A 222,662-nucleotide genomic window follows, 5' to 3' on the forward strand; every position below is an offset into this window, starting at 1 on the left:
TCGAGAAACGCTCCGCGCACCAGCCCGGTTTGGCGGCAAGCCGCGGGACGCCCGCCGCCGCCCGCCTGCTTAGTATCGACGGACCACGATGGAGCTCCCCATGCCCTTTCAGATCCGCGGCCTCGACCCCGCTCCCTTCCTCCCGCTTTACGGCCTATCCGATACGGCGCTCGCCGCCCGCAACGCCCGCCGGGTCGTCGCCGACGCCGCGCCCGGCTATCCCGACCGCATCGAGCTGCGCGACGCCCGCCCCGGCGAGACGCTGCTGCTCGCGCATTACGAGCACCACCCGCACCGCACGCCTTTCCGCGCCAGCCACGCCGTCTTCGTGCTCGAGGGCGCGACCGAGCCCGCGACGTTCGTCGATAAAGTACCGGAGCCGCTTCGTATCCGCCCCATCTCGCTCCGCGCCTTCGATCGCGCGCACGACATGATCGACGCCGACCTGATCGACGGCGCCGACCTCGTCCCGCTTATCGAGCGCTTCCTGGCCCGCCCGGAAGTCGCCTACCTCCACGCCCATTATGCCAAGCGCGGCTGTTTCGCCGCCCTGATCGAGCGGGCGTGACGCGGGACGGTTCAGCCCGCCGCAACGCGTGCTACACTAGCGGCCCAGAGCGATGCCGACCGCGTCCGACCCTTTGCTCCACCGCGACAAGCTCCGCGCCGGCGCGGCGGCGGTCGCGTTGCAGCTCGCACTCGGCTACGCGATCCTGACCGGCCTCGGCCTCGGCGTCGAGCTCGCCCGCCGCCCCGAACGGCCACTCAGCATCTTCACGCTTCCCCCGCCCGCCGCTCCGCGCGAGGAGCCTCCTCCCCCGCCCGAGCCCGCGGACCGGCCGCGCGAGGAGGAGGGTCGCGCCGCGCCGCCCAACCTGCGCGCGACGCCCAAGCCGATCGTAGCACCCGTCCCCATCGTCCAGCCCCCGCCACCACCGGTCCTCGCCGCGCCGGTCGCCTCCACCGGCGACGCGCCCGCCGCCGGCGCCGCCGAGGTGCGCGGACCCGGCACCGGCGCGGGCGGGATCGGCGACGGGCTGGGCTCGGGCGGCCGCGGCGACGGCACGGGCGGCGGCGGAACGGGGACGGGCACGCCGTCCCGCCACATCGCCGGCCGCATCCGTGATCGCGACTATCCGGACGCCGCCCGCCGCACGGGCGCGCAGGGCTCGGTCATCGTCGACATCCACATCGACGCGCGCGGCCGCGTCGCGCGCTGCGGCGTCTATCGCTCCAGCGGCAGCCCCGAGCTGGACGAGGGCACCTGCCGCCTCATCGCCAAGCGCTTCCGCTACGAACCCGCCCGTAACGCCCTCGGACAGCCGATCGCCGACCACCGCCGCTGGAAGCAGGATTGGTGGCGCGACCTGTCCTACACGGCGCAGGCTCGCTAGCCTCGGGCTCGCTCTTTCACATCGTCGAACTCTCGAGTCCCGAGGACGCCGCGACGCACGTCCCCGCGCCGAAAACATGCCGAAAGTGAGCGGAAGGTGCCGTGAAACCGGCCCTTTCGCCCGATTCGCGACACGCTTTTCACGCTGTTCAACTTCCCATCACAACGACTTACGGCCGGACAGGCACCCGAAACTCGCCGTGAAGCGCGTAACCTTCGCGCACTTCCCTCCCCCGGACCCGCCCGCTAGCATCGCCACACAATAGGGGAGAGGTCGCATGCGCCACATCGCGGTGATCGGTTCCGGCCCGGCGGGCTACTACACGGCCGAGGCGGCGCAGAAGAAATGGGGCGACGGCGTCCGCGTCGACATCGTCGACCGCCTTCCCGTCCCCTTCGGCCTGATCCGCTCCGGCGTCGCGCCCGACCACCAGTCGATCAAGGGCGTGTCCCGCCGCTACGAGGCGACGGCGCTCTCCGACAATGTCCGCTTCGTCGGCAACGTCACGGTCGGCCGCGACGTGACCGTGCCCGAGCTCCAGGCGCTCTACGACGCGGTCGTCTTCGCCACCGGCGCACCCGCCGACCGGCCGCTGGGCGTCCCCGGCGAGGACCTGCCCGGCGTGATCGGCTCCGCCGCGTTCGTCGGCTGGTACAACGGCCACCCCGACCATGCCGAGCTGGCGCCTGCGCTCCACGGCCCCGGCGCGGTGATCGTCGGCGCGGGCAACGTCGCGCTCGATGTCGCGCGCATCCTCGCCAAGTCGGCGGACGAGTTCGCCGGCTCCGACATCGTCGCCCACGCGCTCGACCATCTGGCGCGCGCAGGCATCGACACGATCACGATCCTCGCCCGCCGCGGCCCCCACCAGATCGCGATGACGCCCAAGGAGTTGGGCGAGCTAGGCCACCTCTCCCGCGCCGCGCCGGTCGTCGACCCCGCCGACCTACCCTCGCCCGAGGAGGACGCCGCGCTCGAACCCGGCCTGCGCAAGTCGGTCGCGATCCTGCGCGACTTCGCGGGCCGCCCGGCCGACAAGCCGATCCGCATCGTCTTCGACTTCTTCGCCGTCCCCGTCCGCGTCGAGGGCGACGGCCGCGCCGACCGCGTGGTCGTCGAGCGCACCCGCCTCGACGACGAGGGCCGCGCGGTCGGCACCGGCGAGACCTACCCCGTCCCCGCCGGCCTCGTCGTCAGCTGCATCGGCTATCGCACCCCGCCCATCGACGGCGTGCCCTACGACGCCAAGCTCGGCCGCTTCGCCAACGAGGACGGCCGCATGGGCCCCGGCCTATACGCCGTCGGCTGGGCGCGCCGCGGTCCTACTGGCACGATCGGCACCAACCGCCCCGACGGCTTCGCGATCGTCGACCTGATCGACGCCGACACCCCCACCGAGTCGGGCAAGCGCGGCCGCCCCGGCCTCGATGACCTGCTCGGCGAGCGCGGCGTGGACGTGGTCACCTTCCGCGACTGGCAGGGCATCGATCAAGCGGAGGTCTCCGCCGCCCGCGCCGGCTCGCCGCGCGAGAAGTTCGTCACGCTCGACACCCTCCTCGCCGCCCGCCGTTGACGCTTGCGTGCGCCGAGGGTGCTGGCTATAGGCGCGCCTCCAAGCGCACCGGTCGGCTCCCGAAAGCATAACGACCGGACTCCGTCGGGGAGTAGCTCAGCCTGGTAGAGCACTGTCTTCGGGAGGCAGGGGCCGGAGGTTCGAATCCTCTCTCCCCGACCACTTCTCCGTTCTGATCTAACGACTTAGGTCCGCTCCGGACCGAGGCTCAGCGCGTTCGTCGCGCCGTGCGCCGCCTTCGTCGCACCGCCGTCGTGCCCGCCGACGCGGACGACGGCTTCGGCGCAAAGTCCAGGCCGTCGCTCCGGATTCGCCTCTACCCGCCCTCCCGCAATCCAAAGGGAGAACAAGCGTGGCGATCTTCAACGGCACCGACAACAACGACGAGATCAACGGCACCGACGCCAAGGACTCCATCTACGCGCGCAGCGGCGCCGACCTGATCGATGCGGGCGGCGGCGACGACTATGTGAGCGCCGGCTGGGGCGACGACACCGTCGACGGCGGCGACGGCGCCGACGATATCCGCGCCGAGCTGGGCGACGACCTGGTCGACGCCGGCGGCGGCGACGACCGCGTGGAGACCGGCGGCGGCAGCGACACGGTCCTGGGCGGCGCGGGCCACGACGTCATCTGGGGCCAGGGCGGCGTGCTGCGGATCGACGCGGGCGTGGGCGACGACAACGTCCACATCCATGGCGGCGTCTACGAGCAGCTCCAGGGCGGCGACGGCGTCGACACCATCACCGTGATCTCCGGAACGGTCAGCCGCTTCACCAAGGCCGAGAACGGCTTCGAGCGCTACGGCACCAACAACGGCGCCGGCATGAACGGCACCGTCGGCGGCGACCACATCGACTTCGAGGGCATCGAGGCGCTCGCCGGCGTCGGCGGCATCAACTTCGACTATTCGAACGGGGCCGCCGGCCAGGGCGACTTCCTGCGCGGGACGCACAAGAACGACACCATCGACATGGGCGCCGGCGACGACACCGTCCATGGCGGCGACGGGAACGACTTCGTCGATTCGGCGGACGGGAACGACACGGTCTACGGCGGTTCCGGGAACGACACGATCTGGTCTTATGGGGGCGTCGACGTCCTAGACGGCGGCGCGGGCGACGACCGGCTAGAGGGCGGTCTCGGCGACGACACCACCTATGGCGGCGACGGGAACGATACGATCACCGACGGCTACGGCCTGAACGTGATCGAGGGCGGCGCGGGCGACGACAGCATCCAAGCCTATGACGACGGCGGCTCGATCGACGCCGGCTCGGGCGACGACAAGGTCTGGGTCGGCTCGGCCGCGAACGGCTATCTCAAGCTTCAGGGCGGCGACGGCGTCGACACGATCGTGCTCAGCGGGACCAGGCTCCACAGCTTCTCCGCCCAGGGCAACGGGTTCGAAAAGCTGATCCTGACCGGCAATGCGTTCGGCACGGCGGCGAACGACTCGGTCGATCTGCTCAGCCTGACGAACGGCAATACGGGCCCGAACTGGGTGGCGTTCAAGGCCGGCGACGGCAACGACACGTTCAGCGGCACGGAGGGCAACGACAATCTCGACGGCGACGCGGGCGACGACCTGATCGAAGGCGGCGCGGGCGGCGACTGGATCAACGGCGGCACGGGGCTCGACATCGTCAGCTACCGGCGCGCGGGCGCGGCGGTCACCGTCGACCTCTCCAAGGTCGATCAGTATCAGGACACGGGCGGCGCGGGCGTGGACCGCATCTACAACGTCGAAGGCCTGGAAGGCTCGGCCTTCGCCGACACGCTGACCGGCCGCGAGACGCACGACGTGCTGCGGGGCGGCGCGGGCGACGATACGCTACGCGGCGGCTTCGGCGGCGACACGATTGAGGGCGGCGCGGGCGACGACCACATCTACGCCGGCGGCCGCGGTAAGGCCGTGCTCACCGGCGAGGAGCAGCCCAGCTACGCGGTCGAGCATCTGCGCGGCGGCGAAGGCGCGGACACCTACCACTTCAACGGCATGAGCGACCTGGGCCTCTCGTACCGGACGATCAAATATGGCGGTCCGGGCGGCAATGTCGGCTACATCACGCAATATTACGGCGGCTGGGCCGGAACGATCGAGTTCAATCACGCCGAGGGCGACCGCATCGACATCGGCGCCATTCCGCTCGGCGAGATCGCGACGGGCGATCAAGATTTCACGAGCGGCTATCGTCTGAATGCGGATGGCACGACATCGCTGCTGTTCGCCGGCGAGGACCTGGACGGTTCGGGTCGTGGAGTCGCCTCCTGGATCATCGAGGGCCTGTACGACTTTACCAGGGAGGCGGCTTCCGGCTTCTATGTCGGATTGGCGCGCCAGAACGGTGGTGACGGGAACGACCACCTGACGGGCAGCGCCTATCGCGACTCGCTGCGCGGCCATGGCGGCGACGACCTGCTCGACGGCGCGGCCGGCGACGACTGGCTCGACGGCGGTGACGGCGAAGACACCGCCAGCTACGCCAGCGCAGATAGCGCCGTCTCCGTCCGGCTCGATGTCCAAGGTGTGGATCAGGACACGCTTGGTGCGGGTGTCGACCGCCTGTCCGCCATCGAGAATCTCCGCGGCTCGACTCACGCGGATACGCTCCGCGGCGACGCGGGCGCGAACCGGATCGACGGCGGCGACGGCGCGGACACGATCATCGGTGGGCACGGGTACGACGTGCTCGTCGGCGGGGCGGGTGCGGACGTCTACCGCTACGAGAGCGAAGCCGACATGACGCCGATCGACGTCGCTTATGAGCAGTCGGAACGCGTCGACCTGCAGGAGGACGATCGCATCGACCTGACCGGCCTCGGCGCGTTCACCTTCGTCGGCGACGGGCCGTACGGCGACGCCGGTCGGCCGGAGGTGGCGGTACACTACACCGACCGCTTCACCGTGATCGAGTTCGATCGGGACGGCGACGGGCGCCACAATGCCAAGATCGTCATTGAGGGCCGTGTCGACCTGGTCGAGGTCGCGCCGGGCATGCTGGCCAAGCGTGCCGAGAGCGTGATCCAGGGTGACGAGCGCGCCAATCGGCTGACCGGCACGGCCGCGACCGACCTGATCGAGGGCCGCGGCGGCAACGACACGATCCAAGGCATGGGGGGTCTCGACAAGCTGTCCGGCGGTGCGGGCAATGATCGCCTGGCCGGGGGCGACGACGCGGATACGCTGAGCGGCGACGCGGGCACTGATTTTCTCTACGGCGAGGTGGGCGACGACGTGCTGAACGGCGGCGACGGCGACGACCAACTGGACGGGGGTATCGGCAGGGACAGTCTGGTCGGCGGCGCCGGAAACGACACCTACCACGTCGACCAAATAGGCGAATACGTCGTCGAGGAGGCCAATGGCGGCGTCGACACCGTCAACTCGGCGGTGAACCACGGCCTCGCAGCCCATGTCGAGAACCTCGTGCTCGTCGCAGGCGCTCATCGCGGCGTCGGCAACGATCTGGCGAACCGCATGACGGGCAACGAGGGCACGAACGCGCTCTACGGCCATGGCGGCAACGACGTGCTGCTCGGAGGCGCGGGGCTCGACCTGCTCGACGGCGGCGCCGGTGCCGATCAGCTTCGCGGCGGCGCCGACTTCGACGAGATCCTCGGCGGCGACGGGAACGATAAACTTTATGGCGAGGACGGCGACGACCTGATGCAGGGCGACGCCGGCGCCGATTACCTCGACGGCGGCGTGGGCGACGATCGGATGGACGGCGGTGCCGACGCCGACGAGCTGCGCGGCGGCGCGGGCCTGGACGAGATGCACGGCGGCCAGGGCAGCGACAAGCTGTACGGCGGCGATGGTGCCGACCGGCTGTTCGGCGGCGATGCGGTCGATCTCCTCGACGGCGGTGTCGGCGCCGACACGATGGAGGGCGACTTGGGCAATGACGTGTACGTCGTCGATGACGCCGGGGACACAGTGTCGGAAGCGGCGGACGAGGGCACGGATACGGTCCGCTCCTCGATCGACCACAAGCTCGCCGACAATGTCGAACGCTTGGAACTGGGCGGAACAGCCGACCTGACGGGTCAGGGCAACAACCTCGCCAACAGCCTCGTCGGAAACGCGGGCAGCAACTACCTGTACGGCTTCGACGGTGCCGACGCGCTCTCCGGCGGCGCCGGCAACGACTTCCTCGCCGGCGGTGCGGGCGTCGACACGATGACGGGCGGCTCCGGCGACGACAGGTACAGCGTAGACGATGTGAAGGACGTCGTCGTCGAAGCCGCAGACGGCGGCTTCGACCAGGTCTCGACGTTCGGCAGCTATCGCCTGAGCGCGAACGTCGAACGGCTGTCGCTGCTCGGCACGGCGGATGCGGACGGGTTCGGCGAGGCTGGCCGCAACGAGCTGTTCGGCAACGCCGGCGCGAATCGGCTGTCGGGCGGCGGGGGCGACGACGTGCTCAGCGGCAACGCCGGAGACGACGTGCTGAGCGGCGATGCGGGTTCGGATTGGCTGTACGGCGGAGCGGGATCCGACCGCTTCCTGTTCGCCTCGGTCGGCGACACGGGAGGCGACCGGATCGGGGATTTCGCGGCCGGCGACCTGATCGACCTGTCGGCTATGGACGCCAACTCCCTCGTGGCCGGTAACCAGGCGTTCCGGATCGTGGAAGGCGAGTTCTCGGGATCGGGCGGTGAGATCCGCGTGTTCGCGGCGGCGGACGGCCGTCACGAGATCGTCGCGGACGTCAACGGCGACAAGGCGGCCGATTTCTTCCTCTATGTCACGTCGGACCACACGCTGACGACGGCCGATTTCCTGCTCTAAGCGGGGATCGCCGCGGTGCGGGCCGTCGCTCGGGCGTCCTCAGGACGTCCGGGCGGCGGCCTCGTCATATCCGACCATCCGCAGGAAGTTGCGCGTGCCCCGCTCGACGCGGAAGCGGATGGTGGCGTCGTCCACGTGCGTGATGATCCCGAACTCCGTCTCCTTTTCCAGAAAGCCGCGCCAGAGCGAGAGAAGGTCGGCGGCGCTCAGCAGCGGATCGTCGATGCGGATCTCGCCGCGTTCCGCCGCGGCCTCCAGCACCCCCGCGATGCGCGCGCGGCAATGGCCGGGACCGGCGTGGAAGAAGCGCCGCGCCATTCCGGGCGACTGCGCCAGGTCGTGCGCGAGCATGCGGTCGAGCGCGACGTGCGTCGGGCTGAACAGGAAGCGCAGCAGCACGTAGCCGAACGCGTTGAGCTGCTGGGGCAGCGAACCGTCGCCCTCCGGCTCCTCGTCGAGCTGGGCGATCATGGTCGCCATCTCAGCCTTCACCGCGGCCTCGAACAACGCCTCCTTGTCCTCGAAACGCTTATAGACGGTGACCTTGGATACCCCTGCGCGGGCGGCGATGTCCTCGATCGTCGAGGCGGCGAGGCCCCGTTCGAAGAAGCTGTCGCGCGCGGCCCTCAGAATCGCCGCGTCTTTGGTGCGGTCGGGGCGGCGGCCGCCCGAAATCTGACGGACCTTACCCATAGGGCAGCAACGACGCCCTAAACTGTACGCTTGCGTTCATGAACGCGATCGTACATTAAGCGTGCGGGTTTGGCGAGTCGGAGCGGACGCACATCATGGGCTGGATCGCGATCCGCATGCTGACGGGCGATCGGGTCAAGTTCATCGGCCTCTTGTTCGGCGTCGCCTTCTCGACGCTGCTGATCACGCAGCAGCTGACCATCTTCGTCAACCTGCTGCTCCGCGGCGCGGCACCAGTGAACGAGGTCTCCACCGCCGACATCTGGGTCATGGACCCGTCCGGGCGCACCACGGACGTGACGCTCGCCCTGCCCTCCACGGCGTTGGAGCGGGTGCGCGGCGTGCCCGGCGTGCTCTGGGCCGCACCGCTCATCCGCTCGGGCGCGACCGTCAGGACGCCGGAGGGCGATCTGGAGCCCGTGTCCGTCATCGGCGTGGACGACGCGACGCTGATCGGCCTGCCCCGCCGCATGGTGGAGGGCAGCCGCGACGCGCTGGCCGAGCCGGACGCGGTGTTCATCGACGACGTGGGGTCGCGTAAGCTGTTCGAACAGGGCGGCGCGGTCGGTACGCGGCTCGAGCTGAACGACCAGCGCGCGGTGATCCGCGGCATCGTCGACGCGGACCCGAGCTTCACCTCGACCGTAATCCTCTACACGCGCTACTCGAACGCGCTCAATTACCTGCCCGGCACGCGCAACCGCTTGAGTTTCGTGCTCGCGCGCTCCGCACCGGGGCAGGACGCGAAGGCGGTCGCGACCAGGATCGAACGCGAGACGGGCTTGCGCGCGCGCACCAAGCCCGAGTTCGCGCGCGACGGCATCGACTATATCATCGAGAACACGGGCATCCCTATCAACTTCGGCATCACGGTCGCGTTGGGCTTCATCGTCGGCGTGGCGATCGTGGGTCTGACCTTCAGCCTATTCATCCGCGACAACATCAAGCAGTTCGGGGCGTTGAAGGCGATAGGTGTTAACAACAATGAGATCCGCCTGATGGTCGCGGCGCAGGCGGGGCTGGTCGGGCTGATCGGGTACGGCGTCGGCCTGGCGATGGCGGTCGCGTTCGTGTTCGTCGGGGCCGCGACGGGCGACGCGTTCAAGGGTTTCTACATGCCCTGGGAGATCCCCGTGATCGCGGCCGTGGTGGTGCTGGTCATGATCCTGCTCACGGGTCTCATCGCGCTGCGGTCGGTGCTGCGCACGGAGCCCGCCGAGGTGTTCCGATGAGCGAAGCCATCCGCGTCGAGGGGATCGTCAAGGAGTTCCCCGTCGGCGACACCCGCATCCGCGTGCTCCACGGCATCGACGTGGACGTGAACTCGGGCGAGCTGACCTATCTGGTCGGCGAGTCCGGGTCGGGCAAGACCACGCTGATCTCGATCATCGCGGGCATCCTCTACCCGACCGCGGGCCGCGTCAGCGTGTTCGGGACCGACATTTACGACCTGTCTGACAACCAGCTCGTCCGCTTCCGCCTCCAGACGATCGGCTTTATCTTCCAACAGTACAACCTCATCCCGACGCTAACCGCCGCGGAGAACGCGGCGGTGCCGCTGGTCGCGGCGGGCATGAGACGCGCCGAGGCGGTCGATCGCGGGCGGGCGCTGCTGGAGCGGCTCAACATCGGCGACCAGGCGGAGAAGCTGCCGCGCCAGCTGTCGGGCGGGCAGCAGCAGCGCGTCGCCATCGCCCGCGCGCTCGTCCACGAGCCGCGCCTCGTCGTCTGCGACGAGCCCACCGCCGCGCTCGACGCCAAATCGGGGAGGCGCGTCATGGACCTGCTGCGCGAGGTGGCGCTCGCGTCCGAGCGCGCCGTCATCATCGTCACGCACGACAACCGCATCTTCGACCTGGCCGACCGCATTCTCCAAATGGAGGACGGCCGCATCACGCGCGACGGCAAGCAGATGCCGGAAGGGCACTAATCGCATGAAGCTCAACTTCTCCCGCCACGTCCTACCCGCCGTCGCGGTGGTCGCGATCATCGTGTCGTTGGTGCTGGTGTTCCGGACGCAGCCCGACCGTACGCTCGCGCAGCCGATGACGACGCCCGCGACCAACCCGACCGCGAACCGGCCCACCGTGGCGGGCGCGGGCGTGATCGAGCCGTCGAGCGAGCTGATCGAGATCGCAGCACTTGTGCCGGGCGTGGTCGACCGGCTGTACGTCGAGGCGGGCCAGCGCGTCGCGGCGGGCGCGCCGCTCTTCTCGGTCGACAGCCGCGAGGCGCGCGCGGCGGTGGCGGAAGCCGAGGCGCGGCTGGCGCGCTCGCGGCAGAACATCGCCGCGGCGCAGACCTCGCTCGGCGTCGCGCGGCGGCAGTTCGCGCTCTACCAGTCGGCGGGCGATCCCCGCGCGGTAAGCCGGCAGGAGGTGATCACCAGCCGCGGCACCGTGGAGGACGCGTCGGCGCGCGTCGCCGTCGCCCAGGCCGAGGCGCGCGAGGCGCAGGCGCAGCTGGAGGCGGCGCGCGTCACGTTGGCGCGGCACACGGTCCGGGCACCGCGCTCGGCCACGGTGCTCCAAGTCCGCACCCGGCCGGGCGAGTACGCCAACGCCGGGCCGAACGCGGGCGACCCGCTGATCGCGATGGGCGTGACGGAGCCCCTGCACGTCAGGATCGACATCGACGAGAACGAGATCGAACGCGTGGCGCTCGGCCGGCCGGCGGTGATCTCGCCGCGCGGCGCGGCGAACCAGCGGACGCCCGTGACGTTCGTGCGCGCGGAGCCGCTGGTGGTGCCCAAGCGCTCGCTGACCAACGCGGCGACCGAGCGGGTGGACGTGCGCGTGCTGCAGCTGATCTACGCGCTGCCGGGAGCAAACCACGGCTATTTCGTGGGGCAGCAGGTGGACGGGTTCGTGCCGGCCAAGGGGGGTGGGCGGTGAGGCGAACGGCTAGCCCTCCCCCTCACCGTCACCCCGGACTTGTTCCGGGGTCCATCGTCGTACGCGCGTCGCCGGTTGGGGGACAGCACGCCCGCTCCTTCAACCGCTCGCAAACGGTTCGCTCGGACAGCGATGGACCCCGGAACAAGTCCGGGGTGACGCTAGGAAGTGAGGGTCGGCCAGCTCTGCCCCGCTTCATACTTCTGACAGCATTCACACTCGCCGCCTGCTCCACCGTCGAGCGCGCGCCGCCCGCGTCGAGCGCCGAGGCTGCGCTGCCGCCCAGCTTCGCGTTACTCGACCGCGAGCGGGCGGGTTCGGGGTCGCTCGCCGATCTTCTGCCCAGGCAGGACCCGGCGTTCGTCGAGCTGGAGCGCCGCGCGTTGACGGACGCCCCTACCCTCCTCGCCGCGCTCGCCCGGATCGACGCGGCGCGGGCGGGCGTGCGCGGCGCGCGGGCGGAGCGGTTCCCGAACGTGCAGGCGAGCGGGTCGGTCACGCGCCAGCGCATCAACCCCGGTGCGCAGTTCGGCGGCGACCTGCCGCCCGGCGTCGCGATCGAGCCGGGGCAGACGCAGTTCCGCGCCGGGCTGGACGCGAGCTTCGACGCCGACCTGTTCGGCCGGTTGCGCGCGAGCGAGCGCGCGGCGCGGCTCCGGGTCGACGCGGCGGACGCGGACGCGGCAGGCGTCAGGCTGGCGCTCACGGGCGATATCGCGCGCACGGTGGTGGACGCGCGCGCCCTCGACCGGCGCGAGGCGGTGGTCAGGCGCGACATCGCGAGCGCGGAGGAGCTGGTCGCGGTGACGCGCGTCCGTTCGCGCGCGGGAATCGCGCCCGAGTTCGACCTGGTGCGCGCGCAGTCGCTGGAAGCGGACGCGCGCGCGCGGCTGCAGCCGATCCTGTCGGAGCGGGCGGCGGTGCTCGGGCGGCTGGTAACGCTGACGGGCCTGCCGACGTCGGAGGTGCAGGGGCAACTCGCCGCCCCGCCCGGGCCGGGGCTGACCGCGGTTCCCGCCCTGTCTGTTCCGTCGACCCTTCTACGGGGCCGGCCCGACGTCGCCGCAGCCGAGCGTCGCCTCGCCGCGGCCGACCAGGAGATCGCGGCGGCGGCGGCCGACCGCTTTCCCCGGCTGACGATTACCGCCGCGCTAGGGCTGTTCGCGCTGACGGGCGGCGGGCTGTTCAGCGACGACGCGATCGTCGGTTTTGTCGGGCCGGGGCTGGCCGGACCGCTGCTCGATTTCGGCCGCGTGGGGGCGCGCATCGACCAACGTCAGGCCGAAGCACGCGAGGCGTTCGCCAACTACCGCGACGCGCTGTTCACTGCACTCGGCGAGACGGAGCAGGCGCTGGGCCAGATCACCGCCGCCGACGCGCGAGCCGTGGCGCTCGAGCGGCAAGCGTTCCTCGACCGCGACGCCGCCGGCCTGGCGCGCGAACGCTACCGGCGCGGTCTCGACACGTTTCTGACGGTGATCGACGCCGAACGCACCGCCAACACCAGCCAGGCGAACGCGATAGAAGCGCGCGCGGACGCGTCGCGCACGCGGGTGGCACTATACCGAGCGGTGGGCGGCGAGGCAGGCGCGAAGGCTGCGCCCTGATCCTACTTCTTGGGCGCGTCCTTGCGCTCGGCCTCGTGCCGATGGTCGCGCTTGTCGCAGCAGTCGCCCCGTTCACAGCACTCCGCGCGTTCCTCGCAGCAGTCGGCGGCGAGCGCCGGGGCGGCGGTGAACAGGACCGAGGCGGCGAGGATCTTGAGGCTGGTCACGGGCGTCTCCGTTGCGATAACGCCAACATAGCGGCGGCGTGCGGCGGAACCAACACTGCGCGTGGCGTTTACCCCGCGTATGACACAGGACCGTAACGAACAGGCGTCCCCCGCCCTCTCCCGCATCGGCCTGGCCGTGCTCGGCGCGGCGGCGGCGGGCGTGGGGCTGGCGGTGGCGTCCGAGCTGCTGGGGCGCGACGCGGAGCGGCAGGTGCCCGCCGATGGGCATTTCCTCGACGTGGAGGGCGCGCGGCTGCACTTCGTGGACAGCGGATCGGGCCGGCCGATCGTGATGGTGCACGGGCTGGCCGGGCAGCTGCGCAACTTCACACACTCGCTGACCGCGATGCTGGAGGGCGAGCACCGGCTGATCGCGGTGGACCGGCCCCGCTACGGCTACTCGACGGCGAAGCCCGGCACGGAGCCGAACCTGCGCGACCAAGGTCGATTGCTGGCGCGCTTCATCGACAAGCTCGGGCTGGAGAAGCCGCTGGTCGTCGGCCATTCGATGGGCGGCGCGGTGGCGCTGGCGGCGGCGCTGCACGCGCCCAAGAAAATCGGCGGGCTGGTGCTGCTCGCGCCGCTGACGCAGGTGCTGGATCAGGCTCCGGAGGCGCTCAGGCTATTGCAGCGCGACTCGCGCGCGGCGCGCGCGGCGATGGCGCGGCTGTTCGGCGTGCCGGTCGGGCGGCTCGGCCGGCGGGTGAACGAGGCGGCGATCTTCGCGCCCGATCCCGCGCCGGAGGACTTCGGGACGCGTGGCGGCGGACTGCTGGCGCTTCGGCCGCACACGCTCGACGCCGCGATGTACGAGGTGGGCGTGTCCAAGGACGATCTGGAGGCGATCGTGCCGCGCTACGGCGAGCTCAAGCTTCCGGTGTCGATCCTGTTCGCTCGCGAGGACAATCTGCTCGACCCCGACCTGCACGGGCGGCGCACCGCGCGCGAGATACCGGGGGCGGTGTTCGAGGAGATCGAGGGCGGCCACATGCTGCCCGTCACGCATCCGGAGGCGTGCGCCCGGGTGATCCGCGCGACCTATGCCCGCGTGAAGCGATGAGGCCGGCGTAGGCGGCGGAACAGCCCGCGCTTCGTCAGCGGCTCGAACATCTCGTCGGCGCCCTCGGGGTCGAGCACCTCGTTGTCGGCGAGCCATTCGGTGACGGCGTTGAGCTCGGGCACCTGATAGGGATCGAGCGTCTTGCCGTCCCCGCGCAGGCGCTCGACGGTCTCGATCAGCGACCCGGTCTCGTCGAGCAGGCGGGCGACCTCGGCGGGGCCTACGCCCAGGTGCTCGGCCAGGAGCTCGGCGCGCAGCCGCGCGATCGTGGCGCGCGTCTCCTCGTCCTGCGCCTCGATCACGAGGTCGCATTCGGTGTCGAGGCGGAGCGAGCGGTTGTTCATGTTGCTCGAGCCGAGCCTGAGCACGTCGGCGTCGGCGATCAGGATCTTGGCGTGGCAGTAGATGTCGGTGCCGCGCGCGGTGACCGGGTGGTAGAGGCGCAGCCGCTTGTGCGGGTCGCGCTGCCACAGCGCCGTCACGAGCCGCGCGCGGGCGGTGTCCATCGCGATCGGCTCCAGCCAGCCCTGCGCGTGCCGGGGGTTGATGATCACGATCTCGGGGCCGTCGGCCTCGGCCAAGCGGCGGGAGATCGCCTCTGCGATGCGGCGCGAGGCGAAGTACTGCGACTCGATGTAGAGGTGACGCTTGGCGCGCGCGATCAGGTTGAGGAACAGCGCCTCCGATTCGAACACCGGCTCGACGTCGGGCAGCGCGGGGATCGTGCGGGCGATGCCGACGGGGATGTCGGCGAAGTCGACGGGCAGGCCTTCGGGCCAGCAGGGGTCGAGCGGCGGCAGCGGTTCGAGCGGCTCGCCGCCCGCCAGCCGCCAGCGATCGCGCGCGATGGCGCCCAGCGCGGCGGCGACCTCGCCCTCGACGCAAGTGGTGGCGTCGTGCCAGGGCTTGTACGCCAGGCCGGTGGGGGTGCGGCGGCCGGGCTGATCGTCGAGGTGGTCGCACGTGTCCCAGCGCTCACTGGTCACGTCGATACCGCCGCAGAACGCCAGGCAGTCGTCGACCACGGCGATCTTCTGGTGGTGCGACGAGCCGACCGGGTGGTGGCCGTCGAGCTTGGTGGTGATGTTCGGGCGCGCCATCCAGCGCAACAGCGTGAACACGGTGGTGCCGCGGAACAGCGTCTTGATCGCGCCGAAATCCCAGCGGAGGAGATAGATCTCCAGGTCGGGATTGCGCTCGGAGAGCCAGGAGATAAGGCCGCCCACCGTGCGCGGCTCGCCGGGATGCCGCCGCTCCGGGTCGAGCGGGATGCGCGCGTCGAAATCCCAGCCGATCAGCATGATGCGGCGGCGCGCGCCCAGCATGGCGGTGCGCAGGCGCTTGAAATAGGCGTCGGCGTCGACAATCACCGCGACCTTGCTCGCGTGCGCCACGCGCCAGACGTCGACCCCCGCTTCCATGCGCGCCCTTGTGGCCGCGCGCGGCGTCCAAGCCAAATGGAATCGCATGAGTGAAACGTTCCGGCTATGTTCGCGACGTCGTGACTCGCAAGATCATCCATATCGACATGGACGCTTTCTTCGCGTCGGTGGAGCAGCGGGACGATCCGTCGCTCCGGGGCAAGCCGGTGGCGGTCGGCGGCGGCGGTCCGCGCGGGGTGGTCGCGGCGGCGAGCTACGAGGCGCGCAAGTTCGGGGTGCGCTCCGCGATGCCGGGCGCGCAGGCGGTCAGGCGCTGCCCGGAGCTCTTGTTCGTGAAGCCGCGGTTCGACGTGTACGCGAGCGTGTCGCGTGAGATCCGGGCGATCTTCCGCGACTATACGGACGCGGTGGAGCCCTTGTCGCTCGACGAGGCGTATCTCGACGTCACCGGGGCCGAGTCGGCGCGCGCGGTCGCGGAGGAGATCAGGGCGCGGATCAGGGAGACGACGGGCCTGACCGCGTCGGCGGGGGTGAGCTATAACAAATTCATCGCCAAGCTCGCGTCCGACCAGAACAAGCCGGACGGGCTATGCGTGATCTTGCCGGGGAAGGGGCCGGCGTTCGTCGCTTCTCTGCCCGTGTCGCGCTTTCACGGCGTGGGGCCGGTGACCGCCCGCAAGATGGAGCGGCTCGGCATCCTGACGGGCGCGGACCTGCGCGACCGCGACCTGCCGTTCCTGCAGGCGCATTTCGGGTCGTACGCCAATTATCTCTACGGCGCCGCGCGGGGCGAGGACCACCGGCCCGTGCGCGCGTCGCGGATCAGCAAGTCGATCGGGGCGGAGCGGACCTTCTCCACTAACATCTCGGCCGAGGCGGAGTTGGCGGAGCGGCTGGCGGGGATCGCCGACGCGGCCTGGGCGCGGGTCGAGCGGGCGCGGGTGCATGGGCGCACGGTGACGCTGAAGCTGCGGCATCCCAGTTTCGAAACGATCACGCGGGCTAAGTCGTTCGCCGAGCCGATCGCGACGCGCGACGCGTTCCTGGCGGCGGGGCGGTTCCTGCTCGCAGGCCAGCTGCCGGTGCCGAATGGGGTGCGGCTGCTCGGGCTGACGCTGTCTGGATTAGTCGCGGAGGCGGAGCGGCCGCAGCCCGCCCTGCCCCTCTAAGCCGATGGACGCGCCGCGCCCGCTTGGTTAACATCCGCCCTGAGAGGGGCGGTCGAAGCGTATGCAGGTGGATCCGTGGCTGATCGGCGCGATCGCGCTCGCCGCGGGCGGCTACGCCACCTACCTGCTCGCGCTGACGCGGAACCTCGTCGAGCCGAACCGAACGTCCTGGCTGATCTGGGCCGCGGCGACTGGCGTGGAGGCGGGCACCTACGCCGCCGTCAATCCGGACGCGCCGCAGGCGATCGTGTTCGCGCTGTCGACGGTCGCATGCGTCGTCGTCACCGCGGCGATGTGGCGGCGCTCGCGCTGGCGCGCCCCCGACCCGCTGGAGATCGCCTGCCTCGTCGCCTGCCTGGGGGCGATCACGTTGTGGGTGTTCTTCCGGCAGGCGTTCTGGGCGCACATGCTCGTCGTCGCGGCCGTGCCCGTGAGCTTCTGGCCGACCTGGGCGAGCGTGCGCGAGGACGCAGGCCGCGAGCGGACGCCGGCCTGGGGGTTGTGGACGCTGGGCGACTTCGCGACGCTGGTGGTGGCGACGCGCGCGGCGCCGATCGGGCTCGAGGAGCACGGCTACGTCTTCGTGGAGCTGGTCTGCCACGCGAGCGTGTGGCTGATGATCGGGCTCGGCTCGATCCTGCCGCGGCGGCGGGCGGCGGCGTTCGCCGTGCGCGACACGCATCTAGGCCGCGCGGTGTTCGCGGCGGAGCCGTTCGCGGAAGGCCAAGCGATCACGCGCTTCTCGGGCCGACGCGTCGGCGCGGGCCGGGTGCGCTGGCCGCTGGAGGGAGCCGACGACCGGTTCGTGCAGGTCGCGCCCGACGCGTATCTGGGTCCGTCGGGGCGAATCGACGACCTGATCAACCACAGCTGCGATCCGAATGCGGGCCTGCGCTTCACGCCGGCGGGCGTGCTCCTCGTCGCGATCCGGCCGATCCAACCGGGCGAGGAGATCGCTTGGGACTATTCCACCACCGTCGGCGAGGCGGGCTGGCGCATGGCGTGCCGGTGCGGAAGCGCGAAATGCCGGGGCGTGGTAGAGGGTTTCACGTCGCTGCCGGAGGATCGGCGGCGCTGGTTCGAGGAGCAGGGTCTGGTCGCGCCCTATCTACAAGAGCGCGCCGCTCAGGCGGCCTGAGCCAGCGCGGCCCCGGCGCTCTTGAGCGTCAGCACGGCGGTCGCCCCCTTACCCCAGCCCTCGCTCTCCAGCCGGAGCGCGCCTTGCATGGCCGTCATCGAATTGGCGCACCAGTGGAGGCCGAGCCCGCCCGACTTGTGCGCGCGCGTCGAGAAGCCGCGCTGGAAGAAGATTTCGCCGCGTTCGGGCTCGAAGCCCTCGCCGTCGTCGCGGATGCGGACCTCGGTCGTGTCGCCGACTTCGACGACGGTGACCGCGATCGAGCCGCTGGTCCGCCCCGTCGCGGCGATCGCCTCGGCGGCGTTGCCGAGCAAGTTACCGACCACCTGGCTGAGCAGCACGCGGTTGGCGAGCACGGTATGAACCGCGCCGGGGAAGCTGACGGCGATATCGAGGCCGTGCGAGTAGCGCGCGATGGCGGCGTTGCGGGCGACCACCTCCGACACGTCGCAGGGCTCGAGCTGCGGACGCTCATGCGCGTGCGCCTGTTGCTGACCGATAATCTCGAGGACGTGCGCCATCGCCTCGCGCCCGACCTGGAGTTCGCGGACCTGCGCCTCGCGGGCGCGCAGCTCGGCCTCGACCGCGGCGGCCACGAAGGCGCTGAGCTTCTGACGCCGCGCACCCGTAACCTCGTCGCGCGCGAGCTCGCCCAGCGCGCGGTCGAGCGTGGCGCGGTCGACCGGCGGCGCCTGGGCGACGCCCTGGCTCAGGATGGTGCTGACCGGATTGAGCGCGTTGCGGACGTTGTGCATGACCGCGACCGCGCTCTCCGAGCGGCCGAGCTGGAAACTCTGCGCCTCGATCTGCTCGCGCAGCGCGCGGAGCTGGGCGAGCATCGCGTTGAAGCTCGCGCCGAGCGAACCGATCTCGTCGGCGCGACGCTCGCCTTCAAGGAGCGCGAGCGAGCCGGACGCGCGGACATGCTGCATGTGCCGCTCGACGCGGTGTAGCGGCTTCAGGACCAGGCGGTCGATCACGCGGCGAAGGACCATCAACACGAGCAGCAACAACACCGTTGATCCGGCCACGGCGAGCATCAGCATGCGGCGGCCGAGCAGCGACACGTCGCGCGGCACCTCGAAGCGCGCCGCGCCGATCGCGCGGCCGTCTGCGCCCGCGATGGGCACGGCCAGCCCCAAGGTGGCGCGCGTCGGCGTGGTGAGCCGGTCAGGCGGCCGGAGGTCGATCGCCGCCCTCACCTGCAACAGGTCGGACATGGCTCCGGACGTCAGCACGCGCGCCATCAGCACGTGGCCGCGGGGCTCGCCCGTGCCGTCGGAACGGCGGATCACCGCCGCGGCGACGGCGACGATCCGGCCGTCGATCTCGGCGAACCAACCGGCGGAGCGGCGGCCGGCGAGCACTCGCGCGAGGTCAGTCGCGGCGATCCGCTCGACGAGCCGGGCGCGCAGTCGGGCGTCCTGACGGCCCGAACCCTGCCAACGCGCGATCACCACGTGGCGATCGGGGGCGACATAGGCCATGCCCTGGACGCCGAGATTGCTCATGGCGAGCGGCGAGAAGCTCTCCTCCTCGAATGCACGGCTGCGCTCGGCCATATAGTCGTAGCTGTCGGTCCAGTCGCCATAGTCGCGCACCGCGCTCTCCACCTTGGCGGCGTAGTCGGCGAGCGCGGCGCGCGTCCGGTCGGCGTGCGCCTCCACGGCGCGGCGCTCCAGCGTGTCGAAGCTGGGCGTGATGACGGCGGCGAGCAGCAGCGTCACGCCGATCGCGGCCGCGACTCCGACGCCCGTCAGGATCAGGATGAGCTTCGCGCCGAGCGAGGCCGACGCGATGCGGCGCGCGGCCATCAGCCGACCGTCCCGGTCGCGGCCTCCGTCTCGGCGCCGATGAAGCGTGCGTCCGCGAGCCGCCGCGCGACGTCGGGCGTCACGGGGCGTGACAGGTAATAGCCCTGGAGGTGCGACGCGCCGGCCATGCGGAGCGCCTGGACCTGCGCGGCCGTCTCCACCCCTTCGGCGACGACGCCGAGCCCGAGCGCGCGGGCGAGGTGGATGATCGAGTGGACGATCGCCGCCGACTCGCGCTCGCGGCCCATGCCGTCGATGAAGCTCCGGTCGATCTTGAGCGCGTCGAGCGCGAACTTGCGGATATTGTAGAGCGACGAATAGCCGGTGCCGAAATCGTCCAGCGCGATGCGGAAGCCCATCTGACGCAGCTTGTAGAGCGTCTCCGCGGCGCGCTCGGCGTCGTCGAAGATGGCGGTTTCCGTGATCTCGATCTGGACGCGGCCGGGCTCCACGCCCGCGCGCTGGGCGCACTCGACGACGTGGCCGACGAAGTTGTGGCGGCGGAACTGGCGCGGGCTGAAGTTGATGGAGACGTACTGGCCGGGCCAGCCCTTCACCTGTTCCAGCGCGTGCTCCAGCACCCAGTCGCCGAGTTCGTGGATCAGGTTCGACTCCTCGGCGATAGGTATGAAGACGGCGGGGCTGATCGGGCCGTACTCCGCGGTGTTCCAGCGCAGCAGCGCCTCGAAGCCGGCGATCTCCAACTCGTCGCGCTCGACGATGGGCTGGAACGCCAGGCTGAGCTCGCGCTTGTCGATCGCCTGCGCCAGACCGCCCTCGATCCGTTTGCGGAAGCGGATGCCCTCGTCCATCGCCTCGTCGAACAGGCGCACGACGCCGCGGCCGGCGCGCTTGGCGTCGTTCAGCGCCAAGTCGGCGCGGCGGAGCACGTCCACGGGATCGTGCGCGCCGCCGTCCACGGCGACGAGGCCGCACGAGGCCGCGCCCTGGACGGAGGCGCCGTAGATGATGTGCGTGGTCGAGCAGGCGGCGACCATGCGGTCGCAGGCCATCACCGCCGCCGTCTCGCCGGGCGTGTCGAACAGGACGCCGAACTCGTCGCCGCCCAACCGGGCGACGAGCGCGCCGTCCGGCGCGGCGCGGCTCAGGATCGCGCAGACCTCGCGGATCAGCGCGTCGCCCGCCAGGTGGCCGAGCGTGTCGTTGACGATCTTGAACCTGTCGAGGTCGATCATCGCGGTCGCGAACAGGCCCGGTTCGCGGGCGCGGTCGGCGAGCGCGCGGGTGAAGAACAAGCGGTTCGGCGCTTCGGTCAGCGAGTCGTGCGTCGCGATGTGAAGCGCGCGGCTCTCGTTCGCGGCGAGTTCGAACGACTGCTCCTCCAGGCGAAGAACCTGGTCGGCGAGCGTCGCGCGGGCGGCGGCGAGCTCGCGGTCGACCCGCCAGCGGTCGCCGAGCGCGCGCGCGGTCTGCTGGACCTCGGCGACCTCGAACGGCTTGGCGAGGTAGAAGAGCTTGTCGGCGGGACCGGCGACGCGCGCGATCTCCAGCGGCGAGAAGTCGGAATAGCCGGTGACGATGCAGAGGTTGACGTGCGCATCGAGCGCCCGGATGCGCCTGGCGGTCTCGCGGCCGTCGATGCCCGGCGGCATACGCACGTCGATGAAGGCGACGGCGAAGGGCCGCCCTTCCGCCAGCGCACGCTCCACTTCCGCGACCGCGTCCAGACCCTGATTGTGGTGCACCAGCTCGAACTCGGGCACGGCGTCCGGCGCGGGCGCGTCCTCGCCGAACAGCTCGGACGCCATCGCGGCCAAGGCGTCGTCGGGGCCCGTCGGCGCGAAGCAGCGGCGATAGCTGTCGTGCGTCGCGGGCTCGTCGTCGACGATGAGGATGCGCATGGGCCGGTGCTCCGATCGTGGTTCACCGGAGGTAAGCGGACGGGGTTACCGCGGGGTAAACGGGTGGTAGAAGTGCAGCGTGAGCGGGGAGCCGACCACACGCAGGCGCTTGCTGGGGATAGGCGGGCTGGGCGCGGCGGGGCTGGCGCTGCCCGGCTGCGCCACCATGGTCGCGCGACGGGAAGCGGTCGCGACCGGTTGCTTGCCGCCGGTGCTGGTCGACCGGAGCCGCGTCATCCGCGAGGTCGTCGGCCTGCGGCCCTATCGCGCGTCGGGCTTCGTCGTGCGGGCGGAGGCGCTGGGGACCAAGCGGCTGGTCCACAATTACGGCCATGGCGGCGCGGGTATCACGCTCAGCTGGGGCACGTCGCGGCTCGCGGTCGAGCTGGGGCTGCAGGGGCATCAGGGGCCGGTGGCCGTAGTGGGCGCCGGGATCATGGGGCTGACCACCGCGCGGCTGGTGCAAGAAGCGGGGTTCCCGGTCACGATCTACGCGGAGGCGCTGCCGCCCGACACCACGTCCAACATCGCGGGCGGGCAATGGGCGCCGTTCGGCCACTCCCGCCGGGACGCGGTCACGCCCGAATGGCGGGCGCAATTCGCCAGGGCGCTGGACTATAGCTGGCGGCGCTTTCAGCTGCTCGTCGGCGACGAATACGGCGTGCGCTGGGTTCCGACCTACGACCAGGGCGACGGGCCGGACCCGGCCGATCCGCTCGAGCGCTATCGGCCGGACCATCGGCCGCTCGCTCCGAGCGAGCATCCTTTCGCGGTGGAGCGGCTGTCGCGATACCAGACGATGTACGTCGAGACGGGGCGGTTCCTGCGCCAGCTGATCCGCGACGTGCAGGTCGCGGGCGGGCGGTTCGAGCGGCGGCGCTTCGCGAATCCGGCCGAGCTGGCGGCGTTGCCCGAGGGGCTGGTGTTCAACTGCACGGGGCTGGGCGCGCGGGCGCTGTTCGGCGACGAGGAGCTGCGGCCGGCGCGCGGGCAGCTGGCGGTGCTGCTGCCGCAGCCGGAGGTGCGGTACGCCTTCACCGGCCAAGCCGGCTATATGTTCCCGCGGCCCGACGGCGTGCTGCTGGGCGGGACGTTCGACATGGACGAGTGGTCGACCGAGCCGGATCCGGCGATCACCGAACGGATAATCCGATCGCACCAGACGCTGTTCGGCGGCTTCCGCTGCCGGACGGGTAGATCAGGCCTCGCCTAGCGCCTGCCGACCCAGCACGATCGCGCCTAGCGGACCCGCGCGGCCGCCGAGCGCCGCGGGGACGAGGTAGGTGTCGGTGTCGACGATCTCCGGAAAGGGCATATAGCCGCCCAGGCTGTCGCGGAGCATGCGCCGCATCGCGGGCAGGAGGTGTCCCGACGTCATGACGCCGCCGCCCCAGACGATGCGGCGCGGCACGCCCGTGAGCACGAGCGCGTGGGCGAGCTGGGCGAGCGCGTGGGCGACGCCGTCCCAGACGGGGTTGTCGGGGGCGAGGCTCTCGGCCGGGTGGCCGGTGCGCGCCCTGATCGCGGGGCCGCTCGCGAGTCCCTCGACGCACGCGCCGTGGAAGGGGCAGGCGCCCAGCCACTCGTCGCCGGGCACGCGGACGGGGCGGAGGTGGCCGAATTCGGAATGCGTCAGCCCGTCGACTGGCCGCCCGCCCGCGATCATTCCCGCGCCGACGCCAGTGCCGACGGTGACGTAGGCCGCGTCCGCCAGTTCCTCCGCCGCACCCCAGCGCGCCTCGGCGAGCGCCGCGCCGACCACGTCCGAGTGGAAGCCGACGGGCACGCCATAGCGCTTGCCCAACCTGCCCGCGACGTCCGCGCCGGCCCAGCCGGGCTTGGGCGTCACGCCGACGCGGCCCCATTCGGGCGAGCGGCGGTCGATGTGGATGGGGCCGAAGCTGGCGATCCCGATGCTCGCGAACCCGGTCCAGCGGTCGAGCACAGCCTCGATCGCCGGCAGCGTCCGCTCGGGGCGCTCAGTGGGCAGGCGCACCTCGTCCTCGATCCGGTCGGGGCCGCTCGCGAGGATGCAGACGACCTTGGTGCCGCCCAGCTCCACGCCCGCGATCAGCGGCTTCGCCCCGGTCATTCGACCGTGACCGACTTCGCCAGGTTGCGCGGCTGGTCGACGTCCGTACCTTTCGCGACCGCGACGTGGTACGCCAAGAGCTGCACCGGCACCGCGTAGACGAGCGGCGCGATGAGAGGGTGGACTTCGGGCATCTCGATCGTGGCGATGGTGTTCTCGCCGGCCTGGGCGATGCCCCTGGCGTCGGAGATGAGAACCACCTGCGCGCCGCGGGCCTGCGCCTCCTGCATGTTCGACACCGTCTTGTCGAACAGCGGCCCTGACGGCGCGAGCACGATCAGGGGGACCTGGTCGTCGATCAGCGCGATGGGGCCGTGCTTCATCTCACCCGACGCGTAGCCTTCGGCGTGGATGTAGCTGATTTCTTTGAGCTTGAGCGCGCCTTCGAGGGCGAGCGGGTAGTCGGGGCCGCGGCCCAAGTAGAGCACGTCGCGCGCGGCCGCGATCTTGCCGGCCATGGCCTGGATATCGTCGTCATGCGCGAGCGCGTGGGACAGCGCCTGCGGCGCTTCGCGCAGGTGGCGAACGATCTCCTGCTCCTCCTCCGGCGACAACCGGCCCTTGGCGCGGGCGAGGTTGGTGGCGAGCGCGGCCATGACGGCGAGCTGGCAGGTGAACGCCTTGGTCGAGGCGACGCCGATCTCCGGGCCCGCGTGCGTGGAGAGCAGCAGGTCGACTTCGCGCGCCATGGACGAGGTCGGCACGTTGATGATGCCGGCCGTCATCAAGCCGTGCGTCTTCATGTGCCGCAGCGCGGCGAGCGTGTCGGCGGTCTCGCCCGACTGCGAGATGACCACGCCGAGCTGCCCCGGCGTCAGCACCGGGTCGCGGTAGCGGAACTCGCTCGCCACATCGACCTCGACAGGGACGCGGGCGAACTGCTCGATCCAATATTTGCCGATCATGCCAACATAGGAGGCGGTGCCGCAGGCGACGATCGCGACGCGCTCCACGGTGGACAGGTCGAACGCCATGTCGGGAAGTGCCACCTGCTCCTCGACGGGGCGGAGGTAGGAGCGCAGCGTCTGGGCGACGACGACCGGCTGCTCGTAGATCTCCTTCTGCATGAAGTGGCGGTGGTTGCCCTTGTCCATCAGCTGGCCGGACGCGCCGGACTGGACGATCGGGCGGTCGACGGGGTTGTTGTCCTTGTCGAACACCTCGACCCGATCGCGCGTGATCGCGACCCAGTCGCCCTCGTCGAGATAGGCGATGCGCTGGGTCAGCGGCGCGAGCGCGAGCGCATCGGAACCGAGATAGTTCTCGCCGTCGCCGTAACCGACCGTGAGCGGCGCGCCGAGGCGCGCGCCGAGCAGCAGGTCGGGATGCGTCCTGACCATCACGCCCAGCGCGAATGCGCCGTGGAGGCGGGGAAGTACGGTGGCGAGCGCCTGCTTGGGCTCGGCGCCGCGCTCGATCTCGCGGGAGATCAGGTGCGCGACGACCTCCGTGTCCGTCTGGCTCTTGAACTCGCGGCCGTCGACGAGGAGCTCGTCGCGCAAGGGCTTGAAGTTCTCGATGATGCCGTTGTGCACGACCACGACGTCACCGACGATGTGCGGGTGCGCGTTGCCCTCCGTCGGCGCGCCGTGCGTCGCCCAGCGCGTGTGCGCGACGCCCGCATTGCCGGGCAGCGGCTCCTCGCGCAAGCGCTCGCCCAGGTTCTTCAGCTTGCCGGGCGCGCGGCGGCGGTCGAACTCGCCCGCGTGCACGGTGCAGATGCCGGCCGAGTCATAGCCGCGATATTCGAGCCGCTTCAGGCCGTCGAAGAGCCGATCGGCGACCGGCTCGGCCCCGAGAATACCAACGATCCCGCACATCTACGCCGTTCCCCTACCCTTTCGCCGCGGCCTTACGCGAACTCATCATGTCGCGGAAGCGCTTGGCCCAGCCGGGCCGCGCCTCCTGCTTGCCGCGCGCCACGGCGAGCGAGTCCGGCTCCACGTCGGCGGTCACCACCGACCCCGCCCCGACGATCGCGCCGGGTCCGATCGACACGGGCGCGACGAGCGCGGAGTTGGAGCCGATGAACGCGCCCGCCCCGATCTTCGTACCGTATTTGAAGAAGCCGTCGTAATTGCAGGTGATCGTTCCCGCGCCGATGTTCGCGCCTTCGCCCACCTCGGCGTCGCCGAGATAGGTGAGGTGGTTCGCCTTCGCGCCGCGGCCGAGCACCGCCTTCTTCATCTCGACGAAGTTGCCGACGCGCGCGCCCTCGCCGACGACCGCGCCGGGGCGCAGGCGGGCATAGGGGCCGACGTTCGCGCCCGTGGCGACGCTCGCGCCCTCCAGATGGCTGAAGGCGTGGATCGTCACGCCGTCGGCCACGCGGACGCCGGGGCCGAACACAACGTTGGGCTCGACTGTCACGTCGCGGCCGAGCTCGGTATCGTGGCTGAACCAGACCGTCTCCGGCGCGATCAGCGTCGCACCCTCGGCCATAGCGCGCATGCGGCGGCGGCGCTGCCAGTCGGCCTCGACCGCGGCGAGCTCGGCGCGGCTGTTGACGCCCGCGACCTCGGCCGCCTCCGTCTCGATCACCGCGGAGCTGCGGCCGTCGGCGGCGGCGAGCTGGACGATGTCGGGCAGGTAGTATTCGCCCGCGGCGTTGTCGTTGCCGACGCGCGCGAGCAGCGGGAACAGGTCGCGCGAGCGGACCGCCATCAGGCCGGAGTTGCACAGCGTCTCCGCGCGCTCGTCGGTGGTCGCGTCCTTGAACTCGACCATCTTGGCGATGCGCCCGTCGGCCCCGGCGATGACGCGGCCGTACGCGCCGGGATCCGCCGGGCGGAAGCCGAGCACCACGGCGGCAGGCTCGTCCTCGGCGTGGAGCCGGTCGAGCATGCGTCGCATCGTATCCGCGCCGACGAGCGGCACGTCGCCGTAGAGGATCAGCACGTCGCCCTCGAACCCGGCGAGCGCGCCTTCGGCCTGAGCGACCGCGTGGCCCGTGCCCAGCTGCTCGGCCTGAAGTGCTACCGCCACGCCGAGCGGCTGGACGGCGGCTTCGACCTGCTCGCGCCGCGCGCCGGCCACGACCACGGTGCGTTCGGGGCCGAGCTCGCCGACCGAGGCCAGCAGGTGCAGGAGCATGGGTCGGCCCGCGACGGGGTGGAGCACCTTGTGCAGGTCGGACTTCATGCGCGTGCCCTGGCCGGCGGCGAGCACGATAGCGGCGAGCGGGGTCGTCATGGCGGCGGCGAGTGCCACGATCCGCTTGCCAAGGCCATAGCCGCTGGCCCAAGCGCGCGGGCATGGCGGATTTCCCCTTCGACGTGGTCGGCTTCGACCTGGACGGCACGCTGCTCGACACCAGCGGCGACCTCACCGCGGCGGTGAACCATGCGCTGGAGAGCGCCGGGCGGCCGCCGCTGACGGTGGAACAGGTCCGGCCGATGATCGGCGGCGGGTCGCGGCACATGTTGGCGCAGGGCATGGCGGCGACGGGCAGGTGCAGCGAGGCGGAGCTGGACGTGCTCCAGCGACGGCTGCTCGACCATTATGAGGCGAACATCGCGGTCACCACCGCCCCTTTCCCGCACGCGCTCGACGCGATGGACGCTCTCGCAACGCGGGGCGTGAAGCTCGGCATCGTCACGAACAAGAATGAGCGGCTCGCGCGCAAGGTGCTGGGCGAACTCGGGCTCACCGAGCGGTTCGGGGCGATCCTGGGCGGCGACACGCTGGGGCCGGGCCGGTCCAAGCCGAAGCCCGATCCGATCCTGGCGATGGTCGAGCGGTGCGGTGGCGGGCGCGCGGCGTTCGTGGGCGACTCGATCTACGATACTACCGCGGCGCGCGCGGCGGGGGTGCCGAGCGTGGCGGTGAGCTTCGGCTTCCTCCAGCAACCGATCGAGGAGCTGGGCGCGGACGCGGTGATCGACTCGTACGCGGAGCTGGTGCCGACGTTGGAGCGGCTTTAGCCGCGCCGCCACTTGGTCCAGAGGTGCCGCGCCAGCATCGCGGGCGGCATGCGGATCGCGTGGGAGCGGACGTAGAAGCCGAAACGGGTGGCGCGCCGGGCGCCCCTGCCCCAACCGTCGCGGGCGAGCAGGCGGCGGCGGAACAACGGGTCGAGGCCGTCCCGCACGCGCCAGCCGCCCGGGATCGGCGTGCCGAACAGGTCGTACGCCAGGCGCGCGGCGCGCAGGACGGCGCTCCGCAGGCCGTGGCGCGCGGCACGCTGCTCCAGGCCGTCCGTGCCGAACTCCTCGTCGAGCAGGCAGTGGATGTCCCACAGGTTGCGCAAGCCCCCGCTCAGGTCGCCGTCGGCGAATAGGTGCGCGGCGGCGTGGCAGATCATGTCTGCCGGCGAGAGGACCGACAGCCCGTTCCCGAGCGGCACGGCATCAGCGATCAGGGCGTTCGCATCGGGACGGATGCGCGCGGTAAGCGGCAGGATCGTGTGGTGGACGTCGACGATGCGGTCGCGCTCGCGGTGGATGAGCGGCGGCAGCTCGTGCATCCAGCGGCGGTAATAGGCGTCGTCATACGGATCGGGCTTGACCCACTCCCACCCGGCCGCGAGCAGAGCGCGCTCGACATCCGGCAACGCGGCGCGGGGTACGAGGATGTCCGTATCGCCGACGGAGCGCCCGCGCCCGGCGGCGAGGCCCGCGGCGACGAACGCCGTGCCCTTGAGCAGCACGACGGGGCAGCCGACGGGCGCCAGCGCGCGCCGGACCATCTCCGCCTCCCAGAGCGCGGCCACCCTGCCCTGCTCCGTGGTGACGGTCGCGTCGGCCAGGATGGCGCGCACGGCGTCGGGCAGCGTCAGGCCGTCGAGGCGCTGCGCCAGCGTGCCGACCAGCTGCTCGGCGCGCGCGACGCCGATCAGGTCCTGCCAGCCGGATGCGTCAAGGTCGGCGACGCTCTGCGGCTCGCGAAGGGCGCGGACAAGCAGGTGGGCGGCCTTCACAGCGCGCTCCAGAGCCGCTCGACCGCCGCGACGCCGCTCGCACCATCGGGATAGTCGACCGCGAGCGCGGGCACGGCCTTGACCAGCCGGACCAGCGACTCGAACCCGCGCCAGCCGAGCGCGGTGTAGTTGGTCGACGCCTGCGTCAGGCGTACGAAGGCTTCGCTTCGCGGCACCTTCCGCACCTCGTCCGGAGAGCCGAAGCGGGGGAACAGCAGCAGTGCCGGGCGCGCGGGCTCGTCCATGCGCGCCAGGTCGTCCGACGGCGGAACCATGTGGCGGATGTCGCCCTTGGGCGTGCCGCGCAGCCAGGGACCGAACGTCGCGGTCGGCCAGGCCTGCTCGGCGGCGGCGACGCCCGCGTTCTTGAGGCTCACCGGGCGCGGAAAGGCGCGGACCTCGCCCGTGTCGAGGTCGATGAGCGCGAACTCGTCGCCCATGAAGCGCCACCCCGCGGCGGCGAGCAGGACGGACAGCGTCGACTTGCCCGCCCCCGACTCGCCGGTCATCAGCAGCGCGCGGCCGTCGCGCTCGACGCTCGACGCGTGGAGCAGCAGGTGTCGCCGCCCGCCCAGCGCCAGCTGCAGGTTCATGCCCATCTCGGCGGCGAGCAGCCCGTGCGCGAGCGGCAACGGCGCGGCCTCAGCCAGGAACCAGTCGCCGCCGATGTTCACCGATGGGCGGACGAAGCGCCGCCACGACCGGGTCGCCTCCAGGCGGACCGTAAAGTTGGCGACGCCGTCGCGTGGTTTCGGATAGTCGGCGTATAAATGCTCCAACGCAGCGACGGGCGCGCGCCAGTCGGAGCCGACGCGGAAACCGTACGGTCCCACGCGGACCGCGAAGCGGTACCTCATGCGGTTCGGACCAGGCCGGCGGTGACGAGCTCGTCCAGACGCGCGAGCAGCGCGTCGCGGTGGGCATCGGCGAGGTCGAACTCGCGTCCAAGCCGGGCGAGCAGGTCGTCAGCGGTCGCGGGCTCCTGGAGCGCGTGAAGCAGCTCGGGCGCGGGCTGCCCAAGCAGGTGCGTGATGCCGGACGCGCGGTGGTACACGGCCGTCAGCTCATCCAGCGGCTCGATCAGCAGGGAGGAGAGCGGCTCGGCTCGGTACACATCGCCACCTTAGAGAAGGTGCGAGCCGGCGTGAACCTATCGGGGCATCTGCAGGGACGCGAAGCAGGTGAACCCGCTCGTCCCCCGCTGAAGCCGGCGAATGTAGTTCATGTATGCCCGGCTCCGCTCGTAATCGGTGCCCGGCAGCGTGCCGCCGTTGAGAGCGGTGCGCACCTCCTCGCCCTTGTAGGCGCGAGTCGCGGGCGGGAACGCGCCTTGCGTGCCGGGCGCCACCGTCGTGCCGTCGGCGGCGATGTAGCTGCCCGCACGGGCGCGGTCGGGAACGGGGATCTCGCAGTTGAGGACCGAGCCCGCGGTCTGCGCGAGCGCGGGGCGGATCGACACGACCGCGGACGCGCCCGCCACGCCGAGCATCAGCACGCGCCGTCGCGTCGGGCTCGGCTCCACCACCTTGTCGGACTCGTCGGCCATCGCACCCCTTTAGCCCCAAGCCCTTTCACGAACCGTTACCCGCCGCAAGCACCCGCGCCGTGCCGATCCGGCACAGCGGCCCCTTCGCGTCGCCGCGCAAAGCGCGCTAAGGGCGGTAGGCATGCCGCCCACCACCGAACCGCGCCTCTGGGCCGCCGTGCTCGCGCTCGTGACGGCGATCGCCGTGGCGCTGGTGGGCGAGAGCCTGGGCGCGGGGCTGATCGCGGCGGTGGGCGCGATCGCGGCGGTGCTGCTGGCGGGCATGGAGCCGGAGCACCGCGAGGAGCGGACGGCGGACCCCGATCCGGAGGAGGACGCAGCGGCGCTAGGGCCGGTGCTGGACGCCATCGTGCAGCCCGTGCTGCTGGTCCGCGACGCGCGCGTGGTGCTCGCCAATCGCGCAGCGCTGGCGGAGCTGGGCCGGCACATCGTGGGCGAGGACGTGCGCGTCGCGATCCGTCACCCCGCCGCCGCGGCGCGGCTCGCGCTGCCCGACGGCGGCGTCGCGGAGCGCCCGATCGAGCTCGTCGGGCTCGGCTCGATCGAGCGGCGCTGGGAGATGCGGGTGGGCGTCGCCGGCCCGTTCCGCATCGTCCAGCTGATCGATCGCACCGGAGCCTACGCAGCCGAGCAGATGCGCATCGATTTCGTCGCAAACGCCAGCCACGAGTTGCGCACGCCGTTGGCGAGCATCCTGGGCTTCATCGAGACGTTGTCAGACGAGGCGGGCGCTGACCCGGGCGTGCGCGGGCGCTTCCTCAAGGTCATGTTCGACGAGGCCAGGCGCATGCAGCGGTTGGTCGAGGACCTGATCTCGCTGTCGCGCATCGAGGCGGAGAAGCATCGTCTTCCCGACGAGCGCATCGATATGGCCGAGCTGGTCGAGGTGGTGCGCGCCGACATCGCCGCGACCGACGCCGAGCGAGCGCGCGCGGTGATCACTGCGATCGAGTCGGACGTGCCCGCCGTGTGCGGGGACGAGGCGCGGCTGTCGCAGATGCTGCACAACCTCATCGGAAACGCATTGAAATACGGTCGGCCGGGGACTCCCGTCACTGTTTCGCTGCGACGCGAAGGGGGCATGGTGCGGTTGTCGGTCGCCGACGAGGGCGAGGGCATCGCGCCCGAGCACATCCCGCGCCTGACCGAGCGCTTCTACCGCGTCGACGCGGGGCGCAGCCGCATGGCGGGCGGCACGGGCCTGGGGCTCGCCATCGTCAAGCACATCGTCGAGCGCCATCGCGGGCGCCTCGATATCGCCAGCAAGTTGGGCGTCGGCACTACCGTCACCGTGCTGCTGCCGCCCGCCACGGACGCTGTCACAAAAGCGTAAGCGTATTGTCACATAGGCGTGGTGCTCCGCTGATAGGCGGCGGAGATGAAGCGGGAGCCGTCCGGTGTTCCGCCACCCGGACCCGTCAGACTTGCGTCAAGCCGCCGCGATCTTTTCCGCATGCCTCGCACTCGCCGCGTGCCACGACCAGGCGCGCGGCGGCGGTGCGGGTGCGCGCGACGAAATTCGCGTCGTCGGCTCCTCGACCGTGTTCCCCTTCACGACACTCGTCGCCGAGCAGTTCGTCGCGGGCGACCCCGAGGCGGACGCGCCCGTGATCGAGTCGACGGGCACGGGGGCGGGCATCGACCAGTTCTGCGACGGACTGGGCGCGAGCCATCCCGACATCGTCAACGCGTCCAGGCGGCTGACCGCGGCGGAGTATCGCGCCTGCCGGTCGAACGAGGTCGGGCCGGTGATCGAGGTGCAGGTCGGCATCGACGGCATCGCGCTAGCGCAGGCGCAGGGCGGTCCGCGCTTCGCGCTGACGCCCAAGCAGATCTACCGCGCGCTCGCCGTGACGCCGGGCGGAAGGCCCAACACGGCGCGGCGCTGGTCGGACATCGACCCGAGCCTGCCCGCCGTACCGATCAGCGTATACGGTCCGCCGACCACGAGCGGCACGCGCGACGCGTTCGTCGAGCTCATCATGCTGCCCGGCTGCGCAGCGGCGGACTCCAGCGCGGCCGCGTTGGAGGCCCGCGACCCCCAGGCCTACCGCGCCCGCTGCTCCCGCGTCCGCGAGGACGGCGTCTATGTGGACGCGGGCGAGAACGACAACCTCATCGTCCAGAAGCTCGCCGCCAACCCGACCTCGCTCGGCATCTTCGGCTACAGCTACCTCGAGGAGAATAGTGGTTCGGTCGTCGGCGTGCCGGTGAACGGCGTGCAGCCGAGCGACGCCACCATCGCGGCCGGCTCCTACCCAGGCTCGCGGCCGCTCTACCTGTACGTCAAGAAGAACCACTTGGAGGCGGTGCCCGGCCTGCGCCGTTTCCTGCAGCTCTACGCGGCGAGCTGGGGGCCGGACGGTCCTCTGTCGCGGCGCGGGCTGATCCCCTCCCCCGCCCCGCTCCGCGCGCGGGCGGCGGAGACCATCAAGGCCGAGCGCCCGCTCGATCCGGCGGAGCTGGCGTGATGTGGGTTTTCACCACATCTCTCGTCACCCCGGACTTGTTCCGGGGTCCATTGTCGTACGCGCGACACGTGCAGGGGTGCGCACGACCGTCCGCTCCCTGCTTGCTTACGGTTCGCCCGGACAGCGATGGACCCCGGAACAAGTCCGGGGTGACGGGGAAAGTTCTTCGGTACGGAGGCGTTCGCCTGTGACCGGCCCCGCGCTCCTGCTGCTGCTCGCAGGGCTCGCCTTTGTCGGCTGGCTCTCCGCCCGCGCGCGCGCCGTCGCGTTCAGGGCGCCGAAGCGGCGGTTCAGCTCGTTGCCGGGTCACCACGCTTGGTACGTCGCGCTGTGGACCATCCTGCCGCCGCTCGCCTTTCTGGGCGTGTGGTCGCTCGTCTCGCCCGCGCTGGTGACGGACGCGGTGCTCGCCACGCCGGCGGCCGCGCAGCTGCCGCCGCCCGGCTTCGAGCGGGCGTCCATCCTGTCGGAGGCGCGCGAGCTGGCGCAGGGCGACGCGTTCGGCGCGTTCCAGCCGCTCGCCCGCGCGCTGGAGCCAGCCTATGCCGCGGCACAGGCGCGATACGACTGGATCGCGACGGCGGTCGCGCTGCTGCTGGCACTTGCGGGCGGCGGTTGGGCGTACACGCGCGTCCGGCCCGGCTTCGCCGCGCGCACGCGGACCGAGCGGATCGTCATGGGCCTGCTGCTCGCCGCCTCGCTTGTGGCGATCATGACGACGATCGGCATTGTCGTATCGCTGATCTGGGAAGCGGGGCGCTTCTTCGCGCGAGTGCCCGCGGCCGACTTCCTGTTCGGCACGCATTGGAGCCCGCAGGTGATCGATCCGCGCGACCCCGGCGCGAGCCTCGGCGCGTTGCCGCTCTTCTGGGGGACCTTTTTCATCGGCGCAGTGATCGCGATGGCGGTGGCGCTGCCCTTCGGCCTGATGAGCGCGATCTACCTGACGCAGTACGCCACGCCCCGCGTACGGAGCTGGGTCAAGCCGATGCTGGAGGTGCTCGCGGGCGTGCCGACCGTCGTCTACGGCTATTTCGCCGCGCTGACCGTGGCGCCCTACGTCCGCGACTTCGCCGTCGGGATCGGCGTCGAGACCGCCTCGTCGGAGAGCGCGCTGGTCGCGGGATCGGTGATGGGGATCATGATCATCCCCTTCATCTCCTCGCTCGCTGACGACGCGCTAGCGGCCGTCCCCGCGTCGATGCGCGACGGCAGCCTGGCGATGGGCGCGACCCCGTCCGAGACGATCAGCCGCGTGCTGCTTCCGGCGGCGCTGCCCGGCGTGGTGGGCGGCGTGCTGCTGGCCGTCAGCCGCGCGATCGGCGAGACGATGATCGTCGTCATGGCGGCGAGCGGCGTCGCCAACCTGACGCTCAACCCCTTCGAGAGCACCACCACCGTCACGCGCCAGATCGTCGACCTGCTGACGGGCGAGGCGGAGTTCGACAGCCCCAAGACGCTCGCCGCCTTCGCGCTGGGGCTGACGCTGTTCGTAATCACGTTCCTGCTCAACATGATCGCGTTGTCGGTCGTGCGCCGGTACCGGGAGGCCTATGAGTAACGCGGCGCCCTTCTCCACGCGCCGGCCGACGGACTGGGCGACGCCGGCGATGCAGAGCCGCGTCCGCCGCCGCTACCGCGCGGAGCGGCGCTTCCGGCTGCTCGGGCTCGCGGCGGTGACGCTGTCGGGCGCGTTCCTCCTGTTCCTGCTCGGCTCCATGCTGCTGCGCGGCGCGGGCGGGTTCCTGGAGACGCGCGTGGCGATGCCGATCGACTTCGCGCGCGCGTCGCTCGACGTCGATCCGCGGCGGCTGCAGGGCCGGGCCGCGGACCTGGCGCTCGCGGGTGCGGGACTGGAGGGCGCGGTGGACGACGCGGCGGTGGCGGCGTTCGGGCCCGATCTGGGCGGCCGCATCTTATCGGATGGCGCGTGGCTGCGCGTACGCGAGGCGATCAAGGACGATCCGTCGGTGCTCTCGCGCCGCGTCGTGATGTCGTTGCCGGTGGCGAGCCCGATCGACGTCGCCGCCAAGGGGCCGGGCAGCGTCGAGGCGGAGGCGGTGGTCGCGTCGCTCCGGTCGGGCGACCTGCTCTCGACGGGGCTGAACCGCGAGTTCCTTCTCTCCGCCGATTCGACCGACCCGACGCGCGCGGGCATCTGGGGAGCGCTCAAGGGCTCGATCCTGACCATGTTGGTGACGCTGTTGCTGGCCTTCCCGATCGGGCTGCTCGCGGCGCTCTACCTCGAGGAGTACGCGCCCAAGAACCGCTGGACCGACCTGATCGAGGTGTCGATCAACAATCTGGCGGCGGTGCCCTCCATCATCTTCGGGCTGCTGGGGCTGGCGCTATTCCTCGGCACCTTCGGGCTGCCGCGCTCCGCGCCGCTGGTCGGCGGGCTGACGCTGGCGCTGCTGACCATGCCCGTCATCGTCATCGCCTCGCGCAACGCGATCAAGGCGGTGCCGCCCTCGATCCGCGACGCGGCGCTCGGCGTCGGCGCGTCGCCGATCCAGGTGGTGTTCCACCACGTCCTGCCGCTGGCCTTGCCGGGCATCCTGACGGGCACCATCATCGGCATGGCGCGCGCGCTGGGCGAGACGGCGCCGCTGCTGATGATCGGCATGCGTGCCTTCATCGCGGCGCCGCCGGACGGGATCACCGACCCGGCGACGGTGCTCCCCGTCCAGGTCTTCCTCTGGTCGGACGAGGTGGGCCGCGGCTTCGTCGAGAAGACCTCGGCCGCGATCGTGGTGCTGCTCGTCTTTCTGCTGGCGATGAATGCCCTCGCCATTCACCTACGCAACCGTTTCGAGACCCGCTGGTGAGCAACCACCCACCCAAGATCACCGCCACGCACGTCAACGTGTGGTACGGCGCGAAAAAGGCGATCGACGACGTGTCGATCGACATCGACCAGGACTCGGTCACCGCGCTGATCGGCCCGTCGGGCTGCGGCAAGTCGACCTTCCTGCGCACGCTCAACCGCATGAACGACACGGTCGCAAACGCCCGCGTTCAGGGCGACATCCGGCTGGACGGCGAGGACATCTACTCGCCCGACATGGACGTCGTGCAGCTGCGCGCCCGCGTCGGCATGGTGTTCCAGAAGCCGAATCCCTTCCCCAAGTCGATCTATGAGAACGTCGCCTACGGCCCGCGCATCCACGGCCTCGCCTCCTCGCGTTCCGAGCTCGAGGGGATCGTCCAGACGTCGCTCAAGCGCGCCGGCCTCTGGGAAGAGGTGAAGGACCGCCTGTCGGACAGCGGCACCGCGCTGTCGGGCGGCCAGCAGCAGCGGCTGTGCATCGCGCGCGCCATCGCCGTCGATCCGGAAGTGATCCTGATGGACGAGCCGTGCAGCGCGCTCGACCCGATCGCGACCGCCAAGATCGAGGAGCTGATCCACGCGTTGAAGGGCCGCTACGCCATCGCGATCGTGACGCACAACATGCAGCAGGCTGCGCGCGTGTCGCAGCGAACCGCCTTCTTCCACCTCGGCCAGCTCGTCGAATACGGCGCCACGACCGAGATCTTCACCAACCCGCGCGAGGAACGCACGCGGGATTACATCACGGGGCGGTACGGGTGATGCTCCGTGCCCTCATTTCCCTTTCCTCGTCACCCCGGACTTGTTCCGGGGTCCATCGTCGTACGGGCACTCCGGCCGGATCGCTCGCACCACGATGGATGCCGGAACAAGTCCGGCATGACGAAGAGAGTAAGTCGGATCACCTGAAATGAACGAACACACCGTCAAGGCCTTCGACGCGGACATCGGCGAGCTGCGCGGGCTCATCTCGCAGATGGGCGGGCTGGCCGAGGAGCAGATCGGCAAGGCGATGCTGGCGCTGCAGCGCGGCGACCGGGCGCTGGCGACGCAGGTGCGCGCCGAGGACAAGGCCATCGACGCGATCGAGGCCGAGGTGGAGCGGCTCGCGGTGCGCATCATCGCGCTCAGGGCCCCGCTCGCCAACGATCTCCGCGAGGTCGTAGCCGCGCTCAAGATCGCCAGCGTGCTGGAGCGGATCGGCGACTACGCCAAGAACATCGCCAAGCGCGTGCCGCTGATCGACGACACGGGCGACCGGATCGAGCCCATCTCCGTGCTGCCCGCCATGGGCCGGATGGCGTCGGAGATGGTGCACGACGCGCTGGACGCCTTCGCCGCGCGCGATTCGGACGCCGCCGTGCGCGTATGCGAGAGCGACACGGCGCTGGACGACTTCTACGACTCTATCTTTCGGACGCTGGTGACCTTCATGGTGGAGAACCCGCGCACCATCAGCCAGGTCGCGCACCTGCTGTTCGTCGCCAAAAACCTGGAACGCATCGGCGACCATGCCGGCAACGTCGCCGAGATGGTCTATTTCGCCGCCACGGGCACGCAGATCGCCGATCGCCTGCCCGCCAAGTCCTGAACCTGATCGAGCAAGAGGGAGGCCTGTGTCATGCCACGCGTGAAGATGCTGCTGGTCGAGGACGACGCCGCGCTCGCGGAGCTCCTGAACTTCCACTTCACCCGCGAAGACTTCGAGGTCCGCCAGACCCCCGACGGCGAGGAGGCGCTGCTGCTCGCCAAGGAGAGCGTGCCGGATATCGTGCTGCTCGACTGGATGGTCGAGGGGCTATCGGGCATCGAGGTGTGCCGCCGCCTGCGCCGCGCGCCTGAGACGCAGAACGTGCCCATCATCATGCTCACCGCCCGCGGCGAGGAGGAGGACCGAGTGCGCGGGCTGGAGACGGGTGCGGACGACTACGTCACCAAGCCGTTCAGCCCCCGCGAGCTCGTCGCGCGCGTGGGCGCGGTGCTCCGGCGCGTCCGCCCGGCGCTGGCGGGCGAGGCGCTGACCTATGCCGATATCGAGATGGATACGGTCGGCCATAAGGTGCGACGCGCCGGGCAGGTCGTGCCGCTGGGCCCGACCGAGTTCCGGCTGCTCAAGCATTTCCTAGAGCATCCAGGCTGGGTCTTCTCGCGCGAGCGGCTGCTCGACGCGGTGTGGGGACACGACAGCGACATCGAGTCGCGCACCGTCGACGTGCATATCCGGCGGCTGCGAAAGGCGATCAATATAGGCGACCGGCCCGACATCATACGCACCGTGCGGTCGGCGGGTTATGCTTTGGACGCGGGGAACTGATCTGAGATAAAGAACGGATCGGAGACGAAACGAGGACCCATGCGGCAAGTCGAGCGTTGGAGGCGGGCGCGAACGCGCTTTGCGCTTCAACTCTGGAGAGACCGATGAAGCTCTATCTTCTCGCCGCGACCGCGCTGGTCGCCGCTCCGCTCTACGCTCAGACCACCGGTACCACTTCGAGCGACTCGGGCGCCGCGCAGTCGACGACGCCCTCGGGCCAGACGGGGACGACCACCTCGTCGCCGACAACCGATCCGGCGACCACGGGCACCACAGGTACGACCGATCCGTCGGCCACCGGCACCGCGGGCTCGACCATGCAGTCCACGACCAATGACCCGGCGATGCAGCAGCAGATGGGCACCACCGGCACCACGACCGGCTCGGGCACGATGTCGGGCACGACGGGCACCACGACCGACCCGTCGATGAGCGGCTCCATGTCCGGCACCACCGGCGGCATGTCGGGCACGACCGGCGGCATGTCGGGCACGATGGGCGGCAACATGACCATGAACCCGTCGGGCGGCATGATGGGCGGCGCGGGCATCGCGCCGCAGCCGATCGCCGCACCGGAGCCCGCGCGGACCGACCTGCCGGTCTGCCAGGCCGGTCAGTATGACGACTGCGTTCAGCGCGGCAGCACGCGGCGCTCCTCGGCGCGTCGCCGCCGTTAAGGCGCCAGCCCGGCCGGCGACGGGCTAAGCCCGTCGTCCGACGGCGGCTTCGCCGCCGCGGGCCGGTCCAGGTTGCGCTGACCGCGCAACCACCTAGAGAGGGCGCTCCGTCATCCGAGGGAGCGCCCTTTTCCATGCCCATCCGTTTCGACGACCAAGTCGCCATCGTGACCGGAGCGGGCGGAGGCCTCGGCCGCGCCTACGCGCTTGAGCTGGCGCGGCGCGGGGCCAAGGTGGTCGTCAACGACCTGGGCGGCGCGCGCGACGGGACCGGCCAGTCGGACGCGGCTCTCCAGGTCGTCCAGGAGATCGAGGCGGCGGGCGGCGAGGCGATGGCGAACGGCGGCAGCGTCGCCGAGTATGAGCAGATGCTCGAGATGGTCGCCCGCGCGAAGGAGCGCTGGGGCGGCGTCCACGTGCTCATCAACAACGCCGGCGTGCTCCGCGACAAGACGTTCGCCAAGATGGAGCCCGGCGACTTCGAGTTCGTGGTGCGCGTGCACCTGCTCGGCTCCGCCTACGCGACCAAGGCGTGCTGGAAGCTGATGCGCGAGCAGAATTACGGCCGCATCCTGATGACGGCGTCGTCCACGGGGCTGTTCGGCAATTTCGGTCAGGCGAACTACGGCGCGGCGAAGCTCGGCCTCGCGGGGCTGGCCAAGACGCTGCATCTCGAAGGCGCGAAGTATGGGATCAAGGTCAACACGGTCGCGCCGACCGCCGGCACGCGCATGACGGAGGACCTGTTCCCCGCCGAGCTGTTCCAGGCGTTCGCGCCCGAGAAGGTCGTGCCCGCCGCGCTCTACCTCGTATCGGAGGACGCGCCGAGCAACGCGGTCGTCGGCGCGGGCGCGGGCGTGTTCCAGTCGGCCTATGTCACTCTCACCCCCGGCGTGGCGCTGCACGGCGACGAGCTGTCGCCCGAAGGCGTCGCGGCGCACTGGGCGGAGATCACCGACCGCTCGGGCGAGATCGTGCCGCAATCGGGGGCGGAGCAGGCGATGCTGATCGGCCGGGTGCTGCAGGGCGGTTGACGCCGGCGGCGTCCGCCTAGGCGGCTTTCAGCCGCTGCGGCACCGTGATACGCTGACGGGGCGCAACGGCGGAGGCCGGTCCTGTACAGCGAATCGGACATCGACGACGCCATCGTGGCCGGCGAGCTCTCGGCCGAGGCCGCCTGGCGCTTCCGCCGTTTCGTCGCCAGCCGGCGCGCGACGCCGGCGGTCGAGGAGGAGCAGGTCAGGCTCCTGAGCGGGTTCAACGACATCTTTATCTCGATCGCGATCGCCCTGTCGTTGGCGGCGGTCGCGGGGATTGGCGGGGCCGTATCGTTCATGCTGGCTGGCGCGCTGGTCGCAGGCGCGAGCTGGCTCCTGGCGGAGCACTTCACGGCGCGGCGCAAGGCGGCGCTGCCGAGCGTGCTCCTGGCGCTCGCCTTCGTAGGCGGAGCGGCTGCGACCTGCGCCGGCTTGGTGGGCCAGATCGAGGCTAATCTGTCGCCGCGCGGCGCGGCGCTGGCGGGCGCGGGCGTGGCGCTCGCGGCCGCCGCGGCTGCTTGGACGCACTGGCGGCGCTTCGCCGTACCGATCGCGGTCGCGGCGGGCGCGCTGGCGAGTGTCGCGGTCGCGCTCTGCCTGGTCCTGGCGGTCGCGCCCGCGGCGGAGCGCGCCATCCAGCCTCTCCTGCTCGCCGCGGGTCTCGCCCTGTTCCTGCTCGCGATGCGCTGGGACCTGTCGGACCGCGAGCGGCGGACGCGTCGGGCCGACGTCGCCTTCTGGCTGCACCTCGCCGCGGCGCCGCTGATCGCGCATCCGATCTTCCGCATACTGGGCGTGTTCGACGCCGATGTGGGCGCGGGCACCGCGTTCGTCGTGGTGGCGCTATACGCGATGTTCGCGGTCCTAGCGCTGGCGATCGACCGCCGTGCCCTGCTCGTCTCGGGGCTGGCCTATGTCCTATCCGCCTTGGTCGCCCTGTTCCGCGGGGCGGGAGCGGTGGAGCTTGGCTGGTCGTTCACCGCCCTGGTGATCGGCTCGGCGCTGCTGACGCTGTCCGCCTTTTGGCACCCGATGCGCCGGGCAATCGTGTCGCGGCTCGGCGGCTGGGGCGAGCGCCTGCCGCCGGTCGCGCTGGCGGGCTAGTCCTCCACCACCTTCATCAACCGCCGCTCGAGCGGGGCCAGCACCGTGGCGAGCTCCTGGCCGCGCTTGAGCACCGCGCCATGCTCGCCGACAAGCGCCCACATGCCCTGCTTCGCGCGCAGGGCCGGGCGTTTCTCGATCCGGTATTCGGGCCGCTCGGCGGAGCGGCGAAAGGCGGCGAAGACGGCGGCGTCGCGGCCGAGCTCGATCGCGTAGTCGCGCCACATGCCCGCCGCGACCATGCGGCCGTACACGTCGAGGATGCGGGTGAGTTCCAGCCGGTCAAAGCCGATCTGAGACGGCTTGCCCGCGCCGGCGGCGGGGAACGGAAGAATGCTACCCATTAAGCGCGGTCACGCTCCCCCTGTTCGCCGAGCAATGCGTCCAGCCGCTTCCTCATCTGCTCCAGCTCGCAGCGCAGCAGCTCGACCTTCTGCGTCTGCGGATCGAACATCTCGGAGCAGGGCGTGCCATAGGGCACGAACTTCGGGCTCGGCGCGGCGCCGCCCTCCACCATCGTCGGCCGGGCGGGGATGCCGACCATCACCGCGCCTTCCGGCACGTCCTTGGTCACGACCGCGTTCGCGCCGACGCGCGCGCGCGGGCCGACGGTGATCGGTCCCAGCACCTGCGCCCCCGATCCGACGATCACGCCGTCCGACAGTGTCGGGTGGCGCTTGCCGGCGACGCCGTTGTCGGGGCTGGTGCCGCCCAGCGTCACGCACTGGTAGATGGTGACGTTGTCGCCGATCTCCGCCGTCTCGCCGATCACGACGAAGCCGTGGTCGATGAAGAAATTGCGCCCGATCTTCGCGCCCGGATGGATGTCGATCGCGGTGGTCGCGCGCGAGAAGTGGTTGATGCACCGCGCCAGGAAGAATTGCCGCCGCCGGTACAGCGCGTGCGCGACCCGGTGCCAGCCCAGCGCCCACACGCCCGGATAGGTCAGGACCTCCGCGCGGCTGTGCGGCGCGGGATCGCGCGCGCGGATCGAGTCGAGATACTGCACGAGCCGGCTGAACATCGGCGCTCCCCTTTCCGGGAGGAAGGTAAGGGCTGAACGCCCGCTTTGCCAGCATGGCTCCGCGTCCCGCTTTAGCGCGTTAAACTCCTCCTGCGTTGTGGGGGTTCGCGCGCGCGCTAATGCGGGATGCCGAAGGGAGCCGAATGCCTGATCTCGCGAGCTTCGACTGGACGTCGATCATCCCCTTCGTCGCGATCGGCTTCGCCGCGCAGATGGTGGACGGCGCGCTCGGCATGGCGTTCGGCGTGGTGTGCAACGTGCTGCTCGTCGCCGTGCTGGGCGTCGCGCCCGCGCGCTCGTCCGCCAACATCCACATCGTCGAGGTCTTCACCACCGCCGCGTCGGGGATCAGCCACACGATCGCGGGCAATGTCGACCTGAAGCTGTTCCTACGCCTGCTGCTGCCCGGCATCGTGGGAGGCGTCACGGGCGCATATGTGCTCGTGAACCTCGACGGCGACTTCGTCCGGCCGTTCATCCTCGCCTACCTGATCGGCATCGGCGTGTACCTGTTCGCTCGCGGCATCCTGTACCCGCCTAAGCATCAGAAGCCCAAGGTGGTCGAGCCGCTGGGGCTGCTGGGCGGCTTTCTCGACGCGGTGGGCGGCGGCGGGTGGGGGCCGGTGGTCACGTCCAACCTCCTCGTCCAAGGCGTCGAACCTCGGCGCGTCGTCGGCACCGTCAGCAGCGTCGAGTTCTTTCTGACGATCACCGTGTCGGCCGCCTTCATCTACCATCTCGGCTGGCAGTCCTTCGCGTTCGCGACCATCGGCCTGATCATCGGCGGCGTCGCGGCGGCTCCCTTCGGTGCGGTGATCGCCCGGCGCGTCTCCACCAAAGCCATGCTGATCCTGGTGGGCGCGGTGCTCACCGCCACCAGCCTGTACGGCTTCATCCGGGCGCTCGCCTGACCCGGTTGCCCCGCCCGCCGTCCCGCCCTAGGGCGGGCGCGTGACCGGGCACGCACCTTTATGAGCGCCACCTACCTGCCCACGCTCAAGCAGCTGCAATATCTGGTCGCGCTGCACGATCACGGTCATTTCGGACGCGCGGCCGACGCGAGCTTCGTCACCCAGTCCACATTATCGGCCGGTTTGCGCGAGCTGGAGATGCTGCTCGGCGTGACGCTCGTCGAGCGCACACGCCGCGTGGTGCGGTTCACGCCTCTGGGCGAGTCGATCGCCGACAAGGCCCGGCGCGTGCTGCGCGAGGCGGAGGAGCTGGGCGACATGGCGCGGGCGAGCGGCCGCCCCCTGTCGGGCGACCTGCGGATGAGCGTGATCCCGACCATCGCGCCCTTCATCCTCCCGCGCATCCTGCCCTCGTTGCGCGAGCGCTACCCCGAACTCCGCCTGTTCCTCCGCGAGGAGCCGAGCGCCGCCGCGTGCGAGGGCCTGCATAGCGGACGCACCGACTGCGTGCTGCTGGCGCTGCCCTACGCCTGCGGCGAGGTGACCGTCGAGCCGCTGTTCGACGACCCGCTGCTCGTCGCTTTTCCCACGGACGACGCCGATCCCGCCCCGGCGGCGTTCAAGCCGCAGGACATCGACGAGACGCGCCTCTTGATGCTCGAGGACGGGCATTGCCTGACCGAGCACGCGCTGGCGGCGTGCAACCGCCCGGAGCTTCGCGCCGAGGCGCAGATGCTCGGTACTTCACTCCACACAGTGGTGCAGATGGTCGACAACGGGCTGGGCGTGACGATGTTGCCGGAGATGGCGCTCAACGCCGGCATCCTGGAGCATACGCGCGTGGAGGCGCGGCCGCTCGACGCGCCGCATGCGTCGCGGCAGGTGGCGCTGGTCTGGCGCCGCGCGTCGCCGCGCGAGCGCGACTTCAAGCTGCTGGCGACCTTGCTGGCCGAGTCGCATTGAGCCGGGGCGCAACCTTTTCCGGTTCGCCAGCGTAACCACCCGCGTCCACCGCAGCGGAGACGTGTCATGAAGCCCTTGCCCCTGATCGTGCTGGCGAGCGTCCTGTCGCTCGCCGCGTGCGTCCCGCCGACGGCCACCACGAGCCCTGGGCCGGCCACCGCCTCCCGCCCGGCGAGCACGGCCGCCAATCCCGCCGTCGGCGGCGCGGCCATGCTCGCGGACCGCACGATCGTCGCCAACGCGTCCGCCGCGCCCAATCTGACGACGCTCGTATCGGCGGTGCGGGCGGCGGGGCTGACGGAGGCGCTGTCCGGACCCGGCCCGTTCACCGTGTTCGCGCCCACCAACGAGGCGTTCGGCCGCCTCGCGCCCGGCATGGTCGAGACGCTGCTCAAGCCGGAGAACAAGGCGTCGCTGACGCGCGTGCTCAACTACCACGTCGTCCCCGGCGCGCTCACCGCCGCCGACCTGCGCCAACGCGTCCAGGCGGGCGGGGGCACGGCGCAGCTGACGACGGTCGCGGGCGACCTGCTGACGGCGCGGGTGGAAGGCGGCGAGCTGACGCTGACCGACATGAACGGCACGCGGACCTATGTTGAGACGCCGGACGTGCGGCAGTCGAACGGGGTCGTGCACGTAGTGAACGGGGTGCTGGTGCCAAGGCTCGGGTGAGCGGAACTCCCTCTCCCCTCTGGGGAGAGGGTGGCCGAGCGCAGCGAGGTCGGGAGAGGGGCAGTGTCGATACGGCGGCACACTGCCCCTCTCCCCGACCCTCTCCCCAGAGGGGAGAGGGAGATGATGGATCAGTCCCACCGTCGCGCCGCCGCGTCGTCCGCGTCCCGCGCATCGACCCAGCGCCGCCCCCCTGCCCTGGTCTCCCGCTTCCAGAACGGCGCGTCCGTCTTCAGCCGGTCGATCAGGAACGCGCACGCGTCCAGCGCCGCCGTGCGGTGCGGGGCGGCGGTGGCGACGAGAACGATCCGTTCGCCCGGCAGCATCGAGCCGACGCGGTGCACCACGCTCGCGGCGAGCAGGCCCCAACGCGCGATCGCCTCTTCCGTGAGCCGGGTGAGCGCCGCTTCCGTCGCACCGGGATAGTGTTCCAGCTCGAGCAGCTCGACGCCGTCGTCGGCGCGCACGATGCCGGTAAAGCTCGCCACGCCTCCCGCCCCCGCCGCCTCGACGCCTGCGAGCTCGGTAGCCATGTCGATCGGCTCGGGCGAGACGCGGACGCGGATCACCCGCCCGTCACCGGCGGGAAGATCGCGACCTCCGTCGCGCCTTCCACGCTCGCGTCGAGCGGCACGAACGCCTGGTCAACGGCCGCGCGCAGCCGCGATCGGTCGGCGAAAGCGCGTGCGTGGCCTTCGGAGCGGCCGGACAGCCAGGCGACCAGGTCGGCGACCGTCACGACCTCTGCCGGCGGCGCGACCTGCTCCTCGTCGACCCCGACCGCCTCGCGTACCCAGGCGAAGTAGAGCACCCGCAAAGACTTAGTCCATGTGCTTGAGACCGACGCGCAGGTAATCCCACCCGGTCACCAGCGTCAGCGCGGCGGCGCTCCAGAGCGTGGCGAGGCCCACCAGCTTGATCCATCCCTGCTCGGGCGCGGCACCCGCCAGGATCAGCGCGCCCAGCGCGACGATCTGGAACGTAGTCTTCCATTTGGCGAGCTTGGAGACGGGCACCGACACCTGGATGCCACCCAGGAACTCGCGCAGGCCCGACACCGCGATCTCGCGGAGCAGGATCACCAACGCGGCGATCAGGTGGACGCCGGTGATGATCGCCCGGTCCTCGAACCGCGTTCCCACCAGCATCAGGATGACGGCGGCGACCATGATCTTGTCGGCGATGGGGTCGAGGAACACGCCTAATCGCGACACCGCCCCCTGCGCGCGGGCGAGGTAGCCGTCGAAATAATCGGTCACGCCCATGAGGCAGTAGAGCGCGAAGGCGAGCGCGTAGCCGGCCTCCCAGTCGGGCCACCAGAGCAGCGCGACGAGCGCCGGCACCGCGACGATGCGCGACAGGGTCAACAGATTGGGAAGGGTCAGCATCCGACACACACCGTAACGCCGCGCCCGCCCGCGCGGAAGCCCGTGCTCGTTTTGGCGGGTGGCGCATGGCCGGACGCTCGGCTATCCGCGTCCGCCATGATCAACTCGCTCGGGCTCCTGAAGCGCCGTCGCTTCCTGCCCCTGTTCACCACCCAGTTCATGGGTGCGTTCAACGACAATCTCTTCAAAACCGCGATGGTTCTGTTCGCGACCTACGAGATCTTCAACGACGAGCGGCAGGAAGGCTTCTTCAACGCGCTGGCGGCGGGCATTTTCGTGCTGCCCTTCTTCCTTCTCTCGGCACTGGCGGGCCAGCTCGCCGACACGACGGACAAGACGCGCATCATCCGTGTCGTGAAGCTCGCGGAAATCGTCATCATGGCCGTGGGCTGCGCGGGGCTGTTCCTGGCGCTGACCGGGGCGGTGACCCTGCCGCTCGCGCTGATGCTGCTGGCGGTGGTGGGCTTAGGTATCCACTCCACCTTCTTCGGGCCGATCAAATACGCGATCCTGCCGCAGCACCTGGACGACGAGGACGTGCTGGGCGGCACGGGGCTGGTCGAGGCGGGTACCTACCTGTCGATCCTGTTCGGCACGATCGTGGCGGGCTTCATCTACAAATCGACGCTGCTCGTGGCGGCCGTGACGCTGACGGTGGCCTTTTTCGGCTACCTGATCGCGCGCGAAATCCCGCCCGCGCCGCGGCTGGGTCCGAAGCTCACGCTCGACTGGAACCCGTTCCGCGCGTCGTGGAACTTGATCTCGGGTACGATGCACGTGCCCAGGCTATTCCTGGCGATCTGCGCCATCTCGTTCTTCTGGACGATCGGCTCCGTCCTCATCATCGCCTTTCCGCCGCTGGTGAAGAACGTGCTCACCGCCGACGCGTCGGTCGCGAGCCTGGTGCTCGGCATCTTCTCGATCGGCGTCGCGATCGGGTCGGTGGTGATCAACCTATTGCTCCGCGGCACGATCTCGGCGCGCTACTCGCCCGCGTCGGTGATCGCGATGGGGGCGACGGTGCTCGTCTTCTGGGCGGTGGTGCGGCTCTGGACGCCAGCGCCCGCGGGCCGGCTCTACGGCGTCGCCGAGTTCGTGGCCCAGGCGCAGGCGGTGCCCGTGCTGTTCACGCTGCTGATGGTGGCGGTGTTCGGCGGCATGTTCGTGGTACCGCTCTACGCCTACCTCACGACCACCGTGTCCAAGGACCAGACCGCGCGCACGGTGGCGGCGAACAACGTCGTCAACTCGGGCGCGATGACGTTCGGGTCGGCGGCGGTGGCCGGGATCATGGCGGCGGGCGTCACCGCCAGCCAGCTCCTGATCGTGGTGGCCGGCATGTGCCTGGTCGCCGCCTGGATCGCCCGCAAGCTACACCTGGCCTGCTCCGCCTACCGCCTAGAAGATGAAGCTGTAAAAGCAGGTGAAAAAGGCGCCGAAGCTTAACGCGAACAGCTTCCAGTCCTGATCGTCGTTCGGCCGCGCGGCCGGCTTGGGCGGGGGCGGGAGCGTGCGCCGGAAGGGGTGCCGGGCCGCTTCGTTGGTAAGCACTAAACGTCTTGTCATAGCATGGGCGTTAACGCCTTCTTTACGAATTCGGCCATGCGGAAAGAGGGTTAAGGCCGAATCGTCCCTCATCGGCACAGGCGCGCGGCCCACGCGTTGAGTGCGCCGAAGGAGACTTACCATGACCGATCAACGGGATGGCGGCGGCCTCGACCTGCGCGGGCTGGAGGATGCGAACGCGCGGGAGGCGCTGAGCGGCACGGGCGGCTCGGGCGGCGGCGGCACCGCAGGCGGCGCGGGCGCGCCCGAGGGCGGCGCGCTCGACGGCCCGAACGTGCCCCGCACCGACAGCCTGGCCGCGCGGATCGACAGCGAGATCGCGGCGGAGGCGGGTGCGCTCGGCCCGGCCGACGGTGCGCTGGCGGATGCGGCGGGACTATCCTCTGGCGGCGGCGAGCGCACGCCCGGCATGGGCGAGGCGATCGGATCGGGCGCGGGCCGCGGGGAGCCGGGCGCGGGAAGCCCAAGCGACCGCGGCGAGCTGGGCGGCGGCGACCCGCTGAACACGCCGGGCGGCTGAATGGAGGACATCGCCGCGCTCGGTTTGCTGGAGGACGAGTCGATCGAGCTCGACTCCGCCGCGCTTCAGATCGCGCAGCTCGACCATCCGGGCGTATCGCTCGACCCCTATCTCGACCTGCTCGGCACGATCACCGACCGGCTGGCGGTCGTGGGCGCGGACGCGACGGCCCCGCGCGACCGCGCCGCCGCGCTCGCGCTGGTCTTCAGCGACGAGTACGGCTTTCGCGGCGACCGCCAGACGTACGACGACCCGGAGAACGCCGACCTGATCCGCGTCGTGGACCGGCGGCGCGGGCTGCCCGTCAGCTTGGCGATCCTTTACGCGGCGGCGGCGCGGCGCGTTGGATGGGAAGCTGACGTGCTCAACACGCCCGGCCATGTGCTGCTGCGCGTCGGATCGGACACGGAGCCCGTGCTGGTCGACGCGTTTAACGGCGGCGGGGTGCTCAGCTCCGAGCAGCTGGCGGCGCTGCTGCGCGGCGTGCTCGGCCCGGAGGTGAGGCCGACAAACGAGCACCTCGCGCCCATGACGAACCGCCAGGTGCTCGTCCGTTTGCTCCTCAACCAGGCGACGCGCGCCGAGGCCGGCGGCAAGCCCGGCCGCGCGCTGGAGCTATACCGCCGCATCACGGGCTTCGCGCCGTCTGGCGGCCATGGCTGGTGGGAGCGCGCGCGGCTCGAGCTCGTCCACGGCGACGTCGCGGCCGCGCGCTCCAGCTTAAGCGCAATGCTGGAGGTCACCCGCGACCCCGCCATGCGCGCGCACATCTTCGCCGCCCTGGACGCGCTCTCGGAGGCGGGAAGTTGAACATCGCTCCAACCCACCCGTCATGCCGGGCTTGACCCGGCATCCACGCGCGTCCGGTTGTTCGAGCACGCCTTTGTAAACAAGGGTGCCGCGCATGGACCCCGGGCCAAGTCCGGGGTGACGGCGGAACGGAGGGAGCCTGTGCGCTCTCAGCTCGGCAGGTTGAACAGGTCCGCCGCGACCGTCCTCGCGTCGACGTCGATGCGGTCGGGCGCGGGGCTGTCGTAGATCACCAGGATTTGGCTCCCGCCGTTCCACAGCGCGAGGCCCTCCGGGTGGTCGCACCCGCGTCCGACGGGGATCTCGAACAGCATCTCCGGCCGGTGCAGCCGGACCTGCTTGGCGTCGCGCGGCGGGTCGTTCGCCCAGCCGCGCCAGCGGTAGAGCGCGCACGGCCCGTCGAGCCCCGTCGTCGGCCCCGCCAAGATCAGCAGGTCGTCGCCCACCCGCTTCAGGTCGCGCACGCCGAGTCCTTGAAGCGCCATCAGCCGGAACACCGGGTCCTGGGTCACCTTCAGCTCGCCCGACTTCTTCGCCTTGATCGCGAACTCGATCAGCAGGGCGTGGCCGGCGATCACCGGGCCGCGCATGCCGAGCGCGACGCGGTCGCCGCATACCGCGATCCCCTCCACGTCCACCCCGCCCTCCTTGGCGGGCAGCTCGGTGAACGGTCCGACGAGCGGGTCGTTCGCCAGCGCCTTGGCGACGGCGTTGCCCTTCTTGCCCTGGCGCAGCATGCCCGCACGCCGGTCGCCGTCCTGCTTGACGGGCGTCCAGCACCCGTCCTCGCGCACCAGCGGCAATCGCGCGAGCAGGCAGCGCGCGCGCGTGTCGTTGAGGTCGGCCAGCGCCGCCAGGTCGATGCATTCGCCCTCGGCCTTTTCCGGCTTGGCCCGCGTCCGCGCGTGGCTGCCCAGCACCCAGAGCCAGCCCTCGTCGGCGGCCAGCCCCTCCAGGTCGGCTTCCTCCTCCGGATCGGCGAGCGGCAGGAGGTCGGCGAGCTCGAACCGTGCGGGCTCACCGCACTCCTGGCCCGCGATCGTCAGCCGATCGATGTCGGCATGCTCGTCGGCGGCTAGGAACACGCTCTCGCCGACGCGCGTGCCCGCCGAGAAGTTGCTGAGCGCCTTGCGCTTCTTGTCGCCGCCGAACCGGAGCGTCACCCGGCCCACGGGCTTGACCCGCTTCTCCTTCGCCCGCGTAGCCATGCGCCCTCCCTGCCCTGCTGTCGGGCGGAGAGGCTATCCGACGGTGCCGGGCGCGTCCACGGCGCGGTGCTTCCCGATCAGGGACTTCACGTCCACCCTGGCCTTGAGCCGCGCGGCGAGGAGCGCGGTGCCGCTGACCTTGCGCTGCACGAACAAGGCGTCGGCGGGCGGCAGGTGCCAGGTCGCCTTGTCCTGCGCCATCGCCATCGCCTCGTCGCGGATCACGCCCACGAAGCTGCGATCGCCGAAGTCGAACGGCCCCGGCCGGTTCATCTCCGCGAGCACCGCGCCCAGCATCCGGTCCACCGCCGCCCGGTGCCGCTCGACGGCCGAGCGGCCGACGAACCCCGCCTCGACCAGCGCCTCGCGCACGCGATCGAGGTCGCCGTCCAACCCCGCCGCGAGCACCGCGCGATAGCTCCGCGCCGTCTCGGGCGCGACCGGCCGTGCCGCGCCGAAATCGAGCAGCACGATCTGCCCCGTATCGGGCCGCCAGCGGTAGTTGGCGAAATTGGGATCGGTCTGCATCAGCCCAAACTCGAACAGCTCGCGCAGCACGAGCGCGATCAGCGACCGCATCGCGTCGTCCCGCACCTCCTGCGGCTGGTCGGCGAGCGCCTCGACGGGCCTCCCCTCCTCCCAACTCATCGCCAGCACGCGATCCGTCGTGAACTCACGGTCGAGCCGCGGCACGACGAAGTCCGCCTCGCCTTCGAGCAGCGCGCCATAGCGCGTCATCATCTCGCCCTCGCGGCCGTAATCCGCCTCCTCGCGCAACTGCCGCTTCGCCTCGGCGAGCAGGGGCGCGAGGTCGAGCCCCTCGGGCAGCAGCCGCGACACGCGCAGCAGCGTCGCGACGTTGTCGACGTCCGCGTCGATGCTCTCGGCGACGCCCGGATACTGCACCTTCACCGCCAGCTCGCGCCCGTCATGCGTGTTGGCGCGGTGCACCTGCCCGATTGAGGCGGCGGCGACCGGCCCCGCGCCGAACTTCGCGAAGCGCCGCCGCCAGTCGCGGCCCCACTCACGCTCGAGCACGCCTTTCAGCTGATCGGGCGGCATATGATGCGCGTTCTCGCGGAGGCGCGCGAGGATGGAGGACAGCTCGGGCGGCAGCACGTCGCCCGCGTCCATCGAGATCATCTGCCCCAGCTTCATCGCCGCCCCGCGCAGGTGCGACAGCTGGTCGGCGACGCGGCCGATGTTGCCGGGCGTCAGCAGCAGGTTCGCGACGGTCGGCCGCTCGCCGCCCGCGATCCGCCGCGCGCCCTCCGCCACCATCCCACCCGCGACGCCGCCGGCGAGCCGCCCGAACGCGCCCAACCGCGACAACCGTCCGCTGGGCACCGCGCGCCCACGCTCATCCGCCATCCACACGACCCTCGCGACGCGAGCCTAGGCCGAAGCGGCCTCGGTCAAGCGTCTGACGCGATATGGGCGCTCTACTCCCTGATGGGGAGAGGAGGAGGAAGCCGTCCCTAACCCCTCACAACGGGTCGGGGTCGAGGTAGAGGTAGTTCTCATCGAAATCCGCCATCGACCGCAGCCGCGGCAAGTCGAGCAGCGACACGTAGCGGCTCCTAAACTCCACCAGCCCGGCCTCGCGCAGCTCCTTCAACGTGCGGTTGAGATGGATGGGCGTGATGCCGAGACACTCCGCCAGCTCGGTCTGCGTGAGCGGGAAGCCGTATCCGTCCGGGTCCGCCATGCCGACCAGCCCCAGCCGGACGTGCATCTCGCAGAACAGCGCCGCCGTCCGCTCCGCCGCCCAACGCTTGCCGAGCGAGACTTCCCACTCGCGATGGATCGCCGCGTCCAGGTTGGTGCCGAACCAGTAGAGGCGGGCGAGGCGCGGGTGCGTCTCCGTCATGCGCTGGATGCGCTCATGGGGCACGAGGCCGATCACGCAGTCGGTCAGCGTCTGCACATTGTGGTCAAGGCGCTTCAGCGTGAAGCTGTGCATGTCCGCGAAGTCGCCAGGCACGTGGAGCTCGGTCACCTGCCGCTGGCCGTTCCGCAGATCCTTGTAGCGGCACATCAAACCGTCGAGCAGGAGCGTGCTGGCCTCCAGCCGCTCGCCTTCGCGGATTACGGTTCTGCGCGCCTCGACGGAGCGCGTGTCCGCGAGGAGGCCGCGCACTACCTGTTCCTCATCGGCGCTCAGCGCGTGGCGCGCGCGGATGCGGGTCAGGTGGCGCTCAATGATGGCGGCTCTCCTCCGGAAGCCGTACGGAAACGGCCTCGTCGAACCGGACCTGCATCACCACCTCGCCCGTGTCCCGCTTGATCTCGACCCTTCCCCGCAGGTCGAGCTCGCCACCCTGTACTTCATCGCCGAGCAGCGACCGGATGCTCTCGATCGCGAGGTCGCGGGCCGCCCCCTCGTCGGGAGCGGCCTGCCCTTCCTCGTCCTTCGTGAGGCCAAGCCCGTTATAGAGGTCGAAATAGAAGCGTGGCATGCGTCGGCAAACGCCAAAGCTAACGTAGGTTTCCTTCAGCGTGCGGCCGGTCGGGCGCGTCATTGTGGCGACTCGGGCGTCGGCGGTGGTTCGACGGGGTTTAGCGCAGGCGCGACGGCGTCACTCACCGGGAGCGGCGGGCGCTTGCCCCGCAGCGCGTCGATCTCGGCCTGTCGGCGCTCCAGGTAGAAGCGGCGCGACGCCGCATAAGGGTCGCTGGTCGCGCGGATACGCTGAAGCTCGTCCTCGAACTCCGCGCGATTGTCGAGCGTGCTCAGAACCGCGACGGGAATGGTGTAGGCCTGGCCTTGGAGCGGCTGAATCGGACCGATCGGCACGAGCACCTGATCGACGACCGTGCCCGCAAAATCGCGCAGCGTGGTCGATCCGACTAGCGGCAGGATGAAATAGGGTCCGGGCTTCACGCCGTAATAGCCCAGCGTATTGGCGAAGCTGTTCCGCCGGCGCGGCAGGTTGAAGGGCGGCTTCTTGGCTACGTCGACCAGCCCCGCCACGCCGATCGTCGAGTTGATCGCGAACCGCCCCAGCGTCTCGGCCGCCTTTCCGGGCTTGAGCTGCAGGAGGTAATTGACCGACACGACCGGTTCGCGAAAGTTCGCCAGGAAGTTGCGCAAGCCCTTTCGGATCGGGCGCGGCAGCCCCTTCTTGTACGCGCGGGCGGCCGGGCCGACGAGCGCCTTGTCGACCGCCTCCGTCGCCGCGAAGGTCTGGGCGTTGATGGGCTCCAACGGGTCGCCGCGACGGCTCCGGCCCGTGACGACGACCTCCTGACCCGTCGCCTGGCCGGGGGGCGTCGGCGCAGCCTGTTCGGCGGGCGGCGGGCTGGCAGGCGGCGCGGCATCCTGCGGCGAAGTCGGCGCTTCGGCGGCCGCCGGCGGAGGCGGCGCGTCCTGGCCCAAGGCACAATGGAACTCGCCCGGCGCGCCGATCAGCGCGAGCGCGATAGGGAATGCGGAGGTACCGATCTGCCTTTCCTCTTCGTAACCCCCCTTGGGCCCGCTTAGACCTTCCCGCGGCCGCCGTCACGGAAATGTCTCTCGTCCTGGTATGCGCTCCGGTAACCGCATTCGGCCCGCGATCGGGCAGGTCGCCTTGCCCTTTCACGCCGCCTCCGCTATGTGGCGCGCCGTCCGGCGGGCAGGTGCTCGCGGAGGATGGCGGTGGGCCCGAGCCCTCACGCCCTTTTCGCATTCCATGCGGTCAGCCCCTCCACCAGCACCATCTCGTCAGGACGCCGCGCCGGCACGGGGTCGTCGCGGCGTGTTTTTGGCCAAGACCACCGGACACAACCGGTTGGCCGGAAATGATGATTTTGAGGAACTGAACCACTTTATGGCCACTCAAGCCCTGCCCAGCCGCGACGATTTCGCGGCGATGCTCGACGATATGTTCGGCGGCGCCGACAGCTTCGAAGGACGCGTCGTCCTCGGCACCGTCACCGCCATCGAGAACGACCTGGCCGTCATCGACGTCGGCCTGAAGTCGGAGGGCCGCGTGCCGCTCCGCGAGTTCGCGAGCCCCGGGCAGAAGGCCGATCTCAAGGTCGGCGACGAGGTCGAGGTCTATGTCGACCGCGTCGAGAACATGCACGGCGAGGCGATGCTCAGCCGCGACCGCGCCCGCCGCGAGGCCGCGTGGGACAAGCTGGAGGGCGAGTTCGCTCAGCAGAAGCGCGTCGAGGGCGTCATCTTCGGCCGCGTCAAGGGCGGCTTCACCGTCGACCTCCAGGGCGCCGTGGCCTTCCTGCCGGGCAGCCAGGTCGACATCCGCCCCGTGCGCGACGTCACCCCCCTCATGGACATTCCGCAGCCCTTCCAGATTCTCAAGATGGACCGGAAGCGCGGCAACATCGTCGTCAGCCGCCGCGCCGTGCTCGAAGAGACGCGCGCCGAGCAGCGCTCGGGCTTGATCCAGTCGCTCCACGAGGGCCAGGTGATCGACGGCGTCGTCAAGAACATCACCGACTACGGCGCGTTCGTGGATCTCGGCGGCATCGACGGCCTGCTCCACGTCACCGACATCAGCTACAAGCGCGTCCAGCACCCGTCCGAAGTGCTGGAGATCGGCGCCAGCGTCCGCGTCCAGATTATCCGCATCAACAAGGACACGCAGCGTATCAGCCTCGGCATGAAGCAGCTCGAGAGCGATCCGTGGGACGCGGCGGCCGCCAAGTACCCGGTCGGCGCGAAGCTGACGGGCCGCGTGACCAACATCACCGAGTACGGCGCGTTCGTCGAGCTGGAGCCCGGCATCGAGGGCCTGGTCCACGTCTCCGAGATGAGCTGGACCAAGAAGAACGTCCATCCGGGCAAGATCGTCTCCACCTCTCAGGAGGTCGACGTGATCGTGCTGGAGGTCGACCAGGAGAAGCGCCGCATCTCGCTCGGCCTCAAGCAGGCCCAGCAGAACCCGTGGGAGGCCTTCGCCGCCGCGCACCCGATCGGCTCGACCGTCGAGGGCGAGGTCAAGAACGCCACCGAGTTCGGCCTGTTCATCGGCCTCGACAACGACGTCGACGGCATGGTGCACATGAGCGACATCGCTTGGGGCGTTTCGGGCGAGGACGCGCTCAACCTGCATCGCAAGGGCGAGACCGTGCAGGCGGTCGTGCTCGACATCGATCCGGAGAAGGAGCGCATCAGCCTCGGCATGAAGCAGCTCGAGCGCGGCGGTCCGTCGGCCGCGGGCGTCAGCGGTGGTGCCGGCGTCAACAAGAACCAGGTCGTCACCGTTACGGTGCTCGAGGTCCGCGACGCCGGCCTCGAGGTGCAGGTGGGCGACGACGGCGCGACCGGCTTCATCAAGCGCACCGACCTCGGCCGCGACCGCGACGAGCAGCGCCCCGAGCGCTTCCAGGTCGGCCAGAAGTTCGACGCCATGGTGACGGGCTTCGACCGTTCCAAGAAGCCGACCTTCTCCGTCAAGGCGATGCAGATCGCCGAGGAGAAGCAGGCGGTGGCGCAGTACGGCTCGTCCGACTCGGGCGCGTCGCTCGGCGACATCCTGGGCGAAGCGCTCAAGGCCCGCCAGGGCAAGTAAGGCGGGAACGGCCGGGGCGGAGACGCTCCGGCCGTTCTTCTTATGCGACAGAATAACGGGGGAACGGGTCGGTTCGGACCTTTCCCTGTAATCGTTTTGATCTATAGCAAGGTAGAGGCCGCGTGTGCTTGCGGCGTCTTCCGGGGCTTTAAGGGGGCTCTCCAGCGATGATCAGGTCGGAACTCGTCCAGCGTCTTTGTGATGACCATCCGGACCTGTCGCAGCGCGAGGTCGAAGCGATCGTCGCGTGCTTCTTCGACACGGTCGCCGCGCGTCTGGCCGCGGGCGGTCGCGTCGAGTTGCGCGGCTTCGGCGCCTTCTCCACCCGCGCCCGCGATGCCCGCACCGGCCGCAACCCGCGCACCGGCGAGCATGTCGACGTGGAGGCAAAGCGCGTCCCCTACTTCAAGCCCGGCAAGGAAATGCGCGCACGCTTGAACGTGTGAGTTGATTTGTTGACGCGCTTGAGGCTTTCCGTCCTCCGTGGGCGGACGTGGCGAAATCGGTAGACGCTGCCGACTTAAAATCGGTTTCCTTTGGAGTGCGGGTTCAAGTCCCGCCGTCCGCACCACCCTCGCCTCTTTCGCGCTGCTCGCCGCCGCAGGCTGCGAGCGCCGGCCCGACACGGGCGCGGTCGTCGTCAGCGCGATCGAGGGCGAGCGCCCGCCCACCTCCGCGCCCTTGCCTTCGCGGCTGCTGGCGGACGCGACGGAGCAGGGCCTGGTCCGCTTCGACGCCGCGGGGCAGATCGAGCCGGGCCTGGCCGAACGCTGGATCGTCATCGACGAGGGCCGCAGCTACATCTTCCGTCTGCGCCAGGCGCAATGGGCCAACGGCGCCAAGGTCACCGCCGACCAGGTCGCCGCCGCGCTCCGCCGCCGCTTGGGCGCCCGCGGCAATCCGCTCCGCCCGTTTCTGAGCGCGGTGGACGAGATCGTCGCCATGACGCCGCAGGTGCTGGAGGTGCGCCTCAGCCGTCAGCGGCCCGACCTGCTCAAGCTCTTCGCCCAACCCGAAATGGCGGTATTCCGCACGGGCCGTGGAGGCACGGGCCCCATGCGCATCGTCGCCACCATGCCCCACCCGCTGCTCCGCCCCGCGCTCGACCCGGCCCGCGCCGACCCGGAAGACCCGCGCGAGCCGCAGCCCGAGGAGGATGTACGCCTGATCGGGGAGCGCGCGGCGGTCGCCATCGCACGCTACGCCGAACGCCGCTCGGACCTGGTCTCCGGCGGCACCTTCGCGGCCTGGCCCCTGCTCGCCACCGTGCGCGTGCCGCCCGCCGACGTGCGCGTCGATCCAGCCGTCGGCCTGTTCGGGCTCGCGGTCGTCAGCCGTGCGGGCTTCCTCGCCGACGCGGCGAACCGCGCGGCGGTGAGCCAGGCTATCGACCGCGCCGCCGCCACCGCGACGGTCGCCCCCGCCTGGGAGCCGGTCGATCGATTGCTGCCCGATCGGCTCGACTCCGCCGCGCCGCCGGCCGCGCCCGCCTACGCCGCCTTGCCGTTGGAGGAGCGGCGCGCGATCGCACGGGCCCGAGTCGCGGAGGCCGAGACCGGCGGGGAGCCCGTGCGGTTGCGGGTCGCGCTTCCGCGGGGGCCGGGCGCGACGCTGCTCTTCGGACAGATCGCGGCTTCGCTGATCGCAATCGGCATCGAGCCCGAACGCGTCGGCTGGGACGAACCGGCCGACCTGCGGCTGATCGACGAGGTCGCGCCCTACGATAGCGGGCGCTGGTATCTGGCGACCGCCTGCCGGCCGTGCAGCCCGGAGGCGCAGGCGGCGTTGGCCGCGGCGCGCGACGCGCCGACGATGGCGGTCAGGGCGCAGGAGATCGCGCGGGCGGACCGGCTGTTGACGGACGACATGGCGTTCATCCCGATCGCCCGGCCGCTGCGCTGGTCGCTCGTGGCCCCCAGGCTGGGACAGTGGCAGCCGAATACGCGCGCGTGGCATCCGTTGAACCGGCTGCGCCGCGAGCCCAATTAGGGGGCATGCCCGCCCGCTTCGATCCCGCCGTCCTCGATGCCCTGCCGCTCGGCCGCGACCCCGCCTCGGTGCGACGGCGCGTGGAGGCGATGGAGCGGTTGCTCGAGCGCATGTTCGTGGTGCCGGGGATCAACCGCCCGGTCGGGCTCGATACAATCCTGGGCTTCGTGCCGGTGGTCGGCGACGCGGCGGGCGCAGCGTTGGGCGCCTGGATGGTATGGGAGGCGCGCAACCTGGGCCTGTCCAAGTTCAAGCTCGCGCGCATGGCGGGCAATGTGGGCCTGGACGCCGTGCTCGGGCTGGTGCCGTTCGTGGGCGACGTCGCCGACTTCCTGTTCCGCTCCAACACGCGCAACCTGCGCATGCTGAAGCGGCACCTAGACAAACATCACCCGGCGACGGTCACTATCGACGCCCCCGCCAGACCCTGAGCCCCGCATTGGCCGGCAGCCCGCCCTGGTGCGCGGGGCAGCGCCTGTAACGGAAGTTGCGGTCGAGACAGACCCACACCTCGTCCAGCCAGCCGTCGCGCGTCGCGGTGATCCGCATCATGTTCGCCGCCAACCCGGGATTGGCGCGCGCCATCGCGGACGCGAACGCGCCGGCGGCGAGGGGTGCACGCGACAGCGCGTCCATGTCCGGATAGCGCAGGCGGGCGTAGAGCGAGGTCGCGCGGTTGAAGTAGCGCGACGCGTCGTAGCCTGGCATGCAGGTGCCGTGCTTGGCCCATTCGTGCTGGATGAGTTGCGGCGACGGGGTGGCGCATAGGTTGGCGCGGATTACGGGCTGGGGAACGAGCCCGGTGGGCTTGCAATATTGCGGCCACTGCTTGCCGACGCCGTCGGGCCAGAGGCCGTGCAGCGTCCAGCCGAAGCTGTTGCGCCCGCGGCACTGGAGCCGCGCGGAGGCGTCGCGGCCGCGCTCGCGGCAGAACTGGGGCGACCAGGTCAGCGCCAGCGTATAGCCGCCGATGGGCAGCATGCGCTTGGGCTGCGCGGGCGTGGGCAGGTCGGGGCGGACGCGCAGCGGCTGGTCGGGGATGTCGCAGCGATAGGCTTGCGCCCCGGCGGCGGCGGGCGCGAGCAGCGCGGCGGCGGCGAGGATACGCCTCACGCCGGGAACTCGCCTTCGTCCTCGCCGAACCAGCGGCGCGCATCCGGCCGGAACAGCATCACCGCCGACCAGACGGTCAGCGCGGCGGAGAGGAGGAACGCGCCCTGCGACAGCGGGTGGAGGTTCGCGCCGTTCACCAAGCCGATGACCAGGATCGCGACGCGCACGCCGCTCATGGCTGCCGCAGCGACGACGAGCCACTTGCCGATCGCGCTGCCGCGCCGGGCGGCGAGCCACCAGAGCAGCACGCTCAGGCCGAGGACTAGGGCGACGTTGCCCCAAAGCGCCAGCCCCGCGACCTGCGCGGTGCGCGCGTTCGCGTTGAGCGCATTGGTGGTGCGCTCCCAGGCGAGCCAGGTGCCTAGCCCCCATAGAAGCGTCGACGCCCACCAGAGGCGTTCGAACTGCTTGATCGACGGTGGTCTGTCCATTTCCATCCCCTCCCGAGCCCCTGGTGGCGCGGTCAGACGGTGAAGTCGAGACCTATGTCGGCGGCGGGCGCCGACTGGGTGAGCCGGCCGACGGAGACGTAGGTCACCCCCGTCTCCGCGATAGCGCGGATCGTGTCGAGGCGGACGCCGCCCGACGCCTCGGTCGGCACGCGCCCGGCGACCAGCGCCACCGCCTCGCGCAACGTGGCCGGCGGCATGTTATCGAGCAGCAGGTGCGTGGCCCCGCCGTCGAGCGCGGGCGCGATCTGGTCGAGGCAATCGACCTCGACGATGATGCTGGCGATACCGGCGTCGCGCGCGCGGCGCACCGCCTCGCCGACGCCGCCCGCGACGGCGACGTGGTTGTCCTTGATCATGGCCGCGTCCCACAGGCCCATGCGGTGGTTCCTCGCGCCGCCCATGCGGGTGGCGTACTTCTCCAGCAGGCGCAGGCCGGGGATCGTCTTGCGCGTGTCGAGCAAGGTCGCGCCCGTGCCGGCGATGGCGTCGACATAGGCGCGCGTCATGGTGGCTACACCCGACAAGTGCTGGACGGTGTTGAGCGCCGACCGCTCGGCGGTGAGCAATGCGCGCGCGTTCCCCTCCAAGTGCATGAGGTCCGTCCCCGCTGGCACGGACGCGCCGTCCTCCACCAGCCGCTCGACGCGGACGTCCGGATCGAGGCGGCGGAAGAAGGCCTCCGCGATCGGCAGCCCCGCGACGGTGATCGCGTCGCGGCTGTCCATCACGCCGCAAAAGCGCGCGTCCGCCGGGATGACGGCCGCTGAGGTGACGTCGCCCGCGTCTCCCAGATCCTCGGAGAGCGTGGCGGCGACGAAGCGGTCGAGGTCGAAGCCGGGAATCACGCGGCCTGCCCCGACATGCGTCGAAGGTGACGAAGGTAAGCCAGTGTCGACGCGCGGTCGCGACGAACCGTCGGAATCGGCGGGTGCGCGGGTGGGCGGTGGCGGAGGATCACGAGCGGCATGCCGCCCGTGCTTGCACGGAACGGGGGCTGTAGGACAGCCCCCTCCCGTCTTTCCCTATAGCTCCACGCCCAGGCGCGCATAGTGGAAGCGGCCGTTGAACCCGAACGGCGACAGGCTGCTATAGGGCAGGAAGAAGTTGTTGTTGCCGAACGCGCCGCCCGCCGGGGCGCGGGTCGGGTAGACGTCGAAGATGTTGTCCGCACCCACCGCCAGCTCGAGCGCGCGCACGGGCCGTATGCGCACCTCCGCGTCGGTGATCCACTTGGGCTCGAGGAAATAGTCGGCCGGCCCCGCGCCGATCGGGACCGCGGGGTTGGTGGACGTGCCCGCGACGAACACGGACCCGTAGCGGTTGGTCCGGACCGTCGCGGACACGGGACCGCGGTCGTAGTCGGCGGCAAGCAGGATCTTGCTGCGCGGCTGGCCGTTCGTGATGCGGAAGCTCTCCTGCCGCGCGAACAGGACCAGACCCGGCAGCGACGGCAGCGTCGCGCGGTCGGTGATGCGCTGCTCGTTGTAGTTGAAGCCGGCGGTCAGGCGGAAGTTGCCCACGCCGAGGTCGGGCACGCGGTAGGTCGCCACCACGTCCACGCCCTCCGTCCGCGTGTCGACGCCGTTGACGAAGAAGCGCGCGGAGCTGACGCCCGTGATGCCGTTCGCCAGGAGCAGCGCGTTGACGGCCGCCCCCTGCAGGTTCTCGGTCAGGACGATCCGGTCGCGGATGCGGATGTTGTAATAGTCGGCGGTGACGGTGAAGCCCGGCACGGGGTTGAGCGTCACGCCGCCGCCCAAGTTGAGCGCGCGCTCCGGATCGAGCGGCTGCGAGCCCAGCGCGACGGAAACGGCATCGGACACTGGCGCGGTGCGGATGTCGATCAGCACCCCGTTCACGTTGTTGGTCGATGTGGCGTTGAAGAACTGCTGCTGAAGGCTCGGCGCGCGGAAGCCGGTGGAGATCGAGCCGCGCAGAGCCGCGCCCTCGAACAGCTCGAAGCGCCCGGCCAGCTTGCCGTTCATGGTATCGCCGAAGTCGGAGTAGCGCTCGTATCGGCCCGCGGCCTGGAAGCTCAGGCGGTCGCTCACGTCCGCGCTCAGCTCGACATAGGCGGCGTAGCTGTCGCGCGAGACGTCGACCTCGTTCGACGGGCGGAAGCCCGGGAACACCTGCGCGCCGCCGGGCGCCCCGTTGGCGGTGAACGGGCCGTTGACGTAGCTGGCCGGTTCGCCCGCGAAGATGCGGAAGTTCTCGTCGCGGTACTCGAATCCGACCGCGACGCCCATCTGGTCGAGGAAGCCGACCTCGAAGGTGCGGCTGACGTCCAGGTTGGCGACCACCTGCCCGAAGGCGATCCCGCCGGCGTCGAACCTGCGTGGGCTGGCGACGCCGCCCAACGACGTGTTGAAGCTGCTGCGCACCGCGAAGTTCTGGCGGTTGGTGCCGTACACCGCCGACAGGTCGGCGTTCCAGCCGCCCAACGTGGTGCGCGCGCCGGCGGCGATCGAGTAGTCCTCGATCTCGCTCTCGATGAAGGGGAGGAAGCCGTCGGGGTAGAAGGGCACGAAGGTCGTGGTGGACGCGGCGAAGTCACGGTTGCGCGCGTCGTTAGGGCGGCGGAAGAAGCCCGCGCCGTCGCCGTCGCGCACCCCTAAACTGCCGAAGGCGTAGAGCTCCACGGCCCCAAGCTGATAGCCGGCGTTGGCGAACAAGTTGTAGTCCTGCACCTCGCCGTCGCCGTAGCGATGGTTGTAGCGATCCACCGAGAGCTCGCGCGGGTCGCCGACGAAGTATTGGCGGCGCGGGTCGGGGCCGGACCGGTCGGTCGGCTGCCGGTCGCGGAACTGGCCGGAAAAGACGAGGTGCGCGTCCTCGCCGACGGGGAGGCCGATCGAGGCGGCCACGGTGGTGGTCGCGCCGTCGCTCCGCTTGCGGTCGCGGCCGGTGGTGGTGAGCTGGAGCAGGTCGTTGGCGCCGTTGCCGCCGCCCGCCACGGCCACGACCGGCAGGCCGTTCGCGCCGGTGGCGACGCCCGTCACCTGGTCCACGTCATCCATGCGCGTCTCGTTGCGGCCGTAGGTCACGTTGGCGCGCACGCCCTCGCGCCTGGATAGCTGGATGTTGACGACGCCCGCGATCGCGTCCGACCCGTAAAGCGAGGACGCGCCATCGCGCAGGACCTCGATCCGGTCGATCGCGATGGGGATGATCTGGTTCAAGTCCACAGCGCCCGAGCCGCGCCCGACCGAGCCGTTGAGGTTGAGCAGCGCCGCCTGATGCCGCCGCCGGCCGTTCACGAGCACCAGCGTCTGGTCGGGCGCCAGCCCCCTCAGCGTTGCGGGGCGGGTCGAATCGGTGCCGTCGGTGAGCGACGGCTGGGGGAAGTTGAACGAGGGCACCTGCTGCGTCAGCACGCGGTTCAGCTCGGTCTGGCCCGCGTTGGTCAGCTGTTCGCCGCCGATCACGTCCACGGGCACGGGGCTGTCCGCGATCGTGCGACCGGCGATGCGGCTGCCGGTGACGACGACCTCGGTCGAGGGATCGTCGCCCGTGGTGTCGGGCGCGTCCTGCTCCAGCTGCCGCTCGGCCGTCCCGCTGGGCGCGGTCTGGGCGTGGGCGGGGGTGGCGAGCGCCGTGCCGGCGAGGAACGTGGCGAGCATGGTCGAGCGCATGGAGACCCCCTTCGTCGTGCAAGGAACGGTCTCGAAGCCGTTCTCAAGTGATAAGGGTATGTCGCCCGGAAGTGGTCAGGAACTCGGAAAGTTACGCGCGAAGCGGATTGAGCGGAAGGTGTTGCGGCGGCGCAACAAAGGTTTGCGGCGTGGCGGCTCGTCGCTTCGGTTTTGAGTTGAGGTCCGGCTTCTCGGTCGCGGGCCCGTCGTGGGAGCGAGTCCCGTGACGTCGAACGGGTCGGCGGGCCGGACTTGGGCGAGTCTTGCGCAAGGGTGGCGCAAGCCGCCCTGCGCCGCGCCTAGTCTCCCGTCACCCTTGCAGGCCCGAGATCGCCCTGCCCCACCGTCCCGCTCGCCATCGCCAGCATCGCGTCCAGGCTCTTCTTCGCCCGCACCCGCAGGTCCTCGTCGATCTCGATCCGCGGCTGGTGGTCGCGGAGCGCCAGGTACAGCTTCTCCATCGTGTTCAGCGCCATGTACGGGCAGATATTGCAATTGCAGTTACCGTCGGCGCCCGGCGCGCCGATGAAGGTCTTGTTCGGCAGGCTCTTGCGCATCTGGTGGATGATGTGCGGCTCGGTGGCGACGATCAGCGTGTCGCCGGTCATCGCTTGCGCATATTCCAGGATGCCGCGCGTGGAGCCGACGTAGTCGGCGTGGTCGAGGATGACCGCGGGGCATTCGGGATGGGCGGCGATCGGCGCGTCCGGGTGCTCGGCCTTGAGCTTGAGGAGCTCGGTCTCCGAGAACGCCTCGTGGACGATGCACACGCCCGGCCAGAGCAGCAAGTTCCGCCCCGTCTTGCGCGCGAGATAGCCGCCGAGATTGCGGTCGGGGCCGAAGATGATCGGCTGGTCGGCCGGAATCTGCGACAGGATCTTCTCGGCGGAGGAGGAGGTGACGATGACGTCCGACAGGCCTTTCACCTCGGCCGAGCAGTTGATGTAGGTGAGCGCGATGTGGTCGGGGTGCTGCGCGCGGAACGCGGCGAACTGCTCGGGCGGGCAGCTGTCCTCGAGCGAGCAGCCGGCGTCCATGTCGGGAAGCACGACGATCTTGTCGGGCGAGAGAATCTTCGCCGTCTCCGCCATGAAGCGCACGCCGCAAAAGGCGATCACGTCGGCGTCGGTCGCCTGCGCCTTGCGGGAGAGGTCGAGGCTGTCGCCGACGAAGTCCGCCAGGTCCTGGAGCTCGGGCTTCTGGTAATAATGCGCGAGGATCACCGCGTTGCGTTCCTTGCGCAGGCGGTCGATCTCGGCGCGGAGGTCGAGGCCGGACAGGTTCAGGTCGATGGCGGTCATGGAGTCCCCTAGCGCACCGCTGCGGGCGGCGCACGATGATCTATTTGTATTTGGGGTCGGCCAGCACTTCCTGCAACGACCGCGTCACGTCCCAGCGGTCGCTGTTCTCGGGGCCGAGCTCGTCCGGGAAGACGGGGACGACGCGCACGTTTGCCAGGCCCGCGGCGGTGAGAGGGGTGCGGAGGAAGTTCGCGACGACGCTCTTGGCCCGGTCGCGCGCGCGGGCGATCTGTTCGGGTTCCTGCGCCTTGGACTGGGCGAGGCGCTGGGCGCGGGCGGAGGTGGCCTGAGCGAGCTTCTCCGCCGCGCCGCGGGTGACGATGAGGCCGCGGGTCTGGACGAGCGTGCGGCGGGACTCGTCGACGTTGGCGCGGCCGACCTCGACGGGCGGCATGCGGACGGTGAGCGTGCGCGCCTCCGGGTTCCAGATGTAGTCGTCAAGGCCGAGCCGCGACACGTCAACGAAATAGTCGACCGAGTAGGGCGCCTTCATCACCTGGTCGGAGTTCAAGAGGCCGAAGGCGCGGCTGTCGGTGGCGACGCTCTGGACAGTGCCGGTCAGCGTGCCGACGCGCAGGTCGCTGCGGCCGGCGAAGGTGGAGGTGACGACGCGGGCGACGGCGGTCTGCTCCTCGCGCTCGACGGCGTAGGACTTGGCGTAGTCGCGGTAGGTGACGTAGGCGACGACGCCGAGGACGACGAGCGCCAGCACCACCGCGAGCGTGACGAGGCGTTTCAACGGGCGGTCCTCCACACGCCTTCTTCCTCCGCAACCGCGCCCTGGCGGGTGAGGTCGATCAGATGGGCGAGCACCGAACGCTCGGCGGCGGGGAGCAGGCGCGGGTCGAGGCCGACGTACATGTGGCGGGTCATGTCGGGAATGGCGTGGGGTCCTTTGCCCAGCAGGCGCAGGATCTGTCCTTCGCGCTGCTTGCGGTGGCCGAGCAGGCCGCGGACGAAGCGGCGGGGGTTGTCGACCTGCTCGCCGTGGCCGGGATGGTAGACGCGGTCCTCGCGGGCGAGGAGCAGCTCTAACGAGGCCATGTACGCGGTCATGTCGCCGTCGGGCGGCGAAACGACGGTGGTGGACCAGCCCATGACGTGGTCGCCCGAGAAGAGCGCGCCCGTGCCTACGAGCTCGAAGGCGAGGTGGTTGGAGGTGTGGCCGGGCGTGGCGAGCGCCCGGAGCGTCCAGCCGTCGCCCTCCACCGTGTCGCGGTCGGCGAGCACTTGGGTAGGCGCGTAGTCGGCGTCGAACGCGGCGTCGGCTCGGGGGCCTTCGTCGCTGAGGTGGAAGGGCGCCGCGCCGATGATCGGTGCACCGGTCGCGCGGGCGAGCGGGCGGGTGGCGGGGCTGTGGTCGCGATGGTGGTGGGTGACGAGGATCGCGGAGACCGGGCGGCCGTCGATGGCGCGGAGCAGCGCGTCGAGATGGGCGGGATCGTCGGGGCCGGGGTCGATGACGGCCAGCGCGCGCTCGCCGACGATGTGCGTCTGCGTGCCGGTGTAGGTGTAGGGCGACGGGTTGGGCGCGAGGACCCGGGCGACAAGCGGGTTCAGCTGGATGCAGGTGCCGACCGGCGGCGGGAGAGCGGCCATGGGCGGCGATGTGGCCGCGACGGCCGCCCGAAGCAACTCCTCCGTCGTCGGGCGTCAGTCCGCGCGTTGGAGGTCGGCGCGGATCTCGCGCTCGCCCTCCGCGATGCCCTCCAGCGCCTCGCGCTTCTGGTCGGGGGTCAGGTTCGGGTTGACTTCGATGGACGTGCGGGCTGCATCCAGGCCGCGAAGCGCGCCTTCCAGCGCGCGACGATGGATCTCCGGCGCGCGGGCGGCGAGCTCGGCGTGACGTTCGGCCATGCGGGCGGACTCCTCGGCTAGCCGCTCGATGCGGTTGGTGCAGATCACGGTGACGCGCTTGTCGCCCTTGCGCTGCTGGATCACGACCGGCCGCCGGTCGTCGCCGGGGCAGCGGCGCTCCTGGACGTCGAAGCGGAACGAGCGCGGCGCGCCGTCACGGAAGGCGAAGCGGACGGGCTTGCCGTCGGCCTGTCGAAAGAACTGGAAGGAATGGCGGCCGTTCCAGGTCGGCGCAGCAGGCGGGGCCGGCAGCGCGGGCGGGACCTGCGCGAGTTCGGGCGAGGGCGGGACCGGCGGCGCGGGAAGCGTCGGCGGCGCGGGCGGGACCTGCGCGATGACGGGCGCAAGCGGGGCCGGGGCCGCCGGCGGCGCGGCGGGCGCGGGCCGGGCGATCGGCGCGAGCGCCGCGACCTGCGGCAGCGCCTCTTCGACGACTACGGCGGCGGCGGCGTCGAGGTCGACGCCGATCGTCTCGTTGACGCCTGCCTTCACGGCGGCGGTCGCGGCGGTGCCGGACGCGGTGAGCGCCAGGCCGGCGGCGGCGAGCACCGAAACGGTGGCCGCGCCGGCGAACAGGCGGCGGGTGGGCGTGGGTCCCTGCTTCAGCATGCGCAGACGTCCCTTCAGGTCGTTGATGGTGTGGAGGTGGCAGGCCGCGGCGATCGCGCCGCCGTGCGCCGCTTTCAGAATCGCGCAGGCGTAGGCGTGGGCGGCCTCGTGGCCCCGCTCGCGCAGGACGCGGGCGTCGTTCGCCAGCTCCTGGTCGGCGCGGAAGGCGCGGTGCGCCATCCAGGCGATCGGGTTCCACCAATGGATGGCGAGCACCGCCAGCGCGACCCAGTTCGCGGCCAGGTCGCCGCGGGCGTGGTGGCCGAGCTCGTGCGCCAGCGCCAGCGCCTGCTCGTCGGCGTCGTAGCGGGCGTCGAGGTCGGCCGGGAGCGCGACGTAGCGCTCGAGCACGCCGAAGGCGAGCGGTCCGGGCGCGGCGGGGCTCAGCACGACGCGCACGTTGCCGATGCGCTCGACGGGTTGGTGCCGGCGGAGCAGACGCGTGCGGAACACCGCGTACTGGACGAGGTGGAAGAGCAGGAACGCCGCCGCGATCGCCGCCCACAGGCTCACCGCGAGCGCGGCATAGTCGGTGCCCTGCACGCCGGGCGCGGCGGCGACTTCCGGCGTGCCGACGACGTAGTAGACGGCCTCAGCGGCCTGACTGATCGGCGTGGAGGCGGTCTGGCGCAGGCTCTCGGGCAAGGGCGGCAGCAGCAGGCGGAGCGCCGGCAACGCCCAGAGCGCGTAGGCGACGGTGGGCCCGAACATCCGCCGCACGGGCACGCGGATGAGGAGCACCACGACCATGAGCAACGTGGAGGCGATGATGGCGTCGACGGGGCAGGAGATCATTTCTTGAGCTCCTTCAGAAGCGCTTCGATCTCGGCGATGTCGCTGTCGGAAATCTTATCACGTTCAGCGAGGTGCGCCACCAGCGGCGTGAGCTTGCCGCCGAAGAGGCGGTCGATGAGCCGCTGCGACTCGCCGGCGACATAGTCCTCCCGCTCGACCGCGGGGCGGTAAAGATAGCGGCGGCCGTCCTCCTCGGCGGTGACGGCGGACTTGGCGAGCAGACGCCCGAGCAGCGTCTTGACGGTGTTGGCGCTCCAGCCCCGCGACGGGTCGACGCGCTCGACAACCTCCTGAGCGGTCAGGGGCGACTGGTCCCATAAGACCTCCATCACCGCGTGCTCGGCATCGCTGATCCGTTCGGCCACGACTCGCTCCTTACGCTGATTACGTATGTAATTGCTCCTGTTTACGGGTGTAGTCAAGTGGGTCGCGACGGCGCGGCGACGGGATGTCGGCGATCTTTACAAGCGCGGCGGAGCTGGACGGCGCCTTAACCATCGTCGGGCGCGGAAAAGCCGGTCAGCGCGAAGCTGGCATGCACGGTGCATAAGTGGGGGCACGCCGAGCGCGCAGCGCTTCAGCAGGGCGGGTCGACAGCTTCCACGGTCTCGCGTCGGCCCGCCCTCACCCGGCCAAGGCTTCCTCCGACCTTCTGGCGAAACGACGCGCGGGCGCGCGGGACGCGGCGCGGGCGAGCGCCTTCGGGTATATGCGCGTGAACAGCCGGTTGAACGTCGCGGTCCAGCTGAACCGCTCCTCGACATGTGCGCGGGCGGCGGCGCCGATCGCGCGAGGGCCGTCACGCAGCACGGCCAGAACGTTCGTGGCCATGGCGTCCACATCGTCCACGGGGCCGAGCCGGCCCAGGCCGGGCGGAACGCGCGCGGGCATCGCGCCCGATGCGACGCCGACCACGGGCAGACCCGCCGCCTGCGCCTCCAGCACGGAGATGCCGAACGTCTCGTCGGCCATCGCCGAAACGTAGACGTCCGCGGAAGCCAGCGCGCGGGCGAGGCGCGCGCGATCGGTCTCGAAACCGGGAAAGGCGATGGGTAGTCCCCTCGCCCGCTCAACGAGCGGCGCGCGGAGCTTGCCGTCGCCGACCATCACCAGCGCCGCGTCGAGGTCAGGCGGCAGGCGGCGGAACATCTCGACGAGGCGGTCCGCACGCTTCTCGTTGTCGATGCGGCCGGCGTAGATCAGCAACGGGCCGGAGCCCGGCAGCCCGAGTTCGGCGCGGTAGGCGCGATCGCGCTTGTCGGGGTTGAACAGCGAGGTGTCGACGCCGAGCGGCAGCACGTCGGTGCGGGTGACGTTGCACCGGGCGAGCGCGTCGCGGGCCTCCTCGCCCAACGTGTAGACCTGATCGAACTCGCGATAGGTGAGCTCGGTATAGCCGTAGCTGAGATGGCGGAGGCCGCGCGCGAGCAGGTCGCCGACGAGCGGACGCATGACGCGACGGACGTGCGCGTTGGGGAAGTCGGTGCGGTAGCCCGCGACGAGCGCCGTCTCCGGAAAGCGCCGACGATGCTCGATGGCGGCCCAGGGCAGCACCCAGGGGCAGAGCGACTCGATCAGGTCGGGACGATAGCGCGCGAGCAGCTCGCGGACCTTGGAGGTACGCAGGATGAAGCGGTAATTGGGGCTGCCGCGCACCGTGTCGGCGGCGACCTCGGCGAAGACGTGGCGGCCGTTGGTGGTGATCCGATCCTCCGGTCCCGGCACGATCTGGAGCAGGTGGTGCGGCGTACGGGAGAGGACGTAGTCGCGCTTCTCGCGGAGGTAGGTGCTGATCCCGCCGCCCCCGGTCGGAGACCAGCTCTGCGTCAGGTCGCAGACGAGCAACGGGCGAGCATCGGCACCGCGGGCGGAAGTCTCCAAGAGCATTCGTTACGCATTACGCGCGGAGGGCTGAACTTGATCCGAAGCAGATGTTCAGGTGCCGGACAGGGTGACCACTCCCCACCTTCGTACGTCACCCCGGACTTGTTCCGGGGTCCATCGAAGTCCGGGCGAACCGTCCGCGAGCACTGGAGCGGACGGTGGTGCGCACTCCCAAACGTTCGTGCGCTCACGTCGATGGACCCCGGAACAAGTCCGGGGTGACGACGATGGTCTTGATCAGGCAGCCGCAGGCTTCTCGAACATCTGCGCCAGCTCGCCGGACTCGTACATCTCCATCATGATGTCCGATCCGCCGACGAACTCGCCGTTGACGTAAAGCTGCGGGATGGTCGGCCAGTCGCTATACGCCTTGATGCCCTGGCGCACACCCTGGTCCTGGAGCACGTCGACCGAGTCGAACTCGACGTTGAGGTGCTGGAGGATCGCGACGGCGCGGCTGGAGAAGCCGCATTGCGGAAAGAGCGGCGTGCCCTTCATGAACAGCAGCACGGGGCTGCCCTTCACCATCCGGTCGATGCGGGCGTGGGTCGTTTCGTCGGTCATGAGGGTCAGTCCTTCGGGACAGCGGTCGTCAGCTGCAACGCATGTAGGGTCGTGCCCATATGCTCGCCAAGGGCCGCGTAGACGGCGCGGGTCTGGGCCACGCGACTCATGCCGGCGAAGCTGCGCGCGACGACGCGGGCGGCGTAATGGTCGCCGTCGCCGGCCAGGTCGGTGATCTCCACCTCGGCGTCGGGGATCGCGGCCTTGATCATCGCCTCGATCTGCGGGGCTTGCATCGGCACCTACTGCGACTCCATGAGCTGGCGGCGGGCCTCGACCTGCTTCTCCTCGAGCGCGCGTCGAACGTCAGCCTCGCCGACGTCCACATCGGCGGCGGTGAGGTCGGCGACCAGCTTGCGCACGACGTCCTCGTCGCCCGCCTCCTCGAAGTCGGCCTGGACCACGGCCTTGGCGTAGGCGTCGGTCTCCGCGGGGGTCAGCCGCATGAGCTCGGCCGCCCACTGGGCCACCAGCCTGTTGCGGCGCGCGGTGACGCGGAACGCCATCTCCTCGTCGCGCGCGAACTTGGTCTCGAAGGCGCGTTCGCGATCGTCGAAGGTGGTCATGGCTCCTCGCGGTCCCCTGTTCTACTCATCCGAGATAGGCGGCGCCGTTGGTAGAGGCAACGGGCGCAAGCGACTCAACGGTCGGCGGGCAGACGGTCGCGCAGCCAGGTAAGCACCACCTCCGCGACGTGCTCGCGATCCAGGTCGTTCAGCAGCTCGTGCCGACCGTCAGGAACGAGCAGCAACCGCTTGTCCTCCGACCGGATCGTGCCGACGAACCGACGACTGCCTTCCGGATCGGTGAAGGTGTCGGCGGTGCCGTGGACGACCAGCGTCGGGGCGCGCCACTCGGGGTAGCGGCCCCAGCCCTCCCGCGCGACCGCCACCGCCGTCACGCCGACCAGGGCGGGGAGCTTGCCGCGGTACACCATCGGGTCGGCTGCATAGAGCCGCACCTCCTCCTCCAGGCGCGAGACGCCGGCGGGGTCGAGCGGCGGGCGGATGCCGAGCGCCGGCGCGACGCCGGCGACGGGGGCGGCGAGCCAGCGCGTGGGCGCGTTCGCCTCGATCAGCAGCGCGGGCCCGCTCAGCACCACGGCCGCCACGCCGTCCGGCTCGCGCGCGACGCTCGCGGCGGTGACGAGGCCGCCCAGCGAGTGGCCGAACAGGAATAGCGGACCGCCGCCCCGCGCAAGCTCGCGACGGGCGGCGAGGTGGCGTGCGACGAGTTCGCGCACGTCGACCACGCCGCGCCGGCCCGGCGAGCGGCCGTGGCCGGGCGCGTCGAACGCGTACACGTCGAAGCCGACGCCCGTGAGCCGCGGGATCAGGCGGCTGTACCGCTCGACGTAGCGCTCGGCATATTCGCCGAAGCCGTGCTGCAGGAGCAGTCGGCCACGCGGCTCCGCGGCCCGCCACACATATCCGGCGAGCCCGTCGCCGGCATCCCAGGGCTCGGGCGCCCCGGTCACATCTCCACGACGAGCTTACCGATCGCGCCGCGGGCGGCCATCTTGGCGATGGCGTCGCCGCCGCGCTCGAGCGGGAAGGTCTCGGTCACGCGCGGGTTGATCTTGCCCTGCTCCCAGAGGCGGAACAGGTGGTCGATGTGCGCCTGGTTGGCCTGCGGGTCGCGCGCGGCGAACGCCCCCCAGAAGACGCCGCACACGTCGCAGCTCTTCAGCAGCGTGAGGTTGAGCGGCAGCTTGGGGATGCCGGCCGGGAAGCCGACCACCAAGTAGCGCCCTTCCCACGCGATCGAGCGCAGCGCCGGCTCGCAATAATCGCCGCCGACGGGGTCGTAGATGACGTCAGCGCCTTGGGGGCCGACCGCGGCCTTGAACTGGTCGGCGAGCGCTTTGGACTGTTCCTTGTCGAACGGCGCGCGGGGGTAGACGATAGCCTCGTCCGCGCCCGCTTGGCGCGCGGCTTCGGCCTTCTCGTCGGACGAGACCGCGGCCACGACGCGCGCGCCGAACGCCTTGCCGAGCTCGATCGCGGCCAAGCCGACGCCGCCCGCCGCGCCGAGGACGAGCAACGTCTGCCCCTCCTTCAACTTGCCGCGGTCGAGCAGCGCGTGGATCGTCGTGCCGTAGGTGAGCACGAGCGACGCGCCCTCCGCGAAGCTGCGGCCCTCCGGCAGACGGAACATGCGGGTCGGGTCGAGCGCGATCTTCTCGACGAGGCCGCCGTTGCCGATCGTGCCCATGATGCGGTCGCCCGTCGACCAGCCCTGGACGCCCTCGCCCACCGCCTCCACGACGCCGGCGATCTCGCCGCCGGGCGCGAAGGGGCGCGGCGGTTTGAACTGGTACTTGTCCTCGATGATGAGGACGTCGGGGTAGTTGATGGCGCAGGCCTTGACCGCGACCAGTACTTGGCCGGGGCTAGGCATCGGGTCGGGAAGCTCGCTCAGCTCCAGCGTCTCCGGCCCGCCCACCTGCTTCGACAGCAACGCCCGCATTCGCCTTCTCCCGTGCGACCTCTTATCCGGGCGCGCTCTTGCCAGCGACGGGGCCGCCGCGTCCAGTCCTACTCCGCAGCTTGCGGGAAGGCGGGAAGCTTAGCGACGTCGGCGGGCTCGTGCTGGATCACCACCGTCGCCTTGAGGTTCGCCGCCATGCGCTTGAACCGGTCGAGCGACGCCAGCGTATCGGCGCGGTTGGTGTTGAAGCTCGGCACGCCGTTCGTGTCGTAATTGCGCTGGAAATGCGCGAGGTCGCCGGTCAGGAGCACGTTGCCGCGCCCCCGCAGCCGCACCAGCAACGCATGGTGGCCGGGCGTGTGGCCGGGCGTGTCGATCATCACCACGCTGCCATCGCCGAACACGTCCTTGTCGCCCGTGACCTGCTCGACCTTGCCGCCGCCCGACACCCAGGGCGCGAGCGGCGCCGGGTCGACGCCGCGCGCCGGGGTCGGCGCGCTGACCGCGGCCCAGTCGCCTGCGCCGATCAGTAAAGTCGCGCCCGGGAAGTCACGCGCCTGGCCGGTGTGGTCGGCATGGTAGTGGCTGATGCCGATGCGCGTCACGCGTGCGGGATCGACGCCTAAGTCGCGGAGCTGCTCGACGACGGTGCGCTCGAGCCGGATCGGCGCCTTGGGATCATTGCGCGTCGCCGCTGCGTAGCCCGTGTCCCAAATCATCGCGTCCTGGCCGTGGCGGATCAGGTAGCAGCTCGCCACCAGCGGCATCTTCACGCCGTCATAGGCGTGCGTGTCGGAGAAAGCGGCGACGTCGCGCGGCCCCTTGGACTGGCCGCAGTCGAGCCGCGTCAGCGACACCTTGGAGCCAAGCGTCTGCGCCCCCACCGAATAAGCCGCGACGCCGCTCACGACGCAGCCGAATACCAACGCGAACAACGCACGTTTCATGATCGAAGTCCCCACCCACCCCATGAAGCACGCCGGCCCCTCACCGGCGCGTTCAAGCTCTTGGTTAACGGGTGTTTCGGGGGGCGCAAGCGGTGCTTCCTCGTCGCTCCGTCGCGAAACGCTGGCCGGCGTGAGCGGCTGCGCCTAGCCGTGCTCGAAATGCGGGGAGATGCCGAATGCGGACGGGAACCAAGATGCTCGCCGGACTGGCCGCGCTGATCACGATCGCGAACGGTCCGGCCGAGCCGGACGCGGCTACGCGGGCGCACAGCTTCGACGTGCTGCTGCGGCGGCTGGATCATTATGTCTTCCCGGAGAAGGCACCGGCGATCCGCGCGCGTTTGGAGGCCAACAAGGCCCGCCACCTCGCGCAGTCGGACACGGCCGCATTCATTAAGTCGGTCAACGCCGACCTGCTCGCGGCGTCGAACGACAAGCATCTTCACCTCTTCCTGCACGACGGCAAGCCTCCGCCCGCGGACCGTGCCGAGACGAATTACGGCATCCGGCGCGTCGAACGCCTGGCGAACGGCGCAGGACTGATCGAGCTGACCGGCTTCAGCGGCGACCACAGATCGGTCGGGGCGGTCGATGCGGCGATGGACCGCCTGCGCGGCGCGCGGGCGCTGGTGATCGACCTGCGCGCGAACGGCGGCGGCGGGCAGGCGGCGATGTACCGGCTGCTGGGACATCTCTTCCCCGAAAAAGTCGAGCTGAACGGCATCGCCTGGCGGGAGTGCGTCAATCCGCAAGCGGAATGGGGTCGAAGCTGCCGCCACGGACCGAGGCGAATCGAGCGGGCGTTCACCGACACGCCCGCCAGCCCAGCATTCCCCACGCAGCCCGTCTATGTCCTCACGTCCAAGGCCAGCTTCTCGGCGGCGGAGGCGGTCGCCTATGAGCTGAAGGTGCGCGGGCGCGGCATCGTCGTCGGTGAGACCAGTGGTGGCGGCGGCAACCCTAGCGCCGGCATGGACCTGGAGAGCCCGATCGTGATGGTCGTGCCAATCGGCGTCATGCACGAGGTGGTGAAAGGACCTGGCTGGGAGGGCAAGGGCGTCGTGCCCGACATAGCGACGCCGGCCGCCGATGCGGAAGCGGCGGCGCTGAAGGCGCTCGGCTAACCTTCCTTGGGCGAGACGTAGTCGGCGTCGTGCGCGAAGGGCAGCGGCGCCCCCGTCCGCAGCGCGTCCAGTACGGCGGCGAAGTCCGTGCGGGCGCGCCAGCCTAGGCGACGCTCGGCATGGCCGGCGTCGTACACGCGGTCGATCGCGCTCGGCAGGCGCCAGCCGCGACGGGCGTACAGATCAGCGGCTTCGGGGAAGTAGCGCGCGATCACGGCGGGGGCGTCGCGGCGCAGCTCGGCCGCATCCTCTCGCGAAAAAGGCGTCGGTGCGGAGAGGATGAAGGTGTCGAAGCCCAGCTCGGGCGCACGTTCCAGTGCCACGAGGTGGGCGTCGGCCGCGTCCTCGACGGTCAGGCGGCGGTGCAGCAGCTCGTTCGCCTTCATGTTCTCGCCCGACAGCGTGCGGTGCGTGTCGTCCTCCTCCGGGAAGAAGCGGCCAGTGCGGAGGATCAGGATGGACAGGCCCTGCTCCTCGTGGATGAGGCGGCAGAGGCGCTCGGCGGCGAGTTTGGTCACGCCGTAGATGTTGCGGGGTAGCAGGGGCGCAAGCGCTTCGTCGACCCATGCCGCCTCGCCGCCCCTGCCCTCGCGGATGGCGCGGCTGATCATCAGCGACGTGGTGGAGGTGAAGAGGAAGCGATCGCAGCCGGCGGTCACCGCCACCTCCAGCAGGTTGAGCGTGCCCGTGACGTTGACGTCGATGAACGCCTGGCGCGGGTAGCGGGCGATGTCCGGCTTGTGCAGCGCGGCGGCGTGGACCACCGCCTCCGGTCGGCGCGCCGCGAACGCCTGCTCGACGGCGGCGCGGTCGGCGACCGAGGCGACCACCTGCGTATGCTCGCCGGGCGCCACGTCGAAGCCGATGACCTCATGACCCGCGCGCGCCAGCAAGGGCGCGAGATAGCGGCCGAGCCAGCCGGAGGAACCGGTCAGGAGGACGCGCACAGGTCTAGCGCGAACGGTGGTCGGCGACGATGCGGCCCGTGGCCGCGAGCTCGGTCTCGTGGCTCTCTTCGCGCCAGGATTCGGTGAGCGCCTGAGCCTCCCAGTCGAGCATCGCGGGATGCGCCAAGACGTGCTCGACCCAGCGCCGGCCGGGCTCGCCGACGTGGAGGTCGTAGGTGCGGACGCGGTAGGCGACGGGTGCGTAGAAGGCGTCGACGACCGAGAAGTCGGGCCCGGCGAGCCCGGGGCCGCCGAACCGCTCCAGCCCCTCTGCCCAGAGCTCGGCGATGCGGGCGACGTCCCGCTCCAGCGCGGGCGAGCCCGGCGCGGGATCGACACGGACGCCGACGTTCATGGTGCGCTCGTTGCGGAGCGCCGCGAAGCCGCCATGCATCTCGCACACGGCCGAATAGGCCCAGGCGCGCGCGCCCTCGTCTCGCGGCCATACGCCCGGATGCCGTTCGGCGAGGTAGAGCGCGATGCCGAGCGAATCCCAGACGGTGTGCTCGCCGTCGAGGAGGACGGGCACTTGCCCTGTGGGCGAGAAGGCGCGGAACGCGGCCCAGTTGTCGTCGGATGCGAAGGGCTCGACGCGGTCCTCGAACGGAATGCCGAGCCCGCGCATCAGCAGCCAGGGGCGGAGCGACCAGCTGGAGTAATTGCGGTTAGCGGTGACGAGGACGTAGCCCATGCGGCTACGCCTCGTACCGCGCGGTCGTCTTCGCCTTCACCTCGTCCGCGGTCACGCCGGGCGCGAGCTCGATCAGCTTGAACGGCGACTGGTGGTCCGGCCGCTGGAACATCGCTAGGTCGGTGATGATCATGTCCACGACGTTCTTGCCGGTGAGCGGCAGCGTGCAGGCGGGGATGAACTTGGGGTCGCCGTTCTTGGACGTGTGCTCCATCACGACGATGATCTTCTTGACGCCCGCGACCAAGTCCATGGCGCCGCCCATGCCCTTGATCATCTTGCCGGGGATCATCCAGTTGGCGATGTCGCCGTTCTCCGCCACCTCCATCGCGCCCAAGACCGTCAGGTCGATATGGCCGCCGCGGATCATGGCGAAGCTGTCGCTGGACGAGAAATAGACCGACTGGGGCAGCTCGGAGATGGTCTGCTTGCCGGCGTTGATGAGGTCGGGGTCGACCTCGTCCTCGTACGGGAACGGGCCGATGCCGAGCATGCCGTTCTCCGACTGGAGCGTGACGGTCATGCCTTCGGGTATGTTGTTCGCCACCAGCGTCGGGATACCGATGCCGAGGTTGACGTAGAAGCCGTCGCGCAGCTCCTTGGCGGCGCGGGCGGCCATCTGGTCGCGGGTCCAAGGCATCAGCGGGCATCCTTACGTTGGTGAAAGCCGTCGAAGATCGCCTTGCGCGTCAGGAACTGCTCGCGCGTGACGGACGGGTCGGACAGCAACATGCAAGCGTTCAGCACCGCGACGGGTCGTTCAAAGCTCCAGTCCTCGAACGGCTCGTCGGCGGCACCGCGCTCCACGGTAGGGGAGGAACGGGCGGCGGCGGAGAACGCCGTGATTGCTTCCGAGCCGGCCTCGGCAAAGAGCGGTCCGGCGGCAGCGTCCAACGCGTCCCTGATCCGATTGTGGTAGATCGTGATCACGCCGGCGTTCCATCCCAGCGCCATGCGCGACGCGAGCACCTCGTCGGGTACGACCTGTCGCATCGTCGAGATCAGCGCGGCACGATAAGCGGGTCCGTACCGCGCGACGACGGCCGATCGCGCGTTCCGCAGGTTCGCACACCATCGGCGCACGCCGATACGCTCCAGCTCGCTTCGTGCGGCCGCATTATTGACCATCCGCTCATCGATGTGCCGCTGAAACAGGTGATCGCCGCCGCCGAGATAAGCGACGCGTTCGTCGGGCACGGGAGCGGTCGGCTGCTGCACACTCGCCAACGCTACGATGAGAGCGAGTGCGCCCGTCACGGCGGTTACGCCGCCTCCCTTTCACGGACGGTGCGAAACTCAATCTTCTTTTCGTACGGCGCGCCGACGATCATGCGCTTCACGTAGATGCCAGGCAAGTGGATGCAGTCGGGGTCGAAGCTGCCGACGGGTACGACCTCCTCCACCTCGGCGACGCAGATCTTCCCAGCCGTCGCCATGGGTTGGTTGAAGTTCCTCGCGGTCTTTCTGAAGACCAGGTTGCCGCTCTCGTCGGCCTTCCAGCCCTTGATGATCGACAGGTCGGCGCGGATGCCGCGCTCGAGGATATACTCCTCGCCGTCGAAGATCTTCACCTCCTTGCCCTCGGCCACCAGCGTGCCGACGCCCGTCTTGGTGTAGAAGCCGGGGATGCCTGCGCCGCCCGCGCGGCAGCGCTCGGCGAGCGTGCCCTGCGGGCAGAACTCCACCTCCAGCTCGCCGGACAGGTACTGGCGCTCGAACTCCTTATTCTCGCCGACGTACGACGAGATCATCTTCTTGACCTGGCGCGAGCGGAGCAGCTTGCCCAACCCTTCATTGTCGATGCCGGCGTTGTTGGAGGCGATCGTCAGGCCGGTAACGCCGCTCGCCTGGATGGCGTCGATCAGCCGCTCCGGGATGCCGCATAAGCCGAAGCCGCCCGCGCAGATCGTCATGCCGTCGTGGAGCAACCCGTCGAGCGCGGCGGCGGCGTGGGGGTAGAGCTTGTTCATGCGGCGTCCCTCCTGGGCCGCGGCGATAGCGACGCGCGGGCGAACGCGTCAAGGTGAATGGCGGTTCAGGTTCTGAGCGCGCCCGGCTCGACACCCAGCACCCGTTCCAGCTCTTCGAGCGCCTGCTCCTCTCCCGACACCTTGATCGCGGCCATGCCCATCGCCGCAGCGGGTTTGCAGTTGATGCCGAGGTCGTCGAGGTACACGCACTCCGCCGCGGGCACGCCGAGCGCGTCGGTCATCATAGCATAGATGCGCGGGTCGGGCTTGCGGACGCCGATTTTGCTCGACTCGATTACCCGGTCGAAGCGGGCGAGGACGGCGGCGACCGCCTGCGCCTTGGTGGGGTCGCCGTGCATGTCCGCGGGCACGTTGTTGGTGATGCAGCCGAGCGCGTAGCCGTGCGCCTTCAGCCGATCGATCGCGGCGACCATGCGCGGGCGGATGTCGCCCGCGAGCACCGCGAGCACGTCGCTCCCGCGCAACTCGTGGCCGAGCCGGGCCGCCTCTTCCGAGAACAGCCGGTCGAACATGGCGGCGTCGATCTCCGCGCGCTCGAAGCGGGCCCAGGCGTTCGAGTCCGGGTCGGCGGCGTTGATGCGGCGGATCAGGTCGCGGGGCAGGCCGCGCTCGCCTTCCAAGCGGTTGAACGCTTCGAACGGCGAGGTCGTAACGACGCCGCCGAAGTCGAAGATGACGGCGCGGTACGTCACTGGTGCGCGAGCCTGAGGCCCGGGCGCGGCCAGCGGCACTTCACCAGCCGGCCGGTGCCGGACAGCGTAATGTATGCGTCGCGCATGTCCTCGCCGCCGAAGCAGATGTTGGTGGTGAACGGGTCGTCGGTCGGCACGAACTCGACCAACTCGCCTTCCGGGCTGACGACGCTGATGCCGCACTCACCGATGGTGGCGACGCAAATATTGCCGTTCTCCTCGACCGCAAGCGAGTCGAAGAACTTGTAGCCGCCGGGCCGGTAGAGCGGCACGCCGGGGCCGCCGAGCGCCGGCGTCGTGTCGACCTCTCCGGGCGCGAGGACGTCGTAGGCGCGCAGGCGGCAGGTGTAGGTCTCGGCGGCGTAGAGGCAGCGACCGTCGGGCGAGAGGCCGATGCCGTTCGGGTTCTCGGATGGGAAAATCACCTCGCACAGCGAGCCGCCATCGGCTCGGGCGTAGAAAATGCCCGTGATATCGCGGGTTCGCTCGCGGTTCTTGCCATGGTCCGTAAACCAGAAGCCGCCGTGAGCGTCGAACACCAGGTCGTTGGGGCCGCGGAGCGTGCAGCCGAAGTCGCCGTCCTTGTAAAGCGTCTCGACATGACCCGTGCTCAAGTCGATGCGCTCAATCCGGCCGCCGGAATAGTCGTCGGGCTGGCCATGCGGGATGAGCAGGTCACCCAATTCGGCGTAGCGGAAGCCGCCATTGTTGCAGCAGTAGAGCTTGCCGTCAGGCCCGAGCGCGAGGCCGTTCGGTCCGCCGCCGGGCTCGGCGACGGTCTCGGTCGAGCCGTCCGGCTGGACGCGTGTGACGCGGCCGGCGGCGATCTCGACCAAGGTGACGCTCCCGTCCGACATAGCGACGGGTCCTTCGGGAAAGCGCAGGCCGGACGCGACGGTGGTGAAGTCGTACATAGCCTCTCCTTGCCCTTCGTCCCGGGCTAGGCGATGCGGGCCGGAGAAGAAAGCGGGAGGATGCGGATGCGTACGGGCGGACGGATGTTAGTCGATCAGCTGGTGATCCAGGGTTGCGAGCGCATCTTCACCGTACCGGGCGAGAGCTTCCTGGCCGTACTCGACGCGCTGCATGACGTGCCTGAAATCCAGACCGTGGTGTGTCGGCAAGAAGGCGGGGTCGCCTTCATGGCCTGCGCCGACGGGACTCTGACCGGGCGGCCGGGCGTCGCTTTCGTGACGCGCGGCCCGGGGGCGACCAATGCGTCGATCGGGGTGCATGTGGCGCGTCAAGACAGCCAGCCGATGATCCTGTTCATCGGCGACGTCGACCGCGGCACGCGCGACCGCGAGGCGTTCCAGGAGATCGACTTCCAGGCGATGTTCGCGCCCTTGGCGAAGTGGGCGGCGCGGATCGACGATGCACGGCGCATCCCGGAATATGTCGCGCGGGCTTACGCGACGGCGATGAACGGGCGGCCGGGGCCGGTGGTGCTGGCGCTGCCGGAGGACATGCTGCTGGACCAGGTGAAGGCGGTAGACCGGCCGCGGGTGGAACGCGCCGTCCAGGCCTGCGACCCCATAACGATGTGCGACTTGGGCGGGCTGGTCGGCGGGGCGGAGCGGCCGATGGCTATTATCGGCGGGGCAGGCTGGAACGCGAGGGCGGCGAGCGATTTCGCGCATTGGGCGGAGCGGTCCGGCATACCCGTCGCCGCGGCGTTCCGGCGGCAGGACGCGGTGCCGAACGACTGCGCGGTCTGGGCGGGCAATCTGGGCTATGGACCTAATCCTAAGCTGGTGCAGCGCGTACGCGACGCCGACCTGCTCCTCGTCGTGGGACCGCGGCTCGGCGAGGCGACGACGGACGGTTATCAGCTCGTCACGCCGGATCATCCTGGGCAGAGGCTGGTGCACGTTCATCCCGACCCCGAGGAGTTGAACAGCGCCTATCGCGCCGACGTGGCGATCTGCGCGGGGATGGCCGAGTTCGCGGATGCGGTGCTGGCGATCGACGTGGAGCCCTTCTCCACCGGAACCGACGCCCATGCGGAGTGGCTGGACTGGTCCACGCCCCGCCCGCGCGAGGGCGTCGCGCTTGATCTGGGTCCGTGCGTCGCCGCGATGCGCGAGCGGCTGCCTGCGGACACGATCATCTGCAACGGGGCGGGCAACTTCTCGGGATGGTGGCACCGCTACTGGCGCTATGCCGGGCCGGGTACGCAACTCGCGCCGACGGCGGGAGCGATGGGGTACGGCGTGCCGGCTGCGGTGGCGGGGTCGCTCCGGCATCCGGAACGGACGGTCGTCGCGCTGGCGGGGGACGGCGACTTCCTGATGAACGGACAGGAGCTGGCGACCGCGGTCCAGTACGGCGCGTCGATGCTGGTGCTGGTGATCGACAACGGCGCGTACGGCACGATCCGCATGCACCAGGAGCGCGAGTTTCCGGGCCGGGTGTCTGGGACGGGGCTCCACAATCCCGACTTCGCAGCGCTGGCGCGCGCATTCGGCGCTTACGCCGAGACGGTGGAGCGCACGGAGGAGTTCGCGCCGGCGCTGGAGCGCGCGATGGCGGAACCGGGCGTGCGGCTGCTGGACCTGAGGACGGACGTGGAGGTAATCACGCCAGGAACGACGTTGGACGCGATCAGGGCGAGGTAGTGCGCGAGCCCATCACCCCGGCTCGCGGCCGGGGTGATGGGGCATACGGACGCTAGTCGATGTCGATCGGCGCGGCGGGGGTATTCGGGCCGGTCTCGCCCCTGCCCCGCTCCGCTTGGCGCATCTTAGTGCCGGGCTCGAGGGGCTGGCCGATCCGGTCCTCGGCTCCGGGCACGCGCGTCGGCTCGCGATGGCCACCGGCCATTTTGTGCTCGTCGAGCGTGGGATCGAGATCGTTGTTGTTCGCCTTGCCGTTGCCGCTGTGCTCTTTCATGACGTCACTCCTTCGGAGAGCGTCAACGCCGCAGCGGCGGGCGTGATCCTCACTCCGCCGCGAGCACCTCGCGATCCATGGCGAGCTCGTCGGCGAACCAGGCGCAGGTCTTCTGCAGACCCTCCTCGAGCGTCACGACCGGCGTCCAGCCGAGCAGCTCGGCGGCGCGGCCGATATCGGGGCGGCGGCGGCGGGGATCGTCCTGTGGCAGGGGCAGGTAGACGACCTGGTTGCGGGTGCCGGTCATCTCGACGACGCGGTCCGCGAGGTCGCGCACGGTGAGCTCGACCGGGTTGCCGAGGTTTACCGGCTGTTGCCGCAGCGCGGGATCCTCGGCCTCCATGAGCCGGATGAGCCCATCCACCATGTCGGACACGTAGCAGAAGGACCGCGTCTGCGAGCCGTCGCCGTAGATGGTGATCGGCCGATCGGAGAGCGCCTGGCAGATGAGGTTGGAGACGACGCGGCCGTCGTCCGGGTGCATCTGCGGGCCGTAGGTGTTGAAGATGCGCGCCACGCGGATCTCGGCGCGGTCCATGCGGGCGTAGTCGAAGGTCAGCGCCTCGGCGGCGCGCTTGCCTTCGTCGTAGCAGGAGCGCGGACCGATGCAGCTTGTCCAGCCGCGATAGTCCTCGCGTTGCGGGTGCACTTCCGGATCGCCGTACACTTCGCTCGTCGAGGTCAGCAGGAAGCGCGCGCCGGCCTTCTCCGCCAGTCGGAGTAGGTGGTGCGTGCCGACGACGTTGGTCAGCATCGTGTGCTCGGGGTCCGCCTGATACTGCGGCGGCGAGGCGGCGCAGGCGAGGTTGTAGACGCGCGTGATTCGGTGCGCCTGGGCCGTCACCGTCTCGGGCAGGGGCAGCACGATGTCGTGCTCGACGAAGCGGAAACCGGGCCTGCCCTGGAGCAGGCGGAGATTGGAGGGCCGCGCGGTCTGGAGGTTGTCGAGGCAGAGCACCTCCCTGCCCTCGTCCAGCAACCGCGCCACCAGGTGCGAGCCGATGAAACCCGCGCCGCCCGCCACCAGGATCAGCTCGCTCTCGGACCTCGCCATGGCCTTCTCTCCTTTTTCTTTTCTCATGCGGCCGCGCTGGTCCGCGGTAACGTTCGGGCGCGCGCGGCGAGCAGGTGCTCCTCCAGCTCGGCGGCGCGATGACCGGCGGTGTGGGCGGCGAGCACGCGCGTGCGGGCGGCCTCGCCGAGTTCGGCGGCGTCCGGCCGGTCGAGCGCGTCCGCGACCTGATCCGCCGATCGGGCGAGCACTATCTCGCGGCCCGGGGTGAACAGCGTATCCAACCCGTCCCACAGGTCGGAAATGATGGGCGTGGCGCACGCGGCCGCCTCGAACAGGCGGACGGAGGGCGACCAGCCGGAGGCGATCATATCGGCACGTGTTACGTTCAATGTGAACCGGGACGCGGAGTAGAAGGCGGCGTGCTCCGAGGGCGGCAGATGGTCGATGCGGTCGACGTTCGCCGGCCAGTCGATCCCGTTCGGATATTGCGGACCGGCGACGACGAACTTCTTGTCCGGCCGCGCACGCGCGGTCTCGACGAGCAGGCGTTCGAGCGTGGGCTGGCGGTCGGCGCTGTAGGTGCCGAGGTAGGACAGGTCCCAACGCACGGCCGCGTCCGCCGGGCGGTACGCCTCCTCGTCGACCGAGCAGTAGAGCGCGCAGGCGGCGGGCGAGCCGTGCTCCCGCTCCAGCCGCTCGAGCGTCGGGCCGCCGGTGAAGGACAGGTACAGATCGTAGCCCGGAATGAGGTCGGGCGAGAGATACTCGAAATCGCCGCGCGCGAGCTTGGCGAGCGTCACGGGCGTGTCGATGTCGTAAAAGGCGGTCACGCCCTGCGCGCGCGCCTGCACCCAGCGGCCGACCGCGACCCCGTCGGGGACGTAGGATCCGACGATCACCGCGTCGGCGGCGGCCACCTCGCGCGACCAGCGGTCCAGGTCCCCGACGCTGTCGTAGAACTCCAGGCGGCAATAGGCGGGGTCGGCGAGGTCGCGCTGGCTGGCATACCAGGGGACGTCGCGCTCCAGGAACAGCACGTCATGGCCGCGCGCGGCGAACGCCTTCAGGAGCGCGCGATAGGTGGTCGCGTGGCCGTTGCCCCAGGAGGAGCTGAGCGAGAGGCCGAGGACGACGAGCTTCATGCCGCCTTCCGTTCGCGGGCGAGGTGTTGCCGGAACAGCGCGTGGACCTGGCGACCGCGCAACTCGTAGGTGTGCTCGGCCAGCACGCGGCGGAGCGCGGCTTGGCCGATGGCGCGGGCGCGGTCGGGCGTAAGCTGCGCCAGGTGGTCGGCGACGTCCTGGCCGTCGCGGGCGACGAGCACCTCCTCGTCGGGGATCAGGAACTGCTCGATCCCCTCCCACGCGTCGGTGATGAGGCAGGCGGCGGCGCCGGCGGCTTCGAACACGCGGGTGGCGGGGCTGAAGCCGATATTCGCCATCGAGTCGCGCGCGACGTTCAGCACGGCGCTGGGCGTGCAGTTGAACGCGTTGTGTTCGGCCGTGTAGACATGGCCGCGGTGCCGGACGTTGGCCGGCATCTGCTTCGTCTCCCAGCCATTGCCGCCGATCAGGAACTTACGATCCGCGAGCATGGCGGCGGGGCGGAGGAAGAACTCCTCCACGCGCGCTTCGCGGTCGGGCAGGCGGTTGCCAAGGAAGGCGAGGTCGCAGGCGAAGCGCTGGTCGGGGCCGACCGGGTGGTGGGTATCGGGATCGAGCGCGTTGTAGACGGGCACGCACTCGGCCGCGCCGAAGCCGGTGTAGGCGTCCACCACGGGCGGGCCGCCGCCATAGGTGAGCACCATGTCGAGATCGGGAAGCGCGCGGAGCACTGGATGATCGGGCGCCCCACGCATCTCGTCGAGCGTGGCGGCGGCGTCGACGTCCCAGAACAGCTTGAGCGCGTCGGGACGGGCATGGCGCACCACGCCTTCGATCAGCTCGCGGTCGAACACGCCCACGCCGCTCGCCTTGACGACGATGTCGGCGCGGGGCGCTTCGGCGAGGACGGACGCGAGGCCGTCCGCGGTGGCCGGGTAGACGACGACCTTGGCGTAGGGCGGCGGGTCGATGTCGCGGTGCTGCTGGCGGTCGAAGGCGTCGGGTTCGTAGAAGGTGATGTCGTAGCCGTGCCCCGCCAGCGCGCGGAGGACGCCGCGATAATAGGTCGCGGCGCCGTTCCAGTAGGATGAGAGCAGGCTGGAGCCGTAAAAGGCTAGTTTCACGCGGCGTCCTTCTTGGATGAGGAGAGCTGGGCGACGACGGCGAGGAGCTCGTCGACGCGATGGGCGCAGGTGTGGCGGGCGCGGATCGTCTGGAGGCCGCTCGCGACGAGGGCGGCGCGGAGGTCGGGGTCGGCGCGAAGTGCACGAAGGTGCCGCGCAACGGCGTCCCCGTCCTGGGCCCAGAGGATGTCGCCGGGCCGGAACAGGCCTTCGCTGTCGGCCCAAGGTGCTGAGATCAGGGGAATCCCGCAGGCGAGCGCTTCGAAGACGCGGATGGTGGGGATGCCGGGGAGGATGGTGGCGTAATAGCGGCGGGGGACGTGGACGGTTGCCATATGCCGGGCGAAAATGCCGGGCGCAGAGGCGTTTGGCGTCCATCCATGATAGCGCGCCTCAAATCGCGCGAGCGTCGCGCGGGCTTGGTCCGGGTAACGCACGCCGTAAACATCGAGTGGCGTTCCGGTATCCCGCGTCGGCGCGAACAGGAAGCGCTCGAGCTCGGCGGTGCGCTCGCCGTCGCCCCAATTGCCGATCCAGACGACGCCTTCGCGATCCCGCTCGACGGCGGGCGGGTGGAAGAGGCGCGTGTCGGCGGCCTCGTGCCAGGTCCAGACGCGCCCTCCCCAGCCCCAGCGGCGATACACCTCGGACAGCGTCTCACCGAAGGCGAGGACGCCGTCATAGCCGGACAGGTCGAAGGCGCGGATCGCGTCAGGATCGGACACGGCGCGGTGGTGCGTGTCATGGAAGAGCAATAAGAATTGACCGCCCGCCCTGCGCAGCCGACCGATCTCCGCGACGAGCGCGGGCTCATTCCACTCGTGAACGATCACGAGGTCGGCGTCGCCGATCAGCGTCTCGGGGTGTGCGTCCGGCGCGAAGCTGGTGGAGGAGAGCTCCGGATAAGCGGTCCGGTACGCCTGCAATCCCGTCTCACCTGCGTCGGCCAGGAGGTTGGAAAGGCTCCAGTTCCCTTCCGGCTCATAGGCGCGGACGTCGTGGCCGCGGGCGATCAGTTCGCGGAGGACGCCGCGCAGGAAGTGGGCGTTGCCGTGGTTCCAGCAGCTCGCCAACGAATGCGTGAAATAGGCGATCTTCATGCGGCCGCCTTTCGCGCCGGGGATAGGCGGGCGTAGATGTCGGCCATCGCCGCCGCGGTCGCCTCCGGCGTGTAGCGGGCGGCGCGGCGGAGCGCGGCCTGGCCGAGCGCCTCGCGCTGGATCGGATCGGCGATAAGTTCCTCGATTACAGCAACGTAAGCTGCATCGTTATCGGCGGGTACGAACAGCGCCGCACCGTCCCACAGCTCGCGAAAGGTCGGGATGTCGGACAGCACGAGCGCGCAGCCGGCCTGCGCAGCCTCGAGCACGGCAAGGCCGAACGGCTCGAAGGTCGCGGCCGAGACGAACACGGGCTGGCGCGCGAGCTCGGCGGCGAGCGCGGGGGCGGACAGGTTGCCGAGCAGCGTCAGATGCTCGGGCGCGACGGTCTCGCCATGCGGACCGGTCAAGGCACCGGCGGCGCGGAGCGGGACGGAGAGCCGCTGGGCGACGCGGTCGAGGATGGCGGTTCCCTTGACGCGATCCCAGAGACGGCCGGCGGTGAAGGCGTGCGCGGCGGGCTTCACGTACTGCCCCTCTCCCCGGCCCGCATCAGGTAAACCGTCCCCCGGACGGTTTAGGTCAGCCTGGGAGGCTGACCGACCTGATGCGCCCCAGAGGGGAGAGGGAGCAAGAGGGGTGCGGCCGTTGTGGATCGCGAGCGGCGCGGTCGGGAGCGCGTAGGTGGCCTGGAGGTCGGCGGCGAAGCTGATGCTGGGCGCGACCGCGACGTCGGCGGCGAGGAGGCCGGCGCGCATCAGGTCAGCCTGCCACGCATAGGCCGGGTCGGGGGCGCAGCCGTTCGCGGCGCGCCACCAGGTGGCGACGCAGCCGTGCGCGACCGCCACGACGGGCTGGGCGAAGCGGGCCCGCGCGGCGAGCGTGGGGGAGTTGAGGTGGACGATGTCGGCGCGGAGGTCCCGGGCGAGGTCGGCGAGCGCCTGGCCGGCGGCGAGGACGGGGTCGGGGCCGGCGGCGAGCCAGTCGAGGGGGAGGTCGGTGGGGAGGACCCGCACCCCGCCGGCTCCCACCGTTTCCGTCATGCCGGACTTGATCCGGCATCCACGCGCGTCCGCTTGTTCGACAGCACCTTCACGAACGCGAGTGCCGCGCATGGGCCCCGGCTCAAGGCCGGGGTGACGGATTGAGTGGGGCGAAAGACGCGCTTGCGCCTCCGCCCCCGCATAAAGGTCGGCGAGCTGCTCCGCGCTCGGCGCCGGTCCCAGCACCGCGATCGTGGTCTCGACGCCGTGCGGGACCAGCGCCGCGGCCAGCTCGGTCGCGTATTGCCAGACGCCGCCGACCGCGTCCGCGGTCATGAGGAGGCGCGTGGTCATTCGGCGGCCTGCAGCACGGGGACGGCGATGTTGAGGCGGCGCTCCTCCGCGAGCCAGCGGGCGAGGTTTGCGACGCCTTCGCGCCACGGGACCTTGGGCTGGAGCGCCAGCGCCGCGTCCGCCCGGCGGCTGTCGGCGACGAAGTAGCGCTGGTCGCCCGCGCGCCAGTCCGCGAGCGACAGGTCGACCTCGCGGCCGGTGATGTCGGCGATGTGCTCCAGCAGCCGGCGGAGCGAGACCGCGTTCTCCGGTCCGCCGCCGAGGTTGAACGCGCGGCCCTTCACCTCGTCGATGCGGCGCCACGCCTGCACGTAGGCGTCGACCGCGTTGGAGACGTCGAGGATGTCGCGGACCTGGCAGCCGTCGCCGTAGAGCGTGATCGGCTTGCCCTCCAGCGCGCGGATCAGGAAGTGCGCGACCCAGCCCTGGTCCTCGGTCCCCATCTGGCCGCGGCCGTAGATGCAGCTCATGCGGATGACCGCGGTGGGCACGCCGAAGCTGCGGGCGTAGTCGAGGACGTATTGGTCGGCCGCCCCCTTCGACACGCCATAGGGCGTGTGGAAGTCGAGCGGCCGATCCTCCCCTATCCCGTGATCGCGGACGTCGGCGTCGACGGGGACATAGGTGTCGCCGTCGAGGCGGAAGTCGAGGTCGGCGAGGTCGCCATAGACCTTGTTGGTGGACGCGAAGATCAGGGGCACGGCCCCGCCCCTCGCCCGCAATGCTTCGAGCAGGTTGAGCGTGCCGAGGATGTTGACCTCGAAATCCTCGACCGGGTCGAGCATCGAGGTGGTGACCGCCACCTGCGCGGCGAGGTGGAACACCGCCTGCGCGTCCGACGCGGCGCGGGTGAGCTCCGCCTTGTCGCGGATGTCGGCCCGGACCAGCTCGACGCGGTCGCCGTGGCGGGATTTCAGCCACTCGACGTTGCGCTCGACGCCCGCGCGGGCGAGCGCGTCGTAGAGGCGGACGCGGTGGCCGTCGGCGAGGAGGCGGTCGGCGAGGTTGGAGCCGATGAAGCCCGCGCCGCCGGTGATGAGGATGGGGGCGTCCATCTTATTCCTCCCCCGCTTCAGCGGGGGAGGGGGACCGCTCGCGTAGCGAGTGGTGGAGGGGGTGCTGGGCGATGCCGCATCCCGTCGCTCCCCCTCCACCACCGGCCCAAACGGGCCGGCGGTCCCCCTCCCCCGCATCTATGATGCGGGGGAGGACTGCGACGAAAAGGGCGCTCACGCGACCAGCCCTCTTGCTTCCAGTTCCGCGCGCATCTTCTCGACGCGATCCTCGGCGGTCTGGTGCGCGACCCATTCGGCCAATTCGGCGAGGCCCGCCTCGAAGTCCTGGCGGGCGCGGAAGTCGATGGTGCGGGCGGCGAGGCTCGTGTCGCAGAAGCAGTGGCGGATGTCGCCGATGCGCGCCTTGCCGACGATCTGCGGCGCGATGTCGTTCTTGCCCATCGCGCGGGCGAGCGAGTGGGCGACCTCGGTGACCGAACGGTCCTGGCCGGAGCCGATGTTGAACGTGCCGCCCTTGGCCTCCGGCAGGAAGAGCGAGTCGGCGAAGGCGCGCGCCACGTCGGTGACGTGCACGAAGTCGCGCCGCTGCTCGCCGTCTTCGAAGATCATCGGCTGCTGGCCGTTGAGGAGCCGCGAGGCGAAGATGGCGAGCACGCCCGTATAGGGATTGGAGAGCGCCTGGCCGGGACCGTAGACGTTGAACAGGCGCAGGCACACGCTCTCGATGCCGTAGGGCTCGCCCATGATGTGCGTGGTGCGCTCCTGGACGTATTTGTTGAGCGCGTAGATGGACGAGAGCGCGGGACGCTTCCATTCGGGCGTCGCGACCGGGTCGAGCGGGCGGCCCTGGCCGTCGACCGGCTCCCAGTTGGAGAGGCCGTCGCGTAAGCCCTTGCGCTCGGCGTCCTCGACGAGATTTCCGTCCCGATCGCGGTAGAGCCCCTCGCCGTAGATCGACATGGAGGAGGCGGTGACGACGCGGCGCACGGGCTTGTCGATCAGCCGTTCGAACAGCACGGCGGTGCCGACGTCGTTGGTCGAGGTGTAGCGCTCGACCTCGTACATCGACTGACCGACGCCGACCTCGGCGGCGAGGTGGACGACCGAGTCGACTCCCGCCAGGGCTCCGGCGACCGCGTCGCCGTCGCGGACGTCGCCGCGGATCAGCTCGGCCTCCGGATCAAGCATTTTGGAGCCGTCCACATGCCCGTGGACCTGCTCGATCAGGCTGTCGAGCACGCGGACCTTGTGCCCGCGCTCAAGCAGCTCCTGGACGACGAAACGGCCGATGAACCCGGCGCCGCCGGTGACGAGAACGGTCTCGCTCATGCGAGCGCCTCAACGGCTTGTGTTCCGGTTACCTTGCGACTCACCACCGATTGAGTCATGTTGTCGACGCAGCCCCCTTTATTGCCACGGAAGCGTAACGAAGCTTCTTCTTCTTTGTTCCTCGTAAGTAGAAGAAGCTGGAACCGGGGCGGCTTCGAAGCGTCTTTGCCGCCACAGCCGCGGTCCGCGGACGGGGACGACCACGGGGGGACATAGTTGGCGGCGACGCTTATCCTGGTGCGGCATGCCGCGCACGTGCACCTCAACAAGATCCTGTCGGGGCGGACGCCGGGCGTGCCGCTGAGCGAGGCCGGGCGCGCGCAGGCGATGCGGCTCGCGGCCGTGCTGGCGGAGCGACGGCCGGCGCTGGTGCAGACCAGCCCGATCGAGCGCGCGGAGCGGACGGCAATCGCGATCGCCGACGCGGCGCGGGTCGGGATTGAGCGGGCGGACGCGCTGGTAGAGATCGACTTTGGCAAGTGGACGGGCACCCCGTTCGAGGAGCTGAATGGCGACCCCGACTGGGACTACTGGAACGCCGAGCGGGCGACGGCGCGGCCGCCGAGCGGCGAGAGCATGGGCGAGGCGCAGGCGCGGATCGTGGCGCACCTGGCGGCGGTCGCGGCCGAGCATGATGGCGAGACGGTGGTGCTCGTGTCCCACGCGGACATGATCCGCGCGGCGGTGGCGCATGTGCTGGGGCTCGACCTCGGCGGCTACTCGCGGTTCGATATCGGTCCGGCGTCGGCGACGACGTTGGTGTGGGGCGACTGGGGTGCGAAGCTGGTAGCGTTGAATGAGGGGCTTGGCGCTTGAACACCGAGCCGCCTACCCGCCGTCATGCCGGACTTGTTCCGGCATCCATCGTCGTGCGAGCGATCCGCTCGGTGTGCGCGGACCACGATGAACCCCGGGCCAAGTCCGGGGTGACGAAGGCAAGAAGAAAAAGGGAGGACTGATTGGCGACTAGTACGCTCCGGGACGAGGTTGAGGCGCTCGCGCCCTGGTTCCACAATATTGAGCTGCCGGGCGGGCTAACGACCGCGCCCGAGCATTTCCTGGGCGACTATCCCCGGTTCAAGTTCGAGACCTTCGCGGACGCGCTGCCGGCCGACCTCTCGGGCAAGTCGGTGCTCGATATCGGTTGCAACGCCGGCTTCTACTCCGTTGAAATGAAACGACGCGGGGCCGAGCGCGTGCTCGGGATCGACGCGGATGAGCGCTACCTGCAGCAGGCGCGGCTGGTGTGCGACGCGCTGGACTTCACGGGGGTCGAGTTCCGCAAGCTCGACGTGTACGACGTGGGCGCGATCGGCGAGACGTTCGACCTCGTGGTGTTCATGGGGGTGCTCTACCACCTGCGGCACCCGCTGCTGGCGCTCGACCTTATCCGTGAGCATGTCGCGGGCGACCTGATGCTGTTCCAGACGATGCAGCAGGGGTCGAAGGACGTGATGGACGTGCCGGAGAACCACCCGTTTTTCGAGCCGGGCACGTACGTGCAGCCGCGCTATTTCGACGATCCGCGCTACCCCAAGATGCACTTCATCGAGCGGCGGTTCGCGGACGACTGGACCAATTGGTGGGCGCCGAACCGAGCGTGCTCGGAGGCGATGCTCAGGAGCGCGGGCTTCTCGGTCGTGTCCCGGCCGGCGGACGACGTTTATCTTTGCCGCGTGGAACAAAGGCCTTACGGCGAGTGGGGACCGTTCGCGGTGTATCCGGCAGGAGGAAAAAGTTGATCGAAGCGGCGATGATCTGGAACGAGCCCAACAACAAGTCCCATTGGGACCCGGAGCTCGATCCCGATTGGAGCAAGTTCGCCGAGCATGTACGCCTGGCCGGAACCGCGATCCGGGCGGTGAACCCGACGCTGCCGCGGGTGCTGGGCGGCATGTCGCCGATCGACCCGCTCTGGGTGCAGCGCATGGAAGGACACGGCGCGCTGGATCACGTGGACGTGATCGCGGTGCACGGCTTTCCGCTCGACTGGAACCTGTGGACGATCCACCAATGGCCCGAGAAGATCGCGGAGATCGAGGCGGTCACCGACAAGCCCGTCTGGGTGACGGAGGTCGGCGTCGGCTCGTTCGGCGCGGAGGAGGTGCAGGTGTTCGGCATGAGCAAGACCGCCGAGCTCCTGGTCGGGCGCGTGCCGCGGATCTTCTGGTACTCGCTGTTCGACCTGCCGATGGAGTGGGGCGCTACCACGCGTCACCGCGAGGCGGAGGGGTCGAGCTACTACCGGCATTTTTACATGGGCCTGATCCGCGCGGACGGGACGCCGAAGCCGGCGCTGGACGAGTATGCGCGCGTGGCGGGCGAGATGGGGTTGATGCAGTGGTTCCACTTTGAGGACCCGCGGCTCGACAGCGCGGTGGAGTGGATGCGCAAGCTCGGCACGCGCAAGCTGCGGACCGGCTTGAGCTGGGCGGACAGCTTTCGGCCCAATGCCACCGACTGGTTCGATCGGCAGATGGACGCGCTGGCCGAGTTCGACGTGACGCTGACTTTCTGCTTCACGCCCGAGCATCTGGGGCTGGCGCCGCACCATACGTCGCCGGCGCAGGAGCCGCAGCGGTTCGCGGATTTCTGCGCGTGGGCGATCGAGCGGTATGCGCCTGCGCAGTCGGCGGCCGCGGCGGCGGAGTGAGCTACGGCTTGATCTCGTTCGCCTCGATCGCGTCGAGCACGACTTCCGGGTTCACATTCTCCTCGATCTCACGGAGGTCGGGCGTGTCGGCGTGGACGCCGAGCTTCTCCGCCATCGCGGCCACCACGACGGCGAGCTTGGACAGCTCGTGCTCGGTCAGGAGGCTGATCTGGAGATCGAGGTCGGCGCGGCGGTCGGCGGCGGCGGCCATGCGGTTCTGGCTGATGAGCACGAAGGTGGACAGGAAGATCGCCTCCACCGACGCGATCATCGCGAGGACGACGAAGCTCGGGTCCCAGGGCGGAAGCGGCGTCCAGCCGAGGTTCGCGACGATCCAGCCGCCGAACAGGACGAGATGGATGAGCACGAACGTCATGGAGCCGGTGAAGCCGGTAATGCGGTCGGCGACGCGGTCGGTGATCGGCGCTTCGGCGATCTCGCGGCGGCGGCGCTTGGTGAGGCGTTCGATATTCTCCGCCAGCGTCTCCGTCATGCCGGGCGGCGGGTGATGATCGGTCATCTGCTTTCCCATCCAGAGTAGAAGCTCAACGCGTTTTCCCCTGAAAGGTTGTTTTGTGAACGGAACGATGCAGGCCGCCGTGCTCGAGGCGCCGGCGACGATGCGGGTGCACGAGGTGGCCGTGCCGCAGCCCGGGCCGGGCGAGGTGCGCATCCGGCTGGAGGGATGCGGCGTGTGCGCGTCCAACGTCGAGCCGTACGAGGGCCAGCCCTGGTCCACCTTCCCCGGCGAGCCGGGCGGCATGGGGCATGAGAGCTGGGGCGTGGTCGACGCGGTCGGACCGGGCGTCGACGGGCTGGCGGTAGGCGACCGCGTGGCGGCGCTGTCGGGCAAGAGTTACGCGCAGTACGACGTCGCGAGGGCCGAGATGGTCGTGAAGCTGCCGGACGCGCTCGCCGGTCGGCCCTTTCCCGGCGAACCGCTGGGGTGCGCGTTTAACATCTTTCGGCGCGCGGACGTGCAGGCCGGGCAGACGGTGGCGATTGTGGGGATCGGGTTTCTCGGCGCGGTGCTGTGCCGGCTGGCGACGGACGCCGGCGCGCGGGTGATCGCGATTTCGCGGCGCGAGTCGTCTCTGGAGCTGGCGCGTCAGTACGGCGCGGCCGAGACGATCCCGATGCACGACCACTACGCGATCATCTCGCGCGTGCAGGAGTTGACGGGCGGCAAGGGCTGCGAGCGGGTGGTCGAGGCGGTGGGCAAGCAGTGGCCGCTCGACCTCGCGGGCGAGCTGGTGGCCGAGGGCGGACGGCTGGTGATCGCGGGCTACCATCAGGACGGGCCGCGGCAGGTGTCGATGCAGATGTGGAACTGGAAGGGCATCGACGTCGCCAACGCGCACGAGCGCGATCCGGAGGTGCAGATGCGGGGACTGCGCGAAGCGGTGGAGGCGGTCGCGTCGGGTCGGCTCGATCCGGAGCCGTTGTACACGCACCGCTACACGCTTGACCGGCTGGGCGAGGCGCTGGAGGCGACGCGCGACAAGCCGGACGGGTTCGTGAAGGCGTTGATCACCTACTGACCACCCTTACCCGTCCCGACCCGTCATCCCAGCGAAAGCTGGGATCGCGTGGTTCGGGCCGGGTGCCCACTCCCACAACGACCCCAGCTTTCGCTGGGGTGACGATCAGGATGTGACATGACAAAACCGCGGATCGGCTTTCTCGGCGTGGGCTGGATCGGGCGGCATCGCATGGAGGCGATGCTTGCGACCGGGTTGGTCGAGGCGGCGGCGGTCGCGGATCCTTCGCCGGAGATGGTGGCGGAGGCGGTGAAGCTCGCGCCGGCGGCCGCGGTCGTGGACGGGCTCGATGCGATGCTCGAGCTGGGGCTGGACGGGGTGGTGATCGCGACGCCGTCGGCGCTGCATGCGGAGCAGTCGATCCGGGCGCTGGAGGCGGGCGCGGCGGTGTTCTGTCAGAAGCCGCTGGGGCGAGACGCGGCCGAAGCTGCGCGCGTGGTCGAGGCAGCGCGGCGGGCGGACCGGCTGCTCGATGTGGACTTCTCCTACCGGCACACGGCGGGCATACGGGCGATCGCCGAGCTGGTGCGCTCGGGCGAGCTGGGCCGGGTATTCGCGGTCGATCTGACGTTCCACAACGCCTACGGGCCGGACAAGCCGTGGTTCTACGACCGGGCGCAGTCGGGCGGCGGGTGCGTGATGGATCTGGGCGTGCACCTGGTCGACCTCGCGATGTGGACCTTGGGCGCGGATGCGGCCGACGAGGTCGCGGCGCAGCTGTTCGCGGGCGGGGAGCCGCTGAGCGGGAACGCGGTCGAGGATTACGCGGTGGCGCAGATGCGGATCGGCGGCGCGGCGGTGCGGCTGGCGTGTTCTTGGCGGGTGAACGCGGGCGTGGACGCGGAGATCGGGGCGACCTTTTACGGCACGGGCGGGGGCGCGAGCTTTCGGAACGTGGGCGGGAGCTTCTACGACTTCGAGGCGCTGCGGTTCCGGGGAACGGCGCGCGAGACGCTGGCGGGGTCGCCGGACGAGTGGGGCGGACGTGCGGCGGCGGACTGGGCGCGGCGGTTGAGCGAGGGCGTGCGGTTCGATCCGGCGGCGGAGAGGATCGTGGCGGTGAGCCGGGTGCTGGACCGGATCTACGCTGGCTGACCTATCCGACTTCCCTCTTCGTCATGCCGGACTTGTTCCGCCATCCATCGTCGTGCGCACGATCCAGCCGGCATGCGCGGACGACGATGGACCCCGGAACAAGTCCGGGGTGACGAGGAGGGGGTGGATGCGGAGTGATCAGCCCTTTAGCCGTTCCGCGTGCCAGCGGATGTGGTCGGGCATGAAGGTGCTGATGAAGTAGTAGCTGTGGTCGTAGCCGGGCTGCATGCGCAGCGTCAGCGGGATGCCGGCGGCCTCGCAGGCGTCGCGCAGGAGCTCGGGGCGGAGCTGCTGGCCAAGAAACTGGTCGGCGTCGCCTTGGTCGACGAGCAGCTCGGGGACGCGCGCGCCGGCCATGATCAGCGACACGGCGTCGTACTCGGCCCAGCGGGCGCGGTCGGGGCCGAGATAGCCGGCAAGCGCCTTCTCGCCCCAGGGAACCTGGGCGGGCGCGACGATGGGCGCAAAGGCGGAGACGGAGCGGAAGCGGTCGGGGTTGCGCAGGCCGACCGTGAGCGCGCCGTGGCCGCCCATCGAGTGGCCGGTGATGCCCTGTCGCGCCATGTCGGCGGGGAACTCCCTCGCGATCAGCTCGGGCAGCTCGCGTTCGATGTAGGTCCGCATGTGGAAGTGCCGCGACCAAGGCTCCTCCGTGGCGTCGACGTAAAAGCCGGCGCCCTGACCGAAATCGTAGGCGTCGTCGTTCGGCACGCCCTCGCCTCGCGGACTCGTGTCGGGCGCGACGAAGATCAGGCCGTGTTCGGCGCAGGCGGCGCGGTACTCACCCTTGTCCGTCACGTTGGCGTGCGTGCAGGTGAGGCCGGACAGGTACCAGAGCACAGGCAGCTTCGCGCCCGGCTCGTGCGGAGGCATGAAGACGCTGAACGTCATGGGCGTACCCGTCACGGCGGACTGGTGCCTGTACACGCCTTGGACGCCGCCGTGCGCTCTACTGGTGGAGAGGGTCTCGAACGTCATGCGGCGGGACGGTGGATCGCGCAGAGCTTGTTGCCGTCGGGATCGCGAACATAGCTCAGGTGCATCGACCCGAGCGCGCCCTCGCGCAGCCCCGGCGGGTCTTCGGCCGACGTGCCGCCATGCGCGACCGCCGCGTCGTGAAATCGCTTCACCTGCTCGGGCGAGTCGGCCTTGAAGCCGATCGTGCCGCCGTTCGCGACGCTGGCGGGCTCGCCGTTGATCGGCTCCGACACGCAGAAAGTGCCGCCGTTGTGGCGATAGAAGAGCCGCACGTGCCCGCTCGGCGCGACATTGCGGAGCGGCTCGCCGGAGAAGCCGAGCGTGCCCAGCACCGCGTCGTAGAAGGTCTTGGACCGATCGAGGTCGTTCGATCCGACCATGATGTGATTGAACATCGTTCCTGCTCCTTTAATAGACGACCACCGACCGGATGCTCTCGCCCGCGTGCATCAGGTCGAAGCCCTTGTTGATATCGTCGAGCGTCAGCACGTGCGTGATCATTGGGTCGATGGCGATCTTTCCCTCCATGTACCAGTCGACGATCTTGGGCACGTCGGTGCGGCCCTTGGCGCCGCCGAACGCGGTGCCGCGCCAGTTGCGACCCGTCACGAGCTGGAAGGGGCGCGTCGCGATCTCGCGGCCGGCCTCCGCCACGCCGATGATGATACTCGTGCCCCAGCCGCGGTGGCAGCATTCGAGTGCGGTGCGCATCACGTCGGTGTTGCCCGTCGCGTCGAAGCTGTAGTCCGCGCCGCCGTCGGTCAGCTCGACCACCTTGGCGACGATCTCCTCGCGGCTCATGCCCTTGGTGTTCAGGAAGTCGGTCATGCCGAAGCGGCGGCCCCATTCCTCGCGGTCGGGGTTGATGTCGATGCCGACGATCTTGCCCGCGCCGGCGAGCCGCGCGCCCTGGATGACGTTGAGGCCGATGCCGCCGAGGCCGAACACGACGACGTTCTCGCCCACCTGCACGCGTGCCGTGTTGACCACCGCACCGACGCCGGTGGTGACGCCGCAGCCGACATAACAGCTGGTCTTGAACGGCGCGTCGTCGCGGATCTTGGCCACCGCAATCTCGGGCAGGACGGTGAAGTTCGAGAAGGTGGAGCAGCCCATATAGTGGAAGATGGGCTGGCCCCTGTAGCTGAACCGCGAAGTGCCGTCGGGCATCAAGCCCTTGCCCTGCGTCGCGCGGATCGCGGTGCACAGGTTGGTCTTGCCGCTGAGGCACGACTTACACTGACGGCACTCGGGGGTGTAGAGCGGGATCACGTGGTCGCCGGGCTTCACGGAGGTGACCCCTTGGCCCACCTCGCGCACGATCCCTGCGCCCTCGTGGCCGAGGATGCTGGGGAAGATGCCTTCGGAGTCGAGGCCGTCAAGCGTGTAGGCGTCGGTGTGGCAGATGCCCGTCGCCATGATCTCGACCAGCACCTCGCCGGGCTTAGGGCCTTCGAGGTCGAGTTCGACGATCTCGAGCGGCTGCTTCGCGGCGAAAGCGACGGCGGCGCGGGTCTTCATGGGCGTACTCCGTTGATCGTAAGCGCCCTAGAGAGAAGGACGGCGCTTCGACAAGCTCAGCGCGAACGGAAGTAGGCAGTTATGTCTTTCGCGGGTACGGCGCGGGGATCGCGTGGAAGCGCTCCTGTTCGATGCGGGCCAGGCGCTCCTCCATCGCTTCCCGGCCGCCGAATTGGAAGCCGAGCTGGCTTTCGTAGGCGGCGCACATGGCGATGCGCTTGGCCGTGAGTTCGTGGTCGAGATCGACGATCCAGTCGGGATCGGGCGGTACGCGCTCGGCGCGGTCGAGATAGGGCCAGTCCTCCCAAAGGCAGAGGCGCTCGGCGTCGGCGACACGCTCCAGCGCCTCGCGGACGATGTGGTGGTCGACATGGTCGCCGATGCCGAGCGGGCCGAGGATCAGCGTCGCGCCCTCGACCAAGCGGGCCAGCTCGGGGGCGAGGCGGTCGGCCATGTCGTCGGTCGCGAGCCGCCGGCCGAACAGCGCGGGGGCGCTCTCGTAGCCGCGGTGCGGCGCTTCGAGGAACGGCAGGTGGACGGGGGTGGCGCCGATCACCTGGCAGGCGCGTTCGTCCTCGCCGCGGCGGAGCGCCATGTAGTCGACCTCGGGGCCGAGGCCCTTGTCGAGCTGGCAGGCCAGCGCGAAGCCGCGGGGCTGCGCCACGTTGCCGGTGAAGCAGGTGACCACCGTCACCCCGCCGCCGTCGCGGGCATAGTGGGCGAGCGTGCCGCCGGCGGAGAAGGCCGCGTCGTCCAAGTGCGGCGAGACGGCGACTAGGCGGGGCTTCACAGAAGGTGCGGTTCGGCGCGGAAGCGGCAGGGCGTGATCGGCAGCTCTTCGGAGAAGCCGAGCGCAGGGGGCCGGCCGTGCAGCTCCTCGTACACGCCCATGATCTGGCGGCCGACGGCGGTCCAGCTGTAGACGCGGCGGCATTCTTCCAGCGCGGCGGCGGCGAGGCGTTCGCGTAGGGGCGCGTCCTGGACGAGGCGGGTGAGCGCCACGGCGAGCGCGGGAACGTCGCCTGGGTCGGTCAGCAGGCCGTTCTCGCCGTCGCGCAGGCAGTCGACGACGCCGACCGAGCGGCAGGAGAGTACGGCGTGGCCGCTCGCCATCGCTTCCAGGATCGTGTTCGAGAACCCTTCCGCATAGGTGGGCGAGACGAACACGTCGTGGCGGCGGTAGAGATCGGGGACGTTTTCGTACTCGGCATAGCCGGTGAAGGTGACGCGCTCGTGCAGGTTCAACGCCTCGGCGAGCGCGTGCGCGGCGGCGACGTCGGGACCGATGCCCGACACGGTCGCGTGCCACGCGCCGGGCACGTCGGGCAGCGCCTCCAGAAAGTCGAGCACGCCTTTCCGACGGTCGACGCGGCCGTGGTATAGGAGGCGGACCGGGCCGTCCGTCCCCTCGCCCGGCGTGAAGCGGTTCGTATCGACCGCGCCGGGAACGATCGTGAAGCGCTCGACGGGGGTGCCGAGGCGGTCGCGGACCTCCTCGGCGAAGCTGCGGCCGCCGATGAGCAGCGCGCCGGCGTTCTCGAGCACGCGGCACATCGCTTCCTTGTGCGTCTCGCAGCAGGAGCCGACCCAGTGGCCGTCCCCGCCCTGGATGGAAACGAGGCAGGGCAGCCGCAGGCGCTTGGCGGCCACCAGCGTGGCCCAGCCGGTGGGATAGCCGTATTGCGCGTGGAGGATGTCGAAGGGCTGCCGCTCATGCTCGCGCATGATGGTGAAGACCATCGAGTCCACGTCGCGCTCGAAGTCGCCGCCGTCCTGCTCGCCCAGCGCCTCCAGGCCGATGACCTTCACGCCGCGGACTGGCGGGGGCGGGCCGCCGCCGTAGACGGCGCGGCGGGCGGGGTCGCCGTAATATTGGCTGACCATGGTGACGTCGTGGCCGGCGCGGACGAGCTCGCGGAGCAGGTTGAGCGCGTAGATCGACATGCCGCTGATCGCGGGAAAGAAGCGGCGGGAGACGAAGCAGATGCGCATCAGCCGCCCTGCCCCATCCGCTCGTCATCCCAGCGCAAGCTGGGATTGCGTGGTTCGGGCCGGGTGCGCTCTCCCGCAACGACCCCAGCTTGCGCTGGGGTGACGAGTTGAGTTTCGACGTTCTTGAGGAACGCGATCGCCTCCGGGATCGCCTGGTGTGCGCGGGGGGACTCGCGGGAGAGTTCGACGCAGACGAGGCCGGTCCAGCCGATCGCCTCCAGCGCGCCGAGCACCGCGGGGACGTTCATGTCCCCTTCCCCGAAGGGCAGGTGCGTGTGGTCGCCGCGGCGCATGTCCTCGATGGCGACGGTGCCGAGCTTGGAGGCGTGGACGTGGATGGCGTGCTCGGGCTCGATGTCCTGCGTGACGAGGCAGTGGCCGGTGTCGAGCGCGAGGCGGAGGCTCGGGTGGAAGGCGGCGAGCGTTTCGTAGTCGCCGACGGTTTCGACGAGCATGCCGGGCTCGGGTTCGAGGCTGACGCTGACGCCGACGCGCTCGGCGTGCTCGCAGACTTGGGCGAGGCCCTGGTCGAGCCAGTCGCGCGCCTGGTTCCGGTCGACCTCGGGCTTGGGGACGCCGGCCCAGAAGCTGACCGTCTCGCTTCCTAAAATGGCAGCGATCTCGGCCGCGCGCTGGAGGAACTGGACGCGGCGGGCGCGGCCGTGAGGGTCGGGGCTGAGCAGCGTGGGCTCGTGCTTCTCGCGATAGTCGAGCAGGTAGCGAGCGCCGGTCTCGATCACGCTGCCGAGGTTCAAGGACGCGAGCAGCGCGGCGACGCGCTCGGCCTCGACGCGCCAATCTTGCGCGAACGGGTCGAGGTGGTGGTGGTCGAGCGTGAGGGCGACGCCGTGGTAGCCGCTGTCCGCGATGAGCCGGATCGCGTCGTCGAGCCGGTGGTTGGCCGCACCGTTGGTGTTGTAGGCGTAGCGCAGGCTCATGCGGGCTCGCGTTCCATGTGGACGAGCATCTCATGCGCGCCGGGCTCGCGGTAGAGGGGGTAGAGGCCGCCCACCTTGGCGTCGACCGCGGCGATGTCGAGGTACGGCACGCCGCCGAGCCGGTCGTACGCTACCGACGACAGGCGGACGGGGCGTAAGGTGGCGCTCTCCTCGGCGTTCCAGCGGATCAGCGGGCTGTCCTGGTCGCGGAGCTTCTGGGCGTTGCGCTCGCCGATGCGGTAGTAGCTCATCGTTTCGACCTCCAGGCCGGGGACGACGACGCGGGCGGCGTGCATGGGCGCGCCCGGCTCCGACCAATCGAGGATGAGCGGGTCGAAGCCGGCGGCGACGAGGCGGCGGGCGGCCTCGTCGCCCTTCTCGGCGGGGTCGGTGATGAGGCTCGCGGGCATGCTGTCGAACGAGCGATCGGAGCGGAGGGAGTAAACGGGGTCGCGGAGGAGCTCGCGCAAGGCGACGCCGTCGAGCTCCAGCCAGTGGCGGAAGGCCTCGATCTGGCGCGGTTCGGTGTGGCGGGCGGCGCGGCGGGTGCGGGGCTCGACGCGCTCCCAATAGCCGGGCGGCATGATGGGCTGGATCAGCTCAAGCGGGCCGAAGGTGAACGCCTTGCGCGCGCGGGCGTGGGCGTATTCGAGCACGGCCTTGCGGAGCGCCGCGAAGCGGTCGAGGTCCGACGCCTCGCCGCCGCCGGTCATGGCGATCGGGATGGGGAGCGAGGACGGATCGCGGTCGGCGCCGACGACGTAAAGGTTGGCGAAGCCGAACTCGTCGGTGGCGAATTTGGGGAAGAGCTCGATGCCGGCACCTTCGACGCGATCGATGGCGGCCTGAAGCTCGGGCGGGAGCGCTTCGTCGAACGTCAGGTGGACGCCCAGGTCCATCGCGCGGAAGAGCAGGCCGTTGCCGTCGCGCTGCAGGCACTCGAACAGGCCGTGCGACGCCGCCCACTTCAACGACGGACCGGCGCCCAGGCCGTTGGTGATGAGCGTCGTGAAGGGCTCGTAGCCGGCGGGCAGGTGGTCGGCGGTGAGTGCGGCGACGTCGACGGGGACGAGCACGGGCTCGCCCGAGAACCAGCGGCGCGCCTCGACCCAGCGGAGCGGCGTGTCGTGGCCGACAGGCGAGCCGGCGGGGAGGCAGAGCGTGAGCGGGTCGGCGACGCCCTCCCCGCCCCGCTCGCGGACGAGCTGATTGTAGCTGCCCTTTATTTGGCGAAGATTGGCGAAGCCGAGGCGGGCGCGGACCTCCTCGTGACACTCGGCGACGGCGGCGATCATGGCGCGGTCGGGCGTCTCGCCGTAGCCGGTGCCCTGCTGCATCTCGCAGCCGGCCGCCTCCGGATCGTGGGGGAAGAGCGCGACCTTCCAGGCGGGAACGCCCGTACGGTCGAGCGGGCTCATGTCGAACAGGAACCAGTCGCCCGGCGGCATGGCGTCCATATACGCCTGGACGATGTCAGGGACGGGGTGGTCCGAATGGATCATGCGAGGCCCTCGATGGGAAGACGTTTGACGCCCGGCGCGCGCGCTAGGCCCTCGTCGAGCGCGGCGAGCGCTTGGGACCGCCCGATCTCGGGGGCGTACTCGAAGGGGGTCAGGACGGCGTCGAAGTCGAGCGGTGCGATCACGTCGCGGTAGCGGCGCAGCTCGGCGTGGGTGAGCGGGATGTCCTTGTGGAACGCCTTGTGGCTGCTGATCGAGTGCGAGCGGCCGGTCTCGTCCTGGTCGATCTTGAACATGTCGCCGCAGAAGAGGCGGCGACCAGGGGCGTCGTGGAGCGCGGCCTGACCCTCGTAATGACCGCCGACATGGTGGAGCGTGTAGCCGGGGGCGAGCTCCAGCACGTCGTCGTACGGCAGGGTGACGCGGAACGCCTTGGTCATGCGCAGGTCGTCGCGCTGGATGGCGAGCACGGGGTCGAACGCGCGCTGGAGCTGGAACAGCGCGCCGTAGCCATGGGCGTGGCTGGCGGCGAGGATCGCGACGCCCCCGAGCTCGCGAATGCGGTCCAGCATGTCGTCGGAGTAGTAGGGCGCGGCTTCGAAGGCGATGTTGCCGTCCGGGCGGGTGATCAGCCAGCCGGTGCCGGCGAGGCCCAGCGCGGGCTGGGTGGTGAAGGCCCACAGATTGTCCGCGACCTGGCGCGCCTGGCCGGTGTGGGTCGCCCTCACCTCCTCCTCGGGCAGGAAGCGCCAGCCGTCCTCGGGCAGGTCGTTGCGCGTGTCGGTGCAGACGGGACAGTCGGGCGGCGCGAAGTGGCGCTGCCAGAAGCCGCAGTTCGCGCAGGCATAGTAGCTCAGAGGCACCGCAACGCCTCCTGATAGGCCCGGTCGAACAGGCGCATCAGCTCTAGGTCGCGCTCGGCGGAAAAGTCGTGCGGCTCGCCCCCGGCGGCGCGCTGAAAGGCGGCGGCCTGGGCGGCGAAGGGGGACAGGTCGCGGTCGAACGCAACGTCCTCTTGCTCATTGCCGCGGGCCAGCGTCACGGTGCCGCCGGGCGTCTGGCCCATGGTGTCGATCGCGGTGAGCAGGCCGTGCTCGCCCAGCACTTCCAGGCGGCGGCGGGGGAGCTGTTCGCGGCAGTTATAGGCGACGTGACTCGTCAGGAGCACGCCACTCGCGGTGCGGCCGGAGAGGACGCCGCCGTCGTCGACGGGGTAGTCGTGGATGCGGCGCTGAAGGTCGATGTGGAGACGATCCAGCGGCTCGGCGACGAGCATCTGGGCCAAGTCAAGACCGTGGAGCGCGAGGTCGATCACCGCCCCGCCGCCCGCCGCCTGCGGGTCGGCGCGCCAGTTGGGAGCCCCTCCTCCGTCCGCGGACCAGAGGGGGTCGACCCAGCAGGCGTAGACGATCCTGACCGCGATCGGGCGGCCGATCGCGCCGTCGGCGATCAGGTCGCACATCGCTCGGTGCGCGGGGTGGTGACGCTGGTCGAAAGCGGTGCCGTAGAGGACGCCGCTGTCCGCCACCGCGCGGCCGATCGCCTCGGCGTCGGCAAGCGTGGCGGCGATCGGCTTCTCGCAGAGAACGGGGACGCCGGCCCGGCACGCGGCGAGCACGGGGCCGAGATGGGCGTTGTTGGGCGTGGCGACGTAGAGCAGGTCGACTTCGCCGGACGCCAGCATGGCGGCGGTGTCGTCAAAGGCGAAGATGCTGGCGGACTCGGCGCTGGCTTGGGCGAGCGGAGATGGGTCGGCGATCGCGGCGACTCGGCCGCCGGCGGCTTCGATGGCGGGGGCCATGTAGTCGCGGGCGACCCAGCCGAAGCCGGCGATACCCCAACGAGGTCGGCGCGAGGTGGCGTCCTCACCTTCCCTCTTCCCCGGCGAAGGCCGGGGCCCAGTAGCGGTGCCGTCTGAGAGCGGGGGTGCAACGCTTGCAGGGACCATTGTGACTGGGCCCCGGCCTTCGCCGGGGAGGGGTGCACGTACTGGGATGGTCGTCTCCATCACCACCGCTCCGGCAAGTCCACGAGGCGGCGGGTGCGGGCGGGGTCGCCTTCGTCGTCGGTCCAGGCGCAACCGTCGGCATATTCGTCGCGGTAGCGATCGGAGGGCCAGCGCGGGCCGTCGGGGCCGAGCAGCGGGTTGGTGCGGAGTTCCGCGTCGGCGGGCGGGACGGCGATCCCGCCCTCGACCACACGCGCGGGCCCGCCGCCCTCGACGAGCGACCAGGCCTCCACCGCGGGGTCGTCGGCCCAGCCCGCGGGCGCGGGCGAGTCCGCCCGGACCAGAGCGGCGAGCAGCGCGCGTTCGTTGTAGACCCTCGCGTGCGAGAAGAGCGCGGCCCATTCGTCGGCGGGTCGCGCGGGCCCCTTCGCGCCGCCTTCGTACCTGCTGTTGTGGATGTGGCTGACCGCCAGCAAGCCGGTAGGCGCGACCGCCGCGCGCAGCCGCTCGAGGACGAACTCCTGGCGCGGCATGAAGTAGAAGGCGTCGTGGCACTGGACGAGGTCGAATTTCGCATCGCCGATAGGCCAGGTCGCCGCAGCGTCGAACACGATGTAGTCGGCGTCCGGCGCGACCCAGTGCTTGGCGAGCCAGCATTTGGCGAACACCACGTCCGCGCCGAGGCACTTGACGCCGCGACGGGTGAACTCGCGCAGATAGTGGCCGATGCCGCAGGCGAGCTCGAACGCGGTCCTAGGCTCGTTCCAGTGCGCCTCCAGGAGCGCAAGCCCGGCGAGGTAGGTCGGGTCGCTCCAGCGATAGGCGAAATAGTCGGCGACCGGGCCTAAGCGGAGCAGCGCCATCGCCTCGCGCAAGCTGAGCGTGTCGCGCTCGCGGACGAGGCGGCGGAGCTCGTCCAGGTTGGTGGCGGGGCCGGTCCACCAATCGTCCTGGTTGGTGAGGAGCGCGACGAGCGCCTCGTCGGGGTCGCCGCGGTCGAGATGGTCGAGCGCGACGGCGACCAGGCCCTCCTGCTCAACGCGCAGGAACGGGATGCCGTCGACCACGGGCCAGCGCCCTCCCCAGCCGTCGGCGAGCGAGTGCGGCGTGTCGGCGCGGAGCGGCTGGCCCGAGGTGGGGGAGCGGAGCGGGATCACGCCAGCCCCGTGTCCGCCAGGATGCGGTCGTGGAAGCCTTTGACCGGGCCGTCGTGCACGAGGCCGTAGGTGCCGAGCACGTCGTCCATCGTCACGGTCGCGGCCCGAAGGTGCTGCTCGATCTCCAGCACGCGGTCGAGCACGTCGCCGACGTGGAACGCACGCGCCTCAGGCGCGGCGTCGCCGGCGATGGGGGCGAGCGCGGCGCGGACCTGCTCGCGGAGCGGCTCGGAAAGTTCGGCCAGCGCCTCTTCGCGCGCGTGTTCGATTACGCCGTCGAGAGCATCGCCGAGCAGCACCTCGCCTGAGAAGCCGGAGTCGGGCATGGCGGCGTTGTGGAGGTGGTGCGCCATGCTCGCGACAAACACGGGGGTGGGGTCCGCGCCGTGGATGGGCGAGGCGATCACGGCGTAGACGGCGACCATCAGGCAGTGCTCGGCGTGGTTCTCCGGCGGTTGAAGCATAATGCGGGGGCGGCCGGGACAGGTCACGCCGGCGCGGGGCTGGCGGGCGAGCTTGTCGACGAAGGGCGGCACGGGGCCGGGCTCGGGCGCGCCTCGCGCCAGTGCTGGGCGCAGACACGCGGCGAGATCGGAGGCGAGCTGGTCGGCGACCTCGTCGAACGCGCGTTCGAGGACGGCGACCGCCTGCTCGCCGAGCCCGAGCGCGCGGAGCTTGGCGAGATTGAGGTCGCCCAGCCGCAAAGCGGCGAGCGCGGCGGCGACGGTGCGCGCCATGACTTGCGATCCGGGCTCGCCCGCGGCCAGGGCCGCCCAGCCGTCGCGAAACAGGCGCTCGGCGGTCGAGCCCTCGCGGTCGGCGGAGCGGATGCGCTTGAGGTCGCCGAGTTCGCGGAAGAGGGGGAGGATGGCGGGGGTGAGGTTCACGTCGGGAATCCTCCCCTGTAAGGGGAGGTGGCGCGCGAAGCGTGACGGAGGGGTGTCGCGCGTTGCGAGCGGTGAACCATCCTGTCGAACGGGGATACCCCTCCACCACTCGCTATGCGAGCGGTCCCCCTCCCCTTGCAGGGGAGGAACTGCGTGTACCCCACCCCTGACCCGCTCACTTATCCCCCAACCACCGGTCCAGAATGATCTGCTGCTCGAAGAAGTCGTGCACCGGCTCGCCGCCGCCGGTCGTCTGGGGCGATTTGAAGAAGATGCCCATCTGCTCCTGCACGCCGCCCTCGCCTCGCGCCTGTGCCAGCCCCAGGCATCGCGCGATCTCGATCGCGAGCGGGGCGGCGAGCACCGAGTCCTTGCACAGGAAGTTGAGCTTGAGCTGCATCTTCTGGCCGAGAAAGCCGGTGAGGTCGATATTGTCCCACGCTTCCTTGTCGTCGCCGCGCGGGCGGTAATAGTGGATCATGATGATGTGATCCTCGACATGATAGCCGAGGATGGAGTCGAGCACGCTCTTCTTGGTGCCGACCTTGCTGGCGAGCGACTTGGGATCGTCCAGCGCGAGGCCGTCCGAATTGCCGAGGATGTTGGTCGAGAACCAGCCGTCGACATGGAGCGCGCGGTCGCGGAGCGCCGGGGCGATCACCGTCTTCATCAGAGTCTGGCCGGTCTTGCCGTCCTTGCCCGCGACGGGAACGTTGCGGTCGCGCGCCAGGTCGGCGAGCGGCTTCACGTCGGCGGCGACCGACGGCGCGAAATTGCCGTAGGGCGCGCCCGCGTCGATCGCGGCATAGGCGTAGAGCATGGCCGGGCTGATCGCCGGGTCGTCACGGTCGAGCCCGCGCTCGAACGCGTCGACCGATTGGAGCGCGTCGGCGGCGAGGTCCGCCTTGCGCTCGGTGGAGGCGAGGTTGAGCACGACGACGCGGTCGAGCTGGCGGTCGGCCTTGAAGCGTTGGAGGTCGGCCTGGATGCGCTCGACCGCGGCGCGATGGCCGGGCGCGGCGATCTTGTTCGCGCCGTCGATGTTGGCGCAGAAGTCGGTGGAGCCCACCGCCGGCCAGGGCTTCATGTCGTTCAGCGGCGACGCGCCGTTGGTCAGTTCCTTCTCGCCGATCACGCCGTGGCGCATCGCGGCGGTGCCCAGATCGTCGCCGCTCAGGTCCCAGCCGTCGAAATATACGTCGCGATACGCCGCCATGCCCGACACCTGCCGGTCGGCGAGCGGCAGCCCGGCGAGCGTGTTCGATCCCGACCGGATCATCTCGATGCCCGCGGCGGCGGTGGTGGCGACCGCGCCGCCCATGCCGATCACCGCGACGCCCAACCGTTCAGACATTGTTCAAGACCCCTTGTTGAACCGCCTGCGGAACAGACGGACGCCTACCCTGGTTGCCCCCGCTCGGCGTTCGCCGAAGGGATTCTATGTTTTTGGTGATCCAGGTTACCTGAGACAGCCGTTCCGGGCTGACCTGCATCAAGCGGCCAACGCGGTCGGCTGCGGCAACCAGTCCGTCGCGACGGTGGCATAGCGGTCGACGAAGCCGGTGAAGGCGATCAGCTCCGCCTCGTTGACGATGCGGATGCGCCGGCCGCTGCGCTCGATCATGCCGCGCCGCTCCATCTCGCCCAGCGTACGGTTGACGTGGACCTTGGTGAGGCCGACGGCGTCGCCGATGTCCTTTTGCGTGAGCGGCAGGTCGAAGCTCTCGATCACGCCGCCCGCCGTCACGCGCAGGCGCGCCAGGATATCGAGGAGCAACGTCGCCAACCGCTCGATCGCGTCCGTGCGGCCGATGGAGGCGAGCCGGTCGGCCATCGCGACGTTTTCCGCGGCCGCCATGGCGTAGAGCAGGCCGGCGAGCCGGGGCTGCGCTTTGAAGATGCGGCCGAGATTGACCTTGCTCAGCTCGGACACGATGCAGTCGGACACGGCCGTCAGCGTGTTCGCGGCCTGCGCCCAGGCAATCGACGAGGTGCCGATCAGGTCGCCGGGATAGTGGAAGCGCAGGATCTGCCGCCCGCCCGACTTGAGGTTGGTGGACGAGTGGAGCCAGCCCTGCTGCACGACGAACAGCGTATCGACGCCGCCGCCCTGCTCCATGAGGACCATGCCCGCGGGCACGCGCACCTCGCGCCGTTCGGCCCAGTCGAGCGCGTCGCGTTCGTCCTCCGTCAGCTGAAGGTAGCGTTCCAGGCGGCTCGACAAGGCACTTCGGCGCATCATTGCTTCTCCCGTGCGGCGCGGAGCATCCAAACGCGATCGACCCGTGCCGAGGGTGTAACAACCGAAAAGAGAACTCGTTGCATCAGGAACGGATGTGAAAGTTTATCGCGCGTGGCCGACACGGTAACGTGATAGCGTTTGCAGCAAAAAAGGTAGCGAAATCAGCGCGGCTCAACCAGCGTGCGAGATTGAGACGTTCCTCTTCCGCTCAGGGCAGATACGTGACGAGCACCGTCACGGATGCGTTCGGCGCGCCCGCGATCTCCAGGAGGTGGCGACCGGGCTCCAGGTCGAAGTCGACCATCTTGCGGACGCCGGAGCAGGCGGGACCATGCGCGTGCGAGACGGACGGGACCGCGCGGCCGTCGCGCACCACCTCGATCCAACCGGGCGTCTCCAGCGCGACCCGGTAGCGGCCCGCGCGCGCCGCGTCGAAGGCGAGCAGGCCGCCGTGCGCGCCCGGACCGGGCTTGGCCGGTCTGACCGGGAACGCGACATGCGCCGATGGATGCAGCGCGGCGCGCGCCCCCCGACCGAGCGTCAGCACCTCCGCCTCCTTCACCTCGGCACCGGCGATGGCCGCTTCGCCGGAGCGCCACCCCGCCAGCTCGGCCGGGAGCGGTGCGGGCGTGACGGGGCAAGCGGGTTGCGCCTGCGCGGCGGCGAGCGCGATCAAGGTGGCGAGCATGAGGGTCCTCCGGTGAAGTCCGGAGCCTAGCGCCGCGCGGCCGGCCGAGAAAGCGGGACGGCATAGGCCCTTGTGGCGAGAGGATTTCCCGCGCACTGTTTCGGGATCATGACCGATTCCTTCCCGGACGAGGCGCGCGGTCGGCGGACCGGAAGGAAAGTGACGAGGCCGGTTGCCTTCGCCCCGACCGCGTGGCAGCGGGCCTCCCTTCCCCCGCGCCCGACCGGCGCGTCCTCAGAGGATCAGACAGGCTGATGACAAGCATCCGGGTCGCCGTGGTCGGCATCGGCAACTGCGCGAGCTCGCTCGTCCAGGGGCTCGAGCATTATCGCGAGGGCTCGAACGATCAGACGGGGCTGATGCACTGGGACATGGGCGGGTATCGCCCGTCCGACATCCAGGTCGTCGCGGCCTGGGACATCGACCGCCGCAAGGTCGGGCTGGACGTGGCGGAGGCGATCTTCGCCAAGCCCAACTGCACCGCCGTCTTCTGCCCCACCGTGACCGCGACGGGCACGATCGTGCGCATGGGCAAGGTGCTGGACGGCTTCGCCGAGCACATGGCCGAGCATCCCGACGAGCGCACCTTCCTGCTCGCGGGCGATCCGGAGCCGACCAAGGACGAGGTCGTCGCCGAGCTCCGCCGTACGCGCGCCGATGTGCTGATGAACTACCTGCCCGTCGGCTCGCAGGAAGCGACCGAGTTCTACGCGGAGTGCGCGTTGGAGGCGGGGGTCGCGTTCGTGAACAACATCCCCGTGTTCATCGCGTCGAACCCGGACTGGGCCGCGCGGTTCGAGGCGGCGGGCGTGCCGGTGATCGGCGACGACATCAAGGCGCAGCTGGGCGCGACCATCGTGCACCGCGTCCTGACCGACCTATTCGCCAAGCGCGGCGTGAAGCTGGATCGGACGTACCAGCTCAACACGGGCGGCAACACCGACTTCCTCAACATGTCGAACCACCGCCGGCTCAAGTCGAAGAAGATCAGCAAGACGGAAGCGGTGCAGTCGGTCGCGGCCGAGCGGCTTGCCGACGAGAACGTGCATATCGGCCCGTCCGACTACGTTCCTTGGCAGAACGACAACAAGGTCTGCTTCCTGCGGATGGAGGGGCAGCTGTTCGGCGGCGTGCCGATGAACCTGGAGCTCAGGCTGTCGGTCGAGGACAGCCCCAATTCGGCGGGCGTCGCGATCGACATGATCCGCTGCGCCAAGCTGGCGCGCGACCGCGGGCTGAAGGGGCCGGTGGACGCGGCCTCCGCTTATTTCTGCAAGCACCCGCGCACCCAGATGACCGACGACCGGGCGCAGGTCGAGGTCGAGGCGTTCATCAAGGCGGCGTGAGCGACCGGCTCCTCTCGTCGGAGCGGCTGATCCAGGGCTGGTTCGACGTCCTGCGGCTCCGCATGGCGCTGGGCGGGAGGGAGGTCGACCGGCTGCTCGTCGAGCATCCGTCGGGCGCTGCGGTGCTCGCCTATGATCCCGACCGCTGGGTGGCGATGGTCGTCCGCGAGACGCGGGCGGCGGTCCTGCGCGTCGGCGCCGCGCCGTTGGACGAGGTGGTCGCCGGGGTGGCGGAGGACCGGGACTTCGTCGGCACGGCCCGGCGCGAGGCGCTGGAGGAGGCGGGACTGGAGCTTCGCGACCTGGAGCCGGTCGCCCGGATTTGGATGACACCGTCCTCCACGACCGAGCGCGTGCACCTGTTCCTCGCCGCCTATTCGCCCGCCGACCGCGTGGCGCTGGGCGGCGGCTTGGCGGAGGAGGATGAGCGGGTCGAGGCGCGCGAGGTCCCGCTCGCCGAGCTGTGGCGCGCCGCGGAGGCCGAGTTGGTCGACGCGAAAACGTTCATGCTGCTCCAGGCGCTTCGCATCAGGCGGCCGGAGCTGTTCGACTGAACCGTCAGGCCGCGCGCGCCAGCCTGCGCCCGAGCAGCGCTTCGACCTGGTCGCCGCCCACGGGTCGGCTGAATAGATAGCCCTGGATGCTGCCGCAGCCCTGCGCACGGAGCGTATTGAGCTGCGCCACCTCCTCCACCCCTTCCGCGGTGGTGTCCATGCCCAGCGCCAACGCCAGCGCAACGATCGCGTTGACGATGGCGGCGGCGCCGTCGTCCCGGGCGACGGCGATGACGAAGCTCCGGTCGATCTTGATCTTGTCGAACGGGAAAGCGCGCAGGTAGCTCAACGAAGAGAAGCCCGTGCCGAAATCGTCCAGCGCGACGCGCACGCCTAGCGCGCGGAGCGAGTGGAGTAGCTTCGCCACCGGGCCGTCGCCGTCGAGGAACACCGATTCGGTGATCTCCACCTCCAGCCGGCGCGGGTCGAGGCCGCTCCCGGCGAGCGCCTGGGTGATGGTGGCCGCGAGACCGCCGTGGCGGAACTGGAGCGCGGATACGTTCACCGCGACGCGCACCGGCGCGGGCCAGGACGCGGCCGCGCGGCAGGCCTCGTGCATGACCCACTCGCCGATGGCGACGATGAGCCCAGTCTCCTCGGCCACCGGCACGAACTCGGCGGGCGACACGAGTCCCCGCACGGGGTGCCGCCAGCGCAGCAGCGCTTCGAAGCCGCCGATCCGGTCGGAGCCGAGGTCGACGATGGGTTGGTAGTCGAGCGAGAACTGCCCGTCCGCCAGCGCGGCGCGCAGGTCGAGCTCCAGCTCGCGCCGGGCGCGCGCCGCGGCGTCGAGCGCGGGCTCGAAGAAGCGGAAGGCGCTCCGCCCGTCGGCGTTGGCGCGGTGTAGTGCGAGGTCCGCGTTCTTGAGCAGCTCGTCCGCGTCGCCGCCGTCCCCCGGCGCGACCGCGACGCCGATGCCGACGCCCGTGGTCACAAGCTGACCCTCGACGCGGATCGGCTCCCGGAGCCGGTCGAGCACCGCCTGGGCGAGCTGGCGCGGGCGGTCGGGGCTGACCGCGCCCGATAGGAGGATCGCGAACTCGTCGCCGCCGATCCGCGCCACCGTACCGTCGGGCGCGAGCTCCGCGAGCGACGCGGCGATCCGGCGCAGCATCTCGTCGCCCGCCGGGTGGCCCAGCGTGTCGTTGACGCCCTGCAGGCCGTCCAGGTCGATGCAGAGCAGCGCCGCCCGTTCCCCCGCCCGCAGCGCGCGGGCGACCGCCTGTTCGACCGCCTGCCGCAGCGCGGCGCGGTTGGGCAGGCCGGTGAGCGCATCGTGGAACGTCATGTGCGCGATGCGGCGCTCGCGCTCGACGATGCCCGCCGACATGCGGTTGAAGCTCTCGGCCAGCCGCGCGATTTCGTCCTCGCCCTCCACCGCCAGCTCGGTGCGGGCGCCCTCCCCCAGCTCGCGGGCGGCGCGGTCGAGCGCGGCGATCGGGCGCGTCAGCCCCAGCGCGAGCCGCCCGCTGCCGAGCAGCACCAGGACCAGCCCCGCCACGCCGGCGAAGCCGATGCCGATCTGGAGCGGGCGGAACTGCGCCAGCGCCAGGCGGAGCGGGTAGCGGATCAGCACCGCCGCCTCCGCCGAGCCGGACGGACCGGCGAGCGGCTTGGCGACGGCGAGCGCGCGTCCGTCGCGCAGCGACAGGGTGGCCGGCCTGCGATCGGACGCCGCGCGCGCGACCAGCGCGTCCACCGACGCGTCGGGCGGGATCTCGCCGCCGATCGCCGCCCAGCGTCCATTCCGGCGATGGAGCACGGTCGCGGTTAGCGGGATGGCCGATAGGCGCTCCAGGGCGCGCATCTCCGCGCCGTCCAGTCGAAGCGCGAACACCACCCAGCCGATCTCGGTGGGGGCGAGGATCGGAGAGACCACGAAGCGATATGCGCGCCCGTCGGCGACCGACACGGCGTCGCGCCGACCGGGCGCCAGCGCGAACGGCAGTTCCGCGGCGACGGCGGCGAGCGGGCCGTCCGCTCCGACCACCGCGCCGTCCAGGTCGACCACCATGGCGGCCTGAACATGCGCGCGCGTCTTCAGCGACGCGAGGGCGGAGGCGATAGTGTCGCGATCCCCGCTCGCCACCGCCGACCGGAAGCCGAAGTCGCTCGCCAAGATTTGCGCCGACTCGGCGAGCGAACGCTCGCGGTCGGCCCATAACCGGTCGAAGATCGCCCCGCTGGTGGCGAGCTCGGCCGTCGTATGCCGGTGCGCGGTCGCCTCGACCACCACCTGCACCACCCCCGCGATCGCCAGGAGCGCGAGCGCGAACAGCCCGGCGTAGAGGACGCCGAGCTTGGTCCGGAGCGAACGGAAACGGAGGCGGGGCCGGCGTATCAACGACGCAGCGTCAGCGTCGTCTGGAGGCCCTGCGCCCCGACCGCGACCGCCTGCGACAGCGTGTTGCCGGGTGCGCGGATCGTCGGATGCCACACCTTGAGCGTCGCACGGCCCGCGGGCACGTCGGCCCAGCGGACGCGGCCGGCGGCGTCGGCTTGCGCCGCCCAGGGCGTCGCCGCCACGAAGACGAAGCCCTGCATGGCGTCGTGGATGTTGCAGCCGAGCGCGACCGGGCCCGACTTGTCGAAGGTGACGGAGCGCGCCTCCTCGCGGCCGTAGAGCTTCAGCTCGAACTTTTTCGACTTGGAGAAGGAGTAGACGTGGTGGCGCACCTTGTCGCGGTTGGGAAAGGCGACGGTCGCGCCGACGGGCACGATGGTGACGTGCGGCTGGAACCGGATGTCGCGCTGCTCGACCTGATACGTCCCGCGTGCGGCGGGCGCGGCGCGGCCCGGCACCTCGAGCGTGACGACCGCGCCGGCGAGCGGTGCGCCGTTGAGCCCTTGCACGGCGATCGCGACGGGCGAGGCGGTCGCCGGTGCGGCGACGCAGGCGATGGGCAGGAGCAGACGCGGGAGCATGTCCGCCGGTTATCAGTCGCGCTTTGAAACCGGGTAAATGCCGGGTTTACGCGGCCTTCACCATGACGGGTGCACAAGGCGTCGAATGCGCATCTTCCTGATCATGCTGGCCGCCCTGGTCGCCTCCCCCGCCGCCGCGAGCGACTGGCGCGGCGACGGCAAGCTGGTGCTGACCGACGGGATCACGACGGTCGAGGGCGCGGCCGGCGGCGGCATCGCCACCTGGGCGGTGATCGCGGGCAACGAGACCGAGCGCGGCGTCGGCGCTACCGCGCACGCCAGCCATGTGGCTCTGCCCGACTTCGACCTGGAGGCCTATGGCGGCGCGGTCGGCCTGTTCGACCGGGTGGAGCTCTCCTACACGCGGCAGAGCTTCGACACGCGCGGGCTCGGCGCAGCGCTGGGTTTGGGCCGCGGCTTCACCTTTCAGCAGGACGTGTTCGGGGCCAAGGTGAAGCTGTTCGGCGACGCGGTGTGGGATCAAGACCGCGTGCTTCCGCAAGTCTCTATCGGCGTGCAACACAAGCGCGCCAACCGCGGCGCGGTGATCGCGGCGGTGGGCGGCGCGGACGACCAGGGTACCGATTACTACGTCTCCGCCACCAAGCTCTTCCTGGCGCAGAGCTTGCTCGTCAGCGGCACGGTGCGCCTGACGGAGGCGAACCAGCTCGGCCTACTCGGCCATGGCGGCGACAAGGGCGACGACCACACCGCACAGTTCGAAGGTTCGGCGGCGGTGCTGCTGACGCGCAAGCTGGCGGTGGGCGGCGAGTTCCGCACCAAGCCCGACCGGTTGAGCTTTGCGCAGGAGGACGATGCCTACGATGTCTTCGCGGCGTGGAGCGTGCACCGCCACGTCACGCTCACCGCGGCGTACGCCGACCTCGGCGACATCGCCACCGTTAAGAACCAGCGCGGCCTGTTCGTCCAGCTCCAGGCCGGCTTCTGAGGACTCCCATATGCTGCTGATCGCCCTCGCCCTGCTTCAGACGACGCCCGTCGCGGTCGCCGCCGCGGAGGAGCCCATCGCGCCCTACGCGCAGTCGAACGCCAACGCGGGGGCCAAGCCCTTCGAGAGCGACGGCATGTGGCGCGCCTTTCACGGCCGCGAGGGTGTCGATCGGATCGTCGACGGCCTGGTCGAGCGCAGCCTCGTCGACCCGCGGATCAGCGACACGTTCAAGGGTCACGACATGGTGCGCCTGCGCCGCGTGCTGAAAGAGCAGTTCTGCCACCTGCTCGGCGGCGGTTGCGCCTACTCCGGCCGGACGATGAAGGATTCACACAAGGACATGGGCCTGCAGACCGCCGACATGGGCGCGCTGGTCGAGAATCTGCAGGCGGAGATGAACGAGGAGGGCGTGCCCTTCTTCGCGCAGAACCGCCTGCTCGCGAAGCTCGCGCCGATGAAGCGGGACGTGGTGGAGCGCTGACGCCCCGGCCCGCGTTGTGCGGGCCATGCCGATCAACAACATCGTCGTACTCACCGGTGCCGGCATTTCCGCCGAGAGCGGCGTCGCCACCTTCCGCGGCCCCGACGGGCTGTGGGAGGGGCACCGCGTCGAGGATGTCGCCACCCCGCAGGCGCTCCGGCGCAACCCAGAGCTGGTGCACCGCTTCTACGATCTGCGCCGCGAGAAGCTCGGCACCGTGGAGCCGAACGCGGCGCACCTCGCGCTCGCCAGGCTGGACCGGGAATGGCCGGGCGAGCTACTGGTCGTGACGCAGAACGTCGACGACCTGCACGAGCGCGCAGGACTCACGCGGCTGGTGCACATGCACGGCGAGCTGCTGTCGGCGCTCTGCGCGTCGTGCGGCGCGAAGCACCGCTGGCCGGGCGCGATGCCCGCCGGCACCGTCTGCCCCGGCTGCGGCGAGCCGGCGCTCCGGCCCGACATCGTGTTTTTCGGCGAGATGCCCGAGCATATGGACCGCATCGAACGCGCGCTCGCGGACGCACAGCTGTTCGTGTCGATCGGCACGTCGGGCGCGGTCTATCCGGCGGCGGGCTTCGTCCAGACCGCAGCCTATCACGGCGCGCGGACGCTGGAGCTCAACCTGGAACGCTCGGCCGGGAGCGCGTGGTTCGACGAGACGCGGCTCGGGCCGGCGGGAACGCTGGTGCCGGCGTGGGTGGAGGAGGTCCTAAACTCCTCCCCCGCTTACAGCGGGGGAGGGGGACCAGCGTAGCTGGTGGAGGGGGAGCAACGGGATGCGGCAGCGCCCTGCACCCCCTCCACCACGCCGCAAGCGGCGCGGTCCCCCTCCCCCGCTGTAAGCGGGGGAGGATTTTACTCCACCCAGTCCAAACCAATATCCCGATACACGTCGCGGTCCTCGTCCCAGCCCGGCCGCACCTTAACGTGCAGGTACAGGTGCACCGGCCGGTCGAGCAGCTGCGTCAGCTCCGCCCGCGCCTTGGCGCCGATCTGCTTGATCTGCTGCCCGCCCTTGCCCAGCACGATCGCGCGCTGGGTGGGGCGCTCGACCATGATCTGCTGGTGGATCTCGACCGAGCCATCGGGACGCTCCTTGAATGCCTCCGTCTCGACCGCGCTCGCGTAGGGGAGCTCGGCGTGGAGCTGGAGGTAGAGCTGCTCGCGCGTGACCTCGGCGGCGAGCGCGCGCTCGGTGGCGTCGCTGACCTGACCCTCGGGATAATGCCAGGGCCCAGGTGGCATCGCGTTCGCCAGCGCACTCTTGAACTCCGGCAACCCGTCGCCCGTCTGTGCGCTGATGAACCAGGTCTCGGCGAAGGGGGTGATCGCGTTCAGCCGCTCGGCATGAGCCAGCAGCTTCGCCTTGTCGGCGATGTCGACCTTGTTGAGGACGAGGTGCTTGGGCTCGGGCCGGTTAGCGATCCGCTCGGCGACAGCGGTGACCTTGGGGCCGACCCCGCCCTTGCCGTCGACCACCAACGCGATGATGTCGGCGCCCTCCGCGCCCTCCCAGGCGGCGGCGACCATGGCGCGGTCGAGGCGGCGGCGCGGTTCGAAGATGCCGGGCGTGTCGACGAGCAGGATCTGCGCGTCGCCCTCGATCGCGACGCCGAGCAGCCGCGTGCGCGTCGTCTGCGCCTTGGGGGAGACGATCGCGACCTTCTGGCCGACGAGCGCGTTCACCAGCGTGGATTTGCCGGCGTTGGGCGCGCCGACCACGGCGACGAGACCGCAGCGTTGTTCTTCGGGGTTCATCGGGCGCTACCTAGGCGCTCACCCTTCCCCCGTCACCCCGGCCCTTCTTCCGCTTCGCCGGGAACTCCTCGCGCAACCGCTCCAGCATCGCCTTGGCCGCCTCGGTCTCCGCCTCCTGCTTGCTGGCACCCGACGCGCTCGCCTCCAGCTGCTTGCCGATCCGGACCGACACGGTGAAGCGCGGCGCGTGCTGGGGGCCGGAGCGGTCGGTGACGCTGTACTCCGGCTGCGCACGGTTGTTCGCCGCGGCCCATTCCTGAAGCTGCGACTTGGGGTGCTGCGGCGCCTTGTCGTTCCGGTGCACCCGGTCCGCCCAGGCGCGGCGGACGAAGGCGCGCGCCTCGTCCAGCCCGGCCTCTAGGTAGAAAGCGCCGAGCAGCGACTCCATGACGTCGCCCAGCACGTTGTCGCTGTCGTCCGCGCCGTCGTCGCGCGCCTGGCGGCCCAGGATCAGGTGCTCGCGCGCGCCCAAGCCCCGCGCCACCTCCGCGCAGACTGGGCCGGCGACGAGCGCGTTGAAGCGCTTGGAGAGATTGCCTTCCGGGTCCTCGGGGAAGAGCTCGTACAGCCATTCCGCCATGCTGAGGCCCAGCACGCGGTCGCCCAGGAACTCGAGGCGTTCGTAATCGTCGCCGCCGTGGCTCGAATGCGTCAGCGCGCGCGTGAAGCGGGCGAGGTCCTGCGGCGGGCGGCCGAACACGCCCGTCAGCCATTGGGCGAGGTCGCTCAAAACGTCTCCCCGATCCGGTCCCAGCGAGCGGCGGAGAACCACGTCCAGGGCTTCAGCCACTCGGCCGATCCGTCGGTGGAGAAGAAGGTGACGAGCGCCCTCCCCTCCAGATTGCGCATCGGCACGAAGTAAAAGCCGACCGGCGGCGCGAAGCGGCTGTCGCCGCTCCGGTCGCGGTTGTCGCCCATCATGAACATATGGCCCGCGGGCACGCGGAACACGCCCGTGTCGTCCGCCTCCGGGATGCTCGCCTGGTCGAGGACGTAGTAGCTCCGCCCGCCCGGCAGCGTCTCGCGGAAGCGCGCATAGCGGCAGACGCGGCCCTCCTCCGTGACGTCCTGATACTGCGTCTCGCACGCGTAGTTGGGCGAGACCGGCAGCGTGAAGTCGGCGACGCGCTGCTTGGGGATGGCGCGGCCGTTCAGGAACAGCTGGCCGCCGCGCATCTGGACCGTGTCGCCGGGCAGGCCGATCACGCGCTTGATGACGTCGTGGTCGGTGACGGGATGCGAGCGGAACACCGCCACGTCGCCGCGCTCGGGCGCGTTCGCGAAGATGTGACCGGGGATGAGCGGCAGGCCCCAGGGTAGCGACCAGCGAGAATAACCGTAGTTCCACTTGGTCACGAGCAGATAGTCGCCGATCAGCAGCCGCGGCAGCATCGACTCCGACGGAATGGAGAAGGGCGCGAGCACGAACGACCGGAAAAGGAGCACGAACAGCGCGAGCTTCAGCAGGAAACGCGTGGTCTCGGCGGCTTCGGACCGCTTGGGTTTGGTGGCCATCGGAACGGGGAGTGCGCGGGATCGGGGCGCGGCGTCAAGCGGGCTGGCGGTTCGCGGCGGGACGGCCTAGGGCGCGGACGCTCAAGGCCGCACACAGGGAGAAGCTCCGCATGGTCGACTGGTCCGCGATCGAAGCCCTGCCCCAGACCCGCCTCGAACAGCTCTTCGCCGACGATCCCGACCGGCTCGGGCGCCTGTCGCTCGACGTGGCCGGCATCCATTTCGACTGGTCCAAGACGCACCTGACCGCCGACACTATCGCCGCGTTCGAGCGGCTGGCCGGCCAAGCGGACCTGACAGGCCGGCGCGAGGCGATGTTCAACGGCGAGCATGTGAACGTGACGGAGGACCGCCCGGTCGAACACACCGCCGAGCGCGGCGAAGGCAAGGCGGAGTCGGTCGCGCGCGCCGCCGCCTACCACGCCCGCATGCGCGCGCTGATCGACGCGATCGAGGCGGACGCATTCGGCCCGGTCCGCCATGTCCTACACGTCGGCATCGGCGGCTCGGCGCTCGGGCCCGACCTGCTCGTCGACGCGCTGGGCCGCGCCGACGAGCGCTACGACGTGGCGATCGTCTCCAACGTCGACGGCCAAGCGCTCGAAGAGGTGTTCGCCCGCTTCGACCCGCACGCGACATTGCTCGTGGTGGCGAGCAAGACGTTCACCACCACGGAGACGATGCTCAACGCCAACTCGGCGATGGCGTGGATGACCGAGCACGGCGTCGAGGACCCCTATGGTCGCGTCGTGGCGCTGACCGCCAGCCCCGACAAGGCGGTGGAGTGGGGCGTGGACGAGACGCGCGTGCTGCCGTTCAGCGAGGGTGTGGGCGGTCGCTATTCGCTCTGGTCGTCGATCGGCTTCCCGGCCGCAATTAAGCTCGGCTGGGACGCGTTTCAGGAGTTGCTCGACGGCGCGGCGGCGATGGATCGGCATTTCCGCGACGCGGCACTCGGCGAGAACGCACCCGCGCTCGCCGCCTTCGCCGACCTCTACTACACGCAGGTCCGCCGCGCCGAAACGCGCGCGACCTTCGCCTATGATGAGCGGCTGCGGCTGCTGCCGAGCTACCTCCAGCAGCTGGAGATGGAGTCGAACGGCAAGGGCGTGACCGTCTCCGGTGAGCTTGTCGACCGCCCCACCGCGCCGATCACCTGGGGCGGCGTCGGCACCGACGCGCAGCACGCCGTGTTCCAGCTGCTCCACCAGGGCACGCACCTCGTTCCCGTCGAGTTCGTCGCCGTGATCGAAGGGGGCGACACGCTAGACGAGGAGCACCACCGCCAACTCCTCCTCAACGCCTTCGCGCAGGGCGCGGCGCTGATGAAGGGCAAGCAGGTCGACGACCCGGCGCGCAGCTACTCCGGCGACCGCCCCTCCTCCACGATCCTGATCGAGACGCTGGACCCATACACGCTCGGCGCGCTGATCGCCTTTTACGAGCACCGCGTGTTCGTGTCGGGCGTGATGCTCGGCATCAACAGCTTCGACCAGTTCGGCGTGGAGCTCGGCAAGGAGATGGCCAAGGTCGCGGGCCAGGGAGGCGGCGACTTCGACGCGTCAACGGCGGACCTGATCCGGCGGGCGGGACTGGACTGATGGCCGACCAGTACGACTACGACCTGCTCACCATCGGCGCGGGCTCGGGCGGCGTGCGGGCGTCGCGGGTCGCCGCGGCGCACGGGGCCAAGGTGGCGGTCGCCGAGGAGCATCGCGTCGGCGGCACCTGCGTCATCCGCGGCTGCGTGCCCAAGAAGCTGCTGATCTACGGCGCGCATTTCGCTGAGGACCTGAAGGACGCGCGCCGGTTCGGCTGGAACGTGCCCGACTGCGACTTCGACTGGCCGACGCTGCGCGACAACGTGCTAGCCGACGTGGACCGGCTGAACACGGCGTACGAGACGACGCTTACCAACTACGGCGTAGAGATCATCCGCGAGCGCGTCACCGTCACCGGCCCGCATTCAGTGCGGACCGCCGGCGGGCGCGAGATCACCGCGCGCGTGATCCTGGTCGCGGTGGGCGCGCATCCCGTGATCCCCGACTTCCCCGGTAACGAGCACGGCATCACGTCGAACGAGGCGTTTCACCTCGAGAGCATTCCCAAGCGCGTGCTGATCGCGGGCGCCGGTTACATCGCCAACGAGTTCGCCGGCATCTTCAACGAGTTCGGCGCCAAGGTCACGCTCATGAACCGCTCGGACGTGATCCTGCGCGGTTACGATGCACAGATACGGGACCGCCTAGTCAACATCTCCACCGCCAAGGGCATCGACTTCCGCTTCAACGCCACCTTCCAGCGGATCGATCGCGAAGAGGGCGGACACCTGACCGTGCACATGACGAACCACGATCCGATCACGGTCGACCTCGTCATGTTCGCCACCGGCCGCGCGCCCAACACGCGTGGGCTGGGCTTGGAGAGTGCGGGCGTCGAGCTCGACGCGAACGGCGCGGTCAAGGTGGACGCCGACAATCGCTCGACCTGCGACAGCGTGTACGCGATCGGCGACGTCACCAACCGCATCCAGCTCACCCCCATCGCGATCCGCGAGGGCCAGGCATTTGCCGACACGGTATTCGGCAACAAGCCGCATCGGGTCGACTACACCTTCGTCCCCTCCGCGGTGTTCAGCCACCCGCCCATCGCCGCCGTCGGCATGACGGAGGGCGAGGCCAAGAACACGCTGGGGCAGGTGAAGGTCTACACCAGCGACTTCCGCCCGATGAAGAACGTGCTCGCCGGCCGCAACGAGCGGGCGCTCTACAAGATGATCTGCGACGGCGACTCGGAGCGGATCGTGGGACTACACATGATCGGGCCGGACGCGCCGGAGATCCTGCAGGCGGCGGCGATCGCGGTGAAGGCGAAGCTGACCAAGGCGGATTTCGACGCGACGGTGGCGCTGCATCCGACCATGGCGGAGGAGCTCGTCCTCATGCGGTAGGCGAAGCCTAGCGCAGAGAACGAGCTCCTTCGGCCGGCAACCGCGCGGGCCTGATCCGCGCGTGTTGGCCGACGACGCGGCTTTGCCGCGGCGATACCCTATTCTCCCGTAAACCGCCCCGGCCGCCGCTCGGCCACCGCTCTTACCCCCTCCGCGAAGTCGCGTGTCTTCTGCAGCCACGCCTGCTCGGCCAGCTCATGATCGGTTTGCCGCTCGACGAGCGCGCGGAGATCACCCCGCAGCGTCGCCCGCGTCGACTGCACCGCGAGCGGCGCGCCCGCCGCGATCTCCTGCGCCAACGCCATCGCCGCCGTATCGAGCATGTCGGATGCGGCGAGCCGGTCGGCCAAGCCCCAATCATACGCCTCGTCGCCCTTCACCCGCCGCCCGGTGAGCAGCATCATCAGCGCCCGCTGCCGCCCGACGACGCGCTCCAGCACCGCCGAGATGCCGAAGCCGGGATGGAAGCCGAGCTGGACGAAGTTCGCCACGAACCGCGCTTCCGGCGACGCCACGCGGAAGTCGGCGACGAGCGACAGCCCGAGTCCCGCCCCCACCGCAGAGCCCTGGACGGCGGCGACCACCGGCTTTTTGACGCCGAACAGCTTGGCGGCCGCGACGTAGAACGGGTTGCGCTCCGGCTTGACGCCGTCCGCGACGGGGTTGTCGTTGGCGAGGTCCGCACCCGCGCAGAAGATGCGGCCTTCCGAGCGCAGCAGGATCGCGCGCACCTCGCGGTCGGCATCGCACGCGTCGAAGGCCGCACCGATCGCCTCAATGAGTGCAAGGTCGGCGAAATTGTGCGGCGGGCGGGCGAAGGTAACGACGGCGACGTGGCCCTCGCGTGTAGTAGTGACGCTCACTTCCCCTCCGTTCGTGCTAAGCTTGTCGAAGCACCGTCCTTCTTACGTCCGTGTCGAGAAGAACAGCCCTTCGACAAGCTCAGGGCGAACGGATTAGAGGTGGAGCGCACTAACTAGGGACCAAGCATATGCGCGAAGCCGCCATCGTCTCCACCGCCCGGACCGGCATAGGCAAGGCATATCGCGGCGCGTTCAACGCCACCGAGGCCCCCGTGCTCGCCGCGCACGTGATGAACGCGGCCGTGGAGCGCGCGGACGTCGACCCGACGCGCATCGACGAGGTGTTCTGGGGCGTGGGCAACCAGTGGGGCACGCAGGGCGGCAACGCGGGCCGCATGGCGACGTTCGCGGCCGACCTGCCGCGCTCGGTCCCGGCGTTCACGCTCGATCGTAAGTGCGGCTCGGGCCTGACCGCGGTGGCGCTCGCGGCGCGGTCGATCATGTGCGACGAGATCGACGTGGCGCTGGCGGGCGGCATGGAGTCGATCAGCTTCACCGTCACCAAGGACGCGCCGCGCCACGTCAACAAGTCGGTCACGCAGAACGTGCCCGCCGCCTACATCCCGATGATCGAGACCGCGGAGATCGTCGCCGAGCGCTACGGCATCAGCCGCGAGGCGCAGGACGCGTACGGCGCGCAGTCGCAGCAGCGCGCCACGGCGGGCCTCGCCAAGGGTGCGTTCGCGGAGGAGATTGTGCCGATCACCGTCGAGAAGGCGCTGTTCGACAAGGAAGGCAACCGCACCGGGACCGAGACGGTCACGCTCGCGCAGGACGAGGGCATCCGGCCCGGCACTACGGTCGAGGCGTTGCGCGGCCTCAAGACGGTATGGGCCGGCGGGGAGTTTACCGGGCCGGGATCGAACGTCACTGCCGGCAACGCCAGCCAGCTCTCCGATGGCGCGTCGTGCCAGTTGCTGATGGATCGCGCGACCGCGGAGGCCGAGGGCAAGGAGATCCTTGGGCTTTACCGCGGCTTCCAGTCCGCCGGCTGCGAGCCTGACGAGATGGGTATCGGCCCCGTCTTCGCCATCCCCAAGCTGCTCGACCGCGCGGGGCTCTCCGTCCAGGACATCGGCCTGTGGGAGCTGAACGAGGCGTTCGCGTCGCAGTGTCTTTACTGCCGCGATCACCTCGGCATCGACCCGGAACGCTACAACGTCAACGGCGGCGCGATCGCGATCGGCCATCCGTTCGGCATGACGGGCTCGCGCCTGGTCGGCCACGCGCTGATCGAGGGCCGGAAGCGCGGGGTACGATGGGTGGTGGTCAGCATGTGCACCGCCGGCGGCATGGGAGCGGCGGGGCTGTTCGAGATCGTCTAGGCTTCGACCGGCACGGGCGTCCGCTTCGCCCGCCGCGCCCCGCGCACGCTATCCCAGGCATAAAGCCCGCACCCGGCCCAGATCAGGCCGAAGGTGACGAGGTGCACGGGCCGCAGCGGCTCGCCGAACAGCAGCACCGCCTGCAGGAACGCCATGCTCGGCGCCATGTACTGGAGCAACCCGACCGTGGCGTAGGGCAGCCGCCGCGCCGCCGACGCGAACAGCAACAGCGGGAGCGCGGTGACCACGCCCGACGCGACGAGCAGCAGGTCGGTGCCCGTGTCGCGCCCGAATGCGCCCTCGCCCGCCCATCCGGCGTAGAGCAGCATGGCGACGGCGAACGGGGCGAGGATCAGCGTCTCGATGAACAGCCCGCCCAGCGCGTCGATCGCGACCACCTTGCGGAGGAGGCCGTATGTGCCGAAGCTGAGCGCCAGCGTCAGCGATATCCACAGCGCGCCGCCCCCGCTCACCGCCATCGCCAGCACGCCCAAAGCGGCGAGCGCGACGGCCGCGCCCTGCACGGGCGACACCCGCTCGCGCAGCACCACCATGCCGAGCGCGACGTTGATGAGCGGGTTGATGAAATAGCCGAGGCTCGCCTCCAGCACATGCGCGTTCGCGACCGCCCAGATATAGACGAGCCAGTTCACCGCGATCAGGAACGCGCTCGCGCTGAGCAGTAGGAGCACGCGCGGGGTCGCCGCCGCGCGGATCGCGGGTAATCGCTTCAGCGCCACCACCGTGACGAGCAGCAGCAGCACCGACCAGAGCACGCGCTGCGCCAGCACCTGCGACGCAGGCACATGCGCGAGCAGTTTGAAATAGAGGGGCAGCGAGCCCCAGATCAGGTATGCGCCCACGCCGTAGAGGAGCCCGGCGCGGGCGGTGCTGTTGTCGGTCATGCCGGGGCACTTCGCGGTTGCGGACGGTGGGCGCAAGCGCGCGCGGACTGCAATCGTGCTTGCAATCGGCGGCACCCGCTCCGACGCTGGCCCGAAAAGGGAGGACGAGAACATGCCCACCGCACTCATCACCGGCGCATCGGCCGGCCTCGGCGAGGGCTTCGCACGCGAGCTCGCCCGACGCGGCCACGACCTGATCCTCACCGCCCGGCGCGCCGAGCGGCTCTACGAGATCGCGGCCGAGCTGCGCGGCGCGCACGGCGTCGCCGTCCATGTGTTCGCGAGCGACCTCGCCGAGGCGGACGCGCCCGATCGGCTGCTGGCCGACGTCGCCGAGGCGGGGCTCACGGTCGACACGCTAATCAACAACGCCGGCTACGGCCTGCGCGGCCACTTTGCGGAGCAGGACCGCGGGCAGGTGCTCGGCATGATCGATCTCAACTGCCGCAGCCTCGTGGCACTGGCGCATGGGGTGTTGCCGCAGATGCTGGAACGCGGTGGGGGCGGGATCCTCAACCTGGCCTCCACGGCCGCATTTCAGCCGGGGCCGTGGATGGCGGTCTATTATGCGACCAAGGCGTTCGTGCTCAGCTTCTCCGAAGCGCTGCACGAGGAGGTCCGCGACCGCGGCGTGCGAGTGACGGCGCTCTGTCCCGGACCGACGCGGACCGAGTTCGCGGGGCGGGCGGGCATGACCGACATGCCGCTCTTCACCGCGCTCGCGAGCGACGCGGACGGCGTGGTGCGCGATGGCCTGGCGGCGCTGGAGGTGGGCCGCGCGGTCAAGGTGTCTGGCGTGGTCAACGCGCTCATGGCCGACGCCACCCGCTTCACCCCGCGGCTGCTGGCGCGCAAGGTCGCGGGGTCGCTACAGAAGCGGCGAGATTGACGTCGTGCGTTAATCGTCGTCCTTGTGCCGCTCCTGATAGGCGTGCTGCGCCTCCAGCCCGGCCTTGCCCGTCGCCTCGGCGTAGCCGACGCCGTTCGCCTCGTTGATGACGACGCGCCGCCCGCCCGCCACCGTCTCCTCGTGCGCGAGCTCCGGGTCGGCGGGCGCGAGCGTGTCGCCGTTCTCGCCGCGGAAGCCCTGGTTGGCGCGCGACGTGCTCTTGGCGGGATCGTCGTCCGACTGCCCATAGACGCGAGGGGACGACGGCTTATCGAGATCGGACATGCTGGCCTCCAATGTTTTTCGCAGAGGAGAACGCCCCGTCGGCCCGGCGGTGCCCTCTACTGCGCGAACAGCAGGACCGGCGTCTCCAGGTAGCGCTTGAGCGCCTGGACGTAGGACGCGGCGTCCCAGCCGTCGACGACGCGGTGGTCGCAGCTGATGGAGATGTTCATCAGCTTCGCGCGGCGGATGTCGTCGCCGTCGAACACCGGCCGCTCGACGATCTTGTTGGGCCCGATAATCGCCACCTCCGGCCGGTTGATCACCGGGGTGGTCGCGACACCGCCGAGCGGCCCGAGCGAGGTGATGGTGATCGTGCCGCCGCCGAGCTCGGAGGGCGCGAGCTTGTTCGCGCGCGCCGCGTCGGCGAGGCGGCCGATCTCGGTGGCGAGCTGCCACACGTTCTTGTCCTGCGCGTCGCGGATCACGGGTACGGTGAGGCCGGCGTCGGTCTGCGTCGCCATGCCCATATGCACGCGGCCCGAGCGCGTCACCACGCCCGCCTCGTCATCGTAGCGCGCGTTGAGCATCGGGAACTCGGGGAGCGTCCGGCAGATCGCGACGATCATCAGCGGCAGGAGGGTCAGCTTGGGCCGCTGCCCACGGTTCGCGTTCAGATCCGCGCGCACCCGCTCCAACTCGGTCACATCGCATTCGTCGACGTAGGTGAAGTGGGGGATGTGGCGTTTCGATGCGGCCATGTTCTCCGCGATGCGGCGGCGCATGCCGATGACGCGGATCGCCTCGTCCTCGCGGGCGCGGGAGGCGCCCGAGCCGTAACCCTGGCCGGCGTTGTAGCGGAGGAACGCGTCGAGGTCGGCGTGGCGGACGCGGCCGTCCTCCGCGGGCTGGACCTGGGAAAGGTCGACGCCCAGCTCCTTCGCGCGCTGGCGCACGGCGGGGGATGCGAGGACGGGCTTCTGCTCCCTCTCTCCTCCGGAGAGAGGGGCAGTACGAGGCGCATCGCCCTGAACGGCCCCTCTCCCGACCTCGCCTCCGGCTCGGCCACCCTCTCCCCGCAGGGGAGAGGGAGAAGGGTCGATCCCCTCCCGTGCGGGCGTGGTCATCACCTGGGGCGCGACCTCGTCGACGCCGGGGTTCTCCGCGCCGTACTGTTCGGCGACCTCGCGCTGCTCCTCGGTAGGCGGCGCGGCTTCCAGCTCGGCCTGGACCGGCGCGTCCTCGCCTTCCGTCTCGATCACTACCAGCGCGGAGCCGATCGGCACCTGGTCGCCCACCTCGCCCGCCAGCTCGACGACGACGCCCGCGACGGGGCTCTCCATCTCGACGGTGGCCTTGTCGGTCATCATGTCGGCGATGTTCTGGTCTTCCTCGACCCGATCGCCGATCTTGATGTGCCAGGCCACGATCTCGGCCTCGGCGATGCCTTCGCCGATGTCCGGCAGACGGAAAGTGAAGCGCGCCATCCAACAAACCCCGTTCGTGTCGAGCGCAGTCGAGACACCCTTGAGCGGTGCCCCTTGCTCCCGTTTCTCGACTGCGCTCGAAACGAACGGGAGTGGGGTGGATTCGGCTAGTCCTTCATGATCTTCTTGAGCGCCTCGCCGATGCGCACCGGGCCGGGAAAATAGGCCCATTCCAGGCTGTGCGGGTAGGGCGTGTCGAAGCCCGTCACACGCTCGACCGGCGCTTCAAGGTGGTAGAAGCAGCGCTCCTGGACGAGCGCGGAGAGCTCCGCGCCGAAGCCGCTGGTCCGCGTCGCCTCGTGGACGATCATGCAGCGGCCCGTCTTCTTCACCGACGCCTCGATCGTCTCGATATCGAGGGGGACGAGCGTGCGCAGGTCGATGATCTCCGCGTCCACGCCCGCTTCGGCGACCACGCCGGAGACGACGTGCACCATCGTGCCGTAGCAGAGAATGGTGAGCGCCTCGCCCGCGCGGACCACCTGCGCCTTGCCCAGCTCCACGCGGTAATAGCCGGTCGGCACCTCGCCGCCCCCATGCGCGCTCCAGTTCTTGGCCGGCCGGTCCCAGTGGCCGTCGAACGGGCCGTTGTAGATGCGCTTGGGCTCGAGGAAGAGGACGGGGTCGTTGTCCTCGATCGCGGCGATCAGCAGGCCCTTGGCGTCGTAGGGCGTGGACGGGATCACCGTCTTGATGCCCGACACGTGCGTGAAGATGCCCTCGGGGCTCTGCGAGTGCGTCTGCCCACCGAAGATGCCGCCGCCATAGGGCGAGCGCACGGTGATGGGCGAGGTGAACTCGCCCGCCGACCGGTAGCGCAGCCGCGCCGCTTCGGAGACGAGCTGGTCGAGCGCCGGGTAGATATAGTCGGCGAACTGAATTTCCGGCACCGGCCTGAGGCCGTACGCCCCCATGCCGATGGCGACGCCGACGATGCCGATCTCCGTGATCGGCGTGTCGAACACGCGCGTCTTGCCGTATTTGGTCTGGAGCCCCGCGGTCGCGCGGAACACGCCGCCGAAATAGCCCACGTCCTCGCCCATGACGATCACGTCGGGGTCGCGGTCCATGACGACGTCCAGGGCGGAGTTGATCGCCTGGATCATGTTCATGCGGACGGCGGCGGGCGCGTCGGCCCCGCCGACCCGCCCGCCGTCCGACGTCACGGGATCGAGTATAGTGTCGGTCATGCCTTCTTCCTCCCTCGCCCCTCCGCAGGAGGGGAGAGGGCTATCGTAGCTTGGCGGCGGAGCCGCCTAGCGAAGATGGGGAGAGGGGTGGGCGCCGCACAGCGGCGCGCGAGCCTATGGCTCGCTCGACCCCTCTCCCAGCTACGACTAGGCGGCAAGCCGCCAAGTCTGCGCAACCCTCTCCCCTGTCCAGGGGAGAGGGAGAGGCCGATCACTTCCTCGCCCATGGTCGCCCCGACGCCTCTTCCTCGTCGAGCATCATCTGGCGCTGCTCGCGCAAGTGCCAGGGCATGTCCTCGAACACCCCGTCGAACAGGCTGTCCAGCGGCTGGTGGAGGCCGTGGCCGAGGATGCCGTTCTTCTCGGCCTCCTTCTGGCAGTCGCGGACGTGCGCGGCGAGCTCCTTGTCCTGGCGCTCGTGCCGCTCCTCGTCCCATTCGCCCAACGCGATCAGGTGGTCGCGCAGCCGGCGGATCGGGTCGCCCAGCGGCCAGGCGTTGGGCTCGCCGGCCGATCGGTAGGCGCTGGGGTCGTCGGAGGTCGAGTGCCCCTCCGCACGGTAGGTGAAGTGCTCGATCAGCGTCGGGCCCTGGTTGGTGCGCGCGCGCTCGGCGGCCCATTGCGTAGCGGCGTAGACGGCGAGCGCGTCGTTGCCGTCCACGCGCAGGCCCGCGATGCCGTAGCCCACCGCGCGCGCGGCGAAGGTCGTCGCCTCCGCGCCCGCGAAGCCGGAGAAGCTGGAGATCGCCCACTGGTTGTTGACGACGTTCATCACCACGGGCGCGCGGTACACGCTGGCGAAGGTGCAGGCGGAGTGGAAGTCGCCCTCCGCGGTCGACCCTTCGCCGCACCAGGTCGCGGCGATGCGGCTGTCGCCCTTGACCGCCGACGCCATCGCCCAGCCCACCGCCTGCGGATATTGCGTGGCGAGGTTGCCGGAGATCGAGAAGAAGCCGTGGTCCTTGGCCGAATACATGATCGGCAGCTGCTTGCCGCCGAGCTTGTCGCCCGAGTTCGAGTAGATCTGGTTCATCATCTCGACGAGCGGGTAGCCGCGCGAGATCAGGATCCCCTGCTGGCGATAGGACGGGAAGCACATGTCGTCGCGGTCCATCGCGAAGGCCGCAGCCACCGACACCGCCTCCTCGCCCGTCGACTTCATGTAGAAGCTGGTCTTGCCCTGGCGCTGCGCCCTGAACATGCGCTCGTCGAACGCGCGGGTCAGCGCCATCGCGCGCAGCATCTCGCGTAAGCGGTCGGGGCTGAGCTTCGGGTCCCAGGGACCGACCGCCCCGCCCTCCTCGTCGAGCACGCGCACCAGCGTATAGGCGAGCTCGGTGAAGCGGCCGGCGGGCTCGGCGGTGTCGGGCCGGCGCGCGGAGCCGGCGGGCGGCACGTCGACGTCGGCGAAGTCGACCGGGTCGCCCGGGCGGAATTTGGGCTCCGGCACGTGCAGCGACAACGGGGGCATGTTGGCGCGAACGGGTTCGCTCGCCATTCGTGAACTCTCCTCGGGCGCGCCGTCTGGCGCGGCGGCTTGTCGGGGGAGCCCTTCGGACGGTTGGAATAATATTTCAAGCCCCGCTCAGCGCCCGAGCCCAACTCCCCATCGGGAGTTGGACGCGGACCAGCGCTGAGCCCGGCCGGCGGGGCCGCCAGCCCCGACCGACGCGGCTTCGCCGCGTCGCTGGCCATTCCAAAACACCAAACCCACTCGACTCGCCAGCGGAACAAACTAAGAACATAGCCCGTTGCTGATTCGAGTCGCGTCCGAGAAGAACCCGTGAGCCAGACCCTAGCAGAGCTACGCGAGACGCTGCGCCGCATCGAGGGCGACGGCTATCAGCGCCGCCCGTCGCTCCCTTTCGGCGTGTCCGCGATCGACGGCAAGCTCGCCAACGGCGGCCTCAGGCTCGACGCGCTGCACGAGGTGGCGGGCGCGCGGCCCTGCCTGGGCGACGACGCGTCCGCCACCCTGTTCATCGCCGGAATCGCGGCGCGCGCCTGGGGGCCGGTGCTGTGGGTGGTCAAGCGCCGCGACCTGTTCGCGCCGGGGCTCTACCAGGCGGGACTCGCGCCGCACCGCGTCCTCTACGCCGAGGCGCGAGACGATGCCGAGCTGCTGGCCATCATGGAGGAGGGCCTGCGTCACCGCGGCCTCGGCGCGGTGATCGGCGAGGTCAAGCGCGCCGGCCTCGCCGCCACGCGCCGGCTCCAGCTCGCCGCGGAGGGCGGCCGCACGATCGCGCTGCTCCTGAAGGGCCACGCCCGCGACGGGGCGGACCCTCTGGGCCAGCCCTCGGCCGCGCTCACCCGCTGGCGCGTCAAGTCCGCGCCGTCGGCTCCCCTGTCGTTCGAGGGCGTAGGGCGGGCGCGGTGGCGCCTGGAGCTGGTTCGCCAAAAAGGGGGCGAGCCTTTCGAAATGCTTGTGGAGGCTCCTGATGAGACGGGTCGCATCGCTGTTCCTGCCAGACTGGCCGCTGGACCGGCTCCGGGGCGCGGGGCGGACGCCGAAGACGTCGCCCGAGCGACCGGCTGATCCGGCGTTCCCGCCCCGCTCCGGCGGCGAACTCGACCGGCTGGGCGCGAGGGCCGCCGCCGAGCGCGCCAAGACCTGCTCGGTCCCGAACACGCCGGAAGGACGCCCCGGCGCGCTCTGGGCGCAGGACCGCGACCGCGCCGCCGCGCTCTCCCGCGGGCACCAGGGCGGCAACCCCGGTTGGCGGCCCGGCGCGAAATGGGCGAAGGCCGAGCTGGAGGAGGAGATCGCGCGGCTCCCGCTCCATCAGCGCCCCTCCATGCGCGAGATGGGCCGCCGCAGCGAGGCCGCCCCCCACCCCTTCCGCGCCCAATTTCTCGAAAAGGGGCGCTCGGACGAGGCGGGCGCGGTCCCGCCGGTCCGCACCAGCGGCGAAGGCCAGCGCGAGGGCCCCTATCCCGGCGAGGGCGCGTTTTTCCTGACCGGCCGCATGTCGGGCGGGATCGTGGGCCGGGCGTGCGCCGAGGACGCGCGCGCCCCGTCGGACGCACGTCGGGCCGTGCGCCGGCCGGCGGAGCCGCCGCTCGTCACCGCGCACCGGGTGGACGGCCGCGACCTGGTCCACGCCGCCAACGAAGCCGCGTGGGCGCTCGGGATCGCGCCCGGCATGTGGCTGACCCAAGCGCGGGTGATGGCGGCGGGGCTCCACATCCTGCCCGCCGATCCGGAAGGCGACCGCGCCGCGCTGCACGACCTCGCGGTCGCGCTCGCCCGGCGCTGGGCGCCGACGGTGGCCGTGTCGGACGACACGGGGCTGTTCGTCGACCTGACGGGCGTGGCGCACCTGCACGGCGGCGAGGAGGCGTTCGCCGAGCGGCTCCTGCGCCTCCTGGCGCGGCTGGGCTACGCCGCGCGGCTGGCGGTGGCCGATACGGCGGGCGCGGCCTGGGCGCTGGCGCGGCGGGGTCCCGCACCCGTCGTCATCGCGCCTCCGGCCCGGCACGTGGACGCGATCGAGCCGCTGCCCGTCGCCGCGCTCCGCCTGGAGGAGGCGCATGTCCGTTTGCTGGACCGCCTGGGCGTGGGCACGGTGGCCGAGTTGATACGCCTGCCCCGTAAGCCGCTCATGCGGCGTTTCGGCGGCGCGCTGGTGCGACGCCTCGACCAGGCGACCGGCCGCGCGCCCGAGCCGCTGGAGCCGGTGGTCCCGCCCTTGGCCGTATCCGCCGTCCAGCGCTTCGCCGAACCGATCGCCACGCCCGAGCCGATCGGGCGCTGGATGGACATACTGTGCGCGCGGCTCGCGCGGTCGCTCGCCGAGGCGGGCTTGGGCGCGCGCGCGGTGCTGCTCGTCGCCGAGCGGATCGACCGGCGCGACCAACGCTTGCGCATCGGCCTCGCGCGCCCGAGCCGCGACCCGGCCCACCTGTCGCGCCTGTTCAGGCGACGGATCGAGGAAGTCGAGCCCGGCTTCGGCATCGAGGCGATGACCCTCCACGTGCTCCGCGCCGACCCGCTGGCGCCGGAGGCGATCGGCGGGGCGCTCGATGAAGCGCTCGGCGACGGGACGCCCGACCTCGCCCCCCTGATCGACGCGCTGGCCAACCGGCTGCACGGCCGCGCGCCCTGGCGCGTCGAGCCGGTGGAGAGCGACGTGCCCGAGCGGTCGGCCGCGCGCGTTCCCGCGCTGGCCCCGCCCGACCGGCGGCCGCCGGCCCTCGGAGCCGACGACGTGCGCCGCCTCGCCGCGGCGGAGGACGACCATCCCTGGCACCCCCGCTGGCCCCGCCCCGTGCGCCTCCTGCCCCGCCCCGAGCCGGTCGAGCACGTGCTCGCCGAGCTGCCGGACCACCCGCCCAAGCGCTTCACCTGGCGCGGGCGGAGCTACCGGGTCGTACGCGCCGACGGCCCGGAGCGCATCGGGGGCGAATGGTGGCGCCGCCCGGCCGAGCGCGACGCCGTGCGCGATTATTTCAGCGTGGAGGACGAGGAAGGCCGCCGCTTCTGGCTCTTCCGCCGCGGCGACGGCGTGCGGGCGGAGACGGGCGACCTGTCCTGGCACCTGCACGGGACGTTCGGGTGAGCTACGTCGAGCTGCAGGTCACCACCCACTTCTCCTTCCTGCGCGGGGCGTCGTCGCCCGGAGAGCTGTTCAAGGCGGCTTCGGCGATGGGTTACAAGAAGCTGGGCGTGACCGACCGCAACTCGGTGGCGGGCGTAGTGCGTGCGCTGGTCGCGGCGGAGGAATGGGGCGTCGGCCTCGTCGTCGGCTGCCGGCTCGACCTCGTGACCGGCGCATCGCTCCTCGTTTGGCCGGAAGACCGAGCCGCTTGGAGCAGACTTACCGCCCTCCTGACGCGAGGCAAGAAGCGGGCGGACGCGCAGCGCGGCGAGAAGGGGACATGCTTCCTCCACTGGGAGGACGTCGCCGACGCGGCGCCGGGACTGGTGGCGTCGCTCGTGCCCGGACGCGACGGGGCGCATTCAAAGCAATTACGCTGGATGGCCGATCTGTTCGGCCGTGACCGCGGGCATGTATGCCTGACCTTCTATCGTCGTCCGGGTGACATCCGCCGGCTCCTGCACGATGCGGAGGCGGCCCGGCGGTTCGGCCTCCGACCGCTGGCCACTGGCGACGTGCTCTATCACGAGCCCGCCCGCCGGCCGCTTCAGGACGTCATGAGTGCGATCCGGGAAAGATGCACCGTCGACCAGCTCGGCTTCCGCCGCGAGCGCCATGCCGACCGCCACCTGCAGTCCTCGAAGGATATGGAGCGGCGCTTCCGCCGTCATCCGGAAGCGATCGGAGCGACGGCGGCGATCGCCGAGCGATGCACATTCTCCCTGCGCGACCTCAGTTACCAATATCCCGACGAGATCGTGATGAGCGGCCGGACGCCGCAGGACGCTTTGGTTATGCTGACGCGCAATGAGCTGGCGACGAAGTTGGCTCGGGGCGAACTGGCCGCCGGTTCCCTTGATCCGCCGCCGGAGGCCTATAGCCGACAGCTCGATCACGAACTCGCCTTGGTCGAGCGGAAGCGGTACGCGCCCTACTTCCTTACCGTGAACTCCATCATGAGCTACGCGCGGGCGCAGAGCATCATGTGCCAGGGCCGCGGCTCGGCGGCCAATTCGGTGATCTGCTTCGTGCTGGGCATCACCTCGATTGACCCGATCAAGCACAAGCTGCTGTTCGAGCGTTTCATCTCCGAGGAGCGGAATGAGCCGCCCGACATCGACATCGATTTCGAGCACGAGCGCCGCGAAGATGTGATTCAGTGGATCTACAAGATCTACGGGCACGAGCACGCCGCGTTGACTGCGGTGGTCAGTCGCTTTCGTGCACGTGGCGCGGTCCGCGAAGTAGGCAAGGCGCTCGGATTGTCGGAGGACATGACCGGCACGCTAGCCCGCCAAGTATGGGGCTGGTCGAAGGACGGGGTCGGCGAACATCACGCCGAAGCGCTCAACCTCGATACGGGCGACGCGCGCCTGGCGCTCGCGCTTGAGCTGGCGCGCGAGCTGATTGGAACGCCGCGTCACTTGTCGCAGCATCCCGGCGGCTTCGTCCTCACCCGCGACCGGCTTGGTGGATTGGTGCCGGTCGAGCCGGCGACCATGCCGAAACGCTGGGTCATAGAATGGGAAAAGGCCGACGTGGAGGAGCTCGGCTTTATGAAGGTCGACATACTCGGGCTCGGCATGCTGGGCTGCCTGCGGCGAGCGTTCGACCTGCTCGACCGGCACAAACACCGGAAGCTCGACCTCGCCTCGCTCGAGCTGCAGGATGATGATCCGGCCACGTTCCAGATGATTCAGAAGGCGGATACGCTGGGTGTGTTCCAGATCGAGAGTCGCGCGCAAATGTCGATGCTGCCGCGCATGCGACCTGAAGACTTCTACGACCTCGCGATCCAGATCGCGATCGTGCGTCCTGGACCGATCCAAGGCAACATGGTCCACCCTTACCTGAAGCGGCGTGAACAACGACGCCTGAACCCGGACATCAAATTCCCGTACCCGACTCCGGAACTCGAGCCGGTGCTGGACAAGACGTTCGGCGTGCCGCTGTTCCAGGAGCAGGCGATGCAGGTCGCCATCGTCGGCGCGGGCTTCACACCCGGCGAGGCGGACAGTCTGCGCCGGGCCATGGCGACGTTCAAGCTGACCGGCGGCGTCTCCAAATTCAACGAGCGGCTGATCTCCGGCATGCTGGCGCGGGGCATCGGTCGGGAGTTCGCCGAACGGCTGGTCAAGCAGATCGAGGGTTTCGGCTCGTACGGCTTCCCCGAAAGCCATGCGGCCAGCTTCGCTAAGATCGCCTACGCCTCCTCCTGGATGAAGTGTCACCACCCGGACGTCTTCTGCGCCGCGTTGCTCAACGCGCAGCCTATGGGCTTCTACGCGCCGGCGCAGATCGTGCGTGACGCGAAGGATCATAACGTCGAAGTCCGGCCAGTGTGCGTGCTGGACAGCGAATGGGACACGCGCATGGTGGGCCGGCTTGCGGCCGACGAAACCGGCCTGCTGCCGCTTCGCTTGGGCATGCGGGTGGTGGCCGGGCTGGCGGAGGTGGATGCGGACAAGATCCTGAAGGCCCGCGCCCGCGCTCCGTTCACGTCTCCGGAGGACTTGTGGCGACGGTCCGGCGCCAAGCTCGCCGCTCTGGAGGCGCTCGCCCGCGCGGACGCGTTCCACGGTTTCGGGCTGAACCGCCGCGAGGCGCTCTGGAGGTTGCGCGGATTGGGCGAAACGGCGCTGCCTCTAGTCGACGCGTCCGATATCGCCGAGGAACCGGCGGTCCTGAAGCCGCTATCCGCCGGGCGGGAGGTCGTGGAGGACTACCGTTCCACCCAGCTCTCGCTGCGCGCCCACCCGCTCAAGTTCCTGCGCGGCGAGCTCGACCGGCGCGGCATGACGCGATGCGGCGACCTCGCCCGCATCAAGGATGGCGCGTTCGTGGAGGTGGCGGGCGTCATCCTCGTCCGCCAACGGCCCGGCAGCGCCAGGGGCGTGCTCTTCATCACGCTGGAGGACGAGACGGGCATCGCCAACATCATCTTGTGGCCCGACCGCTTCGAGAAGTTCCGCACGACCGTGATGAGCGCCGCCATGCTGGCCGTCCGCGGGCAGGTCCAGAAGCAGGGCATCGTCATCCACATCGTGGCCGACCTCGTGCGCGACGAAACGCTCCTCCTCCGCTCGATCGGCGACATCGACATGCCGCGCCTCACCGCGCCGTCGGACGGCATGCGCGGCGGCAGTCCCGATCGGGGCGATCCGGGCTGGAAGCCCAAGGTGAAGACCGACTACCATTTCCGCGACAAGGAACGGGACATCCCCATCAAGTCGCGCGATTTCCACTGATGCGCTGTCCTACACGGCCGAAGCGTGATCCAAGCTGCGGATGCACGATCGACCCGCCCCGCTCCCCGCCCCCGTGCACCCTGCGCGCACCCCGGCCCGGCTCGCCCGCGTCGCCGGGCTAGTTAAGAACGGTTCGCGATTACAGCGGGGGTGTCGCCTGAACTTCCAGAACTTTCGACGGCCGCCGCCCGCCTCGTCAGGCCGCCCGCACCACCTGCTCGATCGCGCCGAAGAGCGAATGGTGGCGATCGTCCTCGCACCAGATGCGCACCGTGTCGCCGTCGCGCAGGAACGGCGTTTCCGGCTTGCCCCGGAGGATCGTCTCCACGGTCCGCACCTCGGCGAGGCACGAGTAGCCGACCCCACCCTCCGCGATCGGCTTGCCCGGCCCGCCTCCCTCGTCGCGGTTGGACACGGTGCCCGACCCGATGATCGTCCCCGCCCCCAGGTTCCGGGTCTTGGCGGCGTGGGCGATCAGCGTGCCGAAGTCGAACGTCATGTCCTCCGCGGCTTCCGCGCGGCCGAAGGGCTTGCCGTTCAGGTCCACCATCAGGCGGCGGTGCAGCTTGCCGTCGCGCCACCAGTCGCCGAGCGCGTCGGGCGTGACGAACACGGGCGAGAAGCTGGACGCCGGCTTGGACTGGAAGAAGCCGAAGCCCTTGGCGAGCTCGGCCGGGATCAGGTTGCGCAAGGAGACGTCGTTGGTCAGGCCGACGAGGCGGATCAGGCCCAACGCCTCGTCGCGGCCGACGCCCTGCGGCACGTCGCCGGTGACGACCACCACCTCCGCCTCCAGGTCGCATCCCCAGCTCTCGTCGGCGAGCGGGATCGGGTCGCGCGGCCCCAGGAACGCGTCGGAGCCGCCCTGGTACATGAGCGGGTCGTGCCAGAAGCTCTCCGGCATCTCCGCCCCGCGCGCCTGGCGGACCAGCGCCACATGGTTCACGTACGCCGACCCGTCCGCCCATTGGTAGGCGCGCGGCAGCGGCGAGGCGGCGTCGTGCTCGTGGAACCGGTCGCGCGGAATGACGCCGTGCTCGAGGTCGGTCTGGAGGTTGCGAAGGTCGGGCTCCAGCCGGTCCCAGTCGTCGAGCGCCGCCTGAAGCGTGGGGACGATGTGGCCCGCGTCGGCGCACCAGGCGAGGTCGTTCGAGACCACCACGAGCTTACCATCGCGTCCGTGCTTGAGGCTGGCTAATTTCATGCGTGACTATCTCCCTCGGCGCCCGGCTTAGCGGCTCGGTTCGCGGGAGGGTAGCCGGTCCGGGCACCATAACAGTTGTTACTTGACGTTCACGTCAACCGGCCGCACCGTTCGAGAAACGCCTAAGAGGATGCCATGCTCACGCTCGACAACATCGCCGGCCGCTTCGCTTACGACGAGGATCACGAGGCGTTCCGCCAGACGGTGCGCTCGTTCCTACAGAAGGAGGGCGTGCCCAACGTCGACGCCTGGGAACGCGACCGGCTGGTGCCCAAGGAGTTCTGGCGCGCGGCGGGCGAGATCGGCATGCTCTGCCCGACGGTGCCCGAGGCCTATGGCGGGCTCGGCCTCGACTTCGGCTACAACGCGATCGTTGACGAGGAGATGAGCTATAACGGCGTTCCCGCCGGCTTCTCGCTCCAGTCGGACATCGTCGCCGACTACATCGTCCATTACGGCTCGGAGGAGCAGAAGGTCGAGTGGCTGCCCAAGATGGTGTCGGGAGAGGTCGTCACCGCCATCGCCATGACGGAGCCGGGCACCGGCTCCGACCTCCAGTCGATCCGCACGACCGCCAGGAAGGACGGCAACCATTACGTCATCAACGGGTCCAAGACCTACATCACCAACGGCCAGAACACCGACCTGACGCTGGTCGTCGCCAAGACCGACCCGGACGCGAAGCCGGCGTGGAAGGGCATGTCGATCATCCTGGTCGAGAGCGACCGCGAGGGGTTCCGCAAGGGCCGCAAGCTCGACAAGATCGGCCAGGACGCCGCCGACACGTCCGAGCTGTTCTTCGACGACGTCCGCGTGCCGATCACCAACTGCTTGGGCGAGGAGGGCAAGGGCTTCATCTACCTGATGAGCCAGCTGCCGCAGGAGCGCCTGTCGATCGCGGTCAGCTGCCAGGCGTCGGCGCAGAAGGCGTTCGACGAGACGGTCGCCTTCACCAAGGACCGCAAGGCCTTCGCGGGCGTGGTGTTCGACTTCCAGAACACGCGCTTCGTGCTCGCCGACCTCAAGACCAAGCTCCAGGTCGGCTGGGCGCATCTCGACTGGGCGATCAAGCGGCACCTGGAAGGCAAGCTGACGAACGAGGAGGGCGCGGCCGCCAAGCTGTTCCACACCGAGCTGCAATGGGAGGTGATGGACAAGTGCCTGCAGCTGCACGGCGGCGCGGGCTATATGAACGAGTACCCGATCGCGCGCAGCTGGCGCGCGGCGCGCGTGACGCGCATCTTCGGCGGTACGAACGAGATCATGAAGGAGGTCATCGGGCGGTCGTTGTAGGCGACCGCTCTCCTCCCTTTTACGTCACCCCGGACTTGATCCGGGGTCCCGCTTTGTCCTGCGGCGGGAGAGAAGAAGCGGGACCCCGGCTCAAGGCCGGGGTGACGGAGAGTGATGCGGGACGAGGCGAGCCCTACCCCGCCGCCTTGCCCACTTCAGGGATGATGAGGCGGGGCACGTCGAGGTGCTCGCCGTCGAAGCCCGCCAGGAAGCGCTCCAGCTCACCGATTTCGATGGCCGGCGAGATCAGGTAACCCTGCACCAGGTCGCATCCCATGACGCGGAGCAGCGACAGCGCCATGGGATCGTCCACGCCCTCCGCGGTCACCTCCATGTCGAGCGCGTGGGCGAGGTCGATCGAGGAGCGCACGAGCAGCGGGTCGCGGTGGCTCTCGATCAGGCCCGACACGAACATCTGGTCGATCTTGAGCTCGTGCGCGGGGAGCTGCTTGAGGTAGGAGAGCGACGACAGGCCCGAGCCGTAATCGTCGATCGCGATCTTGATCCCCGCTTCGGAGAAGGCGCGGAGGTTGGCGAGCGCGCCTTCGGGGTCCTGGATGACGGCGGTCTCCGTCACCTCGAAGCCGATGCGGCCGTTCGCGACCGCGACCGTCCGCAGCACCCGCCGCGCGAAGTCGGCGTCGGGCAGCAGCACGCCCGAGATGTTGACGTAGACCGTCAGGTCGTGCCCCGCGGCCGCTAAGCGCGCCTGATCGGCGACGGCCTGCGCCACCACCCATTCGGTCAGGTCGCGAATCGCGCCCGTGCTTTCCGCCAGGTGGATCACGCGCTCGATCGACACCTGGCCCCGCGTCGGGTGGGGCCAGCGGAGCAGCGCCTCGACCGAGTCGATCGAGTTGGTGCGCGAGCGCAGCTTGGGCTGATAGTGCAGCCGGAGCTCCCGAGCCTCGATCGCGCGGCGCAGGTCGCGCATCAGCGCGATGTCGTCCGCGCCGTGGTCGTCCTCGACGTCCTCCCCGGCGAAGCGGACCGTCTGACGCTTGTCCTGGGCGGCCGCGAGCGCGGCGGCGGCGTGGTCGAGCACCTCCTCGCGCGAGATGCCGCCCACCGCTTCGGCCGCGCCGATCAGGACGGACAGGTCGAACGTCACGCCTTCCACGGTGATGCGTTCGGACAGCGACTTGCTCAAGCGGGCGAGCGCCTCGCGCGCCGCCTCCCCGTCGGGTGCACGGAAGGCGAACTCGACCGACGTGCGCCCGGTCCGGCCGACCTCGCACCCGTCCAGCTCGGCCAGGATGCGCTCGGTGACATGGCACAGCACATGGTTGGCGAGCCGGAATCCGACGTCCCGGCGCAACGTGGCGAATCGGTCGACTTCCAGGATCGCGACGAAGTCGCCGCGGGCTACCGCCAAATCCGCGTCCGACACGAGCCGCATCGGACCGAACCACGGTGTTACCGTTCCCAAAGCGCGCGTCCGCCCGGCTGCGGCCGCGACGGCGGCGCACGCGATGATCGCGGCTAGGACGATGGACCAGACCACCGGATTTCCTTGGCACGCCGGAGGCTAAGGACGGGTTAAGCCAGGCCCGACGAGCCGAACTCAGACCAAGCAGCTCCGGGGCAAGCCGATGCGGCGGCGGACCACGTCGTCGGCGCGTTCCTCCGCGACCTCGCCTTTGAGCTCGTAACCGATCGCTTGGCGGATCCAGTCCGGTAGCGGTCGGAAGCCGCCCGCGCCCACCCCCTGGCGCCAATCGATCTCCAGCCCGGCGTCCTCCGTCCAGGAGACCCGGCCCCTTCCCGCTCCGCCGGCCGCGGCGAGCTCCGCCACGAGTTCATGCGCCACCAGCGCGAGCAGCCCGGCCGCGCGCGGCAGGAGGCGCACGGGTTCGCCCAGCAGCTCCACGCCGTCGGCGCCGACGCCGATGCCGAAGCCCAGGCACTCGTCCCCGATCAGCCGGCCCAGGTCGAAACCCGTCCGCCCGTCGCGCGCGACGGCGGACTGCACGCGCGCGAAGGCCGCGAGCCGGCCGTCGAACAGCACGCGGAAGTCGTCGAGCGATCCGGCCTCGTCGGCGGTGCGCCTCGCGAGCGAGCGCGTGACGGACAAGACGTTGCGCAGGTGCCGCTGCGCCTCACGCGCGTCCGCCTCGCGCTCCTCGATTACGTGGCGCAACCGGGCGAGCGCGGCGTCGCGCTCGCGCTCCGCCTCCGACCGGTCGCCCTGCACGGCCGGCGTCATCGGCCGATGCGCGCGTCCGACCGCTCGGGAAGGACGCGCCGCCCCTCCTCCTGAAGGTGCAGATAGTCCGGGTTGAACAGCACCGTGTCCTCCAGCAGCTCGAGATCGGGGATGTCGAGCATGCGCTCCTTGAGCACGATCAGCCCCGTCGCCCGCATCTCCTGCAGCGTGCGGTTCACATGGACCGGCGTCAGGCCCGTCGCCTCCGCCAAGTCGTTCTGCGTCAGCGGAAAGGCGTAGCCCGTTCCCGAGGTCAGGCCGACGCAGCGGAGGCGGTAGTAGAGCTCGCAGAACAGGTGCCCGATCCGCTCCAGCGCCGAGCGCTGGCCGTTGTTGAGCGTCCACTCGCGCTGCACGGCGACGTTGACGAGCATCCGCCACCATAGCGCCTGCCCGATGCGCGAGCTGCCCTGGGCGAGCGTGGAGAGGCGGTCGTGGCCGATCTCGACATACTGGATGGGCGTGAGCGCACCGATGGCGTGGTCCATCGCCCTGAGCACGTGATTGTTCACATCGCATAAGTCGCCGGGCAGCAGAAAGGCGACGATCTGGCGGCGGCCGTCGGCGAGCGTCTTGTACCGGCAAGCCCAACCGGCGGTGATCAGGAACACCGCGTGCGGCGGATCGCCTTCGCGGATCAGGTCGCGTTTGGCGGGGAGCGCGCGCGTCAGGCCATCGGCCGCCTGATCGACCGCCGCGGTCTCGTCGGGTGACAATCTGGTGAAGTAACTCAGCTTCTGCGCCAGCACATTGTCGGCGTTCAACATCGGCGGGCGGATCATGGTCGCCATGCTATCCCGGTCCTTACGGGTGCGTACTCACCTACATTAAGGCGCGACGCCATTACACGGCGTCGTCCCGGCGGGCCGCCAAACGCTCGCGCGCGCGGCGGTCGTAAGCATCGGCGAGAGCCTCGTGCACGGCGCGCGCCCGAACCGGTCCCGGCAACACCGCCCGACCGCGCTCCTCCGCCGCCCGGCGCAGCAGATAAATGAGGTCGTCGTCGGCCAAGTCCTTGTTTCTCCCCTATTCTTCCCTCTTCTGACGTGAAGCTGAACGGCCCACACCAAGCTATGTTGGTTTTCGGCGGATATTTCGTTCGCAATACTCACTCCCGAATGCCCGGAGATGCAGCTTAGGTTATTGCGCTAAGCTGGATTTTCGACCGCGCGACCCCATATCGGGTTCAACTTCAGGAGCCTTCATGTTATCACTTTCGGCACGGGTCACGCGCGGCCCGAACAAGGGCCGGCCGCTGGTGCTCGCCCGTAACAAGCGCGGCAAGATCGTCACCGCCGCCGACAAGAACGGCGCGGACCGCATCGAGCACGACCGCGAGGAGGAGGCGGCGCGCCTCGTCTTCGCCGGCGGGCACGGCGCGTGGTTCAGCGCCAACGGCCGCGGCGCGCACGCGGCGTTCCACAAACCTCGCCGGACGCGTCGCGTCCGGTGAGCTCCCCATCCCCGTACCTGCTGGCGTTCGGCGACAGCCTGACCGCCGGCTACGGCCTCGCGCCCGAGATGGCCTTTCCCAAGCAGCTCGAGCGGCGCTTGCGCGAGCGGCGGCCGGGCGCGTCGGTCCAGAACGCGGGCGTGTCGGGCGACACCACCGCGAGCGGCCGCGCGCGCCTGCCCCGCGTGCTGTCGAGCCTGCGCCACTGCCCCGACCTCGCGATCCTAGAGCTCGGCGCCAACGACTTCCTGCGCGGCTTCGCGCCGGAGCGGACGCGCGACAACCTGGACTGGATGCTGGAGGAGTTCGGCCGCGCACGTATCCCCGTGCTGCTCGCGGGCATGATGGCGCCGCCGTTCCTGGGCGGCTGGGCGCAGCGGTTCAACGCCATCCATCCGGATCTCGCGACCAAGCATCGCGTGCCGCTCTACCCATTCTTCCTGGACGGGGTGGTGGGCGACCGCGGGCTGACGCTGGCCGACGGCATCCATCCGAACGCGCGCGCGATCGGCATCGTCGCCGACCGCATCCTGCCGCATGTCGAGGCGGCGCTCGACGGCGCGGAGCGGCGCGCGGCCTGACTGCTTCCGGTCGCGGCGCGGCGAGCCTATTCGAGCGGGATGCAAGTCGACGCACCCCCGTTCCGCCTGGAGGTCGCCGAAGAAGGCGAAGACACCCGGTTCGACGTCACGCATATCGGCGAAGGCGTGATCCGCGGCTACCGCTTACGCGGCGGCGAGCATGGAGATTATCTCGACTTCTACGGCGAGCTCGCGCGCGACTTCGGCACGCGCACGCCGCACGTCCATGCGGGTCCGCCGCCCGCCGCAGGTCCGGAGCCGGACTGGCGGCCGCTCATCGTCGAGAACCTGCATCCGCAGACGCTGGCCGGCTACGGCGACCCGGCGGTGCTCCGGACGGACGATGGCTATTACCTGACGGCGACGTCGAACGACGCGCCCGACGCCTTTCCCGTCCTCCACTCGCACGACCTGCAGCATTGGACGCATCGCGGTTTCGTCTTTCCCGAAGGCGACACGCCGGCCTGGACCGCGAAGGGCCGGCGCGTGGGCGACTTCTGGGCGCCGGAGATGGCGCGCGTCGGCAACGAGTACTGGCTCTGCTACACCGCGCGCCAGGCGTCGAACGCGCTGGCGATCGGGCTCGCCAAGGCGGATCGTCCGACCGGCCCGTGGCGCGACCTGGGCAGGCCGCTGCTGACGGGCGGCACGTACAACACGACGGGGCTGCCCGACGATCCTGGGATGCCGGTGATGAGCGGCGGCGTGATCGACTCGCACATCTTCGTGGGCGAGGACGGCCGCCCCCTCCTGTTCTGGAAGCGCGACACGAACGGCGTCTGGCCGCGGCCGCTGGCGCGGTTGCTGCGCGAGCGGCCGGAGCTGATCGAGGCGATGTTCGACCGCGAGGCCGACTGCCTGACCGCCGCCTTCGCCGCCGCCGTCCAGCCCTGGGCCAATCTCCGCCGCCCGATGGAGCGCTTCTTCCTCATGCAGCCGCTGATCGAAGCGGTGCTCGATTCCTGGAGCATGGTGCGCGGTGCCCTTCGGGAGACCGGCGGGGCGGAGGATATACTCGAAGCGATGCGCACGCCCATCTACGCACAACCGCTGAGCGGAGACGGCGCGTCGCTCGTAGGCGAGCCGACGCTGGTGCTCGAGAACGACCAGGACTGGGAGGGCCACCTCGTCGAAGGGCCCTGGGTTACGCGCCAGCGCGGCCGTTACTGGATGTTCTACGCCGGCAACGATTTCGGCACCCCCGCCTACGGCATCGGCGTCGCCGTCGCCGACCACCCGCTCGGCCCCTACGCGAAGCAGCCGGAGCCGCTGCTAAGATCGACGCGCAGCTGGTGGGCGCCGGGCCACGCGTCCGTCGCGCACGGCCCCGACGGCGAGCCGCAGCTCTTCTTCCACGCCTTCTTCCCCGGCCGGGGCGGCTACAACGAGTTCAGGGCGCTGCTGACCGCGAAGCTGCGGTTCGGGGAGGACCGGGTTGGGATATACTAGCGGCTTGCCCTGCGAAGCGCCGCTAGGCGCGAAGCAGGATGGCGGAGAGGGTGGGATTCGAACCCACGGTACCCGTAAAGGCACAACGGTTTTCGAGACCGTCCCAATCGACCACTCTGGCACCTCTCCGCGAGGAACAAGCGCGCGCCGTGAACGGGCCGCCCGCCGGTCGAGCGCGGCCCTCTAGCCGCATCGCGGAACCGGCGCAAGCGGCCGCGCGCTTGTGTAGGCGGCCGGCGCTATTAGATGGGTGGCATATGACACCAACGGACATTTCTGACTTGGGCCAAGGCGCCGAGGTCGCCGCGCCTTCCGTGGCGCACGCGCGCTTCACGATCGGCGACGTGGTGCGCCATCGCGTGTTCGACTTCCGCGGCGTGGTGTTCGACGTCGATCCCGTTTTCAACAACTCGGAGGAGTGGTACGAGGCGATCCCGGCCGCCATCCGGCCCGCCAAGGACCAGCCCTTCTACCACCTGCTCGCCGAGAACGCCGAGTCGAGCTACGTCGCCTACGTCAGCCAGCAGAACCTTCTGCCCGACGAGAGCGACGAGCCGGTGGACCACCCGGCGATCTCCGGCCTGTTCACCGGCTTCGAGGGCGGGCGCTATGCTCTGCGTAGGGAGCATAAACACTAACAGCGAGCTTGACTAAACGTCGATCCGGGCATACCCGGCGCTTCTTTCCGCGCGACCCCGGTCGCTCGCGGAGCTAATGTTTTGGAAAGATTGAGGGCCATGTTCGCAGTCGTGCGCACGGGCGGCAAGCAGTACCGCGTCGCCGCCGGAGACAAGATCGTCGTCGAGAAGATCGACGGCGAGGCGGGTTCCACCGTCACGCTGGGCGACGTCCTGCTCGCCGGCGAGGGTGCGGAGCTACGCTCGACGGAGGGCCTGACCGTCTCCGCCGAGATCGTCGCGCAGGCGAAGGGCGAGAAGGTCATCGTGTTCAAGAAGCGGCGCCGCCACAACTACCGCCGCCGCAACGGCCATCGTCAGAACCACACGATCCTGAAGATCGTGTCGGTCGGCGCGGCCGCGTAAGGAGTAACGGGCAATGGCACATAAGAAAGCAGGCGGTTCGTCGCGCAACGGTCGCGATTCGGCCGGCCGTCGCCTCGGCGTGAAGAAGTTCGGCGGCCAGGAGTGCGTCGCCGGCAACATCCTCGTGCGCCAGCGCGGCACCAAGTTCTATCCGGGCACCAACGTCGGCATGGGCAAGGACCACACCCTATTCGCGCTCGTCGACGGCCGTGTCGCGTTCGCCGAGGGCAAGCTCGGCCGTAAGTATTGCTCGGTACAGCCGCTTATTGCGGCCGCGGCCGAATAACGGGCGACCACGGGGGTCGCTCACCAGGGCGACCCGGGTTCCGCTAGGGAACCAGCCACCAAAGGGAGACGGGTCGCCCCGGCTCCCTTTTTTCGTGCTCCCTCGACCCAGGTTGTCGCCGTCGCGTCACCGACGTGTGCGAGCGGCCGCCGCGCGCAAGGAGGAGCACGCATGTTTGCGATCACGCCCCGTCTGACGCTCCGGCCCGGCTGGCCGGAGGACGCCCCCGAGCTCGCCTGCGCCATCGGGCATGAGGCGGTGGTGACCAAACTCGCGCGCGCGCCCTGGCCCTATGCGCTCGGCGACGCGCAGAGTTTCCTCGACCGGCCGCAGAGTCCGCACGAGCCCGGCTTCCTCGTCTTTGAGCGGACTGCCGACGAGCCGCGGCTCGTCGGCGGGGTCGGCATCGACCTCGCCGCGGAGGACGGTCCCGAGCTCGGCTACTGGTATCGGCCGGACGCCTGGGGGCGCGGCTACGCGACGGAAGCGGGACGCGCCGTCGTTGCGATCGCGCGCGACGCGCTGAAGCTCAAGCGGCTCCAGTCTGGGCACTTCCTCGACAACCCGGCGTCGGGCCGGGTGCTGACCAAGCTCGGCTTCCGCCCGACGGGCCGCGTCGCGCAGCGGCACTGCCGCGCGCGCGGCCACGACGTGCCCTGCGCGCTATTCGAGCTCGACCTGGACGACTCGCGAACCGGGCCGATGCCGCTCGCGGCGTGAGCGGGCGGGGCGGGAAGCTGTTGCTTTCCGCCCCGCTTGCGCCGAACAGACAGCACATGTCCGTCGCCGCCCTGCCCGTCCGCCGTCGCCTCAGCCCCGAGGAGTCGCGCGACGCGGCGTTGGACGCTGCGCGCGCGCTCCTGGTGGAGAGCGGGCCGCAGGCGGTGACGCTGAAGGCTGTGGCGGCGCGGATCGGGCGCACGCACGCCACGCTGCTCCACCATTTCGGTTCGGCCGAGGGGCTGCAGAAAGCGCTCATCGGGCGTATGGCGACCGCGATCACCGGCACGATCCGCGACGCCGTGCTGCGCAGCCGCGCCGAGGACCGATCCCCGCGCGAAGTGGTCGACCTGACGTTCGACGCGTTCGGCAAAGGCGGCGCGGGCGCGCTGGCGAGCTGGATGATCCTGTCGGGCGACGAGGGCGCGCTCGATCCCATCCTGACCGCCATCCACGACCTGGTCGACGAACTCGCCGCCGAGGAGCACGCGCAAGCGGACCGGCCGATCCACGAGGAGACGCTGCAGCTCGTGCTGATGGCGCTGGGCGACGCGCTGCTCGGCGCTCCCATGGCCCGCGCGCTCGGCCTACCGCGCGACGCCGCGCGCGACCTGGCATTGCAAATGCTGGCGAAGCGGCCCGGCGTCGCTAAGTAGCGCGCCATGCACTTCCTAGATCAAGCCAAGATTTTCGTCCGCTCCGGCGCCGGCGGGCCGGGAGCGGTGAGCTTCCGACGCGAGAAGTTCATCGAATATGGCGGCCCCGACGGCGGCGACGGCGGCAAGGGCGGCGACATCGTGTTCGAGGCCGTGCCCGGCCTGAACACGCTCATCGACTTCCGCTACACCCAGCATTTCCGCGCGCCCCGCGGCACGGGCGGCTCCGGCCAGAACAAGACGGGCGCGGGCGGGCGCGACCTCGTGATCCAGGTGCCCGTCGGCACGCAGATCCTGTCCGAGGACAAGTCGGAGGTGCTGCTCGACTTTACGCGCGCCGGCCAGCGCGAGGTGTTCCTGCGCGGCGGCGACGGCGGGCGCGGCAACGCCAGCTACAAGACGTCCACCAACCGCGCGCCGCGCCAGCACGGTACCGGCTGGCCGGCCGAGGAGGCGTGGGTGTGGCTGCGCCTCAAGCTGCTCGCCGACGCGGGGCTGGTCGGGCTGCCCAACGCGGGCAAGTCGACCTTCATCAACGCCGTCACCAACGCGCAGGCCAAGGTCGGCGAGTACGCCTTCACCACCACGCGCCCGCAGCTCGGCGTGGTGCGCCACAAGGGCCAGGAGTTCGTGATCGCCGATATCCCCGGCCTGATCGAGGGCGCGGCGGAGGGTGCCGGCATCGGCGACCGCTTCCTCGGCCATATCGAGCGCTGCCGCGTGCTCCTGCACCTGGTGGACGCCAACGATGAGAGCGTGGCGGAGAGCTTTCGGGTCGTCCGCGACGAGCTGGAGGCGTACGGCGCTGGGCTGATCGATAAGCCCTTCGTGCTCGCGCTCAACAAGATCGATACCCTCGACGACGAACTGATTGCCGCGCTGTCCGCTGAACTGGAGGAGGCGAGCGGCCGCGAGGTCATCCCCATCTCCGGCGCTGGAGGGACTGGTCTCGACTGGGTACTCGACCGACTCCTTGAGGAGGTCGGACCGGGCGCGCGCGCCGTGCCGGACGAAGATCAGGGCGAAGAGGCGGTCGAGTGGTCGCCCATCTGAGCGCGTGCTGATCGCGCTCACCGGCGCGACGGGGTTTGTCGGCCGTCGCACGCTCGATCTGCTGTTGGCGCGCGCGCATGAGGTGCGCGCGCTCGCCCGGCGACCGCAGGAGGCGCGGGACGGCGTGACCTGGGTCACGGGGGCGCTGGACGACGGCCCGGCGCTGCTCGCGCTGGTGGTCGGGGCCGACGCCGTGGTCCACATCGCTGGCGTCGTGAACGCGCCCGACCGCGCGGGCTTCGCAGCCGGTAACATCAATGGCACGCGCGCGGTGGTCGACGCGGCGGCGCGCGCGGGCTTGCGGCGGTTCGTCCATGTCTCCTCGCTGGCCGCGCGCGAGCCAGGCCTCTCGCTTTATGGTTGGTCTAAGGCTGAGGCCGAGCGCGTCGTCACGGAGTCCGATCTCAATTGGACGATCGTTCGCCCGCCCGCCGTCTACGGCCCCGGCGATCTGGAGCAGCTCGACGTGTTCCGCCTCGCCAAGCTGCGCCTAGCTCTCCTGCCCCCGCCCGGCCGCATGTCAGCGATCATGGTCGATGACCTCGCCGCCCTGCTCGTAATACTCGCAGAGCGGGGCGGGCTGCGCACGGTTTATGAGGTCGACGACGGCCGCGCGATCACCCATGCCGACTACGCCCGCGCCATCGGCCGGGCGGTCGGGCGGCGCGTGCTGACGCTCCCCCTCCCCGCCCCGCTGCTCCGCTTCGGCGCGCGTCTCGACCGCCTCGCCCGTGGGCCGCGGGCGAAGCTTACGCCGGACCGCGCCGCCTACATGGCGCACCCGGACTGGGCCGCCGACCCCGCCAAGCGCCCGCCGCCCGAGCTCTGGACGCCCCGCATCGCCCTCGACGCCGGGCTCGCCGAGACGGTGCGCTGGTACAGGGCGCAAGGCTTGCTATAGGCCCGCGCCGAACTCCCGCCGCAATCCGCGGCCAAGGATCACGACCATGAGCGACCGCGAGCAGACCTTCCAGACCGTCAAGGCGCAGATCGAGCCCTTCAACAAGAAGGGTGTCAACATCGTCGAGACGACCACGTTCCAGGGCGACCTGGAGTGGGACAGCCTGACCGTGATGGATTTCGTCGCGGCGATCGAGGACGAGTTCGACATCGTCATCACCATGAACATGCAGGCGGAGATCGAGACGGTGGGCCAGCTCGTCGACGCCGTGGACCGCCTGCGCGCATGACCGAGACCGGCCTTCAGCCCGAGGCGATCGACCTCGACCCGCCCGCCGTCGCCCCCGAGCGCGACCTGTTCAGCAAGTTCGATCCGCTCATCGCGGAGCGCGAGGCGCTGCTGGCGTCGGGCGTGCGCGACCCGTTCGCGATCGTCATGGACGAGGTCCGATCGCCCACCGAGGCCGTGATCAAGGGCCGCGAGACGATCCTGCTCGGCACCTACAACTACATGGGCATGACCTTCGACCCCGACGTGATCGCGGCGGGCAAGGAGGCTTTGGAAAAGTTCGGCTCCGGCACCAACGGCAGCCGCATGCTCAACGGCACGTTCCGCGACCATGTCGACGCCGAGGAAGCGCTCAAGGAGTTCTACGGCGCGCGCCACGCGATGGTGTTCTCTACGGGCTACCAGGCGAACCTGGGCATCATCAGCACGATCGCGGGCCGCGGCGAATACATCATCCTCGACGCCGACAGCCACGCGTCGATCTACGACGGCTGCAAGATGGGCGACGCGGAGGTGGTCCGCTTCCGCCACAACTCCGTCGAGGATTTGGACAAGCGCCTCGGGCGCCTGCCCAAGGAGCCGGGCAAGCTCGTCGTGCTGGAGGGCGTCTATTCGATGCTCGGCGACGTGGCCCCGCTCAAGGAGATGGTCGCAGTCGCCAAGAAGCACGGCGCCATGGTTCTTAGCGACGAGGCGCACTCCATGGGCTTCTATGGCCCCAACGGCCGCGGCGTGTACGAGGACCAGGGGCTCGAGGCCGACGTCGATTTTATTATCGGCACCTTCTCCAAGTCGGTCGGCACGGTGGGCGGCTTCTGCGTGTCGAACCACCCCAAGTTCGAGGTGATGCGCCTCGCCTGCCGCCCTTACATCTTCACCGCCAGCCTGCCGCCGTCCGTGGTCGCCACCGCCGCGACGTCCATCCGCAAGCTCATGCACGCGCACAACAAGCGCCAGCATCTGTGGGAGAACGCGCGGAAATTGCACGGCGGCCTGACCGCGATGGGCTTCAAGCTCGGCACCGCCGAGCCGGAGTCCGCGATCATCGCCGTGATCCTGGACGACCAGACCCAGGCGGTCGCGATGTGGCAGGCGCTGCTGGAGAACGGCGTCTACGTTAACATGGCCCGCCCGCCCGCGACGCCGGCGGGCATGTTCCTGCTGCGCTGCTCGCTCTGCGCGGAGCACACGACCGAGCAGCTCAATCGCGTGCTGGCGTTGTTCGGGGAGGCCGGCCGGGCGACGGGCGCCATCGGCTGACGTTCACCACTTTTCCACACCTTATATCCTGTAGTAGGGATATGGCGGTGGATGGGGAAGCGGGCGAGGCGCCCCCTGGGGGCGGTCCGCCCTGGCGGACGTTGACGCTGATCGCGATCGCGATCCTGGGCGCGGCGACGCTCATCGGCCTGATCTTCACGGTCCGCGACGCCAACACCCAGCGCGACCGCGCGCTTCGGCTCCAGGCGCGCAGCTACGACGTGATGGTGGTGTCGCGCACGCTCGCCGGCACCATCGCACGGTCGGAGGCCGCGCTCGGCCGCTACGTCATCTCCACCGACCAGCGGCTCGGCCAATCCTATTTCGACGAATGGCGCTCGGCGGCGGCGCAGATCGCGCAGCTCGACCGCCTGACCCGCGACGAGGCCGACCAGCAGCGGCGCATCTCGACGCTGCGCGGCGCGTATGACGAGCGCGGGCAGGAGCTGTCGCTCATCGCGCTCTCGACGCGCTACGGCAAGAACACGCAGGCCCTCGGCCGCTACCACCGCGCGCGCAATGCGCCGTCGCTCAAGGCGATCAACGCGACGCTGGACGGCATCATCGCCGGCGAGCGCGATGTGCTGGACCGGCGCACCGCCGCCGCGTTCGGCTCCGTCCGTCGGTCGACGCAGGCGGCGATCGCGCTCGCCGTCTTCGGCTGCGTCCTCGTGCTGGGCGCGATCCTGCTCGGTATGTTCACGGTGCGCGCGCTCGGCGAACGCGCCGCCGCCCGCGCGGAGGCCGACGCCGCCGAGGCGCGCGCCGCCGAACTCACCGCCGCCGTGCAGGCCGCCACCGACGAGCTGCGCGCGCAAGAGGCCAAGCTCCGCCAGGCGCAGAAGATGGACGCGGTCGGCCAGTTGACGGGCGGCATCGCGCACGATTTCAACAACATGCTGGCCGTCGTCCTCGGCGGCATCGAGCTCGCGCGCCGCAACCTGGGCAAGCCCGGCGCGGCCCGTCACCTCGACAGCGCCATGGAGGGCGCGAATCGCGCCGCCGCGCTGACCCGCCGCCTACTCGCCTTCTCGCGAGAGGAGGGACTGAAGCCCGAGCCGATCGAACCCGGCATGCTGGTCGCGGGCATGTCGGAGCTGCTCGACCGCACGTTGGGCGACGCGATCACGGTGACGGTGCGCGACGAGGCGCAGGGCTGGCGCCTCCACGCCGACCGCGTGCAGCTGGAGAACGCGCTCCTCAACCTGGCCGTGAACGCGCGCGACGCGATGAACGGACGCGGCGAGCTGACGGTGGTCACCGGCCGGGCTTCGCTCGGCGACAATCAAGTCGGCCAGTGCGCGAGCGGCGACTACGTCACCTTCGCCGTGACCGACACGGGCACGGGCATGACGCCGGAGATCGCCGAGCGCGTCTTCGAGCCCTTCTTCACGACCAAGCCGGTCGGCAAGGGCACGGGCCTGGGCCTCAGCCAGATCTTCGGCTTCGTGCGGCAGCAAGACGGCGAGGTCGGCATCGACACCGCGCCGGGCCGCGGCACCACCGTGACGCTCTACCTCCCCCGCTTCGTCGGCGAACGTACCGAGGTAGAGATCATCGAGCAGGCTCCGAACCTCGCCGACGTCCCGCACGCGCTCGAGGTGCTGGTGGTCGAGGACGATCCCCGCGTGCTCGCGGCCACGATGGGGGCGCTCGAGGAGCTCGGCCACCGCGCGATCGCCTGCGACGACCCCCTCGCCGCGCCCGCGCTGCTGGAGCGGTATCGCAACGTCGAGCTCGTCGTCTCCGACGTGCTCATGCCCAAGCAGACCGGACCGGAGATGGTCGCGGCGCTGCTGCGGCGTGACCCGCACCTCGCGGTCCTGTTCGTCACCGGCTACGCCGGCGAGGCGGGTGGTGCTGCGGAGTTCGGCGGCCACCACGTGCTCCGCAAGCCGTTCACGCTGGCGGGCCTGGAGCGCGCGATCGCCGCGGCGCTGGCCGATCGCCTCGTGCATCCGGAGCAGATTGCGGCGGAGTGAACCCGACCAGTTCCTCCCCCGCTTACGGCGGGGGAGGTGGCGCGCGTAGCGCGACGGAGGGGGAACTACGGAGTGCGGCATCGCCCACGGCTTGCTTCGCAAGCCGGCTCCGGTCGGCGACAAGCCCCCGGCTTGTCGCTGATCGACCTACGCCCCCCTCCACCACGCCCTGCGGGCGCGGTCCCCCTCCCCCGCAACTGCGTTGCGGGGGAGGAATTGGTGGCATCACTCGTCCACCACCCCTATACCCCTACCCGCCCGTTCTCCTCAGCCGAGCCCGCATGAAATCGATTGATCGCTACATGGTCCGGCTGATCGCGTTGCCGTTGTTCTCGACGCTGATCATTGCCGCGATGCTGCTGATCCTCGACCGCATGCTCCGGCTGTTCGACTTCGTCGCGACGCAGGGCGGGCCCGTCAGCGTCGTGTGGCGGATGCTCGCCAACTTGCTGCCCGAGTATTTGGGCCTCGGCATCCCCATCGGCCTGCTGCTCGGCATCCTGCTCGCCTTCCGCCGGCTCGCCGGCACGTCCGAGCTCGACGTGCTGCGCGGCGTCGGCATGAGCTACGCGCGGCTGCTTCGCGTGCCTTACTATTACACGATCGCGCTGGTCGCGGTGAACCTCGCCATCGTCGGCTTCGTCCAGCCCAAGGCGCGCTACTATTACGAGCAGCTGCGCTTCGAGCTCAGGACCGGCGCGCTAGGCGCGTCGATCAAGGTGGGCGAGTTCACCCATTTCGGCGACCGCATGACGCTCCGCATCGAGCAGAGCCGTCGTAGCGGGCGCGAGCTGAGCGGCATCTTCGTCCATTTCGATCAGGAAGGCGGCGGCAGCTACTCGGTCACGGCGCGCGAGGGGCAGTTCCTGCGCACGGACGACCCGAACACGATCATCTTCCGCCTGACCGACGGCACGCTGGTCCAGGACGCGCCCGAGTTCCGCGTGCCGCGCGTGCTGACGTTCAGCGCGCACGACCTGCCCATCCCCCTGCCCCAGTCTGAGCGCTTCCGGCAGCGCGGCGGGCGCAACCTGGAGTTCACGCTCCCCGAGCTCGCGCGCCTCGGCCAGACCGCGCCGACGGAGGAGCAGCGCGACTCCACCCGATCCGAGTTCCACTTCCGCGTGGTGGAGGTGGCGACGATGCTGCTGCTGCCACTCCTCGCCGTGGCGCTCGGCGTCCCGCCCAAGCGATCGACCACGGCGCTGGGCGTATTCCTGGGCGTGGTGATGCTCGTGACGTACCACAAGATCAACGAGTACGCCGCCTCGTTCGGCGAGCTGGGCCGCGTCGACCCGCTGCTGGCGCTATGGATCCCGTTCCTCCTCTTCGCCGCACTCGTGATCTGGATGTTCTACATCATTGCCTACAAACCCGGCGGCCAGCCGATCGGCGCGCTGGAGCGCGGCTTCGGGAAAGCGCTCTCCGCGATCACGCGGCGCATGCCCGGCCGGCGGCGCAAGGCGGCGCTCGCGTGAACCCGCTAGCCTTTTTCCCGTCGCGCACCGTCGCCTGGTACATGGCGCGCATGTTTCTGCTGCGGACGTTCGGCATCCTGTTCGCGCTGGTGCTGGTGCTTCAGGCGCTGGACCTCTTGAGCGAGACGGGCCGCATCCTGGAACGCCCCGGCAACGGCCAGCCGGAGGTGCTGCGCTACGTCTCCTTGCGCGCGCCGGAGATCATCGCGCGCTTTCTGCCCTTCTCCGTGCTGCTCGGCACGATTCTGACGCTGATCACGATGAACCAGAACAGCGAGGTGATCGCGCTCAAGGCCGCGGGCATGTCGGCGCACCAGGTGCTGGCTCCCTTGATCATCGCCAGCTTGGGCGTGGCGGCGGTGTCCTTCACCTTCAACGAGCGCATCGTAGCGCGGGCGAGCTCCACGCTGGAGCAGTGGAAGCGCGTCGACTACGGCCCGCTGCCGATCGACCGCGGCGATCGCACCAACGTCTGGGTGCGCGACGGCGACGACCTGATCGAGGTGGCGCGGCTGACCGGACGCGGCGACGCGGCGCGGCTGAGCGGCATCACCATCTACGACCGCGAAGGTGGCGCCCTGCGCGCGACGATCACCGCGCAGAACGGCGTGCGCGCGGGCGACGGTTGGCGGATCGGGCCGGCGGAGCGGTTCGACGTGGCCTCGGGCGGCGTCACGCCCCTGGGCGAGATCGTCGTCGCCCGCGGCGTGCGCCCCGACCAGTTCACGCTATCGACCGTCAACGCCGAAGGCCTGACCTTCACCGCGCTTCGCGAGGCGATCCAGGACCTATCGGACGCGGGCCGCCCGACCAAGGCGCTCGAAGGCGCGCTCTGGCACAAGCTGTCGGGGCCGCTCTCCTCGGTGCTGATGCCGCTCCTGGGCGCGGTCGCGGCGTTCGGCATCGCGCGATCGGGCAAGCTGTTCGTCCGCGCCGTGATCGGCATGGCGCTGGGCTTCGCCTATTTCGTGGCGGACAATTTCGCGCTCGCGATGGGCAATCTGGGCGCGTACCCGCCGTTCCTCGCGGCGTGGGCGCCGTTCCTGCTGTTCTTCCTGCTGGGCGAGGCGGTGCTGATCAGGACGGAGGAGTAAAGCCGCCCATCCACTCTTTCCGTCATGCCGGACTTGTTCCGGCATCCATCGTCGTGCGAACGATCCCGCCGGATTGCGCGGACTACGATGGACCCCGAAACAAGTCCGGGGTGACCGCAGCAGGGTAGGAGACGGAAGCGTTTACCGCCCCAGCGTAGACCCCACCAACCGCCCGAGCAGCCCCGGCAGCCCCTTGTAGCTCGCCTTGTGGTACGGCGAGTCCGGCTCCAGCACCGCGGTGATCCGCCGATGCGCCTCGCCCAGCGAGTGGTAGGGCACGCCCGGCAGCAGGTGGTGCAGCGCGTGGTAGCGCAGGCCGACCGGTGCCCAGAGCGCGGGCAGCAGCGTCGGCGGCGGCACGTTGACCGAGTCGAGATACTGCGCGGTCACGCTCATCGGCTCGCCTTCGTTCTCCCAGAGATGGGCGACGAGCGTGCGGACCTGGTTGATCACCATGGTCGCGGAGACGACGGCCAGGAAGATGCCGAACGAACGGAGCGGCACGACGCCCGTCGCGACGGCCGCGAGCAGCGCAATCGCCCAGGCGCTGGTCGCGATCTCGACGCGGTCCCACAGCGCCTTGGCCTCGCCCTCCGGCGCGCGGCGGCGGAACTGCGGGTTGATCGCGAGCGCGGAGAAGCGCTCGACGACGGTCCTGCGCAGGCCCGGCACGACGAACGACAGCGGCGTCAGCACGGCGTAGCGGATGAGGAAACCGATCGGCGCGAGCGCGGAGACGAGCACGAACAGCGGCACCGTCCACGGCTTCATAAGCGCCAGCGGCAGGTACTCGGGGTCCTCGACCGTGCCGTAGCGCGTCTTGGCGTGGTGCAGGTTGTGCACGCCCTCGTACATGAAACTCGGGATGAGCAGGGGCACGCCCACGATCGCGTTCCAGCCACCGCGGAAGCCGGGCAGCGCCGCATGTTTCATGTGGCTGACCTCGTGGATGAAGCTGCCCGCGCGGTAGAGCGCGAATACCGCTACCACGCCCGCCAGCAACGCCCAGGCGCCCGGCAGGTGGATCGCGCCCGCCAGCGCCGCGTAGCCGACGAGCGCGGACAGGGCGAGGTCGCCCCAGTAGATCAGCGGCTTGGGCGCGTGCAGGTCGCGCGTCAGCTCGGCGGCCACTTTCAACATTGCCTTGTCGTCGGCAATGCGCGGACGGGCCTCGCGACCCGCGGCCACAAAGGGCGAGGCGGCGCGGTCGAGGGAGATCGTGCTGCTCATAGCTCGGCTCATCACCACGATATAGTGGCAGGGATGTGGCGATGAAGGGGGGGATGCCCCGCCCGCCTTCCCCTGCCCCGTCCGCCCGACTAGGAACGGCGCGTGTCAGACCTCGTCATCCGCCCCGTCCTGACCAAGCGCGACCGCAAGCGCTTCGTCGACCTGCCCTTCCGCCTCTATCGCGACGACCCGAACTGGGTCCCGCCGCTCAAGCGCGAGGCGCTCGGGCTGATCACGCCGGGCAAGAACGGCTGGTTCGCGCATGCGGAGGCGCAGCTCTTCCTCGCCGAGCGCGACGGCCGCGCCGTGGGCCGCATCTCCGCGCACATCGACACGCTCGCGCTCACCATGCCGGCCGGGCAGGGTTTCGGCCCTGGGGTCGGGCAATGGGGCCTGTTCGACGCCGAGGACGCGGACACGGGCGCGCGGCTGATCGCGACGGCGGAGCAGTGGCTGCGCGATCAGGGCATGACGCGCGCGCTCGGGCCGATCAGCATGTCGATTTGGGAAGATCCCGGCCTGCTCGTCCGGGGCCATGACCACCCGCCTACCGTCATGATGGGCCACGCCAATCCGGAATACCGGACCTGGATCGAAGGCGCGGGCTACGCGGCCGTCAAGCAGCTCCTCACCTACGATCTCGACATCACCAAGGAGTTTCCCCCGCTGGTCAAGCGGATCATCCGCTCGGGCGAGCAGAACCCGCGCATCCGCGTGCGCACCGTCGACAAGTCGCGCTTCGACCAGGAGGCGCGGATCATCCTCGACATCCTCAACGACGCATGGTCGGACAATTGGGGTTTCGTGCCCTTGACCGAGCCCGAAGTCCGCGACGTGGGTGTTAAGCTCAAGCCGATCGTCTACGAAGACCTGATCCGCATCGCCGAGCTCGACGGCAGGCCGGTCGCGTTCATGATCACCTTGCCGGACCTGAACGAGGCGCTAAAGCCGCTGAACGGGTCGCTCCTGCCGTTCGGCTGGGCGAAGCTGTTGCGCTGGCTGCGCAAGCCCCGCGTGCGCACCATGCGCGTACCGCTGATGGGCGTGGTCAAGGAGCTGCAGGCGTCGCGCATGGCGAGCCAGCTCGCCTTCATGATGATCGAGTACATCCGCGCCGCATCCGTGGCGAACTACGGCGCGAGCCGGGGCGAGATCGGCTGGATCCTCGACGACAACCAGGGGATGCGCTCGATCGCCGAGACGATCCAATGCCAGATCAACAAGGTCTACCAGATCTACGGCCGCGACTTGTGAAGGCCCGGCCGCGGTGGACGTCCCGCCGCGGCCGGTACGCCGTCACTTCTTCAAATCGGTCAGCGGGTCGTAACCCTCCCTCAACCAATTGGCGCGCGTGTCGCACGTCCGGCGCCGGAGGCGCGACCCGGTCACCACGTCGTCGACGCAGTAGCGCGTCTCCTTCTTGGCGGTGGCCGGACCGCCGGCCTGGGCGGGCGCGGCGATGGCGGGCCTGCGCGGGGCCGCCTCGGGCTGGGCGACGGCGGGCACCGCGAGAGTCGCGGCGATGACGGCGATGATGGTCTTCACGGCTTTCCCTTTCTCCTCCTGCGGGGTCGGTCCCGCGTGTCCTGAGCTTTGCATCAGGCGTGCCAGGTTCGGCTGGCAGGTGTTTTCAATCGCTTAGCCCAGGTGGCTTGCTGGTATAGAAGTGTAATACACCGATGGTTAGCGACCCGCGCCAATGCTCGGTCGGATCAGCTGGTCAGGGGCTGCACGCCCAGCGCCGTCCACTCGCGGTAGGTCCGGCACACGCGCTGCGGCACGCTCTGGCGCTGACCGTTTCCGGCCACCGCCCGCCCGCTATCGAACACGCAGTAGCGGGGCCCCTCGCCCGCCTTGCGACGGCTCTCCGGCGCGCTCAGCGCGTGCTTCAGGATGCGGGCGTCGACCGCGCGATCCAGATCGGCGCCGGCGCTCAGCATCGCGACGGCCGGCATCAACATCTGCAACATGGCTCACCTCCTTCTCCGTCACCATCGACGGTACGGAAAGGAAGTGCATTAGTCGTGCCATACACCTCGCAAGGCGTGGAGCTCGCCGGAATGCCGGTCCTGAGCGCGTATTAGTGGTGTAGTACACCAACGGCTGGCGTTATGCGCCAGCCCCGGTCAGCGCAGCCGAACCCAAGTCGGCGCGTGGTCGCTGGCCTTGTCGCGGCCGCGATACTCCTTGTCGACGCCCGCACCGAGCATGCGGTCGGCCGCCTGGGGACTCAAGAGCAGATGGTCGATGCGGAAACCCGCGTCGCGGGCCCAGGCCTGCGCCTGATAGTCCCAGAACGTCCATACGGCCCCGCGCGGGTGCCGCGTGCGCAGCGCGTCCGTCCATCCCTGCGCCAACAGCCGGCGATAGGCGGCGCGGCTCTCCGGCTGCATCAGCGCGTCCTCCGCCAGCGCGCGGACGGAATAGGCGTCGTCGTCGTTCGGGATGACGTTGTAGTCGCCCGCGAGCACGACCGGCTTCTCCTCGACGAGCAGCGCGCGCGCGTGGTTCGCGAGCCGCTCCATCCAGCGCAGCTTATAGTCGAACTTGGGCCCGGGCCGCGGATTGCCGTTGGGCAGGTAGATGGATGCGACGACCAGCCCGTCCACCTCCGCCTCGAGATAGCGGCTCTGCTCGTCCTCCGGATCGCCGCCCAGCCCACGGTGGCGCTCGACCGGATCGGCGCCCCTGGCGAGCACCGCGACGCCGTTGAACCCTTTCTGCCCGTGCCACACGCCGCCGTAGCCGATGTCGCGGATCTCGCGTTCGGGAAACGTCTCGTCCGTCGTCTTGAGCTCCTGGAGGCAGACGATGTCGGGCTGCTGCTCGGTCAGATATTCGAGCAGGCGCGGCAGCCGCGCCTTGATGCCGTTGACGTTGTAGGTGACGATCTTCATCGCGCCGCCTTAGCGGGCGGTCGTCAGACTGCGAAGCTCGATCCGCAGCCGCAGCCCGAGGCGGCTTGCGGGTTCTCGACGCGGAACGCCGCGCCGCCCAGCGACTCGACGTAATCGACGCTCGCACCGCGGACCAGGTCGAGGCTGACGCTGTCCACCACCAGCCGGACGCCGTCGCGCTCCGCGACCGTGTCGTTGCCGTCCACCGCGTCCGCGAAGCCGAACCGGTACTGGAAACCCGAGCAGCCGCCGCCGTCGACCGACAGCCGAAGGATGGCCAGCTTGCCCTGCTTCGCCGCGATCGCCGCCACGCGCGCCGCGGCGGAAGGGGTCAGCGAGATATCGGGAGCGGTCGTGGCCATAGTCCGCAAATAAGAAGGGCGGAGGCCGATGTCAGCCCCCGCCCGAGTTGGTCACCCACTAGGGATCTCGGTTCAGTCCAGCGACTCCGGCAGGTTCGCCGACACGGGCACGATGTGCACCGCGCGGTCCTGCGCCGCGAGGAGATAGTCGGCCGAGGTCAGGAACGGCACGGGGTTGACCGCGCGGCCGTCCATGCGGACCTCGTAATGGAGGTGGCTGCCCGTGGAGCGGCCGGTCGAACCCATCAGGCCGATGATCTGGCCGCGCTGCACGCGCGAACCGGCCGAGACCAGGATGCGCGACAGGTGGCCGTAGCGCGTCGCGATGCCCTTGCCGTGGTCGAGCTCGACCAGGTTGCCGTAGCCGCCGCGACGCTTCGCCTCGGCGACGATCCCGTCGGCGGTGGCGTAGATCGGCGTGCCGACCGGTCCGCGGATGTCGACGCCGGCATGCATCGCCGCCGAGCCGCGGAACGGGTCGGAACGGATGCCGAAATTACTGGAATAGTCCATCTTGGCGACAGGCTGGACCGACGGGATCGCGATCGCGCCCTGGCCGGTGGTGCCGCCGTCCATCTTCTTCCAGGCGGTAAACAGCGTGCGGAAGTCGCCGTCGGGACGCATGGCGGAGGACGCCTCGGCGCTGCTCGCCGCGATCAGCGGGCCGCCCTGGGCGGTGGTCGCCGGCGCCGACTTCTCGGCCGGCTCGTTGGCGAGCGCCTGGCCGGTGGAGAGCGTGGCGATGAGCGCAGCCGCTGCGACCCGACGCGCGATGAAGTTGAATTTGGTCATCAAACCCCGGCGTGCTTGCCAGCCCCCTCCCCAACAGGATGCCGGCCCCAAAATTTCGTCGCGTTACGCAGCCCCACCGCGTTTCGGACAGGAACCGTTGTGCCGATCGGTGGTTAACAGGCAATAACCTCGTAGAATTCCCGCGTCAGACCGGCTTGGCTCCGCGCCGAGTCGTTGAATGGCGGCTTCAGGACACCCCTGAAATAGCGCCGGACCTTCTCCCGCCACAGCGGCGCGGGCTCGACTCCGGACTCGGCGCAGCGCTGTCCGAACCATTTCACGCCGAAGCCGACGTGCCGGATCTCGTCCGTGTAGATGCGGTGGAGGATGCGCGCGCTGGGCTCGTCGCCGGCGGTTCTGAAGCGCGCGACGGTGTCGGGCGTCACGTCCAGCCCACGCGCTTCCAGCACCATCGGCACCACCGCGAGCCGCCCGAGTGAGTCGTTTGCGGTCGCCTCGGCCGCCTCCCACAGCCCCGCATGCGCCGGCAGCTGCCCGTAGAAGCTGCCCAGCGTCCGGAGCCGCCGGTCGAGGATGGCGAAGTGCATCGCCTCGTCCACGCCGACCGAGATCCAGTCGTCGACGAACGCGCGCGGGAACTCGGCGCCGAACCGCCCCGCACAGTCGAAGGCGAGGTCGATCGCCGAGAACTCGATATGCGCCAGCGCGTGCAGCAGCGCGACGCGCCCGCGTTCGGAGCCGCCCCTGCCCCGCTTAGGCATGCGGTTGGGCGGCAGCAGCTCCGGCCGGTCAGGCCGGGCGGGCGCGTCGGGCATGGCGACGTCGAACAGATGCGCGAGCTCGCCCCTGCGCCAACGACGCGCAGTTTCGCGCGCGAGCCGGACCTTGGTGCGCGGCTCCCCCGCCGAGAGCACCGCCCGACAGGCCCGGGCGATCGTCAGCATCTCCACGCCCCCGTCACCCCGGACTTGTTCCGGGGTCCATCGCTGAGCGGGCGATCCGGTCGGGGGAACGCACCTCCTTGGCTCCACATCCGCAAACGGTTCGCCCGGACGACGATGGACCCCGGAACAAGTCCGGGGTGACGAACAAGAAAGCGCGTCTCACCTCGTCTTCGCCGCCTGCAGCACCGCCTGCGCGTGGCCGGGCACCTTCACCTTGCGCCACTGCTCCACCAGCGACCCTTGCGCGTTGAACAGGAAGGTCGCGCGGTCGATGCCCATATATTTCCGCCCGTACATCGACTTCTCGACCCACACGCCGAACGCTTCGCACGCCGCGCCGCTCTCGTCGGACAGCAGGCGTACGCCGAGTTCGTGCTTGGCCGTGAACTTGCCGTGGCTCGCAACCGAGTCCTTTGAGATACCGACCACCTGCACCCCAGCCGCCTCGAAATCACGGGCCAGCGCCGTGAAGTCGAGCGCCTCGCGCGTGCAGCCAGACGTGTCGTCCTTGGGGTAGAAATAGATCGCCGCCCAGCCGCCGACGAGCGAGCGCAGCGGCACCGGCCCGCTCTCGTCCTGCACCGTCACGTCAGGGATCGTGTCACCCAGCTCCACCCTCGCCTCCTATGTCGCGCCAAAGCTCGGCGACGCTCTGGCGCGTCCGCTCGAACTCGGCAACCGCTGCGTCCCAATCGGGCAGCCGCAACGCGCGGGCGATCAGGGCGCGGGTGCTGGGCGCAGGCGGCTCGGCGTCGGGTGCGACGAGGCGCAGCGTCACCAGCATGCGCGTGAGCAGGTCGTGCGCGTCGCGCGTGCCGGCCGGGAGCAACCCCGCCCCAACCAGCGCGTCGACCGCGCGGCCGAGATGCGGCTCGAAGCCGGCCCGGTGCGCCAGCTGGAGGACGTGGACCGCGAACTCCAGGTCGACGAGCCCGCCCGGCAGCAGCTTGGCGTCGAGCGGCCCCTTGGGCGGTTTGTGCGCGGCCATCTCCGCCCGCATCGTCCGCGCCTCCGCGGCAATGTCGCGCTCGGGCCGCGCGCCCGCCAGCACCTGCGCCACGATCGCGTCCGTCGCCGCACGCGCTTCCGTCGATCCGTGGACCACGCGCGCGCGGGTGAGCGCCATATGCTCCCACGTCCACGCCTCCTCGCGCTGGTAGCGCGCGAACGAGTCGAGCGAGACGGCGAGCGGCCCCTTGTTCCCCGACGGCCGCAACCGCGTGTCGACTGGGTAGAGCGGCCCCGCCGCCGTCGGCGCGGACAGCGCGCCGGTCATCCGCTGCGCGAGCCTGTTGAAGTAGAGCGTCGCGCCGAGCGGCTTCGCACCGTCCGACTCGGCGTGGAAGTCGCCCGTGAACAGGTAGACGAGGTCCAGGTCGGACGCGTGCGTCAGCAGCCCGCCGCCCATCCGTCCCAGCGCCAGCACGACGAGCTCGCCGCCGGGCACCCGCCCGTGCGCCCGTTCGAACTCGGCGACCGTGCGCGCGGCGATCGTCCGGATCGCCGCCTCGGCGACGCGGGCGTATCCTTCCCCGACCTCCAGCGGGTCGGCGGCACCCGCGACGATCTGCGTCCCCAGCGCGAACCGCGCCTCGCCGACGACGCGGCGGATTTGGTCGAGCGCGGCCTGATAATCCCCGTCGGCGCAGGCCATCGCCCGCGCAAGCACCTCGACGGTGCCGACCGGCTCGAACGCGCTCGCGTCCATGAGGCCGTCGAGCAGCGCCGGCCGGCGCGCGAGGTCGTCGGCGAGCGGCGGCGCGTGGCTCAAGATTGCGGCGAGCAGCTGCGCCAGCGCCGGCCGCGCCTCCAACAGCCGTAGCGTGTTGACGGCGCTGGGCAGCCGCTCGAGCAGCCGGTCGAGCCGGAGCAGCGCGCCCTGCGGCTCGGGCGCGCGCGCCAGCGCCTCGACGAGGCCGGGCAGCACCGCCTCCAGCGCGTCGCGCGCGGCGGGACTGCGCAGCGCCGGGTAGGCGCCCCCGCGCCAGGCGGCGATGCGCTGCGCAGGCGCGTCCGTCTCGGCGTACCCCGCCCGCTCCAACGCTTCTCCGAGCAGCACCGGGTCCAGCGGCAGTCGCGCGGGCCGCTCGTCCTCCAGCCCGTCATAGATGCGGCCGACCGCCTCCACATGCGGGCGGAGCAGGTCGAGCAACGCCGCCCCGCTCTCCAGCCCGTGCAGCCGCGCCACGCGGTCTAGCGCTTCATCGGCCGGCAGCGTGTGCGTCTGCCGATCCTCCAGCATCTGCACGCGATGCTCGATCGTCCTCAGCAGCGTGTAAGCGTCGGAAAGCGCCCTCGCCTCTTGCGCGTCGATCCGCCCCGCTTCCGCCAATTGTGCGAGCGCGTCGCGCGTCGCGGGCACGCGCAAGTTCGGCTCGCGGCCGCCATGGATGAGCTGGTGGATCTGCGCGTAGAACTCTACTTCGCGGATACCGCCGCGCCCGCGCTTCAGGTCGTAGCCGGGGCCGAGGCGTTGCCCCTGCGCATGATGGTCGCGAATGCGGTGCGACATGCCCCTGATCTCGCCCACCGCACCGAAGTCGAGCGAGCGCCGCCACACGAACGGCTGGATCGTGCGGAGGAAACGCTGGCCCAGCTTTAGGTCGCCGGCGGCGGCGCGGGCGCGGATGAACGCCGCGCGCTCCCAGGGCAGCGCCTGGCTTTCGTAATAGTGGATCGCCGCGTTGACCGGCAGCGCGATCGGCGTCACCTCGGGCGAGGGCCGCAGCCGCAGGTCGACGCGCAGCACGTAACCGTCGGCGTCGCGGCTCTGCAGCAGCTCGACCACGCGCCGCCCGATCCGCACCGCCGCGTCCTCCGGCTCCTCGCGCGCGCGCCTGGGCAGCGTCGCGGGGTCGAAGATCAGGATCGGGTCAATGTCGGACGAGTAGTTGAGCTCGAAGCTGCCCTGCTTGCCGAGCGCGATCGCGGCGAAGCCGATGGGCTCGGCATCGGGCGTGCGTTCCCGGATCGCGGTGCGGATCGCCAGGTCGAGCGCCGTATCGGCGAAGCCGGTCAGCGCCGCGGTGACCGCGGTCAGGTCGTACGCGCCCGACAAGTCCGCGAGCGCGACGGACAGCGCCAGCCTGCGCCGCGCGATACGGAGCCGCTTGGCCGGGGGTACGCCTTCCTCCTCCGGTAGCCATAGCGGAACCGTCTGCCCCGCCAGCAGCGAATCGACCGTGTCCCGCTCCCGGTCGAGCAGGCCGGAGAGGAAGGGCGAGCAGGCCCGCGCGCGCTCGATAGCATCGCTAAGCCGCTGATTAGGTTCGCCGATCTTTACGCTTAGGTAATCAGAATTTTGACTTAAATCAGCTTCGTCGCGGAAACGATCGGCGACTCGCGACGTTTCTGGCGACATGGCTACGATAGCTTCAGGTTACTTCGACGTATCGGAAGGCGGCTTCGTCGTCCGCCGTCCGCGCGTGACCGACGCGATCGGCGGCGCGTTGATGCGCAGCTACGCGCATGCCGCGGCGCTGCCCGACGACATGCGTCGCCTGCTCGACCAGCTTGACCGCAAGACGCGACGCCATTGATTGGGCGTCGCGACCGGGTCACCGGTCGCGGCTCAGCTCGTCCACCTCGCCCATGATCGTGTCGAGCGCGGTCTTGTTGGCGTCCTGCTCGTGCTCGCGGCGCGACGGCAACGCGCCTTCCGACAGCAGCGCCTCCAGCGCGACGCGGCCGCGCGCGACGCGGCTTTTGATCGTGCCGACCGCGACGTTGCAGATCTCGGCCGCTTCCTCATAGGCGAAACCGCCCGCGCCGACCAGGATCAGCGCCTCGCGCTGCGGTTGCGGCAGGTGCATCAGCGCGCGCTGCATGTCCCCCAACTCGACGTGTCGATCCTGGCTCGCGGGCGCGGCGAGGATGCGGTCGGCGACGAGATCGTCCCACTCGCCCTTGAACCGCGCGCGGCGCATCTGCGACAGGTACAGATTGCGCAGGATGATGAAGGTCCACGCGCGCATGTTGGTGCCCGCCTGGAAACGCTTGCGCGCCGCCCACGCCTTGAGCAGCGTCTCCTGGACGAGGTCGTCGGCCAGGTCGCGGCTGCCCGACAGCGAGCGGCCGAACGCGCGCAGGTGAGGGATCACCTGCGCCAGCTGCGCTTTGAACTCGTTATCCGGAAGCGAGACATGCTCCACCGGCGCGGCGGTGTCGGTGTCCTCAAGCTCGTCCCGAGGGACTGTTTCGGTCATGCAGGTCCGATCAACAGAGAGCGGGCCCCTATCGCCCCTTGGGTCTAAGGATAGGGAGCGCGGCGCGGGATTACCAGCGCCCGCGCCTTTAGACGCCCACAAGCACGATGAACGCGAACAGCGCAATGACGAGCGCCAGCGACACGGGCAGGATGACACGCGTCATGTGCGGCGTCGCGCCGGCGCGGGCGCGTTCTGTTTTGATATGCTGTTCTTCGTCGGCCATAGCCGCTCAACCCCCGAAAACCGTTTTGGGTCCGTACCCTTACGCCGCTTCCGCGGGCACGGTGGACTGGTCGAAGAACAACGCTTGCGAGATCGCGGCCTTCACAGTCGACCGCTGGAAGGGCTTGGTGATCAGGAAAGTCGGCTCCGGCCGCTCGCCCGTCAGCAGCCGCTCGGGGAAGGCGGTAATAAAGATCACGGGCACGTTGAACTCGGCGAGGATGTCCTTGACCGCATCGATGCCCGAACTGTCGTCGGCGAGCTGGATATCGGCGAGCACCAGGCCCGGCCGGTCCTCCATCGCCAGCGCCACCGCCTCGTCACGCGTGACCGCCACGCCCGTCACCTCGTGGCCGAGGTCGCGGACGATCGTCTCGATGTCCATGGCGATGATCGGTTCGTCTTCGATGATGAGCACGCGCGCGCGGGTCTGCTTTTCGATCTCGGCGAGCGCTTCGGCGACAAGGCTCTCCACCTCCGTCGTATCGACCTCGATCAGGTAGGCGGCGTCCTCCGGCGTGAAGCCTTCCATCGCAGTCAAGAGCAGCGCCTGACGCGACAGCGGCGTCATGCGGGCGAGGCGCGCACGAGCAACGGCCTCGTTGCCTTCGCCAGGTTCGGCGCGGCCCTCCGTCTCGTCGTAATTGGCGGAGTTCCAGATACCCTGGAACATGCGGTAGAGCCCGAGACGTGGATCGACGTCGCGCGGGAACTGGTCGGGCGCGGCGACGATCGCCTCCAGGGTCGCCCGGACGTACTTGTCGCCCTGCGCCTGGGAACCGGTGAGCGCGCGGGCGTAGCGCCGCAGAAACGGAAGATGCGGTGCGAGTTGCTGTCCAAGCGACATGAGTCGTATTCACTCCCTGAATGGCGCGGCTTTCTCTGCGCGGATGTAACGGGGGTTGCAACGCCGAATAACGTGACTAACACCCCCGACGCGTCCGAGCGGATTTTTCGCGTGAAGTGTGGAACCCGCGACCGGGTTTTTAGTTTCACGCGCAAGCTTTCGTGTAAGGTCGCACGGGTCGGCGCGATTGGGCGCGGCGCCTGTCATAACGAGAGAACTTGGCAGGCTGTGCAGGGGGACGCGTTGAGTTTGGAAGACAAGCCGGCAAAGGCGCCTGCCAGGAAGGCCTCGCCCGCCCGGACCAGGAAACATGGCGACGGCCACGAGGCCAAGGAGCGCGAGATGGGTGACGCCTTGCGCTCCGTCTACGACCGCACGGTGCAGGAAGAAGTGCCCGACGAGTTTCTCGACCTTCTGAGCAAGCTCGACTAACAACGCCGGCATGGCCACCACCGCCGAAGCCGAGCGCGACGTATTCGCGCCGAACGGGGCGTTGTCGCGCTTGCCGACCGGCGCCAAGCTTTTCCTGATCCTGTCGGCGGCGCTTCTGCCGCTGGCGGTCATCGCCATCATCGCCACGCTGCAGAACAGCCGGGTCGCCGATGCGGAGACGCGCGCGCGGTTGCGCGTCGCCGCCGAGGAGAGCGCGCGCGCGATCGCGATCGAGCTGGTGGGCGACATGAACGCGCTGCGCGCGACCACCGGCGCGCTCGCCACCGACCCGGCCGACGCGCCGAGCTGCGCGCGCGCGGAAGGCGTGTTCGCGAGCCGGGCGGACGCCGGTGCGCGTTTCGTGATCACCGATCGCGCGGGGCGCGTCCTGTGCGGCGCCCCGTTCCGGCCCTCACCGCCGCCGCTGGACACCGACCAGCCGATCGCCGGTACGATCGCCGCCGGACAAGGTCTCGTCCTCTCGCTTACGCATTCGGGCGGGCTGACGGCGCGCGCCTTTTTCCCCCGCGACTTCCTCGCGCGGCTCGGCGCGCCGAGCACGCGAGCGACCGTCTATTCGCAGAGCCTGATGCTCGGCCAGGAGTCGCTGGCGCTCGCGGCCATTCCCGACGCCACGCCGCTCGACCGGATGGAGACGATGCGCGTCGAGCTCGGCGTGGCGGACCTGAGCTTACGCACCAGCGTCCGCGCCGCGCCGATCACCTCCTCGTTCGTCGTGGCGATGCTGCTGCCGCTGCTGATGTGGGCGGCCGCCGTCGGCATCGGCTGGTTCGTCGTCGACCGCCTGCTCATCCGCCCGCTGCGGCAGCTGCGCACCAGCGTGTCCGGCTACCAACCCGGCGAGGTGCTCGAAACCGGAACCCGCACCCTGCCCGCGCAGGAGATCCGCGAGCTCGGCGACACCTTCCGCGCCATCACCCGCACCGTCGCGCTGCACGAGGCCGGCCTCGCCGAAGGCCTGGTCCGCCAGACCAAGCTCACGCGCGAGGTCCATCACCGGGTCAAGAACAACCTCCAGGTGATCTCCAGCCTCATCAACTTCCACGCGCGCGGCGCCCCCACACCGGAGGCGAGCGCCGCGTACGCCTCCATCCAACGCCGCGTCGATGCGCTCGCCGTCGTCCACCGCAACCACTTCGCGGAAATGGAGGAGAATCGCGGCCTCGGCCTGCGCTCGGTCCTGGGCGAGCTGGCGTCCAACATCCGCGCGACCGCACCGGACGGCGGGATCGGCATCGTGCTCGACGTCGACAATTATCTCGTCAACCAGGACGTGGCGGTGGCGGTCGCCTTCATCGTGACCGAGACGGTGGAGCTGGCGATGAGCGTCGATCCGGCCGCGCGCATTCGGGTGTCGCTCAAGCCGGCCGAGGCGGAGGGCCGGGCGACGTTGCGCATCGTCTCACGCGCGCTGGTGGACTCCGACGAGCTTCGCGACCTGCTCAAGACCCGCTACGGCCGTGTCATGGAAGGCCTCGCGCGCCAGCTCCGCGCCCAGCTCCACCACGACCCGCTCACCGGCGCATACGAGATCGGCATCGCGGTCACGGGCCGCGACTGAACTTTTTTCGCGTTGCACGATTTTTTCTGCGGACGCGGCGGAACAAGCTTCCACACACGTCGTTCTGCATCTCGGAAAGCGACCTTATGCCCCCCCCCGCTCTCGCTTTCCAAGTGATAGGCCCGGAAGCGTCAACCCCCTCCCCCCCCCCCCCGGTGACGCTTCCGGGCCTTTAACATCTCCGATCCAGCTGAACCGCCGCCCTCACCTGCGGCGGTTTTTTGCGTTTGGTGCTCTTCCGGAACGAATGGCCGGACGAATCATTGGCGCATGCGGCAATACCGCCGGAAATGTGGAGTAAAGATATGCGCAAGCTGATCAGCGCCGCCATGGCAGCCGGCATCATGCTCATCGCGGCGTGCAACACCGTCGAGGGCGCGGGCGAGGACCTGCAGTCGGCGGGCAAGGCCGTCGAGAAAGCGGCCGACTAGGTCGCGGGCGCGCGGGCCGGTTCGGCCCCGAGACGCCGCGGCGGTCGGCCGACCGCCGCGGCGTCATACTTTTAGCTACTCGGCGGGCGCTTCGTCCCCGACGACCTTGCCCCGCCGCCGCTCGGTGAACCAAATCCCGATCAGCGCCAGCTCGTACAGGATGCACAACGGGATCGCGAGCAGCAGCTGCGATCCGACGTCCGGCGGCGTCAGCACCGCAGCGATCGCGAACGCGCCGACAATCGCGTAACGGCGCGCGGAGACGAGCTGCTTGCGCGTGACGATCCCCGCCCGCTCCAGGAGCATCAGCAGCACGGGCAGCAGGAACGACAGCCCGAACCCGAACAGGAACTGCATCACGAAGGACAGATAGTCGCCGATCGCGGGCAGCGCCTCGCGCTCGACGCCGCCGACCATGCCCTCGAAGCTCAGCAGGAAGTGGAGCGCGGTCGGAATCGCGATGAAGTAGGCCATGGATGCGCCGAGCCCGAACAGCAGCGGGGTCGCGAGCAGGAAGGGCAGCAGCGCGCGCTTCTCGTTGCGGTACAGGCCGGGCGCGACGAAGCGCCAGAGCTGCGTGGCGATCACGGGGAACGAGACCATCATCGCCGCGAACAGCGCCACTTTGATCTCGACGAAGAACGCTTCGAAGATCTGCGTGTAGATAACCTTGCCCTGCCCCGCCTCGAGCAGCGGCTGGACGAGCACGGCGAAGATCGGCTCGGCGAAGTAGAAGCACACGAAGAACGCCAGGACGATGGCGGCCAGGCAATAGAGCAGGCGGCGGCGCAGCTCGATTAGATGATCGAGCAACGGCGCACGGCTGTCGTCGATGTCGCCCGTCACGATGTCGCGCCCGCGTTGCTCGGCGAGTGCGGCTCGCCGGGCGACGGCCGGATCTCGGGCTTCTCGACGAAGACGGGTTCGGACACGTCGTCGGGAAGCGGGTCGGGGTGGACGGCGAAGGGGTCGTGGTCAGTGTCTACTCGCGACCCCGCGCCGTCGGACGCGACCGCTGGCGCGGCCCCGCCGGCCGCCGCGGCGTCGTGCGTCGGATCGGCTGGAGCCGATCCGAGCGCCGCGCCCGAGGCCGGGTGCTCGCGCATGATCCGCGCATTCTCTTCCGCCCAGCGCTTCTCCATCTCCTCCAGCTCGGCCTCGCGCACGATGTTGTCGAAGCCGGCGCGGAACTGGCGCGCGACGGCGCGCATGCGTCCGACCCAGTGGCCGGCCACGCGCATCGCCTTGGGCAGGTCCTTCGGCCCGATGACGAGCAGCGCCACCACGCCGACGAGCAGGAACTCGGTCCACCCGACGTCGAACATTACTCACGCGCCTCGCGGCTGCGGGATCAACGGTCGTCGCGGACGCGCGCGCCGTCGCGGTCGAGGGTCGGATCGACGGTCTTGGGCGCGTCAATGCGGGCGGCCGGCGCGGCGGGCTCGTCCTCCTCCGCCATGCCCTTCTTGAAATTCTTCACGCCCTTGGCGACGTCGCCCATCATCGCGGAGAACCGTCCGCCGCCGAGCAGCAGGATCGCGACCACGGCCAGAACGAGCCAGTGCATTACGCTGAAGCCGCCCATCACAAATTCCTCCGATTGCGTCTTACCCATTTAAGGGCGGGCGCTCGTCTTTTCCACCGTTACGTGGTCAGCGCGAGGAAGGCGTCGCGCTTGGCGAGCAGCTCGCCCATGTCGCCCTCCGCGGGCTTGAGCGTCGCCATCGCTTGATCGAGCCGCGCGCGCGAGCGCTCGGGCATGTCGCCCATGCGGCCGGCAATGTCCTCCATCTCGTGCATCCGCGCCCAGCAGTCGAGCACCACGTCGCACCCCGCCGCGACCGCGCCCGCCGCTTTCTCGCCCGCCGTGCCCGACAGCGCCTTCATGTCGATGTCGTCGGTCATCAGCAGACCGTCGAAACCGATCCGGCCGCGGATCACCTGCTCGATGATGACGGGCGAGAGGGTGGCCGGGCGCTCGCGGTCCCAAGCCTCGAACACGATGTGCGAAGTCATGCCCATCGGCGCGCCTGCGAGGCTGCGGAACGGCTCGAGATCCACGTCCAGCTCCCCTTCCGACGCGGTGACCGTCGGCAGCAGGTGGTGCGAGTCCACGATCGCGCGGCCGTGGCCGGGCATGTGTTTGACCACGCCGACCACGCCCCCCGCCGCCAGCCCCTCCAGCACCGCCCGCCCGAGCGCGGCCACGCGCATCGGCTCGCGGCCATAGGCGCGCGTGGAGATCGCCTCCGTCGTGTCCGGTTGCGCCACGTCGAGCAACGGCAGGCAGTCGACGGTGATGCCGACCTCAGCGAGCATCAGCCCGATCGCCTGCGCGTTCGCCCGCGCCGCCTGGATCGCCGATTGTGGAGCGAGATCGTAGAGCCGGTCGAACGCGGGCCCGGCCGGGAAGGCGGGCCATTCGGGCGGCTTCATCCGCGCGACGCGTCCGCCCTCTTGGTCGATCAGGATCGGCAGGTCGTCGCGGCCCGTGAGCTCGCGCAAGGAGTCGGTCAGCGCGCGGAGTTGCGGCCGGTCGACGACGTTGCGGCCGAACAAGATGAACCCGACCGGCTCGGCGGCGCGGAAGAACGAGGCTTCGTCGGGGGTGAGGACCGGGCCGGACAGGCCGTAGATGACGGGCTTCATGGAAGCCGCCTAACCCAATCCCTTCCCCACCGGGAGAGGGGAAGCGTTCAGCTCGTCACGAAACTGTCCTCGCCCGCCACGCGCAGGCGGCCGACGATGTCCGCGGCCTGGTTCGCGCTGCCGGCGTTGACGCGCAGGCGGTACACGGTGCGGCCGTTCACCTCCGCGCGCTCGACCGACTTACCCAGGGCGGCAAGATAGCCGAAGCGCTTGGCGAAATTGCCCCAGGCCGCGTTCGCCGCCGCCTCCGTCGGATAGGCGCCGAGCTGCACGAGCGAGCCGCCGCCCGCCGCACCGCGCACGGTCGCGCGCGAGCGATCGAGCGGTGCGGATGCCACGAGGCGACCGCCCGACTCCGGCACGCGCGCCGTCGCGCTGCGGCCGGCCTGCGGCGTGGGCGAAGCCTTGGGCTGCGGCGCGCGGTTCGCCGCGACGGGGCGCTCGGGCACGGCCTTGAGGTCGACCGCGGCCGTTCCCGCCTTGGCGCCCGCGCTGGTCGCGATGGCGGCGTCGCCCTCGCCCTCGACCTTGAGGCCGCCAGGATCGTCGGGGCGCACCTTGTACTCGCCTTCCTGCGCCGCGATCAGCGTGCCGTCCCCGCCCGCGCCGCGGCTCTGCTGCCAGCGCACCACGCCGAACACGATCACCGCCAGCAGCGCGAGCGCCAGCAGCGTGAGCGCCACGTTGCGACCCGTGTGCGACGGCTCCTCGTCATCGGGCTCGACCGTCTCGAGCCAGGGGAGCCGATCCTCGTCGCGCAGGTCCATCCGGTCCGACATCACATCTCCTCCACCGCCGCGACGCCCATGATGGCGAGCCCGTTTCGGATGATTTGCCCGATCGCCGCGCTCAGGAAAAGACGCGCGCGCGTGAGCTCCGGGTCGTCCGGCTGGATGGCGCGACGCGACGGATCGTCATTGCCCATGTTCCACCAGGCGTGAAAGGCGGCCGCCAAGTCGTAGAGATAAAAGGCGATCCGGTGCGGCTCGCGCGTCGACGACGCCGTCTCGACGGTGCGCGGGAACTGCGCCGCGAGCTTTACCAGCTCCAGCTCCGCCGTATCAAGGCGGGACAGGTCGGCCCCGCCTTCGGCGAGGCCCGCCTCCGCCGCGCGGCGGTGGAGCGAGCGTATGCGGGCGTGCGCGTACTGGACGTAGAAGACTGGATTGTCCTTCGACGCCTCGACCACCTTGGCGAAATCGAAGTCCATCTGCGCGTCGGCGCGGCGCGTCAGCATGGTGAAGCGCACCACGTCGCGGCCGACCTCGCGCACGACGTCGGCGAGCGTCACGAAGTTGCCCGCGCGCTTGGACATCTTCACCGGCTCGCCGCCGCGGAGCAGCCGGACCATCTGGATGAGCTTGACGTCGAAGCGCGTCTTACCCTCGGTCAGCGCCTGGACGGCGGCGACGATGCGTTTGACGGTGCCGGCGTGGTCGGCGCCCCAGATGTCGATCAACGCGTCCGCGCCCTGCGCTTTTTGGTAGTGATAGGCGAGGTCCGCGCCGAAATAGGTCCATTGCCCGTTCGATTTGCGGATCGGCCGATCCTGGTCGTCGCCGAACGCGGTGGAGCGGAACAGCGGCAGCTCGACGGGTTCCCAGTCCTCCGGCGTTTCGCCCTTGGGCGCCTCGAGCACGCCGTCATAGACGAGGTCGCGCTGACGCAGCTCCGCCTCAGCCGCTTCGGGCTTGCCGGCCGCCTGCAGCTCGGCCTCGGAGGCGAACACGTCGTGGTGGATGCCGAGCAGCGCGAGGTCGTCGCGGATCAGCGCCATCATCGCGTCGACGGCGCGGGTGCGGAATGATGCGAGCCACTCCCCCTCGGGCGCGGTCGCGTAGCGCTCGCCATACTCGCCCGCGAGCGCCTGGCCGATGGGGACGAGATAGTCGCCGGGATAAAGGCCTTCCGGAATCGCGACGTTCTCGCCGAGCGCCTCGCGGTAGCGCAGGTGCACCGAGCGCGCGAGCACGTCGACCTGCCCGCCCGCGTCGTTGACATAGTATTCGCGGATCACCCGATGCCCGGCGAACTCCAGCAGGTTGGCGAGCGCGTCGCCCACCACCGCGCCGCGGCAATGGCCCATGTGCATCGGCCCGGTCGGGTTGGCGGAGACGTACTCGATATTGACCGTCGTCCCCTCACCCGTGGTCGAACGTCCGTAGTCGTCACCGGCTTGCGTGATCGCCCGCAGCTCGCCGCGCCAAGCGTCGGGCGTCAGCGTCAGGTTGATGAACCCCGGCCCGGCGACCTGGACGGCGGCGACGTCGTCGAGCTTGCCCAGCTCCGCCGCGATCCCCTCGGCGAGCTGGCGTGGGTTCGCCTTCGCCGCTTTCGCCAGCACCATGGCGGCGTTGGTGGCGAGGTCGCCGTGCGAGGCGTCGCGCGGCGGCTCCACCGTCACGTTCTTCCGGTCGAGGTCGGCCGGGATGGTTCCCGCGGCCGCGAGCGCGTCGAGCGCCGCGTCCACATGCGCGGCGAAACGGGTGTACAAGGTCATGGGCGCGGCGCTTAGCGGTCGATACGTCACGATGCAAAGACGCCCGCGCGCTCGGAGCGCGGGGCCGATTCGGCGCGGGCTCGATCCGCTAACTTCGCAACATTCGCGCCCGTTCGGCAATTCCGTTTCCCGCTTGCGCAACATTCGAGAAGTTCGGGCGGGACGGGCCGGGAACGGAAGCTCATGCATCGCCTGACCCTGGCACGACGGAAAGGTTGTAGGACAGCCATAACCCGCGTCATCGACGAGCGATCGTGCGGAGCATTTGCTGTTCCAGATGCCGCCCTGGCCGCAGCTGTCCGACGCGCAACGCCGCGACGTTCTCGCCGCCATGGCGCGGATCGCGGAGCGCGACGCCGACCTGCCGTTCGAGGGCGAGGCGATCGTCGGCGTGGGCGTGGGCGTGAAATCCGCCTAGAACCCGTCCGGCAGGTCGATGGGCCCGACCACCTCGCGGTAGCGCGTCACCGCGTAGCGGTCGGTCATGCCGGCGATGAAGTCGGCGACGTGGCGCGACCGCCAGGGCTCCTCGTCGGGCAAGCGCGCGCGCCATTCGGGCGGCAGCGCGTCGGGGTCGGCGCGGTAGGCGGCGAACAGCCCGGCCACCACGTCGTGCGCCGCCTGCGCGGCGGCGAGCTGGCGCGGATGGTGGTATAGGTTGGCGTACATGAAGCGTTTCAGGTCGCGTTCGGCCTCGCGCATCTCCTCGGAGAAGCCGACCAGCGCGCGGTCGGCGTTCCGCACGTCGTCCGCCGTCTCCACGCCCGCTTGCGTGACCCGGCGCTCGGTCTCGGCGAGCAGGTCGTTCACCATCACGCCGATCTGGCCGCGCACCATCTCGCCGAGCAGGCGGTCGGGCTCCACGTCCGGGAAGCGCGACCGCGCCGCGTCCCAGCTGCGCCGCACGATCGGCACGGCGAGCAGTTGGTCTAGCGAGAGCAGCCCCGCGCGCAGGCCATCGTCTATGTCGTGGTTGTCGTAGGCGATGTCGTCGGCGATGGCGGCGACCTGCGCTTCGAGCGAGGGCCAGCGTTCCAGCTCCAGCGGCAGGTCGGCGTCCGCCTCGCGCATCGCCCAACCGGGATGGCGCTGCGGCCCGTTGTGCTTGGCCAGGCCCTCCAGCGTCTCCCAGCTGAGGTTCAGCCCCTGCCAGCGCGGATAGGGCCGCTCGATCTCGGTGAGGACGCGGAGCGTGTGGCCGTTATGGTCGAAGCCGCCCTGATCCTTGAGTGCGGCTTTGAGCGCGTCCTCGCCGGCATGGCCGAAGGGCGGGTGGCCGATGTCATGGGCCAGCGACACCGCTTCGGTCAGGTCCTCGTTCAGCCCGAGCGCGCGCGCGACCACGCGGGCGATCTGCGCCACCTCCAACGAGTGCGTCAGGCGGACGCGGAAATGATCGCCATCGGGCGCCATGAAGACCTGCGTCTTGTGGCGGAGCCGGCGGAAGCTGATGCAGTGGATGACACGGTCGCGGTCGCGCTGGAACGCGTCGCGCGGACCGCGCTCGACGGCGTGCTCGGGATGCCGGCGGCCTCGGGAGCGCGCCGGGTCCGCGGCCCAGCGCGCCCGTTCAGTCATTTGGCCGACAGCTTGGTCATCTTCTGGCCGTTAGCACTGGTGAACTGAAAAGCCGAGACGCCCTGGCGCGCGAGCTGGTTCACGAACGCCTGCGCCTCCGCCTCGGTCTTGAACGGGCCGGTGACGACGCGGTTGGTCGCGCGCAGCGGAGTCGTGTAGGCGTCGCGGCCCTTCAACGCCGCCGCCTTTCTCTGCGCGGCCGTCCAGGCTTTGGACAGGTCGCTCTCCGACGCGCCGCCCGCGACCTGCACCCAGATGCGCGGGGCGTTGGGCTTCTCCTCCGCGGCGGCCTTCTTCGACGCGCCCTTCTTGTCGGTCGCACCTTTCTCCTCCGCGGCCTTGCGGTCGGCGAGGCGCTTCTCGGCCGCGGTCTTCGGCTTGGCGTCCTCGTCCGCCTTGGCGCCGGGCTTAGCGCGGTCGGCGCTCCTGGACGCGAGCTCCACCCTGCCGTTACGCCCACGGGTGGCGGGCTTCGTCTCTTCCGCCTTGGGAGCGGCCTTCGCGGCCTCGGCGGGCTTGGTCTTCGTCGCGGCCGCGATCGTCTTGGCCGCGGCGGCGCGATCGGCCTTCTCCTCCGCGGCCTTGGCGCTGCCGGCGGCGAGCGTGCGGGCGGCCGCTGGATCGGCGGCGACCTGGGCCGGCACGGGCGCGGGGCGATCGGGTGCGGCGATGCCCAGCTCCTCGCCGGGGATGGTGATCGACGCTACGATGCGCGCGAGGATCGAGTCCTCGCTGCGTACCGCCGGCGTGGGCGCGGCGGGAGTCGCCGCGGCGAGCTCGGCGCCGACATTGCTGAAACCGGGCGCGGGCGCGGCGCTCGCGACGGCGGTCGTCGCCGGAGCGTACGTCACCGCCGCCGGCTGGACCGGCTGCGGCGAGGGCAGCGCCGCCACCGCCGTTCCGGGCGATGGCGTGGGGGTGCCAGCCACGGCCGCCGGTACGACCGGCGCCGACGAGGCCGGCGTCGCGCCGGTTACGGGCGGAACGGATGCCGGCGCGGCCGTAGGCGCCGGCGTGAACGGGCGCGGCAGGCTGGTCGAAGCGACGCTTGCGAGCTGGGTCGGCGGCGACGTCACCGGCTGAGCCGCCGCGACCGGCGGAGGCGAGGGCTGCGTCGCCGCGAGCATGGCCGCCGGAGCGACCGGTTGCGCCGTTACGACCCGAGCGGGCGGCGCCGTCACCGGCTGCGCCGCGGCCAGACCGGGCGCAGGCGAAGCCGTCTGCGTCTGCACGGGCTGAACCGGGCGGGTGTAGGAGGACGGTGCGGGCTGCGTCGTCGGCGGGACCGTCGTCGTCGGCGCGGGACGCGCCACCTGCCCGAAGCCGGGCGACGCGGACGGCGCCACCGTACGCGCGGCGACCTGCGTCGGCGGCATGGTCCTCGGCATCTGGCGTGCGGCGAGCGCGGCGGAGGAACCCGGGATGCTCGACGCCGGCACCACCCGAGTCGGCGCACGCCTGGATGCGAGCTGGACGCGCTCGCGCCCGGCGCGACGGTCGTCGCGCGCGCGCGTCGGCTGGGCCGCGGCCGGAGCGGGCGCGGGCGTGCGCGCGGCGACCTGCACCGGCGCGTACGGATCGGGGCCGAGCGGCGGCAGCAGCGGCTTCATCCGCGCGTCGGCGAGCCTCGCGGGCGTGGGCCGCACCTCACCGAAATGCACGGCGAACGCGCGGTCGACCGCGGGCAGCGTCGGCAGCCGCTGGAAGAAGGGTTGCAGGCCCGCGGCCATGCCGGCCGGCATCATGCTGGTGGCGGTCCGCCGCGCACCCTCCACATCGCCGCTCATCGCGGCCACGAAAGTGCGCACGCGCCACGCCGCGCGGTCGCCGCGGCGCAGCAGCGGGTCGAGCTCGGCCAACGCGGCGTCGGGCTTGCCGGAAATGCCGAGCGACAGCGCGTAGCGGCGCACGGTTTCGTCGTCGCGCGCGGTGCGGAGCGCCAGGCGATAGTCGCGCTGCGCCCGCTCCTGCTCGCCGACCAAGTCGTAGGCGAGGCCGCGGTCGGCGGCGTAGCGGCTGGGGTCGAGCCCGTAGCTCTCGGCGAGCTGGTAGAAGCGCAGCGCCTCGCCCGGCCGTTCGGCGCGGACCAGGATCGACGCCATGCCCGCCTTTACGCGGCCGTTGCGCCCGTCGATCTTGTCGGCGCGCGCGAAGAAGGCGGCGGCCGCGCTCATGTCGTCGAGCTTCACCGACAGCTCGCCCGCGGAGATCAGCGCCTGGAGATCGGTGGGCGCGGCGGCGAGTCGGCGCATGACGGCCGCGAGCTGATCGGCGGGCGTGGTCGGCTGCACCGCCGGAAAGGCCGTGAACTGCGCATGCGCGGGCGCGACGAGCGCCGAAGACAGCGCCAGGGCTACGTAGGATAGGGTCCGCATCGGAGCCTCCAGCTTAAACCGGGGCGGGCCTGAACGGGCAATGACCGGGCGCGGCATACACGACCGGGCGCTTCGCATGTGCGACGAAGCGGCCCGGCCCGGATGCTAAGTTACTGATTGTTCTGGCGATGGAGGAAGCGGGGAATATCCAGCCCTTCCTTGTCCGCCGCGCCGTTCGACTCCTCGCGCTGTGCGCCGCGGGCCGCGTTGGACATGCGCTCGAACAGCGTGCCGCCCATCTTGACGCGCGGCGTCGCGGGCGCGGGCTCGTCCGTCGCTTCGTTGCCGGGCGCGAGCCAGCGGCGGCGTGCGCCGCCCTCGTCGGCGGCCGGTGCGGGCGTGGCGGTCTTGCCGGCATAGCCGTCGGCGGTCGTGCTCGGCGGCTGCGACACGATCGTCTCCGCACCCAGCACCAGCTCCTCGTTCGCGGCGTCGGCCGTTTCCGGCTGCGCGTCGGCCGCGACCGCGTCGTCCGCGGAAAGGTCGAGCGGCTCCTCGGCGGGCTCGGGAGCGGCCGTGCTCGCGTTCGACACCATGGGCGCGGGCGCGGCGGCCGGCGGGGCCACCTTGGCGCTGATCGTCGGCGCGGTCAGCGGCGACGCGCTGGCGGCCGGACGGAAGCTCTGCGGCTCCTCCGACTTGCGGCCGCCCAGGCCGAAGCCGAACGAACGCGAGGTCTCGGCGGGCGCCTGAGCCTGCGCGGCGGCCTGCGCCTCGTTGTCGATGCCCGTCGCGACGACGGACACGCGGATCTTGCCTTCCAGGTCGGGGTTGAACGCCGAGCCGAAGATGATGTTCGCGTCGGTGTCGACCAGCTCGCGGATGTGGTTCGCGGCCTCGTCCACCTCCAAGAGGCGCATGTCGTCGCCGCCGGTGATGGAGATGATGACGCCCTTGGCACCCTGAAGCGACACGCCGTCGAGCAGCGGGTTGGCGATCGCCTTTTGCGCGGCCTCGATGGCGCGGTTGTCGCCGGCGGCCTCGCCGGTGCCCATCATCGCCTTGCCCATTTCCTGCATCACCGAGCGCACGTCGGCGAAGTCGAGGTTGATGAGGCCCGGCATGATCATGAGGTCGGTGATGCCGCGCACGCCCTGCTGCAGCACCTCGTCCGCCATCTCGAACGCTTCCTTGAAGGTCGTGTTCGCGGAGGCGACCAGGAAGAGGTTCTGGTTGGGGATGACGATCAGCGTGTCGACATACTTCTGCAGCTCTTCGATGCCCGCCTCGGCGAGCTTCGCGCGGCGGCTGCCTTCGAAGGCGAACGGCTTGGTGACCACGCCGACGGTCAGGATGCCCATGTCGCGCGCCGCCTTGGCGATGATCGGCGCGGCGCCCGTGCCCGTGCCGCCACCCATGCCGGCGGCGATGAAGCACATGTGGCTGCCCTCGAGCAGCTTGGAGAGCTGGTCGATCGTCTCCTCGGCGGCGGCGCGGCCGATCTCCGGACGCGCGCCCGCGCCCAGCCCCTGCGTGATCTTCGCGCCCAGCTGGATGCGCTGCGGCGCGGTGGAGGACTTCAGCGCCTGCGCGTCGGTGTTCGCGACCAGGAACTCCACGCCTTGCACGTCGGCGCGCATCATGTTGGCGATCGCGTTGCCGCCCGCGCCGCCGACGCCGACCACGGCGATGCGCGGGGTCAGCTCGTCCACGTCGCCGCCGGTGTCCATGAATTCGATAGGCATTCCGTTACTCTCCGCCGTCCCCCACGGGGTCATGTCCCCCGGCCCTAACACATCGTTAACCTTTGTACCGAACAGTTCGTGCCGTTCCAGTGGCAAATGCCCGGTTCGGCTAATAATTCGCGCGTGCCGCCTGGATCAGCTTGCGGACCACGCCCAGGCCGCCCGCCCGGTGCACCGTCTGCGCCACCGGCGCGGCGGCGCGCAGGTCGACCGGGTCAGACGCGGCATAGAAGGCCAGGCCCGCCACCGTCGCAAAGGCGGGGCCGGCATGCGCGTCCGGCAGCCCGGTCAGCCCGCGCGGCCGCCCGATCCGGACCGAGCGGCCCAGCGCGGCCTGCGCGAAGTCGGCGACGCCCTTCAGCTCGGCGCCGCCGCCCGTCAGCACGACCTGGCGGCCGACCGGGCCTTCGAACTTCAGGTCCTTCAGCGCCTTGCCGATCAGGCCCATCAGGTGCTCGAGCCGCTGGCGCACCACGCCGATCAGCTGCGCCTTGGTGATCTGCAGCGCGTCGCCCGCGCCGTCCTCCGCCGAGATGGGCGTGACGCAGATCATGTCGTGGTTGTCGCGGGGGCTCGCGTTCGCCGAGCCGTGGAAGCACTTCATCCGCTCCGCCTGCTGGCGGCGCGTGCCGAAGGCGGACGCGATGTCATCGGTGATGTCCGACGCGCCGTACGGGATCGAGGTGAGCCCCACGAGCATCCCGCCCGCGAAGAGCGACACGTTGGTGATCCCCGCCCCCATCTCGACCAGCGCGACGCCGAGTTCGCGCTCCTCCTCCGACAGACAGGCGAGGCCCGTCGCGACCGGGGAGGCGATGATCGACTTCACCTCCAGGTGCGCGGAGCGGACGCAGAGGTCGAGGTTGCGCACGGGCGATCCGTCGGCGGCGACGACGTGGATGTGCACGCCTAGCCGGTCGGCGTGGAGCCCCAGCGGCTTCTTCACGCCCGTCAGCCCGTCCAGCGTATAGAGCGCGGGCTGCGCGTGCAGCACCATGCGGCCCTGCGGGTCGATCGACTGCCGGCCAGCGGCGAGCAACGCGTCGATGTCGCCCTGCTCGACGCGGTGGCCGCCTAGCTCGAACTCGACCGACGCGACATCGCTCACCAGCCCGCCCGCGGAGAAGCCGACCCAGACCTCCTCGATATTGAAGCCGGCGATGCGCTCCGCCTGCTCGACGGCCTCGCGGACAGCCACCTCGGTCGCGGCCATGTCGGCGATGTAGCCGCGCTTGACGCCGCGGCTCTCGCGCTGACCGGTGCCGAGCACGATCAGCTCGCCCCCGTCGCCCTTCTGCGCGATCAGTGCGGAAACCTTGGACGATCCGATGTCCAAGGCCGTGATCAGTCCTTCCGGCGCCACCTTCGCCATGCTCAGCCCTCCCCGCCCGTCGTCTGCGCCGCGACCATCATCGGCCGCGCCCCCATGTCCGCACCGTTCCCCGTCGGCTCGACGATCGCCCGCTCGCTGGCGGCGGGCTTGCGCACCACCATGCGGGCCGGGTCTCGCATGTCGAACCGCTTGAACCCGCGCCCCAGCAGCCGGTCGCGCGCGTCGAGCCCGGCGAACTTCACGATCGCCTTGTCCGCGCCCTCCTCGGGCAGCGCCAGCACCTCGCCCGATTTGAACGTCAGGTCCCAACGGCGATCACCGACCCAGGTCGCGGCGTGCACCTTGCCCTTGAGCGACGGCGCGGCGGCGAGCAGCGCTTGGTAGCCGCGCTCCTGCCGGTCCGCGCCGGGTCCGATGCGGAGCGGCAGGTCGGGCCTGTTCGCCGGGTCGACCGGCTCCAAGAGCACACCCTCCGCGTCGATCAGCGTGAGCTGGCCGTTGTCCTGCCACACCGCCGCCGGCTCACGCTCCACGATATGCACCAGCAGCGTGTCGGGCAACCGCCGCGACACCTGCGCGTCGGCGATCCAGCCATAGCGAAGCAGCTTCTCGCGCACGGCGGCGAGGTCCACGAGCGGCATCGCGCGCGACTCCTGCTCGAGCGCGACGGCGTAGACCGACATGCGATCCATGCGCTTCAAGCCGGTGATCTCGATCCGGCCGACCTTGAGACCCGCATGCCCCGCCTGCTCGGCGACCGCGCCGCCGATCATGCCCGGCACGCCGGCGTAGGACGCGGCCGCGAGCACGCCAGCGCCGACCGCGCCCATGATGCTCCAGGTCGCGACCTTGGCCAGCACCTCCTGGCTGACGGGGAGCCTAGCCAGCAGCCGGTCGATCAGCGGCTGCTTGCGTTGGACCTTCTTGCGGACGGGTTTGCGGGGCGGCGCACCGCGCTTGATCGTGCGGCTCATTGCGCGACCTCGTGGCCAGCCGGAGTGTTCAGGGCCTCGTCGACGATCCACTGCACCAGCTCGGCATAGCTCATGCCGGTGTGCTGCGCCTGTTCAGGAACGAGGGAAAGCGGCGTCATGCCCGGCTGCGTGTTCACCTCCAGCAGGAAGAGGCCGTCCACTCCCTGGCTGTCGTCCCAGCGGAAATCGGAGCGCGACGCGCCTCGGCAGCCCAGGATGCGGTGCGCCTCGACCGCGAGGGCCTTGCACGCGTCCGCCACCTCGTCCGGGATCTGCGCCGGAAAGATGTGCTGCGTCATGCCATCGGTGTATTTGGCGTCGTAATCGTACCAGCCCGATTTGGGCCGCAGCTCGGTGACGCCCAGCGCGCGGTCGCCCAGCACCGCCGTCGTCAGCTCGCGCCCGCGGATATACGGTTCGGCGAGCAGCTCGCCGAATTCCTGCCACGGGCCTTTCACGTCCGCCGCTATGGGGTTGCCGTAATTGCCTTCTTCGGTGACGATCGCGACGCCGACCGACGATCCCTCGTTGACGGGCTTGAGCACGTACGGACGCGGCAGCGGGTCGCGTTCGTGCACTTCCGCCGATTTGACGATGCGCCCGCCCGGCATGGGCAGGCCGTGCGGCACGAGCGTCTGCTTTGTCAGCACCTTGTCGATCGCGATGACCGAGGTCGCCAGGCCGGAATGCGTATAGCGCAGGCCCATTAGGTCCATCATGCCCTGGACCGACCCGTCCTCGCCCGGCGTGCCGTGGAGCGCGTTGAAGACGAGGTCGGGCGCAGCCGCTGCCAGCCGCTGCGCCACGTCGCGGCCCATGTCGATGCGCGTCACGCGATGGCCCAGGCCTTCCAGCGCATCGGCCACGCCCGCGCCCGACGAGAGCGACACCTCGCGCTCCGCCGACCAGCCGCCCATCAACACCGCGATGTGCAGGGGCGCGCTCACGCGACGCCTACGCGCTGTTTGTTGGCGTCGTCGGCGAACACGCCGACACGCTGAATCTCCCACTCCAACTCGACCCCCGTATGTGCGCGGACCCGGTCGCGCACCTCCTCCCCGAGGGCCTCGATCTCCGCCGACGTTGCGCTACCAAGGTTAAGGAGAAAGTTACAGTGCTTCTCCGACACTTGGGCGTCCCCACGCCTCAGTCCACGGCATCCGGCGGCGTCGATCAGCGCCCAGGCCTTGTGGCCGGGCGGGTTCTTGAACGTCGATCCGCCCGTGCGGGAGCGCAACGGCTGCGAGGCTTCGCGCTCGGCGGCGATGCGGTCCATCTCCGCCTGGATCGCCGCCGGCTCGCCGGGATGGCCGCGGAACGTGGCGCTCACGACCACCGCTTGCGGCGGCAACTCGCTGTGGCGGTAGGTGTAGCCGAGTTCAGACGCCTGGAGCGTGCGCCGCTCGCCCGATCGGAGCACGACCTCGCACTCGACGAGCACGTCCTCGACCTCGCGCCCATAGGCACCGCCGTTCATGCGGACGAAGCCGCCCACCGTGCCGGGGATCGACCGCAGGAATTCGACACCCGCGATGCCCGCGTCGCGCGCGGAGGACGAGACCAGGATTCCGCTCGCCCCGCCGCCGCAGCGCAAGCTCGTCGCGTCCAACCGCTCGACGGCGGCGAACGGCTTGCCCAGCCGCACCACCACGCCCGGCACGCCGCCGTCGCGCACGATGAGATTGGAGCCGAGCCCGAGCGCCATGACGGGCACTGACGGTTCCAGGACAGCGAGAAACGCGGCTAGGTCGTCCGCGTCCTTAGGCTCGAACAGCGTCTCCGCCGCGCCACCCGATTTGAACCACACCAAAGGTGCTAGCGAGGCATTAGACGTCAGTTTGCCCCTTGGTTCCTCCCCGGAACGGGGAGGGGGACCGCCGCGCTCCTTCAGCGCGGTGGTGGAGGGGCGCTCGCGAAGGGCGGTACCCGTCGCGGGCGCCCCTCCACCGCCTGCGGCGGTCCCCCTCCCCGTTCCGGGGAGGAACGAGGTAGTGTCGCTCACGCCGCCAGTCCCCGCCGCCGCTGCTCGATCGCGGGCGCGAGTCCGGCGGCCCATTTCGTGATGTCGCCAGCACCCAGGCACACGACCATGTCGCCCGGCTCGACGGTCGCGGCCAGCTCCGCCGCCAGCGCTTGCGGGTCGCCGACCACCGCCGCGTGCCGGTGCCCGCGCCGCTTCAGCCCGTCCACCAGCGCCTCGGCGGAGACGCCCTCGATCGGCTGCTCGCCCGCGGCGTAGACGGGCGTGACGAGCACCCGGTCGGCGTCGTTGAACGCCGTCTGGAACTCCTCCATCAGGTTGCCGAGCCGCGAGTAGCGGTGCGGCTGCACCACCGCGACCACCCTGCCCCGCACGCCCTCGCGCGCCGCCGCCAGCACCGCGCGGATCTCGACCGGGTGGTGGCCGTAGTCGTCGATGATACTGACGCCGTCGACTTCGCCCACCTTGGTGAAGCGTCGCTTGACGCCGCCGAACTGGCTGAAGCCCTGTTGGATCGTCGCGTCCGGGATGCCGAGCTCCAGCGCCACGCCGACCGCCGCCAGCGCGTTCTGGACGTTGTGGCGGCCGGGCATGGGCAGCTCGATCCCCTCGATCGAGCGGACGCGACCGTCGCGCTCGCGGATCAACGCCTCGAAGCGGTTGCCGCCGGGGATAGGCTGCACGTTGACGCCGCGAACGTCGGCCTGCGCCGAGAAGCCGTAAGTGACGACGCGCCGGTCGCGCACGCGGGGCAGGATGTTCTGCACCTCCGGATGGTCGAGGCAGAGCAGCGCCGCGCCGTAGAAGGGCACGTTCTCCACGAACTGCACGAACGCGTCCTTGACCGCGTCGAAACCGCCATAATGGTCCAGGTGCTCGGGGTCGATGTTGGTGACCACCGCGACCGTGCCGTCGAGGCGCAGGAAGCTGCCGTCGCTCTCGTCGGCCTCGACGACCATCCAGTCGCTAGCGCCCAGCCGCGCATTGGAGCCGTACTGGTTGATGATGCCGCCGTTGATGACGGTGGGGTCCACACCGCCCGCGTCGAGCAGCGCCGCCACCATCGACGTGGTGGTCGTCTTGCCGTGCGTGCCCGCGACGGCGACTGTGCGCTTCAGCCGCATCAGCTCGGCGAGCATCTCCGCGCGGCGCACCACGGGGATGCGGCGGGCATAGGCGGTCTCGACCTCCGGGTTGGTCGCGCGGCTGACGGCCGTCGAGGTGACCACCACGCCCGCGTCGCCCAGATTGTCCGCCCGGTGGCCGATCGCGACGGGGATGCCGCGCGCGCGCAGTCCCTCGACCACATAGCCCTCGGCGAGGTCGGACCCCTGCACCGAATAGCCCATATTGTGCATCACCTCGGCGATGCCGGACATGCCGATGCCGCCGATGCCGACGAAGTGGATCGTGCCGATGTCGGTCGGAACGCCCGTCACGCGTAGGCGACCTTCTTCACCGGTTTCGCCACGCCGACCGGCAACGCCGATAGCGGCGCGCCGAGCTGCTCGACCAGGTCCGCCAAGTCCCGCACCGCATCCGGCTTGCCGCAAGCCCGCGCGCGGCCCGCGGCGTTCTCCAGCGCCGCGGGATCAAGGCCCAGCCGCTGCATCTGCTTGGCGAGCTCCTTGGGCGTGAAATCGTCCTGCGCGATCGTGCGCGCCCCGCCCGCCGCCGTGATCTCGCGCGCGTTCGCCGTCTGGTGATCGTCGGTGGCGCTGGGCAGCGGCACCAGGATCGCCGGCCTGCCCGCCGCCGTCAGCTCGGCGATCGTCGACGCGCCCGCACGCGCGATCACGAGGTGCGCCCAGGCGAGCTGCTCCGGCATGTCGGGCAGGTAAGTGGCGAGCTCGGCCGGGATCTCGTGCTCGGCGTATTTCGCGCGCACCGCGTCGATGTCCTCGATGCGCGCCTGGTGCGTGACCTGGAGCCGGCGGCGGAAGTTGACGGGCAGCATCGATAGCCCGTCCGGCACGACCTTGCTCAGGATGCTCGCGCCCTGGCTGCCGCCCGTCACGAGCACGCGGAAGATGCCCTCCTCCTCCAGCAGCGGATAGGGCCGGCTGCGCAGGTTGAGCACCGCCTCGCGCACCGGGTTGCCGACGTGACGGACCTTGCCCTCGTGCTTGCGCTTCAGCCGCTCCGTCTTGGCGTAGGAGGTGGCGATCGCGTCCACCTTGCCCGCGACCAGCCGGTTCACCCGCCCCAGAACGGCGTTCTGCTCGTGCACCGCCGTCGGGATGTCCTCGGCGAAGGCGGCCAGCAGCGCCGGGAACGCCGGATAACCGCCGAAACCGATCACCGCCGACGGCTTGAACGTCCTGTACAGCTCGCGCGCCATCGCCCGGCCGCGCAGCATCTCGCGCCCGGCTTGCGCCCAGCCGATCGGCCCGCCCGCGAGCCGGCCGGCCGGCAGCACATGCGTCTGCACGCCCTCGAAAAGTCCGGGGAAGCGCACGCCGCGCAGGTCGCTCACCAGCGCGACGCGATGGCCGCGCTTGTTCAGCTCGGCCGCCAGCGCCGCCGCGGGAACCATGTGGCCGCCGGTGCCGCCGGCGGCGAGGACGAAGTGTCTGCTCATGCGCTCCAACGGACCACATAAGGCGACCGCGTCAAGAACGGATTGCGCCGGGTGAACGCCAGCAGCAGGCCCATGCCGATCGACAGCGCCACCATCGACGATCCGCCATAGCTGATGAACGGAAGCGTCATGCCCTTGGACGGCGCCAGCCCCGTGTTGACCGCCATGGAGATGAGCGCCTGCGCGCCGAATTGCGTGGCGAGGCCCGCGCCGGCCAGCAGCCGAAATTCGTCCTGCTCGTCCAAGAGCTTCACGAACACGCGCACGATGATCGCCAGGAACACCACCGCGATGACCGAGCAGGCGAGCAGCCCGAACTCCTCGCCGATGACGGAGAAGATATAGTCGGTGTGCGCTTCGGGCAGGCCGAACTTGGCGTCGCCGCTGCCCGGCCCCGTCCCCGTCCAGCCGCCGCTGGTGAGCGTCCGATGCGCGGCGTCGGTCTGGAAATGGTCGGCCGCGCCCGTGCCCTCGACGTCGGGGAAGAGGAACGCGTTGATGCGGTTCCGCGCGGTCGAATAGAACAGGTAGGCCGCGACGATGCCGCCCAGCCCCGCCGCGCCCAGCCCGCCCATGACGCGCATCGACGTGCCGGCGATCATGAGCAGCGCCAGCCACACCACGCCGAACACCAGAGTCTGGCCGAAGTCCGGCTGCATCATCAGGAGCACGCCGACCAGCGCCGTCGCCGCGCCCGTAATGACCACCGTCGGCAGCTCCGGATCCTTCACCTTCAGCGACAGGAGCCACGCCACCGACACGATGAACATGGGCTTCAGGAATTCGGACGGCTGGAACTGCGCGAAGCCGACGCCGATCCAGCGGCTGGCGCCGTTCACCTCCACGCCGATGAGCGGCGTCACCGCGAGCAGCGCGACGAACAGCCCCGCCCCAGCCAGCGCGAACCGCTTGGCGAGCTGGACAGGCAGCATGGACACGCCGATCAGCACGGGCAGCGACACGCCCACCCACATCAGCTGACGCCAGAAATAGTAGAGCGGCGCGATCTGCACCGCCTCGCCCGAGTAGCGCTTGGCGCTGGCGGGCGACGCCGCGGCGACCGCGAGCAGGCCGATCGCGATCAGGAACAGCGTCAGCGCGAGCAGCACCCGGTCGATGTCCCAGAACCAGGTGCCCAGCGGCGAGCGGTCGCCGCGGCCGCCCCGGCCCTTGAACCGGGACACGACGTTGCCCTCCCGCTTGCGCACCCCCAGATCGCTCACGCCAACCCCTCCACCAGCGCGCGGAACGTGTCTCCACGCTCCTCGTAATCACGAAACTGATCGAACGACGCCGCCGCCGGCGACAGCAGCACGGCGTCCCCCGGCCGTGCCGCGTCCGCCGCCGCTACGACGGCGCGGTCCAGCGTCCCCGCCTCGTCCACCGCCAGCCCGGCGTCGCGCAGCGCCCGCGCGAAGACCGGTCCGGCCTCGCCGATCGTGTAGGCGCGGACGACACGGTCGAAATAAGGACGGCACGCGTCCAGGCCGTCGCCCTTGGCGCGCCCGCCCAAGATCCAGTGAACGCGCGGATACGCGCCCAGCGCGGGCGCGGTCGATTCCGGATTGGTCGCCTTGCTGTCGTCCACGAACACGACGCCGTCATGCACGCCGACCTGCTCCATCCGGTGCGGCAGGCCCCGAAAGGTTTCCAGCCCGCGGTCGATGTCGCGCTCCGAGACGCCCAACGCGCGCGCGACCGCGATGGCGGCGAGCGCGTTCTGCGCGTTGTGCGGCCCCTGCAGCGACGGCCAGCGCGACTGGTCCATGCACACGCCGGGCGCGATCTTGGTCAGGTGCTCACCGCGCGCCGAGAGCGAACGGGCGATGTCGTACGACGCCTCGTCGCCGATGCCGACGATCGCCTCGTGCTCGGGCGACTGCATCGCGAACAGCCGCGCCTTGGACGCGGCGTACGCCTCGAAACCGTCATAACGGTCGAGATGGTCGGGCGTGATGTTGAGCAGCACGGCGACGTCGCAGTCGAGGCCGGTCGTGAGGTCGATCTGGTAGCTCGACAGCTCGAGCACGTAGACGCCGCCTTCCGGCAACGGATCCTGCTCAAGGATGGGTAGACCGATGTTGCCGCCCATCAGGCTAGGCACGCCCGCGGTTTGCAGAATGTGGTGCACGAGCGCGGTGGTGGTCGACTTGCCGTTCGTGCCGGTGATCCCGACCACCTTGTGCGGCGGCAGCTCGGCGCGCGCCTGCGCGAACAGCTCGATGTCGCCGATGATCGGTGTGCCCGCCGCACGCGCCCTGGCGGCGAGCGGGTGCGTGTTGAGCGGGACGCCGGGCGAGACGACGAGCGCGTCGAATTGCGAGAGGTCCACCGTGTCGAGATCGGCGACCGTCGCGCCGGTCACGGCCGCGCGCTTCGTCTCATCGCTGTCCCAGACCACCACCTCCGCGCCCGCCGCGACCAGCGCGCGCACGGTCGCCGCGCCCGACCGCGCCAACCCCAGCACGGCGTAGCGCTTTCCCGCCCAGGCGCGCGCGGTTATCACCGCAGCTTCAGCGTCGACAGGCCGGCCAGCGCCAGCACCAGGCTGATGATCCAGAAGCGGATCACCACTGTCGGCTCCGACCAGCCCAGCTGCTCGAAATGATGGTGGATGGGCGCCATGCGGAAGACGCGCTTGCCCGTGCGCTTATAGAAGAAGACCTGGATGATGACCGACAGCGCCTCGACGACGAACAGGCCGCCGATGATGCCCAGCACCAGTTCATGGTGCGCCACCACCGCGATCGTGCCGAGCGCACCGCCCAGCGCGAGGCTGCCGGTGTCGCCCATGAACACGGCCGCGGGCGGCGCGTTGAACCAGAGGAACGCGAGCCCTCCGCCGACCACCGCGCCGCAGAAGATGGTGAGCTCGCCCGCCCCGTTGACGTAGGGGATGCCGAGATAATCGGCGAACCGCACATTGCCGGCCAGATAGGCGATCAGCATGAACGCCACCGACGCGATGATTACCGGCATCGTCGCCAGCCCGTCGAGCCCGTCGGTAAGGTTCACCGCATTGCCGAACGCCACGATCACGAACGCGGCGAACAGCGGGTAGAACCAGCCCAGGTCGATATACATCCGGTCGGTGAAGGGCAGGAACAGCGGAGTCCCGTTCTGCCGCATGATGATCCACGCGGCCACGCCCGCGATGGCGAACTCCAGCAAGAGGCGCGTGCGCCCCGACACGCCCGCGGTGGACGCTTTGCGCACCTTGTCCCAGTCGTCGAGGAAGCCGATCGACCCGAAGCCCAGCGTTACGAACAGGCACGCCCAGACGAACGGATTGGACAGGTCCATCCACAGCAGCACGGACAGGCCCAGCGCGGTCAGGATCATCAGCCCGCCCATGGTGGGCGTGCCGCGCTTGGCGAGGTGCGACTGGGGACCGTCGGTGCGGATCGGCTGACCCTTGCCCTGGCGCACGCGCAGCCAGCCGATGAACTTCGGCCCGATGATGAGGCCGATGACGAGCGCGGTCGCGATCGCCCCGCCCGTGCGGAACGACAGGTAACGGATCAGGTTGAGGACGCCGGGAAATCCCAGCGCGTCCGCGATCCAGTAAAGCATTACACCCCGCCTTCGAGCGCCGCGACCACGCGCGACAACCCCACCCCGTTCGACCCTTTGACGAGCACCGCGTCCCCCGGGGCCAGCACGGCCTTGAGCCGGTCCAGCGCCGTCGCAGCGTCCCGCACATGCACGATGTTCACCCGCCCCTCAAGCGCGCGGGCGAGCGGCTCCATCGCTTCGCCGACGAGCAGCGCCGTTTCGACGCTCGCGCCCGCGATCGGGTCGGCGAGCTCGGCGTGCAGCTGCTCCGATTGCGCGCCCAATTCGCGCATCTCACCCAGCACGGCGATCTTGCGGCCGGGCTCGTGCGCCAGCACCTTCAGGCTCGCGCGCATGGAGGCGGCATTGGCGTTGTAGCTCTCGTCGATCACGAGCGCTTGGCCCCCGTCGACCGCCACCAACGACCGCGCGCCGCGGCCCGGCAATCCGCCCATCTCCGCCAATGCGAGCCCCGCCTGACCCAGGTCCGCGCCGACCGCGTCCACCGCCGCCAGCACCGCCAGCGCGTTCGACACCCAGTGCTCGCCCGGCTGCGCCACGGTGAAACTGAGCTCCCGCCCCTCGCCCATCACCGCCGTGACGAACGTGCCGCCGGTCGGCAGGCGCATCGCGTCGCGTGCCCACACGTCCGCGCCCTTGCCCGTCCCGAAGGTGACGACGCGCTCGGCGTGCGCGCGCGCCGCGCTCGCGAGGCGGTCGCGATGCGGGCTGTCGAACGGCACGATCGCGACGCCGCCCGGCTCCAGCCCCTGGAAAATCTCCGCCTTGGCGTCGGCGATGCCCTCGATCGAGTCGAAGAACTCGATATGCGCGGGCGCGATGGCGGTGACGATCGCGACGTGCGGGCGCACCATCCGCGTCAGCTCGGCGATCTCGCCGGCATGATTCATGCCCATCTCGAACACGCCGTAGACGCTGCCCTGCGGCATGCGCGCCAGGCTCAGCGGCACGCCCGTATGGTTGTTGTAGCTCTTCACCGATCGGTGCACCCGATCGTGGTTCGACCGCTCCAGCGCGGCGTAGAGCGCCTCCTTGGCCGACGTCTTGCCGACGGAGCCGGTGACGCCGATCACCCTCGCCTCCGTCCTGGCGCGGCTCGCCCGGCCTAGCGCCTGCAGCGCGGCGAAGCTGTCGGCCACGCGGACGTGCGGTCCCTCGCACGACCCGGAAACGATCGCCCCGGCGGCCCCTTGCGCGAACGCTTGGGGTAGAAAGCGATGTCCGTCCGTGACCTCTCCCTGCATGGCCACGAACAGATCGCTTGGGCCCACCTCGCGCGAGTCGAACGCGACGCCGGACACCTCGAACTCTTGGGACGCCGTTCCGCCGGTCGCGCTCGCGATCTCGGCGGACGTCCAAAGGTTCACCGTGCGCCCTCGAGACGGGGCAGCGGCCGGGGCGACAGATCGCCGCTCCCGAACTTCAGCCCCAGCTTGGGACGCTTCGACTTGCCCTCGCGGGTCTCGAACATTGCCTTACGCTCAGTCACACTCATCTCGCACACTCCCGGGCCACAGCCACGTCGTCGAAGGGAAGGACGAGGTCACCGACGACCTGTCCCTGCTCATGCCCCTTGCCCGCCACCAGCACGATATCGGCCGGTCCTGCTTCCCCGATCGCCGCCGCGATTGCCTCGCGGCGGTCCCCGATCTCGACGGCGTCCCTGACGCCGTCGATAACCATCCGGCGGATCGCCGCCGGGTCTTCCGAACGCGGGTTGTCGTCGGTGACGATCACCCGGTCCGCCATGCGCGCGGCGACCGCGCCCATCTCGCTACGCTTGCCCTGGTCGCGGTCGCCTCCCGCGCCGAACACCAGGATCAGCCTGCCCTGCGCATGCGGCTTCAGCGCCGCGATCGCCGCCTCCAGCGCGTCGGGCGTGTGCGCGTAATCGACATAGACGGGTGCGCCCGTCCGCGTGATCACCGCCCGCTCCAGCCGCCCGCGCACCGGCTGCAGCCGGGCGAGCGCCTGCAGCGTCGCCTTGACCTCGCCGCCGGTCGCGATGACCAGTCCCGCCGCGACTAGCGCGTTCGCAGCCTGGTAAGCGCCGATCAGCGGCAGCATAACCTTGTGCTCCGCACCGTCAGCCTCGATCACCAGCGCCTGCCCGAGCAGAGTCGGCGCACGCGACAGGAGCCGCAGCGCATCGCCACGCTCGCCGACCATCAGCACGCGCGCACCCCTCGCGCGGGCGACCTCGGCGACCTGGCCCGATACGGGATCGTCCGCCCACACCACCGCCGCACCGCCGGGCGAGACCACGTCGGAGAACAAGCGCAGCTTGGCGGCGAGATACGCCTCCATCGTGCCGTGATAGTCGAGGTGGTCGCGGCTCAGGTTGGTGAACGCCGCCGCCGCGACGGGCAGACCTTCGGTGCGGTACTGGTCCAGCCCGTGGCTCGACGCCTCGAACGCGACATGCGTCACGCCCTCGCGCGCGAGCCCGGCGACGTTGGACAGGAAGGTGACGATGTCGGGCGTGGTCAGCCCGGTCGTCACCCGCTCGTCGGCCGTGGTCACGCCCAGCGTGCCGATGGACGCGGCGTGGTGGCCCGCCATGCGCCAGAGCTGGCGCGTCATCTCGACCGTGGAGGTCTTGCCGTTGGTGCCCGTCACCGCGACCGCGGTCTCCGGGAAGGGCGCGAAGAACTTGGCCGCGAGTTGCGCAAAGCGGGCGCGGGGCGCGGGATCGGCGATGTGCACCGCGCCGTCGACCTGCGCGTCCGGCGCGGCGACCACCGCCACCGCCCCGCTGCCGACCGCGGCGGGGATGAAGTCCTCGCCGTTGAAGCGCTGTCCGGGGAAGGCGCCGAAGACGGTGCCGGGCGCGACCTTGCGATGATCGATGGCGAAGCCGGTCACCGGCTCCGCGCGATCATCGCCCAGAAGCGCGCCCAGCCGCATCAGTGCGCCTTCTCGCCCGGCGCGCGCCACAGCAGCGGCATGATGTCGGACTGATCCACGTCGCGGCGGTCGTCGGGGATCACGCCCAGCAGCGCACCCGTCCGCGCGATCACGCGGCTGACGACCGGCGCGGCGGTGTAGGCGGCCGTGGTCTGGAACTGGTTCGCCTCGACCCGCTTGGGCGAGTCCATCATCGCAATCACGACGTAGCGGGGCGCGTCCATCGGAAAGGCTGCGGCGAAGGTGGAGACGTTGGCGTTCTTGGCGTAGCCGCCCGCCTGCGGCACCTCGGCGGTGCCCGTCTTGCCGCCGACGCGATAGCCCGGCGCCTCCGCCTTCTTGCCCGTGCCTTCCTGGACGATTAGCCGCATCATCTGGCGCATGCGCCGGCTCGTCTCCTCGCTGATGACGCGGCGGCCCTGCGGCGCGCGGCCCGGCTCGACCTTGAGCAGCGTCGTCGGACGCCACACGCCGCCGTTGATCATCGCGGCGTAGGCGTTGGCGAGGTGCAGCGGCGTCACCGCGATGCCGTGGCCGTAGGCGGTCGTCATGGTGGTCGTCCGCGCCCAGAAGCTCGGCCATATCGGACGCCCCTTCTCGCGCAGCTCCACGTCGGGCTTGGTGTCGAAGCCGAGGCGGCGGAACATCGCCTGCATCCGCTGCGGCCCGATCTCGTCGGCGATGCGCGCGGTGGCGATGTTGGACGAGTGCATCAGCATCTCGGGGATGTTGAGCCAGCGGTTCTGCGCGTGGTCGTCCTTGATGCGAAAGCGGCCGACCTGGAGCGGCGCGGTGGCGTCGAAGCGGCGCGAGACGGTCGCGACGCCCGTCTCCAGCGCGATCGCGGCGGTGATCACCTTGAACGTGGAGCCCAACTCGTAGACCGACTGGACGGTGTTGTTGCGCAGCTCCTCCGTGCCCGCCATGCCGACCCGGTTCGGGTTGAACACAGGCAGCGACACCATGGACACAATCTCGCCCGTGTCGGCGTCGAGCACGAGGCCGGCAGCACCCCGCGCCTGCATCGACAGCATGGCGCGGCTGAGCTCGCTTTCCATCGCCGCCTGCACGCGCATGTCGAGCGACAGCGCGACGGGCTTGCCGTTCAGCGCGGGGTTGGTGAGCTGCTCGTCGAGCACGCGCTCCATGCCGCTCATGCCCTTCCCGTCGGTCGACAGAAAGCCGAGCGCGTGGGCCGCCATGGTGGACTGCGGATAGAGACGCTGCGTCTCGCGGTCGAACACGATCGCCGGCTCGCCGATCGCGTTTACCGCTTCCACGAGCGCGGGGCTGGCGCGGCGCTGGAGATAGGTGAAGCTGACGTCGGACGTCAGCAGCCGGTGGAAAAACCACTGGTCGCCCCGCTCCGGCATCAGCTCCGCCAGCTTCTGCGCGACCTCCATCGGATCACCCAGCATCTTCTTCGGGTGCACGCCGATCGTCCACGCGTCGATCGTGCGCGCCAGCGGCTCGCCGTTGCGGTCGACGATGTCCCCGCGCGGGCTCGCCGTCAGCCGGTTCGCGCCCGCGTCGCCGTCCGCGAACAGTGCCAAGAGGAACAGCCGCCCGATGATGAGCGTCACCGCCGCCCCGAACAGCAGCATAAGCATCATCAGCCGCATGTGCGATATCGCGACCAGCGCGTGGCGCTGGCCGGCGGTGCGTCGCTGGTGCGCGACGGGACGGGCGACGACTAGGGTCAACGCGAGGCCTCGGCCCGGGCACGCGCACCCAAGTCGGCGAGCAGGTTGCCATCGATCATGGCCACGCGCTGAAGCCGGGCCGAGGCCGGACGCGCGGCCGGCGGGGCCGCGGCGGCGGCCACGGCCCCGTTCGACGTCACGGGCGCGCGCGCGACGGCGTGCGCGACCGCGCCCGCCCCGGCGGGAGCCTTTGCCGTCTCCATCATCGGCTCCGGCGCGACCGGCAACGACGGCACGACCAGCGCCGCCGTCTTCATTTCACCCTCGCCGCCCGGCATCGCCGGCACCCGGTACAGCGCACTCGCCAGCTGCCGCTCGTCCGCGACGAACTGCCCGGCCACCGGCGCGGACAGCGCCAGGATGTCGCCGTTCCACTTCTCCAGCTGCTGGAGGTTGGCGCGCGTGTCGAACTCCGTCTCGAGCGCGCGGATGTCGCGTTCGGCGGCGCGGATGCGGCCGTTCAGCGCCTCCAGCTTGTTTCGCTCGCCCGCCACCTGGAGCGAGACGAGATAGAAGCTGAGCACGATCCCCGCGCAGCTCGCGAACCATCCCAGACCGCGCAAGCGGTACGCCGCCATCATACCCCTGTCTCCGTGTTCCACGCGGGCGCCCCCGTGCGCCGCGCCGTACGCAACGTGGCCGACCGCGCGCGCGGGTTGCGCGCGAGCTCGGCCTCACCAGCCCGGATCGCCGGGCCGACCTTCTCGAAACTGGGCTCCGGACCCCGCACCGCCTGCGGCAGGTGCCGCGAGCCGCCGGGCGTCGAGCCCGACCGCTCGCGCAGGAAGCGCTTGACCATCCGGTCCTCGAGCGAATGGAACGTCACCACCGCGAGCCGCCCGCCCGGCTTCAGCACCCGCTCCGCCGCCGCCAACCCGTCGGCCAGCTCGCCCAGCTCGCGGTTCACATGGATGCGGACCGCCTGGAAAACGCGGGTCGCCGGGTCCTTCTTGTCGTGCGGCCGGTGCCCCAGCGCGCGGCGCACGACCGCGGCGAGCTCCGACGTGCGCGTCAGCGGCCGCGCGTCCACGATCGCGCGCGCGATCCGGCGCGATTTCGGCTCCTCGCCGTACCGGTAGATGACGTCGGCGATCTCGCTCTCGTCGGCGGTGTTCAGGAAATCCGCCGCGCTCGGGCCCTCTTGGGCCATGCGCATGTCGAGCGGCCCGTCCGTCTGGAACGAGAAGCCGCGCTCGGCCCGGTCGAGCTGCATGGACGACACGCCGATGTCCATAACGACCCCGTCGACGGGCTCAGGAACCCCCCGCTCCATCCCGGAGAAGTCGTCATGGACCAGCGTGAGCTCGGCGTCCTCCGCGAGGTCGCGCCCGGCGGCGATCGCGTCCGGGTCGCGGTCGAACGCGATCACGCGCGCGCCGCGGGCGAGCAGCGCGCGCGTGTAGCCGCCCGCGCCGAAGGTCGCGTCGACCATCGTCTCGCCCGCCCGCGGCTCGAGCGCGTCCACCACCTCGTCGAGGAGCACGGGGATATGGGGGGCGTCCGCGATCACAGCGCGATCCCCTTTTCCTGGCAGTAGTAGCGGCAGGCCGAAACCATCGCGCGCGGCAGGTCCGGCGTCTCGACCAGCGTCTTCGGGTCCCAGATCTCGATCGCGTCCAACGTGCCCCAGAAAAAGGCGTGGCTCCCTATGCCGGCATGAAAACGCGGAAAGCCCGGCATGATGAAGCGGCCCGACCCGTCGAAGGGCACCGCCTCGCCGTTCGCGCCGTTGCGCTTGATGTTGGGATCGACCTTACCGTCGCTTCCGCGGGACAACTCGGTGCGCTTGTCCAACTCGGCCTTGAGCTCGGCCAGGTAGGCCGGGTCGTAAGCGACCAAACAGGGCTGGTCCTCGTGCACTGCGACGATGATGGTGCCGCCGTCCTTGCCGTCGGCCCGAGGAGCGTTCTCCGCCAGCGTCGAGCGGAGCGCATTGGGGATGGCGACGCGACCCTTGTCGTCCACCAGACCCAAGCCTCCTCCCTGATAAAGACGCCGATCCGCCACGCCACCCTCGCACCCGGGAAGCGCACGACCCACCGCTCGCCGAACCGCGGCCATCGCCGCCGATCGACCCTGTTTTCAGCAAACAGTGGACCTGCCCCGTTGCTGATCTTGATATCAACGGGGTCTGCGGGACGCAACGGGATATTCGGGGAAAGTTGGGGATAACTCCCCTTAACCGGGCGGCGCTCCGGGAGAATGTGGCAGGCGCGAGCCGTCGCGCACGCCTCCGAAAGGCACGCAAAAGGTCGGTTCTGAAGCTAGAAGAGAAATCATGCCCAGGGCGTCCCCGGATTTCCCCGCCGGATCAGCGCGTCTGGTTGGCGGCGGGATCGACGCTGGCCGATCCGGGCGCCACGCCCAGGTCCGCGAGCGGCTCGTCCGACTCGTTCACCGCCGCCCCGTTCGCGGACGTGATGTTCGCCACGACGGCCGAGTCCGCGCCGCCGGCGGCGGTACGGCCGCGCTGGTCGCGGACGCCGGAGAACAGCACGGAGGCGAGCCCGATCAGCAGGATCACAGCGGCCAGTCCGATCATTCCGACCCGGACGCGCTGCATCGACTGGCTCTTTTCGTCGGCAACCCGTTTCATTCGAGCGACCAGATTAACCCATCGGAGCCGCCATGTCGATTCGCAAGCGTATCGCCCTACGGCCGCAGGCCCTTCGCCGCGCGCCACTCGGGATTGTGCAGCGTCGACAAGTAACGGAAGCCCGTGTCGCACAGGATCGTGGCGATCCGCTTGCCGGACCCGAGCGCACGGGCGAGGTGTACCGCGCCCGCCACGTTGATGCCGGACGACAGGCCCAGGCACAGCCCTTCTTCGTCGAGCAGGCGACGCACCCACTCCCAGCCTTCCTGGTCGCTGATGCGGAACTGCGTGTCCACGGGCGCGCCGTCCAGATTGCCGGTAATCCGTCCCTGCCCGATCCCCTCCGCGACCGAGTTCCCCTCGCCGCGCAGCTCGCCGTTCGCGTAGTATTCGTAGAGCGCCGCGCCGTGCGGGTCGGAGAGCGCGATCACCACCGACTCGTCCTTCGCCTTCAGCCCCATGCCCACGCCCGCCAGCGTGCCGCCCGTCCCGACCGCGCAGGTGAAGCCGTCGATCCGGCCGTCCATCTGCGTCCAGATCTCTTCCGCGGTGCCGACCACATGCGCGCGCCGGTTCGCGACGTTGTCGAACTGGTTGGCCCAGACCGCGCCCTCCGTCTCCTCCGCCATCCGCCGGCTGATGTGCACGAAGTGGCAGGGCGATGAGTAAGGCGCGGCCGGCACCGTCACCAGCTCCGCGCCCAACGCACGCAACGTATCCATCTTCTCGCGCGACTGCGTCTCCGGCATGACGATGACGGTGCGATAGCCTTTGGCGTTCCCCACCAGCGCCAGCCCGATGCCCGTATTGCCCGCCGTCCCTTCGACGATGCAGCCGCCCGGCTTCAGGAGCCCACGCTCCTCCGCGTCCTCGACGATGAACAGCGCCGCGCGGTCCTTCACCGACCCGCCCGGATTGGCGAACTCGCATTTGCCGAAAATGTCGCATCCCGTCGCCTCGCTCGGGCCTTTGAGCCGGACGAGCGGCGTATCGCCGATGAGGGACAGGGTGTCGGGAAGCGTGCGCATGCCCGGCCACATGGTCGCAAGCTCTTGGGCCTACAAGCGACTTCCGCTTCGTTGCCGCCTAGTTCGTGTGATGGTAGATGCCGAAGCGACGGAGGTAGAACATGGGTGTTCAGCTCAACATCAAGGACGAGCGCACGGTACGCCTGGCGCGCGAGCTGGCCGATGCGACGGGCCGCTCGGTCACGGAGACGATCCGGGAGGCCCTAGAACGCGAGCATCGCGAGTTGACTGCCTTGCGCGAGGAGCGACTGCGTCGGATGAAGGCGGCCGTCGAGGAGTTCCAACAGTATCTGCCGCCTGAATGGAAGGGGAAGACGTCTACGCAGATCCTTCGCGAATTTCGTGAAGAGGACGGGTCGGGAACGTGATTCTGGATACCTCGGCGGTATTTGCCGTGTTGCTGAAAGAGGACGGGCATGCCGCGTTCCTCGACCGGATGAGCGACGCTTCTCATTTGCTAATGTCCGCCGGCTCTTGGGTGGAGCTGACTGCGGTGGCTGTACGTGGGCGCAAGATACCGCCCGCCGCGCTCGACAAAGCCGCGGCCGAGTTGGGCGTCCAAGTCGTACCCGTAACCCTGGAACACGCCGAGCTCGCGCGCGCCGCCTATCGCACCTACGGCCGCGGCACCGGCCACCCCGCCAGCCTCAACTTCGGCGACTGCTTCGCCTACGCGCTCGACAAATCGACGGGCGAGCCGCTGCTGTTCAAGGGCGACGATTTCGCCGCAACCGATATCGTGTCCGCCGTCCCGACAGGTCGGGCGGCTTCGTGATCCAGTGCGCGCCGTTACTTCGGCGCGCCCGAGAAGCCCGCCGCCCGGCGCAGCTCGTCCGCGTTCATCAGCGCGCCGTCGGACATCACCCACTGCGTTCGCCTGAGGGCGCCGATCTCCGCCGACACGTCGCCGTCGACCAGCACCAGGTCCGCCTCCTTGCCGACGGCGATGGAGCCGGTCGTCCCGCCCACGCCGGCGAGGCGGGCCGGCGCGATCGTCGCGGTGGCGAGCGCCTGGGCGGGGGTCATGCCGGCCCGGACGTAGAGCTCCAGCTCGCGGACGAGCTCCAGCCCGCCGCCGTCGGTCCCGGCCACGATCGGCACGTTCGCGTCGTGCAGCTTCTTGGTCAGCTGGACGAGCTTGGCGAAGCTCGCGCGATAATCGGCGCGCGTCACCCCGGCCGGCGGCTTGAACCCGCCTTCGCGGAAGCCGCGCTCCGCCTGCGGCGGCATGGTGCCGACGAACGGCGCGTAGGCGGGCGACAGGTCGCCGTTCTCCGGTACGTACAGCCCCTCGAACGTGACCAGCGTCGGGTCCACCACCGTACCGCGCCGCGCCATCTCGGCGACGAGCGAGCGCATCGGCTCCGCGTCGAGGTCAACGTCCTTGGCGTAGCGGCCCGGCCCCTCGAAGCGCGCGATGCCGTTGGACACGTCCACCACGCTGTCGGGCAGCGCCTGCATCATCACGAAGTTGATGTGCGTGATCTCGTCGTAACCGCGCGCGATCACGTCCTTGGCGCGCAGCGTCGCCGGGATATGGCCGTGGACGTGCAGCCCCAGCCGCTTCGCCTCGGCGACGCCCGCCCACAGCCATTCGGGCTTCATGCTCGTGTAGAATTTGACGCCGGTGAACCCGCTGTCCTTGGCGCGGCGCACGGCGGCCAGCGTCTCCTCGACCGACGATACGGACAGGCCGCCCTGCGCCTGCAGCGGCCCCTTCCCGTCGATCAGGACCGACGAGTAGACCGTCGGAAACAGCAGCTGCCCGGCCGCGACGCGCTTCCGGCGCAGCTCGGTCGCCTGCACGTTGGCGCCCGGATCGCGCGCGGACGTCTCGCCCATCGACAGCAGCATGAGGCCCTGCCGGTCGGAACCGACATGCATGTGCGCGTCCCACAGCCCGGGCGTCAGCGTTTTGCCGCGCCCGTCGATCACGCGGGCGTTCGCCGGCACCCGCACGCTCGCCGCCGGCCCGACCGCGGCGATGGTGCGGCCGTTGGTCACGACCGTCTGACCCCCGACGAAGCGCTTGCCCTCGGCGTCGAACATGCGGACATTGGTGAAGGCGACGGGCACGGGCGAGACTTGGCCGAAGCGCCGGGCGATCTCCGGGCTGCGCGCCGTGAGCGCGTCGATCTGCGCCCGCTGGATCTTCAGGAGGTCGCCGGCATACTCGCGCGGCAGCATCCCCATGCCGTACACGACGAATGCGAAGAAGCTGCCGTCCTGGTTCAGGAGGACGGGCAGCGGCTCCAGCCCCAGGCCCTCGATCGACCAGGCGGTCACCGTCTTGGCCGTCGCGCCGCCGCCCACGGGCACGTCGACCAGCTTGACCATGCGCGCCTCGCCGCTCGGCAGCATGCGGAGCGTGCGGTTGGGCGCGCGATACAGCGCCTCGGCGAAGATCGCGTTGGCGGACCATGGCCCGCCGTAAGCGGAGTAGAAGGCGCGGCCGTCGAACGGCGCGCTCGCGTTCTCGACCTTGTTGCGCCAGCGCGCGACGCCGTCCCGCACCTCGAACAGCTCGCCCGCGTCGCCGCCCGGCGTGAAGCCGCGCACCACGATCCGCTCCGGCAGGCCGTTCGCGCCCAGTCGCGTCGTCTGATCCAGTTCGAACAGCTGCCCGCGCAGGTTCATGCTGAACCGGTGCGCGAGCGAGCCGTCGGGCAGCCGCCAAGCCGCCGCGGTCCCGTGCTCGCCCGCTTGGCTCACGACGACGTAGCGCTGCGCGTCCGCGGGCGGAACCAGCAGGTCGGCGGTCGACGGGGCCGCGGGCGCTGCGGCCTGCCTGGCCGGCTCGTGCGCGTGGGCCGGCGCGGTCGAGAACAGGAGTGCGGCGAGCAGCGCGGCGCGGCGACGGATCATATGCGGTCTCCCCCAGAGATCGGAAGAGGCTACACGAAGCGCCGCGCCCGGCAAGCGGCCTTAGGGCCGAAACCCTAGTCGGGCGGCATCGGCGTGCTGCCCAGCGGCGCGCGCGCCGACGCGTCCGCGCCCGCGGAGTCCAGCTTGCCGTCGCGGTTCACGTCGCGGTCCTCCCGCGCACCGGTGCTCTGCACATCCTGGCCGCCGGCCCCGAACTCGCGTTCGTCCTGTCCGCGGGCGAGGTCGCCCTCGCCGCTCTGCAGGGCGTCGTTCTCCGCCTTGTTGGCTCCACCCATTTCGCTTCTCCTCAGGCCTTCTCGGGGCTGGTGAAACGCATGAGGGTCCGGCGGGATGCGACAAAACGACTCACCTAGCCGCTTGACCCGGCTCCGCGGCTCGGTCAGGGGCCGAGCCGTCATGAAACATCGTCTCCTCCTCGCCGGCGCCGCGCTCGTCGCGCTCGCCGCCTGCAACAACCGTCCCTCCGCCGAGGCGGTCGGCCCCGAGTCCGAGCCGGCGGCGAACAAGACCGCAGCGGCGCCCGTGGAGCTCCCGCCCGCGATCCGCGCCGAGCAGACCTTCCGCTGCCGCGACAACAGCCTGCTCTACGTCACCTTCTTCGAAGGCGATAAGCAGGTGCTGGTCCGCACGGAGCAGAACGGCGCGCCCACGACCTTGCGCGCGCCCAATGCGGGCGAGCCGTACACGGCCGACGGCGGCTATCGCCTGACGGACACGACCGAGAACATCACGGTGACATTGCCCGGCAAGAGCGAGCAGAGCTGCAAAGCGTAAAGCTTGCTACCGCTGGGACGTCGCGGCACGTTCCCGCCTAATGGCGACGATTGCGATCTACTCTCTTAAAGGCGGGGTGGGTAAGACCACCCTCGCCGTCAACCTGGCCTGGGCCGCAGCCACCCAATCCGCCCGCCGCACGTTGTTGTGGGACCTTGATCCGCAGGCCGCCGCCAGCTGGATCCTCTACGACGACCGGCCCGAGAACCGCCGCCGCGACCGCGCACAGGCCGTCTTCTCGCGCGACGTCGCGCCCGACCGACTCATCCGATCCACGGCTTATCCGGGACTGGACCTGCTTCCCGCCGACGCGTCGCTGCGCAATCTGGACCACCTGCTGCACGACCTCGACAAGAAGAAGCGTCTCGGCCGCCTGATCGGCGATCTCGACCACGACCGCGTCCTGCTGGACTGCCCGCCCGGGCTGACCGAGACCGCCGAGCAGGCGATGCGCGCCGCCGACCTGATCATCGTCCCCGTGGTCCCCTCAGCGCTGTCGATACGCGCCTACCAAGAGGTGCTCCAGCATCTGCGCGAGCGCACGCCCGTCCTGCCCGTCCACTCAATGGTGGATCGGCGGCGGCGGCTCCACACGGATGCGCTGCGGGCCGAGCCCGACTGGCCGGTGATCCCGATGGCGAGCGATGCGGAAGCCGCCGCCGCGGCGCGCTCTCCGCTCGGCGCCGCGTTCCCGCGCTCGTCCACGGCGCGGGCGTTCACGGAACTTTGGCGCGCCGTGGAGCGTCACCTCCTACGATGAGCCGACGTCTGGAGACGCTCGATCCGCAGCTGGTCCTCGGAGCCTATGCGGTGGGCGTTTTTCCCATGGCCGACCACCGCGATGCGCCCAGCGTCTACTGGGTGGAGCCCCGCCGCCGCGCCGTCCTGCCGCTCGACGGCTTCCACCTCTCCCGCTCGCTCCGCAAGACGATCGCGTCCGACCGCTACCGCGTCACCGCCGACCAGGCGTTCGACCGCGTGCTGGCGATGTGCGCTGAAGCCGTGCCCGGTCGGCCGGAGACCTGGATCAACATCGGCATAGAACGCGTCTTCCACGACCTGCACGAAATGGGGTGCGCGCATTCGGTGGAATGCTGGGACGGCGACGAACTGGTCGGCGGTCTATACGGCTTGGCGCTCGGCCGCGCCTTCTTCGGAGAGTCGATGGTGAGCCGCGCGACGGATGCGTCCAAAGTCGCGCTCGCTTGGCTCGTTGCGCGCCTCAAGGTCGGCGGCTTCACGCTGCTCGACTGCCAATTCCAGACCGACCACCTAGCCAGCCTCGGTGCAGTGGAAATCAGCCGACCGGATTACGTCGCGTTGCTGAGCGGCGCGCTGGCGGGCGCGGACGGGGCTTCGCTCGATGCCGCGGGCCTGCGCGCGGGCGACTTCGGCGCGCTCGACCGGTTGCCGCCGGCCGGTGCCGCGCCCGACTCCAGCACCACCGTCTCGGGCCCCCTGTCCGGGAAGGACGTGGTGCAACTTTTGGTCCACACGTCGTAGACGGGGTGCTGCACGACGTTGAGCGCCGGCCGTTCCTTATAGAGCCAGCCGGAAAAGGCGCGCCGCCACCGATTATCGGCCTCGCGCACGCCGAACTGCACGAACGCGCCCGTCAGCTGCTCCGGCTCCCAAGGCGCGGTCCGCTCGCAGGCGCGCAGGCGCACGATCGTGTCGCCCAGGCGTACCGCTTGGCCGGGCCGGAGCGTCAGGTCCTGCGCGACGCCGTTGCGCTTATTGAGAAGTCCCAGCACCGCTACCCGCTGCCCCATGGGCGTGGAGCCGTGGTCAACGGGCTGCGCCTCGGCGACGTCGACCGTCTCGACATCGCCCGTGACCTCGCCCGCCTCGACCGAGTCTTCCGGCACCTCCTGCACCGCGACCGTCTCGGGCCGCTCGCGGAGCTGCTGATAGCCGTACCAGCCCCCCGCCCCTATCACCGCCGCCGCGGCCACGCCCGCGGCGACCATACGCCTGTTCATCCCTCGGGCGTCCACGCTTCATAGTCGCCGGCGGAGGCCGGGCGCTGCCCGCCCTTCTCCAGCGCGCCGTGCGGGCGATAGGCGAGCGGCGTGCCCGTCATGTTCGGGACCATGGGCTTCTGCCAGGCGCGCGGCTGCGGCATCGAGCGGTCGGGTACGTCGTCCAGCTGCTTGTGGAGCCAGCTGAACCATTCGGGCGGCACGCGGCTTGCGTCGTTGGAACCCTTGTAAATGACCCAGCGCTGCGGCGTGCCGTCCACGCTGCGACCGCCCTCGTAATAGACGTTGCCGAGATCGTCCTCGCCCACGCGCCTTTTGCCGCGCAGCCCCAAATGCGTGCCCAGCGTCGCGCCGTTCCACCAGGTGAAGACGGGAGCGAGCGCATTACCGATCGACGCTAAAATACCCATGGGCGTTGCGCTTACCCGCTACCGGGGGCGGCTTCAATGCCGCGTCAGCGCCGGCTCGGCCAATCGACGCGGTCGCCCTCGGCGATGCCCAGCTCCGCCGCGCGGCCGCCCGGTATCTCCAGCACCGCCGCGACCGGCTCCCCCGAGGGCACAGGCGCTTCGGAGAACGGCACGGTGTTCTCCGCAATGCGCGCGATCGTACCGTCGGCACGAATGAAGATGATGTCGAGCGGGCTCGGCGTGTTGCGCATCCAGAAGCTCGCCTCGCGCGGAGGTCCGCCGTCGGGCGGGTAAGGCGCGAACAGCATCCCGCCGTCGGGTTTCAGGTCGGTGCGGTACATCAGCCCCCGCTCCTGCTCCGCCGCCGTGTCCGCCAGCTCGACGGTGAAACGGTGCGTGCCGCCCGAACCCGCCACCGTGACCGGTACCGTCGCCGCTTCGGCCTCGCGCTCCGAGCCGTCCGCCCCGCCGCAGGCCGACATACCCAGCACCGCCAACGCGAGCAGCCCGTGTCGGATCAATGCCCGTCTTCCACCACCACGGCGAGCGGCCCCTTGCGGCCCTCGACGACACGCGCGCGTATCGGTTGCTCGGGCTCAACGGTGAGGATACCCGCGCGGCGCAGCGTCTCCATGTGAACAAAGACGTCCGCGCCGTCGCTTGCTCGAACCAGGAAGCCGTACCCCTTCAGCCGGTTGAACCACTTCACCGCCATGGGCTCGAACGGCCCGGCCGAGTCGATCAGCGTGGTCGGATCGATGCGGTCGCCGGCGGGCTTGGGCCGCGGCTGCTCCTCCACCGCGCCCGAGAGGTCGAGCGAGACGATCTCGCGGGCTTGGAAGCCGCGCTCGCGTCGGACGATCAGCGCGTCGATGCGCGCGCCCTCGGGCAAGCTGCGCCGCCCGTGCGGTTGCAGGACGGAGAAATGGACCAGGATGTCGCCGACCGTCGGGTCGTCGGCGACCGCGAAACCGAAGCCGCGCGTCACGTCGAACCACTTCACCACGCCCGCCGCGCGCACCAGCGCGGGCCCGCCGTCGGGGACGGCGGGCTGCTCGCTGGCGTCAGAGGTCAGGTCGCGCATCCGGTTGGTTCCCCCACGCCTTGCTAGCCACAGTGCGTCCGGGCCGCAACGCCCCTTGTGGCGCTGCGGAGTCCAGCGTTTTCGTAATCTAGAGCAGCTCTTCCGGCTCGATCTCCGCGCCCGGCGGCAGTTCGAGGATGCGGCGCGACAGTTCGTAGCCATGTCCCGCGCGCGCCATGGCGGCCAGTTGCTTGCCCATACGCTCGCGGTCCGCGCGTTCGGCCGCGAACGGACCGAACCGCTTCCGCCGGGCGAAGGCGAGCGCTGCTTCGGGCCCTCGCTCCTCGATCTCGGGCGCGAGCGCCTCCGTGTCCTCCGCGCCGACCCGCGCGTGACGTAGCGCGTCCTGCACGCGCCGTGCGCCGAGCCCCCGCCGCGCCATGGCCGTCGCGCGCGCTTCCGCGAAGGCGCGGTCGTCGATATAGCCGAGGCCCGCCAGGCGTTCCGCGAGCGCATCCGGGTCGGCGGGCGCTCCCTCCCAACCGCGCTCGCGGATCTTGCGCCGGAGATAGTCCGCCAAACGCCCACGCGTCGTAGCGAACCGCTCGACGTAACGGAGCGCGAGCCGCTCCATCTTCTCTCCCGTCAGGGGCGGGGCGGGACGGCGTTGCTTGGGGGCGGTGCTCGGCATGCGCCATGTTTGTGCCATAGTGGGAGCCGATTGCGAAACGGTGCGGTAATGAAGGCGGTTCTCGTGCCTTCCCCGCCCCTTACTCGCGACGACAGGACGTTCAGAGGCATGACGATCGAGCAGCGCTTCAGCGGCGCGACCGCCCTCCAGCCTACGCCCACCACCGATGCTCTGCCCCGCCGCATGGCCGATTTCGCCACGCTGGGCGAGGCGCTGGATTATGCCGCGACCGGTGAGCGCGGCCTCAACTTCCACGACGCGCGCGGGCAGCTGTCGCGCCCTTACTCGTATGCGGAACTTCGCGAGGACGCGCTTGTCGCCGCGCGCCGGCTGATCGCGGCGGGCGTCAAGCCGGAAGACCGCATCGCCCTGATCGCGGAGACGGGGCCGGAGTTCGCGCACCTCTTCTTCGCCGTCGTGTATGCGGGTGCCTGGCCCGTGCCGCTGCCGCTGCCGACCTCGTTCGGCGGCAAGGAAAGCTATATCGAGCAGCTGCGCGTCCAGCTCGCGAGTTGCGATCCATCGATGCTGATCTTTCCGCCCGAGCTCGCGCATATGGCCGGCGAAGCCGCGCGCCTGGTGGGGACGGAAGGCGTGGACTGGTCTGAGCTGGCGACCCGCGAGGCGCCGGACGTGCCGCTGCCGGACGCGAGCCCCGATGCGATCGCCTATTTGCAGTACTCCAGCGGCTCGACGCGCTTCCCGCACGGCGTCGCGATCACACACCGCGCGCTGCTCAATAACCTCGCCGCGCACGGGTACGGCATGGAGCTGGTGCCGGAGGATCGCTGCATCTCTTGGCTGCCCTGGTACCACGACATGGGGCTGGTCGGCTGCTTCCTGTCGCCGATCGCCAACCAAGTGTCGGTCGATTACCTGAAGACGGAGGATTTTGCGCGGCGTCCGCTCGCCTGGCTCGACCTGATCACGCGCAATGACGGCAACTCCATCTCCTACTCGCCCACCTTCGGTTACGACATCTGCGCGCGACGCATGTCGTCGCAGACGCGCGCGTCCGACCGGTTCGACCTGTCGCGCTGGCGCATCGCGGGCAACGGTGCGGACATGATCCGGCCCGACGTGATGCAGGCGTTCGTCGACGCCTTCGCCGATGCGGGATTCAAGGCGTCCGCCTTCCTGCCCTCGTACGGCCTCGCGGAGGCAACGCTCGCCGTGACGATCATGCCGCCGGGCGAGGGCATCCGCGTCGAGCTGGTCGAGGAAACCGAACTGTCGGGCCATGACGGTAGCGCGAACGACAACGAGCGCCCGCAGCGCTATCGCGCCATCGTCAATTGCGGGAAGCCCGTGCGCGACATGGCCGTCGAGATCCGCAACGAGAATGGCGCTCCCCTGCCCGACCGCGCGATCGGCAAGGTTTGGTGCTCGGGTCCGTCGGTGATGGTCGGCTATTTCCGCGACCCCGACGCGACCGCCGCGTGCATGCGCGACAATTGGCTCGACACCGGCGACATGGGTTACATGTCGGACGGCTACATCTACATCGTCGGCCGCGCCAAGGACATGATCATCGTCAACGGCAAGAACCACTGGCCGCAGGACATCGAGTGGGCAGTGGAGCAGCTGCCCGGCTTCAAGGCGGGCGACATCGCCGCCTTCGCGATCACTACGCCCGGCGGCGAGGAGACGCCGGCGGTGCTCGTCCAATGCCGCAGCTCCGACGAGGCGGAGCGCGCGCGGCTGCACGACACGATCCGCGAGCGCGTCCGCGCGGTGACCGGCATGAATTGCGTGATCGAGCTGATCCCGCCGCGCACCCTGCCGCGGACCAGCTCGGGCAAGCTCAGCCGGACCAAGGCGCGGAACTTGTATCTGGCGGGTGAGATCAAGCCGTACGAGCTGCGGGCGGCGTAGGTGCGGGCAGCCTAGCCTTGCCCAGCCAAGGCTAGGACTCACCACGGCGGACGACCCATCTTCCGGCCGACAATTTTCCTTCCAATCCCTCCGTCGCAAACGAACCGCTAACCAGCCGTTGCTAAGCCGGGCGGGTGAGTACCGCAGAGCCTATCGCCGCCGGCCCCGTTTCGGTCGACTTCCGCACGCTTGTAGGCCTGCGCGAGGGTACGGACCCGGCCGAATGGGGGCGAATCCGCTCCTTCCAGCTCCAGGCGGGGCGCCAGTTCGCGTTGTTCCTCCTCGGCGCCAACCTGCTCGCCGCGACTGTCATGGTGATGCTGTTCGCCAAATCCCTGCCAATGTGGCTGCTCGGCGGCTGGGGCGTGGCGACCGCCGCCGTCGCGATCGCGGTCGCGATCCGGCGTAGGCGTACGGAGCATCGGGACGGCAGCCACGCCGCGCTGAGTGAACTGCGCGGCACCGCGCTCGAGGGGATCGCCCTAGCCGCCGTCTGGTCGGTGCCGCCCACCCTGTTCGCGGGCGTCGGCACAGGCGGCGCTTTCGTGGTGTGGATGGTCCTGTCGGTGCTGATGACCGCGGTCGCCGTCGCTCTGGCGCCGCTGGCACTATCGTCCATTCTGTTCCTGGGCGGCGTAGGCGGTGTCGCGGCGGGCAAGCTGGCGCTGGCAGGCGCTTATCCTGCGAGCGGCGCGACCTTGCTGTTCACCAGCCTGCTCATGCTCGGCTGCGTCACGCGCGCCCGCGCGCTGGTGCTGATCCGCGCCGGCCAGATCGCACTCGCCGAGCGCGACGAGACAGTGAGCCTCCTGCTGCGCGAGTTCGAGGACACCGGCGCGGACTGGCTGTGGGAGACCGACGCCGCCCGCCGCATCATCAAGGCCTCTCCGCGCTTCGCCTTCGCGTGCGGCCTCGACCCCGTCTCCATCAACGGCAAGGCGTTCCTCGAGGTTCTGGCGGGGCCGAGCTGGGAGTCGGGCAACTTCGCCGCGGGCCTTCGCGATCTTGCGGAGAAGATGAAGGGCCGCGAGTCGTTCCGCGACCTGCGCCTCCCCGTTCACGTCGAGGGCGAGGAGCGCTGGTGGGAGATCGCCGCCAGCCCGCGCTATGACGAGCGCGGCGCGTTCTGCGGCTTTCGCGGTGTCGGCTCCGACGTGACCGAGCAGCGCGCGTCCGCCGACAAGATCAACCGTATGGCGCGCTACGACACGCTCACCGGCTTGCCCAACCGCCTCATGGTCAACGAGACGCTCGCCCGCGCCATGCTGGAGGCGGAGAAGTGGAGCGGTCGCTGCGCGTTCATGATGATCGACCTCGACCGGTTCAAGGCGGTGAACGACACGCTCGGCCACCCGGTCGGCGACCGGCTGCTCTCCCGCGTGTCGGAGCGCCTGGCCCAGCTTATGGGCGAGAACGAACTCTGCGGCCGTTTGGGCGGCGACGAGTTCGCGGTGGTCGTGCGCGACGCGGCCGACCCCGAGAAGGTCCACCGCCTCGCCCAGCGGATCATCGAGTCGCTCTCCCGGTCCTATGAGGTCGACCAGCACACGCTCTATATCGGCGCCAGCGTCGGCCTCGCCTTTGGGCCGCGCGACGGGCGCACGGCGGAGATGCTGATTCGCTCCGCGGACCTCGCGCTATATCGGTCAAAAGACGCGGGCGGCGGCAAGTTCCACATCTACGAGCCCCAGCTGCACGTTGAGGCCGAGGAGCGCCGCCGGCTGGAAGTCGCGCTCCGCACCGCGGTCGAGCAGGGGCAGATGCACCTGGCCTACCAGCCCGTCGTCGACGCGACCTCGACCAAGCTCACTGGCTTCGAGGCGCTGCTCCGCTGGGTCCACCCAGAATACGGCCCGATCTCGCCCGCCAAGTTCGTGCCGCTGGCGGAGGAAGCGCGGCTGATCGCGCCGATCGGAGAATGGGTGCTCCGGACCGCGTGCCGCGAGGCGGCGAATTGGCCGTCGGACGTGCGGGTCGCGGTGAACGTTTCGCCGGACCAGCTCCATGATCCCAACTTCGTCGCGGTCGTGGCGTCCGCGCTGGCGAACAGCGGGCTGACCGCCGACCGGCTCGAGTTGGAGGTGACGGAGAGCGTGTTCATGCGTGAAGGCACGGGCGCGGTGCGCGTGCTGGAACGCATCCTCGATCTCGGCGTGCGCTTGAGCCTCGACGACTTCGGCACCGGCTACTCGTCGCTCGGCTACCTATCACGTACGCGGTTCAGCTCGATCAAGATCGACAGGAGCTTCGTCCAGGGCGCAAGCAAGGGCGTGCGCGAGGCGATCGCGATCATCCGCGCGGTCGTGGCGCTCGCCAAGAGCCTCGGCATGGCGACCACCGCCGAGGGCGTGGAGACCGAGGCCGAGCACCAGATGGTGCAGGAGCTCGGCTGCTCGAAGGTCCAGGGCTATTACTTCGGCCGCCCTCTCCCAGTCGATGAAGCGCGGAACCTCGCCAACCAGCGCCGGTGGAACGACGCCGCGGCGGCCTGACGCTAGCCCTTCATCGGGTCGTGCCCCCAATTCATGAGCGAGTAGCGCCAGCGGGAGTGTTCCTTGTCCTCGGCCGGCCCGCCCTGCGCCATGTGGCGGTGGACGTAGCTGACGACGCGTTTCATTTCGTGATAATCGTCGTCGGTCAGGTCCGACCTCTTCTTGCCCAGCATCTCGACGATGCGCCGGCCTTGGTGATGCCCGATGCTCTCGCCGTCGCCCTTCCCGTCCTCGCCCTTCCAGCCGACCTCCTTGCTCTCCTCCGTCTCGAGATGCTTCTCCAGCGCGGCGGGCGTCATGTTCACCGCTTCCTTGAAGTCGCGATAGGTCTTGTCGTGGTCGTCGTCGGCCATGCGCTTCTCCTCTCGGGGCGGCCAACGGCGGAAACGGCTTCAGAGTTGCGCGAAGGGCGAAGCGACGGCGTTCGCGATCATCCGGTCCTCCTCGACTTTTCGACCCGCATCCTTCTCGGATGAGCCTACATATCTTCGACGCGCTCACACCGCGCGAGCTCGGCCAAGGAGACGCTTATGTTCGGAGACGTCGTCGCTACGCTGCTGTTCCTGCTCAACCCGCCGCCCCCGCCGCCCGAGCAGCCCGCGTCGGAAGGTTCGCTGACGGCCGAGCAGCAGGCCCAGTACGAGGCCGAGTACAATAGCTGCGCCGGCGCCTGGGATCCGGACCAGTGCCGGGCCGACCCGTACGAGCGCTATTACGGCTGACGCCGCGGCGGGGCGCGCTGCGGCTCAGCGCACGCGCTCTCCGCCCTTGATCACCGCGACGGGGCGCTCGAGCACGGCGACGTCGCGCGTCGGGTCGCCCGCGACCGCCACCATGTCGCCGTAGCGGCCGACCGCGATCGAGCCGACATCGCCCTCGCGCGCCATCGCGCGGGCGGCGTTGATCGTGGCCGATCGGATCGCGTCCATCGGCTGCAGGCCGAAGCGCACCATCACCGCGAACTGCCGGGCGTTGTCGCCGTGCGGGTAGATGCCCGCGTCGGTCGAGTAGATCATCCTCGCCCCGGCCCGAGCGGCGGCGCGGAAGTTCTCGCGCTGCTGCGTGCCGACCTGACGCTCCTTCTCGATATTCTCCGGGAGCACGCCGTTCTTCTCGCCCTCGGCCAGCGTGTAGTCGGTGTTGTAGACGTCGAAACCAAGATAGGTCCCGCGCTGCTTGGCGAGCGCGATCCCCTCGGCGTCGATGAAGCTGACATGCTCGATCGTGTCGATGCCGGCGCGGATCGCCGCCTTGATGCCGTCGGCGCCGTGCGCGTGCGCGGCGGTGGGCAGCCGCCAGAACTCCGCCTCCTCCGCGACGGCGCGCAGCTCCTCCTCGCGCAGCTGCTGAACGCCCGGCGCGGTGTTGCGGCTGAACACGCCGCCCGTGGCGCAGACCTTGATCACCTCGGCGCCGTACTTCCGCTGCTCGCGCACCCGCTTGCGCAGCTCCTCGGGCGAGTCGCCCATCGCCGGCGATTTCCGGTCGAACGAGGGCGGCAGGTAGGTCTCGTCGCAATGTCCGCCCGTTGCGCCCAGCGCGTGGGCGGACGGGACGATACGCGGCCCCTCGATCCACCCCTCCTCGATCGCCTGCTTGAGACCGACATCGGCGTAGCCGTCCGATCCGACGTTGCGCACGGTGGTGAAGCCGGCGCGGAGAGTCCGGGCCGCGTTGCCCGCGCCCTGCGCGACCCAGAAGGTGTCGGTGAAACGCAGGCCGGTATAGCCGCCGTATTTGGGGTTGCTCGTCAGGTGGACGTGCATGTCGATCAGCCCGGGCAGGATCGTCACGTCGCCCAAGTCGATCCGCTCGGCGTCGGCCGGCGCCGCGGGCGCGGTCGCGCCGCCGGTCGTCACGGAGGTGATGCGGCCATCGGTGACGACGACCACCGGGCGCTCGAGCATGCGCCCGCTCTCCACGTCGAGCATGCGTGCGGCGGTGACGACGCTGGTCTTGGCGTAAGCGGGCGCGGCAGCGAGAGCAGCGGCGCAGGCCAGCAAGAGTTTAAATTTCATTCCTTCTCCCCTTCCCCGGCGGAGGCCGGGGCCCAGTTACGGCTACCTTCGGGCGTGGGTCCCCGGCTTGCAACCCGCACCGTCACTGGACCTCGGCGTTGGGCTAACGCCCGCCTTCGGCTCGCCGGGGAAGTGCGATGTGGAGCAGCAGTACACATTACCGATCGCGCCACCAGTCAAACGCCGCCCGTTGGTGCTCCTCGACGAACGCCCGCGCTGCCGGGCCCGTCCAGTCGCCGCCCCAGCCCAGCTCCTCCGCGCGCCAGCCGGCCCACCAGCCCTGCCCCGGTAGGCCATCCGAGTCGCGCACGACGAGCACCGCCAGCCCCGGCTCGCCGCGCAGCTCGCCCTCCTGGTCGATGCGGTCGAGCGTGCGGCAAAGCGCGCGCATCTTGGGCCGGGAGAAAGGCAGGCCCAGCTGGTTGAGGAAGCGCGAGTAGCTGACGCTCTCGCCCGCCCGGGCGGCCTCGACGAGGAGCGAGCGGACCAGCGCGACGTCGGCGATGGGCGAAGTTTCGGCGGGCGAGGTCGCGGCGGGCATGAGAGCGAACCTGAACAAGTTGACGGACGTTTACGCGTGAACGTTTCCCCCGAGGAGGGCGGCGCACCGCGACACGCCGTCCAGGCGACGGCCACGCGGCTGCGACGCGACACGGGCGCGACGCCGACGCGACACTCGCGCGACGGCGAAGCCTCTGGGTCGCGACCCAGAGGCGACGGACGCGCGTCGGCGGCGCGTCGGACCCGGAGCGGGCCGGACGTTCCGAGTCGGATGTCGATGCAGTATAGGAAGCATGCCGACGGTGCTGGCATAGGCCACCGCTTGTAGGACAGCCCTTTTTCGCCTCCGTTCCCGTCACCCCGGACTTGTTCCGGGGTCCATCGTTGTGCGGGTAATCCGTTAGCCGGGAACGGACCGGCGACCGCTTCACGCTCGCCGACGGTGCACGCGTCGAGCGATGGACCCCGGAACAAGTCCGGGGTGACGATGGGGCGCCTGACGCGGGAGCAAGTCCCGCGTCGTCGGACGGGCGCATACGCCCGCCGGCCGGGCTGCGGCCGAGCCGGCGATTACGGCTGCGCCGTACTCGCCTGCCGCAGCCTAGATATGCAGCGCCCGGCCGTACGCGCCCAGCACGCTCTCGTGCATCGTCTCCGAGATCGTCGGATGCGGGAAGATCGTCTCCATCAGCTCCGCCTCCGTCGACTCCAGCTGGCGCGCGATGACATAGCCCTGAATTAGCTCCGTCACCTCGGCGCCGACCATGTGCGCGCCGAGTAGCTCGCCCGTCTTGGCGTCGAACACCGTCTTCACGAAGCCCTCCGCCTCGCCCAGCGCGATCGCCTTGCCGTTGCCGATGAAGGGGAACTTGCCGACTTTGACCTCGAAGCCGGCCTCCTTGGCCTTGGCCTCCGTCATGCCGACGCTCGCGACCTGCGGGCGGGAGTAGGTGCAGCCGGGGATGTTGGCGGTGTTCATCGGGTGCGGGTGGCCGCCGGCCATCGCCTCGACCGCGACGATGCCCTCGTGGCTCGCCTTGTGTGCGAGCCAGGGCGCGCCGGTGACGTCGCCGATCGCCCAGATCCCCTCCACGTTGGTGCGGCCGTACGCGTCGGTCTTGATGTGCCCGCGCTCGGTCTCGACGCCGAGCTCCTCCAGCCCGATCTCTTCCGTATTGGGCACGATGCCGATCGCGACGATGGCGTGGGAGAAGCGTTGCTCCTCGACTTTGCCGTCCTTGCCCTTGATCTTGGCGGTGACGCCCTTCTCGTCGGCGGTCATGGCCTCGAGGCCCGCGCCGGTACGGATGGTGATGCCGGCCTTGGTCAGCTGCTTCTCCATGAAGGCGCTGACCTCCTCGTCCTCGACGGGGAGGATGCGCGGCAGCATCTCGACGATCGTGACCTTGGCGCCCATGTCGCTGTAGAAGCTCGCGAACTCGACCCCGATCGCGCCCGAGCCGATGACCAGCAGCTCGGTCGGCATGACCTCGGGCGTCATGGCGTGGCGATAGGTCCAGATGCGCTTGCCGTCGCTCGTCGCGAACGGCAGGTCGCGCGCGCGGGCGCCGGTGGCGACGATGATGTTCTTCGCTTCGAGATCGGTCGTCTTGTCGCCCTGGCGGACCTGGAGCTTGCCCTTGCCCATCAGTGAGCCTACGCCGTCATAGACCTGGACCTTGTTCTTCTTCATCAGGCCTTTCACGCCGGCGTTGAGCGTCCCCGCCACCTTGCGGCTGCGCTCGACAACCTTGCCGAGGTCGAAGCTCGGCTTCTCCAGCGACAGCCCATAAGCGTCGGCGTGGGTCATGTAGTGGTAGATCTCCGACGTGCGCAGCAGCGCCTTGGTCGGGATGCAGCCCCAGTTGAGGCAGATGCCCCCCAGCCGCTCACGCTCGACGATCGCGGTCTTGAGCCCCAACTGCGCCGCCCGGATCGCGGCGACATAGCCGCCGGGACCGGAGCCGAGGACGATGAGGTCGAAGGTGTCAGGCATGCTCAGTTCCCAGTTGCGCCGATCGCAACACCGTTCGGCGGATGTTGTGCGTATTCCAGACCGGAATCCCGGTACCGAACAGGTCGACGTCATTGCTCCAGACGTCGTCATTGGTGGCGAGCGCCAATGCCAGAAGCGGCCAGTCCTTCTGACCTGCCGGCTGTAGGCGTTCGCGAGCGGCACCCTCGAAAACCGAGTAGATGTCATTGGGCACGATCGAGAGCGCCTGACCAACCCAGCCGAACAATCTAGTCAAATCCTGACCGCGCGACCGACCCTCGCGAGCGACGATCAGTTCCGCCTCACGCATCTGCTGCTCGGGGGCGAACAGATCGATCCCGGCGCCGAGCAATGCGGTGAACAGAGGGCGTGAGCGACCGAGGCACGCAGAGATGATTGGGTTCGCATCAACGATCATGGGCCGGAAGCGGCACGCCCCAAGGATCCAAGCCCATTTCGGCCAGCCACTTCTCGGTGTCCACGCCCGCGGCGCGCAGATCCTCTTGAACGCGTCGCAGGTCTTCTAGCGCCTCCAGACTTCGCCGACGCTGCTCGTCGCTCATTCGAGGCAGCGGCGTGTAGGTGCCGATCACCCGCCCGCGGTCGGTAAGCTGAACCGGCTCGCCGCCGCGCGCGACCTCGCCGAGGCGCTCCCGAAACTCCTTAATCCCCATCTTCATCGACACGCTCCCGAAGTGTCACTTGTAGATACACTTCTCACGTTTCGGACTCAACGGGCATCCCCGGCACCCGCCTCGGCTGGCGGTCGTCGCCGAGCGCGACGAAGGTGAAGCTGGCCTGGGTCACGCGGTAGCAGTCGTCGGAGTGGCGGGCGCGTCGCCACGCCTCGACCTCGATCGTCATGGACGTGTTCCCCGTCCTGATCAGCGTGGCGTAGACCGACAGCTCGTCGCCGACGAACACGGGGCGGTGGAACTTCATCGCCTCCACCGCGATGGTCACCGCGCGGCCGCCGCAGTGGCGCGACGCGACGGAGCCCGCGGCGAGGTCCATCTGACCCATCAGCCAGCCGCCGAATATGTCGCCGTACGGGTTCGAGTCCGCGGGCATGGCGGTGACGCGGATCGTCGGCGCGCGCGCGGGCGGGGTGTCGCTCATGCGTCCGCCATATCGGCGCGCCACGCGCGGCGGAGCGGGCCCAGGCCCATCAGCACGGTCGCGACCATCGCCGCGGCGCCGCACCACCAGACGACGTGCGCGCCGAGCGGATAGCTCCAGGCGCACACCCGCGTGAGGAGGTACGCGACGAGCAACCCTGAGGCCATGAAGAAGAGCTCGGTTCGGGTGCGGGTCACGGGCGCAGCACCGCTTCCCCGTCACCCCGGACATGGGACCCCAGCAAAGTAGTACTTTGCTGGGAGCCCCGTTCCGGGGTCCATCGCTGTCCGGGTGATCCGTTCGTGGGCCGGGACCGGCTGTTCGTGCATACGCGGCCAACAGTAGCGCGCGCACGACGATGGACCCCGGAACAAGTCCGGGGTGACGAGAGTGGTAGACTAGCGGAAATCACGCCAGCATGCCCAGCGGGTTCTCGACCAGCGCCTTGAACGCGCGCATGAACTCCGCGCCATCCGCGCCGTCGATCGCACGGTGGTCGAAGCTGCCCGTCGCCGACATGATCGTCGCCACGCCGAGGCTGCCGTCGTCCATCACCCAGGGGCGCTTCTCGCCAGCACCTACGGCCAGGATCATGCCCTGGGGCGGATTGATGACGGCGTCGAACTGCTTGATGCCGTACATGCCCATGTTGCTGATCGACGCGGTGCCGCCCTGATACTCTTCGGGCTTCAGCTTATTGTCGCGGGCGCGGGCGGCGAGCTCTTTGATCTCCGTCGCGATGGCGGAGAGCGACTTGGAGTCCGCCTCCTTCACCACCGGCGTGATCAGACCCGACGGCGTCGAGACCGCGACCGAGATGTCGGCGCGCTTGAACGTGACCAGCTGGTCGGGCGTGAACATGACGTTGCACTTGGGGACCTGCATCAGCGCCACCGCGAGCGCCTTCACGAGCATGTCGTTGACCGACAGCTTGACGCCGCGCGCCTCCAGGCTGGCGTTGAGCTGCGTGCGCAAGCCGAGCAGCGCGTCGAGCCTCACGTCCACCGTCAGGTAGATGTGCGGCACGGTCTGCTTCGACTCGGTCAGGCGGCGCGCGATCGTCTTGCGGACGTTGGAGAGCTTGACGGCCTCGTGCGGGATATCCGGAATCGCGGCGGGCTTGGGCGCGCTCGGGGCGGCGGGAGCCGGAGCCTCGACCGGCGCAGGAGCGGCGGCCGCCGCCGGCTTAGCCTGGCCGGGCTGCGCGCCCTCCACGTCGGCGCGGACGATGCGGCCGTTGGGGCCGGAGCCGCTCAGGCCCGACAGCTCGATCCCGCGCTCGGCGGCGACGCGGCGGGCGAGCGGGCTGGCCTTGACGCGATCGCCACCGCCGGTCGCGCTGGGCTGCGCCACGGTCGGGTGAGCGCCGACGGTGCGCTCGTCGGGGTTGGCCGTCGGCGCGGAGGCCGGGCCGGTCACGGGCGGACGGCCGTGATCCTCGGCCTGGTCGGGCGTGCGGCCGACCGAGGCGGCCTCGCCCGTCTGGGGCTGGTTCTGCTGCGTGCCGACGGGCTCGCCGCCGCCCGGCGCGGCCGAGGACGGTGCATCACGGCCCGGGTCGGACGGGGGGGCGGACGCGTCCTCGCCCTCGCCCGCCAGCATGGCAATGACGGTGCCGACCTTCACGCCGTCCGTGCCTTCCGGCACCTCGATCTTGGTGATCGTGCCCTCGTCGACCGCCTCGAACTCCATCGTCGCCTTGTCAGTCTCGATCTCGGCCAGGATGTCGCCCGACTTCACCTGGTCGCCCTCCTTCACCAGCCACTTGGCGAGCGTGCCCTCCTCCATCGTGGGAGAGAGCGCGGGCATCTTGATCGCGATCGGCATGGGCGGTCCTTGGGATAGGTCTGTCGGCGTCCCCACAAGCCCAGCGCCCGGTGAACGTCAAGACGCCGGCTCTTGCGCGTGGGCGCGCGGCGGGCCACGCTTCGGCCCATGCGCATCTACTTGGTCGTGGTCGACGAGAGCCCCGAGTCCAGCGTCGCCCTCCGCTTCGCCGCACGGCGTGCGGTCAAGACGGGCGGCGGCGTGGAGATCCTGGCGCTGGTCCCTCAGCAGGAGTTCATCGCATTCGGCGGCGTCCAGGCGACGATCGAGGAGGAGGCGCGCCTCGGCGCGGAGGGGCTCGTCGCGCAGGCCGCGGGCGCGCTGGTTGAGGAGGCGGGGCTGAAGCCCGCCATCACCGTGCGCCAGGGCGACGGCCCGCGGGTCATCCGCGAGCTCATCGGGGGCAACCCCGACATCGCCGCGCTCGTACTCGGCGCGGCGGCGAGCGGCGCGCCCGGCGACCTGATCGCGCACTTCGCCGGCACGGACGCGGGCGCGCTGCCCGTGCCCGTGGTGATCGTCCCCGGCTCGCTCAGCGTCGAGCAGATCGATCGACTGAGCTGATCTGAGTTATTAACGTTTCCGCGCCCCGCTTTACGCGCCGATAACCATCGCCGGCTTAGACGCGGCGCATGGCTTCGCCCGCCCCGTCCCTGTCCCGAGCCGCGCTGGCGGTTCAGCTGGCCGTCGTGCTGGGCTCCGCGCTGCTCCTGGCCGGTCCGCCGGCGCAAGGCGCAATGCTGCTGGTGCCCACCACGGGCGACGCCGCGCGCGCGCTGGTGCCTCTGGCGGTCGATCGCGACGCCAGGCTCGTCGGATCGGGGCCGCTGCCGGGCTCGATGGTCGTCGCCGGGACACGGGCGCGACTCCTCCGGCCGATGCTGCGCGCTGGCGTGCTGGTGTTCGCGGCACCTCCCGCGGGCTGCCGCGAACCGCAGGGCGTCGCATGAGGTCGTCCGAGCTCGACCGGTTCCGCCGCAACGGCGTGCGCGTGCTCGCGATCGGCGGCTGGGCGGCGACGCTCGCGCTCACGCTGATCGGCTGGGCGGTCGGGCACGAGGGCCTCGGCACCGTGCTCGGCGTCGCGGTCGCCGTGAACGTCCTCCCCAGCCTCCACGCGCGCCAGGGCCGCCACGACGAGGCCGCGCGCCTCGCCGTCGCGACCATCGCCGCCGTCTATCCTGCGCTCGGCGTGTACCTGCTCCAGGGTCATGCCTGGCAGATGGACGGGCACATGTACTTCTTTGTCGCGCTCGCCGCCTTGACGGTCCTGTGCGACTGGCGGCCGATTGCGCTCGCCTCCGGCCTGATCGCGGTTCACCATCTCGTGCTCGAGTTCGCGGCGCCCGCCTGGGTGTTCGCCGGATCAGGCAACATCGCGCGCGTCATGGTGCACGCGGTGGCGGTGATCCTACAGTTCGCCGCCCTCGCCTACGTTACCCGCCAGCTCCGCCAGCTGATCATGCGTCAGGCGGAGATGCAGGCGAGCAGCGAGCGGCTCGCCGCCGAAGCGGTGGAGTCGCGCCGCGCCGTCGAGGACGCGCTCGCTCGCACCAACTTGGCCGAGTCGCGCGAAGCGGCCGAGCGCAGCCGCCGCGAAACCGTCGAGCGCGACGCCGCCGACGAGCGTCGGTGCGAGATGCTCGCCTTGGCCGACGCGTTCCAGGCGTCGGTCGCCGACATCGTGCTGTCGGTCGGGTCCGCGTCGGAGCAGCTCGACGACTCGGCGCGGTCGCTCCACCGGCTCGCCAGCGGCGCGACGCGCGACAGCGAGGCCACCGCGGCCACCGCGTCCAGGTCGTCGGCGCATGCCGGCCGGCTCGCGGATCAGGTCCGCTCGCTCACCGCCGCCGTGGCATCCATCGCCGACAGCGTCGAGGAACAGGCGCGCCTCAGCGGAGCGGCGCTCGACGCCTCCGCCTCCAGCCACGACGTCGTCGCCGCGCTCGCGCAGCGCACCGCCACGATCGGCACCTTCGCCAACTCCATCGGGCACATCGCGTCGCGCACCAACCTGCTCGCGCTCAACGCCACGATCGAGGCCGCGCATGCCGGCGAGGCCGGCCGCAGCTTCGCGGTGGTCGCGGGCGAGGTGAAGAGCCTGGCCGGCCAGACCCAGGGCGCCTCCAGCGAGATCCACGCGCTCGCCGAAACCGTCGCGGGCGGCGCGGGCGAGGTGAACTCGGCGCTCCAGGCGATCAACAGAACGATCGGCGAGCTGAGCCACGCCGCCGAGGCGATCCGCGAAGAGGTACGTCGCCACGGCCACACCGCCGCGACGCTGGAATCGACGGCGCAGAGCACCGCGGCCGACGCGGACGCGATCGCCGCCGAGATCTCCGCCGTCGCGCGCGTCGCGGAGGACACGGCCACGTTGTCTGCCCAAGTCTCCGACGCGGCGAGCGGCCTGACCGACACCGCCCAGCGCCTACGCGCGGCGACCGAGCGGTTCGTGGCGCAGCTGAAGGCGGCCTAAGCTCCTACTTCTGACACGCCACGATCGCGCTGATCACGGAGATCGTCTCCTGCGGGTCGCGCACGCGGACCGTGTCGAGCCCTAGCGTGAACGCCGGATAGTCGTTGCCGCCCGGGAAGATCGCGTCGCCGATGAACATCATGGCGTCGAGCGGGATGCCCGACGCGTCGCGGAGCTTCTTGAGGCCGTACGCCTTGTCGACGCCCTCCTGCGTGATGTCGATCGAGGTCGCTCCGCCCATGTTGATCGACAGGCCGGGCAGGCGCTGGCGCAGGTCCGCCTGGATCACCTTGCGCTTGGCGAAATCGGGGTCCCAGTGCTCCTTGGCCTCGAGCGGCGCCTGCTGGCCTAATGCGGAGAAGGTGATCTGTGAGCCCCTGTCCTCGATCCGCTCGCCCCAGGTCTGCTCGGGCACGAAGCCGGTCGCTTCGAGCGACGCGTCGAACGCGTCCAGGATCTTGCGCTTCTGCTCGTCGGTGAAGAGTTCGGCGTAGACCGGGGACCAGCCGCCGCCTTGCGTGAACGTATAAAGCTTGGTGCCGGTGGTCGGCATCAGCCACAGCCGCGTGCGGTCGGCACGCTCGGGCAAGCGGGAGGCGACCTGCTTGTCGAACTGCGGCCAGTCACCCCCCGAGATGACGGCGACGTGCGCCACGCCGAGCAGGTCGGCCAGCGCCTCGCCCATGTCGGGCTGGAGCGGCTGCTTGCTCAGCGCGAGCGTGCCGTCGAGGTCGAACGCGACCAGCTGCTTCATACGAGTCCCTCTTTCCTGCTGCGGGCGCGGCCGTAGCCGCTGCCATCTAACAGGTGAAGGCCACCATTCCACCAACCCGTCACCCCGGCCTTGAGCCGGGGTCCATACGCGACACCTCGGTTCGCGGAGGCGCTTTCGGATAAACGGACGCGCGTGGATGCCGGAGCAAGTCCGGCATGACGGCAAGTGAAAGCGACGTCGCTCTTGAGCCCGCCCGCGAAACCCGCCACTCCCCTCGCCCATGTCCCTCATCCTCCTCCTCGTCGCCCAGGCCGCCGCCCAGCCGTCCACCGCCCGCCTTCGCGCCGACGTGGAGGCGATGGTCGGGTTCGGTACGCGCCACACGCTTTCCTCCGCGACCGACCCCAAGCGCGGGATCGGCGCGGCGCGGAACTGGGCGGCGTCGCGGTTCCAGGAGATCAGCCGGGATTGCGGCGGCTGCATCACCGTCGAGCGCCAGTCGCGCCGCTTCACCGGCCCGCGCGCGCCGAACGGCGTGATCGTCGAGAACGTGCTCGGCATCCAGCGCGGGCGCGACCCGAACCGCTACGTCATCATCGGCGCGCATATCGACAGCCGCGTGACGGGTGAGATGGACTTCACGTCCGACGCGCCGGGCGCGAACGACAATGCGAGCGGCGTGGCGCTGGTGTTCGAGGCCGCGCGGGCGCTCTCCAAGCGGCAGTTCGACGCCAACATCGTCTACGCCGTCTTCTCCGGCGAGGAGCAGGGCCTGTGGGGCGGCACGCTGCTGGCCGAGACGGCGCGGGCGCGCGGCTGGCAGGTGAGCGCGATGCTCAACAACGACATCGTCGGCAACTCGGTCGGCCAGGGCGGTGTGCGCAACGCGCGTGAGGTGCGCGTCTTCTCCGAAGGCATCCGCGCGTCGGAGGAGCTGGTCGAGCAGATGCGCCGCCGCGGTGAAGGCGGCGAGGACGACGGCCCCAGCCGCGCGCTCGCCCGCCTGATCGACGGCGAGGCGGAGGAGTTTCGCGGCGGGCTCGACGTGGTGCGCGTCGGCCGGCCCGACCGCTTCGGCCGCGGCGGCGATCATGAGCCGTTCCTGCGGCTAGGCTATCCGGCGGTGCGCTTCAGCGTGGCGAACGAGAATTGGGATCGGCAGCACCAGGACCTGCGCACCGTGGACGGCGTCGAATATGGCGACACAGTCGAAGGCATGGATTTCGACTATCTGGCCAAGGTAACCGCGATCAACATCCGCAGCGCCGCGCGCGTCGCCGCCGCGCCGGGCGCGCCGGAGAACGCATCGATCGGCGGCGCGCTGAGCCGCGACACGGTCGTCAAGTGGAACCCCGTCCCCGGCGCGCGACGCTACCGCGTCCGCTGGCGGCGTACCGATCGCGAGGACTGGACGAACGCGCAGGACGTGACGGGCGCGACCACGGTGACGCTGCGCCAAGTGCCGGTCGACGATCACTATGTCGGCGTGTCGGCGGTGGGCGCGGACGGGAGCGAGAGCCTGGTCAGCTTCGCCGGGCGGGAGCAGACCCCGGCGCGACGTTAGACGTCAGGCCCTCCTCCGTCACCCCGGACTTGATCCGGGGTCCATGCGCGTTCCTGTTTGCGATCGGTGCGCATGTGAATGGCGGACGCGCGTGGATGCCGGGTCAAGTCCGGCATGACGGCGATCGCAGATCAGGCGGGCGACCTCACCGCGTCTTGTACTTCGACCGGTGCACCGGCCTCCGGTATACCCTCTTCGCCGCCGGGCGGGAGTAGGTCACGACCTCGTCGTGATACTCGGTCGTCGTGGTGGTCGTCGTCACCGAAGGCTGCGTCGTCACGGTGACGGTGGTCACGCCGGGCCCGGCGTAGATCACCTGGCTGCCGCCCGCGGGCACGGTGTAGGTCTGCACGGTGGGCGCGCCGTAGCCGCCCGCATACCCGCCATAAGCCGGCGGGGGCGGAGGCGGGTAGCCCGCGCCGTAGGGCGGCGGGGGCGGCGGCACGCGGCCCCGGTCCTCCGCGCGGTCGACGGCGTAGCCGGTGATCGCGCCCACGCCGCCGCCGATCAGCGCGCCGCCGAGCCGGTCGCCGCGCCCGGCCACCGCCGCGCCGAGCGCCCCACCCGCGACCGCGCCGATCGCGGCGCCGCCCAGCCCGTCGTCGCGCCGCTGATAGAGGCG

At 70.2% G+C, this 222,662-nt stretch carries 227 protein-coding genes, 3 tRNA genes and 1 pseudogene (1 of these 231 running past the window's edge); 88 read left to right on the forward strand and 143 right to left on the reverse strand.

Annotation, left to right across the window (positions count from 1 at the left end):
• Positions 1-100 precede the first annotated feature (100 nt).
• The 5 genes from CKY28_RS03995 (at position 101) to CKY28_RS04015 (ending at position 7,762) form a co-directional block, all read left to right on the forward strand.
• Positions 101-568, forward strand: coding sequence for a DUF1203 domain-containing protein (locus CKY28_RS03995; RefSeq protein ID WP_095997619.1), 468 nt, complete (start codon positions 101-103; stop codon positions 566-568).
• 52 nt (positions 569-620) lie between these two features.
• Positions 621-1,394, forward strand: a complete 774-nt coding sequence (locus tag CKY28_RS04000) for an energy transducer TonB (protein ID WP_095997058.1) — start codon at positions 621-623, stop codon at positions 1,392-1,394.
• 277 nt (positions 1,395-1,671) lie between these two features.
• Positions 1,672-2,967, forward strand: coding sequence for an FAD-dependent oxidoreductase (locus tag CKY28_RS04005; protein WP_095997059.1), 1,296 nt, complete (start codon positions 1,672-1,674; stop codon positions 2,965-2,967).
• 85 nt (positions 2,968-3,052) lie between these two features.
• A tRNA-Pro gene (locus tag CKY28_RS04010) sits at positions 3,053-3,129 on the forward strand.
• A 190-nt stretch (positions 3,130-3,319) separates the two neighbouring features.
• Complete coding sequence (locus tag CKY28_RS04015; RefSeq protein WP_095997060.1) at positions 3,320-7,762, forward strand: calcium-binding protein; 4,443 nt, start codon at positions 3,320-3,322, stop codon at positions 7,760-7,762.
• Positions 7,763-7,801: 39 nt separating this feature from the next.
• Here CKY28_RS04015 and CKY28_RS04020 read toward each other — a convergent pair whose 3' ends face one another.
• A complete protein-coding gene (locus tag CKY28_RS04020; RefSeq protein ID WP_095997061.1) occupies positions 7,802-8,455 on the reverse strand; it encodes a TetR/AcrR family transcriptional regulator in 654 nt (217 codons plus the stop codon).
• A 95-nt stretch (positions 8,456-8,550) separates the two neighbouring features.
• Here CKY28_RS04020 and CKY28_RS04025 point away from each other — a divergent pair, with 95 nt between their 5' ends.
• The 4 genes from CKY28_RS04025 to CKY28_RS04040 all read left to right on the forward strand — a co-directional run bounded on the left by CKY28_RS04025 (position 8,551) and on the right by CKY28_RS04040 (position 12,956).
• Positions 8,551-9,687: an ABC transporter permease gene (locus tag CKY28_RS04025; protein WP_095997062.1), complete on the forward strand. Its 1,137-nt coding sequence runs from the start codon at positions 8,551-8,553 to the stop codon at positions 9,685-9,687.
• On the forward strand, positions 9,684-10,385 hold the full coding sequence (locus tag CKY28_RS04030) for an ABC transporter ATP-binding protein (RefSeq protein WP_095997063.1): 702 nt from the start codon (positions 9,684-9,686) through the stop codon (positions 10,383-10,385). Before CKY28_RS04025 ends, CKY28_RS04030 begins: the two co-directional genes overlap by 4 nt.
• A gap of 4 nt (positions 10,386-10,389) precedes the next feature.
• Positions 10,390-11,349, forward strand: a complete 960-nt coding sequence (locus tag CKY28_RS04035) for an efflux RND transporter periplasmic adaptor subunit (protein WP_095997064.1) — start codon at positions 10,390-10,392, stop codon at positions 11,347-11,349.
• A 155-nt stretch (positions 11,350-11,504) separates the two neighbouring features.
• Positions 11,505-12,956, forward strand: a complete 1,452-nt coding sequence (locus CKY28_RS04040) for an efflux transporter outer membrane subunit (protein WP_176472948.1) — start codon at positions 11,505-11,507, stop codon at positions 12,954-12,956.
• Positions 12,957-12,958: 2 nt separating this feature from the next.
• On the opposite strand, the gene CKY28_RS18525 is transcribed toward CKY28_RS04040, so the two are convergent.
• Positions 12,959-13,123, reverse strand: a complete 165-nt coding sequence (locus tag CKY28_RS18525; RefSeq protein WP_176472949.1) for a hypothetical protein — start codon at positions 13,121-13,123, stop codon at positions 12,959-12,961.
• Positions 13,124-13,202: 79 nt separating this feature from the next.
• On the opposite strand from CKY28_RS18525, the gene CKY28_RS04045 reads away from it, so the two are divergent.
• Positions 13,203-14,183 carry an alpha/beta fold hydrolase gene (locus CKY28_RS04045; protein ID WP_095997066.1) on the forward strand — a complete coding sequence of 327 codons (981 nt, stop codon included), beginning with the start codon at positions 13,203-13,205 and terminating at the stop codon, positions 14,181-14,183.
• Here CKY28_RS04045 and CKY28_RS04050 read toward each other — a convergent pair.
• Positions 14,162-15,604, reverse strand: coding sequence for a phospholipase D-like domain-containing protein (locus CKY28_RS04050; protein WP_095997067.1), 1,443 nt, complete (start codon positions 15,602-15,604; stop codon positions 14,162-14,164). The genes CKY28_RS04045 and CKY28_RS04050 overlap by 22 nt on opposite strands.
• A gap of 80 nt (positions 15,605-15,684) precedes the next feature.
• Between CKY28_RS04050 and dinB the strand changes: the two genes are divergently transcribed.
• Positions 15,685-16,734 (forward strand): DNA polymerase IV, encoded by a 1,050-nt coding sequence (gene dinB / locus CKY28_RS04055; protein ID WP_281253206.1) that lies wholly within the window; start codon positions 15,685-15,687, stop codon positions 16,732-16,734.
• 61 nt (positions 16,735-16,795) lie between these two features.
• The gene (locus CKY28_RS04060; protein WP_095997068.1) at positions 16,796-17,872 is read left to right on the forward strand and encodes an SET domain-containing protein; all 1,077 of its coding nucleotides are present in this window, start codon (positions 16,796-16,798) and stop codon (positions 17,870-17,872) included.
• Here the strand turns inward: CKY28_RS04060 and CKY28_RS04065 are convergent.
• Positions 17,860-19,686 carry a CHASE4 domain-containing protein gene (locus CKY28_RS04065; protein WP_095997069.1) on the reverse strand — a complete coding sequence of 609 codons (1,827 nt, stop codon included), beginning with the start codon at positions 19,684-19,686 and terminating at the stop codon, positions 17,860-17,862. The genes CKY28_RS04060 and CKY28_RS04065 overlap by 13 nt on opposite strands.
• Positions 19,686-21,548, reverse strand: coding sequence for a putative bifunctional diguanylate cyclase/phosphodiesterase (locus tag CKY28_RS04070; RefSeq protein ID WP_095997070.1), 1,863 nt, complete (start codon positions 21,546-21,548; stop codon positions 19,686-19,688). The genes CKY28_RS04065 and CKY28_RS04070 overlap by 1 nt, the downstream gene beginning before the upstream one ends.
• 109 nt (positions 21,549-21,657) lie before the next feature.
• Here CKY28_RS04070 and CKY28_RS04075 point away from each other — a divergent pair, with 109 nt between their 5' ends.
• Positions 21,658-22,761 (forward strand): FAD-dependent oxidoreductase, encoded by a 1,104-nt coding sequence (locus tag CKY28_RS04075; protein ID WP_245841583.1) that lies wholly within the window; start codon positions 21,658-21,660, stop codon positions 22,759-22,761.
• Here the strand turns inward: CKY28_RS04075 and CKY28_RS04080 are convergent.
• From CKY28_RS04080 to glmU, 3 genes are read right to left on the reverse strand one after another with little or no spacing between them, the layout of a single operon-like run.
• Complete coding sequence (locus tag CKY28_RS04080) at positions 22,747-23,640, reverse strand: ROK family protein (RefSeq protein ID WP_095997071.1); 894 nt, start codon at positions 23,638-23,640, stop codon at positions 22,747-22,749. The two genes, CKY28_RS04075 and CKY28_RS04080, sit on opposite strands and share 15 nt — an antisense overlap.
• On the reverse strand, positions 23,637-25,460 hold the full coding sequence (gene glmS / locus CKY28_RS04085; protein WP_095997072.1) for a glutamine--fructose-6-phosphate transaminase (isomerizing): 1,824 nt from the start codon (positions 25,458-25,460) through the stop codon (positions 23,637-23,639). Before glmS ends, CKY28_RS04080 begins: the two co-directional genes overlap by 4 nt.
• A 13-nt stretch (positions 25,461-25,473) precedes the next feature.
• Positions 25,474-26,832 carry a bifunctional UDP-N-acetylglucosamine diphosphorylase/glucosamine-1-phosphate N-acetyltransferase GlmU gene (gene glmU, locus CKY28_RS04090; RefSeq protein ID WP_095997073.1) on the reverse strand — a complete coding sequence of 453 codons (1,359 nt, stop codon included), beginning with the start codon at positions 26,830-26,832 and terminating at the stop codon, positions 25,474-25,476.
• A gap of 62 nt (positions 26,833-26,894) precedes the next feature.
• On the opposite strand from glmU, the gene CKY28_RS04095 reads away from it, so the two are divergent.
• Positions 26,895-27,563, forward strand: coding sequence for an HAD-IA family hydrolase (locus CKY28_RS04095; RefSeq protein ID WP_095997074.1), 669 nt, complete (start codon positions 26,895-26,897; stop codon positions 27,561-27,563).
• Here the strand turns inward: CKY28_RS04095 and CKY28_RS04100 are convergent.
• From CKY28_RS04100 to CKY28_RS04115, 4 genes are read right to left on the reverse strand one after another with little or no spacing between them, the layout of a single operon-like run.
• Positions 27,560-28,558, reverse strand: a complete 999-nt coding sequence (locus CKY28_RS04100; RefSeq protein WP_095997075.1) for a nucleotidyltransferase domain-containing protein — start codon at positions 28,556-28,558, stop codon at positions 27,560-27,562. The genes CKY28_RS04095 and CKY28_RS04100 overlap by 4 nt on opposite strands.
• Positions 28,555-29,415, reverse strand: coding sequence for an HprK-related kinase A (locus tag CKY28_RS04105; RefSeq protein WP_095997076.1), 861 nt, complete (start codon positions 29,413-29,415; stop codon positions 28,555-28,557). Before CKY28_RS04105 ends, CKY28_RS04100 begins: the two co-directional genes overlap by 4 nt.
• Complete coding sequence (locus tag CKY28_RS04110; RefSeq protein WP_095997077.1) at positions 29,412-29,672, reverse strand: HPr-rel-A system PqqD family peptide chaperone; 261 nt, start codon at positions 29,670-29,672, stop codon at positions 29,412-29,414. Before CKY28_RS04110 ends, CKY28_RS04105 begins: the two co-directional genes overlap by 4 nt.
• 36 nt (positions 29,673-29,708) lie before the next feature.
• Positions 29,709-30,104 (reverse strand): hypothetical protein, encoded by a 396-nt coding sequence (locus CKY28_RS04115; protein WP_095997078.1) that lies wholly within the window; start codon positions 30,102-30,104, stop codon positions 29,709-29,711.
• Between the two features lie 121 nt (positions 30,105-30,225).
• Here CKY28_RS04115 and CKY28_RS04120 point away from each other — a divergent pair, with 121 nt between their 5' ends.
• The 7 genes from CKY28_RS04120 (at position 30,226) to phoB (ending at position 37,719) form a co-directional block, all read left to right on the forward strand.
• Positions 30,226-31,437, forward strand: a complete 1,212-nt coding sequence (locus CKY28_RS04120) for an ATP-binding protein (RefSeq protein ID WP_095997079.1) — start codon at positions 30,226-30,228, stop codon at positions 31,435-31,437.
• A 64-nt stretch (positions 31,438-31,501) separates the two neighbouring features.
• On the forward strand, positions 31,502-32,575 hold the full coding sequence (locus CKY28_RS04125; RefSeq protein ID WP_095997080.1) for a substrate-binding domain-containing protein: 1,074 nt from the start codon (positions 31,502-31,504) through the stop codon (positions 32,573-32,575).
• A 187-nt stretch (positions 32,576-32,762) separates the two neighbouring features.
• Positions 32,763-34,136 carry a phosphate ABC transporter permease subunit PstC gene (gene pstC, locus CKY28_RS04130; RefSeq protein WP_095997081.1) on the forward strand — a complete coding sequence of 458 codons (1,374 nt, stop codon included), beginning with the start codon at positions 32,763-32,765 and terminating at the stop codon, positions 34,134-34,136.
• Entirely contained in the window at positions 34,129-35,403 is a 1,275-nt protein-coding gene (gene pstA, locus CKY28_RS04135; RefSeq protein WP_245841585.1) for a phosphate ABC transporter permease PstA, read from the forward strand. Before pstC ends, pstA begins: the two co-directional genes overlap by 8 nt.
• Positions 35,400-36,167, forward strand: a complete 768-nt coding sequence (gene pstB / locus CKY28_RS04140) for a phosphate ABC transporter ATP-binding protein PstB (protein WP_095997082.1) — start codon at positions 35,400-35,402, stop codon at positions 36,165-36,167. Before pstA ends, pstB begins: the two co-directional genes overlap by 4 nt.
• 148 nt (positions 36,168-36,315) lie before the next feature.
• Positions 36,316-36,996, forward strand: coding sequence for a phosphate signaling complex protein PhoU (gene phoU / locus CKY28_RS04145; protein ID WP_095997083.1), 681 nt, complete (start codon positions 36,316-36,318; stop codon positions 36,994-36,996).
• Between the two features lie 30 nt (positions 36,997-37,026).
• A complete protein-coding gene (gene phoB / locus CKY28_RS04150) occupies positions 37,027-37,719 on the forward strand; it encodes a phosphate regulon transcriptional regulator PhoB (RefSeq protein WP_095997084.1) in 693 nt (230 codons plus the stop codon).
• 157 nt (positions 37,720-37,876) lie between these two features.
• Here phoB and CKY28_RS04155 read toward each other — a convergent pair whose 3' ends face one another.
• Entirely contained in the window at positions 37,877-38,161 is a 285-nt protein-coding gene (locus CKY28_RS04155; RefSeq protein ID WP_141243843.1) for a hypothetical protein, read from the reverse strand.
• Here CKY28_RS04155 and CKY28_RS18150 point away from each other — a divergent pair.
• From CKY28_RS18150 to CKY28_RS04165, 3 genes are all read left to right on the forward strand, one after another.
• Positions 38,160-38,396 (forward strand): hypothetical protein, encoded by a 237-nt coding sequence (locus CKY28_RS18150; protein ID WP_141243844.1) that lies wholly within the window; start codon positions 38,160-38,162, stop codon positions 38,394-38,396. The genes CKY28_RS04155 and CKY28_RS18150 overlap by 2 nt on opposite strands.
• A gap of 134 nt (positions 38,397-38,530) precedes the next feature.
• The gene (locus CKY28_RS04160) at positions 38,531-39,430 is read left to right on the forward strand and encodes an SDR family NAD(P)-dependent oxidoreductase (RefSeq protein ID WP_095997086.1); all 900 of its coding nucleotides are present in this window, start codon (positions 38,531-38,533) and stop codon (positions 39,428-39,430) included.
• An 81-nt stretch (positions 39,431-39,511) separates the two neighbouring features.
• The gene (locus tag CKY28_RS04165; RefSeq protein WP_095997087.1) at positions 39,512-40,537 is read left to right on the forward strand and encodes a hypothetical protein; all 1,026 of its coding nucleotides are present in this window, start codon (positions 39,512-39,514) and stop codon (positions 40,535-40,537) included.
• On the opposite strand, the gene CKY28_RS04170 is transcribed toward CKY28_RS04165, so the two are convergent.
• Both CKY28_RS04170 and epsC read right to left on the reverse strand, forming a co-directional pair.
• Positions 40,534-40,881: a DUF2794 domain-containing protein gene (locus tag CKY28_RS04170; protein WP_095997088.1), complete on the reverse strand. Its 348-nt coding sequence runs from the start codon at positions 40,879-40,881 to the stop codon at positions 40,534-40,536. The genes CKY28_RS04165 and CKY28_RS04170 overlap by 4 nt on opposite strands.
• A complete protein-coding gene (gene epsC / locus CKY28_RS04175) occupies positions 40,881-41,561 on the reverse strand; it encodes a serine O-acetyltransferase EpsC (RefSeq protein WP_095997089.1) in 681 nt (226 codons plus the stop codon). Before epsC ends, CKY28_RS04170 begins: the two co-directional genes overlap by 1 nt.
• Positions 41,562-41,704: 143 nt before the next feature.
• Here epsC and CKY28_RS04180 point away from each other — a divergent pair, with 143 nt between their 5' ends.
• From CKY28_RS04180 to CKY28_RS04190, 3 genes are all read left to right on the forward strand, one after another.
• Complete coding sequence (locus CKY28_RS04180; RefSeq protein WP_095997090.1) at positions 41,705-42,472, forward strand: sulfite exporter TauE/SafE family protein; 768 nt, start codon at positions 41,705-41,707, stop codon at positions 42,470-42,472.
• A 60-nt stretch (positions 42,473-42,532) separates the two neighbouring features.
• Positions 42,533-43,435: a hydrogen peroxide-inducible genes activator gene (locus tag CKY28_RS04185; RefSeq protein ID WP_095997091.1), complete on the forward strand. Its 903-nt coding sequence runs from the start codon at positions 42,533-42,535 to the stop codon at positions 43,433-43,435.
• 66 nt (positions 43,436-43,501) lie between these two features.
• On the forward strand, positions 43,502-44,107 hold the full coding sequence (locus CKY28_RS04190; protein WP_095997092.1) for a fasciclin domain-containing protein: 606 nt from the start codon (positions 43,502-43,504) through the stop codon (positions 44,105-44,107).
• Positions 44,108-44,238: 131 nt separating this feature from the next.
• Here CKY28_RS04190 and CKY28_RS04195 read toward each other — a convergent pair whose 3' ends face one another.
• Genes CKY28_RS04195 through pgsA form a run of 3 tightly spaced genes read right to left on the reverse strand, consistent with a single transcriptional unit; the run spans position 44,239 to position 45,495 of the window.
• The gene (locus tag CKY28_RS04195) at positions 44,239-44,676 is read right to left on the reverse strand and encodes a molybdenum cofactor biosynthesis protein MoaE (RefSeq protein ID WP_095997093.1); all 438 of its coding nucleotides are present in this window, start codon (positions 44,674-44,676) and stop codon (positions 44,239-44,241) included.
• Positions 44,673-44,924 (reverse strand): molybdopterin converting factor subunit 1, encoded by a 252-nt coding sequence (gene moaD / locus CKY28_RS04200; RefSeq protein ID WP_095997094.1) that lies wholly within the window; start codon positions 44,922-44,924, stop codon positions 44,673-44,675. Before moaD ends, CKY28_RS04195 begins: the two co-directional genes overlap by 4 nt.
• 4 nt (positions 44,925-44,928) lie before the next feature.
• Positions 44,929-45,495 (reverse strand): CDP-diacylglycerol--glycerol-3-phosphate 3-phosphatidyltransferase, encoded by a 567-nt coding sequence (gene pgsA / locus CKY28_RS04205; RefSeq protein ID WP_095997095.1) that lies wholly within the window; start codon positions 45,493-45,495, stop codon positions 44,929-44,931.
• Between the two features lie 96 nt (positions 45,496-45,591).
• Here pgsA and CKY28_RS04210 point away from each other — a divergent pair, with 96 nt between their 5' ends.
• From CKY28_RS04210 to CKY28_RS04220, 3 genes are all read left to right on the forward strand, one after another.
• Positions 45,592-46,941, forward strand: coding sequence for an MFS transporter (locus CKY28_RS04210; RefSeq protein ID WP_095997096.1), 1,350 nt, complete (start codon positions 45,592-45,594; stop codon positions 46,939-46,941).
• 241 nt (positions 46,942-47,182) lie between these two features.
• Positions 47,183-47,581, forward strand: coding sequence for a hypothetical protein (locus CKY28_RS04215; protein ID WP_095997097.1), 399 nt, complete (start codon positions 47,183-47,185; stop codon positions 47,579-47,581).
• On the forward strand, positions 47,582-48,391 hold the full coding sequence (locus CKY28_RS04220) for a SirB1 family protein (protein WP_095997098.1): 810 nt from the start codon (positions 47,582-47,584) through the stop codon (positions 48,389-48,391). It begins immediately after the preceding gene.
• 149 nt (positions 48,392-48,540) lie between these two features.
• Here the strand turns inward: CKY28_RS04220 and CKY28_RS04225 are convergent, their stop codons facing one another.
• The 5 genes from CKY28_RS04225 to CKY28_RS04245 all read right to left on the reverse strand — a co-directional run bounded on the left by CKY28_RS04225 (position 48,541) and on the right by CKY28_RS04245 (position 52,978).
• On the reverse strand, positions 48,541-49,599 hold the full coding sequence (locus CKY28_RS04225) for a DUF3616 domain-containing protein (protein WP_095997099.1): 1,059 nt from the start codon (positions 49,597-49,599) through the stop codon (positions 48,541-48,543).
• A 33-nt stretch (positions 49,600-49,632) separates the two neighbouring features.
• Positions 49,633-50,970 (reverse strand): ABC1 kinase family protein, encoded by a 1,338-nt coding sequence (locus CKY28_RS04230; protein ID WP_095997100.1) that lies wholly within the window; start codon positions 50,968-50,970, stop codon positions 49,633-49,635.
• 115 nt (positions 50,971-51,085) lie between these two features.
• Positions 51,086-51,739, reverse strand: a complete 654-nt coding sequence (locus CKY28_RS04235; RefSeq protein ID WP_245841587.1) for a Crp/Fnr family transcriptional regulator — start codon at positions 51,737-51,739, stop codon at positions 51,086-51,088.
• A 58-nt stretch (positions 51,740-51,797) separates the two neighbouring features.
• Positions 51,798-52,121 (reverse strand): DUF6894 family protein, encoded by a 324-nt coding sequence (locus CKY28_RS04240; protein ID WP_141243845.1) that lies wholly within the window; start codon positions 52,119-52,121, stop codon positions 51,798-51,800.
• Positions 52,118-52,978 carry an MlaA family lipoprotein gene (locus CKY28_RS04245; protein WP_095997103.1) on the reverse strand — a complete coding sequence of 287 codons (861 nt, stop codon included), beginning with the start codon at positions 52,976-52,978 and terminating at the stop codon, positions 52,118-52,120. The genes CKY28_RS04240 and CKY28_RS04245 overlap by 4 nt, the downstream gene beginning before the upstream one ends.
• Positions 52,979-53,411: 433 nt before the next feature.
• On the opposite strand from CKY28_RS04245, the gene rpsA reads away from it, so the two are divergent.
• The 5 genes from rpsA to CKY28_RS04270 all read left to right on the forward strand — a co-directional run bounded on the left by rpsA (position 53,412) and on the right by CKY28_RS04270 (position 57,538).
• Positions 53,412-55,118: a 30S ribosomal protein S1 gene (rpsA, locus tag CKY28_RS04250; protein ID WP_095997104.1), complete on the forward strand. Its 1,707-nt coding sequence runs from the start codon at positions 53,412-53,414 to the stop codon at positions 55,116-55,118.
• A gap of 167 nt (positions 55,119-55,285) precedes the next feature.
• A complete protein-coding gene (locus tag CKY28_RS04255; protein WP_095997105.1) occupies positions 55,286-55,564 on the forward strand; it encodes an integration host factor subunit beta in 279 nt (92 codons plus the stop codon).
• Positions 55,565-55,605: 41 nt separating this feature from the next.
• Positions 55,606-55,689: transfer RNA gene (locus CKY28_RS04260), tRNA-Leu, on the forward strand.
• A 110-nt stretch (positions 55,690-55,799) separates the two neighbouring features.
• Positions 55,800-57,107 (forward strand): ABC transporter substrate-binding protein, encoded by a 1,308-nt coding sequence (locus CKY28_RS04265; protein ID WP_245841589.1) that lies wholly within the window; start codon positions 55,800-55,802, stop codon positions 57,105-57,107.
• A 5-nt stretch (positions 57,108-57,112) separates the two neighbouring features.
• Positions 57,113-57,538: a DUF4112 domain-containing protein gene (locus CKY28_RS04270; RefSeq protein ID WP_095997107.1), complete on the forward strand. Its 426-nt coding sequence runs from the start codon at positions 57,113-57,115 to the stop codon at positions 57,536-57,538.
• Here the strand turns inward: CKY28_RS04270 and CKY28_RS04275 are convergent.
• The 16 genes from CKY28_RS04275 to CKY28_RS04345 all read right to left on the reverse strand — a co-directional run bounded on the left by CKY28_RS04275 (position 57,513) and on the right by CKY28_RS04345 (position 72,694).
• The gene (locus CKY28_RS04275) at positions 57,513-58,220 is read right to left on the reverse strand and encodes a ribonuclease T2 family protein (RefSeq protein WP_245841591.1); all 708 of its coding nucleotides are present in this window, start codon (positions 58,218-58,220) and stop codon (positions 57,513-57,515) included. The genes CKY28_RS04270 and CKY28_RS04275 overlap by 26 nt on opposite strands.
• On the reverse strand, positions 58,217-58,651 hold the full coding sequence (locus tag CKY28_RS19020; RefSeq protein WP_245841593.1) for a hypothetical protein: 435 nt from the start codon (positions 58,649-58,651) through the stop codon (positions 58,217-58,219). The genes CKY28_RS04275 and CKY28_RS19020 overlap by 4 nt, the downstream gene beginning before the upstream one ends.
• Positions 58,652-58,683: 32 nt before the next feature.
• Complete coding sequence (gene nadC, locus CKY28_RS04280; RefSeq protein WP_095997109.1) at positions 58,684-59,517, reverse strand: carboxylating nicotinate-nucleotide diphosphorylase; 834 nt, start codon at positions 59,515-59,517, stop codon at positions 58,684-58,686.
• 177 nt (positions 59,518-59,694) lie between these two features.
• Positions 59,695-62,307 carry a TonB-dependent receptor plug domain-containing protein gene (locus CKY28_RS04285; RefSeq protein WP_095997110.1) on the reverse strand — a complete coding sequence of 871 codons (2,613 nt, stop codon included), beginning with the start codon at positions 62,305-62,307 and terminating at the stop codon, positions 59,695-59,697.
• Positions 62,308-62,606: 299 nt separating this feature from the next.
• On the reverse strand, positions 62,607-63,608 hold the full coding sequence (gene nadA, locus CKY28_RS04290) for a quinolinate synthase NadA (RefSeq protein ID WP_095997111.1): 1,002 nt from the start codon (positions 63,606-63,608) through the stop codon (positions 62,607-62,609).
• A gap of 40 nt (positions 63,609-63,648) precedes the next feature.
• Positions 63,649-64,347: a DUF4230 domain-containing protein gene (locus CKY28_RS04295; RefSeq protein WP_141243846.1), complete on the reverse strand. Its 699-nt coding sequence runs from the start codon at positions 64,345-64,347 to the stop codon at positions 63,649-63,651.
• Positions 64,344-65,207 (reverse strand): MBL fold metallo-hydrolase, encoded by an 864-nt coding sequence (locus CKY28_RS04300; RefSeq protein WP_095997113.1) that lies wholly within the window; start codon positions 65,205-65,207, stop codon positions 64,344-64,346. The genes CKY28_RS04295 and CKY28_RS04300 overlap by 4 nt, the downstream gene beginning before the upstream one ends.
• Positions 65,208-65,261: 54 nt before the next feature.
• Positions 65,262-66,869 carry a M56 family metallopeptidase gene (locus CKY28_RS04305; RefSeq protein ID WP_095997114.1) on the reverse strand — a complete coding sequence of 536 codons (1,608 nt, stop codon included), beginning with the start codon at positions 66,867-66,869 and terminating at the stop codon, positions 65,262-65,264.
• Positions 66,866-67,234 (reverse strand): BlaI/MecI/CopY family transcriptional regulator, encoded by a 369-nt coding sequence (locus CKY28_RS04310; RefSeq protein WP_095997115.1) that lies wholly within the window; start codon positions 67,232-67,234, stop codon positions 66,866-66,868. The genes CKY28_RS04305 and CKY28_RS04310 overlap by 4 nt, the downstream gene beginning before the upstream one ends.
• Before the next feature lie 259 nt (positions 67,235-67,493).
• Entirely contained in the window at positions 67,494-68,756 is a 1,263-nt protein-coding gene (locus CKY28_RS04315) for a glycosyltransferase (RefSeq protein WP_095997116.1), read from the reverse strand.
• 234 nt (positions 68,757-68,990) lie between these two features.
• Positions 68,991-69,317 (reverse strand): Grx4 family monothiol glutaredoxin, encoded by a 327-nt coding sequence (grxD, locus tag CKY28_RS04320; protein WP_095997117.1) that lies wholly within the window; start codon positions 69,315-69,317, stop codon positions 68,991-68,993.
• Positions 69,318-69,322: 5 nt separating this feature from the next.
• Positions 69,323-69,553, reverse strand: a complete 231-nt coding sequence (locus CKY28_RS04325) for a BolA/IbaG family iron-sulfur metabolism protein (RefSeq protein WP_425442486.1) — start codon at positions 69,551-69,553, stop codon at positions 69,323-69,325.
• Positions 69,554-69,559: 6 nt separating this feature from the next.
• Positions 69,560-69,883 carry a DUF1476 domain-containing protein gene (locus CKY28_RS04330; protein ID WP_095997119.1) on the reverse strand — a complete coding sequence of 108 codons (324 nt, stop codon included), beginning with the start codon at positions 69,881-69,883 and terminating at the stop codon, positions 69,560-69,562.
• 74 nt (positions 69,884-69,957) lie between these two features.
• A complete protein-coding gene (locus CKY28_RS04335) occupies positions 69,958-70,794 on the reverse strand; it encodes an alpha/beta hydrolase (RefSeq protein ID WP_095997120.1) in 837 nt (278 codons plus the stop codon).
• The gene (locus CKY28_RS04340) at positions 70,791-71,786 is read right to left on the reverse strand and encodes an NADPH:quinone oxidoreductase family protein (RefSeq protein WP_176472950.1); all 996 of its coding nucleotides are present in this window, start codon (positions 71,784-71,786) and stop codon (positions 70,791-70,793) included. The genes CKY28_RS04335 and CKY28_RS04340 overlap by 4 nt, the downstream gene beginning before the upstream one ends.
• Before the next feature lie 68 nt (positions 71,787-71,854).
• On the reverse strand, positions 71,855-72,694 hold the full coding sequence (locus CKY28_RS04345; RefSeq protein ID WP_095997121.1) for an N-acyl homoserine lactonase family protein: 840 nt from the start codon (positions 72,692-72,694) through the stop codon (positions 71,855-71,857).
• 176 nt (positions 72,695-72,870) lie between these two features.
• Here CKY28_RS04345 and CKY28_RS04350 point away from each other — a divergent pair, with 176 nt between their 5' ends.
• Positions 72,871-73,818 (forward strand): S41 family peptidase, encoded by a 948-nt coding sequence (locus CKY28_RS04350; protein WP_095997122.1) that lies wholly within the window; start codon positions 72,871-72,873, stop codon positions 73,816-73,818.
• Here the strand turns inward: CKY28_RS04350 and CKY28_RS04355 are convergent.
• From CKY28_RS04355 to CKY28_RS04385, 7 genes are all read right to left on the reverse strand, one after another.
• On the reverse strand, positions 73,815-74,765 hold the full coding sequence (locus tag CKY28_RS04355; protein WP_095997123.1) for an NAD-dependent epimerase/dehydratase family protein: 951 nt from the start codon (positions 74,763-74,765) through the stop codon (positions 73,815-73,817). The genes CKY28_RS04350 and CKY28_RS04355 overlap by 4 nt on opposite strands.
• Before the next feature lie 4 nt (positions 74,766-74,769).
• Positions 74,770-75,456, reverse strand: coding sequence for a glutathione S-transferase family protein (locus CKY28_RS04360; protein ID WP_095997124.1), 687 nt, complete (start codon positions 75,454-75,456; stop codon positions 74,770-74,772).
• 4 nt (positions 75,457-75,460) lie between these two features.
• On the reverse strand, positions 75,461-76,096 hold the full coding sequence (locus CKY28_RS04365) for a CoA transferase subunit B (RefSeq protein WP_095997125.1): 636 nt from the start codon (positions 76,094-76,096) through the stop codon (positions 75,461-75,463).
• The gene (locus CKY28_RS04370; RefSeq protein WP_141243847.1) at positions 76,096-76,653 is read right to left on the reverse strand and encodes a hypothetical protein; all 558 of its coding nucleotides are present in this window, start codon (positions 76,651-76,653) and stop codon (positions 76,096-76,098) included. Before CKY28_RS04370 ends, CKY28_RS04365 begins: the two co-directional genes overlap by 1 nt.
• Before the next feature lie 65 nt (positions 76,654-76,718).
• Positions 76,719-77,426: a CoA transferase subunit A gene (locus CKY28_RS04375; RefSeq protein WP_095997127.1), complete on the reverse strand. Its 708-nt coding sequence runs from the start codon at positions 77,424-77,426 to the stop codon at positions 76,719-76,721.
• Between the two features lie 65 nt (positions 77,427-77,491).
• Complete coding sequence (locus CKY28_RS04380) at positions 77,492-78,139, reverse strand: HAD-IA family hydrolase (protein WP_095997128.1); 648 nt, start codon at positions 78,137-78,139, stop codon at positions 77,492-77,494.
• A complete protein-coding gene (locus CKY28_RS04385) occupies positions 78,136-79,053 on the reverse strand; it encodes an SMP-30/gluconolactonase/LRE family protein (protein ID WP_095997129.1) in 918 nt (305 codons plus the stop codon). Before CKY28_RS04385 ends, CKY28_RS04380 begins: the two co-directional genes overlap by 4 nt.
• 60 nt (positions 79,054-79,113) lie before the next feature.
• Between CKY28_RS04385 and CKY28_RS04390 the strand changes: the two genes are divergently transcribed.
• The gene (locus CKY28_RS04390; RefSeq protein ID WP_095997130.1) at positions 79,114-80,757 is read left to right on the forward strand and encodes a thiamine pyrophosphate-binding protein; all 1,644 of its coding nucleotides are present in this window, start codon (positions 79,114-79,116) and stop codon (positions 80,755-80,757) included.
• Between the two features lie 52 nt (positions 80,758-80,809).
• On the opposite strand, the gene CKY28_RS04395 is transcribed toward CKY28_RS04390, so the two are convergent.
• From CKY28_RS04395 to CKY28_RS04430, 8 genes are all read right to left on the reverse strand, one after another.
• Positions 80,810-81,031: a hypothetical protein gene (locus CKY28_RS04395; protein ID WP_095997131.1), complete on the reverse strand. Its 222-nt coding sequence runs from the start codon at positions 81,029-81,031 to the stop codon at positions 80,810-80,812.
• A 49-nt stretch (positions 81,032-81,080) separates the two neighbouring features.
• Positions 81,081-82,085: a UDP-glucuronic acid decarboxylase family protein gene (locus CKY28_RS04400; RefSeq protein WP_095997132.1), complete on the reverse strand. Its 1,005-nt coding sequence runs from the start codon at positions 82,083-82,085 to the stop codon at positions 81,081-81,083.
• Positions 82,086-82,108: 23 nt separating this feature from the next.
• Positions 82,109-83,188 (reverse strand): CgeB family protein, encoded by a 1,080-nt coding sequence (locus CKY28_RS04405; protein WP_095997133.1) that lies wholly within the window; start codon positions 83,186-83,188, stop codon positions 82,109-82,111.
• The gene (locus CKY28_RS04410) at positions 83,185-84,273 is read right to left on the reverse strand and encodes a CgeB family protein (RefSeq protein ID WP_095997134.1); all 1,089 of its coding nucleotides are present in this window, start codon (positions 84,271-84,273) and stop codon (positions 83,185-83,187) included. Before CKY28_RS04410 ends, CKY28_RS04405 begins: the two co-directional genes overlap by 4 nt.
• The gene (locus tag CKY28_RS04415) at positions 84,270-85,373 is read right to left on the reverse strand and encodes a CgeB family protein (protein WP_095997135.1); all 1,104 of its coding nucleotides are present in this window, start codon (positions 85,371-85,373) and stop codon (positions 84,270-84,272) included. The genes CKY28_RS04410 and CKY28_RS04415 overlap by 4 nt, the downstream gene beginning before the upstream one ends.
• On the reverse strand, positions 85,370-86,710 hold the full coding sequence (locus CKY28_RS04420; RefSeq protein ID WP_095997136.1) for a glycosyltransferase family 4 protein: 1,341 nt from the start codon (positions 86,708-86,710) through the stop codon (positions 85,370-85,372). Before CKY28_RS04420 ends, CKY28_RS04415 begins: the two co-directional genes overlap by 4 nt.
• Positions 86,707-87,765 carry an SDR family NAD(P)-dependent oxidoreductase gene (locus tag CKY28_RS04425; RefSeq protein WP_095997137.1) on the reverse strand — a complete coding sequence of 353 codons (1,059 nt, stop codon included), beginning with the start codon at positions 87,763-87,765 and terminating at the stop codon, positions 86,707-86,709. The genes CKY28_RS04420 and CKY28_RS04425 overlap by 4 nt, the downstream gene beginning before the upstream one ends.
• A 174-nt stretch (positions 87,766-87,939) precedes the next feature.
• Positions 87,940-89,055 (reverse strand): SDR family NAD(P)-dependent oxidoreductase, encoded by a 1,116-nt coding sequence (locus CKY28_RS04430; RefSeq protein ID WP_095997138.1) that lies wholly within the window; start codon positions 89,053-89,055, stop codon positions 87,940-87,942.
• Positions 89,056-89,271: 216 nt separating this feature from the next.
• Between CKY28_RS04430 and CKY28_RS04435 the strand changes: the two genes are divergently transcribed.
• From CKY28_RS04435 to CKY28_RS04445, 3 genes are all read left to right on the forward strand, one after another.
• Complete coding sequence (locus CKY28_RS04435) at positions 89,272-89,871, forward strand: histidine phosphatase family protein (RefSeq protein ID WP_095997139.1); 600 nt, start codon at positions 89,272-89,274, stop codon at positions 89,869-89,871.
• 143 nt (positions 89,872-90,014) lie between these two features.
• Positions 90,015-90,797: a TIGR04290 family methyltransferase gene (locus CKY28_RS04440; RefSeq protein WP_095997140.1), complete on the forward strand. Its 783-nt coding sequence runs from the start codon at positions 90,015-90,017 to the stop codon at positions 90,795-90,797.
• Complete coding sequence (locus tag CKY28_RS04445; protein WP_095997141.1) at positions 90,794-91,708, forward strand: glycosyl hydrolase; 915 nt, start codon at positions 90,794-90,796, stop codon at positions 91,706-91,708. The genes CKY28_RS04440 and CKY28_RS04445 overlap by 4 nt, the downstream gene beginning before the upstream one ends.
• Before the next feature lies 1 nt (position 91,709).
• Here the strand turns inward: CKY28_RS04445 and CKY28_RS04450 are convergent, their stop codons facing one another.
• Positions 91,710-92,228, reverse strand: a complete 519-nt coding sequence (locus CKY28_RS04450) for a DUF1003 domain-containing protein (RefSeq protein ID WP_217989541.1) — start codon at positions 92,226-92,228, stop codon at positions 91,710-91,712.
• A gap of 55 nt (positions 92,229-92,283) precedes the next feature.
• Between CKY28_RS04450 and CKY28_RS04455 the strand changes: the two genes are divergently transcribed.
• Complete coding sequence (locus tag CKY28_RS04455; RefSeq protein WP_342747132.1) at positions 92,284-93,249, forward strand: MDR/zinc-dependent alcohol dehydrogenase-like family protein; 966 nt, start codon at positions 92,284-92,286, stop codon at positions 93,247-93,249.
• 117 nt (positions 93,250-93,366) lie between these two features.
• Entirely contained in the window at positions 93,367-94,344 is a 978-nt protein-coding gene (locus CKY28_RS04460; protein ID WP_095997144.1) for a Gfo/Idh/MocA family protein, read from the forward strand.
• 138 nt (positions 94,345-94,482) lie between these two features.
• On the opposite strand, the gene fghA is transcribed toward CKY28_RS04460, so the two are convergent.
• From fghA to CKY28_RS04530, 14 genes are all read right to left on the reverse strand, one after another.
• On the reverse strand, positions 94,483-95,322 hold the full coding sequence (gene fghA / locus CKY28_RS04465) for an S-formylglutathione hydrolase (protein WP_095997145.1): 840 nt from the start codon (positions 95,320-95,322) through the stop codon (positions 94,483-94,485).
• On the reverse strand, positions 95,319-95,717 hold the full coding sequence (locus CKY28_RS04470; protein ID WP_095997146.1) for a VOC family protein: 399 nt from the start codon (positions 95,715-95,717) through the stop codon (positions 95,319-95,321). Before CKY28_RS04470 ends, fghA begins: the two co-directional genes overlap by 4 nt.
• Positions 95,718-95,730: 13 nt before the next feature.
• Positions 95,731-96,843: an S-(hydroxymethyl)glutathione dehydrogenase/class III alcohol dehydrogenase gene (locus CKY28_RS04475; protein WP_095997147.1), complete on the reverse strand. Its 1,113-nt coding sequence runs from the start codon at positions 96,841-96,843 to the stop codon at positions 95,731-95,733.
• 79 nt (positions 96,844-96,922) lie between these two features.
• Complete coding sequence (locus CKY28_RS04480) at positions 96,923-97,633, reverse strand: PIG-L deacetylase family protein (RefSeq protein ID WP_095997148.1); 711 nt, start codon at positions 97,631-97,633, stop codon at positions 96,923-96,925.
• The gene (locus CKY28_RS04485; RefSeq protein WP_095997149.1) at positions 97,630-98,835 is read right to left on the reverse strand and encodes a glycosyltransferase family 4 protein; all 1,206 of its coding nucleotides are present in this window, start codon (positions 98,833-98,835) and stop codon (positions 97,630-97,632) included. Before CKY28_RS04485 ends, CKY28_RS04480 begins: the two co-directional genes overlap by 4 nt.
• Entirely contained in the window at positions 98,835-99,773 is a 939-nt protein-coding gene (locus CKY28_RS04490; RefSeq protein ID WP_095997150.1) for a sugar phosphate isomerase/epimerase family protein, read from the reverse strand. Before CKY28_RS04490 ends, CKY28_RS04485 begins: the two co-directional genes overlap by 1 nt.
• Positions 99,770-101,275 (reverse strand): YcaO-like family protein, encoded by a 1,506-nt coding sequence (locus CKY28_RS04495; protein ID WP_095997151.1) that lies wholly within the window; start codon positions 101,273-101,275, stop codon positions 99,770-99,772. Before CKY28_RS04495 ends, CKY28_RS04490 begins: the two co-directional genes overlap by 4 nt.
• Positions 101,272-102,096, reverse strand: a complete 825-nt coding sequence (locus CKY28_RS04500; protein ID WP_095997152.1) for an MBL fold metallo-hydrolase — start codon at positions 102,094-102,096, stop codon at positions 101,272-101,274. Before CKY28_RS04500 ends, CKY28_RS04495 begins: the two co-directional genes overlap by 4 nt.
• Positions 102,087-103,067 (reverse strand): Gfo/Idh/MocA family protein, encoded by a 981-nt coding sequence (locus tag CKY28_RS04505; protein ID WP_281253222.1) that lies wholly within the window; start codon positions 103,065-103,067, stop codon positions 102,087-102,089. Before CKY28_RS04505 ends, CKY28_RS04500 begins: the two co-directional genes overlap by 10 nt.
• A 173-nt stretch (positions 103,068-103,240) precedes the next feature.
• Entirely contained in the window at positions 103,241-104,338 is a 1,098-nt protein-coding gene (locus CKY28_RS04510) for a class I SAM-dependent methyltransferase (RefSeq protein ID WP_095997154.1), read from the reverse strand.
• A complete protein-coding gene (locus tag CKY28_RS04515) occupies positions 104,335-105,225 on the reverse strand; it encodes an HD domain-containing protein (RefSeq protein ID WP_095997155.1) in 891 nt (296 codons plus the stop codon). Before CKY28_RS04515 ends, CKY28_RS04510 begins: the two co-directional genes overlap by 4 nt.
• Before the next feature lie 175 nt (positions 105,226-105,400).
• Entirely contained in the window at positions 105,401-106,579 is a 1,179-nt protein-coding gene (locus tag CKY28_RS04520) for an inositol-3-phosphate synthase (protein WP_176472951.1), read from the reverse strand.
• Between the two features lie 138 nt (positions 106,580-106,717).
• The gene (locus tag CKY28_RS04525) at positions 106,718-107,467 is read right to left on the reverse strand and encodes a Crp/Fnr family transcriptional regulator (protein WP_095997156.1); all 750 of its coding nucleotides are present in this window, start codon (positions 107,465-107,467) and stop codon (positions 106,718-106,720) included.
• Between the two features lie 208 nt (positions 107,468-107,675).
• A complete protein-coding gene (locus CKY28_RS04530) occupies positions 107,676-108,155 on the reverse strand; it encodes a homogentisate 1,2-dioxygenase (protein ID WP_095997157.1) in 480 nt (159 codons plus the stop codon).
• Between the two features lie 254 nt (positions 108,156-108,409).
• Here CKY28_RS04530 and CKY28_RS04535 point away from each other — a divergent pair, with 254 nt between their 5' ends.
• Positions 108,410-109,501: an inositol-3-phosphate synthase gene (locus CKY28_RS04535; protein ID WP_095997158.1), complete on the forward strand. Its 1,092-nt coding sequence runs from the start codon at positions 108,410-108,412 to the stop codon at positions 109,499-109,501.
• Positions 109,498-110,055 carry an NUDIX domain-containing protein gene (locus tag CKY28_RS04540; RefSeq protein WP_095997159.1) on the forward strand — a complete coding sequence of 186 codons (558 nt, stop codon included), beginning with the start codon at positions 109,498-109,500 and terminating at the stop codon, positions 110,053-110,055. The genes CKY28_RS04535 and CKY28_RS04540 overlap by 4 nt, the downstream gene beginning before the upstream one ends.
• A 4-nt stretch (positions 110,056-110,059) precedes the next feature.
• Here CKY28_RS04540 and CKY28_RS04545 read toward each other — a convergent pair whose 3' ends face one another.
• Positions 110,060-112,399 carry a putative bifunctional diguanylate cyclase/phosphodiesterase gene (locus CKY28_RS04545; protein WP_245841596.1) on the reverse strand — a complete coding sequence of 780 codons (2,340 nt, stop codon included), beginning with the start codon at positions 112,397-112,399 and terminating at the stop codon, positions 110,060-110,062.
• Positions 112,396-112,980: a methylamine utilization protein gene (locus CKY28_RS04550; RefSeq protein ID WP_095997160.1), complete on the reverse strand. Its 585-nt coding sequence runs from the start codon at positions 112,978-112,980 to the stop codon at positions 112,396-112,398. Before CKY28_RS04550 ends, CKY28_RS04545 begins: the two co-directional genes overlap by 4 nt.
• Positions 112,981-113,065: 85 nt before the next feature.
• On the opposite strand from CKY28_RS04550, the gene CKY28_RS04555 reads away from it, so the two are divergent.
• From CKY28_RS04555 to CKY28_RS04565, 3 genes are read left to right on the forward strand one after another with little or no spacing between them, the layout of a single operon-like run.
• Positions 113,066-113,929 (forward strand): DUF3034 family protein, encoded by an 864-nt coding sequence (locus CKY28_RS04555; RefSeq protein WP_095997161.1) that lies wholly within the window; start codon positions 113,066-113,068, stop codon positions 113,927-113,929.
• A 10-nt stretch (positions 113,930-113,939) separates the two neighbouring features.
• The gene (locus CKY28_RS04560) at positions 113,940-114,413 is read left to right on the forward strand and encodes a group I truncated hemoglobin (protein ID WP_095997162.1); all 474 of its coding nucleotides are present in this window, start codon (positions 113,940-113,942) and stop codon (positions 114,411-114,413) included.
• Between the two features lie 25 nt (positions 114,414-114,438).
• Positions 114,439-115,170, forward strand: coding sequence for an NAD-dependent deacylase (locus CKY28_RS04565; protein ID WP_095997163.1), 732 nt, complete (start codon positions 114,439-114,441; stop codon positions 115,168-115,170).
• Between the two features lie 101 nt (positions 115,171-115,271).
• Here CKY28_RS04565 and era read toward each other — a convergent pair whose 3' ends face one another.
• The 3 genes from era to lepB are packed head-to-tail and all read right to left on the reverse strand — an operon-like array spanning position 115,272 to position 117,689.
• Positions 115,272-116,174, reverse strand: a complete 903-nt coding sequence (gene era, locus CKY28_RS04570; RefSeq protein ID WP_095997164.1) for a GTPase Era — start codon at positions 116,172-116,174, stop codon at positions 115,272-115,274.
• A 10-nt stretch (positions 116,175-116,184) separates the two neighbouring features.
• Complete coding sequence (gene rnc, locus CKY28_RS04575) at positions 116,185-116,904, reverse strand: ribonuclease III (RefSeq protein WP_245841598.1); 720 nt, start codon at positions 116,902-116,904, stop codon at positions 116,185-116,187.
• On the reverse strand, positions 116,901-117,689 hold the full coding sequence (gene lepB, locus CKY28_RS04580) for a signal peptidase I (RefSeq protein WP_095997166.1): 789 nt from the start codon (positions 117,687-117,689) through the stop codon (positions 116,901-116,903). Before lepB ends, rnc begins: the two co-directional genes overlap by 4 nt.
• Positions 117,690-117,799: 110 nt before the next feature.
• On the opposite strand from lepB, the gene pgi reads away from it, so the two are divergent.
• Both pgi and gorA read left to right on the forward strand, forming a co-directional pair.
• On the forward strand, positions 117,800-119,290 hold the full coding sequence (pgi, locus tag CKY28_RS04585; protein ID WP_095997167.1) for a glucose-6-phosphate isomerase: 1,491 nt from the start codon (positions 117,800-117,802) through the stop codon (positions 119,288-119,290).
• Positions 119,290-120,639, forward strand: coding sequence for a glutathione-disulfide reductase (gene gorA / locus CKY28_RS04590; protein WP_095997168.1), 1,350 nt, complete (start codon positions 119,290-119,292; stop codon positions 120,637-120,639). The genes pgi and gorA overlap by 1 nt, the downstream gene beginning before the upstream one ends.
• 98 nt (positions 120,640-120,737) lie before the next feature.
• On the opposite strand, the gene CKY28_RS04595 is transcribed toward gorA, so the two are convergent.
• A complete protein-coding gene (locus tag CKY28_RS04595; protein WP_095997169.1) occupies positions 120,738-121,502 on the reverse strand; it encodes an enoyl-CoA hydratase/isomerase family protein in 765 nt (254 codons plus the stop codon).
• A gap of 128 nt (positions 121,503-121,630) precedes the next feature.
• On the opposite strand from CKY28_RS04595, the gene CKY28_RS04600 reads away from it, so the two are divergent.
• Entirely contained in the window at positions 121,631-122,827 is a 1,197-nt protein-coding gene (locus tag CKY28_RS04600; RefSeq protein WP_095997170.1) for an acetyl-CoA C-acyltransferase, read from the forward strand.
• On the opposite strand, the gene rarD is transcribed toward CKY28_RS04600, so the two are convergent.
• Positions 122,824-123,732, reverse strand: coding sequence for an EamA family transporter RarD (gene rarD / locus CKY28_RS04605; protein ID WP_095997171.1), 909 nt, complete (start codon positions 123,730-123,732; stop codon positions 122,824-122,826). The genes CKY28_RS04600 and rarD overlap by 4 nt on opposite strands.
• 112 nt (positions 123,733-123,844) lie before the next feature.
• Between rarD and CKY28_RS04610 the strand changes: the two genes are divergently transcribed.
• Positions 123,845-124,621 carry an SDR family NAD(P)-dependent oxidoreductase gene (locus tag CKY28_RS04610; RefSeq protein WP_095997172.1) on the forward strand — a complete coding sequence of 259 codons (777 nt, stop codon included), beginning with the start codon at positions 123,845-123,847 and terminating at the stop codon, positions 124,619-124,621.
• A gap of 9 nt (positions 124,622-124,630) precedes the next feature.
• On the opposite strand, the gene CKY28_RS04615 is transcribed toward CKY28_RS04610, so the two are convergent.
• The 4 genes from CKY28_RS04615 to CKY28_RS04630 form a co-directional block, all read right to left on the reverse strand.
• The gene (locus CKY28_RS04615) at positions 124,631-124,906 is read right to left on the reverse strand and encodes a hypothetical protein (RefSeq protein WP_095997173.1); all 276 of its coding nucleotides are present in this window, start codon (positions 124,904-124,906) and stop codon (positions 124,631-124,633) included.
• 56 nt (positions 124,907-124,962) lie between these two features.
• Positions 124,963-126,330, reverse strand: coding sequence for a dihydrolipoamide acetyltransferase family protein (locus CKY28_RS04620; protein WP_095997174.1), 1,368 nt, complete (start codon positions 126,328-126,330; stop codon positions 124,963-124,965).
• A 107-nt stretch (positions 126,331-126,437) separates the two neighbouring features.
• Entirely contained in the window at positions 126,438-127,442 is a 1,005-nt protein-coding gene (locus CKY28_RS04625) for an alpha-ketoacid dehydrogenase subunit beta (RefSeq protein ID WP_095997626.1), read from the reverse strand.
• Positions 127,443-127,731: 289 nt separating this feature from the next.
• The gene (locus CKY28_RS04630; protein WP_095997175.1) at positions 127,732-129,018 is read right to left on the reverse strand and encodes a 3-methyl-2-oxobutanoate dehydrogenase (2-methylpropanoyl-transferring) subunit alpha; all 1,287 of its coding nucleotides are present in this window, start codon (positions 129,016-129,018) and stop codon (positions 127,732-127,734) included.
• A gap of 285 nt (positions 129,019-129,303) precedes the next feature.
• On the opposite strand from CKY28_RS04630, the gene CKY28_RS04635 reads away from it, so the two are divergent.
• Genes CKY28_RS04635 through CKY28_RS04645 form a run of 3 tightly spaced genes read left to right on the forward strand, consistent with a single transcriptional unit; the run spans position 129,304 to position 135,369 of the window.
• Positions 129,304-130,059 (forward strand): ImuA family protein, encoded by a 756-nt coding sequence (locus tag CKY28_RS04635; RefSeq protein ID WP_095997176.1) that lies wholly within the window; start codon positions 129,304-129,306, stop codon positions 130,057-130,059.
• The gene (locus CKY28_RS19025; RefSeq protein WP_095997177.1) at positions 129,962-132,082 is read left to right on the forward strand and encodes a Y-family DNA polymerase; all 2,121 of its coding nucleotides are present in this window, start codon (positions 129,962-129,964) and stop codon (positions 132,080-132,082) included. The genes CKY28_RS04635 and CKY28_RS19025 overlap by 98 nt, the downstream gene beginning before the upstream one ends.
• Complete coding sequence (locus CKY28_RS04645; RefSeq protein ID WP_245841600.1) at positions 132,079-135,369, forward strand: error-prone DNA polymerase; 3,291 nt, start codon at positions 132,079-132,081, stop codon at positions 135,367-135,369. The genes CKY28_RS19025 and CKY28_RS04645 overlap by 4 nt, the downstream gene beginning before the upstream one ends.
• Positions 135,370-135,565: 196 nt before the next feature.
• Here the strand turns inward: CKY28_RS04645 and CKY28_RS04650 are convergent, their stop codons facing one another.
• On the reverse strand, positions 135,566-136,573 hold the full coding sequence (locus CKY28_RS04650) for a fumarylacetoacetate hydrolase family protein (RefSeq protein ID WP_095997179.1): 1,008 nt from the start codon (positions 136,571-136,573) through the stop codon (positions 135,566-135,568).
• Positions 136,574-136,708: 135 nt separating this feature from the next.
• Between CKY28_RS04650 and CKY28_RS04655 the strand changes: the two genes are divergently transcribed.
• Positions 136,709-137,866, forward strand: coding sequence for an acyl-CoA dehydrogenase family protein (locus CKY28_RS04655; RefSeq protein ID WP_095997180.1), 1,158 nt, complete (start codon positions 136,709-136,711; stop codon positions 137,864-137,866).
• 133 nt (positions 137,867-137,999) lie between these two features.
• Here the strand turns inward: CKY28_RS04655 and CKY28_RS19030 are convergent, their stop codons facing one another.
• From CKY28_RS19030 to CKY28_RS18530, 4 genes are read right to left on the reverse strand one after another with little or no spacing between them, the layout of a single operon-like run.
• Positions 138,000-139,370: an EAL domain-containing protein gene (locus CKY28_RS19030; protein ID WP_245841601.1), complete on the reverse strand. Its 1,371-nt coding sequence runs from the start codon at positions 139,368-139,370 to the stop codon at positions 138,000-138,002.
• A 60-nt stretch (positions 139,371-139,430) separates the two neighbouring features.
• Complete coding sequence (locus CKY28_RS04665; protein WP_095997181.1) at positions 139,431-140,072, reverse strand: HWE histidine kinase domain-containing protein; 642 nt, start codon at positions 140,070-140,072, stop codon at positions 139,431-139,433.
• The gene (locus tag CKY28_RS04670) at positions 140,069-140,863 is read right to left on the reverse strand and encodes a Crp/Fnr family transcriptional regulator (protein WP_217989542.1); all 795 of its coding nucleotides are present in this window, start codon (positions 140,861-140,863) and stop codon (positions 140,069-140,071) included. Before CKY28_RS04670 ends, CKY28_RS04665 begins: the two co-directional genes overlap by 4 nt.
• Positions 140,864-140,915: 52 nt before the next feature.
• Positions 140,916-141,083, reverse strand: a complete 168-nt coding sequence (locus CKY28_RS18530) for a hypothetical protein (protein ID WP_176472952.1) — start codon at positions 141,081-141,083, stop codon at positions 140,916-140,918.
• A 193-nt stretch (positions 141,084-141,276) separates the two neighbouring features.
• On the opposite strand from CKY28_RS18530, the gene CKY28_RS04675 reads away from it, so the two are divergent.
• Genes CKY28_RS04675 through CKY28_RS04685 form a run of 3 tightly spaced genes read left to right on the forward strand, consistent with a single transcriptional unit; the run spans position 141,277 to position 143,555 of the window.
• Entirely contained in the window at positions 141,277-141,525 is a 249-nt protein-coding gene (locus CKY28_RS04675) for a hypothetical protein (RefSeq protein ID WP_095997182.1), read from the forward strand.
• Entirely contained in the window at positions 141,522-142,106 is a 585-nt protein-coding gene (locus CKY28_RS04680; RefSeq protein ID WP_095997183.1) for an arylesterase, read from the forward strand. The genes CKY28_RS04675 and CKY28_RS04680 overlap by 4 nt, the downstream gene beginning before the upstream one ends.
• Positions 142,107-142,145: 39 nt before the next feature.
• Positions 142,146-143,555 (forward strand): glycoside hydrolase family 43 protein, encoded by a 1,410-nt coding sequence (locus CKY28_RS04685; RefSeq protein WP_095997184.1) that lies wholly within the window; start codon positions 142,146-142,148, stop codon positions 143,553-143,555.
• A 39-nt stretch (positions 143,556-143,594) separates the two neighbouring features.
• Here the strand turns inward: CKY28_RS04685 and CKY28_RS04690 are convergent.
• Positions 143,595-143,684, reverse strand: a tRNA-Ser gene (locus CKY28_RS04690).
• A 128-nt stretch (positions 143,685-143,812) separates the two neighbouring features.
• On the opposite strand from CKY28_RS04690, the gene hspQ reads away from it, so the two are divergent.
• The 12 genes from hspQ (at position 143,813) to lptG (ending at position 154,316) form a co-directional block, all read left to right on the forward strand.
• Positions 143,813-144,193 carry a heat shock protein HspQ gene (hspQ, locus tag CKY28_RS04695; protein ID WP_095997185.1) on the forward strand — a complete coding sequence of 127 codons (381 nt, stop codon included), beginning with the start codon at positions 143,813-143,815 and terminating at the stop codon, positions 144,191-144,193.
• A 99-nt stretch (positions 144,194-144,292) separates the two neighbouring features.
• On the forward strand, positions 144,293-144,598 hold the full coding sequence (gene rplU, locus CKY28_RS04700; RefSeq protein ID WP_095997186.1) for a 50S ribosomal protein L21: 306 nt from the start codon (positions 144,293-144,295) through the stop codon (positions 144,596-144,598).
• Positions 144,599-144,611: 13 nt separating this feature from the next.
• Positions 144,612-144,884, forward strand: coding sequence for a 50S ribosomal protein L27 (gene rpmA, locus CKY28_RS04705; RefSeq protein ID WP_095997187.1), 273 nt, complete (start codon positions 144,612-144,614; stop codon positions 144,882-144,884).
• Positions 144,885-145,055: 171 nt separating this feature from the next.
• Positions 145,056-145,604, forward strand: a complete 549-nt coding sequence (locus CKY28_RS04710) for a GNAT family N-acetyltransferase (protein ID WP_176472953.1) — start codon at positions 145,056-145,058, stop codon at positions 145,602-145,604.
• 56 nt (positions 145,605-145,660) lie between these two features.
• Entirely contained in the window at positions 145,661-146,260 is a 600-nt protein-coding gene (locus CKY28_RS04715; protein WP_095997188.1) for a TetR family transcriptional regulator, read from the forward strand.
• Between the two features lie 6 nt (positions 146,261-146,266).
• Positions 146,267-147,313 (forward strand): GTPase ObgE, encoded by a 1,047-nt coding sequence (gene obgE / locus CKY28_RS04720; RefSeq protein ID WP_095997189.1) that lies wholly within the window; start codon positions 146,267-146,269, stop codon positions 147,311-147,313.
• A gap of 4 nt (positions 147,314-147,317) precedes the next feature.
• Positions 147,318-148,214: an NAD-dependent epimerase/dehydratase family protein gene (locus tag CKY28_RS04725; protein ID WP_095997190.1), complete on the forward strand. Its 897-nt coding sequence runs from the start codon at positions 147,318-147,320 to the stop codon at positions 148,212-148,214.
• Between the two features lie 46 nt (positions 148,215-148,260).
• The gene (locus CKY28_RS04730) at positions 148,261-148,503 is read left to right on the forward strand and encodes an acyl carrier protein (RefSeq protein ID WP_095997191.1); all 243 of its coding nucleotides are present in this window, start codon (positions 148,261-148,263) and stop codon (positions 148,501-148,503) included.
• A complete protein-coding gene (gene spt, locus CKY28_RS04735) occupies positions 148,500-149,762 on the forward strand; it encodes a serine palmitoyltransferase (protein WP_095997192.1) in 1,263 nt (420 codons plus the stop codon). Before CKY28_RS04730 ends, spt begins: the two co-directional genes overlap by 4 nt.
• 41 nt (positions 149,763-149,803) lie before the next feature.
• The gene (locus CKY28_RS04740; RefSeq protein WP_095997193.1) at positions 149,804-151,744 is read left to right on the forward strand and encodes an ATP-binding protein; all 1,941 of its coding nucleotides are present in this window, start codon (positions 149,804-149,806) and stop codon (positions 151,742-151,744) included.
• A gap of 281 nt (positions 151,745-152,025) precedes the next feature.
• Complete coding sequence (gene lptF / locus CKY28_RS04745; protein ID WP_176472954.1) at positions 152,026-153,222, forward strand: LPS export ABC transporter permease LptF; 1,197 nt, start codon at positions 152,026-152,028, stop codon at positions 153,220-153,222.
• A gap of 41 nt (positions 153,223-153,263) precedes the next feature.
• Positions 153,264-154,316 (forward strand): LPS export ABC transporter permease LptG, encoded by a 1,053-nt coding sequence (gene lptG / locus CKY28_RS04750; RefSeq protein ID WP_095997194.1) that lies wholly within the window; start codon positions 153,264-153,266, stop codon positions 154,314-154,316.
• 141 nt (positions 154,317-154,457) lie between these two features.
• On the opposite strand, the gene CKY28_RS04755 is transcribed toward lptG, so the two are convergent.
• Entirely contained in the window at positions 154,458-155,546 is a 1,089-nt protein-coding gene (locus CKY28_RS04755; protein WP_095997195.1) for a fatty acid desaturase family protein, read from the reverse strand.
• 102 nt (positions 155,547-155,648) lie between these two features.
• Between CKY28_RS04755 and CKY28_RS04760 the strand changes: the two genes are divergently transcribed.
• The gene (locus tag CKY28_RS04760) at positions 155,649-156,800 is read left to right on the forward strand and encodes an N-acetyltransferase (RefSeq protein WP_095997196.1); all 1,152 of its coding nucleotides are present in this window, start codon (positions 155,649-155,651) and stop codon (positions 156,798-156,800) included.
• Between the two features lie 42 nt (positions 156,801-156,842).
• Here CKY28_RS04760 and CKY28_RS04765 read toward each other — a convergent pair whose 3' ends face one another.
• From CKY28_RS04765 to CKY28_RS04800, 8 genes are all read right to left on the reverse strand, one after another.
• Positions 156,843-157,091, reverse strand: coding sequence for a hypothetical protein (locus CKY28_RS04765; RefSeq protein WP_095997197.1), 249 nt, complete (start codon positions 157,089-157,091; stop codon positions 156,843-156,845).
• A gap of 167 nt (positions 157,092-157,258) precedes the next feature.
• Positions 157,259-157,516 carry a hypothetical protein gene (locus CKY28_RS04770; protein ID WP_095997198.1) on the reverse strand — a complete coding sequence of 86 codons (258 nt, stop codon included), beginning with the start codon at positions 157,514-157,516 and terminating at the stop codon, positions 157,259-157,261.
• A gap of 156 nt (positions 157,517-157,672) precedes the next feature.
• Entirely contained in the window at positions 157,673-158,443 is a 771-nt protein-coding gene (xth, locus tag CKY28_RS04775; RefSeq protein WP_095997199.1) for an exodeoxyribonuclease III, read from the reverse strand.
• A gap of 23 nt (positions 158,444-158,466) precedes the next feature.
• Positions 158,467-158,805: an iron-sulfur cluster insertion protein ErpA gene (gene erpA / locus CKY28_RS04780; RefSeq protein ID WP_095997200.1), complete on the reverse strand. Its 339-nt coding sequence runs from the start codon at positions 158,803-158,805 to the stop codon at positions 158,467-158,469.
• Positions 158,806-158,877: 72 nt separating this feature from the next.
• Positions 158,878-159,597, reverse strand: a complete 720-nt coding sequence (locus CKY28_RS04785; RefSeq protein ID WP_095997201.1) for a M23 family metallopeptidase — start codon at positions 159,595-159,597, stop codon at positions 158,878-158,880.
• A gap of 113 nt (positions 159,598-159,710) precedes the next feature.
• Positions 159,711-160,502, reverse strand: coding sequence for a ferritin-like domain-containing protein (locus tag CKY28_RS04790; RefSeq protein WP_095997631.1), 792 nt, complete (start codon positions 160,500-160,502; stop codon positions 159,711-159,713).
• Between the two features lie 159 nt (positions 160,503-160,661).
• Positions 160,662-161,117, reverse strand: coding sequence for a peroxiredoxin (locus CKY28_RS04795; RefSeq protein WP_095997202.1), 456 nt, complete (start codon positions 161,115-161,117; stop codon positions 160,662-160,664).
• The gene (locus tag CKY28_RS04800) at positions 161,104-163,863 is read right to left on the reverse strand and encodes a bifunctional [glutamine synthetase] adenylyltransferase/[glutamine synthetase]-adenylyl-L-tyrosine phosphorylase (protein WP_095997203.1); all 2,760 of its coding nucleotides are present in this window, start codon (positions 163,861-163,863) and stop codon (positions 161,104-161,106) included. Before CKY28_RS04800 ends, CKY28_RS04795 begins: the two co-directional genes overlap by 14 nt.
• On the opposite strand from CKY28_RS04800, the gene CKY28_RS04805 reads away from it, so the two are divergent.
• The gene (locus CKY28_RS04805) at positions 163,862-164,041 is read left to right on the forward strand and encodes a hypothetical protein (RefSeq protein WP_095997204.1); all 180 of its coding nucleotides are present in this window, start codon (positions 163,862-163,864) and stop codon (positions 164,039-164,041) included. The two genes, CKY28_RS04800 and CKY28_RS04805, sit on opposite strands and share 2 nt — an antisense overlap.
• 18 nt (positions 164,042-164,059) lie before the next feature.
• On the opposite strand, the gene CKY28_RS04810 is transcribed toward CKY28_RS04805, so the two are convergent.
• From CKY28_RS04810 to CKY28_RS04815, 3 genes are all read right to left on the reverse strand, one after another.
• Entirely contained in the window at positions 164,060-164,707 is a 648-nt protein-coding gene (locus CKY28_RS04810) for a sigma-70 family RNA polymerase sigma factor (RefSeq protein ID WP_095997205.1), read from the reverse strand.
• 88 nt (positions 164,708-164,795) lie between these two features.
• Complete coding sequence (locus CKY28_RS18535) at positions 164,796-164,933, reverse strand: hypothetical protein (protein WP_176472955.1); 138 nt, start codon at positions 164,931-164,933, stop codon at positions 164,796-164,798.
• Positions 164,934-164,972: 39 nt separating this feature from the next.
• Positions 164,973-165,779: a response regulator gene (locus tag CKY28_RS04815; RefSeq protein WP_095997206.1), complete on the reverse strand. Its 807-nt coding sequence runs from the start codon at positions 165,777-165,779 to the stop codon at positions 164,973-164,975.
• 72 nt (positions 165,780-165,851) lie between these two features.
• Here CKY28_RS04815 and CKY28_RS19035 point away from each other — a divergent pair, with 72 nt between their 5' ends.
• The 3 genes from CKY28_RS19035 (at position 165,852) to CKY28_RS04830 (ending at position 168,224) form a co-directional block, all read left to right on the forward strand.
• Positions 165,852-166,211, forward strand: a complete 360-nt coding sequence (locus CKY28_RS19035) for a NepR family anti-sigma factor (protein ID WP_141243848.1) — start codon at positions 165,852-165,854, stop codon at positions 166,209-166,211.
• Between the two features lie 10 nt (positions 166,212-166,221).
• On the forward strand, positions 166,222-167,793 hold the full coding sequence (locus CKY28_RS04825; RefSeq protein WP_095997208.1) for a sensor histidine kinase: 1,572 nt from the start codon (positions 166,222-166,224) through the stop codon (positions 167,791-167,793).
• Between the two features lie 329 nt (positions 167,794-168,122).
• On the forward strand, positions 168,123-168,224 hold the full coding sequence (locus CKY28_RS04830) for an entericidin A/B family lipoprotein (protein WP_425442487.1): 102 nt from the start codon (positions 168,123-168,125) through the stop codon (positions 168,222-168,224).
• A gap of 75 nt (positions 168,225-168,299) precedes the next feature.
• Here the strand turns inward: CKY28_RS04830 and tatC are convergent, their stop codons facing one another.
• From tatC to argS, 6 genes are read right to left on the reverse strand one after another with little or no spacing between them, the layout of a single operon-like run.
• Complete coding sequence (tatC, locus tag CKY28_RS04835; RefSeq protein WP_095997210.1) at positions 168,300-169,070, reverse strand: twin-arginine translocase subunit TatC; 771 nt, start codon at positions 169,068-169,070, stop codon at positions 168,300-168,302.
• Positions 169,067-169,549, reverse strand: a complete 483-nt coding sequence (tatB, locus tag CKY28_RS04840) for a Sec-independent protein translocase protein TatB (protein ID WP_095997211.1) — start codon at positions 169,547-169,549, stop codon at positions 169,067-169,069. Before tatB ends, tatC begins: the two co-directional genes overlap by 4 nt.
• 26 nt (positions 169,550-169,575) lie before the next feature.
• Positions 169,576-169,809 carry a twin-arginine translocase TatA/TatE family subunit gene (locus CKY28_RS04845; RefSeq protein ID WP_095997632.1) on the reverse strand — a complete coding sequence of 78 codons (234 nt, stop codon included), beginning with the start codon at positions 169,807-169,809 and terminating at the stop codon, positions 169,576-169,578.
• A gap of 59 nt (positions 169,810-169,868) precedes the next feature.
• Positions 169,869-170,873, reverse strand: coding sequence for a glycoside hydrolase family 3 N-terminal domain-containing protein (locus CKY28_RS04850; protein ID WP_095997212.1), 1,005 nt, complete (start codon positions 170,871-170,873; stop codon positions 169,869-169,871).
• Positions 170,874-170,920: 47 nt separating this feature from the next.
• On the reverse strand, positions 170,921-171,652 hold the full coding sequence (locus CKY28_RS04855) for an SPOR domain-containing protein (RefSeq protein ID WP_095997213.1): 732 nt from the start codon (positions 171,650-171,652) through the stop codon (positions 170,921-170,923).
• Positions 171,652-173,373, reverse strand: a complete 1,722-nt coding sequence (gene argS / locus CKY28_RS04860; protein WP_095997214.1) for an arginine--tRNA ligase — start codon at positions 173,371-173,373, stop codon at positions 171,652-171,654. The genes CKY28_RS04855 and argS overlap by 1 nt, the downstream gene beginning before the upstream one ends.
• A gap of 265 nt (positions 173,374-173,638) precedes the next feature.
• Here argS and CKY28_RS18545 point away from each other — a divergent pair, with 265 nt between their 5' ends.
• The gene (locus tag CKY28_RS18545; protein ID WP_176472956.1) at positions 173,639-173,791 is read left to right on the forward strand and encodes a hypothetical protein; all 153 of its coding nucleotides are present in this window, start codon (positions 173,639-173,641) and stop codon (positions 173,789-173,791) included.
• Here the strand turns inward: CKY28_RS18545 and CKY28_RS04865 are convergent.
• The 21 genes from CKY28_RS04865 to CKY28_RS04960 all read right to left on the reverse strand — a co-directional run bounded on the left by CKY28_RS04865 (position 173,788) and on the right by CKY28_RS04960 (position 197,690).
• On the reverse strand, positions 173,788-174,951 hold the full coding sequence (locus CKY28_RS04865) for a deoxyguanosinetriphosphate triphosphohydrolase (protein WP_095997215.1): 1,164 nt from the start codon (positions 174,949-174,951) through the stop codon (positions 173,788-173,790). The genes CKY28_RS18545 and CKY28_RS04865 overlap by 4 nt on opposite strands.
• Positions 174,948-177,326: an SPOR domain-containing protein gene (locus CKY28_RS04870; protein WP_095997216.1), complete on the reverse strand. Its 2,379-nt coding sequence runs from the start codon at positions 177,324-177,326 to the stop codon at positions 174,948-174,950. The genes CKY28_RS04865 and CKY28_RS04870 overlap by 4 nt, the downstream gene beginning before the upstream one ends.
• Before the next feature lie 110 nt (positions 177,327-177,436).
• The gene (ftsZ, locus tag CKY28_RS04875; RefSeq protein WP_095997217.1) at positions 177,437-179,011 is read right to left on the reverse strand and encodes a cell division protein FtsZ; all 1,575 of its coding nucleotides are present in this window, start codon (positions 179,009-179,011) and stop codon (positions 177,437-177,439) included.
• A gap of 109 nt (positions 179,012-179,120) precedes the next feature.
• A complete protein-coding gene (gene ftsA / locus CKY28_RS04880; protein WP_095997218.1) occupies positions 179,121-180,383 on the reverse strand; it encodes a cell division protein FtsA in 1,263 nt (420 codons plus the stop codon).
• Between the two features lie 2 nt (positions 180,384-180,385).
• On the reverse strand, positions 180,386-181,318 hold the full coding sequence (locus CKY28_RS04885) for a cell division protein FtsQ/DivIB (RefSeq protein ID WP_095997219.1): 933 nt from the start codon (positions 181,316-181,318) through the stop codon (positions 180,386-180,388).
• Positions 181,315-182,265 (reverse strand): D-alanine--D-alanine ligase, encoded by a 951-nt coding sequence (locus CKY28_RS04890; protein ID WP_176472957.1) that lies wholly within the window; start codon positions 182,263-182,265, stop codon positions 181,315-181,317. The genes CKY28_RS04885 and CKY28_RS04890 overlap by 4 nt, the downstream gene beginning before the upstream one ends.
• Complete coding sequence (gene murB, locus CKY28_RS04895) at positions 182,262-183,125, reverse strand: UDP-N-acetylmuramate dehydrogenase (RefSeq protein WP_425442481.1); 864 nt, start codon at positions 183,123-183,125, stop codon at positions 182,262-182,264. Before murB ends, CKY28_RS04890 begins: the two co-directional genes overlap by 4 nt.
• A 191-nt stretch (positions 183,126-183,316) precedes the next feature.
• A complete protein-coding gene (gene murC / locus CKY28_RS04900; RefSeq protein ID WP_095997220.1) occupies positions 183,317-184,738 on the reverse strand; it encodes a UDP-N-acetylmuramate--L-alanine ligase in 1,422 nt (473 codons plus the stop codon).
• Complete coding sequence (gene murG / locus CKY28_RS04905; protein WP_095997221.1) at positions 184,735-185,880, reverse strand: undecaprenyldiphospho-muramoylpentapeptide beta-N-acetylglucosaminyltransferase; 1,146 nt, start codon at positions 185,878-185,880, stop codon at positions 184,735-184,737. The genes murC and murG overlap by 4 nt, the downstream gene beginning before the upstream one ends.
• A complete protein-coding gene (locus CKY28_RS04910; protein WP_425442482.1) occupies positions 185,877-187,103 on the reverse strand; it encodes an FtsW/RodA/SpoVE family cell cycle protein in 1,227 nt (408 codons plus the stop codon). Before CKY28_RS04910 ends, murG begins: the two co-directional genes overlap by 4 nt.
• Positions 187,100-188,386, reverse strand: coding sequence for a UDP-N-acetylmuramoyl-L-alanine--D-glutamate ligase (gene murD / locus CKY28_RS04915; protein WP_095997222.1), 1,287 nt, complete (start codon positions 188,384-188,386; stop codon positions 187,100-187,102). The genes CKY28_RS04910 and murD overlap by 4 nt, the downstream gene beginning before the upstream one ends.
• Positions 188,383-189,453, reverse strand: a complete 1,071-nt coding sequence (gene mraY, locus CKY28_RS04920) for a phospho-N-acetylmuramoyl-pentapeptide-transferase (protein ID WP_095997223.1) — start codon at positions 189,451-189,453, stop codon at positions 188,383-188,385. The genes murD and mraY overlap by 4 nt, the downstream gene beginning before the upstream one ends.
• Positions 189,453-190,823 carry a UDP-N-acetylmuramoyl-tripeptide--D-alanyl-D-alanine ligase gene (locus tag CKY28_RS04925; RefSeq protein ID WP_095997224.1) on the reverse strand — a complete coding sequence of 457 codons (1,371 nt, stop codon included), beginning with the start codon at positions 190,821-190,823 and terminating at the stop codon, positions 189,453-189,455. The genes mraY and CKY28_RS04925 overlap by 1 nt, the downstream gene beginning before the upstream one ends.
• Positions 190,820-190,951: a hypothetical protein gene (locus CKY28_RS19250; protein ID WP_281253209.1), complete on the reverse strand. Its 132-nt coding sequence runs from the start codon at positions 190,949-190,951 to the stop codon at positions 190,820-190,822. The genes CKY28_RS04925 and CKY28_RS19250 overlap by 4 nt, the downstream gene beginning before the upstream one ends.
• On the reverse strand, positions 190,948-192,363 hold the full coding sequence (locus tag CKY28_RS04930; protein WP_095997636.1) for a UDP-N-acetylmuramoyl-L-alanyl-D-glutamate--2,6-diaminopimelate ligase: 1,416 nt from the start codon (positions 192,361-192,363) through the stop codon (positions 190,948-190,950). Before CKY28_RS04930 ends, CKY28_RS19250 begins: the two co-directional genes overlap by 4 nt.
• On the reverse strand, positions 192,363-194,066 hold the full coding sequence (locus tag CKY28_RS04935) for a peptidoglycan D,D-transpeptidase FtsI family protein (protein ID WP_095997225.1): 1,704 nt from the start codon (positions 194,064-194,066) through the stop codon (positions 192,363-192,365). Before CKY28_RS04935 ends, CKY28_RS04930 begins: the two co-directional genes overlap by 1 nt.
• Positions 194,063-194,647 carry a hypothetical protein gene (locus CKY28_RS04940; RefSeq protein ID WP_095997226.1) on the reverse strand — a complete coding sequence of 195 codons (585 nt, stop codon included), beginning with the start codon at positions 194,645-194,647 and terminating at the stop codon, positions 194,063-194,065. Before CKY28_RS04940 ends, CKY28_RS04935 begins: the two co-directional genes overlap by 4 nt.
• Positions 194,644-195,576, reverse strand: coding sequence for a 16S rRNA (cytosine(1402)-N(4))-methyltransferase RsmH (gene rsmH, locus CKY28_RS04945; RefSeq protein ID WP_425442483.1), 933 nt, complete (start codon positions 195,574-195,576; stop codon positions 194,644-194,646). The genes CKY28_RS04940 and rsmH overlap by 4 nt, the downstream gene beginning before the upstream one ends.
• Positions 195,573-196,073 carry a division/cell wall cluster transcriptional repressor MraZ gene (locus CKY28_RS04950; protein ID WP_095997638.1) on the reverse strand — a complete coding sequence of 167 codons (501 nt, stop codon included), beginning with the start codon at positions 196,071-196,073 and terminating at the stop codon, positions 195,573-195,575. The genes rsmH and CKY28_RS04950 overlap by 4 nt, the downstream gene beginning before the upstream one ends.
• Positions 196,074-196,377: 304 nt before the next feature.
• Positions 196,378-196,629, reverse strand: coding sequence for a hypothetical protein (locus tag CKY28_RS04955; RefSeq protein WP_095997639.1), 252 nt, complete (start codon positions 196,627-196,629; stop codon positions 196,378-196,380).
• Between the two features lie 89 nt (positions 196,630-196,718).
• Positions 196,719-197,690, reverse strand: a complete 972-nt coding sequence (locus tag CKY28_RS04960; protein ID WP_095997640.1) for a cysteine synthase A — start codon at positions 197,688-197,690, stop codon at positions 196,719-196,721.
• Between the two features lie 101 nt (positions 197,691-197,791).
• On the opposite strand from CKY28_RS04960, the gene CKY28_RS04965 reads away from it, so the two are divergent.
• Positions 197,792-198,058 (forward strand): type II toxin-antitoxin system VapB family antitoxin, encoded by a 267-nt coding sequence (locus CKY28_RS04965; protein ID WP_095997227.1) that lies wholly within the window; start codon positions 197,792-197,794, stop codon positions 198,056-198,058.
• Positions 198,055-198,465, forward strand: coding sequence for a type II toxin-antitoxin system VapC family toxin (locus CKY28_RS04970; RefSeq protein WP_095997228.1), 411 nt, complete (start codon positions 198,055-198,057; stop codon positions 198,463-198,465). Before CKY28_RS04965 ends, CKY28_RS04970 begins: the two co-directional genes overlap by 4 nt.
• A gap of 14 nt (positions 198,466-198,479) precedes the next feature.
• Here CKY28_RS04970 and CKY28_RS04975 read toward each other — a convergent pair whose 3' ends face one another.
• Together CKY28_RS04975 and CKY28_RS04980 are read right to left on the reverse strand one after the other, a co-directional pair.
• Complete coding sequence (locus CKY28_RS04975) at positions 198,480-200,555, reverse strand: amidohydrolase family protein (RefSeq protein ID WP_095997229.1); 2,076 nt, start codon at positions 200,553-200,555, stop codon at positions 198,480-198,482.
• Positions 200,556-200,629: 74 nt separating this feature from the next.
• Positions 200,630-200,851, reverse strand: a complete 222-nt coding sequence (locus CKY28_RS04980; protein ID WP_095997230.1) for a hypothetical protein — start codon at positions 200,849-200,851, stop codon at positions 200,630-200,632.
• A 121-nt stretch (positions 200,852-200,972) separates the two neighbouring features.
• Here CKY28_RS04980 and CKY28_RS04985 point away from each other — a divergent pair, with 121 nt between their 5' ends.
• The 3 genes from CKY28_RS04985 to aat are packed head-to-tail and all read left to right on the forward strand — an operon-like array spanning position 200,973 to position 202,853.
• Positions 200,973-201,350 (forward strand): hypothetical protein, encoded by a 378-nt coding sequence (locus CKY28_RS04985; protein ID WP_095997231.1) that lies wholly within the window; start codon positions 200,973-200,975, stop codon positions 201,348-201,350.
• Between the two features lie 40 nt (positions 201,351-201,390).
• On the forward strand, positions 201,391-202,110 hold the full coding sequence (locus CKY28_RS04990; protein WP_095997232.1) for a ParA family protein: 720 nt from the start codon (positions 201,391-201,393) through the stop codon (positions 202,108-202,110).
• Positions 202,107-202,853, forward strand: coding sequence for a leucyl/phenylalanyl-tRNA--protein transferase (aat, locus tag CKY28_RS04995; RefSeq protein WP_176472958.1), 747 nt, complete (start codon positions 202,107-202,109; stop codon positions 202,851-202,853). Before CKY28_RS04990 ends, aat begins: the two co-directional genes overlap by 4 nt.
• A gap of 35 nt (positions 202,854-202,888) precedes the next feature.
• Here the strand turns inward: aat and CKY28_RS19310 are convergent.
• From CKY28_RS19310 to CKY28_RS05020, 5 genes and pseudogenes are all read right to left on the reverse strand, one after another.
• Positions 202,889-203,332: pseudogene (locus CKY28_RS19310) on the reverse strand (DUF2155 domain-containing protein); the annotation flags it as partial.
• Positions 203,329-203,742: an NADH:ubiquinone oxidoreductase subunit NDUFA12 gene (locus CKY28_RS05005; RefSeq protein WP_176472959.1), complete on the reverse strand. Its 414-nt coding sequence runs from the start codon at positions 203,740-203,742 to the stop codon at positions 203,329-203,331. The gene CKY28_RS05005 and the pseudogene CKY28_RS19310, both read right to left, overlap by 4 nt.
• Before the next feature lie 44 nt (positions 203,743-203,786).
• Complete coding sequence (locus CKY28_RS05010) at positions 203,787-204,224, reverse strand: DUF192 domain-containing protein (protein ID WP_095997233.1); 438 nt, start codon at positions 204,222-204,224, stop codon at positions 203,787-203,789.
• Between the two features lie 35 nt (positions 204,225-204,259).
• Positions 204,260-204,826, reverse strand: a complete 567-nt coding sequence (locus CKY28_RS05015; protein ID WP_095997234.1) for a cold-shock protein — start codon at positions 204,824-204,826, stop codon at positions 204,260-204,262.
• A gap of 88 nt (positions 204,827-204,914) precedes the next feature.
• Positions 204,915-205,457 carry a regulatory protein RecX gene (locus CKY28_RS05020; protein WP_245841605.1) on the reverse strand — a complete coding sequence of 181 codons (543 nt, stop codon included), beginning with the start codon at positions 205,455-205,457 and terminating at the stop codon, positions 204,915-204,917.
• 108 nt (positions 205,458-205,565) lie between these two features.
• Here CKY28_RS05020 and CKY28_RS05025 point away from each other — a divergent pair, with 108 nt between their 5' ends.
• Both CKY28_RS05025 and CKY28_RS05030 read left to right on the forward strand, forming a co-directional pair.
• Positions 205,566-207,332: a fatty acyl-AMP ligase gene (locus tag CKY28_RS05025; RefSeq protein ID WP_095997236.1), complete on the forward strand. Its 1,767-nt coding sequence runs from the start codon at positions 205,566-205,568 to the stop codon at positions 207,330-207,332.
• Positions 207,333-207,466: 134 nt separating this feature from the next.
• Entirely contained in the window at positions 207,467-209,824 is a 2,358-nt protein-coding gene (locus CKY28_RS05030; RefSeq protein ID WP_095997237.1) for a putative bifunctional diguanylate cyclase/phosphodiesterase, read from the forward strand.
• Positions 209,825-209,826: 2 nt separating this feature from the next.
• On the opposite strand, the gene CKY28_RS05035 is transcribed toward CKY28_RS05030, so the two are convergent.
• Positions 209,827-210,177 carry a DUF3140 domain-containing protein gene (locus CKY28_RS05035; protein ID WP_095997238.1) on the reverse strand — a complete coding sequence of 117 codons (351 nt, stop codon included), beginning with the start codon at positions 210,175-210,177 and terminating at the stop codon, positions 209,827-209,829.
• Between the two features lie 177 nt (positions 210,178-210,354).
• Here CKY28_RS05035 and CKY28_RS05040 point away from each other — a divergent pair, with 177 nt between their 5' ends.
• The gene (locus CKY28_RS05040; protein WP_095997239.1) at positions 210,355-210,546 is read left to right on the forward strand and encodes a hypothetical protein; all 192 of its coding nucleotides are present in this window, start codon (positions 210,355-210,357) and stop codon (positions 210,544-210,546) included.
• Positions 210,547-210,570: 24 nt separating this feature from the next.
• Here CKY28_RS05040 and CKY28_RS05045 read toward each other — a convergent pair whose 3' ends face one another.
• The 8 genes from CKY28_RS05045 to CKY28_RS05080 all read right to left on the reverse strand — a co-directional run bounded on the left by CKY28_RS05045 (position 210,571) and on the right by CKY28_RS05080 (position 217,285).
• On the reverse strand, positions 210,571-211,842 hold the full coding sequence (locus CKY28_RS05045; protein WP_095997240.1) for a Xaa-Pro dipeptidase: 1,272 nt from the start codon (positions 211,840-211,842) through the stop codon (positions 210,571-210,573).
• A 157-nt stretch (positions 211,843-211,999) separates the two neighbouring features.
• Complete coding sequence (locus tag CKY28_RS05050; protein WP_342747136.1) at positions 212,000-212,401, reverse strand: ribose-phosphate pyrophosphokinase; 402 nt, start codon at positions 212,399-212,401, stop codon at positions 212,000-212,002.
• 543 nt (positions 212,402-212,944) lie between these two features.
• Positions 212,945-214,339, reverse strand: a complete 1,395-nt coding sequence (lpdA, locus tag CKY28_RS05055; RefSeq protein ID WP_095997242.1) for a dihydrolipoyl dehydrogenase — start codon at positions 214,337-214,339, stop codon at positions 212,945-212,947.
• Positions 214,332-214,757 carry a PIN domain-containing protein gene (locus tag CKY28_RS05060; RefSeq protein ID WP_095997243.1) on the reverse strand — a complete coding sequence of 142 codons (426 nt, stop codon included), beginning with the start codon at positions 214,755-214,757 and terminating at the stop codon, positions 214,332-214,334. Before CKY28_RS05060 ends, lpdA begins: the two co-directional genes overlap by 8 nt.
• Positions 214,747-215,025, reverse strand: a complete 279-nt coding sequence (locus CKY28_RS05065; RefSeq protein ID WP_141243849.1) for a hypothetical protein — start codon at positions 215,023-215,025, stop codon at positions 214,747-214,749. Before CKY28_RS05065 ends, CKY28_RS05060 begins: the two co-directional genes overlap by 11 nt.
• Positions 215,026-215,056: 31 nt before the next feature.
• A complete protein-coding gene (locus CKY28_RS05070; RefSeq protein ID WP_095997245.1) occupies positions 215,057-215,458 on the reverse strand; it encodes an acyl-CoA thioesterase in 402 nt (133 codons plus the stop codon).
• Entirely contained in the window at positions 215,455-215,655 is a 201-nt protein-coding gene (locus tag CKY28_RS05075; RefSeq protein ID WP_095997246.1) for a hypothetical protein, read from the reverse strand. The genes CKY28_RS05070 and CKY28_RS05075 overlap by 4 nt, the downstream gene beginning before the upstream one ends.
• 211 nt (positions 215,656-215,866) lie before the next feature.
• Entirely contained in the window at positions 215,867-217,285 is a 1,419-nt protein-coding gene (locus tag CKY28_RS05080; RefSeq protein ID WP_095997247.1) for a pyruvate dehydrogenase complex dihydrolipoamide acetyltransferase, read from the reverse strand.
• Between the two features lie 108 nt (positions 217,286-217,393).
• On the opposite strand from CKY28_RS05080, the gene CKY28_RS05085 reads away from it, so the two are divergent.
• The 3 genes from CKY28_RS05085 to CKY28_RS05095 all read left to right on the forward strand — a co-directional run bounded on the left by CKY28_RS05085 (position 217,394) and on the right by CKY28_RS05095 (position 219,761).
• A complete protein-coding gene (locus tag CKY28_RS05085; RefSeq protein WP_095997248.1) occupies positions 217,394-217,849 on the forward strand; it encodes a universal stress protein in 456 nt (151 codons plus the stop codon).
• 68 nt (positions 217,850-217,917) lie between these two features.
• Entirely contained in the window at positions 217,918-218,235 is a 318-nt protein-coding gene (locus tag CKY28_RS05090) for a hypothetical protein (RefSeq protein ID WP_095997249.1), read from the forward strand.
• Complete coding sequence (locus CKY28_RS05095; protein WP_095997250.1) at positions 218,232-219,761, forward strand: methyl-accepting chemotaxis protein; 1,530 nt, start codon at positions 218,232-218,234, stop codon at positions 219,759-219,761. Before CKY28_RS05090 ends, CKY28_RS05095 begins: the two co-directional genes overlap by 4 nt.
• A gap of 4 nt (positions 219,762-219,765) precedes the next feature.
• On the opposite strand, the gene CKY28_RS05100 is transcribed toward CKY28_RS05095, so the two are convergent.
• Positions 219,766-220,515 (reverse strand): HAD-IIB family hydrolase, encoded by a 750-nt coding sequence (locus CKY28_RS05100; RefSeq protein ID WP_095997251.1) that lies wholly within the window; start codon positions 220,513-220,515, stop codon positions 219,766-219,768.
• A 241-nt stretch (positions 220,516-220,756) separates the two neighbouring features.
• On the opposite strand from CKY28_RS05100, the gene CKY28_RS05105 reads away from it, so the two are divergent.
• Entirely contained in the window at positions 220,757-222,040 is a 1,284-nt protein-coding gene (locus CKY28_RS05105; RefSeq protein ID WP_095997252.1) for a M20/M25/M40 family metallo-hydrolase, read from the forward strand.
• Positions 222,041-222,185: 145 nt separating this feature from the next.
• Here the strand turns inward: CKY28_RS05105 and CKY28_RS05110 are convergent, their stop codons facing one another.
• Positions 222,186-222,662 carry the 3' portion of an RcnB family protein gene (locus tag CKY28_RS05110; protein ID WP_245841607.1) on the reverse strand. The gene runs 450 nt beyond the window's last position, so only the last 477 of its 927 coding nucleotides appear in the window; the start codon falls outside the window, past its right edge — the gene reads right to left on this strand; its stop codon occupies positions 222,186-222,188.

This window comes from Sphingomonas lenta (assembly GCF_002288825.1).
In the GTDB taxonomy this organism is placed as follows: Bacteria; Pseudomonadota; Alphaproteobacteria; order Sphingomonadales; family Sphingomonadaceae; genus Sphingomonas; species Sphingomonas lenta.

Bases quoted from the DNA above. Each gene is read 5' to 3' on its own strand.
- CKY28_RS04555 (WP_095997161.1), top strand. From the start codon at position 113,066: ATGCGCATCTTCCTGATCATGCTGGCCGCCCTGGTCGCCTCCCCCGCC.
- CKY28_RS19250 (WP_281253209.1), bottom strand. From the start codon at position 190,951: ATGAGTGTGACTGAGCGTAAGGCAATGTTCGAGACCCGCGAGGGCAAG.
- pgi (WP_095997167.1), top strand. From the start codon at position 117,800: ATGGTCGACTGGTCCGCGATCGAAGCCCTGCCCCAGACCCGCCTCGAA.
- CKY28_RS04810 (WP_095997205.1), bottom strand. From the start codon at position 164,707: ATGACCGAAACAGTCCCTCGGGACGAGCTTGAGGACACCGACACCGCC.
- CKY28_RS04665 (WP_095997181.1), bottom strand. From the start codon at position 140,072: ATGACGCCGGCCGTGCAGGGCGACCGGTCGGAGGCGGAGCGCGAGCGC.
- pgsA (WP_095997095.1), bottom strand. From the start codon at position 45,495: ATGCTGACCCTTCCCAATCTGTTGACCCTGTCGCGCATCGTCGCGGTG.
- CKY28_RS04845 (WP_095997632.1), bottom strand. From the start codon at position 169,809: ATGGGCGGCTTCAGCGTAATGCACTGGCTCGTTCTGGCCGTGGTCGCG.
- CKY28_RS04740 (WP_095997193.1), top strand. From the start codon at position 149,804: ATGGCGGTGGATGGGGAAGCGGGCGAGGCGCCCCCTGGGGGCGGTCCG.
- erpA (WP_095997200.1), bottom strand. From the start codon at position 158,805: ATGGCCACGACCGCTCCCGATATCTCGCTGACCCCTTCCGCCGCGGCG.
- CKY28_RS04600 (WP_095997170.1), top strand. From the start codon at position 121,631: ATGCGCGAAGCCGCCATCGTCTCCACCGCCCGGACCGGCATAGGCAAG.
- CKY28_RS04180 (WP_095997090.1), top strand. From the start codon at position 41,705: ATGCCTGATCTCGCGAGCTTCGACTGGACGTCGATCATCCCCTTCGTC.
- CKY28_RS04400 (WP_095997132.1), bottom strand. From the start codon at position 82,085: ATGGCGAGGTCCGAGAGCGAGCTGATCCTGGTGGCGGGCGGCGCGGGT.
- CKY28_RS19020 (WP_245841593.1), bottom strand. From the start codon at position 58,651: ATGGACAGACCACCGTCGATCAAGCAGTTCGAACGCCTCTGGTGGGCG.
- CKY28_RS19025 (WP_095997177.1), top strand. From the start codon at position 129,962: ATGAGACGGGTCGCATCGCTGTTCCTGCCAGACTGGCCGCTGGACCGG.
- nadA (WP_095997111.1), bottom strand. From the start codon at position 63,608: ATGACCGCCATCGACCTGAACCTGTCCGGCCTCGACCTCCGCGCCGAG.
- CKY28_RS04625 (WP_095997626.1), bottom strand. From the start codon at position 127,442: ATGAACATGATCCAGGCGATCAACTCCGCCCTGGACGTCGTCATGGAC.
- CKY28_RS03995 (WP_095997619.1), top strand. From the start codon at position 101: ATGCCCTTTCAGATCCGCGGCCTCGACCCCGCTCCCTTCCTCCCGCTT.
- CKY28_RS04065 (WP_095997069.1), bottom strand. From the start codon at position 19,686: ATGGCCGCGCGCCGCATCGCGTCGGCCTCGCTCGGCGCGAAGCTCATC.
- CKY28_RS04885 (WP_095997219.1), bottom strand. From the start codon at position 181,318: ATGAGCCGCACGATCAAGCGCGGTGCGCCGCCCCGCAAACCCGTCCGC.
- CKY28_RS04240 (WP_141243845.1), bottom strand. From the start codon at position 52,121: ATGACGCGCCCGACCGGCCGCACGCTGAAGGAAACCTACGTTAGCTTT.
- CKY28_RS04330 (WP_095997119.1), bottom strand. From the start codon at position 69,883: ATGACCACCTTCGACGATCGCGAACGCGCCTTCGAGACCAAGTTCGCG.
- CKY28_RS04120 (WP_095997079.1), top strand. From the start codon at position 30,226: ATGCCGCCCACCACCGAACCGCGCCTCTGGGCCGCCGTGCTCGCGCTC.
- CKY28_RS05035 (WP_095997238.1), bottom strand. From the start codon at position 210,177: ATGGCCGACGACGACCACGACAAGACCTATCGCGACTTCAAGGAAGCG.
- xth (WP_095997199.1), bottom strand. From the start codon at position 158,443: ATGAAGATCGTCACCTACAACGTCAACGGCATCAAGGCGCGGCTGCCG.
- CKY28_RS04325 (WP_425442486.1), bottom strand. From the start codon at position 69,553: ATGCAAGCCCCGCAGATCGAGGCGATGATCAAGGCCGCGATCCCCGAC.
- CKY28_RS04095 (WP_095997074.1), top strand. From the start codon at position 26,895: ATGGCGGATTTCCCCTTCGACGTGGTCGGCTTCGACCTGGACGGCACG.
- CKY28_RS05070 (WP_095997245.1), bottom strand. From the start codon at position 215,458: ATGAGCGACACCCCGCCCGCGCGCGCGCCGACGATCCGCGTCACCGCC.
- CKY28_RS04960 (WP_095997640.1), bottom strand. From the start codon at position 197,690: ATGCGCACGCTTCCCGACACCCTGTCCCTCATCGGCGATACGCCGCTC.
- CKY28_RS04050 (WP_095997067.1), bottom strand. From the start codon at position 15,604: ATGGAAGCGGGGGTCGACGTCTGGCGCGTGGCGCACGCGAGCAAGGTC.
- CKY28_RS04975 (WP_095997229.1), bottom strand. From the start codon at position 200,555: ATGATCCGTCGCCGCGCCGCGCTGCTCGCCGCACTCCTGTTCTCGACC.
- CKY28_RS04560 (WP_095997162.1), top strand. From the start codon at position 113,940: ATGCTGCTGATCGCCCTCGCCCTGCTTCAGACGACGCCCGTCGCGGTC.
- CKY28_RS04870 (WP_095997216.1), bottom strand. From the start codon at position 177,326: ATGCGGACCCTATCCTACGTAGCCCTGGCGCTGTCTTCGGCGCTCGTC.
- CKY28_RS04190 (WP_095997092.1), top strand. From the start codon at position 43,502: ATGAAGCCCTTGCCCCTGATCGTGCTGGCGAGCGTCCTGTCGCTCGCC.
- pstA (WP_245841585.1), top strand. From the start codon at position 34,129: ATGAGTAACGCGGCGCCCTTCTCCACGCGCCGGCCGACGGACTGGGCG.
- CKY28_RS04415 (WP_095997135.1), bottom strand. From the start codon at position 85,373: ATGAAGATCGCCTATTTCACGCATTCGTTGGCGAGCTGCTGGAACCAC.
- CKY28_RS04980 (WP_095997230.1), bottom strand. From the start codon at position 200,851: ATGGGTGGAGCCAACAAGGCGGAGAACGACGCCCTGCAGAGCGGCGAG.
- CKY28_RS04630 (WP_095997175.1), bottom strand. From the start codon at position 129,018: ATGGCGAGCGAACCCGTTCGCGCCAACATGCCCCCGTTGTCGCTGCAC.
- CKY28_RS04675 (WP_095997182.1), top strand. From the start codon at position 141,277: ATGTTATCACTTTCGGCACGGGTCACGCGCGGCCCGAACAAGGGCCGG.
- rarD (WP_095997171.1), bottom strand. From the start codon at position 123,732: ATGACCGACAACAGCACCGCCCGCGCCGGGCTCCTCTACGGCGTGGGC.
- CKY28_RS05005 (WP_176472959.1), bottom strand. From the start codon at position 203,742: ATGGGTATTTTAGCGTCGATCGGTAATGCGCTCGCTCCCGTCTTCACC.
- ftsZ (WP_095997217.1), bottom strand. From the start codon at position 179,011: ATGCCTATCGAATTCATGGACACCGGCGGCGACGTGGACGAGCTGACC.
- lptF (WP_176472954.1), top strand. From the start codon at position 152,026: ATGAAATCGATTGATCGCTACATGGTCCGGCTGATCGCGTTGCCGTTG.
- CKY28_RS04395 (WP_095997131.1), bottom strand. From the start codon at position 81,031: ATGAAAGAGCACAGCGGCAACGGCAAGGCGAACAACAACGATCTCGAT.
- CKY28_RS04530 (WP_095997157.1), bottom strand. From the start codon at position 108,155: ATGCTCGCCACCTTGATCGCGCTCGCCGCCGCGCAGGCGCAACCCGCT.
- CKY28_RS04685 (WP_095997184.1), top strand. From the start codon at position 142,146: ATGCAAGTCGACGCACCCCCGTTCCGCCTGGAGGTCGCCGAAGAAGGC.
- CKY28_RS04865 (WP_095997215.1), bottom strand. From the start codon at position 174,951: ATGACTGAACGGGCGCGCTGGGCCGCGGACCCGGCGCGCTCCCGAGGC.
- CKY28_RS04490 (WP_095997150.1), bottom strand. From the start codon at position 99,773: ATGAGCCTGCGCTACGCCTACAACACCAACGGTGCGGCCAACCACCGG.
- CKY28_RS04430 (WP_095997138.1), bottom strand. From the start codon at position 89,055: ATGAGCGAGACCGTTCTCGTCACCGGCGGCGCCGGGTTCATCGGCCGT.
- CKY28_RS04495 (WP_095997151.1), bottom strand. From the start codon at position 101,275: ATGATCCATTCGGACCACCCCGTCCCTGACATCGTCCAGGCGTATATG.
- CKY28_RS04930 (WP_095997636.1), bottom strand. From the start codon at position 192,363: ATGCGGCTGGGCGCGCTTCTGGGCGATGATCGCGCGGAGCCGGTGACC.
- CKY28_RS04825 (WP_095997208.1), top strand. From the start codon at position 166,222: ATGGCCACCACCGCCGAAGCCGAGCGCGACGTATTCGCGCCGAACGGG.
- argS (WP_095997214.1), bottom strand. From the start codon at position 173,373: ATGACCTTGTACACCCGTTTCGCCGCGCATGTGGACGCGGCGCTCGAC.
- CKY28_RS18150 (WP_141243844.1), top strand. From the start codon at position 38,160: ATGTCCGGCACCACCGGCGGCATGTCGGGCACGACCGGCGGCATGTCG.
- CKY28_RS04005 (WP_095997059.1), top strand. From the start codon at position 1,672: ATGCGCCACATCGCGGTGATCGGTTCCGGCCCGGCGGGCTACTACACG.
- CKY28_RS05100 (WP_095997251.1), bottom strand. From the start codon at position 220,515: ATGAAGCAGCTGGTCGCGTTCGACCTCGACGGCACGCTCGCGCTGAGC.
- CKY28_RS04105 (WP_095997076.1), bottom strand. From the start codon at position 29,415: ATGAGGTACCGCTTCGCGGTCCGCGTGGGACCGTACGGTTTCCGCGTC.
- tatB (WP_095997211.1), bottom strand. From the start codon at position 169,549: ATGTTCGACGTCGGGTGGACCGAGTTCCTGCTCGTCGGCGTGGTGGCG.
- CKY28_RS04850 (WP_095997212.1), bottom strand. From the start codon at position 170,873: ATGAAGCCCGTCATCTACGGCCTGTCCGGCCCGGTCCTCACCCCCGAC.
- CKY28_RS04360 (WP_095997124.1), bottom strand. From the start codon at position 75,456: ATGGGCTACGTCCTCGTCACCGCTAACCGCAATTACTCCAGCTGGTCG.
- CKY28_RS04940 (WP_095997226.1), bottom strand. From the start codon at position 194,647: ATGATGGCGGCGTACCGCTTGCGCGGTCTGGGATGGTTCGCGAGCTGC.
- rpsA (WP_095997104.1), top strand. From the start codon at position 53,412: ATGGCCACTCAAGCCCTGCCCAGCCGCGACGATTTCGCGGCGATGCTC.
- CKY28_RS04020 (WP_095997061.1), bottom strand. From the start codon at position 8,455: ATGGGTAAGGTCCGTCAGATTTCGGGCGGCCGCCGCCCCGACCGCACC.
- CKY28_RS04170 (WP_095997088.1), bottom strand. From the start codon at position 40,881: ATGGGTAGCATTCTTCCGTTCCCCGCCGCCGGCGCGGGCAAGCCGTCT.
- era (WP_095997164.1), bottom strand. From the start codon at position 116,174: ATGAACCCCGAAGAACAACGCTGCGGTCTCGTCGCCGTGGTCGGCGCG.
- CKY28_RS04670 (WP_217989542.1), bottom strand. From the start codon at position 140,863: ATGGCGACCATGATCCGCCCGCCGATGTTGAACGCCGACAATGTGCTG.
- CKY28_RS04375 (WP_095997127.1), bottom strand. From the start codon at position 77,426: ATGAACAAGCTCTACCCCCACGCCGCCGCCGCGCTCGACGGGTTGCTC.
- epsC (WP_095997089.1), bottom strand. From the start codon at position 41,561: ATGTTCAGCCGGCTCGTGCAGTATCTCGACTCGATCCGCGCGCGCGAT.
- CKY28_RS04830 (WP_425442487.1), top strand. From the start codon at position 168,123: ATGGCAGCCGGCATCATGCTCATCGCGGCGTGCAACACCGTCGAGGGC.
- CKY28_RS04785 (WP_095997201.1), bottom strand. From the start codon at position 159,597: ATGACCAAATTCAACTTCATCGCGCGTCGGGTCGCAGCGGCTGCGCTC.
- CKY28_RS05010 (WP_095997233.1), bottom strand. From the start codon at position 204,224: ATGTCGGCCTGCGGCGGGGCGGACGGCTCGGAGCGCGAGGCCGAAGCG.
- CKY28_RS05015 (WP_095997234.1), bottom strand. From the start codon at position 204,826: ATGCGCGACCTGACCTCTGACGCCAGCGAGCAGCCCGCCGTCCCCGAC.
- CKY28_RS04070 (WP_095997070.1), bottom strand. From the start codon at position 21,548: ATGCGCATCCTCATCGTCGACGACGAGCCCGCGACGCACGACAGCTAT.
- CKY28_RS04160 (WP_095997086.1), top strand. From the start codon at position 38,531: ATGCCCATCCGTTTCGACGACCAAGTCGCCATCGTGACCGGAGCGGGC.
- CKY28_RS04655 (WP_095997180.1), top strand. From the start codon at position 136,709: ATGCTCACGCTCGACAACATCGCCGGCCGCTTCGCTTACGACGAGGAT.
- CKY28_RS05095 (WP_095997250.1), top strand. From the start codon at position 218,232: ATGAGGTCGTCCGAGCTCGACCGGTTCCGCCGCAACGGCGTGCGCGTG.
- CKY28_RS04000 (WP_095997058.1), top strand. From the start codon at position 621: ATGCCGACCGCGTCCGACCCTTTGCTCCACCGCGACAAGCTCCGCGCC.
- mraY (WP_095997223.1), bottom strand. From the start codon at position 189,453: ATGCTTTACTGGATCGCGGACGCGCTGGGATTTCCCGGCGTCCTCAAC.
- glmU (WP_095997073.1), bottom strand. From the start codon at position 26,832: ATGACGACCCCGCTCGCCGCTATCGTGCTCGCCGCCGGCCAGGGCACG.
- CKY28_RS04815 (WP_095997206.1), bottom strand. From the start codon at position 165,779: ATGTCGCTTGGACAGCAACTCGCACCGCATCTTCCGTTTCTGCGGCGC.
- CKY28_RS04965 (WP_095997227.1), top strand. From the start codon at position 197,792: ATGGGTGTTCAGCTCAACATCAAGGACGAGCGCACGGTACGCCTGGCG.
- CKY28_RS04955 (WP_095997639.1), bottom strand. From the start codon at position 196,629: ATGCAGCGCGTCCGGGTCGGAATGATCGGACTGGCCGCTGTGATCCTG.
- CKY28_RS04225 (WP_095997099.1), bottom strand. From the start codon at position 49,599: ATGGCTACGCGGGCGAAGGAGAAGCGGGTCAAGCCCGTGGGCCGGGTG.
- CKY28_RS04460 (WP_095997144.1), top strand. From the start codon at position 93,367: ATGACAAAACCGCGGATCGGCTTTCTCGGCGTGGGCTGGATCGGGCGG.
- CKY28_RS04475 (WP_095997147.1), bottom strand. From the start codon at position 96,843: ATGAAGACCCGCGCCGCCGTCGCTTTCGCCGCGAAGCAGCCGCTCGAG.
- CKY28_RS04350 (WP_095997122.1), top strand. From the start codon at position 72,871: ATGCGGACGGGAACCAAGATGCTCGCCGGACTGGCCGCGCTGATCACG.
- CKY28_RS04060 (WP_095997068.1), top strand. From the start codon at position 16,796: ATGCAGGTGGATCCGTGGCTGATCGGCGCGATCGCGCTCGCCGCGGGC.
- CKY28_RS04770 (WP_095997198.1), bottom strand. From the start codon at position 157,516: ATGTTGCAGATGTTGATGCCGGCCGTCGCGATGCTGAGCGCCGGCGCC.
- CKY28_RS04450 (WP_217989541.1), bottom strand. From the start codon at position 92,228: ATGACCGATCATCACCCGCCGCCCGGCATGACGGAGACGCTGGCGGAG.
- CKY28_RS04710 (WP_176472953.1), top strand. From the start codon at position 145,056: ATGTTTGCGATCACGCCCCGTCTGACGCTCCGGCCCGGCTGGCCGGAG.
- CKY28_RS04390 (WP_095997130.1), top strand. From the start codon at position 79,114: ATGCGGATGCGTACGGGCGGACGGATGTTAGTCGATCAGCTGGTGATC.
- CKY28_RS04800 (WP_095997203.1), bottom strand. From the start codon at position 163,863: ATGTCGCCAGAAACGTCGCGAGTCGCCGATCGTTTCCGCGACGAAGCT.
- CKY28_RS05105 (WP_095997252.1), top strand. From the start codon at position 220,757: ATGTCCCTCATCCTCCTCCTCGTCGCCCAGGCCGCCGCCCAGCCGTCC.
- CKY28_RS04620 (WP_095997174.1), bottom strand. From the start codon at position 126,330: ATGGCGCGCTTCACTTTCCGTCTGCCGGACATCGGCGAAGGCATCGCC.
- lptG (WP_095997194.1), top strand. From the start codon at position 153,264: ATGGCGCGCATGTTTCTGCTGCGGACGTTCGGCATCCTGTTCGCGCTG.
- CKY28_RS05060 (WP_095997243.1), bottom strand. From the start codon at position 214,757: ATGATCGTTGATGCGAACCCAATCATCTCTGCGTGCCTCGGTCGCTCA.
- rpmA (WP_095997187.1), top strand. From the start codon at position 144,612: ATGGCACATAAGAAAGCAGGCGGTTCGTCGCGCAACGGTCGCGATTCG.
- rplU (WP_095997186.1), top strand. From the start codon at position 144,293: ATGTTCGCAGTCGTGCGCACGGGCGGCAAGCAGTACCGCGTCGCCGCC.
- CKY28_RS04525 (WP_095997156.1), bottom strand. From the start codon at position 107,467: ATGATGCGCCGAAGTGCCTTGTCGAGCCGCCTGGAACGCTACCTTCAG.
- CKY28_RS04405 (WP_095997133.1), bottom strand. From the start codon at position 83,188: ATGAAGCTCGTCGTCCTCGGCCTCTCGCTCAGCTCCTCCTGGGGCAAC.
- hspQ (WP_095997185.1), top strand. From the start codon at position 143,813: ATGACACCAACGGACATTTCTGACTTGGGCCAAGGCGCCGAGGTCGCC.
- CKY28_RS04610 (WP_095997172.1), top strand. From the start codon at position 123,845: ATGCCCACCGCACTCATCACCGGCGCATCGGCCGGCCTCGGCGAGGGC.
- lepB (WP_095997166.1), bottom strand. From the start codon at position 117,689: ATGGCCACCAAACCCAAGCGGTCCGAAGCCGCCGAGACCACGCGTTTC.
- CKY28_RS04470 (WP_095997146.1), bottom strand. From the start codon at position 95,717: ATGTTCAATCACATCATGGTCGGATCGAACGACCTCGATCGGTCCAAG.
- obgE (WP_095997189.1), top strand. From the start codon at position 146,267: ATGCACTTCCTAGATCAAGCCAAGATTTTCGTCCGCTCCGGCGCCGGC.
- CKY28_RS04420 (WP_095997136.1), bottom strand. From the start codon at position 86,710: ATGACCACGCGCCTCCTCATGACCGCGGACGCGGTCGGCGGCGTCTGG.
- CKY28_RS04270 (WP_095997107.1), top strand. From the start codon at position 57,113: ATGCCCGCCCGCTTCGATCCCGCCGTCCTCGATGCCCTGCCGCTCGGC.
- CKY28_RS04365 (WP_095997125.1), bottom strand. From the start codon at position 76,096: ATGCCTTGGACCCGCGACCAGATGGCCGCCCGCGCCGCCAAGGAGCTG.
- fghA (WP_095997145.1), bottom strand. From the start codon at position 95,322: ATGACGTTCGAGACCCTCTCCACCAGTAGAGCGCACGGCGGCGTCCAA.
- CKY28_RS04565 (WP_095997163.1), top strand. From the start codon at position 114,439: ATGCCGATCAACAACATCGTCGTACTCACCGGTGCCGGCATTTCCGCC.
- CKY28_RS04485 (WP_095997149.1), bottom strand. From the start codon at position 98,835: ATGCGCATCTGCTTCGTCTCCCGCCGCTTCTTTCCCGCGATCAGCGGC.
- CKY28_RS04520 (WP_176472951.1), bottom strand. From the start codon at position 106,579: ATGTCTGAACGGTTGGGCGTCGCGGTGATCGGCATGGGCGGCGCGGTC.
- CKY28_RS04730 (WP_095997191.1), top strand. From the start codon at position 148,261: ATGAGCGACCGCGAGCAGACCTTCCAGACCGTCAAGGCGCAGATCGAG.
- murG (WP_095997221.1), bottom strand. From the start codon at position 185,880: ATGAGCAGACACTTCGTCCTCGCCGCCGGCGGCACCGGCGGCCACATG.
- CKY28_RS04615 (WP_095997173.1), bottom strand. From the start codon at position 124,906: ATGTCCGATCTCGATAAGCCGTCGTCCCCTCGCGTCTATGGGCAGTCG.
- CKY28_RS04230 (WP_095997100.1), bottom strand. From the start codon at position 50,970: ATGGCGGATGAGCGTGGGCGCGCGGTGCCCAGCGGACGGTTGTCGCGG.
- CKY28_RS04535 (WP_095997158.1), top strand. From the start codon at position 108,410: ATGACAAGCATCCGGGTCGCCGTGGTCGGCATCGGCAACTGCGCGAGC.
- CKY28_RS04285 (WP_095997110.1), bottom strand. From the start codon at position 62,307: ATGCGCTCGACCATGCTCGCCACGTTCCTCGCCGGCACGGCGCTCGCC.
- CKY28_RS04045 (WP_095997066.1), top strand. From the start codon at position 13,203: ATGACACAGGACCGTAACGAACAGGCGTCCCCCGCCCTCTCCCGCATC.
- CKY28_RS04215 (WP_095997097.1), top strand. From the start codon at position 47,183: ATGACCGATCAACGGGATGGCGGCGGCCTCGACCTGCGCGGGCTGGAG.
- CKY28_RS04025 (WP_095997062.1), top strand. From the start codon at position 8,551: ATGGGCTGGATCGCGATCCGCATGCTGACGGGCGATCGGGTCAAGTTC.
- CKY28_RS04255 (WP_095997105.1), top strand. From the start codon at position 55,286: ATGATCAGGTCGGAACTCGTCCAGCGTCTTTGTGATGACCATCCGGAC.
- lpdA (WP_095997242.1), bottom strand. From the start codon at position 214,339: ATGCCTGACACCTTCGACCTCATCGTCCTCGGCTCCGGTCCCGGCGGC.
- CKY28_RS04855 (WP_095997213.1), bottom strand. From the start codon at position 171,652: ATGTCGGACCGGATGGACCTGCGCGACGAGGATCGGCTCCCCTGGCTC.
- phoB (WP_095997084.1), top strand. From the start codon at position 37,027: ATGCCACGCGTGAAGATGCTGCTGGTCGAGGACGACGCCGCGCTCGCG.
- grxD (WP_095997117.1), bottom strand. From the start codon at position 69,317: ATGACCGACGAAACGACCCACGCCCGCATCGACCGGATGGTGAAGGGC.
- CKY28_RS05040 (WP_095997239.1), top strand. From the start codon at position 210,355: ATGTTCGGAGACGTCGTCGCTACGCTGCTGTTCCTGCTCAACCCGCCG.
- CKY28_RS05020 (WP_245841605.1), bottom strand. From the start codon at position 205,457: ATGCCGAGCACCGCCCCCAAGCAACGCCGTCCCGCCCCGCCCCTGACG.
- CKY28_RS04220 (WP_095997098.1), top strand. From the start codon at position 47,582: ATGGAGGACATCGCCGCGCTCGGTTTGCTGGAGGACGAGTCGATCGAG.
- CKY28_RS04300 (WP_095997113.1), bottom strand. From the start codon at position 65,207: ATGGCCGCTCTCCCGCCGCCGGTCGGCACCTGCATCCAGCTGAACCCG.
- CKY28_RS04210 (WP_095997096.1), top strand. From the start codon at position 45,592: ATGATCAACTCGCTCGGGCTCCTGAAGCGCCGTCGCTTCCTGCCCCTG.
- ftsA (WP_095997218.1), bottom strand. From the start codon at position 180,383: ATGGCGAAGGTGGCGCCGGAAGGACTGATCACGGCCTTGGACATCGGA.
- CKY28_RS04080 (WP_095997071.1), bottom strand. From the start codon at position 23,640: ATGACCGGGGCGAAGCCGCTGATCGCGGGCGTGGAGCTGGGCGGCACC.
- CKY28_RS04425 (WP_095997137.1), bottom strand. From the start codon at position 87,765: ATGGACGCCCCCATCCTCATCACCGGCGGCGCGGGCTTCATCGGCTCC.
- CKY28_RS05080 (WP_095997247.1), bottom strand. From the start codon at position 217,285: ATGCCGATCGCGATCAAGATGCCCGCGCTCTCTCCCACGATGGAGGAG.
- CKY28_RS04650 (WP_095997179.1), bottom strand. From the start codon at position 136,573: ATGAAATTAGCCAGCCTCAAGCACGGACGCGATGGTAAGCTCGTGGTG.
- CKY28_RS04985 (WP_095997231.1), top strand. From the start codon at position 200,973: ATGAAACATCGTCTCCTCCTCGCCGGCGCCGCGCTCGTCGCGCTCGCC.
- CKY28_RS18535 (WP_176472955.1), bottom strand. From the start codon at position 164,933: ATGGCCGACGAAGAACAGCATATCAAAACAGAACGCGCCCGCGCCGGC.
- phoU (WP_095997083.1), top strand. From the start codon at position 36,316: ATGAACGAACACACCGTCAAGGCCTTCGACGCGGACATCGGCGAGCTG.
- CKY28_RS04715 (WP_095997188.1), top strand. From the start codon at position 145,661: ATGTCCGTCGCCGCCCTGCCCGTCCGCCGTCGCCTCAGCCCCGAGGAG.
- CKY28_RS05025 (WP_095997236.1), top strand. From the start codon at position 205,566: ATGACGATCGAGCAGCGCTTCAGCGGCGCGACCGCCCTCCAGCCTACG.
- CKY28_RS04340 (WP_176472950.1), bottom strand. From the start codon at position 71,786: ATGCGGGCGTTGCTGTCGAAGCAGGTGGGCGGGCCGGAGACGCTGGAG.
- CKY28_RS04115 (WP_095997078.1), bottom strand. From the start codon at position 30,104: ATGGCCGACGAGTCCGACAAGGTGGTGGAGCCGAGCCCGACGCGACGG.
- glmS (WP_095997072.1), bottom strand. From the start codon at position 25,460: ATGTGCGGGATCGTTGGTATTCTCGGGGCCGAGCCGGTCGCCGATCGG.
- CKY28_RS04035 (WP_095997064.1), top strand. From the start codon at position 10,390: ATGAAGCTCAACTTCTCCCGCCACGTCCTACCCGCCGTCGCGGTGGTC.
- gorA (WP_095997168.1), top strand. From the start codon at position 119,290: ATGGCCGACCAGTACGACTACGACCTGCTCACCATCGGCGCGGGCTCG.
- CKY28_RS04990 (WP_095997232.1), top strand. From the start codon at position 201,391: ATGGCGACGATTGCGATCTACTCTCTTAAAGGCGGGGTGGGTAAGACC.
- CKY28_RS05085 (WP_095997248.1), top strand. From the start codon at position 217,394: ATGCGCATCTACTTGGTCGTGGTCGACGAGAGCCCCGAGTCCAGCGTC.
- CKY28_RS04755 (WP_095997195.1), bottom strand. From the start codon at position 155,546: ATGAGCAGCACGATCTCCCTCGACCGCGCCGCCTCGCCCTTTGTGGCC.
- CKY28_RS04790 (WP_095997631.1), bottom strand. From the start codon at position 160,502: ATGCTGACGATCGCCCGGGCCTGTCGGGCGGTGCTCTCGGCGGGGGAG.
- CKY28_RS04385 (WP_095997129.1), bottom strand. From the start codon at position 79,053: ATGTACGACTTCACCACCGTCGCGTCCGGCCTGCGCTTTCCCGAAGGA.
- CKY28_RS04155 (WP_141243843.1), bottom strand. From the start codon at position 38,161: ATGGAGCCGCTCATCGACGGGTCGGTCGTGGTGCCCGTCGTGCCCGAC.
- CKY28_RS04185 (WP_095997091.1), top strand. From the start codon at position 42,533: ATGAGCGCCACCTACCTGCCCACGCTCAAGCAGCTGCAATATCTGGTC.
- spt (WP_095997192.1), top strand. From the start codon at position 148,500: ATGACCGAGACCGGCCTTCAGCCCGAGGCGATCGACCTCGACCCGCCC.
- CKY28_RS05090 (WP_095997249.1), top strand. From the start codon at position 217,918: ATGGCTTCGCCCGCCCCGTCCCTGTCCCGAGCCGCGCTGGCGGTTCAG.
- CKY28_RS04345 (WP_095997121.1), bottom strand. From the start codon at position 72,694: ATGAAACGTGCGTTGTTCGCGTTGGTATTCGGCTGCGTCGTGAGCGGC.
- CKY28_RS05045 (WP_095997240.1), bottom strand. From the start codon at position 211,842: ATGAAATTTAAACTCTTGCTGGCCTGCGCCGCTGCTCTCGCTGCCGCG.
- aat (WP_176472958.1), top strand. From the start codon at position 202,107: ATGAGCCGACGTCTGGAGACGCTCGATCCGCAGCTGGTCCTCGGAGCC.
- CKY28_RS04315 (WP_095997116.1), bottom strand. From the start codon at position 68,756: ATGCTCTTGGAGACTTCCGCCCGCGGTGCCGATGCTCGCCCGTTGCTC.
- CKY28_RS04030 (WP_095997063.1), top strand. From the start codon at position 9,684: ATGAGCGAAGCCATCCGCGTCGAGGGGATCGTCAAGGAGTTCCCCGTC.
- CKY28_RS04805 (WP_095997204.1), top strand. From the start codon at position 163,862: ATGGCTACGATAGCTTCAGGTTACTTCGACGTATCGGAAGGCGGCTTC.
- CKY28_RS04550 (WP_095997160.1), bottom strand. From the start codon at position 112,980: ATGCTCCCGCGTCTGCTCCTGCCCATCGCCTGCGTCGCCGCACCGGCG.
- CKY28_RS04305 (WP_095997114.1), bottom strand. From the start codon at position 66,869: ATGATCTCCTGCCCCGTCGACGCCATCATCGCCTCCACGTTGCTCATG.